Annotated in this window: 199 protein-coding genes, 1 tRNA gene and 7 pseudogenes (2 of these 207 cut by a window edge); 119 read left to right on the top strand and 88 right to left on the bottom strand. The window is 41.6% G+C overall.

The annotated features are described in order from the left end of the window. Window positions 1-1,156, bottom strand: the start of a protein-coding gene (locus G9Q97_RS06495) for a TonB-dependent receptor (RefSeq protein WP_166144319.1). Its footprint begins 1,289 nt before the window's first position; the window shows 1,156 of its 2,445 coding nt (coding positions 1-1,156); its start codon is at window positions 1,154-1,156; the stop codon falls past the left edge of the window. Between the two features lie 838 nt (window positions 1,157-1,994). Here G9Q97_RS06495 and G9Q97_RS25445 point away from each other — a divergent pair. After that, a pseudogene (locus tag G9Q97_RS25445) lies at window positions 1,995-2,885 on the top strand (IS982 family transposase). Window positions 2,886-3,127: 242 nt separating this feature from the next. On the opposite strand, the gene G9Q97_RS06485 reads toward G9Q97_RS25445, so the two are convergent. The 10 genes and pseudogenes from G9Q97_RS06485 to G9Q97_RS06440 form a co-directional block, all read right to left on the bottom strand. Further along, on the bottom strand, window positions 3,128-3,349 hold the full coding sequence (locus G9Q97_RS06485) for a hypothetical protein (RefSeq protein ID WP_166144317.1): 222 nt from the start codon (window positions 3,347-3,349) through the stop codon (window positions 3,128-3,130). A gap of 63 nt (window positions 3,350-3,412) precedes the next feature. Continuing rightward, window positions 3,413-3,781 (bottom strand): annotated as a pseudogene (locus tag G9Q97_RS06480) (DUF5916 domain-containing protein); the annotation flags it as partial. Between the two features lie 261 nt (window positions 3,782-4,042). Then, the gene (locus tag G9Q97_RS06475; protein WP_166144313.1) at window positions 4,043-4,549 is read right to left on the bottom strand and encodes a carbohydrate binding family 9 domain-containing protein; all 507 of its coding nucleotides are present in this window, start codon (window positions 4,547-4,549) and stop codon (window positions 4,043-4,045) included. Window positions 4,550-4,560: 11 nt separating this feature from the next. Then, entirely contained in the window at window positions 4,561-5,634 is a 1,074-nt protein-coding gene (locus G9Q97_RS06470) for an efflux RND transporter periplasmic adaptor subunit (protein WP_166144311.1), read from the bottom strand. Window positions 5,635-5,678: 44 nt separating this feature from the next. Next, window positions 5,679-8,813: an efflux RND transporter permease subunit gene (locus G9Q97_RS06465; RefSeq protein WP_166144310.1), complete on the bottom strand. Its 3,135-nt coding sequence runs from the start codon at window positions 8,811-8,813 to the stop codon at window positions 5,679-5,681. Between the two features lie 2 nt (window positions 8,814-8,815). Continuing rightward, window positions 8,816-10,189 (bottom strand): TolC family protein, encoded by a 1,374-nt coding sequence (locus G9Q97_RS06460; RefSeq protein ID WP_166144309.1) that lies wholly within the window; start codon window positions 10,187-10,189, stop codon window positions 8,816-8,818. A 110-nt stretch (window positions 10,190-10,299) separates the two neighbouring features. Then, window positions 10,300-11,649, bottom strand: coding sequence for a chromate efflux transporter (gene chrA / locus G9Q97_RS06455; protein ID WP_166144308.1), 1,350 nt, complete (start codon window positions 11,647-11,649; stop codon window positions 10,300-10,302). A 79-nt stretch (window positions 11,650-11,728) separates the two neighbouring features. Then, a complete protein-coding gene (locus tag G9Q97_RS06450; protein WP_246255460.1) occupies window positions 11,729-12,457 on the bottom strand; it encodes a superoxide dismutase in 729 nt (242 codons plus the stop codon). A gap of 87 nt (window positions 12,458-12,544) precedes the next feature. Continuing rightward, window positions 12,545-13,828: a sensor histidine kinase gene (locus G9Q97_RS06445; protein ID WP_166144307.1), complete on the bottom strand. Its 1,284-nt coding sequence runs from the start codon at window positions 13,826-13,828 to the stop codon at window positions 12,545-12,547. Then, on the bottom strand, window positions 13,825-14,508 hold the full coding sequence (locus G9Q97_RS06440; RefSeq protein ID WP_166144306.1) for a response regulator transcription factor: 684 nt from the start codon (window positions 14,506-14,508) through the stop codon (window positions 13,825-13,827). The genes G9Q97_RS06445 and G9Q97_RS06440 overlap by 4 nt, the downstream gene beginning before the upstream one ends. Window positions 14,509-14,923: 415 nt before the next feature. Here G9Q97_RS06440 and G9Q97_RS06435 point away from each other — a divergent pair, with 415 nt between their 5' ends. The 26 genes from G9Q97_RS06435 to G9Q97_RS06310 all read left to right on the top strand — a co-directional run bounded on the left by G9Q97_RS06435 (window position 14,924) and on the right by G9Q97_RS06310 (window position 34,929). Then, entirely contained in the window at window positions 14,924-15,295 is a 372-nt protein-coding gene (locus G9Q97_RS06435; RefSeq protein WP_166144305.1) for a plasmid mobilization protein, read from the top strand. After that, window positions 15,295-16,797, top strand: a complete 1,503-nt coding sequence (locus G9Q97_RS06430; RefSeq protein WP_166144304.1) for a relaxase/mobilization nuclease domain-containing protein — start codon at window positions 15,295-15,297, stop codon at window positions 16,795-16,797. The genes G9Q97_RS06435 and G9Q97_RS06430 overlap by 1 nt, the downstream gene beginning before the upstream one ends. A gap of 12 nt (window positions 16,798-16,809) precedes the next feature. Further along, window positions 16,810-17,454, top strand: coding sequence for a ParA family protein (locus G9Q97_RS06425; protein ID WP_166144303.1), 645 nt, complete (start codon window positions 16,810-16,812; stop codon window positions 17,452-17,454). A gap of 8 nt (window positions 17,455-17,462) precedes the next feature. Continuing rightward, window positions 17,463-17,774 carry a hypothetical protein gene (locus G9Q97_RS06420; RefSeq protein WP_246255458.1) on the top strand — a complete coding sequence of 104 codons (312 nt, stop codon included), beginning with the start codon at window positions 17,463-17,465 and terminating at the stop codon, window positions 17,772-17,774. A gap of 1 nt (window position 17,775) precedes the next feature. Further along, the gene (locus tag G9Q97_RS06415) at window positions 17,776-18,126 is read left to right on the top strand and encodes a hypothetical protein (protein WP_166144301.1); all 351 of its coding nucleotides are present in this window, start codon (window positions 17,776-17,778) and stop codon (window positions 18,124-18,126) included. A gap of 1 nt (window position 18,127) precedes the next feature. After that, window positions 18,128-18,448, top strand: a complete 321-nt coding sequence (locus tag G9Q97_RS06410) for a DUF4134 domain-containing protein (RefSeq protein WP_166144299.1) — start codon at window positions 18,128-18,130, stop codon at window positions 18,446-18,448. A gap of 53 nt (window positions 18,449-18,501) precedes the next feature. After that, the gene (locus tag G9Q97_RS06405) at window positions 18,502-18,807 is read left to right on the top strand and encodes a DUF4134 domain-containing protein (protein WP_162344192.1); all 306 of its coding nucleotides are present in this window, start codon (window positions 18,502-18,504) and stop codon (window positions 18,805-18,807) included. Next, on the top strand, window positions 18,807-19,118 hold the full coding sequence (locus tag G9Q97_RS06400; RefSeq protein WP_163380188.1) for a DUF4133 domain-containing protein: 312 nt from the start codon (window positions 18,807-18,809) through the stop codon (window positions 19,116-19,118). Before G9Q97_RS06405 ends, G9Q97_RS06400 begins: the two co-directional genes overlap by 1 nt. Then, window positions 19,090-21,588, top strand: coding sequence for a TraG family conjugative transposon ATPase (locus G9Q97_RS06395; RefSeq protein WP_166144297.1), 2,499 nt, complete (start codon window positions 19,090-19,092; stop codon window positions 21,586-21,588). Before G9Q97_RS06400 ends, G9Q97_RS06395 begins: the two co-directional genes overlap by 29 nt. Before the next feature lie 10 nt (window positions 21,589-21,598). After that, window positions 21,599-22,258 carry a hypothetical protein gene (locus G9Q97_RS06390; RefSeq protein ID WP_166144282.1) on the top strand — a complete coding sequence of 220 codons (660 nt, stop codon included), beginning with the start codon at window positions 21,599-21,601 and terminating at the stop codon, window positions 22,256-22,258. Window positions 22,259-22,261: 3 nt separating this feature from the next. Next, complete coding sequence (locus G9Q97_RS06385) at window positions 22,262-22,909, top strand: hypothetical protein (protein ID WP_166144280.1); 648 nt, start codon at window positions 22,262-22,264, stop codon at window positions 22,907-22,909. Next, entirely contained in the window at window positions 22,906-23,565 is a 660-nt protein-coding gene (locus G9Q97_RS06380; RefSeq protein WP_166144278.1) for a hypothetical protein, read from the top strand. Before G9Q97_RS06385 ends, G9Q97_RS06380 begins: the two co-directional genes overlap by 4 nt. After that, window positions 23,562-24,359: a hypothetical protein gene (locus G9Q97_RS06375; RefSeq protein WP_246255456.1), complete on the top strand. Its 798-nt coding sequence runs from the start codon at window positions 23,562-23,564 to the stop codon at window positions 24,357-24,359. The genes G9Q97_RS06380 and G9Q97_RS06375 overlap by 4 nt, the downstream gene beginning before the upstream one ends. Beyond that, complete coding sequence (locus G9Q97_RS06370) at window positions 24,356-25,528, top strand: plasmid transfer protein (RefSeq protein ID WP_166144276.1); 1,173 nt, start codon at window positions 24,356-24,358, stop codon at window positions 25,526-25,528. The genes G9Q97_RS06375 and G9Q97_RS06370 overlap by 4 nt, the downstream gene beginning before the upstream one ends. A 12-nt stretch (window positions 25,529-25,540) precedes the next feature. Continuing rightward, window positions 25,541-26,152 (top strand): conjugative transposon protein TraK, encoded by a 612-nt coding sequence (gene traK, locus G9Q97_RS06365; RefSeq protein ID WP_166144274.1) that lies wholly within the window; start codon window positions 25,541-25,543, stop codon window positions 26,150-26,152. Further along, the gene (locus G9Q97_RS06360; protein ID WP_166144272.1) at window positions 26,130-26,573 is read left to right on the top strand and encodes a hypothetical protein; all 444 of its coding nucleotides are present in this window, start codon (window positions 26,130-26,132) and stop codon (window positions 26,571-26,573) included. The genes traK and G9Q97_RS06360 overlap by 23 nt, the downstream gene beginning before the upstream one ends. Next, complete coding sequence (locus G9Q97_RS06355; protein WP_246255454.1) at window positions 26,560-27,771, top strand: conjugative transposon protein TraM; 1,212 nt, start codon at window positions 26,560-26,562, stop codon at window positions 27,769-27,771. The genes G9Q97_RS06360 and G9Q97_RS06355 overlap by 14 nt, the downstream gene beginning before the upstream one ends. Before the next feature lies 1 nt (window position 27,772). Next, on the top strand, window positions 27,773-28,615 hold the full coding sequence (gene traN, locus G9Q97_RS06350; protein ID WP_166144270.1) for a conjugative transposon protein TraN: 843 nt from the start codon (window positions 27,773-27,775) through the stop codon (window positions 28,613-28,615). A 128-nt stretch (window positions 28,616-28,743) separates the two neighbouring features. Further along, window positions 28,744-29,208 carry a hypothetical protein gene (locus G9Q97_RS06345; protein WP_166144268.1) on the top strand — a complete coding sequence of 155 codons (465 nt, stop codon included), beginning with the start codon at window positions 28,744-28,746 and terminating at the stop codon, window positions 29,206-29,208. Further along, on the top strand, window positions 29,209-31,191 hold the full coding sequence (locus G9Q97_RS06340; protein ID WP_166144266.1) for a type IV secretion system DNA-binding domain-containing protein: 1,983 nt from the start codon (window positions 29,209-29,211) through the stop codon (window positions 31,189-31,191). Window positions 31,192-31,223: 32 nt separating this feature from the next. Continuing rightward, window positions 31,224-31,403 carry a hypothetical protein gene (locus tag G9Q97_RS06335; protein ID WP_166144264.1) on the top strand — a complete coding sequence of 60 codons (180 nt, stop codon included), beginning with the start codon at window positions 31,224-31,226 and terminating at the stop codon, window positions 31,401-31,403. Between the two features lie 10 nt (window positions 31,404-31,413). Beyond that, the gene (locus G9Q97_RS06330; RefSeq protein ID WP_246255453.1) at window positions 31,414-32,436 is read left to right on the top strand and encodes an ArdC family protein; all 1,023 of its coding nucleotides are present in this window, start codon (window positions 31,414-31,416) and stop codon (window positions 32,434-32,436) included. Continuing rightward, on the top strand, window positions 32,433-33,341 hold the full coding sequence (locus G9Q97_RS06325; RefSeq protein WP_166144261.1) for a DUF4099 domain-containing protein: 909 nt from the start codon (window positions 32,433-32,435) through the stop codon (window positions 33,339-33,341). Before G9Q97_RS06330 ends, G9Q97_RS06325 begins: the two co-directional genes overlap by 4 nt. After that, window positions 33,316-33,960 (top strand): hypothetical protein, encoded by a 645-nt coding sequence (locus G9Q97_RS06320; RefSeq protein ID WP_166144259.1) that lies wholly within the window; start codon window positions 33,316-33,318, stop codon window positions 33,958-33,960. The genes G9Q97_RS06325 and G9Q97_RS06320 overlap by 26 nt, the downstream gene beginning before the upstream one ends. A 76-nt stretch (window positions 33,961-34,036) precedes the next feature. Beyond that, on the top strand, window positions 34,037-34,528 hold the full coding sequence (locus G9Q97_RS06315; protein WP_166144257.1) for a hypothetical protein: 492 nt from the start codon (window positions 34,037-34,039) through the stop codon (window positions 34,526-34,528). A 263-nt stretch (window positions 34,529-34,791) separates the two neighbouring features. Beyond that, on the top strand, window positions 34,792-34,929 hold the full coding sequence (locus G9Q97_RS06310) for a hypothetical protein (RefSeq protein ID WP_166144255.1): 138 nt from the start codon (window positions 34,792-34,794) through the stop codon (window positions 34,927-34,929). Window positions 34,930-35,182: 253 nt separating this feature from the next. Here G9Q97_RS06310 and G9Q97_RS06305 read toward each other — a convergent pair whose 3' ends face one another. From G9Q97_RS06305 to G9Q97_RS06250, 12 genes and pseudogenes are all read right to left on the bottom strand, one after another. Beyond that, window positions 35,183-40,033 (bottom strand): hypothetical protein, encoded by a 4,851-nt coding sequence (locus G9Q97_RS06305; protein ID WP_166144253.1) that lies wholly within the window; start codon window positions 40,031-40,033, stop codon window positions 35,183-35,185. 4 nt (window positions 40,034-40,037) lie between these two features. Further along, a complete protein-coding gene (locus G9Q97_RS06300) occupies window positions 40,038-44,702 on the bottom strand; it encodes a hypothetical protein (RefSeq protein ID WP_166144251.1) in 4,665 nt (1,554 codons plus the stop codon). A gap of 9 nt (window positions 44,703-44,711) precedes the next feature. Then, complete coding sequence (locus G9Q97_RS06295) at window positions 44,712-45,842, bottom strand: hypothetical protein (protein ID WP_166144249.1); 1,131 nt, start codon at window positions 45,840-45,842, stop codon at window positions 44,712-44,714. A gap of 43 nt (window positions 45,843-45,885) precedes the next feature. Continuing rightward, window positions 45,886-46,437, bottom strand: coding sequence for a hypothetical protein (locus G9Q97_RS06290; RefSeq protein WP_166144247.1), 552 nt, complete (start codon window positions 46,435-46,437; stop codon window positions 45,886-45,888). 386 nt (window positions 46,438-46,823) lie between these two features. Further along, a complete protein-coding gene (locus tag G9Q97_RS06285) occupies window positions 46,824-47,300 on the bottom strand; it encodes a hypothetical protein (RefSeq protein WP_166144245.1) in 477 nt (158 codons plus the stop codon). A gap of 534 nt (window positions 47,301-47,834) precedes the next feature. Then, window positions 47,835-47,963 (bottom strand): annotated as a pseudogene (locus G9Q97_RS25365) (LuxR C-terminal-related transcriptional regulator); the annotation flags it as partial. A gap of 164 nt (window positions 47,964-48,127) precedes the next feature. Continuing rightward, window positions 48,128-48,334, bottom strand: coding sequence for a response regulator (locus G9Q97_RS06275; RefSeq protein WP_166144243.1), 207 nt, complete (start codon window positions 48,332-48,334; stop codon window positions 48,128-48,130). 177 nt (window positions 48,335-48,511) lie between these two features. After that, entirely contained in the window at window positions 48,512-48,790 is a 279-nt protein-coding gene (locus G9Q97_RS06270; protein WP_166144241.1) for a sensor histidine kinase, read from the bottom strand. A 451-nt stretch (window positions 48,791-49,241) separates the two neighbouring features. Then, a complete protein-coding gene (locus G9Q97_RS06265; protein ID WP_166144239.1) occupies window positions 49,242-50,546 on the bottom strand; it encodes a hypothetical protein in 1,305 nt (434 codons plus the stop codon). Further along, window positions 50,543-50,887, bottom strand: coding sequence for a hypothetical protein (locus tag G9Q97_RS06260; protein WP_166144237.1), 345 nt, complete (start codon window positions 50,885-50,887; stop codon window positions 50,543-50,545). The genes G9Q97_RS06265 and G9Q97_RS06260 overlap by 4 nt, the downstream gene beginning before the upstream one ends. A 276-nt stretch (window positions 50,888-51,163) precedes the next feature. Further along, entirely contained in the window at window positions 51,164-51,799 is a 636-nt protein-coding gene (locus G9Q97_RS06255; RefSeq protein ID WP_166144235.1) for a response regulator, read from the bottom strand. 74 nt (window positions 51,800-51,873) lie between these two features. Beyond that, window positions 51,874-53,778, bottom strand: a complete 1,905-nt coding sequence (locus G9Q97_RS06250; RefSeq protein ID WP_166144233.1) for a sensor histidine kinase — start codon at window positions 53,776-53,778, stop codon at window positions 51,874-51,876. A 427-nt stretch (window positions 53,779-54,205) separates the two neighbouring features. Between G9Q97_RS06250 and G9Q97_RS06245 the strand changes: the two genes are divergently transcribed. The 4 genes and pseudogenes from G9Q97_RS06245 (at window position 54,206) to G9Q97_RS06230 (ending at window position 59,125) form a co-directional block, all read left to right on the top strand. After that, a complete protein-coding gene (locus tag G9Q97_RS06245) occupies window positions 54,206-54,736 on the top strand; it encodes a JAB domain-containing protein (protein WP_166144231.1) in 531 nt (176 codons plus the stop codon). Between the two features lie 13 nt (window positions 54,737-54,749). Further along, window positions 54,750-54,840, top strand: a pseudogene (locus G9Q97_RS25440) (transposase); the annotation flags it as partial. 635 nt (window positions 54,841-55,475) lie between these two features. Beyond that, window positions 55,476-58,289, top strand: a complete 2,814-nt coding sequence (locus tag G9Q97_RS06235; RefSeq protein WP_166144229.1) for an outer membrane beta-barrel family protein — start codon at window positions 55,476-55,478, stop codon at window positions 58,287-58,289. Window positions 58,290-58,381: 92 nt separating this feature from the next. Beyond that, the gene (locus G9Q97_RS06230; protein WP_166144228.1) at window positions 58,382-59,125 is read left to right on the top strand and encodes a GLPGLI family protein; all 744 of its coding nucleotides are present in this window, start codon (window positions 58,382-58,384) and stop codon (window positions 59,123-59,125) included. A 132-nt stretch (window positions 59,126-59,257) separates the two neighbouring features. Here the strand turns inward: G9Q97_RS06230 and G9Q97_RS06225 are convergent, their stop codons facing one another. Both G9Q97_RS06225 and G9Q97_RS06220 read right to left on the bottom strand, forming a co-directional pair. Beyond that, a complete protein-coding gene (locus tag G9Q97_RS06225) occupies window positions 59,258-60,370 on the bottom strand; it encodes a PAS domain-containing protein (RefSeq protein ID WP_166144227.1) in 1,113 nt (370 codons plus the stop codon). 164 nt (window positions 60,371-60,534) lie between these two features. Next, window positions 60,535-61,638 carry a sensor histidine kinase gene (locus G9Q97_RS06220; RefSeq protein WP_166144226.1) on the bottom strand — a complete coding sequence of 368 codons (1,104 nt, stop codon included), beginning with the start codon at window positions 61,636-61,638 and terminating at the stop codon, window positions 60,535-60,537. Window positions 61,639-62,180: 542 nt separating this feature from the next. On the opposite strand from G9Q97_RS06220, the gene G9Q97_RS06215 reads away from it, so the two are divergent. Next, a complete protein-coding gene (locus G9Q97_RS06215; protein WP_166144225.1) occupies window positions 62,181-62,834 on the top strand; it encodes a JAB domain-containing protein in 654 nt (217 codons plus the stop codon). Window positions 62,835-62,898: 64 nt separating this feature from the next. Further along, on the top strand, window positions 62,899-63,924 hold the full coding sequence (locus G9Q97_RS06210) for a DUF3800 domain-containing protein (RefSeq protein ID WP_166144224.1): 1,026 nt from the start codon (window positions 62,899-62,901) through the stop codon (window positions 63,922-63,924). 116 nt (window positions 63,925-64,040) lie between these two features. Here the strand turns inward: G9Q97_RS06210 and G9Q97_RS06205 are convergent, their stop codons facing one another. Genes G9Q97_RS06205 through G9Q97_RS06190 form a run of 4 tightly spaced genes read right to left on the bottom strand, consistent with a single transcriptional unit; the run spans window position 64,041 to window position 65,716 of the window. Next, window positions 64,041-64,535, bottom strand: a complete 495-nt coding sequence (locus G9Q97_RS06205; RefSeq protein ID WP_166144223.1) for a hypothetical protein — start codon at window positions 64,533-64,535, stop codon at window positions 64,041-64,043. A 41-nt stretch (window positions 64,536-64,576) separates the two neighbouring features. Continuing rightward, the gene (locus tag G9Q97_RS06200) at window positions 64,577-65,095 is read right to left on the bottom strand and encodes a stage II sporulation protein M (RefSeq protein ID WP_166144222.1); all 519 of its coding nucleotides are present in this window, start codon (window positions 65,093-65,095) and stop codon (window positions 64,577-64,579) included. A 6-nt stretch (window positions 65,096-65,101) separates the two neighbouring features. Continuing rightward, on the bottom strand, window positions 65,102-65,365 hold the full coding sequence (locus tag G9Q97_RS06195) for a hypothetical protein (RefSeq protein WP_166144221.1): 264 nt from the start codon (window positions 65,363-65,365) through the stop codon (window positions 65,102-65,104). Between the two features lie 24 nt (window positions 65,366-65,389). Beyond that, a complete protein-coding gene (locus tag G9Q97_RS06190) occupies window positions 65,390-65,716 on the bottom strand; it encodes a hypothetical protein (protein ID WP_166144220.1) in 327 nt (108 codons plus the stop codon). A 180-nt stretch (window positions 65,717-65,896) separates the two neighbouring features. Here G9Q97_RS06190 and G9Q97_RS06185 point away from each other — a divergent pair, with 180 nt between their 5' ends. Further along, window positions 65,897-66,121 (top strand): helix-turn-helix domain-containing protein, encoded by a 225-nt coding sequence (locus G9Q97_RS06185; RefSeq protein WP_166144219.1) that lies wholly within the window; start codon window positions 65,897-65,899, stop codon window positions 66,119-66,121. A gap of 272 nt (window positions 66,122-66,393) precedes the next feature. On the opposite strand, the gene G9Q97_RS06180 is transcribed toward G9Q97_RS06185, so the two are convergent. The 12 genes from G9Q97_RS06180 to G9Q97_RS06125 form a co-directional block, all read right to left on the bottom strand. Further along, window positions 66,394-66,918, bottom strand: a complete 525-nt coding sequence (locus G9Q97_RS06180) for a glycoside hydrolase family 15 (protein ID WP_166144218.1) — start codon at window positions 66,916-66,918, stop codon at window positions 66,394-66,396. Between the two features lies 1 nt (window position 66,919). Beyond that, complete coding sequence (locus tag G9Q97_RS06175) at window positions 66,920-69,070, bottom strand: AAA family ATPase (RefSeq protein ID WP_166144217.1); 2,151 nt, start codon at window positions 69,068-69,070, stop codon at window positions 66,920-66,922. Next, the gene (locus G9Q97_RS06170) at window positions 69,067-69,297 is read right to left on the bottom strand and encodes a hypothetical protein (protein WP_166144216.1); all 231 of its coding nucleotides are present in this window, start codon (window positions 69,295-69,297) and stop codon (window positions 69,067-69,069) included. The genes G9Q97_RS06175 and G9Q97_RS06170 overlap by 4 nt, the downstream gene beginning before the upstream one ends. A 10-nt stretch (window positions 69,298-69,307) precedes the next feature. Then, complete coding sequence (locus tag G9Q97_RS06165; protein WP_166144215.1) at window positions 69,308-71,512, bottom strand: DEAD/DEAH box helicase family protein; 2,205 nt, start codon at window positions 71,510-71,512, stop codon at window positions 69,308-69,310. Beyond that, the gene (locus G9Q97_RS06160) at window positions 71,505-72,653 is read right to left on the bottom strand and encodes a cysteine desulfurase family protein (protein ID WP_166144214.1); all 1,149 of its coding nucleotides are present in this window, start codon (window positions 72,651-72,653) and stop codon (window positions 71,505-71,507) included. The genes G9Q97_RS06165 and G9Q97_RS06160 overlap by 8 nt, the downstream gene beginning before the upstream one ends. Before the next feature lie 25 nt (window positions 72,654-72,678). After that, the gene (locus G9Q97_RS06155; protein ID WP_166144213.1) at window positions 72,679-73,572 is read right to left on the bottom strand and encodes a hypothetical protein; all 894 of its coding nucleotides are present in this window, start codon (window positions 73,570-73,572) and stop codon (window positions 72,679-72,681) included. 5 nt (window positions 73,573-73,577) lie between these two features. Further along, entirely contained in the window at window positions 73,578-74,690 is a 1,113-nt protein-coding gene (locus G9Q97_RS06150; protein WP_166144212.1) for a hypothetical protein, read from the bottom strand. A 7-nt stretch (window positions 74,691-74,697) separates the two neighbouring features. Further along, window positions 74,698-76,347: a hypothetical protein gene (locus G9Q97_RS06145; protein ID WP_166144211.1), complete on the bottom strand. Its 1,650-nt coding sequence runs from the start codon at window positions 76,345-76,347 to the stop codon at window positions 74,698-74,700. A 3-nt stretch (window positions 76,348-76,350) separates the two neighbouring features. Next, window positions 76,351-77,454, bottom strand: coding sequence for a phosphoadenosine phosphosulfate reductase family protein (locus G9Q97_RS06140; RefSeq protein WP_166144210.1), 1,104 nt, complete (start codon window positions 77,452-77,454; stop codon window positions 76,351-76,353). Continuing rightward, a complete protein-coding gene (locus G9Q97_RS06135) occupies window positions 77,451-80,672 on the bottom strand; it encodes a hypothetical protein (RefSeq protein WP_166144209.1) in 3,222 nt (1,073 codons plus the stop codon). Before G9Q97_RS06135 ends, G9Q97_RS06140 begins: the two co-directional genes overlap by 4 nt. Continuing rightward, complete coding sequence (locus G9Q97_RS06130; RefSeq protein ID WP_166144208.1) at window positions 80,662-81,573, bottom strand: DUF4007 family protein; 912 nt, start codon at window positions 81,571-81,573, stop codon at window positions 80,662-80,664. Before G9Q97_RS06130 ends, G9Q97_RS06135 begins: the two co-directional genes overlap by 11 nt. Window positions 81,574-81,936: 363 nt before the next feature. Beyond that, window positions 81,937-82,356, bottom strand: coding sequence for a helix-turn-helix transcriptional regulator (locus G9Q97_RS06125; RefSeq protein WP_166144206.1), 420 nt, complete (start codon window positions 82,354-82,356; stop codon window positions 81,937-81,939). A gap of 273 nt (window positions 82,357-82,629) precedes the next feature. On the opposite strand from G9Q97_RS06125, the gene G9Q97_RS06120 reads away from it, so the two are divergent. The 5 genes from G9Q97_RS06120 (at window position 82,630) to G9Q97_RS06100 (ending at window position 87,632) form a co-directional block, all read left to right on the top strand. Further along, entirely contained in the window at window positions 82,630-82,929 is a 300-nt protein-coding gene (locus G9Q97_RS06120) for a hypothetical protein (protein WP_166144204.1), read from the top strand. A gap of 195 nt (window positions 82,930-83,124) precedes the next feature. After that, window positions 83,125-83,802, top strand: coding sequence for an SOS response-associated peptidase (locus tag G9Q97_RS06115; protein WP_246255450.1), 678 nt, complete (start codon window positions 83,125-83,127; stop codon window positions 83,800-83,802). 437 nt (window positions 83,803-84,239) lie between these two features. Then, window positions 84,240-84,497 carry a hypothetical protein gene (locus G9Q97_RS06110; protein ID WP_166144202.1) on the top strand — a complete coding sequence of 86 codons (258 nt, stop codon included), beginning with the start codon at window positions 84,240-84,242 and terminating at the stop codon, window positions 84,495-84,497. A 223-nt stretch (window positions 84,498-84,720) separates the two neighbouring features. After that, a complete protein-coding gene (locus G9Q97_RS06105) occupies window positions 84,721-87,168 on the top strand; it encodes an ABC transporter permease (protein ID WP_166144200.1) in 2,448 nt (815 codons plus the stop codon). Window positions 87,169-87,392: 224 nt separating this feature from the next. After that, window positions 87,393-87,632, top strand: coding sequence for a hypothetical protein (locus G9Q97_RS06100; RefSeq protein WP_166144198.1), 240 nt, complete (start codon window positions 87,393-87,395; stop codon window positions 87,630-87,632). Between the two features lie 44 nt (window positions 87,633-87,676). Here G9Q97_RS06100 and G9Q97_RS06095 read toward each other — a convergent pair whose 3' ends face one another. Beyond that, entirely contained in the window at window positions 87,677-87,907 is a 231-nt protein-coding gene (locus G9Q97_RS06095; protein ID WP_166144196.1) for a hypothetical protein, read from the bottom strand. 401 nt (window positions 87,908-88,308) lie between these two features. Continuing rightward, a tRNA-Asp gene (locus G9Q97_RS06090) sits at window positions 88,309-88,382 on the bottom strand. Between the two features lie 515 nt (window positions 88,383-88,897). Between G9Q97_RS06090 and G9Q97_RS06085 the strand changes: the two genes are divergently transcribed. Next, window positions 88,898-89,623: a VIT1/CCC1 transporter family protein gene (locus G9Q97_RS06085; RefSeq protein ID WP_166144194.1), complete on the top strand. Its 726-nt coding sequence runs from the start codon at window positions 88,898-88,900 to the stop codon at window positions 89,621-89,623. A 461-nt stretch (window positions 89,624-90,084) separates the two neighbouring features. On the opposite strand, the gene G9Q97_RS06080 is transcribed toward G9Q97_RS06085, so the two are convergent. The 5 genes from G9Q97_RS06080 to G9Q97_RS06060 all read right to left on the bottom strand — a co-directional run bounded on the left by G9Q97_RS06080 (window position 90,085) and on the right by G9Q97_RS06060 (window position 96,255). Continuing rightward, window positions 90,085-90,912, bottom strand: a complete 828-nt coding sequence (locus G9Q97_RS06080) for an alpha/beta hydrolase (RefSeq protein ID WP_166144192.1) — start codon at window positions 90,910-90,912, stop codon at window positions 90,085-90,087. Beyond that, window positions 90,909-92,096 carry a patatin-like phospholipase family protein gene (locus tag G9Q97_RS06075; RefSeq protein WP_166144189.1) on the bottom strand — a complete coding sequence of 396 codons (1,188 nt, stop codon included), beginning with the start codon at window positions 92,094-92,096 and terminating at the stop codon, window positions 90,909-90,911. The genes G9Q97_RS06080 and G9Q97_RS06075 overlap by 4 nt, the downstream gene beginning before the upstream one ends. 23 nt (window positions 92,097-92,119) lie before the next feature. Further along, the gene (locus tag G9Q97_RS06070) at window positions 92,120-93,325 is read right to left on the bottom strand and encodes a 6-bladed beta-propeller (protein ID WP_166144187.1); all 1,206 of its coding nucleotides are present in this window, start codon (window positions 93,323-93,325) and stop codon (window positions 92,120-92,122) included. Then, window positions 93,294-94,871, bottom strand: coding sequence for a phosphoenolpyruvate carboxykinase (ATP) (gene pckA, locus G9Q97_RS06065; protein ID WP_166144185.1), 1,578 nt, complete (start codon window positions 94,869-94,871; stop codon window positions 93,294-93,296). Before pckA ends, G9Q97_RS06070 begins: the two co-directional genes overlap by 32 nt. A gap of 121 nt (window positions 94,872-94,992) precedes the next feature. Then, the gene (locus G9Q97_RS06060) at window positions 94,993-96,255 is read right to left on the bottom strand and encodes an NAD(P)/FAD-dependent oxidoreductase (protein ID WP_166144183.1); all 1,263 of its coding nucleotides are present in this window, start codon (window positions 96,253-96,255) and stop codon (window positions 94,993-94,995) included. A gap of 324 nt (window positions 96,256-96,579) precedes the next feature. Between G9Q97_RS06060 and G9Q97_RS06055 the strand changes: the two genes are divergently transcribed. Continuing rightward, complete coding sequence (locus tag G9Q97_RS06055) at window positions 96,580-101,622, top strand: PAS domain S-box protein (protein WP_166144181.1); 5,043 nt, start codon at window positions 96,580-96,582, stop codon at window positions 101,620-101,622. 15 nt (window positions 101,623-101,637) lie between these two features. Here G9Q97_RS06055 and G9Q97_RS06050 read toward each other — a convergent pair whose 3' ends face one another. Continuing rightward, complete coding sequence (locus G9Q97_RS06050; RefSeq protein ID WP_187357712.1) at window positions 101,638-102,474, bottom strand: 1,4-dihydroxy-2-naphthoyl-CoA synthase; 837 nt, start codon at window positions 102,472-102,474, stop codon at window positions 101,638-101,640. A gap of 114 nt (window positions 102,475-102,588) precedes the next feature. Here G9Q97_RS06050 and G9Q97_RS06045 point away from each other — a divergent pair, with 114 nt between their 5' ends. The 3 genes from G9Q97_RS06045 (at window position 102,589) to G9Q97_RS06035 (ending at window position 105,249) form a co-directional block, all read left to right on the top strand. Beyond that, the gene (locus G9Q97_RS06045; protein WP_166144179.1) at window positions 102,589-103,659 is read left to right on the top strand and encodes an AMP-binding protein; all 1,071 of its coding nucleotides are present in this window, start codon (window positions 102,589-102,591) and stop codon (window positions 103,657-103,659) included. Continuing rightward, window positions 103,647-104,069, top strand: a complete 423-nt coding sequence (locus G9Q97_RS06040) for a DUF2141 domain-containing protein (protein ID WP_166144177.1) — start codon at window positions 103,647-103,649, stop codon at window positions 104,067-104,069. The genes G9Q97_RS06045 and G9Q97_RS06040 overlap by 13 nt, the downstream gene beginning before the upstream one ends. Before the next feature lie 337 nt (window positions 104,070-104,406). Next, window positions 104,407-105,249 carry a universal stress protein gene (locus tag G9Q97_RS06035; RefSeq protein WP_166144175.1) on the top strand — a complete coding sequence of 281 codons (843 nt, stop codon included), beginning with the start codon at window positions 104,407-104,409 and terminating at the stop codon, window positions 105,247-105,249. A gap of 51 nt (window positions 105,250-105,300) precedes the next feature. On the opposite strand, the gene G9Q97_RS06030 is transcribed toward G9Q97_RS06035, so the two are convergent. After that, the gene (locus tag G9Q97_RS06030) at window positions 105,301-107,028 is read right to left on the bottom strand and encodes a phospho-sugar mutase (protein WP_166144173.1); all 1,728 of its coding nucleotides are present in this window, start codon (window positions 107,026-107,028) and stop codon (window positions 105,301-105,303) included. Between the two features lie 197 nt (window positions 107,029-107,225). Here G9Q97_RS06030 and G9Q97_RS06025 point away from each other — a divergent pair, with 197 nt between their 5' ends. Together G9Q97_RS06025 and G9Q97_RS06020 are read left to right on the top strand one after the other, a co-directional pair. Further along, complete coding sequence (locus G9Q97_RS06025) at window positions 107,226-107,648, top strand: hypothetical protein (protein WP_166144171.1); 423 nt, start codon at window positions 107,226-107,228, stop codon at window positions 107,646-107,648. A 72-nt stretch (window positions 107,649-107,720) separates the two neighbouring features. Further along, window positions 107,721-109,307, top strand: a complete 1,587-nt coding sequence (locus tag G9Q97_RS06020; protein ID WP_166144169.1) for a glycoside hydrolase family 99-like domain-containing protein — start codon at window positions 107,721-107,723, stop codon at window positions 109,305-109,307. Window positions 109,308-109,358: 51 nt separating this feature from the next. Here the strand turns inward: G9Q97_RS06020 and trpS are convergent, their stop codons facing one another. Continuing rightward, window positions 109,359-110,333: a tryptophan--tRNA ligase gene (trpS, locus tag G9Q97_RS06015; protein WP_166144167.1), complete on the bottom strand. Its 975-nt coding sequence runs from the start codon at window positions 110,331-110,333 to the stop codon at window positions 109,359-109,361. A gap of 69 nt (window positions 110,334-110,402) precedes the next feature. On the opposite strand from trpS, the gene G9Q97_RS06010 reads away from it, so the two are divergent. The 4 genes from G9Q97_RS06010 to G9Q97_RS05995 all read left to right on the top strand — a co-directional run bounded on the left by G9Q97_RS06010 (window position 110,403) and on the right by G9Q97_RS05995 (window position 114,635). After that, a complete protein-coding gene (locus G9Q97_RS06010; RefSeq protein ID WP_166144165.1) occupies window positions 110,403-111,500 on the top strand; it encodes a DUF1573 domain-containing protein in 1,098 nt (365 codons plus the stop codon). 176 nt (window positions 111,501-111,676) lie between these two features. Further along, entirely contained in the window at window positions 111,677-112,639 is a 963-nt protein-coding gene (locus G9Q97_RS06005; RefSeq protein WP_166144164.1) for a tryptophan 2,3-dioxygenase family protein, read from the top strand. A 3-nt stretch (window positions 112,640-112,642) separates the two neighbouring features. After that, window positions 112,643-114,226: an NAD(P)/FAD-dependent oxidoreductase gene (locus tag G9Q97_RS06000; protein WP_166144162.1), complete on the top strand. Its 1,584-nt coding sequence runs from the start codon at window positions 112,643-112,645 to the stop codon at window positions 114,224-114,226. A 34-nt stretch (window positions 114,227-114,260) separates the two neighbouring features. Continuing rightward, window positions 114,261-114,635 carry a CoA-binding protein gene (locus G9Q97_RS05995; protein ID WP_166144160.1) on the top strand — a complete coding sequence of 125 codons (375 nt, stop codon included), beginning with the start codon at window positions 114,261-114,263 and terminating at the stop codon, window positions 114,633-114,635. Here the strand turns inward: G9Q97_RS05995 and G9Q97_RS05990 are convergent. Genes G9Q97_RS05990 through G9Q97_RS05980 form a run of 3 tightly spaced genes read right to left on the bottom strand, consistent with a single transcriptional unit; the run spans window position 114,632 to window position 117,469 of the window. Then, entirely contained in the window at window positions 114,632-115,519 is an 888-nt protein-coding gene (locus tag G9Q97_RS05990) for a Brp/Blh family beta-carotene 15,15'-dioxygenase (protein WP_166144159.1), read from the bottom strand. The two genes, G9Q97_RS05995 and G9Q97_RS05990, sit on opposite strands and share 4 nt — an antisense overlap. Further along, a complete protein-coding gene (locus G9Q97_RS05985; RefSeq protein WP_166144157.1) occupies window positions 115,506-116,660 on the bottom strand; it encodes a lycopene cyclase family protein in 1,155 nt (384 codons plus the stop codon). Before G9Q97_RS05985 ends, G9Q97_RS05990 begins: the two co-directional genes overlap by 14 nt. Before the next feature lie 59 nt (window positions 116,661-116,719). Next, a complete protein-coding gene (locus tag G9Q97_RS05980) occupies window positions 116,720-117,469 on the bottom strand; it encodes a bacteriorhodopsin (protein ID WP_166144155.1) in 750 nt (249 codons plus the stop codon). Between the two features lie 281 nt (window positions 117,470-117,750). On the opposite strand from G9Q97_RS05980, the gene gyrB reads away from it, so the two are divergent. Together gyrB and ppk1 are read left to right on the top strand one after the other, a co-directional pair. Then, window positions 117,751-119,712: a DNA topoisomerase (ATP-hydrolyzing) subunit B gene (gyrB, locus tag G9Q97_RS05975; RefSeq protein WP_166144153.1), complete on the top strand. Its 1,962-nt coding sequence runs from the start codon at window positions 117,751-117,753 to the stop codon at window positions 119,710-119,712. A gap of 108 nt (window positions 119,713-119,820) precedes the next feature. Continuing rightward, window positions 119,821-121,944 carry a polyphosphate kinase 1 gene (gene ppk1, locus G9Q97_RS05970; protein WP_166144151.1) on the top strand — a complete coding sequence of 708 codons (2,124 nt, stop codon included), beginning with the start codon at window positions 119,821-119,823 and terminating at the stop codon, window positions 121,942-121,944. A gap of 3 nt (window positions 121,945-121,947) precedes the next feature. Here the strand turns inward: ppk1 and G9Q97_RS05965 are convergent, their stop codons facing one another. The 3 genes from G9Q97_RS05965 to G9Q97_RS05955 all read right to left on the bottom strand — a co-directional run bounded on the left by G9Q97_RS05965 (window position 121,948) and on the right by G9Q97_RS05955 (window position 123,539). Then, window positions 121,948-122,841: a Ppx/GppA phosphatase family protein gene (locus tag G9Q97_RS05965; protein ID WP_166144141.1), complete on the bottom strand. Its 894-nt coding sequence runs from the start codon at window positions 122,839-122,841 to the stop codon at window positions 121,948-121,950. A gap of 128 nt (window positions 122,842-122,969) precedes the next feature. After that, entirely contained in the window at window positions 122,970-123,179 is a 210-nt protein-coding gene (locus G9Q97_RS05960) for a hypothetical protein (RefSeq protein ID WP_166144139.1), read from the bottom strand. A gap of 84 nt (window positions 123,180-123,263) precedes the next feature. Beyond that, window positions 123,264-123,539 carry a DUF202 domain-containing protein gene (locus G9Q97_RS05955; protein ID WP_166144137.1) on the bottom strand — a complete coding sequence of 92 codons (276 nt, stop codon included), beginning with the start codon at window positions 123,537-123,539 and terminating at the stop codon, window positions 123,264-123,266. A gap of 142 nt (window positions 123,540-123,681) precedes the next feature. Between G9Q97_RS05955 and G9Q97_RS05950 the strand changes: the two genes are divergently transcribed. The 10 genes from G9Q97_RS05950 to nagA all read left to right on the top strand — a co-directional run bounded on the left by G9Q97_RS05950 (window position 123,682) and on the right by nagA (window position 135,030). Continuing rightward, window positions 123,682-124,584, top strand: coding sequence for a DUF3078 domain-containing protein (locus G9Q97_RS05950; RefSeq protein WP_166144135.1), 903 nt, complete (start codon window positions 123,682-123,684; stop codon window positions 124,582-124,584). Window positions 124,585-124,915: 331 nt separating this feature from the next. Beyond that, on the top strand, window positions 124,916-126,295 hold the full coding sequence (locus G9Q97_RS05945) for a TIGR00341 family protein (RefSeq protein ID WP_166144133.1): 1,380 nt from the start codon (window positions 124,916-124,918) through the stop codon (window positions 126,293-126,295). A gap of 556 nt (window positions 126,296-126,851) precedes the next feature. Further along, a complete protein-coding gene (locus tag G9Q97_RS05940; protein ID WP_166144131.1) occupies window positions 126,852-127,748 on the top strand; it encodes a helix-turn-helix domain-containing protein in 897 nt (298 codons plus the stop codon). Window positions 127,749-127,899: 151 nt separating this feature from the next. Continuing rightward, window positions 127,900-129,282: a glycoside hydrolase family 88 protein gene (locus G9Q97_RS05935; RefSeq protein ID WP_166144128.1), complete on the top strand. Its 1,383-nt coding sequence runs from the start codon at window positions 127,900-127,902 to the stop codon at window positions 129,280-129,282. Next, a complete protein-coding gene (locus tag G9Q97_RS05930) occupies window positions 129,279-130,109 on the top strand; it encodes a sugar phosphate isomerase/epimerase family protein (RefSeq protein ID WP_166144126.1) in 831 nt (276 codons plus the stop codon). The genes G9Q97_RS05935 and G9Q97_RS05930 overlap by 4 nt, the downstream gene beginning before the upstream one ends. A 16-nt stretch (window positions 130,110-130,125) precedes the next feature. After that, complete coding sequence (locus G9Q97_RS05925) at window positions 130,126-131,268, top strand: Gfo/Idh/MocA family protein (protein ID WP_166144088.1); 1,143 nt, start codon at window positions 130,126-130,128, stop codon at window positions 131,266-131,268. A gap of 12 nt (window positions 131,269-131,280) precedes the next feature. Further along, window positions 131,281-132,051: a 3-ketoacyl-ACP reductase gene (locus G9Q97_RS05920; protein WP_166144086.1), complete on the top strand. Its 771-nt coding sequence runs from the start codon at window positions 131,281-131,283 to the stop codon at window positions 132,049-132,051. A 121-nt stretch (window positions 132,052-132,172) separates the two neighbouring features. Continuing rightward, on the top strand, window positions 132,173-132,400 hold the full coding sequence (locus tag G9Q97_RS05915) for a hypothetical protein (protein WP_166144084.1): 228 nt from the start codon (window positions 132,173-132,175) through the stop codon (window positions 132,398-132,400). Next, the gene (locus tag G9Q97_RS05910) at window positions 132,397-133,818 is read left to right on the top strand and encodes a sodium:solute symporter family protein (protein WP_166144082.1); all 1,422 of its coding nucleotides are present in this window, start codon (window positions 132,397-132,399) and stop codon (window positions 133,816-133,818) included. The genes G9Q97_RS05915 and G9Q97_RS05910 overlap by 4 nt, the downstream gene beginning before the upstream one ends. 21 nt (window positions 133,819-133,839) lie before the next feature. Next, complete coding sequence (nagA, locus tag G9Q97_RS05905; protein WP_166144080.1) at window positions 133,840-135,030, top strand: N-acetylglucosamine-6-phosphate deacetylase; 1,191 nt, start codon at window positions 133,840-133,842, stop codon at window positions 135,028-135,030. A gap of 6 nt (window positions 135,031-135,036) precedes the next feature. On the opposite strand, the gene G9Q97_RS05900 is transcribed toward nagA, so the two are convergent. Further along, window positions 135,037-136,041, bottom strand: coding sequence for a Gfo/Idh/MocA family protein (locus G9Q97_RS05900; protein WP_166144078.1), 1,005 nt, complete (start codon window positions 136,039-136,041; stop codon window positions 135,037-135,039). A gap of 413 nt (window positions 136,042-136,454) precedes the next feature. Between G9Q97_RS05900 and G9Q97_RS05895 the strand changes: the two genes are divergently transcribed. After that, window positions 136,455-137,858: a Gfo/Idh/MocA family protein gene (locus G9Q97_RS05895; protein ID WP_166144076.1), complete on the top strand. Its 1,404-nt coding sequence runs from the start codon at window positions 136,455-136,457 to the stop codon at window positions 137,856-137,858. A 90-nt stretch (window positions 137,859-137,948) separates the two neighbouring features. Next, window positions 137,949-138,335 (top strand): VOC family protein, encoded by a 387-nt coding sequence (locus tag G9Q97_RS05890; protein WP_166144074.1) that lies wholly within the window; start codon window positions 137,949-137,951, stop codon window positions 138,333-138,335. Between the two features lie 2 nt (window positions 138,336-138,337). Here the strand turns inward: G9Q97_RS05890 and G9Q97_RS05885 are convergent, their stop codons facing one another. Genes G9Q97_RS05885 through G9Q97_RS05860 form a run of 6 tightly spaced genes read right to left on the bottom strand, consistent with a single transcriptional unit; the run spans window position 138,338 to window position 142,367 of the window. Next, a complete protein-coding gene (locus G9Q97_RS05885) occupies window positions 138,338-139,228 on the bottom strand; it encodes a DUF5777 family beta-barrel protein (RefSeq protein ID WP_166144072.1) in 891 nt (296 codons plus the stop codon). Then, complete coding sequence (locus tag G9Q97_RS05880) at window positions 139,225-139,767, bottom strand: YceI family protein (protein WP_166144070.1); 543 nt, start codon at window positions 139,765-139,767, stop codon at window positions 139,225-139,227. The genes G9Q97_RS05885 and G9Q97_RS05880 overlap by 4 nt, the downstream gene beginning before the upstream one ends. A 6-nt stretch (window positions 139,768-139,773) precedes the next feature. Continuing rightward, window positions 139,774-140,142 carry a 2-polyprenyl-6-methoxyphenol hydroxylase gene (locus G9Q97_RS05875; protein ID WP_246255449.1) on the bottom strand — a complete coding sequence of 123 codons (369 nt, stop codon included), beginning with the start codon at window positions 140,140-140,142 and terminating at the stop codon, window positions 139,774-139,776. Then, window positions 140,129-140,635 (bottom strand): CHRD domain-containing protein, encoded by a 507-nt coding sequence (locus G9Q97_RS05870; RefSeq protein ID WP_166144068.1) that lies wholly within the window; start codon window positions 140,633-140,635, stop codon window positions 140,129-140,131. The genes G9Q97_RS05875 and G9Q97_RS05870 overlap by 14 nt, the downstream gene beginning before the upstream one ends. 12 nt (window positions 140,636-140,647) lie before the next feature. Further along, entirely contained in the window at window positions 140,648-141,832 is a 1,185-nt protein-coding gene (locus G9Q97_RS05865; protein ID WP_166144066.1) for a PorT family protein, read from the bottom strand. After that, window positions 141,804-142,367 (bottom strand): RNA polymerase sigma factor, encoded by a 564-nt coding sequence (locus G9Q97_RS05860; RefSeq protein ID WP_317168723.1) that lies wholly within the window; start codon window positions 142,365-142,367, stop codon window positions 141,804-141,806. Before G9Q97_RS05860 ends, G9Q97_RS05865 begins: the two co-directional genes overlap by 29 nt. Before the next feature lie 259 nt (window positions 142,368-142,626). Here G9Q97_RS05860 and G9Q97_RS05855 point away from each other — a divergent pair, with 259 nt between their 5' ends. The 11 genes and pseudogenes from G9Q97_RS05855 to G9Q97_RS05805 all read left to right on the top strand — a co-directional run bounded on the left by G9Q97_RS05855 (window position 142,627) and on the right by G9Q97_RS05805 (window position 153,638). Then, a complete protein-coding gene (locus tag G9Q97_RS05855) occupies window positions 142,627-144,459 on the top strand; it encodes a rhamnogalacturonan lyase (protein ID WP_166144064.1) in 1,833 nt (610 codons plus the stop codon). Between the two features lie 74 nt (window positions 144,460-144,533). Then, on the top strand, window positions 144,534-144,758 hold the full coding sequence (locus tag G9Q97_RS05850; protein WP_166144062.1) for a hypothetical protein: 225 nt from the start codon (window positions 144,534-144,536) through the stop codon (window positions 144,756-144,758). Window positions 144,759-144,947: 189 nt separating this feature from the next. Continuing rightward, the gene (locus G9Q97_RS05845; protein ID WP_166144060.1) at window positions 144,948-147,764 is read left to right on the top strand and encodes a DUF1553 domain-containing protein; all 2,817 of its coding nucleotides are present in this window, start codon (window positions 144,948-144,950) and stop codon (window positions 147,762-147,764) included. Beyond that, window positions 147,761-149,248 (top strand): DUF1501 domain-containing protein, encoded by a 1,488-nt coding sequence (locus G9Q97_RS05840; RefSeq protein ID WP_166144058.1) that lies wholly within the window; start codon window positions 147,761-147,763, stop codon window positions 149,246-149,248. Before G9Q97_RS05845 ends, G9Q97_RS05840 begins: the two co-directional genes overlap by 4 nt. A 5-nt stretch (window positions 149,249-149,253) precedes the next feature. After that, a complete protein-coding gene (locus G9Q97_RS05835) occupies window positions 149,254-150,705 on the top strand; it encodes a c-type cytochrome domain-containing protein (protein WP_166144056.1) in 1,452 nt (483 codons plus the stop codon). 61 nt (window positions 150,706-150,766) lie between these two features. Then, a pseudogene (locus G9Q97_RS05830) lies at window positions 150,767-151,219 on the top strand (RHS repeat-associated core domain-containing protein); the annotation flags it as partial. 221 nt (window positions 151,220-151,440) lie between these two features. Further along, window positions 151,441-151,752, top strand: coding sequence for a tyrosine-type recombinase/integrase (locus G9Q97_RS05825; RefSeq protein ID WP_317168734.1), 312 nt, complete (start codon window positions 151,441-151,443; stop codon window positions 151,750-151,752). Window positions 151,753-151,788: 36 nt separating this feature from the next. Then, on the top strand, window positions 151,789-152,025 hold the full coding sequence (locus G9Q97_RS05820) for a type II toxin-antitoxin system HicB family antitoxin (protein WP_205603658.1): 237 nt from the start codon (window positions 151,789-151,791) through the stop codon (window positions 152,023-152,025). 40 nt (window positions 152,026-152,065) lie between these two features. Beyond that, window positions 152,066-152,236: pseudogene (locus tag G9Q97_RS25360) on the top strand (type II toxin-antitoxin system HicA family toxin); the annotation flags it as partial. A gap of 490 nt (window positions 152,237-152,726) precedes the next feature. Next, window positions 152,727-153,044 (top strand): annotated as a pseudogene (locus G9Q97_RS25355) (RHS repeat domain-containing protein); the annotation flags it as partial. A gap of 39 nt (window positions 153,045-153,083) precedes the next feature. Next, the gene (locus tag G9Q97_RS05805; protein WP_166144052.1) at window positions 153,084-153,638 is read left to right on the top strand and encodes a hypothetical protein; all 555 of its coding nucleotides are present in this window, start codon (window positions 153,084-153,086) and stop codon (window positions 153,636-153,638) included. Between the two features lie 34 nt (window positions 153,639-153,672). Here G9Q97_RS05805 and G9Q97_RS05800 read toward each other — a convergent pair whose 3' ends face one another. Further along, window positions 153,673-154,083: a hypothetical protein gene (locus tag G9Q97_RS05800; RefSeq protein WP_166144050.1), complete on the bottom strand. Its 411-nt coding sequence runs from the start codon at window positions 154,081-154,083 to the stop codon at window positions 153,673-153,675. A gap of 71 nt (window positions 154,084-154,154) precedes the next feature. Beyond that, entirely contained in the window at window positions 154,155-154,493 is a 339-nt protein-coding gene (locus tag G9Q97_RS05795; RefSeq protein WP_166144048.1) for a helix-turn-helix domain-containing protein, read from the bottom strand. Between the two features lie 219 nt (window positions 154,494-154,712). Here G9Q97_RS05795 and G9Q97_RS05790 point away from each other — a divergent pair, with 219 nt between their 5' ends. The 6 genes from G9Q97_RS05790 (at window position 154,713) to G9Q97_RS05765 (ending at window position 157,259) form a co-directional block, all read left to right on the top strand. Beyond that, window positions 154,713-154,958 (top strand): hypothetical protein, encoded by a 246-nt coding sequence (locus G9Q97_RS05790; protein ID WP_166144046.1) that lies wholly within the window; start codon window positions 154,713-154,715, stop codon window positions 154,956-154,958. A gap of 678 nt (window positions 154,959-155,636) precedes the next feature. Continuing rightward, window positions 155,637-155,795, top strand: a complete 159-nt coding sequence (locus G9Q97_RS24955) for a type II toxin-antitoxin system HicA family toxin (protein WP_317168722.1) — start codon at window positions 155,637-155,639, stop codon at window positions 155,793-155,795. 176 nt (window positions 155,796-155,971) lie between these two features. Then, window positions 155,972-156,313, top strand: coding sequence for a type II toxin-antitoxin system HicB family antitoxin (locus tag G9Q97_RS05780; protein WP_166144044.1), 342 nt, complete (start codon window positions 155,972-155,974; stop codon window positions 156,311-156,313). Between the two features lie 100 nt (window positions 156,314-156,413). Then, window positions 156,414-156,563 (top strand): hypothetical protein, encoded by a 150-nt coding sequence (locus G9Q97_RS05775; RefSeq protein WP_246255448.1) that lies wholly within the window; start codon window positions 156,414-156,416, stop codon window positions 156,561-156,563. Between the two features lie 133 nt (window positions 156,564-156,696). Next, a complete protein-coding gene (locus G9Q97_RS05770) occupies window positions 156,697-156,942 on the top strand; it encodes a hypothetical protein (protein ID WP_166144042.1) in 246 nt (81 codons plus the stop codon). A 5-nt stretch (window positions 156,943-156,947) separates the two neighbouring features. Further along, the gene (locus G9Q97_RS05765; protein ID WP_166144041.1) at window positions 156,948-157,259 is read left to right on the top strand and encodes a type II toxin-antitoxin system RelE/ParE family toxin; all 312 of its coding nucleotides are present in this window, start codon (window positions 156,948-156,950) and stop codon (window positions 157,257-157,259) included. Between the two features lie 638 nt (window positions 157,260-157,897). Here the strand turns inward: G9Q97_RS05765 and G9Q97_RS05760 are convergent. Then, entirely contained in the window at window positions 157,898-159,043 is a 1,146-nt protein-coding gene (locus G9Q97_RS05760) for a glycoside hydrolase family protein (protein ID WP_166144039.1), read from the bottom strand. Between the two features lie 655 nt (window positions 159,044-159,698). Between G9Q97_RS05760 and G9Q97_RS05755 the strand changes: the two genes are divergently transcribed. The 3 genes from G9Q97_RS05755 to G9Q97_RS05745 are packed head-to-tail and all read left to right on the top strand — an operon-like array spanning window position 159,699 to window position 164,634. Next, on the top strand, window positions 159,699-162,791 hold the full coding sequence (locus tag G9Q97_RS05755) for a SusC/RagA family TonB-linked outer membrane protein (RefSeq protein WP_166144037.1): 3,093 nt from the start codon (window positions 159,699-159,701) through the stop codon (window positions 162,789-162,791). Between the two features lie 5 nt (window positions 162,792-162,796). After that, window positions 162,797-164,233 carry a RagB/SusD family nutrient uptake outer membrane protein gene (locus G9Q97_RS05750; RefSeq protein ID WP_166144035.1) on the top strand — a complete coding sequence of 479 codons (1,437 nt, stop codon included), beginning with the start codon at window positions 162,797-162,799 and terminating at the stop codon, window positions 164,231-164,233. Then, window positions 164,233-164,634: a hypothetical protein gene (locus G9Q97_RS05745; protein WP_166144033.1), complete on the top strand. Its 402-nt coding sequence runs from the start codon at window positions 164,233-164,235 to the stop codon at window positions 164,632-164,634. The genes G9Q97_RS05750 and G9Q97_RS05745 overlap by 1 nt, the downstream gene beginning before the upstream one ends. Here G9Q97_RS05745 and G9Q97_RS05740 read toward each other — a convergent pair. Further along, window positions 164,613-168,107 (bottom strand): VCBS repeat-containing protein, encoded by a 3,495-nt coding sequence (locus G9Q97_RS05740; RefSeq protein WP_166144031.1) that lies wholly within the window; start codon window positions 168,105-168,107, stop codon window positions 164,613-164,615. The two genes, G9Q97_RS05745 and G9Q97_RS05740, sit on opposite strands and share 22 nt — an antisense overlap. 357 nt (window positions 168,108-168,464) lie before the next feature. Between G9Q97_RS05740 and G9Q97_RS05735 the strand changes: the two genes are divergently transcribed. The 3 genes from G9Q97_RS05735 (at window position 168,465) to G9Q97_RS05725 (ending at window position 169,419) form a co-directional block, all read left to right on the top strand. Beyond that, a complete protein-coding gene (locus G9Q97_RS05735) occupies window positions 168,465-168,746 on the top strand; it encodes a type II toxin-antitoxin system RelE/ParE family toxin (RefSeq protein ID WP_166144029.1) in 282 nt (93 codons plus the stop codon). 13 nt (window positions 168,747-168,759) lie between these two features. Further along, window positions 168,760-169,065 (top strand): HigA family addiction module antitoxin, encoded by a 306-nt coding sequence (locus tag G9Q97_RS05730; protein WP_166144027.1) that lies wholly within the window; start codon window positions 168,760-168,762, stop codon window positions 169,063-169,065. Between the two features lie 165 nt (window positions 169,066-169,230). Further along, on the top strand, window positions 169,231-169,419 hold the full coding sequence (locus tag G9Q97_RS05725; protein WP_187357711.1) for a hypothetical protein: 189 nt from the start codon (window positions 169,231-169,233) through the stop codon (window positions 169,417-169,419). A gap of 3 nt (window positions 169,420-169,422) precedes the next feature. Here G9Q97_RS05725 and G9Q97_RS05720 read toward each other — a convergent pair whose 3' ends face one another. Together G9Q97_RS05720 and parS are read right to left on the bottom strand one after the other, a co-directional pair. Beyond that, window positions 169,423-169,878: an RES family NAD+ phosphorylase gene (locus G9Q97_RS05720; RefSeq protein ID WP_166144025.1), complete on the bottom strand. Its 456-nt coding sequence runs from the start codon at window positions 169,876-169,878 to the stop codon at window positions 169,423-169,425. Next, the gene (gene parS, locus G9Q97_RS05715; RefSeq protein WP_166144023.1) at window positions 169,878-170,390 is read right to left on the bottom strand and encodes a type II RES/Xre toxin-antitoxin system antitoxin; all 513 of its coding nucleotides are present in this window, start codon (window positions 170,388-170,390) and stop codon (window positions 169,878-169,880) included. Before parS ends, G9Q97_RS05720 begins: the two co-directional genes overlap by 1 nt. Window positions 170,391-170,745: 355 nt before the next feature. Here parS and G9Q97_RS05710 point away from each other — a divergent pair, with 355 nt between their 5' ends. From G9Q97_RS05710 to G9Q97_RS05695, 4 genes are all read left to right on the top strand, one after another. Further along, window positions 170,746-172,068 carry a PQQ-dependent sugar dehydrogenase gene (locus G9Q97_RS05710; RefSeq protein WP_166144021.1) on the top strand — a complete coding sequence of 441 codons (1,323 nt, stop codon included), beginning with the start codon at window positions 170,746-170,748 and terminating at the stop codon, window positions 172,066-172,068. Window positions 172,069-172,698: 630 nt separating this feature from the next. Beyond that, window positions 172,699-173,649 carry an NAD(P)-dependent alcohol dehydrogenase gene (locus G9Q97_RS05705; RefSeq protein ID WP_166144019.1) on the top strand — a complete coding sequence of 317 codons (951 nt, stop codon included), beginning with the start codon at window positions 172,699-172,701 and terminating at the stop codon, window positions 173,647-173,649. 208 nt (window positions 173,650-173,857) lie between these two features. Then, a complete protein-coding gene (locus tag G9Q97_RS05700) occupies window positions 173,858-175,042 on the top strand; it encodes a PQQ-dependent sugar dehydrogenase (RefSeq protein WP_166144017.1) in 1,185 nt (394 codons plus the stop codon). A gap of 182 nt (window positions 175,043-175,224) precedes the next feature. Next, window positions 175,225-175,734 (top strand): hypothetical protein, encoded by a 510-nt coding sequence (locus tag G9Q97_RS05695; RefSeq protein WP_166144015.1) that lies wholly within the window; start codon window positions 175,225-175,227, stop codon window positions 175,732-175,734. 3 nt (window positions 175,735-175,737) lie between these two features. Here G9Q97_RS05695 and G9Q97_RS05690 read toward each other — a convergent pair whose 3' ends face one another. From G9Q97_RS05690 to G9Q97_RS05660, 7 genes are all read right to left on the bottom strand, one after another. Then, window positions 175,738-178,251, bottom strand: a complete 2,514-nt coding sequence (locus G9Q97_RS05690; RefSeq protein WP_166144013.1) for a DUF3857 domain-containing protein — start codon at window positions 178,249-178,251, stop codon at window positions 175,738-175,740. A gap of 470 nt (window positions 178,252-178,721) precedes the next feature. Then, window positions 178,722-181,139, bottom strand: coding sequence for an ABC transporter permease (locus G9Q97_RS05685; RefSeq protein ID WP_166144011.1), 2,418 nt, complete (start codon window positions 181,137-181,139; stop codon window positions 178,722-178,724). Window positions 181,140-181,868: 729 nt separating this feature from the next. Next, on the bottom strand, window positions 181,869-183,962 hold the full coding sequence (locus tag G9Q97_RS05680) for a PKD domain-containing protein (RefSeq protein WP_166144009.1): 2,094 nt from the start codon (window positions 183,960-183,962) through the stop codon (window positions 181,869-181,871). Between the two features lie 411 nt (window positions 183,963-184,373). Further along, the gene (locus tag G9Q97_RS05675; RefSeq protein ID WP_166144007.1) at window positions 184,374-185,876 is read right to left on the bottom strand and encodes a glycoside hydrolase family protein; all 1,503 of its coding nucleotides are present in this window, start codon (window positions 185,874-185,876) and stop codon (window positions 184,374-184,376) included. 430 nt (window positions 185,877-186,306) lie between these two features. Then, entirely contained in the window at window positions 186,307-187,446 is a 1,140-nt protein-coding gene (locus G9Q97_RS05670; protein ID WP_166144005.1) for a helix-turn-helix domain-containing protein, read from the bottom strand. A gap of 448 nt (window positions 187,447-187,894) precedes the next feature. Continuing rightward, on the bottom strand, window positions 187,895-190,312 hold the full coding sequence (locus G9Q97_RS05665; RefSeq protein ID WP_166144003.1) for an ABC transporter permease: 2,418 nt from the start codon (window positions 190,310-190,312) through the stop codon (window positions 187,895-187,897). Window positions 190,313-190,688: 376 nt separating this feature from the next. Further along, on the bottom strand, window positions 190,689-190,961 hold the full coding sequence (locus G9Q97_RS05660) for a hypothetical protein (RefSeq protein ID WP_166144001.1): 273 nt from the start codon (window positions 190,959-190,961) through the stop codon (window positions 190,689-190,691). 398 nt (window positions 190,962-191,359) lie between these two features. Here G9Q97_RS05660 and G9Q97_RS05655 point away from each other — a divergent pair, with 398 nt between their 5' ends. Then, on the top strand, window positions 191,360-192,769 hold the full coding sequence (locus G9Q97_RS05655; protein ID WP_166143999.1) for a carboxylesterase family protein: 1,410 nt from the start codon (window positions 191,360-191,362) through the stop codon (window positions 192,767-192,769). A gap of 128 nt (window positions 192,770-192,897) precedes the next feature. On the opposite strand, the gene G9Q97_RS05650 is transcribed toward G9Q97_RS05655, so the two are convergent. Next, the gene (locus tag G9Q97_RS05650) at window positions 192,898-193,092 is read right to left on the bottom strand and encodes a helix-turn-helix transcriptional regulator (RefSeq protein ID WP_166143997.1); all 195 of its coding nucleotides are present in this window, start codon (window positions 193,090-193,092) and stop codon (window positions 192,898-192,900) included. Next, complete coding sequence (locus G9Q97_RS05645) at window positions 193,089-193,490, bottom strand: hypothetical protein (protein WP_166143995.1); 402 nt, start codon at window positions 193,488-193,490, stop codon at window positions 193,089-193,091. The genes G9Q97_RS05650 and G9Q97_RS05645 overlap by 4 nt, the downstream gene beginning before the upstream one ends. Window positions 193,491-193,951: 461 nt before the next feature. Here G9Q97_RS05645 and G9Q97_RS05640 point away from each other — a divergent pair, with 461 nt between their 5' ends. Next, window positions 193,952-195,085 carry an MBL fold metallo-hydrolase gene (locus tag G9Q97_RS05640; RefSeq protein WP_166143993.1) on the top strand — a complete coding sequence of 378 codons (1,134 nt, stop codon included), beginning with the start codon at window positions 193,952-193,954 and terminating at the stop codon, window positions 195,083-195,085. Between the two features lie 306 nt (window positions 195,086-195,391). Here the strand turns inward: G9Q97_RS05640 and G9Q97_RS05635 are convergent, their stop codons facing one another. The 4 genes from G9Q97_RS05635 to G9Q97_RS05620 form a co-directional block, all read right to left on the bottom strand. Then, window positions 195,392-195,943: a DUF4256 domain-containing protein gene (locus G9Q97_RS05635; RefSeq protein ID WP_166143991.1), complete on the bottom strand. Its 552-nt coding sequence runs from the start codon at window positions 195,941-195,943 to the stop codon at window positions 195,392-195,394. 251 nt (window positions 195,944-196,194) lie between these two features. Further along, window positions 196,195-197,169: a hypothetical protein gene (locus G9Q97_RS05630; RefSeq protein ID WP_166143989.1), complete on the bottom strand. Its 975-nt coding sequence runs from the start codon at window positions 197,167-197,169 to the stop codon at window positions 196,195-196,197. A 21-nt stretch (window positions 197,170-197,190) separates the two neighbouring features. Further along, a complete protein-coding gene (locus G9Q97_RS05625) occupies window positions 197,191-197,853 on the bottom strand; it encodes a hypothetical protein (RefSeq protein WP_166143987.1) in 663 nt (220 codons plus the stop codon). Further along, the gene (locus G9Q97_RS05620) at window positions 197,840-198,385 is read right to left on the bottom strand and encodes an RNA polymerase sigma factor (protein WP_166143985.1); all 546 of its coding nucleotides are present in this window, start codon (window positions 198,383-198,385) and stop codon (window positions 197,840-197,842) included. The genes G9Q97_RS05625 and G9Q97_RS05620 overlap by 14 nt, the downstream gene beginning before the upstream one ends. Window positions 198,386-198,656: 271 nt before the next feature. Here G9Q97_RS05620 and G9Q97_RS05615 point away from each other — a divergent pair, with 271 nt between their 5' ends. Both G9Q97_RS05615 and G9Q97_RS24750 read left to right on the top strand, forming a co-directional pair. Continuing rightward, a complete protein-coding gene (locus G9Q97_RS05615; RefSeq protein WP_166143983.1) occupies window positions 198,657-198,881 on the top strand; it encodes a DUF433 domain-containing protein in 225 nt (74 codons plus the stop codon). Next, a complete protein-coding gene (locus G9Q97_RS24750; RefSeq protein ID WP_222851927.1) occupies window positions 198,878-199,096 on the top strand; it encodes a DUF5615 family PIN-like protein in 219 nt (72 codons plus the stop codon). Before G9Q97_RS05615 ends, G9Q97_RS24750 begins: the two co-directional genes overlap by 4 nt. Window positions 199,097-199,254: 158 nt before the next feature. Here the strand turns inward: G9Q97_RS24750 and G9Q97_RS05605 are convergent, their stop codons facing one another. After that, on the bottom strand, window positions 199,255-199,716 hold the full coding sequence (locus tag G9Q97_RS05605; RefSeq protein WP_166143981.1) for an SRPBCC family protein: 462 nt from the start codon (window positions 199,714-199,716) through the stop codon (window positions 199,255-199,257). A 219-nt stretch (window positions 199,717-199,935) separates the two neighbouring features. After that, complete coding sequence (locus tag G9Q97_RS05600; protein ID WP_166143979.1) at window positions 199,936-200,289, bottom strand: bleomycin resistance protein; 354 nt, start codon at window positions 200,287-200,289, stop codon at window positions 199,936-199,938. An 89-nt stretch (window positions 200,290-200,378) separates the two neighbouring features. On the opposite strand from G9Q97_RS05600, the gene G9Q97_RS05595 reads away from it, so the two are divergent. From G9Q97_RS05595 to G9Q97_RS05555, 9 genes are all read left to right on the top strand, one after another. Further along, complete coding sequence (locus G9Q97_RS05595; RefSeq protein ID WP_166143977.1) at window positions 200,379-200,954, top strand: YdeI/OmpD-associated family protein; 576 nt, start codon at window positions 200,379-200,381, stop codon at window positions 200,952-200,954. 345 nt (window positions 200,955-201,299) lie between these two features. Next, on the top strand, window positions 201,300-201,665 hold the full coding sequence (locus tag G9Q97_RS05590; RefSeq protein WP_166143975.1) for a BlaI/MecI/CopY family transcriptional regulator: 366 nt from the start codon (window positions 201,300-201,302) through the stop codon (window positions 201,663-201,665). Beyond that, on the top strand, window positions 201,662-202,888 hold the full coding sequence (locus tag G9Q97_RS05585) for a M56 family metallopeptidase (protein WP_166143973.1): 1,227 nt from the start codon (window positions 201,662-201,664) through the stop codon (window positions 202,886-202,888). Before G9Q97_RS05590 ends, G9Q97_RS05585 begins: the two co-directional genes overlap by 4 nt. 166 nt (window positions 202,889-203,054) lie before the next feature. Then, on the top strand, window positions 203,055-203,942 hold the full coding sequence (locus tag G9Q97_RS05580) for a hypothetical protein (RefSeq protein ID WP_166143971.1): 888 nt from the start codon (window positions 203,055-203,057) through the stop codon (window positions 203,940-203,942). Between the two features lie 297 nt (window positions 203,943-204,239). Then, a complete protein-coding gene (locus tag G9Q97_RS05575; RefSeq protein WP_166143969.1) occupies window positions 204,240-206,093 on the top strand; it encodes a ChbG/HpnK family deacetylase in 1,854 nt (617 codons plus the stop codon). A gap of 659 nt (window positions 206,094-206,752) precedes the next feature. Then, window positions 206,753-208,429 carry an aryl-sulfate sulfotransferase gene (locus G9Q97_RS05570; protein ID WP_166143967.1) on the top strand — a complete coding sequence of 559 codons (1,677 nt, stop codon included), beginning with the start codon at window positions 206,753-206,755 and terminating at the stop codon, window positions 208,427-208,429. Window positions 208,430-208,460: 31 nt separating this feature from the next. Further along, window positions 208,461-209,141: a sulfotransferase family protein gene (locus G9Q97_RS05565; protein WP_166143965.1), complete on the top strand. Its 681-nt coding sequence runs from the start codon at window positions 208,461-208,463 to the stop codon at window positions 209,139-209,141. Window positions 209,142-209,222: 81 nt separating this feature from the next. Beyond that, on the top strand, window positions 209,223-210,410 hold the full coding sequence (locus G9Q97_RS05560) for an MFS transporter (RefSeq protein ID WP_166143963.1): 1,188 nt from the start codon (window positions 209,223-209,225) through the stop codon (window positions 210,408-210,410). Window positions 210,411-210,862: 452 nt separating this feature from the next. Further along, window positions 210,863-212,002, top strand: a complete 1,140-nt coding sequence (locus tag G9Q97_RS05555; protein ID WP_166143961.1) for a serine hydrolase domain-containing protein — start codon at window positions 210,863-210,865, stop codon at window positions 212,000-212,002. Between the two features lie 277 nt (window positions 212,003-212,279). Here G9Q97_RS05555 and G9Q97_RS05550 read toward each other — a convergent pair whose 3' ends face one another. Together G9Q97_RS05550 and G9Q97_RS05545 are read right to left on the bottom strand one after the other, a co-directional pair. After that, on the bottom strand, window positions 212,280-213,788 hold the full coding sequence (locus tag G9Q97_RS05550) for a M56 family metallopeptidase (RefSeq protein ID WP_166143959.1): 1,509 nt from the start codon (window positions 213,786-213,788) through the stop codon (window positions 212,280-212,282). After that, the gene (locus G9Q97_RS05545) at window positions 213,785-214,156 is read right to left on the bottom strand and encodes a BlaI/MecI/CopY family transcriptional regulator (protein WP_166143957.1); all 372 of its coding nucleotides are present in this window, start codon (window positions 214,154-214,156) and stop codon (window positions 213,785-213,787) included. The genes G9Q97_RS05550 and G9Q97_RS05545 overlap by 4 nt, the downstream gene beginning before the upstream one ends. Window positions 214,157-214,660: 504 nt before the next feature. Between G9Q97_RS05545 and G9Q97_RS05540 the strand changes: the two genes are divergently transcribed. The 12 genes from G9Q97_RS05540 (at window position 214,661) to G9Q97_RS05485 (ending at window position 229,402) form a co-directional block, all read left to right on the top strand. Next, window positions 214,661-214,969, top strand: a complete 309-nt coding sequence (locus G9Q97_RS05540) for an RNA polymerase alpha subunit C-terminal domain-containing protein (protein WP_166143955.1) — start codon at window positions 214,661-214,663, stop codon at window positions 214,967-214,969. Continuing rightward, a complete protein-coding gene (locus G9Q97_RS24950; protein WP_246255445.1) occupies window positions 214,956-215,744 on the top strand; it encodes an SRPBCC domain-containing protein in 789 nt (262 codons plus the stop codon). The genes G9Q97_RS05540 and G9Q97_RS24950 overlap by 14 nt, the downstream gene beginning before the upstream one ends. 36 nt (window positions 215,745-215,780) lie before the next feature. Beyond that, window positions 215,781-216,350, top strand: a complete 570-nt coding sequence (locus G9Q97_RS05530) for a dihydrofolate reductase family protein (protein ID WP_166143953.1) — start codon at window positions 215,781-215,783, stop codon at window positions 216,348-216,350. Window positions 216,351-216,607: 257 nt separating this feature from the next. After that, window positions 216,608-217,021 (top strand): VOC family protein, encoded by a 414-nt coding sequence (locus tag G9Q97_RS05525; protein WP_166143951.1) that lies wholly within the window; start codon window positions 216,608-216,610, stop codon window positions 217,019-217,021. 61 nt (window positions 217,022-217,082) lie between these two features. Further along, a complete protein-coding gene (locus G9Q97_RS05520; RefSeq protein ID WP_166143949.1) occupies window positions 217,083-217,481 on the top strand; it encodes a DUF1801 domain-containing protein in 399 nt (132 codons plus the stop codon). 276 nt (window positions 217,482-217,757) lie between these two features. After that, a complete protein-coding gene (locus tag G9Q97_RS05515; protein ID WP_166143947.1) occupies window positions 217,758-218,099 on the top strand; it encodes a BlaI/MecI/CopY family transcriptional regulator in 342 nt (113 codons plus the stop codon). Continuing rightward, window positions 218,096-219,496, top strand: a complete 1,401-nt coding sequence (locus G9Q97_RS05510; RefSeq protein WP_166143945.1) for a M56 family metallopeptidase — start codon at window positions 218,096-218,098, stop codon at window positions 219,494-219,496. Before G9Q97_RS05515 ends, G9Q97_RS05510 begins: the two co-directional genes overlap by 4 nt. 250 nt (window positions 219,497-219,746) lie before the next feature. Further along, window positions 219,747-220,556 carry a sugar phosphate isomerase/epimerase family protein gene (locus G9Q97_RS05505; protein WP_166143943.1) on the top strand — a complete coding sequence of 270 codons (810 nt, stop codon included), beginning with the start codon at window positions 219,747-219,749 and terminating at the stop codon, window positions 220,554-220,556. A 70-nt stretch (window positions 220,557-220,626) separates the two neighbouring features. After that, the gene (locus tag G9Q97_RS05500) at window positions 220,627-223,437 is read left to right on the top strand and encodes a DUF6797 domain-containing protein (protein WP_246255444.1); all 2,811 of its coding nucleotides are present in this window, start codon (window positions 220,627-220,629) and stop codon (window positions 223,435-223,437) included. A 26-nt stretch (window positions 223,438-223,463) separates the two neighbouring features. Further along, window positions 223,464-224,375: an isochorismatase family protein gene (locus tag G9Q97_RS05495; protein ID WP_166143939.1), complete on the top strand. Its 912-nt coding sequence runs from the start codon at window positions 223,464-223,466 to the stop codon at window positions 224,373-224,375. Between the two features lie 188 nt (window positions 224,376-224,563). After that, window positions 224,564-227,662 carry a SusC/RagA family TonB-linked outer membrane protein gene (locus G9Q97_RS05490; protein WP_222851926.1) on the top strand — a complete coding sequence of 1,033 codons (3,099 nt, stop codon included), beginning with the start codon at window positions 224,564-224,566 and terminating at the stop codon, window positions 227,660-227,662. An 81-nt stretch (window positions 227,663-227,743) separates the two neighbouring features. Next, window positions 227,744-229,402: a RagB/SusD family nutrient uptake outer membrane protein gene (locus G9Q97_RS05485; RefSeq protein WP_166143937.1), complete on the top strand. Its 1,659-nt coding sequence runs from the start codon at window positions 227,744-227,746 to the stop codon at window positions 229,400-229,402. Window position 229,403: 1 nt separating this feature from the next. Here G9Q97_RS05485 and G9Q97_RS05480 read toward each other — a convergent pair whose 3' ends face one another. After that, window positions 229,404-229,640, bottom strand: coding sequence for a hypothetical protein (locus G9Q97_RS05480; protein ID WP_166143935.1), 237 nt, complete (start codon window positions 229,638-229,640; stop codon window positions 229,404-229,406). 41 nt (window positions 229,641-229,681) lie between these two features. On the opposite strand from G9Q97_RS05480, the gene G9Q97_RS05475 reads away from it, so the two are divergent. From G9Q97_RS05475 to G9Q97_RS05465, 3 genes are all read left to right on the top strand, one after another. Further along, window positions 229,682-230,125: an Hsp20/alpha crystallin family protein gene (locus G9Q97_RS05475; RefSeq protein ID WP_166143933.1), complete on the top strand. Its 444-nt coding sequence runs from the start codon at window positions 229,682-229,684 to the stop codon at window positions 230,123-230,125. A gap of 145 nt (window positions 230,126-230,270) precedes the next feature. Then, a complete protein-coding gene (locus G9Q97_RS05470; RefSeq protein ID WP_166143930.1) occupies window positions 230,271-230,468 on the top strand; it encodes a hypothetical protein in 198 nt (65 codons plus the stop codon). 131 nt (window positions 230,469-230,599) lie between these two features. Beyond that, a protein-coding gene (locus G9Q97_RS05465; RefSeq protein WP_166143928.1) for a sensor histidine kinase crosses the window boundary here: on the top strand, window positions 230,600-230,686 show its 5' portion. It continues 1,119 nt past the right edge of the window; only the first 87 of its 1,206 coding nucleotides appear in the window; the start codon lies at window positions 230,600-230,602; the stop codon falls past the right edge of the window.

Raw genomic sequence — 230,686 nt, 5'->3', positions numbered from 1 at the left:
TTTGTCCGTTCCATCTGCCTTTGAGCTTAAAAAGATCATGCTTAACAGTTTGTTTGGGATTGTTGATCTGATAAGAAAAACGCTGAGTGTCTGGTGGTACCTCACTTTCTATGGCATTGATCAAATCATCAAGATTGCCGGTTACAGAAGCTCTCAAAATACCCAATTCCTGGTCAAAGTGAGAGTAATAGAAGTTCAAATCCACATTGGCAAAATGATAACGGGCACCCAATGCCAAACTTTTTTCCTTCTTTCCGGTATTTGTTAATTGGTAGTTTGGAGTGCTCAAATCACCTTGTTGAAGCCAGGAGACCTGTGCCATTACGGCCGTCCGTTCAAAACCTTTTTGCAGTTCCATACTTCCTTCTGCTGAATTTCCATTGGATTTTCCCATTACAGCCATGGCTCCACGCAGAGGCTGCATAAGCTCTAATGGAGGGTTGTCAATCAACAATACCCCACCAAGTGCATCTGGTCCATAGCGTACAGTTGCAGCCCCCTTGATTACCTGCAAATTGCTAATTAGCGAAGGGTCTATCTCGGGTGCGTGTTCAGCGCCCCAATTTTGAAATTCATGACGGACGCCATTGTTGATGATCAGGATACGGTTACTACTTAGCCCGTGTATAACCGGCTTTACAACGTTTTGGCCTGTTTTAATGACGGTTACCCCTGAAATATTGCTGGCCAGGTCGCCCAAAGAACCGGATTGGTTCTGCTGCAGATCTTTGACAGAAATAGAACTGACTGTACCTGATTGCAGGTCACCAATAATTTGCTCACCTTCAACAACTATACTCTCCAGGTTGACATCTGTTGGAGCCAAATAGATTTTCGGCAGTTCGTGATAGATATCGTGATGATGGATAACTTCTTTGTACCCAACAAAAGAAAATATAAGGTCAAACTCTTCCATGCAAATGTCGGTAATTTCAAAATGTCCAAATTCATCCGCAACAGCACCCTTTTGTGTTCCCGCTATATGCACGTTACCATAGGGCAAAGGCTGTTGATTAGAAAGATTATACATGGTGCCTTCTACCTTGTATTGGCAATCATTAGACTGTGCTACTGAAAAGTAACTTATCAGTAAAAAACAGCTTGAAAGGCAAACTTTTAGCATATACGAATCCAGTGTATGAAATTTTATTTTCATGAATAATTTAAATAAGGAAGCACCTAATATTTTATTAAACGCAACAGTATTGCAATTTATAAATGTTAATCCACTCTGAAAATCTTATGGCTTATTTTAATAAAAGAATGTTTTTGACTGGAAGGTAAAGAGGATGGATGGTGACAGGGTGAAGATGTATTTCATTTAACTCATTTAATTGTTGAAGGTTTTTACTATAAAAATTTAGTTTTTTGGATCTCCTTTTGACTGGGTTTTAAGGTTAATTATATCAATTTTATTCTTTAAATTCATCTGTTCATTTTTGGCCCTGAGTTGCTACGCTTCTGGACAGACCCTGATTCAGTTGAGTGTTCAGGGCAGACTTGATCCAAAACAAACCAAAAAGATCAAGGCTCTATAAAAATCTTAACGCAAAATGATTCAGTCCCTGGCCAAACAAAAATTAAACTTCGCCAAAAAAGGCGTCAAACATATTTTTGTTTTGAACCCGAAATAGGAAATAGGCACTCCATTACGTAATAGAATCACTTCGAAATAGAGCTTTTTTCGACTTCACCCTAGCTAATTCCATGCCTCAGTCTGCAAATAGCCCACTTTTATTGTGATTATACCACTCATTACGAGGCTTTTAGACTTGAGTTCGATTAATAAAATCTACGAAACCCGACTATTCCGAGATGTTCCCTGGACATATCTGATATGAATTTAATTTGAATAATTATTTAATAATTAATATTTGATGAATTAACTTTATTAAATCTATACAATATTTAAAATAAACGCTTCAAAAAATAAAAAAAGCCACGTTCTTCTGCTAAATTAAAGCTGTGAAAATCAACAAATTAACTACTCAAACATGACTTTGACTGATAACAAAATTACCGCAATTTTCTATCTTCTAGATGAATTCTGCATTGAATTTGACAATTACGTTGCAAACACATTCTGGGGAATAAACCCCGAAAATGAGACCCAATAAGACCATTTCCATCATGGTTATGTTTCATACTGAAGGTTTCAGGATTATGAAACACCTTTATATTAATTATTTACAGGTCCATATGTTACACTTATTTCCGGATACTGTCCCACTCATACAACGGATTTGTGGAACTAATGCATTCTGCCTCATTGCGCATGACTATATTCTTGAAAACCTGTTGTTTATAAGATGGTACAGAAATAGCCTTTATTGATTCTACCCCTATTCGAGTATGTAAGATCAAGCGAATTAAGCTAAACAGGGTATTCAAAGACATTGCTCAGGTGGGTAAATCCACCATGGGAGACTTCTTTGGCTTTAAACTTCATCTTGTAATCAATAACAAAGGGGCGCTGCTGAATTTTGTATCACTCAGGAGAATGTTGATGAGAGAGAGCCATTTTAGAATAAAAAATTAACGAATGAATTATATAAGAAAATTTATACTGATAAAATGTGTATATCCAAAGTATTGACGGAATTATTGTTTATGGATGGCCTTCACCTGATTACCAATATCAGAAACACCATGAAAAATTTCCTGATGGAACTAAAAGAAAAGCTTATGTTCAGAAAAAAGATCCGTAATTGAAACAGTGAATGACGAATTGAAAAACATATGCCAGATTGAACATTCCAGGCATCCGTTCATTCGATAATTTCCTTACAAATTTGATATCCGGCTTAATTGCATAAACTTTTTTCCCGAAAAAGCCAGGAATTAAATATGAAACCGTTCAAACGAACCAAATTGCCATATATTAAAATCGAACTCAGGTTTGTAGGTTAAACTCAAAAAATTCCCCGCTGCGTGTTTCAAAGCCCAATGGCCGGATCTCATAGGAAAAAAATTGTAATTCTCCGGTATCATCAAAGATAAAGTAGTTAATATCAAGCCCCTTAAAGCTGAACTGCCGAATCCATTTCAGAAAGTTTTTTGGCCGGGGTTTCCATTCGAGTTCTGCATAAAATTCCTGGAAATTATCCCTTCGTAAGAATCCCACTTCCTAATTGAAAGCGGGAGCGCTTCGTTGCCAGGCGATATCCAATTCTACCTTATCAATGGGATAGCTCAGATAAATACGGTGGGCATTGGCTTTACGGTCAAATTTATCAGAATTAAAATTTTGAGTAAAGGCAGCACCTATATTCAGGTTTTTGTCTCCGAATAGCCTGGATGTATTAATTATACAACCAGTAAGCACCTGTTGTGCTGTGCAAATGGCCATTTTCATACTTGTTGGCTGACAGGAAACCTACCGATGATTGTTCCAGCACATCCTGACGTCAGTTCAATACGAAATAGTTGGTGGATGGAATGCTGTCCCGGCTGGCTGTCTGCATAGACAGTGCTCCCAGGGTGGAATTTTTTCTTTACCCAATATCCTTGCCCTGGCAATAATAGGAACGGTGGAACGGTCTTCCGCCAACCCTATCCTCCTGCTATAAAACGGGATAATCGTGCTTCCCATACCCATATCGAAAAAGTCCTGCCCTTCCAGGAAAAACTCCCTGAGCTCAGGGAAGAACAGGGGAAAGCGGGTCAGGTTGATCTGCTGGCGGTCGGCTTCTACCTGCGCAAAGTCGGTATAAAAGGTCAGGTTCATCCGAAGGGAAGGTGTTATAAGATAATTAATATCGCCTCCGGCATTCAGTTGCCCTTCTTCCTGACCGGGTGTAAATTCCCCTCAGCCAATGGCATAAGGCTTTATTTCGATAAAATCCTTGCTGACGATGCTGTCAAGACCAGCCAACTTACCCGCCCTGTTCAGTAGTTCCAGTTCTGAATCCCTTGACCAGCCCTGCCAAAGCAGTTGCTCACGCTTTCTGCGAATATTCCGCTCAAAGTTGATGCCCCATATCTGCTCCTGTGAATCAGTGGGGAATTTTAAAGTGGAAAAAGGGATGGTTATTTCTGCAAATCAGCCTTCATCGGTAATAGTGGTTTTGGCATCCCAAACGCCATTCCAGAATTTATTAAAAGATTCACCGTTATTGAGAACCTGCGCATCCGCTCTTGCCGCATTGGGATTGATAGCAAACAGGAATCCGTTGCGGTCGTCATTGTAGGTATCAATGATCACCTCAAAATTGTCTTCTCCTCCCCAGTCAAAGTCTCTTTTCATCTCGCGGGCTATTATCTTTTGAGGATTCCTGTCATATCCCCAAAACCCGATGTACAGGGTTTTGGCAGTATATAGAATCGCAACTTCTGTTCTTTCGGTAGCCGGTTCACCAATGTTCAATTCCCGCTGTGTGAAATTGTTGATATGTACGGCTCGCTTCCATACTGCTTCATCCGGCTTGCCATCAAGCTGAATTTCTTCCTGAACGTACTCTGCGTAAATCGTATCCGGTTTACTTGTTTGGGCTTTGCAAGTAGCATAGCAAATGGCCCAAGCCAGAAACGTGATAAAGAAACGGCCCATACAAACGGAAGTTAGTTGATAGGCATTCCCTCTGTCATTTCTTCATTGGGCTGCAAGAGGATGTGATCCCCGGCATCAAGCGCGCCAAACACCTCAACCGTACTTTCGTTTTTCATGCCTGTTTTTACTTCTACCCATTTCAGCTTACCCTCTACCACCTTTCCCACAGCTTTTCTACGGAGGGTGGTCAATACAGCACTTTGAGGTACCCACATACTTCCACCAGTACGCTGAATATGTAATTGTATTTCTGCAAAAAGCCCTGCATTCAACTCACCTTTTTGATTGTGCACGATAAATTCCCACATCTCTGTGCGGGTGTCCGGATCGATGCTTCTGGCTCTCCGGTAAAAATCTGCATTGAACAATGTCGCGGGAAATGGCTCTACTTTAAATGTCACAGCGTTCTCCGCCACAGAACTTCCGGTCAAGGCTTCCGGCACCGGTACCTTTAACCGCAATTTTTGATTGTTTTCGATCACCAACAAAGGGACACCATTATTTCCTCCGACAAGATTTCCCGGATCGGTATTCCTTTGGGTGATCACTCCGTTGAAAGGTGCCCGGATGGTAAGATAATCCAGCAATTGTTGCTTTGCCCTGGCGGTATAATCTGCTGCCACCAGCCGGGTGCTGTCAGCCATAGCTTTGTTCTTTGCTTTGATCAGGTCGGATTCTGAAACCGTACCAGGCTTTCCGGAGGCTTTCACCAACCGCTCAAAGACATCTTTGCTGCTCAAATAATCTGCTCTGGCAGACTCTACCTCGCTACGGGCTTCAGCATAAGCTGCCTTTACTTCCGGTGCTTCTATTTTTATCAGGGCTGCTCCTTTTTTTACTTTATCACCAATATCCACCAGCACCTCGCTTACATATCCCTGCACCCTGGCATTCAGCCCGGCCTTTTCAAAAGCATGCAACTCTGCCGGGAGTGTCAGGGCCTGTGGGGCATTTTCGTAACTCACTGTTATTATTTCCGCTTTTTTTGCCGGCCCACCTTTGCTTTCCATGTTGCTGTTTTCAGCTTTATTCGAACAGCCAGAAACAATGGCCATATATAAAATTGGTAGGATGTATTTTCTCATTATGTTTAAACTTTACTGTTTTTTCTGGTTTCATGTAAATTTTACTACTGTCCAAAATAGGCGCTCTGCTCATCGTCCGGATCGAGTGATATGCTCTTATAGTGTTTTCTTCCCGTAAGTTGCCAGTAAACGGAAGGCAGGATGAACACGGTGGCAAACACGGAAAACAGCAACCCGCCAATCACGGCTATCCCCAGTGGGGCGGTTTGCTCGCCTCCCTCGCCCAGTCCAAGCGCCATAGGAGTCATACCAGCTATCATGGCAATGCTGGTCATGAGTATGGGTCTCAACCGATCCTTTATTCCTTCCAGGTGTGGGTTTTGTCTTTGATCTTTCCGATATTGCTCGGCTATGGTGACAAATAAAATGGCATTGGCCACCGCCACCCCTATGGCCATGATACTGCCCATGAAAGATTGAATATTGAGCGTGTTCCCACTTATCCAGATAAGAAGGAAGGATCCGGCTATGACGGCAGGAACAGTAGATAGCACTGCGAAGGAAAGCCGGAACGACTGAAAGCTGGCTGCCAGTAGCAGAAATATTACAGCTACTGCCAGCAAAAGGCCGGTGCTCAGTTCATCAAAGGTTTGGGTGAGAGGTTCTGCGAGTCCTCTGAATTTAACACTCATCCCGGCAGGTGGTTCACCCATTGCATTCACCTCATTACGTAGGGTTTTAATGGCGCTTCCCAGGTCTTTGTTATGCAGGTTTCCTGTGATGGTGATGAACCGTTGCTGGTTAAGGCGGTCGTATTCCCCAATCACGGTAGCCGGTTTCCATTTGCTCACGTCACCCACATAGACGGTTTTTCCATTTTCCGATTTAAGCGGCACCTTTTCGATATCACCGGGTTGATCTACCATATATTGTGGAAACTCTACCTGCACTTGATAAGCATTACCCGATCCGGCATCCAGCCAGTAATTGGGCTGGGTGAAACGGCTGGAAGAAGTGGAGGCCGTTACCGACCGGCTGATGTCTTCAATGGTAAGGCCCAACTGGCCGGCACGTACACGGTCGTACTCCAGGTCAATGGAAGGATAGTTCAACGGAATGCCAAACTGTACATCCCGCATAAAAGATAACCCTTCTATTCTGTTCTTTATTTCTTCAGCAAATTTTCGTGATTCAACAAGGTTTTTACCCTGCACGGCAATTTCCACCGATGTATTGGCCCCCTGGCTCATCACCTGGTCTACCAGGTCAGCAGGTTCGAAAGAGAGGCGCATTTCAGGTATGGTTTCCGCTATGCTTTTCCTGAGGGTTTCTTTGAGGACGTCCAAGTCTTGTCCTGTTTCTTTCAGCTTGATCTTGACAACTGCCTCATGCGGACCACTTGTCCATAGAAAAATAGTATTGACCGGGTAGCTCGGAGGCTGGATGCCGACAAATGCTGAAGTGATCTCTACATTTTCTCTACCCACCACCTCGTCTACTACCTCCAGGAATTTTTTTGTTTTCTCTTCAGTGTTTTCGATACGGGTGCCATCGGGCATCCTTAACCGGACTTGCAACTGTCCGGAGTTTACTTTTGGAAATATCTCTGTGCCGGTAGACTGCCAAACGGACGCAAGCATAGCAATAATGACTACCAGGTAAATACCGATGGCCCATCCGCCCATGTTTGTGATACCTTTTGTATATCCTGTTACCCGGTTTCTAAACCGTTGAAACTTTCCATCTTCGTTTTTAGGAACATGATCTTTCAAAAACCAATTGGAAAGAATGGGTACCATGGTTTGAGAAAGCAGAAAAGAGGCGATCATGGCAAAACCTACCGCCAGCGTAAGCGGTAAGAACATGGCCCGGGGCGTGCCGCTCATAAAAAAGGACGGGACAAATACGGCAAGGATGCTGATCAGGATGAGGAGTTTGGGCAAGGCAATTTCTTTGCAGGCATCCAGAATGGCCCGGGCCTTCGTCTTGCCCATTTCCTGATGCCGGTGGATATTTTCAATCGTCACAGTCGATTCATCTACGAGAATACCTATCGCCAGTGCCAGTCCGCCTAATGTCATGATATTGATTGTCTGTCCGGTCAGATAGAGGCACACTACTGCCGATAATATGGCAAGCGGTATGGTGAGAACCACAATGAGTGCACTGCGCCTGTCACCCAGGAACAGCAATACCATTAAGCCGGTAAGCACTGCTCCCAATACCCCTTCAAAGGACAGGGTTTTCAGGGAGTTGATCACGTAACCCGACTGATCAAATTCATAACTTACTTTGATGTCATCCGGCACAGCCGCCTGCATTTCCGGCAGGCTTGCCTTTATGCGCTTGACGACATCCCAAGTGGAGGCGCTCGCCCGTTTGGTTACAGGAATATACACCGAACGGCTGCCATTGATCAGAGCATAGCCTGATGCTACATCAGATCCATTTTGTACTTCGGCCACATCCCTTACATATACTGCTGGACCGGACCCTTTCTTCAAGGGAATATTGGCCAGTTCCTGAATATCACTAACCACCGTATTCTGATTTGCGATCAAGAGTTTGTCCGCTGTCCGGATGTTGCCGGAGGGAGATATGGTGTTGCCTTTGGCAATGGCCATAACCAGTTCATCCGGGCTGATGTTGTAACTACGCAGCTTGGAAGGGTCTGCCTTGATGAGCACCGTACGCTGGTTTCCGCCAAAGGGAGGAGGAGCTGACACGCCCGGGATAGAAGCAAATTTGGGGCGTACTTTAAAAAGCGCCAGATCTTGTATTTCACCCAAGGACCGGGTTTCACTGCTAAAAACCAATTGGCCTACCGGTGCGCCTCCTCCGTCAAACCGGGTAATAAAAGGGGGTACGGTACCCGGAGGCATAAATGCCCTGGACCGGTTGACCTGGGCCACTACTTCCGCCAGGGCCTGAGACATATCGGTTCCTTCATGAAAGGTGAGCTTCATCAGGGATACACCCTGGATTGTTTTGCTTTCCACCTCCTTAATCCCATTAATGTAAAGGAAATGATATTCGTAGTAGGAGGTCATAAAACCCTCTATTTGGTTGGGAGCCAAACCTCCATACGTTTGAGCCACATATATAGTGGGTGTACCCAGCTTCGGGAATATATCGACCGACATGTTCCGGATAGCCAGCACAGCAAAAAACACGATAGCCAAAAGAGCTACCATAACCGTTAAAGGTTTCCTTAAAGCAGATATTATTAGTTTGATCATCTCTACAATTGGTTTAAAAAGATTTCCAGGTTACCATTTATGGCGGCTACATACAGTAATGCTTTCCAGGCTTCCCAATAGGATCTTCGAAGTTCGATTTCTGCTGTTACCAGCTCATTCCGGGCTTCAATCAGCTCCGTAAAGGTTATCAGCCCTGCCTGGTACTGGGATTGTATGGCTTCATACGCATAACGGGCATCCTGGAATTGTACAGGTGTTTCCCCGGCAATGGCCAGTGCAGTGATTAATGTGTTATCAGCAACGGACTTTTGCTTGTTGAGGGCCAGGCGAACTTCTTCCAGTTTCTGTTTATCGGCTTCAGCTTCCAGTTCCTTTGCTTTCCACTGGGTTTGATAGCGGCTGATCTGGGTCAGCGGTATGGCAAGTTGTACACCAATGCCATAATTGAACCGGTTGATATTAAATCCGTCAGACGGGTTATCGACAAAGGTGGTGCCGTTGTTGCTGAGCTGCACACCGGAACCACGACCATAAGCAGTACCCAATACACTTAGGGTGGGCAGCCAGCTTAGTTTCTCCGCTTTATATTGGAATTGTGATGTTTTCCACTCGGCTATAGCCAACTGTTCTCTCGGATGGATCATTTCTGTATCTCCTAATAACTGTGGCAATATTCTAAAAAAGGTCGAATCCACCAGGTTTTCAGGTAAATCAGCCGCAACCAATTCCGACAATGTTGCTTTATATTCATGAAGGATATTTTGTTGTTGCAGGATCTTAATTTTCGTCTTGGATAGTTCGGTATGAAAACGTGCCGTATCCACCCCCGAAACCAATCCGGAAGTAGCCAGGCTTACGGCTTGTTCGTAATTTGCTTCGGCTCTTTTCCGATCGCTTTCCAGTACATCCAGGATTTGAAGGGCGAGGAGGTAATCCAGGTAGGTGCTAGATAATTGCACGTTATGTTCCAATAGCGTAAGGCTTTTCATGGCCACCCCGGCCTCATAGGTGCTTTCGGCTGCTTTTATCTCATTGCCTCTGCGTCCGAAGGTGTAAGGCTCCCATTTCATGAGCAAACCGGCAGCCGAACCCCAGACCATATTGTTGAGATTCTCAGTAGATGGGGGACCGCTCACCGGTAAAATGTATTCAGGATAAAACATTCCGGTGAGGTTGTTATAAGTCGAATAGTTGGCCTGGACAGAAGCATTAATATCGGGTATAATTGTACGCCTGGTGGATTTGACCCTTTCTCCGAATGCCTCCTTTTGTGCCTCTGCGGCAAGAATTGCGGGGTAGTTTTTTGTGGCTGTTTCCAGTAGCTGTTTTATAGGAACCTGGGTCTGGGAATGTACATTCGTCCAGGCAAAGGTAATGATGGCTACTAGCAGGGGGATCTTGAATATTCGAACCATTTTTCAATTTTGTCATTAATTATCACAAACCTATGATGCGATTCTGTAGAAATATGGGAATGGAGTTGGAAGCGGGGAAATGGGGAGAAGGAAGTGGGGAGGGACTTATATTATGAAAAGGTGAAATAATACAGGATGCCGCATATTATACTGACCAGGATTGTTTTCAGCATGTCCCATTTCAGGATGAAATAAACAAATGCAGCAATAAGTCCAATCACCAATGAAGGAATGTTAATTGTAGCCCACTCAGGTATTATCCACCTAATCCCCAGAGAATGGCTTTCGTTTACTTCTCCAAAAAGTGTATAGATAGCGAACCACACGCCAAGGTTGAGCACGACTCCTACAACAGCAGCCGTAATTCCGGACAAGGCAGTAGTGACGTTTTTATTGCCTCTTAAATACTCAATATAGGGAGCTCCGGTAAATATAAACAGGAAGCAAGGCACAAAAGTAGTCCAGGTTACCAGAAAGGAAGCTAAGATTCCGGCCAGAAGTGGATCCATCGTACCAGATAAACGATAAGCTCCCATAAACCCGACAAATTGCACAACCTGAATGAGCGGCCCGGGGGTGGATTCTGCCATGCCCAATCCGTCAAGCATTTCCCCACTTTTGAGCCAGCCGTAATCCTCCACAGCTTTCTGGGCTATATAAGCCAACACTGCATAGGCACCACCAAAGGTGACCACAGCCGTTTTGCTGAAAAACAGGCCTTCCGAAAAGAAAATATTTTCTGTTCCTATCCACAGGGCGATCAGTACTAACGGCAGTGCCCATAAGGTTATGAACAGCAAAACTGTTTTGACTGTTTTCTTTATTGAAGGCTTAACGGGCTGAATATAACTGTCAATGAAATAATTATTCTCCTGATCCGATTTGGCCTCATGTCCTTTTATTACATGAAATTTTTCTTCCCAAATTCTGCCACCAATAAAACCGGTCAGCCCTGCCACAATAATGATGTAAGGAAAATCCACCTCGAAGAAAAATATGGCCACAAATGCCAGTGCAGCCATTATTATCATCACTTCATTTTTTAGCGCCCTTTTACCTATTTTGATGACCGCACCAATAACGATGGCCAGCACTGCTGGCTTTATACCAAAAAATATGGCTTCAACGATTCCTACGTCCCTGTAGGCTGCATAAAGAATACTCAGGATCAGAATGGAGATGAATCCCGGCAGGATAAACAGTAATCCAGCAACCAATCCTCCTTTGGTCTTGTGCAATAGCCAACCGATGTAAGTGGCCAGTTGTTGTGCTTCAGGGCCCGGCAATAACATGCAATAATTCAATGCATGTAAGAAACGGTTCTCGCTGATCCATTTTTTTTCTTCTACCAATATTTTGTGCATCACGGCAATTTGACCGGCCGGGCCTCCAAAACTGTAGATGGCAACTTTAACCCACACTTTTAGGGCTTCTTTATAGGAGACCTGTTTATCGATCATATATTATCTATATATGCTGAATATACTGGTGGTAACAGAGGAGAGGTCATGTGGTCTTAGTTCTATATTCCAACAAAAGTTATCCGTGTAATTTTTTAGCTGTTACAAACCGTTCTGCCACATTGTCCCAATTGATAATTTCCAATACAGTGTCGACAAATTCTGCCCTCTTGTTTTTGTATTTCAGGTAATAAGCATGTTCCCATACATCAATGACCAACAGGGGAACCACACCCCACTGCGTGAGCTTCTGGTGGTTTTCGCATTGCAGTAAAGTGAGGGATTGTGAGTAGGGCTGATAGCCCAATATTCCCCAGCCACTCCCTTCTACAGATTTGGAAATTTTGGAGATGTATGCTTTCAGGTTATCAAAAGAGCCAAAGTCTTGTTCAATTTGTTTTAAAAGTTCTGCTTTGGGTTCTGTCTTTTTATTGGTCAGGTTCGTCCAGAAAATCGAATGCAGAACATGACTTGAAAAGTGATAAGCCAACTTTCGTGTCCACAAGTCCACCTGATCCATTTCCTCTGATTGAAGATGTTTTTTGATGTTTTCCAGGTCTTTATTCGCCCCTTTTACTGCTCCTCCATGATGGAATTCATGATGCAGGTGCAGGGTTTCTTCATCCATGTATGGTTCTAGGAAGGTTTTGTTATATGGAAGCGGCTTATGGATGAAACTGCCATTGCTGTCCACCAATTCATCCATGCCATTTTCTGACACATTCTGTGAAAAAACATTGTTGATGGGCAGAATAGTTGCGCCACCTATGATTACTGAGTTCCTAATAAAATCCTTTCTGTTCATCATTAAGGGAATTTTGATTGCGTGATACTACATTTATCTTTCCGTCAAAGAAAAGAATCAAATCTGTAGAAATTTGGGAAGATAGTCCGGTTACCTGAAATTCACTTCAAAAACGTGTTGTCCCGACTCTTCGCGATAATGAAGCTCCCAACTGCTGGTTTCTGCAATTTTGAGGGCAATGGCCAACCCCAGTCCCCAGGTATCCGGATTCCTGGATTTTTTATAAAAACGACTGAATAATCTATCCCTATCAAGCGATTGGTTATTGTATTCTGTTCTTTCCCCAGTATTCATAATGGTTAGCTTATCGGATTCCAAATTGATGGTAACTCTACCATTGGCCTCGTTGTGAACAAAGGCGTTCTTCAGTAAATTCTGGACCAAAATCTCTGTAAGTGAAATATTTCCCTTTATAGGTATTTTACTTTTTATATTGATCGTAAGTGAAATATTCTTTCCCTCCTTTAGTTCCTCAAAATACTCCATTGATTGATCGATTATTTCCGACAGATCCACTTTTTCATCAAATAGGAATTGCCTGTTTTCAATTTTCGATAAAAGCAGGAGTGTTTTATTCAATTTTTTGAGACGTTGGGTGGAATGTATTATCCCTTCGATGATTCTGGACTGTTCTTTAGTTAGACCTGCCTGACCTATGAGCTCTTCCAGCCTTACTTGGATGACAGAAAGGGGGGTCTGCATTTCATGGGATGCATTCTCAATAAACTGCTTCTGACTATTAAAAACGACAGTGTTTTTTTGAACCAATTCATGGAGGGATTCACTTAATTTATTGAATTCGTCAATGGAAGTTTTTGGGAATTGAGGTATTTTTTGTGTATCAAATCGAAATTGGCGTAGTTGTTCCAATAAACTGAAAAAAGGTTTCCAGATATTCCGTGATATTATTCTTTGAGAAAAGTAAAAGGAAATGGTCAATACCAGGAAAAGGCCCCCTAATGTTATCGCAATGGTGGCTATCATTTCTTCCCCTTCCAGGTGCGGTTTTACAATTTCCAAGCGGTAAAAGTCGCCATGCAATCTCACATATGTCGTGAGTTTTCTGTATTCATCAAGTTCATCATCTACAGGTTCGTAAATAAGTGTATCCTTGTACAATTCATGTTTTTCTTGAAATTCGGACTCCTCTACTGCGTAAAAGGTGAAATCATCAAGTGGGTTATCCCCTTTAAATGGTGCATCAGGTTTTTGATTTAGATATGCCAATAGGTTAATTTTCCGGTTGAACAAAACTTCATCTACATTTTGAAGGACCATCCAACTCAAAATCAAATAAAACAGGACAGAAAAAATGGCGAATATCGCCAGTAAAAAAATCAATTGGAGGCGTGAAGTGTAAGTAAGTAGTTTCATCTTGATTTGATTTGATACCCCACACCGTAAATATTGGTAATTTCTACGTTTGCCCCGGCATTTTTTAACTTCCTTTTAAGGTTTCTGATTTGGGAAAAAAGAAAATCAAAACTTTGTGCTTCATCCACAAAGTCACCCCAGATGTATTCGGCCAACGAAACTTTAGATATCACACGTTTATGATTATTGATCAGGTGTGTTAGAATAGCGTATTCTTTTTTTGTTAAAGAAATAGGGTTCTCTAGGTCTTCTGTCCAGACCAAATACTGATCCGGTTCAATAATCAAATTCGCAAAGTTTACAATTTTATTGGTTTTGAATTGTTTTCTACGGATAACAGCTTTTATCCGTGCATTAAGTTCGGAAAAGTAAAAGGGCTTTGTGAGGTAGTCATCGGCTCCGAGTTCCAGCCCTTTCAGTTTATCATCCAGCGAATCCCTGGCTGAGAGAATGATTACACCGTTGGTTTTGCCTTTAAAATAAAGTGTTTTCAGAAGGTCAAACCCGCTTCCATCAGGAAGGTTAATGTCCAATATGATACAATCGTATTCAAAGAGTGCAATTCGATCGATTGCATCTGTTAAGCCAGCAGCAGAATCGTAGATAAACCCTTCTTTGGAAGCAAAATCCTCAAGGCTATGCAAAAGTTCTTGATTGTCTTCAACGATTAATAATTTCATGTGTTTGTTTTGGTATTTCAGTTGACACATGGAATCTCGCTTGATTTACAATCATCCCAGTGTGTGCCGTTCTCGTCATGCTCGATTTCATAAAATCAAAATAGTAATATTAATCTGTAGAAATATGGGATCGTACTATAAATTTATATAAGTTCCCTTTTTGGCTGGATATTTAAACCTTTCGGGTTGTTCCTGTTGATTGTTTTTATAGAGATTTTTTTTTCAGCTACTGTGTGGCTTTATAGGTTATCTTTCTGAAAATTGATTAAATGTCTAGCAGGGATTTGATGAACTCCCATATACGCATACTCACGTATACCGCTAAAATATAGCTTTTTACGTATTTTATCCCATTTTTTTTCTCCTTCTCTTTGGATCAAACAAAACCTGGCAAGTACCAGGCTACCCCATAATCATGAAGGATCCCCAGGAAAACAGAAAACACAAAATCACCTTCCGGCTCAATGACCAGGAAGCGAAATTCCTGGATGAATTCTCCAAAAGTGCGGGAATTTCCAGAAGCGATACGCTGAGAAACCTGATCCGAAAAATACAGGGGGATGCTTCCATTATCAAGACGGATAAATTACTGCAAACGCTGAATGAGCTGGCTGCAGAGCAGGGGCGGGTCAATAACAATATCAACCAACTGGCCAAGCATGCCAATCAGTATTCCCACCTGGACACCAAGGTATTTGCTCAATTCAACAGCCTCCTTGCCCGGTACCTGGACTTTCAGGAGGACATGAACCGGACTTTCCGAAAAATCTATAAATCCATCAGCTGATGACCGTCAAAATCCTATCATCGACCAATACCTTCAATGGGGTGTCCTACAATACCAACAAGACCCAGTCTGCCAAGGGGGAGTTGATGAAATTCAGGAATTTCGGTTACCTGCAATCGGCCTCTAAAGTGACTCCGGATGAAATGAAAACCTATCTGAAAGTCCACTCCAATCGCAACTCCCGGGTGAAAAACCAACAGTTCCATGTCGTAATTTCCTGCAAAGGCAGGGAATTTGACAAAAAGGAGCTTACGGACATAGCAGAAAAGTGGCTGCATAAAATGGGCTATGGCACCAATCCCTACCTGATCGTCTTTCACGGGGATACAAAAAACAACCATGTCCATATGGTCTCCTCCAGAATCGGGAACGATGGAAAAAAAATCAACGACAGCATGGAAAGGATCAGGGCGCAAAAATGCATGTTGGAGATCATGGATCGAAACCCGGGCCAGGAGTGCCACAAGGTGCTGGAGAAGCTAAATTCGTTTTCCTTTTCCACCACCAGCCAGGCCAAGCTATACCTGGAAACTCAGGGTTACAGCCTCAATGAAAAAGAGGGCAACCTGGCTCTGTACAAATTTGGCATGTTGCAGGGAAAACTTTCGCTCAAGCAATTAAATGCCAAAACCAATTCCTATTCCCCGGATAAAGCAAGAATAAAGCAGCTACATGCCTTATTTGACAAATACAGAAAGGTGTACCATAGCGTCCCTGTCCCTGTATTTGAACCGTCGAAGGGCAACCGCTTGGGAAAACCAACTGGATACCGTTCTGAAATGGCGGACTTTCTGAAAGAAAAATTCGGAGTGGAGCTGATTTTTCACGGTAAGGATGGGAAAACCCCCTATGGCTATACCATCATCGACCATAACAGAAAAATCATCATGAAAGGAAGTGAAGTTTTTCCACTCAAAAACCTGACAAAGGAAGAAACAAGGGATGCCGTTAAGGTCATTAATTTCGCTTTCCAGGCAGATAAGACTGCTTATGAAGATATTACCGGGACCAGGGATACGGTATTCCGGTTCAAACGACTCCCCAGGGAGGCCGCCTACCGGCTAAAATTGCTTTCGGTATTGGAAGACTATCACCAGGTTCAGAAGGGTCTGGAAGAATACGGATTGCATCTCCTGGTAAACGAAAAGCACCTGTACCTGCTGGATACCCGGGAGCGGTTTTTTATTAGCTTGGAAGCCATTCTCATGAACAGGGAATACGATCGCTTTGCCCGCCTCTGGAATGTTCCGGAGCGGAATGAAATAGAACAAAGCCCATTGACCAGAACCGGCGCAGCATCCAGAGCACTGGTGCCGGTACATCCGGAGAAAGAAATCCCTGCTTCAGAATCCCAGGCAAATGATCAGGTCGAACCTGACCGGGAGACAGCAAACCCGATATCCAACATCAACCTGGACATCCATCAAGATGTGGACGATGAGGCCTTGCATGGCAGGAGAAGGAACAAAGAGAAAGACAACAAAAAAAGAAGCATCAGATAAAAACCAATGCATATGATTATCCTATTCGCAAACCAAAAAGGAGGAGTCGGAAAAAGCACCCTGTCAGTCCTTTTTTCCAATTACCTCTCCCTGGCCAAAAACAAACCGGTAAAAGTCTATGACATGGACTTTCAGCGATCCCTTTACAACAAAGCGCAGGCTGCGGAGGTGATTGAAAACGAACCGCTGTATCCGGTAGAAGCTGCCGAACTTTCCCAGTTTACATCCATTCAAAAAAAGGCTTCTAAAGAAGAAAACCATGTAAGCATCATTGACCTGGCTGGTAAAATGGATGACGACGAACTGGTTCCGGTGTTTCGGAAATCAGACTTGATCCTCTGTCCCTTCAGCTACGACGAGTACTCCGTTTCTTCTACCATCGAATTTTCCTTTGTGATCCTGAAGATCAATCCAAAGGCTAAAATCATTTTTATTCCCAACCGGGTGCGGAGCAGTGTCAAATATGAAACCATGAAATCGGTTCAGGAGGCCCTGAAAAATTTCGGGGTGGTCACCAACAGCATCACCGAGCGGATAGATTTCCAACGCATCACGACCTATGACATACCGGCCAACATCATTGAGGTGATCGAGCCGGTTTTTGAGTCCATTTACAACGAATACATCGACCCGGCATGGCACAAGACGAATACATAAAAAACCTAATGAGCAATTTCCGTCCGGATAGGACTTCGCCAAAACCTGCCAGCGGAAAGATGAGAAAGCTGACCAAAAGGGCCCCGCTCAACCATGACAAGGAAATATTCCATCAATTGGAAAATGTCAGAGACTTGAGAATTGAAGGGAGTAAAAAGCGACTGATAAAAATCGACGAGCGGCACGAGGAGATTCTAAAGGTGTTGTATCCGGTATTTTCCGTAGACGTGACCCGGTTTATCAATTTCCTGCTGACGCGTTTTTTTCAGGATCATCCGGAACTGATAGAGGAGATCCGCGAATCATTTAAAAAACTATGACATGGGATGGACTGAATTTATCAAATACCTGGCATCCGGCTACCTGCTGTACTACGGGGTATTGGTGGTCCTGGATCTGCTGAAACCTCAAAACGATGAATTGCTGATCGGAGGAGATGAAATCCTGGAACTACCAGAGGAAGCCCCGACAAGGATTATCGGGGAGGAGGAGGATCAGGATGACCACCATTCCGCTTATGGGGTGGGGAAGGCGAAACCAAAAGACAGCGACCAATGGCGACTTTACCGGGAAAATACCAATGTTTCCACCGGTGGGGTCAGTAGTATGGCAGAACTGTTTAGGCTGGCTCAAAACGAAACGATAGAAGTCAAAAAACACCTGGTTTACTAATATGAAGACCTCCTATCTTATCCTGGCAGTCACCCTGTTTTTCCTGGTAGGAATTACGGTGTCCATGGCACAAACACCTCCCGGAATTCCGGAGATCAATGAAGGAAAAAGCCTGATGGCCCAAAACTTCAGAGCCCTTTCCTCTGCGATTCGGGTCTTGGGAGCTCTTTTCGGATTGATGGGAGGATTGAGGATCTATAACAATTGGCAAATGGGCCGGAGAAACATTGACATGGAAGTAGCCGGTTGGTTCGGGGCCTGTATTTTCCTTTCCGTGTTGGGAATCTTTCTCAGCGCTCTTTTCCAGGTACCCATATCCTAAAAACGAATATTTAAAATCAACCAATAAAAATAAATCATTTAAATCCTTCAATCATGTTTAAAAATAGCAAAAAATCAATTGCAAGCGTGGGGCTGGCGGTCTTTACACTGGCCCAGGCAAAAGCACAGGGAGTGCAGGGCATCACGGCAGCAGAATCTTCGCTAATCGGCTATGTGGATCCGGTGGCTTCCCTGTGTCTGGTTATCGGTGCGGTAGTCGGCATCATAGGCGGTGTAAGGGTCTATATCAAATGGAATAGTGGCGATCAGGACATCAACAAAGAACTGATGGGATGGGGAGGTTCCTGCCTGTTTATGGTCCTGGTCAGCGTGGTCATCAAGGCCTTTTTCGGAGTCTGATGGGCAAGCAGTTTTCCATCTACAAAGGGCTTCAAAAACCCCTGATGTACAAAGGTTTTCAGGGAAAATACATTGGTTGGGGCATCACCTCCCTGGTGATGGGCCTGGTCCTGGGCGGTTTGATTGGAAGCCTTACCGATATGGTTTTTGGAGGAATCCTTACCATAAGCACGATTACAGGAGGCCTTTATTTTACCAGTCAACAACAGAAGAAAGGCCTGCATAACAAAACAAGAAACCTGGGGGTATTCCTGCCCCCAACAGAACTAAAGCATTATCACCATGCCAAAGCGGAGAAAAACACCCTTTAAATTGCCTTATCTTGGAGTGGATCACTGCAAAGGATATGATATCCTTTTCAATGAAAAAGGTGACTTTGGGGTGGTATTGGAAATTAAAAACCCCGTCTTGCAGTATGCTGCTGATCCGGGGAATTATGACAATTTCCACCAGCTCTATGTCAATGCCATCAAAATATTGGGAGAAGGCTACCTGATCCAGAAACAGGATATCCTGAGCAGGAAGCAGTTCAACCCGGAATCTTCCGGGGAATATTTGCAACGAAAGTACGATGAACATTTCCGGGGCAGGGTCTTTACTTTCCACCAAACTTTTCTGGTCATTACCAGAAGGGCAAAATCAGGTTTTTACACCTATAGCCAGAAACAACTTCATGATTTTACCCAATCCATTGACAAGGTAGCTGATCTATTTATACGAAGTCACCTGCCTGTAAATTCCTTGAACAAAAATCAGATCAACCGGTATATCAGAAGGATTCTGTCCATGAATTTCCATGAAAACCAACTCTGCCTGAACAACCTGCTTGCAGGAGATGAGCAGGTAGAGATAGGCAAAACGGCTGTTCGCTCCATCAGTCTGATCAATACGGATACTATTGACCTTCCCCAAACGGTGAGCACCCATCAGGTCAGGACCGATAAGGATACCCTAAAGGGCTTTCCCATTGACAATATGGGCTTTTTGTTTTCAGTCCCCCATTTCAACACCATTATCTATAATCAGGTGATTGAAATCGTGCCCCAGGCCATGACCCAGAGGAAGTTGGAACTGAAACGGAAAAGACATTCCGGCATACCCGATTCCGCCAACAATATGTGTGTAGAAGACATTGACCAACTGTTGGAGGACATCACTAGAAACAACCAGTTGCTGGTCAATTCCCATTTCAATATTCTGGTGTCGGGAGAGAAAGAGCTGATTCAGGGAACCGCCAATTTCATAGAATCTTCTCTATTTCAGCAGGGAATTATCCCCTCCAAGAATGCCTACAACCAACTGGAATTGTTCAGAACTGCATTGCCCTGCAATACGGCCGAATTGAAACCCTATGATTATTTCCTGACCACTTCCGATGCGGCATTGTGCTTCTTTTTTAAGGAATCCATGAGCCGGGACGAGGTCAGCAATTTTCAAATCAGGCTCACGGACCGGCAGGGCATACCGGTAAAGATTGATCCCGCCGACTTGCCCATGCAAACCAACCGGATCAACAACCGGAACAAATTTGTCCTGGGTCCATCGGGATCGGGTAAGTCTTTTTTTATGAATGCCTTGATCGAACAGTATTGCATGTACAACAAAAGCCCGAAACCCAGGTGGCTGATGGATGTGGTCATTGTGGATACGGGTCATTCTTATTTTGGGCTTTGTGCCTATTATGGGGGGAAATACATTACCTATTCCGAGCAAAACCCCATTACCACCAATCCCTTTGCCATAAGCAGGGAGGAATTCAACATCGAGAAAAAAGATGCCCTCTTGACTCTGATCTCTGTGCTTTGGAAATCAGCGGAAGGCCAGATTTCACAGGTAGAATCTGATGTGATATCCGATACCATTGCCGCCTATTACCAATCCTATTTTAAAGCCCCTGCAGAAAAACCACGCCTCTGTTTTAACAGCTTTTATGAATTTGCCCTGGTATTTATTCCGGAGATGATCCAGAAGGAAAACATCCATTTCAACATCGATGAATTCAAGTTTGTCCTTAAGAAATTTTATAAGGGAGGGGAGTACGGCAGCCTGCTGAATGAAGAGGTGGACCAGTCCCTTTTCGGGGAATCCTTTATTGTCTTTGAAATAGATTCCATCAAGGAGCATAAGGTATTGTTTCCGATTGTCACGCTGATCATCATGGATGTATTTATCCAAAAGATGCGCTTCAGAAGCAGGCAGCGAAAAGCACTCATTATCGAAGAGGCCTGGAAAGCCATTGCCTCCCCACTAATGGCCACCTATATCCTTTACCTGTACAAGACGGTCCGGAAATTCTGGGGAGAAGCCATAGTGGTGACCCAGGAATTGGGAGATATTATCGGCAATACCGTGGTCAAGGACAGCATTATAAATAACTCCGATACCATTGTTTTGCTGGATCAGTCAAAATTCAAGGACCACTATGATGAAATCGCCTCCCTGCTTTCCATCAATGAACACGAAAGGAAAAAGATCTTCACCATCAACCAGTTTGACAATACAGAAGGTCGAGGCCGGTTTAAGGAGGTCTATATCCGGAGGGGAGCTACCGGAGAGGTGTACGGTGTAGAGGTTTCCCTTCACCAATACCTGACCTACACCACCGAAAAGCCCGAAAAGGCAGCGATGGAAATCTACATTGATCACTATGGCAATTACGAAGAAGGCCTGGACCGCTTTGTGGCGGATTTCAAAGATTCAGGAGCGGAACTGAACCGTTTTTTCTCCTTGATCAACCAACTCGGAATTCCCTATGGGGAAAAGAAAGAATTAACCACTTAAAACCATCGATATGAAAACCCTGATATTTCTTATTTTGACGCTCACCAGCGTTTTGGCGCAGGCCCAGGTGTATGTGGACCCTGCCGTTTCGGGAGCCCAGGCCACCCATGCAGCGGTGATCAATACGCAGCTCAACAACACCAATGAACGGCTGACCTTGATAGAAAGGGGGCAATTGGCGGTGACCGGAAACCTTACGGTGGTGAATACCATGCAGGAGAAACTTTATAAAGGTCTGACCGAGGTGAGCGCCATACTCACTAATCTCGCCGATGTAAAAGAGATTGCCCGGATCGCAACGGGCATTTCCGGTGATGTCCGGGATATCCTGGAACTGGCCCGTACCAACCCTGAATTCCTTGTCTTTGCCCAACAAAATGCCTCCCTGTTTCAGCAAAGGGCCACCGCCCTGGCTCTTGAAGTGCAGCAATTTGCGCTAAAGGGAGGCAAGGATAACCTGATGGATGCAGGGGAAAGGGCAAAAATAATCAACACCATTCTGAATGAATTGCTGATCCTGCGGTCCTATACCTATGGAATGTACCGGTCCATGCAATTTGCCAGCATGAAGGGACTATTCAAGTCATTGAACCCCTTCCAGGGATACGTTGAAATGGACCTGGCCATTATGAATGACATCCTTAGAAAAAGAGAAGTCCTAACCCGATAAGCCATGCAAAAGCTCCTAGTTATCCTTTGCCTACTTTTCTCTTCTCCTGTTTTAGGGCAGGTCAACGTTGCCTTATTGCATCAATTGGTGGAAGATTCGAAAAATGAGCATGAAAGGCAATCCGAGGCAAAGACCAACCAGGCCAAAAATGCCATCAATGAAGAAGTGAACAGGAATTTGATGGGGCAAGTAACGGTGAAATACCGCACACTACAGGAGCGCTTTGCTAAGCTGGATTTATTGATAGAGGCGGTAGGGCTGGCTGCATCAGCCAATCCTTTGCTCCGGTCTATCATTGGTCACCAGGAACAAATCATTTTCCATTGCCAAAAGGACCCCTTGCTGATCCCGCTGGCACTGGAAACCGAAAATCTATTCGTAAAGCAGTCCTATTCCCTGATGAATTATCTGATAGGATTGATGGTCTCCATCGGTGACCTCAACCAGATGAAGGTTTCCGAAAGGCGGCTGTTGTTGCAGCACGTTTTACAGGAACTCCGGTCGATCAACCGGCTTGCGAGCGCCACTTCGCAAACGCTGGCTTCCGAAATCAGACGCAGATCAGCGGGAAACAACCATCCGCAATACCCAAATCAAACCTCCGAAACGGTAGATGAAATATTGGCAAACATTCAACTGATAAAAGATTGAAACAGCTACTGACGATATTCCTTTTGGCTTTCTCCTTTGAGCTGTCGGCTCAAACGGTGGTGTTTGACCGGGAGCATTTTCTGATCATCAATGAAAATGCAGCCATGAGGAATATTTCTGAGATAGGCTATCAGGAAAGCCTGAACGGTATCCGAAAAAACACGGATGACATTGGCCTGAATGTATCCAGCCTGGCCATGGTAGAGACCCTGATTCTCCAGTCGCTTAACCAGGTCAATGAAGGGTTAAAAGATGCCATCCAGGTAAAACAGATCGGGAGGACCCTGCAACGGATCTATGCCTTAAGTGATGAAACCATTTCCATGGCTTCCCAAAATCCCGTTTTGCTCCTTTTTGCCGAAACCTATATCCGCCAGGCCAAAGAAAGGAGCTTTACCCTGGTAACGGAGGTTTCCACCTTTGTATTGGCCGAAGGAAAAAATCTCCTGATCAACCCTAATGTGAGAGATGAGCTGTTAGGGAAAATCCAGATGGAACTGGAACGGATAGCCGGATACCTGCTTGCAGTCCGCCATGCCATGTATTGGGCCAATATCAATGGCCTGCTCAAAAAGCTAAATCCCTATCAGGCTTATATCAATCAGAGTAAGAATTTGGCTAACCAAATCCTTGCCCATAGACACCTGCTGCGATGATGAACACAAAATTTTGGCTATTATTTCCGGCTTTCGGGCTGCTGTTGATGGCAAGTAGCCTGGCACAAACATCCATTCAGGACCGGGCAGTGGTAGCCCAACAGGAAAGAATGGTTTTCAAACAATGGGATGAAGATCGGTTCCTGCCCCGCCCCAATCGCTTTCTGGGCATTCCCACCAATTCCAACTGGTATTTAACCTGGGCCTTACATCCCAACTATCCCAAATTGGACAGAAGGCCGCTTTCTGCGAGAGGGGAGCAAACGCAGCGAATGGGTTTGGCAGTGGCGATGAAAATTTCTTCGGACTATTACAAGCAGCAAACAGATACCATCCGGAACCTGGCTACCAGGGAAATGGCCCGCATTTCCGGAGCCTTTTCGTCTGCTGATCCACTGTATCTGCTCTACTACAAAAAGGAGCTTGCGCCGCTGGAAAATATCGAAGCCCAGGCATTCCAACACCATTCCGCTCAGGTGAAGGCTTATCTGGAAGAAAACGGTGCCTATGCCTGGTACCTGGAAAACATGAAAAGCCTGGCCGAAAGGTATGGATTTGCAAAAACGCAGGATATGGAAAGAGGCCAACGAATCCTCATGTATCACCGGATTTTATTAGATCTCCGAAAACTTCAGAGCGACTGGGATCGGAAGTTGGCCCTGTCCCGGAAAGTGCTTGCCTTAGAGGAAACCATTTTAAAAAGGCAAAATGGGAGTGGCCGGTTAATGAAAAAAGCAGATCCAACCGACGAAATTCTTTCGGGTATTTTACAACGACGAATCTCTTTAAGATGAAAAACTCTCTGATCACTTTCGCTTTATTTCTGATTTGTCTGCCTATGGCAAATGCTCAGACTCCTTTACCTGCTGATGAGTACAAAGAAGCCATTTCTTTTCTTCAGGGAAACGGCGTTTATGATCGGGGTATCATGCGGTTTTTCGAAGGCATGCGCGATTATGCCTACAGTCATTTTGGCCCCTTTATTCAGGATGCCCAGGCACTGGCCTGCGTTTTTATGCTGATTTTCTTTTCTATTAAGGCCTACGAGATGATGGTGGGAGATAAAAAGATGGAAATCATGCCCCTCCTGCGACCCTTTGGCTTATTGATGCTAACCATGTGGTGGGGTGTTTTCTGTAGAATCATTGCCTTTCCCACAGACCTTATATCGGGCAAAACAGAGGCCATGTTTTCCACCCAAAATGATCGGATCAACGCTTTGCGCTTGGACCGGGCAGTGTACATCATAGAGGTGGCTGACAAAATGGTGGAATACCAGGCAACCACAGAATTGGCCTCGCAACAAGCCCAGGAGGCAGATAAAGGCCTGGGAACGGTGATGGTGGATGGGGTTAAAGGGTTTTTTACTGACAACGTATACGGTCCATTGGTCCAGATGAGAATCCGGATGCAGACCAATATGCAGCTATTGGCTACCCAATTATTGGAACTCCTGGCCATCTGGATATTACGGATATGTGTTTATTTCATCTTTTTTATCCAGATCATATACTCCACCATTTTGGTGATATTGGGTCCCTTTTCACTGGCAGCGAGCATACTACCTGCCTTTAGGGATGCCTTCACTACCTGGATAGCCCGATTTGTAGCCGTTAACCTGTACGTAGGCATTGCCTACCTGGTACTTTACGTTTGTGGCTTGATGCAGGAATATGCCTTTCTGCAGGAAATTCAGAAATACGAAGCGCTTTTAGATACATCGGGCGGCGAGGAAGTGCTGACCAAATTGGCCTGGATGGCAGGTAACGGAATCCTCTCTTTTGGTCTGGTGATCATTAGTTTTTTGGTGGGAGCCATTGCTATCACCACCGTGCCCTCGATTTCTACCTGGATCATCAGCACTTCAGGCATCACAGCAGCCGCAGCAACGGCAGGCAGGACTGGTTCTACCCTAAGCCGCAGCGGGTCCCGCATGTCGGCAAAAGGAATTCTTGGAAAATAAAATGCAAAGACAATGATCATCAAAAACATTGAATCAAAAATCAAACTCGCTACCCTTTTATCAGTAGGTAGTTTGCTGGCAGCAACCATTATCTGTATTGCGGTTTCTTTCTTTGCCTACCGGCAGGTGGTCAATTCGCGGAAATCCATATACATCCTGGATAAAGATGTACCCATTCTGGCGCAACAAACCAATATGGAAATGAATCGTCCTGCGGAATACAGGGCGGCCGTGGATCTTTTTCACAGTCTTTTTTTCTCCCTGACTCCAGATGACGAACATATAGAATACCAAATGAAAAAGGCTATGTACCTGGCAGACGAATCCGGTGTATTGCAATACAATAACCTCAAGGAAAAAGGGTTTTTCAACTCCATTCTCAGTTCCAGCTCTGTTTTGACTCTCCAGACTGATTCCATCCTTCTGGAGCCCGATAAGAAATTCACTTTTTATGGAAAACAGAAGATCGAAAGAAGGAGTGCCACCATTACCCGGTCCCTGATTACAGAAGGGTATTTAATGGATATTCCAAGGTCTGAAAATAATAGCCATGGAGTTTTGATCACGAATTGGAAAACACTTGAAAACAAAGATCTGAGCCATGTTTCGAAAAACACCTTCTAGCGAAAAGCTTCCTTCCGAGGCATTAAGGAACGAACTCGGAAACCTTCCCACCAAGGCCAAAAATCGTTTGGTACACTTGCTGAAAACCTATCCCGGGCAATGCTTTGCAGGCATGTTAATCAGCCTTATGCTGTCGGCTTTGCTAGCCTTTGTGATTCCCATTAACCTTAGGACCGAACAGACAAACAATCCCCGGCAACTGATGAATGAAATCAAAAACCTTGGTTCCGGGATGACAGATGAAGTCAGGTCACTATTTAAAATTCAGGAGGAGGTAAAAAAGATGGCAAAGCTAAAAAAAGACGTGGAAAGCATCATGGAAAAGGACTATCTCGATGCCGGGGATAGTCTTTTCCTGGAAAATGCCCTTCGCCAACTCAAAAATAATAATCATTTAAACCCTGTAGATGATGAAGATTGACATCAAGCAACCGAAATACATCCTTCCCCTGATCCTGTTGCCCTTTATTCTGGTGCTGAATTTTGGTATGCAGTCATTTACCGGAGAAGATGAAATGCAACATGACGAAGGAACGGAAAACATTCAGGAAAGTGTAGGCGAGGTATCGGATCAGATCAGGAACCGGGGAATTGATGGGAAATTGGATGCCTTTCGGTCCAGGTACAAAAGGGCAGATGGCTACACGGCCATCCAAAATCTGAGAATTGACGTGGAACCGAAAGATGAAATGCTTTCCCAGTACAATGAGGCTGAAAAAAGAATGCTGGATTCCATTGATCTGGCTTTTAAAAATTCATTGGATCAAGCTCAAATTTCAACGCAACCCGTTTTAAGCCCATCCACCGAAACCAGGCCTCGAATTTCCCCACCTACCGAAGAGGACGAATTAATTCTTGAGGCGTTGAGTCAATTAGAAAACCCAAAAAATAACCGGGAGCCGGAAAAGTACGAAGATCCCATGGACCTTTTTCGCGCCCAAATGGCCCTGGTGGATTCCATTTCCAAAGCCAATGATCCATCCTATCAAGCTCCACAGGCGGAAGTTGAAACGATAGAAAAAGATTCCACAACCCAGCGGTTGAAAGTTTCAAAGGCTAGCCAACCGGATATCCATTTTAATACCGTCAAGAAAACCTCCCAATCATCCTTTATTCAGGCCATTGTAGATCAGGAAATCCGCAACGGAACCTTGGGCGAAAGGATCAGGATACGGCTATTGAATGACATTCAGGTAGGTGCTGAGGTCTTACCCAAAGGAACCTATCTCTATGCCTGGATCAGCGGCTATGAGTCCCAGCGGGTTAAATTGACCATTAGTAGCGTGATGGTAGGTGATAAAATCTTACCCATCGCCTTAACTATTTATGATCAGGATGGCATGGAAGGGCTGTATGTTCCAGCCAGTTCGTTCCGGGAATTTTCAAAGGATCTGGGCGGCAATGTCACCGGAGGACTGAACATGCAGATGCAACAAGACCCTTCCTCTATGAACCAGATGTACCTGTCTGCCCTCCAACGGGTTTTTACCTCCAGTTCCCAGGCTGTGTCCAAGAGGATCCGGCAAAATAAGGCCAATCTGAAATACGGCACCCTTATTTACCTGATTGATTCGGAAGAATTGAATTCGCAAAACTATTCAAACCAAAACCCTAACTGATATGCAAAGGATAATCTTAATCACATGCTTTTATGGTCTTTTCACCATACCTACCCTTGCTCAGCATACTGCCTCAGGCAATTTCTTTCCTGAAAAGCAAAGCCTATTTATCCGGGAAGGCATTACGCTTCATTTTACCTCACCCGAGCCCATCCAATATGTGGATATTTCAAGCAAAGAGCTGGTAGGGGACCTGCCGGTTGACAACGTGTTCCGGATTAAAATTAAGGATGATAGTGCTGTTGAAGTGGAAAATGAACCCCATGACCTTGGGGTGGTGACCATCATAGGCGAAAAATTCATTGCCCAGTATGATTTTAAGTATGCCTCCGGCAACCGGGAACTACCCACCTTGCTGGAAATTGGGCCTGAAAATATGCGCCCATTGAATATAGGAGCGGCACCCCTTACGCAAAATGAGCTGAGGGAGTTTTCATTGCAGGCGTATAAGCGAAAGGGCAACAAAAAAGGCCTTTACAGCAGCCAATACGGCATCACCGGTAATGTCAATCATATCCATACACTGGATGACTACATTTTCCTGGATATCACCTACACCAATAAGACCAATCTGAAATTTGATATCGACCAGGTTAGTTTCAGGGTGGCAGACAAGAAGATTGCCAAAGCCACCAATGTACAGGCCATAGAAATGGAACCTGTTTTCACTCTTTTTGAAAAGGAATCTTTCAAACGCAAATACCGGAACATTTACGTGCTGGAAAAATTTTCCTTTCCTAACAACAAGGTGGTGACCATAGAACTGGCGGAGAAGCAATTGTCCGGAAGGACCCTAGTACTTGAAATTGACTACATCGACCTTTTACGGGCTGACACACTATGAAATCGAGCCAGCCGGAGGCTGACAGGCATGACGAAGACGACACGCAGAGAAGAAAATAAGGCATGTGAGATTCTCCTGAATTAAGATCGGGACAGGCTACGTGGTCTTAGAAAACAAATTATAAACAAATGAAACGGCTTTTATGCATCCTATTGATTTTGTGGGCAGGTAGGCTAATGGCCCAAAGCGGCTCCCAACATCTCACTTTTGAAGGGGGAGTGGGCGTGCCGCTTCTGGATTTAGGCCGTCTGGGATATGAATTCAATTCCCAACACCACCGACGACATGAAGTGTTTTTGGAGTGGATGAAAACCAGGGAGACCGATTACCAAACGGTATTGCTGGGCCTGTTGATCAAACCGGTAATCTTCAGAAGGAATGCCACTTCCCTAAGGTTCAGGGCGGGGGCTGCACTGGGAACCGATTTTAGTGGGCTAATAATAGCTCCCTTGGTGGGTTGGGAGTTTTCCTGGGTTTTACTCAAGCGGTTGGAACTATGCCTGGGAAGCAGCAGCCAGTTATTGCTTTGGGCCAAAAAAGCGGAGCGGTGGCGTGTGGTGCTGGATGCGGGCATTAAAATACCTCTCAATTAAATGGAACAGAAAAGACAATTGGAAAAACTATATGGTATGATCCAGTTTCTGGTGTACGGCATGGTATTCCTGGAACTGTTTCTTTTCATCTACAGTCCAAAAGTCCTAACAGGGGAGGGGATATCCAGGCAGGTTTTGCCCCTGGTGGATAGGTTGATGCAATTTCCGATCTACCAAAATCTGGTTTACAGTAAACTATCCGTTTTACTGGCCATTTGTTTGGCCGCCATCGGAACCCGGTCAAAGAAGGAGTTAAGCGTAAACCCCAAAAATCAAATTGTATTTCCCCTGATGTCGGGATTTGGCTTTTTCTTCGGTTCATTGTTTTTCTATTCCATGGAGGCTAAGGCCATTATCCTTCCTTATACGAGCTGGCCTGACCTTGCCTTTGGGATTTCATCTCTGCTGGGAGCGGTACTGATCCATACCGCTCTGGACAATGTCTCCAAGTTGATCAAAAGTGGGCTGGGGAAAGATGAATGGAACATTGAAGGGGAATCATTTATGCACGAAAAGGAAAAGCGGGAAACCCCTTACTCGGTCAACATACCCATGCAATTTTATTATAAAAAACGCATTCATAAGGGCTGGATCAATATTGTCAATCCTTTCCGTGGTACCCTGTTGATTGGTACTCCGGGAAGTGGTAAGTCGTTCAGCGTGGTAAATCCCTTTATCCGGCAAATGATTGCCAAAGGGTATACCATGTGTCTCTATGATTTTAAGTTTCCAGACCTGAGCCAAATTGCCTATTACCATTATTTGTTGGCAAAGCAGAAAGGAAAAATTCCGAATTACCGGTTTCTGGTGGTTAATTTGGACCAGGTGGAATATTCCAGAAGGCTAAATCCTCTGAAACGGGAATACATTCAGACCCTCGCAGACGCTTCTGAAACGGCCGAAGCCATCGTGGAATCCCTTCAAAAAACAGAATCTACCGGAGGTTCGGATAAATTCTTCACCCAATCCGCTGTCAATTTTCTGGCCTCCTCCATTTACTTTGTTTCCAGGCATCAGGGTGGCAAGCACTCCACCTTTGCTCACCTGCTTGCCTTCTTAAACAGGACCTATGAGGAAATTTTCACCTGCCTATCCTCCTTTCCGGAATTGGAATCCCTGCTCAGCCCTTTTCGCAGTGCTTTGGAAAAAAGGGCCTTTGAGCAATTGGAAGGGCAGGTGGGTACTCTCAAAATCTTTATCTCCAGGCTGAATACCAAGGAAACGGCCTGGATCTTTTCCGGGGATGATTTTGACCTGCGAATTTCCGACCCAAGGTCCCCGGCCATATTGGTCCTGGCTAATAGCCCGGCCACCCAAAATATCAATTCCACCTGTTATTCGGTGATTGTAAACCGCCTTACCCGGCTGATCAATACCAAGGGAAACTTACCTGTTGCCATTGTGGCGGATGAGGCACCCACCCTTTATATCCATCGGGTGGAAAACCTGATTTCCACTGCCAGAAGCAACAAGGTAGCCGTTTTGTTGGGGCTGCAGGAATTGCCCCAGTTGAAGCAATTGCAGGGAAAAGATACGGCCACCACCATGACTGCAGTGATCGGCAATGTTCTGAGCGGCTCGGTTAGGAATAAAGAAACCCTGGAATGGCTGGAACGGATGTTTGGTAAAAAGAAACAGTTAGGCGAGAGCGTTTCCATTGATCGCATGAAGACCTCTGTTTCGATGAACGAAAAATACGACCCCCTGATCCCTGCCGGAAAGATTGCCGGAATGCAAACAGGGGAGCTGGCGGGATTATTGGCGGTCGATGCGGAAAAGTTCAATGGAAAATACAAAAGTGCCGCATTTCACTGTAGGGTAAATCTCGATGCCAAAGCATTAAAAACAGAAGAACAACACTACCGGGACATTCCTAAATGCTATGAATTTAACGATGCAAAAGAACGAATCCTCACCCGGAATTTTATGCGGATCCGGGAAGAGGTAGAGAACATCATCAACTACTATACCGCATCAGCTTAAGAAAATGTATCCATCATTTAAACACCATCCAAATGAATTCAAAAGATGAAAAAACCATGCGATCCCTGATGGAAAAATTGGATCGGCTTCAAAGAGAAGGCCAGGTTGAATTGACTTCTGAGGAAGCGGAATTGTACCAGATTGACACGATGGACGAGCTTCCCGAAGAAGATCATGTTGAATCCAATAATCACTTGGGATATGGCGATTGAAACTCCGAAAATGCACGAATTAGTTGCTGAGAAGATCATTGCCCAGCTCAGGGAAGGAACGGCTCCCTGGCAACTGCCCTGGGAGAAGTCAAGCGGGGCCTTCGAAAAGCCCTACAATGCGGTAACCAACAAGGCCTACCGGGGATTGAATTCCCTTTTTCTCCAACTGTTCACTCCCTTTGAAGACCCGCGCTGGGCCACCTTCAAACAAGCCCAATCTCAGGGCTGGAGTGTGCAAAAAGGAGCGAAGGGAATGGCGATCAATTTCGTTAAGACCCACCAATTGATTCCCAAAAGAGATGAGCAAGGCAAACCTGTCCTGGATCAAAAAGGAAAACCCGTTAGAATCCGAAGGAAATTGAATACTCCCATTGTCACCAAAGCCTGGGTTTTTAATGCCGAGCAGATAAAGGGTGTCGCCCCGCTGGAAAAAAGGCAGGAAATCAGTCAATGGGAAAAATTGAACCGGGTAGAAAACCTGGTAAAAAACACGGGAGCCAATATTGAACATGTGCAAGGTAACAGAGCCTATTATTCCCCTTTGGCAGATAGGATCAGGATGCCGGAAAGGACGCAATTCAAGGCCTCCGACAGGTATTATGCCACCCTTCTGCATGAATTGGGGCATTGGACCGGCCATAAGGATCGGCTGGACCGGAGTATCATGAACACCTTTGGCACACAGGAATATGCCAGAGAAGAACTGAGAGCCGAAATAGCCAGTATGATGCTGGGATCGGAACTTCAGATTGGCCATGATCCCAGGCAACATGTGGCCTATGTGGACAGCTGGATCAAGATCCTTACCGAAAAGCCTTTTGAAATTCATCAGGCAGCGGCAGACTCCCAAAAAATCATGGATTACCTGATGGTCTTTGACCGAAAAAGGGAACAGAAGCAGGTTGCCACGATAAGCTCAGCATCCGATACTTCGACAGACTCAGCATCCGACGTGGAGCCGGAATTGGCACACCAACCGGAAAATAAAGAAAAGCAGGAAAAATTAGAACCCACCTTAAAAATTGGAAGATGATCAAGGAAAAAATGTTACCCATGCAGGATTTGAAACTATTCGGGATTTATAAAGACGGAAAGTTTACCATCCCGGAAGATCAGGTTCGGGCATTACAAGAAGGAAAAATGACCGACGTAGTGGAATTGAAGGATCTGAAAGGAAAGGACGTGCATATTGACAGTTTACCTGCCCGGCTATCCATCGTAAGGGGGACCGACGGCAATCCCTCTCTGAGAATTGATCCGGTGTACCGGTCCCCCAATTCCCTTCCCCAACTCTCCACGGAGGAGAAAAAGAGGTTGCTCCGGGAAGATCTGGCCAATATCCGGAAGAATTATGTAGACCGGGATGGAAACGTACGGACGGAGATCATTGCCTATGACAAAAACACCCGTCAGTTTATGAGCCATGATCCCAGGTCCGTCCAGGCACCGGAAGCAGTGAACAATGAAAAACTGACCGCCGAGCAAAAGCGAAAATTCAAAGAGGGGGAAACGGTGAACCTGGCAGATGGTACCCAATTTCAATTTTCAACTACCGATCGAAGAGGAATCCGCTCCAACCGAAACGGGCTGGTTTTGTCCATATTGCTGGACGGAGGAATATCCTATTTATTGCTGACCGGATTGGGAAGGATGTTGGGCAAAAAAAGTACTGAGGAACAATTATATTCCAAGGGCTATCAGGAAGGACTAAAATCGATGCAGAAAAATATGCAACGGCGAATTGCCCTTAAACCCAATGACAGGGATGCAGTCAGGGACCTGAACAATGTCAGGGAGGAACTTTCAAAAGTTTCCGCAGGTCATCCGGCTAACTATCAGAACAAGGGTGGAGATGAGGTCAAACGGTTTAACTCCAAGGATACCGAGATAAACTCCCCGAATCAATCAGAAGATGAACGCCGTCAAAGAAGGATTTGAATTGCTGGACAGTTTGGGGATTAGCAGAGAAGTTCAGCAACTATTTTCAACCGGTTTGCGGGAGGATGCCAGTGGCAGATTGATTGCGGATTACCGGGATGAAAAGGGAAGGGTAGTGGATCAGGAAATCCTTGCAGTTACAAAGCAGAAGTTGTCTTCCTGCGGTATCCTTCACTTTTCACCTGCACTGCCAGAGAATGTTCGCACCCTGTATATTTCCGATGCGATTATGCATTTGATCTTTATGGTGCAGCGAAAAATCGGCAGGATAGATTTCTCATATACTGCTTTTCTGGTCTCCGGAGCCAGAATGAATCGGGAATTAATCGAAAACGGAATGGATCAGTATCCTGAGGGTGTGAAAATTTATACCCTCTTTGGCCATTCGCTTATTGGAAGGATCAGGGACTGTAAAGTGCAGCATTGGGTAAAGGGATTGGATGGTTCATTTAGGGTAGCTGGTAATAAGGTGGTTGCTTTATTTAAAGGCAGGGAATTTTGGATGGAGGTGGGGGAGTTTTCGTTGAGGAACCATTGCAGGCAGGTAGGTTTGCGGCAAACGGTAAGCACCTGTAAACCAGTTGATAAAAATATTGACAATTTTTATTCGTTTAGTTAATTTTAGGTATGATTTCCAATTTAATAGTAAAATTGACCCAACTAAATCCCTAAAATAACCTAACCGACCAGGCGTTATGAAAAGATTTAAAGTCCTCCTTTATTATGCCGGCATAGTGTTGGCATTCTCCTGCAGCAATGATTCGGATGAAGAGCCGCTGGTAGAAAAGACAGCCCGGATTGAAATCGAGTTCGAGGGCAGTCTGGACCAGTACCTGGTTAATTTTGGCCTGCATTCGCTCTACACCGGCCAAAGCGGTTTTGTCAGTGCCACCATCGTCCAGCCCAGTGAACTGGAATGGACCCAGATCATCGATCAGGCCAATACCTTTAACGTTTCCACGCCCCTTACCTTTTCCGAACTTATCGTGGAATCAGATGAACCCGTCCATACCTTCGGTTTTATCTTTAACCTGGTCCACACCGGAGACATCCCCGATGAAGACTTTGAGGATTTAACTGCCACCATCAGGGTATTTGGAAACAATGCCGAAGTCCAAACTTTTCAATATACGGCAAGGCCAGTAGGGGAGGTTTCGGAGCCGTTGCGTGAGACGGTGAGGTTTTAGTAAAAGCTATTGAGTATAGTTGCAGATTACCAACCTGAGAAAAGTTATATCCATCTCCACCTAAAAAACCCTCTTACTAGTGAAGGGGGTTTTACTTTTCTGAATAATTTATAGAAGGTGAAGAAGTTGGCAGAGGTCAAGCGGGGATGGGAAACTACCCCCCCCCGCTATCGGAGCAGTATCCACGCCAAGGTAAAAGCCATTGATGAATAGCTCAGAAATGAGGAAAGAATTCAAGAACTCTATTGAAAACAATTATATCCGTGAATAAACCTCCTCCGCAACTGTATCTGGTCCTGGCAATCGGGAGAGGAAGCCTGAGCGGAAACCTAAACCTGCCTGCCGCCTTAGGCAGGAATTTAATCAGAATTGGAGTAGAGCAAGACCATGCCTATGAATAGAACCGAGCGTTAGAAATGATCCCTTTGTATCATTTCAGTGAGATGACAGTTAGCAGGGCAGGTAAGAAAAGGGGTATGGACGGATGCCCAGATTCCGCAAACAGGGCCATCGCGCTAACCAAAAATATGTATCAAATAAGGACATTACTTCCTGACTCAAAAACCTATACAACAAACAGTACCAAATAATATCAATCAATATAGTAAGTCTAAATTTACCCCTTTCTAATTATTGGATTCTGAAATCTAAGTATCAGCTAATCATTAAACTAATTATTTTAACATGTTCATTCTTTTGTCTAGGCTCAATCACAATACCTTTAAAATATACAATTTTAGCTTCCCTGATCAAAATCATTTTATCATCTGCGTCTCTTGCGATGACTGAAACCTCCAATTTGTAATTTAGACGTAAGTCATCATTCAGGTTTTCCCGTTCTAATCGGTCGTCAAATATAAAAATATACTCTCCAGGCTCAGGGTTGATTGGTATATTACGTGCCTCGCCTATTTCAAGATATTCACTACCAGAAGGCGCATTCTGATAAGTCGAAATCGAGTTTTGGATCTCACGTTTCACTATCACCCGATAAAAGATATTCTTCTTGACGTTTCGAAGCAATTCAAGGCGTTTCGAACGGCTTAATTCAAATGAAAACTGAAGTTTAGGGGTCAGCTGGCCTTCCGGATATGCAGACTCTTCGCCTATCTTTTCTATTTTTTCAATAGACGGGAACGACGGTCTCACCCACCCCGACCAATGGCCGGGTTTCGAATAAAGATATTTATGTGTCAGGCCGAGCACTCCGGTTGGGTCAATGTCGATATAACTGGTTACCCGATAATTATACGCCCTGAAAGTATCCATGCCAAAGTGCAAATCTTCATTGTCATAAAAATAGTCAACAAACATCACATTGGGTTCTTCGGATAGCGGATCTGATATCAGGCCATCGACCATCGATAATTGCCTTTTAGGGTCGAATAGTTTACTTCCCGGGCCAACAAATATTAGGCCCGCACGCCCTGCAACATCTCCTTCGCCAGGCTTCACTACCTGCTCGGACAAATTGAGCCAGTCATACAATGAAACCCCACCGGTATTTTCCAGCCATTCCATTTTGATAAGGCCTTCAGGATTGTGCCATTCGTCTACCAACAGACCTTTTTCGATTCTGGACAGCAATTCCCACGAATTTTCGTCCTTTTTAGCCAATTTCGTACTAAGCGTTTGCTCTTCCCGTATTTCCCTTTCAATCGACAGGTAAATATCTGTCGGCAACTCATCTTGCCTCGTCCATTTCAGGAAGTTTCGCGGTTGTCTTTTCAAATCAGGATTTCCAACCTTCAGTTCGTCAGGTATCCAGTGTACGTGCAAGTTATTATCTAGAGCATATGAACTCCTCTCGTCAGGCGTGCTGATGGTCCAGGCTTCCAATCCCAATGGCAATTGCGGAAGGATCGAGGTTTGATATTCTTCATAAAATACCTGTGCCCCTTTAGATTGATTGCCGATGGCAGATGTGGTTTTGATGGCCCATATAAACAGTTCACGTAAACCGCCCCCAACCGGAATCAACAGGTCGCATTCATAAAACAACTGATCTTCCAGCTCAATCGATTTTTCCAAAATTTGTTGCCCATGTACAAACAATAGTTCTTTCGGAACGGTGCCATTCGACGTGTCTACCAATGTATTCTGCCCTTCGAGGGTATATATTCCATTTTGTGGAGCTGAGACCGGCTTAAGCGGCATGACCTGATAACCTGACTCACAGATCACCACCAGCGTGAGTGGAGTATCGTATTTTTCCGGTTCGATTTTTTGACCAAAAGTCACCTTATTGAATTTAGAGACAGATGTCCTTTCATATGATTTGGCCTTGAATGAGTAGGTAAAATCCGAGGTTCGTTTTAGCGTAATTCGGGTTTGATAAAGGTGCAATTTTACTGCCTCTGCTTCTCCTGTGACATCGTCGAAATTGGACAGCACACTGTTATACCTGACCTTAAGTTGCTTCAATCCCCTGAAACCAATCAAATCGGTAGAAACGATCTCATTTACCTCATCTTTGTCATAAGCATAATATACCTTGCCATCTACCCCTTTCAGCTCAGAAAAAACCTCCTTGTTTAGGTTAGAAAGTTCGTTTTTCAATATTCGCTGCGCATCGGCAAGGTCCAATTCCTTGATCCGGTTACACCGCTTTAATGCTGCATTTAGCATGTAGTCCTGCACCTCTGTATACAGAAATTCCTTATGTTCTTTGAATACAACTGATTTGATAGGGTCACCATTTGGGTCCGGGCTGACGTCCTTGACCTCATTTGGTGTAGTCAATATGTTGGAAAGTGCCAGGTCGCGGTCAATGGCCTGAACGCCTAAAACCGGTCTTGCAAATAAGAATGACGGCTCGTGTGGCAGCAATTTGACCAACCTTGGCGAACGTTGGTCACTTACCAGAATAGATTCGGTAAATGCAATCTGACTTGTGGATGGCAATTCGTTGATGTACGTCGTTTCATATTCTTTGTATCGTGTTAGCGGGGGGCCTTTTACCTGCTCTGTCACGTTTATAGGGCGCATGGGATCATCTTCCACCCAAAATTTTCTTTTATCCGACCTTATCGAAAAATTCATCAGCGCCATGTAATCATAGCCGCTATCCTCTTCTTTCAAAGTGATCTTATGGCTCCAGATATGACCGCTGGCTGTATTGGTCAATTTACCTTCGGCATGAAATACCTCCCAATCGATATTGTGTTTCAATACTTCGGTAAGCCCTATTATCCATTGATTATTTTTGAATGCAACAGGCAAACCGGCCAGCATTTTATCAATATGCGCATCGAGCTGATCATCCGACACCTCTGCCCATCTATGCCGATGCCGTTTCCTCAAGTACAATATATTGGACTCAATCTCGTCTTTGGGGTGCCGATCAGTCCCCCTTGAGGTCTTGCCGAAATGTCCAAGTTCGGATTTGAATGGAGATTGCCATTTGGTCTCTATCACTCCATTCTTATTTTCTATTTGGATGTAATCCTTGGTGGATTCATCGTTTGAAGGCGGCGCCTGCAACTCTGCTCTGTATTTAAACTGGAAAACATTGGTAACGGTACCTATTGAGCTTTCCAGATTTTCAACCGGCATTGGCTCACTTTCCTGACCAAACACATCTACAGCCGTTACCCAAAATCGATAAGCCTGAGGTACTTTACCCGTCTTTTTGGTCTTACCCCTTTGCATCTCCGGTTGCCATTCTTTTTCACGTGCATCCAATGGAAATTTATCCCAGGTCTCGGGCAGATTCGGGTTATAGTCGATCCTAAACCCGTCTCTTACATCGATCGAAAAGATCACTTCATCCTTCTTCTCATTTCGTTTTGGCATCTCTTCGTTGATCACCCGGTTGTTCTCCTCAACAGCCAGGATCTTTTCAAGGTTTTGGGTATTGTCTACCTGCTGAAATGCCGGCAATATCGGAGGGTTTTGCTGGGCAGCCTTGATATTGGGGTTGTCCACAGCAAAGAAAGGCTTGAGTTCTTTATTGTAGGAGTATTTCCTCGTGATTCGCCAGGGCTTGATGATATCCAGTTCGGGATTCAAATTAGGATCATCAAAATACTTCTTGAGATCTGCAGTTGCCTCAGATTGCCAGAGTCCGTACACATTTACACCGGTGATAATAGACGAGTTTTCCTCCTTGATCACATCTCCTACAGTTGATACTACTTTTGGAAACGGTTTTTCTGCCGGTCTTTGCGATTTGATCAGGGCACGGCCGTCACCGGTACCCTTCTCTATGTTTTCTCCGTGACTAATCTTCTCCAACAAATCGTCGTCAAAATCAGGGATCAGTCTTTTCATGTAAATATCGTACTCAAACTCACCGGTCAAAGGCTGTTCGACCGTGCAACTGGTAGCATGATCCAGCGCATTTTTCAGGCTGTTGGTGCCGTCGGTGGTAATGATATTGGTCGGCGAGTCCAATTTCTGGACCCCAACCACCATATCCATATCATGAAACTTGTCCCAGTCATATTCCGAATCCTCCAGGGCTTTTTTGGTCGGAGGTATGTAGGAAACATTAAACAACAGACTGTCCCCATTGGTGTGCCATTCCTGCACTTTGCTACTTTCAATTTCTCCAAGCGTAACCCCCAAACCCAATGCCTCCGCGAGCGAATATTTCTTTCCACAATCAGTTTCCACGCGATTGGGTTGACTCTGCCAGGGATTGCACCAATAATCAATAATTTCTGTTCCCTGTCCGGCCAAAACCGATAGCTGAGACTTCAGGTTTTCGGGTTCGGCCACAGCCTCTTCCATCTCCCTCAGGAAATCTCTGTTCTTAAGCAATTCGGATAGGATACTGACCATTTGCCAGGTGCTTTCGAGATGGGTCGAAATTTCTTTCTTTCCGCTTAGTTTTTTGCCTTTCGGCAAATGAAAGGTGAAGAGAGACGGCAGCTCCGACATAGATAGCGGCGCTTCAGCTGCAAAGGTCTGTTTTTCGAGCTCTTTAAATTCCTTAACAAAAATGGCTTGTAAGTTTCTGGGACTGATCAGATTATCAATCAGGTATCGACTAAACTGATCGGCAAAAACACTTCTCTCCACTCCTTCCAATGATTCAGACAAACGTGCCCTTGCGTTGCCATTGATGGCTTTCATGGTGATGTTATGAAGTTTTTTAGGATAACTGCTCTTCGCACTGTCTGCCAGTATGTGATAAATGCCAATACCCTTTTCAGCTTTCACGTCATTTGGGTCGATTGGTGCTACCGGTTTGGTTTTTTTCGGGTTATCCGGGTCAGAATTCCCTACAGTTGGTGGGTCAAACATCAGGTAATTCATAGGCTTGATCACCGGTAGGTCAGCTGTACCGGTCGGTCGCCCTACTGCAATCGTTCCATCGGCTTTCAGGTATTCCTTCGACTTTTTGGTCTTAACGGTTAAAACAAACTTGCCTTCAGGGTTGGGTAGATAGGTGGTCAGGTCGCTGGTGGCGTCATCATTGAGGTACCATCGGGCAACTATTTCAAATTTCCCGCTGTTATTCTTTTTCAACAACCCAATACAGGATATAGCTAATCTCATGGTATTAGTTAAGGTTTAATTCAGGTAAAAATGAATAGTTAGAAGACTTATTAAGACATGGGCCGGAAATGACCGTTACCGTAATAGTAAATGACTTACATTTTGTTGCACAGCCTACTTTTACACAAGCCGTGGCACCGTAAGATCCTCCCAAAAAGGTAATCCCTTTATTAGTGTCTCCACAAACGCGTAGTCTCGCAAATACCGATACGTCTAACCCGGCCAGTGTTACACCAAATATTTTGATATAAGCATAACCATGTACATTGGCGAAGATCTCGCCTAAAATATACAGCACATCTTTTTCGGCTGTAAGAATGTCTTCTCTTACCAGGTTGTGAATATTGCGTATCCGGTAAAATGACTCATCTTCAAGAAATGAATGGCTTGCCAGTACAAATGCCCGGGCCTCAAGCCTAAGCTTTTCAGGTAATAGTGCTTTCCGGCTAACGGTAAATGCTTCCTGAAGCGCCTTGTCATAGACATATTTAACCATCAGTACACCTCCCAGATCGATGGTCAATCCTGCCTTACCAATGCCAAATTTAACCTCATAACTCCAACCGGCCTTCATGGCTATGGCAAACAATACAAAGCCATTTCTGTGATCCAGCTCAAATTTGAAGCCACCGGCTATCACATTGGGTATCGGCCAGGTAGGCGGAAAGTAAGACAGCTGGCTGGCTTTGCTCCAGTTTCGTTGAAAACTGTTTCCTCCGGTTTGCGGTGGCCATCCAAAGCTCGCCAGCAAATAAGCTGGCCCTCCAAATGAAGTCCCTAACAGGATCTGACCGGGTCGAAACGACCAGCGTTTGGGTGCGCTAGGAGATGGAAAATGAAAGGTTGGCAATTGAAAACCTACCAAAATCCTCTTTTTCACCAGGTCTATGGTAAAAAGGATCTGTACGTCCTCAATGCCTTTAAACATTTTGACCCAACCCTCTATCCTGATGATACCTTCGGATGAAAAAAGCAGTCCGGTAAATTTTTCTTCTTCCGGAGGAGTGGTTATTTGTAAATTATTACCTGCAGTAATCAGGTCATAAACCAGGTAACCGGAAGCGAGCATGGCAAAGCCTGTCTTGTCGGAATAGGTCCAGTTTTCCAACCACTCAGGTCGGCTGGCACTATCAGGCTTTCGAAGTGATTTGAGCCCTTCATCCACATTTTCTACAATATTGGCGATCTGGCCTTTGTAATCACTGTTTTTGGAGAACACTAACTCCGCATCTCTAAGTTTGCCGAATCCAAGGTTAATATCGCCGCCTATTCTCAATCCGGACACCCAATACTTCACACCGTTGTTGGATGCGATTTTCACAAAAATTTCATTTGAATCGCCGAAAATACCTGGTGCCTTAAGGAAGATCACGCCGTAAAATTCGCGATCCCTGCCCTGCGAAAGCAAATTGTCTCGCTCCAGTGCCTCTCTCGGTGGGGTATTGACCGGATCATAACCTGCATCCGGAAAGGCTTTACCCCAAGCCAGCATACCACCGATCCTGATCTCATCGGATAGCGCCAGGCTCCCTTCGATCTTGTCGAGGTGAATATCAAAATCCCAACCTGATCCGGCTTTCATGTTCACCACTACCCTGCCGCCGATCTTGGCAAAGTTTTCAAGTCCAAAGTTGAACTCTCCGGCCACCTCCAGACGATTGCCGTTGGCCTCGCTTATGATGATATTGATGGCCTTGATAGAAAGCGGCCACTTGCCAAATACATCAGTTTTGGTGTCACCTCCCATGATGATAGACAGCACGGCTGTTTTCCCTTCCAGATCAAATCCCATCGCGGTCCTCAGTATGTGATGCATGTTGGGTTCGCCATTGGCAGGCGTATATTTATCAAAAATCGGTAACGCGCTCGCGAGTTCTGCACTGGGAAACAGCTCTACCGACGCGAATAGCTGTTTGAAATTGGTATCGAATTTTCTGAAACGGATAAAGTCCAAGCCAGGAATAGTGTCCCTGACATCCCGAGGTTTTACATAATCCAACGATGGAGTGATCCTAAAGCTTTCAATTCCACCCGATTGGTCAAAAGTCATGGCTGCGTTGCCCTTGATATCGAACTTATAATCGGTACCTCTTTGTAGCAACTTGAGGTTGACATCGAAGGTAAAATCTCTCAACTGATTTTCTATCCCAATACAATGGATCTTGGATACATCAAACTTGATAATGCTGTTGTCAAGGATATTGATGGTGAAGTTGGGATCATTAGTAATCTCGTCCGGCACCTTGGCTATCCAGGTAAATCCTTTGGCATCACGCCAGCCAAAATCCAGAAAAAGGTTATCGTTGATTTCTTTTATCAGTTTATCTAGGGTCTTGCCAAAATACCCGGTATTGAAATTGAGACTGAGCACTAATGGCATATGCCGAAACACAATACCCATAAACTGGGGACTTGTAGGGTCTATTTTTCCATTGGTAGTATCCGGAAGATTGTGGTTGTATGATGGAAATAGTTTTTTGTATCGGTCAGATGTGGCCAGTGCATGGAAAGACTGTTTTGTAAAGCCCAATTGTCCGTCGAAATCCAGGCTGCCCTTTTTGTTTTGATCAATGGCTATACCCGATGGAATGTTGTGACCCGGATACCGCTCGGCTACCAGGTCATAGGCATAGTCTACTTTGATTGTACCTGAGTCCTCTTTTGTTTTTCGCACCAAAGGGATCCCCATAGACCTGAAAAGCGGCCAAAAGCCGTAAGAGGTCCTGATCTTGCCATCCGGATCCTTAATTTTTATATTATCGTCAACAAAGGCCTTGAACCTGCTTTTGATATCCGCATTGGTTGTGTAAAAAGCGATCAACAGCTCATTGACATTTCTGTTCAAAAGCCACTCCTTGAACGTATCGGGATCAATTTTTTTAACATCGAAACGAACATTGAGCAGTTCTTTCTCTTCTCGGGGCAGACAGGTCGCATAGATCTCAGCTGGATTAAATGATTCACATATCAATCCTGCAGTAACATATCCGGCACTCAATACAAGCGTGGATGCATAAGCCATGTAGATCAGCTTTTCTTTTTCCTCCTCGTCATATTTTTCCGTTGTGATCTCAGTCTTGGTAATCTCAGTTCTGAAAGCCTTTGGTGCGTCATATGAATCGTACTTCACTTCGGATTCCTCATGGTCCAACAGCTTAAACTCACTTGTGGTCGGATTGATGCTAAATTCTGTCAGCCATTTGTCATCTTTCGGCTTAATACCGTCCTCAAGCATGTCAAACGCCACCTGACTTTTCTTGTACTTCCAATTTATTTTGTCCAGGCTTGGTTTATCGTTTGATTCAAAATTGCCCGGTGCAAAAGGTGAGATTTCCAGTTCAGGCTTAAGTACAACAAATTCCTTTTCTCCGGAATCCAGCACAAAGCTGTTGGTCTGCCCATCGCTCGAAGCAATCAGAAATGAGGGAATGCTTGGTATCCTTACTGTTCTTCGCCCACCTTCCTGTATATTCTTTTTCGGCACCAGCAATGAATCTGCCGTACCCAAAGCCGTATGCAACTTTTTACCGGCCTGCAATACGAGGTCATCAGTATTCGGATCGAAGGCTAGCAGTGCCAGATTTGCATCCAGCTTGATTGAAGAGCCTTTTTCATTACTCAAACCCCGAACACGAATGCCGTAATGTTGATTAGCCAGTGTCAAATCTTCCCTGAGATCTCCCTGATAGATAAACTGCGGATTGAACCTGAACACCTTTTCGTGATTGGTGATCTCATTTTTTTTAGCCGTTCTACCGGTAATCTCCAAGGGAAAGAGAAATATCATTCTGTCTTCTTCCCCGGCCATCTTGTTCGTGCCGGTGAAAATCTTCGTTCGTTTACCCTGATGTCCTACTTTTCGGTCAAAATGTTTATAGGATATGGTTGTTTCCGAAGCCTGAAATCCCAGACTTCTGATCTGACCATCCAGACAAGTCATTCGACTGAAGGTCAACAATGATCCCTGCCCCAAACTTCGCCCGTCCAGTTGCCAGTTGCTTTGTCCATTGAGTTTGACATGGTGTGCATTACGCTGATCCGAGATCAGATCAAGTGCCTTAGACACGAAATTGAAAATGAAGGTAGTCTTTCTTTGTATGGTAAAGCTAAGCGTACCAAAAGACTCCAGGTTTGCGGCCGAGGTAGGTGAACCCATTTCTACACAAGCGTGGTTGTTTTCCAACTTAAGGAAATGACCGAGTCGACCGCTTATATCCGATACTATTGGACTGAGCAAAGTGGGCGTTTCGTCCGACTTGTAGTAAAACAAGTTTTTCGAGGTATCGACCTGGGTGATATCACCCGTAATCGAAACAGAAAATCTCTCCAGAGAAACTTCCAGCTGCTGCCCCATCGCAATCGAAATTTTGCTGATGTAAAGATGAGGGGATTCCGGATTTTTGGCCACCTTTATGGCAGACGCAAAACTGAATGCATAAAACTGATCAGTTTGTTGGAGGGTGTATTGATTGCCTTCTTTCGAAACCCGAATCTTGCCATTTGGAAATAGAGCAGGATCAGAAATGCTGGTTTTCCCGTCCACGGTAAATTGAAGCATAAATTTCCCTTGCGCATAATTCACACCATTGTCCTCAACGATTGAGCTTTCGCCCGCCTTACCCTCCAAGCGAAACAATGATTGATACTTGTATAGCAGAATTGTAGTCATGGTCGCAGATTACTTTAAGTAGATAATGTCGCCCGGATAAAGGGATTCTTCATCGAAATTCCGACTTGGATGATAGCGGGCCTCCCGTTTCGGATCGGTGCCCAAGGTATTGGGCCTTGAAAAAATAATTCCTTTGATAAATTTCTTTCTTAGCCTGATCCTGGCACGTATCGTCTCATCAGCGAAAAATTTACCGAAGCTTGTGTTCGCATAGCTCAACTCGTAGCACTTTCGTTTGTAATTGACTCGTAACGTAGAAAAGTACTTTTCAGGGGTAATCCTCACTGAGATATCCGACACCTGTGACCCTTCACCAATCCGCTGGTAATAAAAGTCTGTGATCTTTTTCTCAACCTGATGATAGGTCAGCCCGGCAGCATTCATTTTATTTGTATTGGACTGTGCGTCAAACCACACGCTTGAATCCGATTCCCTAATGGCAGGCGCTACATTGCTGTTTATGCTTTCATAAAACACCGGTAGGGTTATGATGCTGTCAGCATCGACCAGACATTTCTGTACAATTCGTTCTTGTTTAAGCTGCGTATTATTAAAAATCAAACAATGTTCGTAGCTAATATTCAATTCAAGAATTGAACTAGGGGGTACAATCAATAAAGTTGTAGGATCATAATTGATTTGATAATTTAGGTTTTTATTTTTAGCAATTAGCGCAATAAAAAAGAACAATCGTAATCGTTCGTCGTCAACCTTGTTGGGGTCCCATTCAACCGAAATTGTGGTTCTATCTTTGGTATAAGTAAGTTTAATTTTTTCATTGCGAATCATACTTTCCAAGAGAAACAGCTCTTTATTTTGTCTATTGACATTGAAATTTTTGTTGCCTTCGTCAATAATAGCCTGTAGGTTTTCACTCCCAAATATTCTGATCCTGACGTCATGGACGGGCCAGTTGTCCTCAGTATTTTCGGTTAGTCTTTTGGCTTCTTGTCTTAGCGCATCGGGAAGATTATTAAGTGTCTCTGGAAGACTTTGAGTGAGTCCTACATGCTGAACGATAATTAGAAGAATGATAAATGCTACGGATTTACTAAATAATAGATCGATCCATGACCGTATTTGACCAAATAGTCCTCTATTTCGGGCAAAAATATTAATAATGAATTTGAGTTTTTTCATTGCTAAGAAGGTTATAAGTCATTAAATCTTTAATTTTTAAGGGTTATTTGTTCATGCCTTTACCAATTAAATAGCCTCCAGATGAAATACCCATTAAAATATATGCGGTTGAATCAAAAATGGGATATTCCATACTATTCTTAAAAAATAAAGAAATATAAACAATAATATAGATTAAAGTAAAGAGTAGATTTTGTAATCTACCAATTGAAAACTGTCCGTTATCATCGAGCAAGATGTCAATCCAAAAACCTTTTGTTATTGTTGAATTTGACTTTAATAAAGTTGTTGATTTAGCAGATGTTTTTTGAGTCGCACTCACAATACCTGCAGTTAATCCTATGCCCACAGTAATACCTAAAAGAATTAAGGAGGTCTGATTAATTTGTGGAAGGTTGGTGTTCTTAAATCCCCAGTTTAAGACGAAAGCAGGGCATATTATCAAAGTCCATAACCACAACTGACATCTTGAAAAGCTATAAGGAGAGGTCTTGGAACTTGATTCTCTAAGAAGTGTTGTCATAATTGCGACAAAGCAACAAATTGCGACTACTACAACCGCAACCATGATTGAGATGATATTTATTGTTTCCATTTTTTATACTGTATTTCGTTTTCTACATAATATTCGTAATTCCGTTTCTAATGTTTTTCATTAAATAATATCATTTGGATCATCAGAAACATTGTATGTTCATGCCCAATCCTTCCGCATTGAATCTAGTTACAAATCATAAGAAATGAAATTTTAATCAAATAACCAAATTTTTGTTATTTAAAAATAAGGTATAAGCAAATAAAACATGGTATTTACATCAATTATCCTAATGGTAATACAAAAATGAAATTCAGAACCCAATGATTCTTTTTCAGAGGGACTATATCTTGATTTAAGTGAAACTCCGTGCTCGGAATGGCCAAATCCATATGCCAATGAGAGTAGGAGTAATATAATCACCAGCCAATTAAAATGATAAATTTTTACTTTTTGTATGAAAATAAATAAACAATTTTATTTGATTCTTTTGATGCAGAAAATTTTAGAGTGTTGGCATTTTTTATTTTTTTAAATTCTTCATACAAATATAAGTAATCCCAAGGAGTACCAGATGAAATCAGTTGAACCACTCGATAGTTGTCCTGTTCATAATACTCTACCTCTTTTTTTGGTTGTTCTATTCTACCTGTTAGCTCTTGAATGTTTTCATTCGTAAAAAAATTTCCATATTTAATTTCATCTGGTATCATTCCATTTGTAGCTAGCCACATATAACTATTTTCATCTAACTGTACAATCTGAAAAGCTCCGTCTGGCTTTGATATTTTAAATATTATTGGAATTTTTTCAAATTCCGTATCCGTTAATGTGCCAATAAATGTTATTTTTGTGGCACAAGAAATAAATATATTTGTTAATAAAAAGATAGAATATATAATTCCGTATTTTTTCCTAATCATTGAGGAGGGATTTATTTTGTGGTTTTATTTTTATGTGTCTTTTTAAATCTTAATAAATTCTCAACCCCTGATCCTTTGCACCTGTTGGAAAAACATGTTTATGGTATAGGATTTTGGAAGAATTTGATAAGTTGGATAACTTGATATCTATTTTTTGAAAATTTAGTATTTCGCATCAATTTTATATCCTTTACTTTTTACTTTCTTAACCCACTATTATCATTTAAAATAATATTGATATGAATATAAAAATCAAAATATTATTTCCTCGTGTGTAAGAATTAACGTATAGTAGAAATTTAAATTTTTCAAATTTAAATTTTCTTAAGTTTCCTAAATTTCCTGACGTATTGCATCTATAATTGTTCAACCCCTCATTCGCTAGAATCTTTCTATCTATAAACGATTGTATTTTTAATACATCTGATTGAATTATCTTCTACTAAATAATTTCTTTGATAATTTTTAAATTTTCGATCCAATAAGGATATCTAATGAAAATAGGTAAAATACAAATCATATATTTCCTAATTTTTAATTTTTCTTCAGATTGAATTTATGCTTTAGGTGTTTTCTAACCGTTTTATCCAATATGAACAACTGCTCACCGATCTGTTGCACTGACACCCCTTTCTTTAGCCAATACAGTGCTTCCTTCTCCCTTTTACTTAGTTTCTCATTTCTTGGAGAAAGTTTTTATTGGACTTTCGGTTTAATTTTTACATAATTTAATGTCTTCTTGTTAATGACGGGGAAAGCGTTAGTTCACCTTCCAATACATCGTCTATGGCATTGAACAGAAGAAGCGGTTTTACTTCTTTCAGTAATTATCCAGATGCCCCGGCTTTTATGGCTTCAAAGAGCTTTTTTTCACCATACATTACAGTTAGCATTAGGATTTTTAGGTCAGGATATTTTATTTTAGCTAATTGGGTGGCTTCAATGCCATCCATGCCAGGCATGGCAACGTCCATTAATACCACATCAGGTAATTTCTGTTCTAAGGCTTTTAAGGCAAACGCACCGTCCCGCAATTCCCAAATTAAAGTTACCCTTCTGCCAAAGCCAACGTGTCCCGGATATCCTGTCCAAGTTGGGCATTGTCCTCAGCGAGTCCGAACTTTATCATTATTTTGGTGGGAGAAATTATTTGGCTATGTCAAATGTACCATAATGGGGATCAGCGATCAATACGTCAAATGGCGTATTTTTCACTCGGATACACGAATATTTACCTGAAGCCCCGTTCCACAGTTCCCTGATTTTAAATTCAGGGATCCATTCGTTTCCTCAGCCCTTTTTTTCATAAATTGCAATCCAAATCCAGAAGAGGTAAGCTTAGGATTAAAACCTATTCCGTCGTCTTCAATGGTCAGTAAAATATGCTGAAAACTATAATCCAGATGCACAGTTATTTTTGTTGCGCCGGAATGTTTGATGACATTGGCAATAGCCTCCTGGGCTATCCTGAAGAGATACGTGGCAACCATGGGTGGTATTATAAGGTCTTCGGTATTGTTTGAGCATTCCCAGGCTAATTGAGGGTAACCCTGTTCATCCCAGAGGTTGTGCAGGAAACCATTTAGTCTAAAGACAAATTCAGAACAAGAAATTTCTTTCTGGTCAAGGACCCAAATGATTTACCGACGGTTTTCGTTGGTATCCCGGGTAAAATCTCTTAATCTCAATAATTTGCTTTGCTGTGTATTGGGAGTAAGTGAAAGTAGGTCCAGGCGGGAAATAATCTTTGGATAAATGTGAGAAAATTGTTTTCACTCAGAATATAAGCCCTTCCGATACCTCCTCAAATTTCAAGGGGATTTATTATAATCACCATGAAAATTTCAAAGTTTTAATCTGTTTTCAGTAAAAACAAGATAGGAACTTACACAGTTTTATGTGATACTCACTTTTTTATACTTTTTATCAAGCCACCAATTTTTAAAGTCCAAATACTGATCCTAGATTTAACCGTGTTATCAAACCAAAACGAATGGTTTTTGTAAAGTTAGGATTAAGCCTACCAGAAATATCGTCTGACTGAACATAAACTCCACCCAAGAATTTACCCGATTTTCCATTCAGATAATTCATATGTATTCCAAAGACTGAATAATGATCAAATAATTCTCTATTAAAAGAGAAATTTTGTCTTAAATAAGGCCCCAATAAGATATATTGACTTGGTCCTAACTTAAACATTCGTAAATAATCCAAATTTAGAATAATGTTTCCGAATGTGCCGTAATTTCCACTATATGCCTTAAATGTTTCATCACGAGTTAGTGCTCCAGATGTTATTGAAGAGTCTCTTTCTGAGTATCTAAAAGTTGTATGGTCTAGGTTCAAAAAATTATTTAAAAATGAATATCCTAAATTTATCCCATAATAATTTAGTTTATTTTGCACAGTCATGCCTACTTCTAAAGTATAACCAATTTGAAGTGTGTCAATAAATCTTGCACTAAAATCTTGTGAATCATTGCCTCTGTCATATTTAAATTCTAATGCACTAAGACTTGGTCTAAAATAAAATAACTTCATCTTATTACTTACAAAAGCTACTCTATTTTCTTTCTGAATGGTCCTTACATCCAAATCAATTTGTATCATCTTTTGAATATTCAAATTATTCTTAACACTTTCGGCTAATAATAACACTTCAGACTCAAGTTTTGATTTACAAGTGTCTTTTTCATCTATAGAAATAATTGACTCAATAATTTTATTTTCGAGCTGAAACCAACCCAGCGTTGTCAATAAATCTAATCTATCTCTTAATTTTTTAGAACTTGGAGATTCAATTCCATTTATAGTACACCCTTTAATATTAGATCTTATAAGTTCCTGATACTCGCTAAAAGCTAAAGGTGCCAATTTAAATTTCTGATTTTGTAACCGCCTTTCTTCTTCAGAAAATTCATTATGCTTATAATAAACTTTACGTAGCCCAATTATACTTGAAAAATTTGCGTTAGGAGTGAATTCACCTTCTTGAAAAAGGTTTCCCATCCCTCCTTCATTCTTAGCCTGTAAGTCAAATCCATATAATATTTCATGCGCTTTGTAAACCTTATTAGACCGATCGAAGTGATTGATCTTGATCAAAGTTTCACCTATGTCAATATTAAGCGAACTTCCTTGCCAAACAATAGAGCTTTTTCCATTAGCATCTTGATTTAATATTTGTCCCCATGATAATACTGGGGAAAAACTAATAATTATAATATAAATATATTTTTTCACCCTTGCCAATTAATTAAGAAACTCCCTAATAAACTATTTTTGATACTTATGTCGTTTGTAAATAACGATGTTCCGTTATCATTTAAAGGTCTATATTTATCTATTTCATTTCCATAATAATTTAATATTCTTACGTAAACCTCAAGTTTCCATTTTCCTGCTGGTCCAGTCATCAATAAGTCAATGTCAAGGTCTGCATCTGCAGGAAGTCTTTCCAATCTTCCTTCATAACCTTCTGAAGTATGGTCTTGCCATTTGTTTATTCCTTTTGTGGCAAATTTGAGATGATCTACATTCACGGTAGCATCTATTGTTAGCTTATATTTTACATTTACGTTCATTTATATAAAATTAATTTTACATTTAACTCCAAAAAGGGTGAAGGGGATTATTTTGCCTGTTTTAAACTTTGGTTTCCAGATTTATTTTCTTCGGCTTCAAGGTATTACATATATTACCGTAAAGGTCTCTGTTAATTAAGAAATAAATTTTGTTCGATACAGTAATAAAGAAAGATACCTTCATTAACATTGTTTAATATATTAAATTTTTAGCATTCTTCTGTAAGAGTTATTCCTATCTAATTTTAAACTCATTTTATAAAAAGCAAAACATATTTATAAACCACCCTTCACAATCGCCTCCCTACCTGAATGCACCTGCAACTTCTCATAAATATGCTCCAAATGCTTCCTTACCGTTTTATCGGATATAAACAACTGTTCCCCAATTTGCCGTACTGACATCCCTTTCTTTAGCCATTGAAGTACCTCTTGTTCCCTTTTACTTAATTTCTCCATTTCAGGAGGTAGGTTTTCCTGGACTTTCGGTTTACTTTTTAGATAATTCAAGGCCATGCTTGCCAATGAGGGGGAAAGTGGTAGTCCTCCTTCCAGCACATCGTCTATGGCGTTGATCAGAAGATGGGGCTTAACTTCTTTGAGGAGATAGCCAGATGCGCCTGCTTTTAAGGCCTCAAAAAGCTTCTTTTCATCGTCCATCACCGTCAGCATTAAGATTTTCAGGTTGGGATATTTTTCTTTGGCTAACCTCGTTGCCTCAATACCATCCATCACCGGCATGGTAATATCCATTAAAATTACATCGGGAATTTCTCCCTTATCCAATGCCTTTAGCGCTGTTGCCCCATCCTTTTCCTCCCAGAGAACCGTCATATCCTCTCCCAAAGCTAGCTTGTCCTGAATATCTTTGGCTAGCTGGGCATTGTCCTCAACGATTCCGATTTTTATCATTATGAATAGGAAGAAGGTGATTGTAAATGTAAAATTTTGAAAATCAGTAATCAATACGGCAAATAGCGTAATTATTAGGCAGATACCGGAATTGTTACTTGTATCTGTGTTCCGGTTTTTTCTGATTTTAGATTCAGACATCCCCCCATTTCCGCAGCCCTTTTTCGCATATATTTCAGTCCAAAACCACCTGACGCATGCTCTCCACTGAATCCTGCGCCATCGTCTTTTATGGTCAGCATCAAATTAGGTGGATAAACACCCAGTTCAACCTGTATCTCATCAGCTTTGGCATGTTTGATACTATTGACAATAGCCTCCTGAGTTAGTCGCATCAGGTGCATGGCAACCACTGGCGAAAGGATAGCTTTATCATTTATTTTTGAACAATGCCATGTCAGATTCGGATATTCCTGGTCTTCCCAGAGATTAAGCAAAAAGCTGTGCAGCCGCAGGGCAAATTCTGAACAGGTAACTTCTTCCTGATTTAAAATCCATATTGTTTCACGAAGATTTTGATTGGTGTCCCGTGTAAAATCCCTTAAACGGAGGAGCTGGGTTTGTTGAGGAGATGTGGGAATGGAAAGGATATCCAGACGGGAAACAATATGGGTAAGTTGGGATCCGATGCCGTCATGCAGGTCCCTTGCCAATCGTTCCCGTTGTTCATGTGCCGCATTTTCTATTTTTAAGTTTTTAATCTGTAATTCCTGCCAGCGGTGCTCAGCTTCATACACTGCTTTATGCTGCGTTAAATTATCGGTTCTTAGTTTTTCCTGAGAATCTACCAACATTTTTTGACGATAAATCCATGCCAAGGCAATGAAATATATTTGCGCCGTCAATGCCGTCTTTAACAGCAACATATCAGTTATTGGGAGAAGAACTGCATTTAAATTGACCAGGATTATATTTTTGAAAAAGAAAATGATTAAAAAAAGCTGGGAAGCTATCAAAAGCCAGACAGGAAAAAATTCACGTTGGATGGCGTCCACTAAATAGCCCACCCAAATAGCAACAATAGATAATACCACTACAAACCCAAGTCCATAACCAGTTCTGATAAAAAAGGAATTGGAATGGGTAAATCCATGATTAACGAGAAATATACAAATGGTTATGACCAGGTAAAGCCACCATGGACTAATCCTCAGCCACCAATTCGCAGACTGGTGAGGAATCACCAGAAATCTTCGGCTAAATAGCATGAAAAAGCAAATACTCAAATTCAGGATATGTCCAATTTGTATAGGGTTTATATATTGGTATAAAGAAGTATTGAGAAATATCCCCCAGCCATCAATTAATAAGGCATGTAGGGAAAAACATATTATATAGGCTGAAAAATAAAAGTAAATTTCATTTTGGTGGATCGTAAAGCAAGCAAGGGAAATAAAAAGTACCGTTAACATTAGTCCGGTAAATACTCCCCATCTCCAATTGGTTGCCTCGAAGTACTTGAGAAATCCTGGTCCATCCCAGAACTTGACCTGGTATTTAACAGGAAAGCCAGGAATAGTTTCACCACGAATGAATATAGAATAGGAGTGGTTCTTTTTCATGGGAAGGTCGGTCAAAATATACCGATGATTTGCGGAGATATAGTTGTCAATAAATGATCTGATATCCCTTCCAGAGGCAATATCAATACTTATTCCCTCTTCATCCAATAGCCATACTTTCACTGAATCTATAAAATGGGTCTGCATTTCCATTAATATGGGTCGATTGATATTGCTTTTTACCCGAACATAGGCCCACCCTGCACCACCATTATAGCCAAAATTCACTGCAGACACTTCCTGCCATTCAGTTATTGGTAATTCAAGAACTTCCTGAAAGGTCAACTGGGAATTGGGATCAGCCAATTGAAAGAGTTGATAAACAGTTACGGCCGGTTGTTCAGTGGTAATGCTTCTTCCCCTTCGCTGGTTAGTTAACCACCAGCTACCAATACCTATGAGCCCTACAATGAGCAAAATCAGTGGTATAAATTTAAAAATCGGCCAATTGGTTTTTATAAAAATTACAGTTAAAATTAAAAACTAATTCCACCTACAATTTAATTATTTTAATCCACATTATTTTGATTATAAAATCAAATTCTGAAAAAAAATATTCATTGCGATTGAAAGCACGTTTCTAATTACTAAACAATACGTATGGATTCATTTAAAATTGAATACCGGTAAATATTGCCCAAATCAATGACGCACCAAGTTATGGGCTATTTTTTCACATGCATCCGGATTGGCTTGCTGAAATATACCAAGGAACTACGGCATAATAGGAGGTGACCGACTGAGATGCTTTATTCCGTTCTTCCTTGTGCTTAGTGAAAAACTCCCCCGCGCATTATTCATTTAGCCCTCCAGTGCCAGGAAATTTAAAGTCGGTAATCACATTATGAAATTTTTTAATCTATTATCAGAACCCACAGAGATACTGTACAACCAGGGGAAATCCGCCATGACAGACTACCATATCATCGCTGCCATTGCCAATATCGGGGTAGACAAAGCCCGGGAGATCCTTAAACTGGCAGATAACAGGCTTTCGGAACTCGCCAAATGGGACATGGAAAAATGGCTCAAAATAGAGGGCATCGGATATTCTCGGGCCACCGCACTGGTAACTTCCTTTGAACTGGGAAGAAGACGAATGTTTGAACAGCCGGTTAAGAAAATCAAAATCAACTGTTCACAAGATGTGTACAATTGTATGAAACCGTATCTCTTCGATGAAGTGGTTGAGCACTTTTACATCGTGTTGTTGAACCGGAATAACCAGGTGGTCAAACTCCATAAGATCAGTTCAGGAGGAACCCACGGTACTTTGGCGGATCCCAAGTTGATCTTCAAAAAAGCATTGGACTACCTTGCCTCGGGATTGATCCTGGTGCATTATGTGAAGCGTATGATTATGGAAAGTGATTAAGATTAACCTCTGGCTCGAATTTATCAAAAGGTTTTCTATGCGCATTTTACCCAGAGGAATGGTACGGATCCGTCACTTGGGGATATTGGCAAGCTACGCCAAACCACTAAGCCTTCCACTGATCCATCAGGAGTTGGAAATGCAGGCTTCCCCATAAGTAAGTTTGGATTAATTGCACTGATTGATAATGGAAGAAAAATAACCGGTATTTCTCTTTTCCACTAGAGTGAAATCGATTTTTAGAAAATTCACCTATTATTTAGGGGTGTTTGTCACTTTTTAAATTAGAATTATTTCCATAGCTCTTCACTTTAATAACATTAATTAACAAATTAATTTGATGCTATTAGCTGAATTATTACTATAATTGTAGTAGTAGAAAGAAAGTCACTAATATAATATTTCAGTATTTGCCGATTTTTTGTTGAATGGCACTACTTGAAAGAAGGGATTTTTGATTTGTTTAAAAAGATAACTATACGAAGAAGAGAAGTGAAGGGGCATATACTATTAGAATTTGAAGCTCAAGAGTAATATTTAAGAAAGTCGATTAAGAGTTGGAAAAATTAAAATTCGCTCATCGTCAACTTTTTTAGCTGGATTCATAATCAGCGCTCTCAATCCTGAGCCAGGCTTCTGACTCTACCAGTTAAACCTGTAAAGTTGAACTGATAGTGATAAATGGTCTGATAGTTTTTAGTCAAAGAAATTATTCTTTAAAACATAAACTTCAAAAAAAATGAAATTACTCATTTCATGCCTTCTTCTGGCCTTCTTCACATTTGCCTCCTATGCCCAATCCAAACTTACTATTCGGGGAGTGGTGAAAGATACCACGAATATGCCGCTGGATTACACCTCTGTGTTACTTCTTAGCCCAAAAGACTCGGCCTTGGTGGAATACACCCTGACCAATAAAGATGGGGAGTACCAATTCAAAAACGTAGATAGACAACCGCTGCTCATCAAAGCCACCTATACGGGCTACCTTCCCAAACAAAAGGAACTGGTTCTTCCCGAAACAGGTGACTTGGAAGTTGATGAGATTCAGTTGATGCCAATCTTACAGGAACTCTATGAGGTAGTAGTGAAAGCCGCCAAAGCGCCGTTGATGATGCGGGGTGACACACTTGAATATGATGCAAGCAAATTCAAAGTGCCCCCTGGAGCGACCCTGGAAGAATTGCTCCGCAAGCTGCCCGGTATACAAATCGACAAGGATGGAAATATAGTTGCACAAGGGGAACAAGTACAGAAAGTAACAGTGGACGGAAGGCGCTTTTTTGGGGGTAACACAAAAATGGCCACCCAAAATTTGAATGCAGAGTCAGTAAGCAAGCTTCAGCTATTCGATGACAAGTCAGAACAATCAAAGCTAACAGGCGTGGAAGATGGAGTGAAGGAAAAAACCTTAAACGTTGAACTGAAGGAGGAAGCCAGGAAAGGAGGTTTTGGTAAGCTTTCTGCAGCACTGGGTACAGACGGAAGATGGTCTGCAAATGCCTCATTCAATAAATTTGACAAAGTAAATCAATTTTCGGTGATCGGTTATGGCAATAATGTCAACCAATCCGGTCTGAGCTGGGATGACCTTCAGGAGTTTAAAGGGAGTAGTGCTTTCCAGTTTGGGGACACTGGGGACTTTGGTTTTAATGGTAGCGGTGGAAACTATATTTCGTTTTCAGGTGGGGATAACGAAGAATCCTTCGAAATCCCCTTCAATAACCTCAACTCTGGCTTCTCCAACAACCAGGCCATAGGCGTCAATTATAACTACCTGAAGGATAAGAAGGATTTTAATAGCAACTACTTCTATAGCCGCAGTGATCAAGCGCTAGAGAGTTTCAATAGCAGGACAAATTTCTTGCAGGACAATACATCCTTCACTTCCACTGACCAAAGCTCACAAAATAACATGGCAGGTCACCATCGGGTAAACCTTCGTTTTCAAAACGAATTAGACAGCGCCAACACCATCACCATTAACGCAAAAGGAAGGCTAAGTTCACTTACTACATATTTGGCCAGCCATCAAGAGCTGATTCGCAGTAGCACGGAGCAAAGCCAAATGGATAGGAACAACCAATCGGATAAATGGTCAGGGGCCTTTCAAGGCACTGCTATTTATAGGCATAAATTCAAAAAAAATGGAAGAAACTTTGCTGCCAGTATCAGTGATACGTATAGTAAGGCAGACCAAAATGGTATTCAAAAATCCGTCGTAGATCTCATGAATTCAACAGACCCAAATACCTATTTTCGAAACTTGGATCAATTGAACCAGGCACTGAATGGCTCTAACTTGATAAAGTCAAGCCTACTCTTTGTCGAACCAATCAAAAAAATATTTTTCTGGGAGACTTTCTACAATTTCAGCCAGTCACAGAGCGAAACAGACCGACAAGTATACGATGTGGAATCAAGCGACACCCGAGAGCTAAATCCGGACCTCAGTCGATTTTTTGACAATACCATTACCTACAACAGATTTGGTTCTAGCATCCGATATGCCAACAAAGGGTCTAACTTAAGCGTGGGTTTAGCCGCTTCCAACTATCGATTAAATGGACAATTTTCAGTCGTAAAAGATAGTGAGGTATTAGGCCGGGTGAACAAGAGCTACCTCAATTTCACCCCTAATGTGATTTACTCGAAAACAATGAAAGGGAACAAGCGTATCAACGCAGGCTATACCATGGGCGTCAATCCCCCAAATATCACAGACCTACAGCCATTCAAGGACATATCTAATCCATTGTATATACGTGAAGGAAATCCTGATCTAGAGCCTGAAGTATCCCATTCTTTCAATACAGGATATAGCATGTATGATCCTGCCACATTTATAAATTTGCGGTTTTCATTCAATTCAACATTCTATCAGAATCAAGTAGTTCAAAATCAAACCATAGACCCGGAAACCTTTGTCACTACCTACAAGGCAGGAAATGTTTCCGGGGGGCAGCGTTATAACCCATATCTGGGTTTTGGTTTTCCCATCGTAAAAACCAAGGCTACCGCCTACTTATCTGCAAATCCCTCCTATTCTAAAAGCCTATCCCTCATCAACTCAGTCGAGACAGAGACCAATACTTTTAGCCATAACTTTGGGGTGAATTTAAATCTGACACCTTTAGAATGGCTCAGCATATATACCGGGTCATCTTACCGACTTAGCAAAACCAAATACGAACAGAACCCCTCACAAAACCAGGACATAATAAATTGGAGTGCTTATAGTAATATGAACATAACATTTCCCAAAGATTTTTACTTAGATGTGAAATTCAACTACAACCGATATGAAAACGAAAGTTTTGGATTTGATCAGGAAGTACCTATCCTCAATGCATTCGTCTATAAACTACTCGGCAAGGCTAAAAAATGGGAAGTCAGGCTTTCTGCCTACGACATCTTCAAGCAAAATCAAACCATCAGCCAGAATGCAGGCCAAAATTACGTTTCCACTGGAAGGATTGAAACGCTTTCTAGGTATTTCCTACTTGGAGTGACTTATAATTTGCGGGGAGTAGAAGTGAAAAAATATAGATAGCAGAGTAAGTTGTAAAGTGGGGAAGTTCTACAGTCGCAAAATCATCAGAAGGCCAGTTTCTTAATTCAGCCAATTCTTAAATCAATAAAACAATGAAATTAAAATACCTAAAGATCCTTATCCTATTATTAATTTCCACAGGACTAAAAGCCCAGAATATGGTAGGTGAGGTAGAATACCGATACCGCATATTCTATGATAAAATCTACTCCAGCCTGCCTCACATTACCGAGCAGGAAAAGGATAGAATCCTACTCACTTGGAGTAATTCTGATGGCTACAGTACTCGGATGAAACTTCAGTTTTGGCCAGAAAAAAGTCTCTATACTTTCGGAGAACCCTATCAAGTCCAAAGCTACTCCTGGCAAGTAGAAGACTATTTCATTGAAAACAATTTAGAAAACCAGACTTACCTGAAATACATGGATCAAATGGGCAAAACTTACATTGTACGTGACAGCCTAAATGCTCCAAAATGGAGGGTAATGAACGAAATACGAGATATTCTGGGACACATGTGTATGAAAGCTGTTTATGAAGACAGCATTAAAGGCCAAAAGATTACTGCTTGGTTCGCCTCAGATATTCCGGTCCCAACGGGCCCAGAGGAGCAATTCGGGCTTCCAGGTTTGATTTTGGCTTATGACATCAATGACGGCATGCTCATCGTGGAAGCCGAGAAAATCACTTTTGGAGAACCTGAAGAAATCATCACCCTGCCAAAAAAAATGAAAGGGAGAGAAGTATCGGGCGCTAAATATCAGGATATGGTCCAAGAGTTTATACAGTCTTCTATCGAAAGCAGACGAGCTTGGATGTGGGAAATAAGATATTGAGAAGGCTGTAGCAAGTACAAAGGCGGAAAGTAAGTAGGTTAATTATCTGCTTCTTTCAAGGAATATCATTTTACCAACAGGAGAAATAATTAACCAAAGAAGATTTGTTTTCAGGGACCTTCTTCGTATCAATTAATTCCACTTTTTTTTCAAAGCGCTTTTCAAATTGAAATAATCTGAATTTAAATTTCGGATAAAAGACTCCAGGTCATTGGTTTGATTTTGGATAAGTGCTATCATCTCTTTCGTTTCTTTATCACTCCCATCCCCTTTTTTTAAAGCATCAATGCAACCTAAAATATTTGCGGTTGGTTTTCGAATGACATGTGATAAATCAAATAACATTTGTTCAAGCGTTTCAAGATGCTTTTTCTTTTGTGTTATATTTTGAATCGTCCCATACCAAACCACCACACCATTACCTTTTTTCTCCGGATTTGCTTTCAACCAGTGCCACATTATCGACCTTTCAGAGGCCATTATTCGATATTCTATGTCCAACGGAATGATTTTTTCAAAAGACTCCTGAAATGACTGGATAAATAGACCTTTGTCTTCAGGATGAATGATGTCAATTATTAATTTCGGTTCCTTTTTGATGTCATCAATACTAATTTTTTTAACCAGATTATTTATGCCGTCACTTAAAAAAATAAATTCCATATTTCCCGAATCATCCGCCGAAAATTTAAAAATCGCCCCGGGGGCAAGGTCGGTTAATTTTTTCAATCTCTTTGCACTTAAATCTAATTCCAGTTCCTGGTCATTTAGTTTTTTACGAATTTCAAGGTATTGCATTACTTTTTTAGAAATTATTTTAAGGGCTAATTTTTGTTTTTCACTGATTTTTTTTGAAATAAAATCAATGGCACACACCGTACCAATAACATTCTCATCTTTCGATACCAAAGGCGCAGCAGCATAAAATTTAATCCCGTTTTTCCCCGTTACATTTGGATTATTACAAAATCTGTTATCTGCAAAAGGATCTTCAACGATAAGAAGATCATGGGGATTATTCAATGTATATCGACAGAAGGATTTTTTGATATCTACCTCTGTGATTTCAACACCGACTTTTGCCTTGTACCATTGTCTTTTCTCATCAATAAAGGAAATAATTGAAACGGGTGTATCACATACTGCACTTGTTAATTGGGCTAAGTCATCCAATTCTTCTTCCGGAGGTGTATCTAAAATTCTATAATTAAGCAAATCAGATAAGCGATTTCTTTCCTTTTCCATTCAGTTCTCAGGATTATGTGAAATATGCTATTTATTAACTAAAAAAAACTAATTTAGTAAAAAAATTAAAAATAAAAAATATTTTTAATAATATGATTAATGTTAGATTTGCTTTCTTACCAATGCGAAAATTTGGTCATTTTTAATAATGGAATAAAATAATCTTAATTTAACTTTTGGTGGATTGTCTCCTGTTTAAAATACACCCTAAAAATAGAACCCTCTCCAAACACACTTTCTACTTCGACTTTACCCCCAAGGTCCTCTACCATTCTTTTTACAATAAAAAGTCCCAATCCCGTACCTTCCACCTCCTGGTCTAATCTGGTATGGGGGTTAAAGATTGCCTTTTGTTTTCCCTTATCTATCCCCGGCCCGTTGTCTTTTACAGTTAACAGAATATAGGTTCCTAGGTTTTGGGTTTTAATCCAAACTTCGGGTTGACCAATTTTTTCGCTGAACTTTATGGCATTACCTAAAAGATTATAAACTATACTTCTGATGTTTTTTCTTGAAAATTTCAATTCGGAAACTTGGAATTCAGTGTGAATTTTTGCCTTGGATCTACTTATTTTATCTCCTAAACCTACCAATACATCCTCTACTATATTTTGAATATTGACTCTTTCCGATGTCTCCGCAAATCCGGTTTTTTTCTTTGTAGATTCGGTAAGATCTTCAATGGTTTTTAACAGCTTTCCAATAGACTTTCCCATTGAATCCAAAAGAGAATTGGTCTCTTCCTTGTCATTTTCCTTCACCTCTTTTAAAAGGCCAATTAGACCTTTAATATTATGAATGGGCCCTTTTAAGTCGTGAGAAAGGGCAAATATGATGTTTTGATATTCCAGATTGAGCTTTTCATATTGGTTCAGGGTCTCAATCCTAGAGGTAATATCCACAAAAGTAATAATCACACCGTTGGTTTGATTGCTTTTCCGGATGACATAAGGGAGAATGTTCATTTGATACCAACTATGGTCCATCGTCTGGATCTCTTTTTCCATATCCTTGTTGGTTTCAATTACTTCAAGAATGTTCTGTATAATGGTGGGAAACCTTATTTGGACCGTCAATTCACTTATATGTTTTCCCAGATCCCCGCTAGACAGTTGGAACTGTTTCATGGCTGGCGGGGTAAATTTCCTAAGGATCAAATTGCCATCCACAAACAACTGGGGTATCACCGTGTTTCTAAAATAATTTTCTAATTCCTCATTATTGGCGATAAGTTCGGTATTATTTGTGTCCTGATGCTTGCTGTCCATTTGGCATTGGTTTGGTAAAAAAAATCAAAACAATTTTTAATTTTTTTACAAATATTGTTCCAAAATATAGGCTCAATAGGACATGTTTTAAAGCAAGAATAACTAGTTGTAGTTTAAAAAAATGAATTTAAAGCCTAAAAATGAATTAGTTATCTCTATTCTTTATACAGGGAAAAAAATAAAAATTAATGTAAATTCTAAGTCTCAAGAGTGGTGGAAAGGTTCAAAACGAAATCGTTGTTCTTAAATTCAGTTATTATTTGGACGATTATTCAATTGTAAGGAAATATCAAAAGTGGACATTAATTTTTTTTTCGGAATAAATGCCCAAATCAATGACGCACCAATTTATGGGCTATTTTTTCACATGCATCCGGATTGACTGTCTGAAATATTCCAAGGAACTACGGCATAATAGGATCTGATTGACTGAGATGCTTTATTCCGTTCCTCCTTGTGCTTAGTGAAAAACTCCCCATGGGATGGGCTTATCATTCATTTAGCCCTCCAGTGCCAGGAGTTTTAAAGTCGGTAAGCACATTATGAAATCTTTTAATCTATTATCAGAACCCACGGAGATACTGTACAACCAGGGAAAATCCGCCATGACAGACTACCATATCATCGCTGCCATTGCCAATATCGGGGTAGACAAAGCCCGGGAGATCCTTAAACTGGCAGATAACAGGCTTTCGGAACTCGCCAAATGGGACATGGAAAAATGGCTCAAAATAGAGGGCATCGGATATACTCGGGCCACCGCACTGGTAACTTCCTTTGAACTGGGAAGAAGACGAATGGTTGAACATCCGGATAAAAGAATCAAAATCAACTGTTCCCAGGATGTGTACAATAATATGAAGCCTTACCTTTTTGACGAAGTCGTAGAACACTTTTACATCATCTTATTAAACCGGAATAACCAGGTGGTCAAACTCCATAAGATCAGTTCAGGAGGAACCCACGGTACCCTGGCAGATCCCAAGTTGATCTTCAAAAAGGCCTTGGATTACCTTGCCTCAGGATTGATCCTGGTGCATAATCACCCTTCAGGGAATCTCACCCCTTCCGAATCGGACAAGAGGCTTACACAGCGGCTGATAGAAGTCGGAAAAAGCCTGGAAATACCGGTTCTGGATCATTTGATATTTACAGATGCTTCCTACCTTAGTTTTGCAGATGAAGGCCTTATATAGGTCTTCATTTCCTTAAATTAGAAGTTTTAAGTTATTTCTTTTAAATTGAATCAAAAGTATTTGTATGGAGCCCAGTTTAAAATTCATTCCTCACGAATTAGATAGAATTAGATTAAACTGTAAAGGATGTGGTGTCGATTTTAAGCCAAATTGGTTGGAGGATAGAGGAGGGCCTATGCTTGGCAGATATAATGATAAGGATGGTGGCTACTGGGGTAGAAGTGCATCATTTGTTCCCTGTTCAAATTGTGGTGAAAAAAGTTCAATAGAAATTCCCACATCTGACCTTAAGTCGAGAGTTCATTTATTTGGTGATGAAGCTTACAGGCCAATTGGAAAAAGTGGAATGGTATATTGTTATTCGGTAGTGGGTGCTTCTGAACCGTTTTTAGGTGAAATTGAGAAATTACTCATTGACATAAAGAAAAAACTACAACCAGAATTACCGCCCACTAGTTGGAAAATACATATGAAAAATTTATGGTCAGGCCAACAAAGGAAGAAGATCGTTGCCTTTGAAAATTGGAATTTCGATCATGTAATGGATTTAATTAATCAGGTTTCGCAATTGTTTGATTATATGGGGGATAAGCTATTTAAAGCTAATATAGCGTTACCCGGAATTCCAGGTACAAGAAATCCAAAAGTTGGATTTTCTGAATATATTCGAAATGAGGCCTATGTGTTATTGATGTCTACAGTGGTACATCAGATGACCAAATTGGGTGGACAACCCATAATTTTCTTCGATGCAGAAAAAAAATCAGATTCAGATATTATTATTCAAAAATGGGCTAAAGATATTTTTATAAATACTCAAAATACATTATTTTTTTCTTTTATGTCCAAAGGAATTGAAATACCTGAACCTAAATTTATTCAACCTGGCAGTACTCCACTCTCCGAATTAGCCGATTTCATTAGTTTCATTATGGCTAGATACCACTTTAGAATTTTTGATAATAAAAAACCTGAAATTGATCCTAAATTGTTAGGAAATGTAATGTATATGACTTTTTCGGATAATGGCAAGAAATTACTATATCAGACTCAAACTGGCTATCCATGGAGAATGAATTATCAACGGTAAGATTTAGTTCGCCTAGGTGCAAATAAGGATACGAAGAAAAATGGGTCTTAATGTCAATTAAAAATCAAATCAATTTTTAATTGAGCCTTAATCCCTGTAAAAGTTTGCCCATAATATCAGAGGGAGTTAACAAACCATCTTCCCAAAACCACCAATAAAGTAGGAGTACAGCTTATGGCAATAGCTCTTCCAATTCCCAGGTCAAACTCATGCCATAACAAAATGGCAAAAAACAAGTAAAACCCCAACCAGAAAATATAACTCAGCTCCTCCATATCCGACAGCCCCAATCCGAGAAAGGAGGGTTTTTGAAGCATTTCCGAAAGTGTTCCACCTTCTTCGATCCCATACAACACAAGTAGGTAAATCAGGCAATTAAGGAGAATGGGAATAAACGATATGGAAAGGACAAAGGCCAGCTTTTGGGCATTGATTTTTTCATCTAGCAGGGAAAACATCAGTCCGGATGTCAGCATGTAAAATACAAAGAGCATCAAAGGCACAAAAAGGGCAATCAGGTTGCTGATCCCCCGGAACAATCGGAACAGTTCCATACTTTCCAGTTCACCGGACTGAAGGGCATAGGACCTGCTGGATATCCAGTAAAACATAATGGAAAGTGTAAATATAACGATATAAGGCAGGTATTTTCTCATCCGGAGAAGCTGACATATACTTCCAAAACAGCGGCAAATAATAGGATGATCAGGGCGATGCCTGTCTGGACTAGGAACTTTTGGTATTCAAATACACAGCCCGTTCCAAGCATGAATTGTTTAAATAGGTATAAACCCAGATAAAACCCCAAGGAACAGGAAAGAATGATGGCCACGATTTCGATGGCATGAGGTAGCAGGTGTCTTATAATTAAGATAGACGAAAAATTATCCCCTGCCACAGATAGGGCATAACCCAATACGACACCATTGTAGAAAGTATTCAGCAAGGAAATGGCACCCAGGGAAAAACCACCACCTATATTGATCAGGGCGACCGATATATTGTTCCCGGCAATGGAACAGAACAACTTTGATTTGGAATCAGCCATCATTGCTACCGGAGGCTTGGCTTCCGATAGGCTAAAATCAAAATCAGAATCCATACAATACCCTACCAGCAGCCCAGTCAGGTAGACGGCGGCAGCTGATAGGGTAAGGTGTTTAGCGTTCATGGCTTACTACATACCGGCAGTGGCTCCTGCGATCATCCCTCCGGCAGGGCCTGCCACCATGCCAACGCCAAAGCCCCATGCGGCAGCATCGATAAGGCCAATGGCATTGATGGCCAATCCGGCTTCAGCCGAAGCGCCTCTTCGTGCGGCCAGGTAACTGATACCCGCCCAAACTTCTCCTTCTTTAGGCGCGGCTTGTTCCACACTTCCCATCGCAAAACTGCCACAGATGGCGAGTAGGATAACGAGACTTTTCATTTTAGTTTTCATACGTGTTTTGTTTTAGTGAATGAATCAAATAAAAAAGGAAATGGCTTTTGAAAATTTGGTGTTGTAATAGAGGTATAAGGATACCAGGCCAAATGCGGTGAGGGCATGGACGAATCCGACCAGGAATGCCATCACAAAATCTTCGTGCAGGTAGAATACAATTTGTTCGGGTACGACAAATGACAAAAACCCGATCACATAGCCCCAGGTGAAGGATTTGGTTTTCTGCGGAACCACAGCACCTCCGCACCTGGGACAGGCAAAGGCATGATCGTTTTTTACCTTCAGGATAACCCTAAAAGGCAGCTTTTTGTCACAATATGGGCAGGTGAACGATTCTTTTTTCTCCATAACTCTCAATCAGGGATGGACCTTAAGATCCCAAACCTCAGGTGTATTAAAATGTAAAACGATTGTTTAAATTTTCTAAACAATAATATAGAAAATAAACCTATTTTCAAAACAGTTATTTGATTTTTAGTAACAAAAGTATCGGATAGCTAAATTGATGTATTCTAAAACGATACATCCATGACAGATTTGGGCTTGTATTTAGCCAAAAGGACGGTAAACAAAGCGGAGGTGTCCAGGCGCACGGGCATAAGCAAATCCCGCCTTACTCAGTTGACTTCAAACGATTCCGCCAAACTCCGCGCCGACGAACTTTACCTGATCGCCCTGGCCATCAATGTGGATCCCGGGGAGATGTTTAAGGAGTTGTTTGGGGGGTTGGGGTTGAGGGATAGAAAAGAGTAGGGTTAATCTGTAACCGTGACAAATGGTGAAAAGGGTATTAATGGTTTTCAATTCCACCAGGTGAATAATTACAACAAGTTTATAGCAAAAAAGTATACAAAGGAGAAATAGGTGGAGATCTGGAACCAATACCGAAAAAAATAGATGGGGTGAGCGTTCGCTTACGAAGTAACGATTCATACCTGGCGAAAAGTCCACCGAAAATTTCACCTTGCCATATTATTAATACAGCAAAAATATGTCAAATAGGAATCAAAAATTTTGATTTTAATTTATACATTAATTTTAGTTTCTAAAATCATATTCAAAAATGATGTCGGTTGAAGGAAGTAGTTAGGGTTTTCTTCCAGTTTTTCCTTTATCAATATAAGTCCTCCGTTGGTGTACGATTCCATTGTTTTAATCAACAATTTTACCGCATCATCTTCGTCCAATTCTCCTTTTTCAAGTGCTACTAGGTCAATGTCTGTTTTTGCTAAAAGCGCAATAAACATATTTTCTTGTAAGTTGGTAAAGTCCTTACGTGTTGACACTGTTGTCTTGCTGCCCCAATGTTGAATATGGTGGCTAAAATCCGTTTTCTTTTCACCGTCAGGAATTGGGGCAAATTCATTGTTGTATAGCCCTAAGAAAAAAGCATAGGTGTATAATTCATAGTTGGTACTGAAATGCTTACCCAAATTGATTTTCTTCTCACCTTCTGCACCAAACTTTTGAGAAAGTGAAGTAAATAAGTCTTTATGTACCTCACTGTATTTTGGAATTCCAGCTTTCCATTTTTCAAATAAATTCTTCATCTTATAATGTGATTACTTGCGTGTTAATAGTTTTTAAATTATTTGGATCAAAAGGTCTTTCTAATTTCACCCAAAATGCCTTGTCTCTTCTGACATTTTCAAATTCTTTTTTGATAGAAAGCGTTTTTGTTACTTTGTCTGTGTGCAGAAAATCTTTGATTAAAAGAATTTTCTGATTCTCAGTTTCAAAAATTAGATTTAAGAATTGAGCTGTTTTGGTTTCTCCAAACGATGAAGTTGGAGCATCAAAAATCATTGGAAAATTTTCTTCTTTAATTTCAGATGCCAATTCAGAAATTGCAAATAAGATTGAAATATGCATTGAAGTTAACAATGATTGGTTTGGCTTATAGAAAGTCCTGCCATCTTCTTGCAACTCAACTTCAACTATTGTACGACTGACTTTATTTCGTCTTGTAAAAACTATTTTCCCAGTGAAAGCATCAATATTGATTGTCTTGAAAAAGTTGTTTGATTTAGTTTGAAGCTTCTCAATAAATTCATCAAATTTCTTTTCCTTAGTATCTATAAAAATAGTTTCAATGTCACGCAAGATGTTTCTTGTTTTAATCAAGAAAGAATTGGCTGAACTCGTATCAATTTTTTCTTTTTCTTTCCTTTTTACTTCTAATTCAGATTCAATACTTTTCAATTTAGATGTATAGTCCACTTGGTCTTGATTATACCGAGTTAAGTCGTTTTGCCAAGCATTATAATTTTTGTGAGCATTTTCAAGATCATCTTCTGCAATACTTGAATTTCCCAAAATTTTCTCTCTTTCCGTTTTTTCTCTTCCTAATTGCTCATTGAGTTCTTCAATATCTTTTTTTCGATCATCATTAAATTCAAATAATTCCTTGATTTTGGTTCTTATTAGTCTAAGATTTTTAAGGTTATCTTCATGGCTAATACTCAAATTATCAAGTCTATTTGTATAATCATATTTAAAAAGAGGTTCGTCTTTATCGGGTTCAAAATCTTCTGTAACTTGACTTTCTAAATACGTTTTCAGTCTTTTCATCATAAACTCGTATGCCTCAGAACCTTTTTCAGCTTTCCGATTGCATACTTTACAAATTTCATCATTCAACATTTCTTCCATTATAGCTTTTGAAGGAATGTTATTAGGGAGCGGAATAGCATTATTTAATAATTCTGCCTTGGCTTTTTTCTCTCCTTCTTTTATTCCTTTTTGTTTGTCAAACTCTGATTGAAGTTCTCTTCGGGTTTTGCTATGTGCTGTTACTTTTTCTGCAAACTCTTTATGAAATGGTTCAAAATTGACTAGAATCCAATTTTCATCAAATAAGGAAGTTGTATAATTTTCATCAATCTTTGCATTAAGCTTTGAAATATTTTCTTCTATCCCTTTGATTCGATTGTTTAAAATACCTAAGGCCTTGGCATTACTAACATATTTCTCGACTAATTGTAAATTACCTTTAACTTTTCTTATTTCTTCATCTGTTGAATCAAGATGAACTTTGAACGTTTCTCTTTTTCTATTTAAATCTATGATATCACCTTTCAGTCGTTTGTAAAGAGCCTCATTCTTCTTATCTGATCTGGAAGTGTCCTCAACCGCTTTTTCTGCTTTCTCTCGCAAAAAAGCACCTTTTTCAGAGTATTTATCGTAATGCTTCGCCTCCGAAAATAGGTTTATAAGGTTTGCTAATGCGCTATCACTTTCAAAAATATTGAGTTCAGCTTCTCCTTTAAACATTGAATATTTCCGAATCTGAAAAGGGAAGATTCTATCCAACAGGGTTTGACCATCAACTTGGGTCCTTTCACCCGAACTATTTTCGGAAATGCCTTCAATCATAAAACTTGAAATCGAACACTCATTTGCCTTTTCTTTTCTCGCAAGGAAAGATTTTGTTATTATACTCTTCTCTCCATATTGTTCTACGGTCATTGATACCCTTACACGAAAACTTTCTCCAATTTCCGTTTCATTCAGCTTTTTGGCAGAAACCAGCATATCTAATTCTAGATTCTCCCCATTGAAAAGCCAATCAATCGATTCAAAAAATTTTGTTTTCCCTTCTCCGTTTTCACCAAGGATAATGTTTAAGCCTTCCGATAATTCAAAAGTATTGGAATCGTAATAACAGAGGTAATTGTCGATTTGTATTTTTCTGATTATCATAAAGCCTCATTTAAAAATTGGGTAACTTGGTTTCGCAATACCGAATCCGTAACTGGTGAAGTTCCGTCCAATCCTTCTACTATTAAAGCCATTGCTTTAATGATCGGCTTGTCGGAGTTAAGGGCTTCTCTAACTGTAGAAGGCAATTCTTCTTTATTGAATTCATACTTGTTTTCAAGTAGCTCGTGGGTTAAAAAACTTTTGAGTATATCGTCTTTTCTTGCCATAAGAATAATTTTATAAATCGTTAAGGTTTAGGTTGTAGTAATCCAAAATGCTTTTCAGCGTTTCATACGTGTCGGTCTTGTTCATTGCCAGATTGGCAAAGTCAACCACTCGTTCCAATTCTTTTTTTACTAGACCTTTTTCCATTTCATAGGTGCTTTCGTCTGCTACTTCGGGTACAACTACTAAATCATGTATGGTTGCGTGAATTTTATCTTTGTGCAACCGCAAAACTCTTCCTCTTCTTTGGATAAACTGTCTTGGATTACCGGTACTTGCACAAAATATTGCTAGTTCGGAACGTGGTACATCCACACCTTCATCCAAACATTTCATTGAAGTCAATACGTGAATATTACTTTGTTCAAAGTTTTTTAGGATTTCCTCACGGTTGCTTGAACTTGCAGTAAACTGTTTCACCATCACAGAATCATCTGTTTGGCTAACTGCTCTTGTATATTCGTTAATCAACCTGTTTTCATCCTCTGTTTCAACGCTAAAATCCGTTTCGTCAAATTTTGATTCTACACCTTCAGGCACATAAATCAATGTATATTTTAGATTTTTTCGTTTATCAAACTCACTTCTTAGAATGGCTTTGAAAGCTTCTAATTTATTGGCTGCTTTGTGAATAATTCGTTTTCTTTCAAGGAGTTTCTTTTCAATTTCAGGAGTACTTCTGAAATTTCCTGTTTCTTTGTCAAATAAGCCCATGCGTAACAGTTGAAGAGAAAGCTCCTTGTACTTCTCCATTTCTGGGTCTGTGAGCTTTACTATATGCGGGTAGTAAGTGTAATTACAAAGCCATCCAATTTTTAAGGCTTCCTCCATTGAATAGGAAACAATGTATGGTGGCTCATCATTGAAAAACTCTTGAATGGCTTTATTCCCTGCTTCATCAAACTTCCTGTTTGGAGTTGCAGATAAGCCAATTCGTTTTTCAAGGTGAATGTTTGGCAACAATCTTAAAAGTCCTTGCGAACCAAAATTGTGCGTTTCATCTGCAATTAAAATAGTGTCTTTGGGAAGTTGAGTAAAGTAGCTTTGAAACTTAGGCCTTGGTAATGAAGCATAAGTTACAATAACGATATACGAAGTATCAATTAGTTTTGAAGCCGTATTGAAAAACGCAAGATTCTTATCCCAATTCTCTTTTGAACTGACCGTAATAATGTTTTTAAAATTGAATTTGCCACATTCTTTTTTCCATTGTTCCACCAATGCGGTTGTTGGAACCGTAATAATTGCTCTATAAACCCCTGTTTTCTTATATTCATTCAATAGGCAATTGAGTGAAGTAATTGTTTTACCTGTACCTGTTGCCATTGCAAACATTCCCTTGTAATTATTGGCTACCCAACTGTTGTAAGCATTAATCTGATATTCTCTCGGGCCTTCTGAATATGGGAATTTTGGAGTTCGTCTAATAATCTCAATTTCACTAAAAAGTTTCGTGATTGTTTTTTTCAGTTTGGGGTTTGAAATCAAACTCTGCTTTTTTTTAAGTAGTTGTTCTTCCTGAACCAACAATTCATTAATGTCTTTCTTACCGAATCTGTCTTTGAGAACAACTTCAATATCACTTACTGGTATATATTCTACATCTTCATCTTTCTCAGCGAAATAGTCATCAATGAGTTTAAGTTGCTTTTTAATCAGTTTGTTTGACCTACCATTTTCCCAACTCAAAAAAGCTTCCAGTTGTTCCATGTTTTCAGAAAGACCATAATAGGTAAAGTTGCAAGATGCTTGATAGCCAACAACATCTTGACCATCACTAAAAATGCCTGATTTGTAATGGGCTATTCCTTTTCCGATTTTGGGTTTGATAACCTTTATTTCAATGCGTTTTTCAGCTATTAAATATGCCAAACATTCAAAAAAGTGTGTATCATATTCATCAAGTACTCTTCCTAGCGAAACAATATCCGTTAAATCAAATACTCTTATTTCATTTGGATTATCTTCTACTCGGGAAATAGCTTCTTTATCCTTTGCCGAAAGCAAATGATTGATAACCATTTTCATTTTCCCGCCCTTACTGATAAAAGTGGCAAAGCCAACAGAAAGTAGATTTATAGCGGAAGAACTGAAATAACCTAACAATAAACGAAACTCGTTGCTATTGGCTAATCCATCCAAATAAAATTGCAAAGGTTCGTTTTCTGAACCTGTTTTGTAATCTCTATCTATTGACCAATCGCAATCTTTAAGCATATTTAAAATTTGGTTGTGTTAGTTCTTTGATTTTGCTAATCACTGTTTCTATGTCTTCAATTGAGTTGTATTTTCCCAATGAAAAACGGAGAGAGGCAAAGGCTTCATCATCACTTAATCCCATAGCTTTCAAAACGTGTGAAGGTTCAACAACAGCCGATGAACAAGCCGAACCGTTGGAAACGGCAATATTTTTCATTCTGCCTATCAAAACATTGGCATCTTGACCTTTGAAACAAATATTTGTAGTGTTGTAAATTTTGTTTTCTGAATCGCCATTTAGTGCGGTATTTGGCAGTTTTAATAACTCTGTTTCGAGTTTGTCTCTCAATGCAGAAATGTTTCTTTGATTCAAAGCCATTTCTTCACTGGCTATTTCACAAGCTTTTGCCAAGGCGATTATTCCAGGAACATTGAGTGTACCACTTCTCAAACCTTGTTCGTGACCACCTCCGTGCATTTGAGGGGTGAGTTTTGTTTTATTTCTTAAATACAAGACTCCGATCCCTTTTGGTGCGTACATTTTATGTCCGCTAAAGCAAAGTAAATCAATACCTAAATCAACTACATCAATTTCTATTTTACCAACCGCTTGCGTAGCATCTGTCATAAACAAAGCTCCTTTTTCGTGAGCTAGTTTAGAAATTTCTTTGATGGGTTGAATTACTCCAGTTTCGTTATTGACATACATCACTGAAACTAAAACAGTATCAGGGCGGATGGCTTTTTGAAGTTCGGTCAAATTTATCAGTCCAGTAGGCTGTACAGGTAAGTAAGTGACCTCAAAGCCCTTCCTTTCTAAATCCTTGCTTGTGTCTAAAACCGCTTTATGTTCGGTTGAAACGGTGATGATGTGCTTACCTTTGTTGGAGTAGCTTTCCGAAACTCCTTTGATAGCAATATTTATGGCTTCTGTTGCTCCACTTGTAAAAATAAGTTCGTTGGGTTCTGCATTGATAAAGTTAGCTATTTGCTCACGAGCTTGTTTTACTTTTTCATTGATGCTTTGACCAAAATGATGGGTGCTGCTTGGATTGGCAAAGTTGTCCTTTAAAAAAGGCAAGATTGCATCTAGCACCCTTGAATCGATAGGGGTGGTGGAGTTGTAGTCTAAGTATAATATATGTTCCAAATATGCCATCTATTTTATGCGTAATCGTGTAATCTTAGTTATTTAGCAAATCGTTCCATTTGAAAATTTTATTTTCTTTTATAGCTTTTCTTGTATGCGAAATTTTACCAAGCAACGTTTCTGCATCAGAATTTCTTTCTAACTCAAAAACAGAATTGTATTTTTTCAAAATTTCAAATATGACTTTGCACTTGGATTTATTGGTTTCAAAGAAAGAATATAAATCACCAATATTTTTAAAATCAAGTTTGTCAAGTTTATTTAACAATGTGATAAGATTATCAGTAATTTCTTTTTTACTTCTTTTGAATGCAGCATCTATATTGCAATTAAAGAAGTCTTGAAGTTTTTGTTTTAAAATAGTTACTTCTGTTGCATATTGAGAATACAAATCGCTCAATACATTATCTAATTGCTGTTCTGTGAATTTATCATCCAACCAGTAAAGTAAAACTAATAAATCAACAGAGTCTTTTATGTGTCCGATTTGCTGATAATGAAAAAATGATGAGAAATATTCTTTTGCAGGATAATCATCTGTATAGAAAAATACTTTTTTTTCACAAAATCTGCTAAGATATAGAGCATAAGCACTAGAATACAATTCTCCGTTTAATTTTTTGGTGTAATTAGTTACAGTTTTTATTCTCTCAAAATAATCACTCCCTACATCTTTTAGCAATTCGCTATTGTCGTTTTTCTTTCCTCTGAAAAAAGTTAATTTTTGGTCAATAGTTTTTTCAACCCCATTTCTATCTACGACAACATTGTCAATTCCCTTTCTTACATTAGCCTTTATTTCATCAAAAACAGTATCATTTATATGAACTTCAAGTTTGTCCATTTTTTTCAATAAGAAATCATCCTCATCAATATGAATAAGGTTTATTGCAGTACAAGCATCTAGCAAACAACAAATATTATTCATACTCCCTATTCTTTATGCCAAATGATTTCTTGTTTGTAACTATTAAAAACTTCGGTATTGATTGGACATTTTTCGTCCATATCAGAAAGTTCAAGAAGCATTGATAATGATTCATTAAATTGCCTTAAAGAAACATTCCCTAACTCTATTATCAAACTGTTAATTACGTTTTCCTCAAATGGGAAATAAGGATTATCATCAGTTCCTTCTCTGAAAAGACCTATTAATTCTCGCAAATACTCTTTGAATACTTCGGGGTTAGGCAAATCAAAACTGATTCTTTCTTTTATCCTTGATTTAACGCTTTCATAAACGTATTGTCCTAAATCTTCCACAGAAATTAATGCTGATTGAGTAAGATTCAAAAACAGTAGCAAATTATTGGAGACATTATCCAAAATCTCTCTGATGAAATTATTAGTCTTATCAATGTTCGCATTGTTTAATACTGCAATGTCTTCAAACTCATCAATCCAAAGAATTACACAAGAATACTTTTGTTTGTTATAAGTTAAACACGAAAACAATCCCGCTAAAATTGAACTGTAATCAGTATCGTCTTTCAATGAACGTAAAATACCAGAAGCATTTAGTGATTTCAACTCTGTGGCATTCATATTCCCGTACAGATACTTTTTTATATCTAAGTGCTGTATGTCAGAATTAAAAATAGCCTTCAAAACACTTTGGATATGAAGGTTTGTGCCGATTGAATCAATATAAGTATTCACATCACCAACAATATCAGAAAAAGTGTTTCTTAACTCTTCAATGTTAAGTTTGTCAATTATAGAAATGTAAATGCTATAAATAGGCTCTTTACCTTTTGGTAATGATATAACCGTTGAATAAGGAATAGCTTTTCCTGCTTTTTCTGCAAGTGCTTGTAAAACATCTTTCTTATTAAAAAATCTTGCAGCGTGTGTTTTACCACTTCCATATTCTCCCCAATTTAAAACCAAAGTAGAGTTAGGTATTCTGATACTGCGTTCAATTCTTTTTTCAAATTTTTCTTTTACATCTTTGAACCCTGCCCAAACTAATTCGTCAGGGTTTGTTGCAGGTGTTAAACGAAATGGATTCGTTTTTAACTTGTATGTTGCTTTAAAGTCTGCCATTTTTTTATTATTTTTTTTGGATGTAGCCGTCTTGATACTGTTCTTGATATTTGAATATGAATTTATCTTGCTCTTTCTCAGACAACTTATTAAGGATAAAGCTATAACCCACTTTTATTTTGTTGTCCATATAAAGTTTATATTTGGTGTAGTTAGCTGCCTGAGAGGCTGTAACCCTATTTGGGGCGAGCGTTTTAAAAATTTCAAAACTATTTTCAATGTGCTTGTATATTCGGTCTAATATTGACTTTATATCATCCGGGTTAGAAACAATATTGTTGTTGAAACAGTCATCAAAAAGATGAATCATAAAATTGTCAAGAAATTTAGACGGTGATATTATTTTTTCAGTGTTAATATCATTCCATATACATAAGTGCCTAAATAAGTTTTCACCTGTTTTTTCTATATTGTATTCATTTTTGGAATTATCGAAACTTATAATTCCAAAATCCAACATCCAATTTAACCGAGGCATAATTAAATGTTCCAAATACACCTCCGGCTTTTCCCATTTTCTAATTCTGTTTAAAATAATATCAAGCTTACTCACTACCTTTCTATCTGTGTTGAATGTTGGGCTTTTATACCCCTGAAAAGAATATTGATTTTGCTTTTTATATTCTTCCAAACTTTTGATTAATTTGGATTGAAACTCACTAACAATTTTTGAGTAGGTTACTTTTTCTTCAATATAAATTAACTCCAAAAGATTGCTGAAATAGAAATAATCATATCTTAAAATACACTCTAAAAAATACATTTTGTCAAATGTGGTTAATTCGAAAATATTTGAAGAATTACTATAGTCTTTTTTTAATGCTTGATATACTTTCAAGGATTTACCAACATAGAGTATGTTATTTATTTTGTTTAACAATTCAATGTCAATTGCCATTTCTAGGTATGGCTTAGCTGAAATCCCATTTTTAGTTTCTTTAATTAACCCTTTGTTAAATTCACTATTATCTAAAACATCCTTATATTTTAAACAGAAGGTTTCAAATCTCTTATTGATATTACTAGTTGGAATTTGCTTGTTTTCATCCAGGAAAAGTGATAAAATTTTAAAATAACCCAAACGTCTAACTTTTGTGTTGGTTGATAAAATAGGTGGGTTTTTATCATCTTTTATCGGCTGATTCTTGTGCAGAAAAATTGAATAGAACTCAGGTATATTTATTGGGTTAAATCGAATCGTAAATATGTGTTTCGCAAATTCAATGTTCCACCAGAATCTTTTATCAATATCAATTTTGAAGTTGTAATATTCATAATCACCACACATTGGGTCGCTGTAATCTATTTCAGTATTGTAGTTAAGAATAGGACAAAAATCGTTTTGAAAAGATTTTATTCTACGAATTAATGAAAACATTTCATTGCTAATAGATCTCGCATCTGTATATGTTAAAATATCTTCTCTCGAATTTAACTGTTCAGAGCATCCTTTTAATGTTAGCAAAGAAAACTCAATATCACTATTTAGAAGTTTTTCAATTTCAGCTAAATTATTGATAGGCTCAAAAGAAGAATCTTCTTCTTTTGTGGTAAAAGAATAAACAACAACAACATCACCCAAGTCGAACGATAATTCGTTTTGGTCAATCCATCCCTGATGACAATTATTCAAATAATATTCTAAAACCTCTTTCATCTATTATATAAAACAAGCCGCACAACCTTCACCCTCTGTATCATCCAAGATGTCCACTAGGTAAGGTGATTTTGCTTTTGGCTTTCTTTCCATTCTTTTTACATACTCTTCTTTGATGGCAGCCATTCTTTCAGGCTGAATCAATTCTTCAAGACTTTCACCCTGTCCCCAAGTGTAGCCGTCTTTTTCATATTCCATTGCTTTTTTGTACAATTCAGGATGTTGTTCATAAAGCCATACCCATTCAATCTTTTGTTGGAAAAAGCAAAAGAAACAACCCGAACGGCTTCTCGCATATTGTCCCTTCTTTCCATTGATATCAAAATCAATCTTATTATAATACGCAGGAACACCAACACCACTTTCTTCTAGTATTCTGAAAATATCTTCTCGAACCAATACTTCATCATTGTCCAATAGTGGAAATTCAGTTTCTGTTGCTAAAGGGTAATCAGTTGTTTTTAAAAAATCGAAAACCAAATGATTAAAAGCTTTTACATTGGCATCCAATAAAATATTCAACTTTTGGTCAAGGGTAAAGCTTGCATCTACTTTTTTTGATAGGGTTTGAAATGCTTTTTCTTGATTTTTGCCAAAGTCAATGTTCTTAGCCATGGTCAAAAGTTGCTCCATATTTTGATTAGAAAGTAATTTCGTGACCACATCTTGGCTCCAAATATTTTTTCTGAATGGAAAAATGGATTGTATGTTTTTCTTAGTTGATATATAACCCTCGCGTTCTTCATCTCCCCTGATACCCACATAAGAAATAACCTGATCGTCTCCAACGTATTTTTCAAAAGGTTCAAGCTTCAATTTCTTGGTACACCAGCGCGCTTGTGATGAAGGCAGAAATCCCCCGTACATTTTCAAAAAATGATCGAATGGATCTTCGGAACTGTTTTGTGCGCCTTGTAAAAGTTCAATCTTGATTCCAAGATATACCTCAAGGTTCTTTATCAATTGATAGGTTTCATCTAATTCTTTTCCTGTGTCACAGGTATAGAATTCCAAATCAATAGAAGGGTATTTTGTTTTGACATAAATAACCAAAGCAGCACTGTCTTTCCCTCCTGATATGCCTAATACGTGTCTTATTTTGCTCATTGTAATAATTCTTTAAGTAGGTTCAAGACAGCCGCAATGTTGGATGTATTGTCTTTGCCCAATTTGTTTTTCAATTCATTCTTCAATTGTTCAATTTCTTTACTTTTGCTCTTTGGTACTCGAACCACTTTGGGGTCAATTTTGCTGAAAAATGAATCGATTTTAACTCCGATCACCTCTTCCTTACTTTCATCAATGTCAGATCTGGAAATTTTAGTCAAACTATCTAGTTCGAGAATCATTGACTTAAATCGTTCGTAAAGCTGGATTTCATCTTCGTCAGAAAATGCTTCTAAAGTTTTTCCAGTTACTGCTTGTACTATTGAATTCAACCAAGCCTTTCGATCATCAAGCGGTGAATCTAAACGCTGTACAAAAGTCTTTTGGTTACTTAAAAGCATATGTTTTTTCAGCTTTGAAAATCGTTTTTGAAGATATTCTTTGTATTCATCAAAGTCAGCAGTTTTCCCAACAAACTCACTGCAAATGAAATCTTCGAAACGCTTTACTAACTCATCATAAGCAGTTCGTAGTTCTCTTACTCCATCCTGCAAACTCGTAGTAAAGTTTTGAAGTTTTGACTTGTCTTGCTGCAAAGAAGAAAGAGTCAATCCTAAAGCACTTGGAAATGCTTCAAAGAATGTTTTCTCCGGGTCTTTACTAGTGGCAATCGCTTTTCTAATCTTGATAGCTGAAGGTGAAAGTCTTTTTGTGTTCTTAGTGTATTCTGGTAACTGTTTGTAGAAAACAATAAAAGGCTTGATGGTTTCTATAAACGAATTGTTGTCAAATTTCTGTTCGGTAGCAATATTCAAAAATGTTCGGTAGCTGTTGAAGATATCGAGCTTTACGCCTTCAATATCAAATGTTTTAATAGAATATTTTTCAGGGTATTTTGCTATCAATTCTAAATTTTCCTCTGAAAGATTAGGGATGTAACTATCTTCACCGAATACCGCAAAATCATCACGCTTTAAAAACAAGAAGGTGGGAACCCAAAAATCAATCAAGCCTTGCTTGAGTTTAAATGGACGCTTGCTTAAAAGTTCACTTAGCTCTGAAACTTTCAGTTGCTCTGATTTGGCACTTTCTAAAAAGTCTTCTGATGCTCTCCAGAGTTTGAAAAAGCTTGATTTCTTATCAATTGAAATTACGTCTGTTGCATTTTCGCGAATGGGTGAAATCTCATTTTCTTTTAGCAATGAAAGATAAATGGTCTTTTCAGGAGGAAATTTCGAGTCTTCAAAACCTAGATTTTCTTTATCCCAATCATTGGCTAATGCTTTAAAATAATTGCGTTTAGCCGTATGGATAGAAGAAGATATTTTATGTTTGTTTACCAATTCATTTTTGAAAATAGGTGTGGCATCATATACCAGGCTACAAACCTGAGAAAGCAATTTGTTGAAGTCCTTTTTATCAGCAACGTTCTTTTCCTCTCCATTGAAAAACCATTTTACTTCTTTACTCCCTGAGTAAATACTGTCAGTTATATAGTGATTGAGTAATCGGGTTTGAGACTCAACAATATTTTCCAATTCTCTTTTAGCTACTTTATCATCCTTGTTTTCTTCAAGAACCTTTTTAATTTTTTCGATTTCAAATAACAAGTTCTTTATCTCAGCCGAATTTTTAAAAAAACAATAAATAATGGCTTCCTCCTGTAATTTCGATTTATTTTGAATATCGCTTTCTTTCAGCTTGCTATTAAAAACAAGATTTACAATGCCATCAATTTCACCTTCTGGAATTTTTTTGGTTTCGGGATAGTCTGAAATAATAAATTCAAAATATCTCGGAGTTCCTGTTGCAAAGGAATATTGTTTGGCAAAAACTGGATTAAATTGAATATGTTTATTCAGAAGAGTTGTAATATCAACCACTTCCGAAATTTTATTTCCCGCTTCAATCAATGCAGTTTGAATGTCTAAATCTGTTCCTTCAAAAAGAATAAATCGTTTTGAATGGGAACGATAGCGGATAATATTCTTGGCTTCAAGATTTTTTATAATATCATTGGCATCTGAAACTCCACAAGCAGTTTTCAAATAATCAACAAAGAAATTCAAATCCAAGATTGAACCACTTGCTGAGAAGATATTCAAAAGTCCAATCGTTTTTACCGCTTTGATGTAACCATTGATATTTGAGTCAAATGCTCTTTCCACTTCTTCTATTGAAGAACGAATCGAGCTCCAAGCAGAAAAATCGGGGTTGTATTTTGAGGTTAAAAAGGAATAGAAATTGAAATTGAGGTAATCGTAAACATTTGACAGATTGTAAAACGGATTTTCCTGTTTGTTGAATTTCGCCAAACCTGTATGGTCTGATGATTCAAGAAATGAAAACAATGAACGTTCATTTTGCCCGTATCGTTGCAATGATAACGTGAGAATATTGGCAGAAAGAATATCAAGCGGATATAGCTTTGAAGCAATTTCTTTAAGGAAATCTTTATTGAAGTTGAAGGCTTTCGTTTCAGTTGTAAGTTTCAAACATTTTTCAATTTCTGATTTTGAAGTCTTGGTTTCAAAATTCTCAGCAACATATTCCGAAGCTAAAAACAAAAGCTGTTCAACAGGTTCGTTAAAAGTAATTTCACGAAAACGACCTTTTACCTTAGTCCATTCTTGCTGTTGCGTTTTGCTTAGTGAATAAGCATACGATTCCAAACTTTGGTGAACAGTGGTAATTAAAACAATATTGTGCTTTGGATTATTACAAAACTCTGCCAATTGCTGAACAAAATAAAGTTCTTTTTCAGGATTGTGTTTACTTGCGTACTCCAAAAACTTACCAAATTCGTCAATCAGAATAAATAAAATTTTGTTCTCCTTTCCAATGGAATGATAACGATTAAATATTTCTGAAAGAATATTTTCTTGTTGATTCTTGTTTGTTTGAACCTCAAAAGCATCTGCAAATTGTTCTACAATAGAAGCGTATGAGCCAACAATTTTTGCAAAATCGTACTTTGGATTTATTAAGAAATTAGGTTCAAAATATCGTTTTGTTCCTTTGATGCTCTGCTCAAATGCTAATAGGAAAGAAGATTTTCCTGTACCATAAGTACCAACCACACTAAAAGAGCGAATGCCTTTTTTAAAGTCATTAACTATTTGGCTAACAACTTGTCTAGCATTAGGTGTTGGGATGTAGTTGAAATCCCTATCAGTGTCCCTGATAATATTTACCGATGTTGTGAAATTATTTGCCATAGTAATTATCTAAAATTGTGTATGCGTCTGATTTTGTCTTGAATTGCAACTCTTTTATCCCTGCTTGGTCAGTAAAAGTGATGTCTTTGAAATCATCAACTATATCAGAGATTTTATTCATCAAACCCGAACGATTTAAGGCGAATATTGAACCCGGACTATTCCAATCGAATTCTAAAGAATTTAAACTGATTGAGTTTCCGTAATTTGGATTGTCAAGTATTGCATATAAAACGATTGACTCAGGAAGATTGTCTCTTTCTGAGGTTTCAATAAAGTACTCTTCTTTCTTTTTTGTTTTTCCGTTTTCGTCTTTAAAAGATTTGTATATGAGTTTTAGCAAACCTAATTCTGATAAAATTCCAGAAAAGCTATCCTCAACATCATTACTTTCAGAGTCACTTTTATAAAGGTTTGTAAAAACGATAAAATCTTTAGCAACCGTATTTTCATTGAAATTCAAATCGGGATTGCTTTCGCCAATTCTCTTCACATAGTTCACAAAGGTTTCTTTGTTAAAGAAAAGTTTCTCTTTTCTGAATTCGTTGAAAATGATGGAGTAAATAGAAGCAAAACCATTTTTCACTAATTGATAATGCAAAAGCCAAAGACTTGCTTCATCCTCCAAAAATGGGTCATAGCCATTATTGTCATCAAATAGTCGTTTGCCAAATTCAGTTGGAATGTCTTTGTTGTCAATAATGTTGAAAGCCTTCAGCCAAAAACGAATGGATGAAACCATATTTTTCCCAACTCCAAGCTGTACAACTGAATCTTCGTCATTAAAATTATTCCCTTCTTGAACAAAATCATACCCTTTTTTCAGCCATAGTTGTCGGCAATGGAAAGAATCGTGGCCAGAGAAGGTAAATTTTGTGATTTCTGTACTTTCTAAAATCATCTCTTTGTGTGGAAAATTATTTTATGCTACAAAGTAACCAAATTATTGCTGATTTTTGAGGAAATTGGGCCTTACTTATTAATCTAACCTTCAATTGTGGGGACGATTCAGCTTTTCCGTTTTTGTCTTTTTTCTGGATTAAAGTATCTGAAAAGAAAAAAGTTAACTTGCTAAAGATTTTTTTGGAAGGAATCTCCATTTTTGGATGGAGTGAAATAAAAATATAATCATTCCACTTTTTTAAAATGATATTTGTGGTCAATCCTTAAAAGCTTAATTCTGCCACCCTTTATAAAAATAGGTGTAATTCGAAATTAGGTGAACTCATGAATCCTTTTAAGTTATGAAATTTTTAGCTTCACTCTATTTCCCCTCCAACAACCGCTCCAATCTCACCATCATTTCATCCTTCTCCTTCAACATACGTTCATAAAGTGCAATTTTCTCTTCATGTAGTTTGATAATTTTATCCATCGGATTAAATACTGGATTATTGTACACTACAGCTGAATTATCGTTGAAAGTGCTTGAAATTACTGTAATCGCCTGCTCCTCATCAAAATTTTGAATGGCTTCCACGGGAATTTTCAGGATTTCGGAAACTTGGGCCAGGATGGCATCTTCTACTGTTTCCTTTTGCTCCAGCAAGGAGATTTTCTTTTGGGACCAGTCAGCACCCAGCTCATGGGCCAGGGCTTCCTGCTTGATGCCCAGCATTTCCCTGAACCTCTTGATATTGCGGTCCAGGTGGATTTTTCCCGGCCTGTTGTTACTATCTGTCATTGATCAAAATTAACCATTTCCTTAGAATTGGCTATAAGGTAGTGATGGATTTTTAAATAAAATATCCGTAGGGAGGATAATTTATGCTGGTGAGCATCTGGGTTCGGCCGGGATTTCGTCTTTTTTCCTCCAGCACTTGTTCATGTTTAGAAAATAATATATGCCTTATCAGAATAGGGTAGGGGGCATCGATTATTGAATTTTGTAAGGCTGCAACAAAGTTGACAGCAAATAGAGAGTGGCCTCCATTTAACCGAAAACCTATATGTTAAGATGAATATGACTTTGGACGAATTGATTATTGAGTTGATCATTCAGGACCTAAAACACAATCAGTTGATTTTGGGTCTGGACAGGTTGAACTTGGATGCCGGGTACTGTCATTATTTGGGTATTATGGATCTGATTCAAAGGTTGATGGGGGTTGCGGATGACGCAATGGATGAATTTTCGGCCACCTATATGGCTGCAATGCATCGGAGCCTGGAATTTCCTATTTCACGTTCCGAGGAAGAGCTCAAGCCATTGGCAATAGAATGTTATAAAAACCTAAAAGAAAAGCTTAGGGGATAACCTGAATTGAAGTTAAATATTTTCGGGCTTACCCTTCGGGTCGGGCTACCACTTCGTTTTCATTCCAATCTTTTTCCTATCGCACTTTCCTTGCAAAAAAAGGATTTCCATTATTATCCCTAATCCAATTACCCGAAGGTATAATAAAAACCCGGCTAATTTATTCGTAAATTTAATACTTACCATAAAAAGGAAATGATGTGCGGCAGATACTCCGAAAAACAAGACCTTAAGATAGTTGAAGATCAATTGAAGTTAAGGTTGTCCGAAAAGGCCAAAAACTGGAAGCCTTCTTTCAATATTGCTCCTTCTCAATTGGCTCCGGTGGTCACTTCTGATGAACCTGAGCAGATCGATGTCTTTCATTTCGGTTTGGTGCCCCATTGGGCTAAGGACAAAAAGGTTGGCTATAAAATGATCAATGCCCGGTCAGAAACCCTGCTTGAAAAACCCTCCTATAAACCCTTGGTGGTAAACAATAAAAGGTGCCTGGTCCTGGCTGACAGTTTTTTTGAGTGGAAAAAGGAGGGCAAGGAAAAACAGCCCTTCCGGATTTACCTTCCTGATCGGGAGGTCTTTTTTTTCGCTGGGCTCTGGTCAAGTTGGAAGGATCCTGAGGGCGAAATATATAATTCATATGCTATCATCACCACCTCCTCGAATAAACTGATGGAAAAAATCCATGACAGAATGCCAGTGATTTTGACCAAGGAAGAAGAAAAATTATGGTTGGATCCCGATCAAAACCCCAAGGATTTGCTAAAATTGATGAACGCTTATCCTGCTGATTCCATGGAGGCATATGAAATATCCAAGGAGGTCAACAAACCTGGCAACAATCACCCTGGAATTCTGGATCCGGTTTCGGAATAGAAAAATTAGGCTTCTATGTAATTTCAGTCAGTTTTTCTGGATAAGCTGGAAGGTTTTTTCCTTTTTCGCCTATTCATGCTTTCCGTGGTAACTTCAAATTCAGAATCTTTAATAGCCGTTCGTCCAGGTAGTTCCTAAAATTCCCTGTTTTCATTAGCTGGATAATCCCCTATTGTTAAGGGCCATTACTTGATTCCTTTTTAATCCAGCCTTTCCAAAGCCATGGCCTATCCTGTTTCCGGTTGTGAATTATGATCCATGCAAAGATGAGGGCAGCGGTCCACCCGCCAAGGGTACGCTTCGCCCGATCAAAAAAAAATTGGGTTTTCCGGGGGAAGCCTTCCGCAATTTTTTTGCCCGGCCCTTGGCTTGGGTGCCCCTGGCAGCCCCCGTTCTCTTGGGCATAATCAAATTTCAAACCTTAAACAGTAAAAGTCATGTCACAATTCGAAAAAACTTACATCGGAAAAGGAACCCAGGTAAAGGACCTCAACATCATTAGGTTATCCATCTCCAAAGAAACACTGGAGGAAATCCTAAAAGACCACATGGTAGACTATGATGGCAAAGAATACCTGGTATTTGAAGTCGCCTCCTTAAAAGAGCCAGACCAGTTTGGAAAAACCCATACGGCCTATATCAGCAAAAAGGTAGCTGCTCCGAAAGGGGGGAAGGCCAGGAAATCGAAACCTTAGAGAAAAGCCCTTAGGGGCTTTTTTGTTGCTCTTCAAGAATTGACCGCTTACGGGCAATTTTGTTCGAAATAATTTACATAAATTGGGAGAAAGGTACTTTTTTTAGGTTATACAAAGATTACAGCTGGCATGAAAGTCGCTCAATGGAAACCCGTTAGATAAGGTGTTTGGGGCAGAGAGTTTTTCAGAAAAAAGAAATAAACCAGCAACTAAATAAGATCACATGTGGAAGAATTACCTTAAAATTGCCTACAGAAATTTGATGAGTAACAAAGTTTTTTCTACCATTAATATTCTTGGCCTGGCAGTGGGAATGGGGGTATGCTTGCTAATTTTTCAATACATCCATTTTGAATTGAGTTATGACCGCTTTCATCCTAATTCGGAACAGATTTATCGGTTGACCCAAACCATCAATAAACGGGGAGAAATTATTTCGTATAGTCCTTTTACAACGAACGGACTTGGGGCCGAAGCCAAAACCAATCTTCCTGAAATCGAAGATTTGGTCAGGGTTAATTTCCTTGATTTGAGTCTGGTGGTGATCAATCCGGATGATCAGCTTTCTCATCAGGAGGACAGGCTTTTGTTTGTGGATCCCGGATTTTTAGATTTGTTTCATTACCCATTAAAATACGGGGACAAAGTCTCAGTATTTCAAGAAAAACATGGTATAGTGATTACGGAGCGGATGGCGGTTAAATATTTTGGGGATAATAATCCGGTAGGGAAAACCCTTGAAACAAGCGGTGGGGTTATGAGCGGAAGTTTTGTAGTATCGGGCGTCCTTGAGCCGCTACTGGAAAATTCCCATTTACAATTTGATTTTCTCTTTCCATTGGATTTTCTGATCAGTAAATATGGTAGATACAAAAGTGGTGGGGGATGGGACTGGGATGATTTTGTCACCTATGTATCAATTCAAGATCATTTTAATCCCATAGAAACAGTTGAAAAGTTTGAAGATATCATCACCCTGCACAAGGGTGAAGAATTGGAAAAACTTAATGAAAAATGGAAGATTGGATTGCAACCACTCACTGAAATTCATTTATATTCCAATTTTACCAGGGATTTTGAAACCAATAACGGCAACCTGCGCCATTTGTGGTTTTTTGCGATTGTGGCATCGTTTATCCTGCTGATGGCATGGGTAAATTACGTCAACCTGACCACTTCCCAGGCCATGTTGAGGTCAAAGGAAGTTGGTATTAGAAAATCCATAGGTGCGGATAAAGGTCAACTGATCAGCCAGTTTATGTTGGAAGCCGTTTTGGTCAATTTTACTGCCGCTGTACTGGCACTTGCCCTTTCAGCGGTATTGCTGCCTGTCCTTCAGGAACTTGTTGGGAAGAATATTTACTTTACGCTATTGTCCGACCCCATTTTTTGGGTGGGTTTCATCCTGACGGTTGGAATTGGAACCTTACTTTCCGGACTTTACCCGGCATTCGTTCTGACTTCTTTTCGACCTGTTAATCTGATAAAAACCGGAGGTTTCAATCCCACAAGTAACTGGAGCCTTCGAAAGAGCCTGATCGTGTTTCAGTTTTTCGTTTCCCTATTGCTAATAGCCGGCACCTATCTGGTGTATCAGCAGGTTTTGTACATGAAGAATCAGGAGCTTGGGATGGATGTGGAGGAAATACTTGTCATTGACGGGCCCCGGGTGATCATTGAATCGGTCATTGAAAACGGCACTACCCTGTCGGAACATTATCAGGCATTTAAAAACCAGGCTACGATGCAGCATTCCATTTCATCAGTTACCAGCAGTAGCTCCGTTCCTGGTAAGGGGTACATTTTTGAAAGTATGGTCCGTAAATCTACAGATCCCGATGAAACCCTGGCATTGGGTAATTTTGTATTGATGGATAAGGATTTTATTCCTTCTTATGGATTGGAATTTATTGCTAATACAGAGATTCCTGAAAATATACCGGATTGGACCTATGTACTGATCAATGAAGCTGCTTTGGAAGCCTTGGATTTTGGTTCTGCGGATGCTGCTTTGGGACAAGAAGTTGAATTTTTCAGTTACAAGACCAAAATTCTTGGAGTAGTCAAAAATTTTCATTGGGACTCCCTCAAAGATTCCTACTCCCCAACTTTTTATATTCTTGACAATGCTTACGGAGTTTACTTTTCTGTAAGAATGAACAAGTCGGATATTCAGGGAACAATTGCTCACCTTAAACAGTCGTATGAAAAGGTTTTTCCCGGCGACCCATTCAGTTATTTTTTTCTGGATGAGGAGTTCAACAGGCAATATCAGGCAGACCTGCAGTTTGGAAAATTGTTTACCTCATTTTCGTCATTGGCCGTTTTTATGGCTTGCTTAGGATTGTTTGCACTTGTGTCATTTTCAGCTTCCATGAAGACAAAAGAAATAGGTATTAGAAAGGTTTTGGGTGCTACAAGCCGAAGCCTTATAGGATTGCTGACCAGGGAATATCTTTACCTTCTTTTGTTGGCGGTAATATTGACAGTTCCTGTTATTTACTTCTGGGGGAATTCCTGGCTGGAGAACTTTGCTTTCAGAATTAATATAGGTATTGCGGCTTTTTTGGTGCCAGGGGCAATCATGTTAGTTATTGCCATGGTCACTGTAATGGGCAGAATCTTAAGTACTACCAGAGAGAATCCTGTAAAGGCATTGAAGGCGGAATAGGATAGTTAATGAATCGTTTTCCATCTGGATAAGAACAGGGGTCAAATCTCAATCCATGATGATAGCGTCGTTTATTCAAATTTGGAAGGATCAGCCATAAAACTACTTTTCTCTGAAAATTTGGGCTTTTGAGAAAAGAAAAGGAAAAAAAAGTAAAAACCTAAGGCAGGTATATTTATAAAATTGTCTAATTTATTAACGGTAATATGTTAATTTAATTGACAATGAAAGATATCTCCCTGATCGTAATGCAATTGAAAAACCGGCAAGTTCAGATTGAGCGGAAAATCAACCAGCTGATAGACCAGAACCTGGATCCCTTTCCATTTGAAAGGTTGGAAAAAGGTAAAAAGTTAAATGAGCTGATTCAAAAAATCCTGCAAGCGATCGAAGGAGACGACTTGATCCTGGCTGGTATGCATATCAAGGAATTGGAAATTGAGGGCTTGAAACAGGACCTTTGATGGTATTGCCGCTTTTGGGGTATTGAAGGAAAAATTATATATGATCAGTGACCTCTTCGTTCCAGTTCCCTCAGAAGTTCCTCGTTTCTGCGCTCCAGTTTCCTAATCGTTTGATCAGTGTTCCGTTCTTTTGGTTTGGAAAGCGAATAAATAAACCAGACCCACACGGAAATGGCCACTATCAGACCCGGCCATTCGTTTTCGCTGCCCAAAGCACCGAACATGGCTATTGTGCCAATAAAGGACACAAGGATAAGTTTGATCAGGAATTTCATGGCCTCAACAGTTGAAAATGATAACTTAATTTAATCAATTTGTGGATAAAATAAAAGTATTTTAGTTGAAAAAATTTATAATAATTAACTTAATATCAATGGTTTAAGTTGTGTTGCCCAAAAAGTGCCAGGTGGTGTTTAGTTAGTAATTTAAATTTAAAAGGGAAGGGGAGAGGTTGATGTTTATTTGATAACTCGACCAAAAAATTATTTCGACTTAAAATCCTCAATGACTTTGTCCAGCCAAAAGATAATAAAATTCAGGTAAAACTAAATGGCTTGGAATTTCAAACCTTTGGCATATCCGGAGAAAAAAATTACAAATAGCCCCAGAATTAGCCCCACATTTAAAAAGAAGAACCCTAACAGCTTGTAAATTAAGCTATTAGGGTTTCTTCCTGCGGAATGGACGGGACTCGAACCCGCGACCTCCTGCGTGACAGGCAGGCATTCTAACCAGCTGAACTACCACTCCAATATTTTATATTTCAAAATTCGAACCAGCGACCTTCCCGACGAGTCGGGACAGGCATTCTAACCAGCTGAACTACCACTCCAATATTTTATATTTCAAAATTCGAACCTTTGACCATCCGGACTTGCCTGAAAAGGCAAAAGTACCAGCTATTATTTTTGGTATTTGTAAGGTTGAATTTCTACTCTAAATTTTTTCTTTTTTGTACTTCTCTTTTGAAGTGATGCAAAGGTAGGTTTTTGTTTTTTTTCTCACAAGGGGACGATGAAAAAAATATCCCGAAGGTTTTTATTACTTTCATTTTCAATGAGATTGATTTTAGATTTAAGGTCCTTTGGTATAATAGTTTTGAATCCAAACCTGATTATCCTTGAAAAGTAAGAATTTATCCAAACCTACATGTTGTTTTAAAAATCTTCTTATCACCTATTTTTAACCCTATTTTCGTCTCCATTCTAAAAAAAAATTTCTATCTTAAAGCATCTTATATTTTTCTCAAAATAAATTATCAGATAGTGAAAGAATCAGAATTACATCAGGAAATTCCATTTTTTAAGAGCTTCCAGGAATATCTCAGAGAGTTCGTATATGGAGGAATAGATGGGGCGGTGACGACCTTTGCGGTGGTTGCCGGGGCAGTGGGAGCCGGTCTCGATCCCCTGGTCATTATCATTTTGGGTTTTGCCAATCTCTTTGCCGATGGGCTGTCTATGTCTATAGGCGCCTATCTTTCTTCCAAATCAGACAAGGAAAATTTTCAGAAGCACAAAAGTATTGAATATTGGGAGGTGGAACACTTGCCCGGGAAAGAAAGAGAAGAAATAGAAGTAATTTACAGAGAAAAAGGATTTGAGGGAGAATTGCTTCAACAAGTGGTTGATGTGATCATTTCAGACAAAGACAGGTGGGTAAATGAAATGATGAAAGACGAACTCAATATGATGGAAGAAAATAAAAGCCCGCTGAAAATTGGACTGGCAACATTGATTTCATTTATTGCTGTGGGTTTTATTCCACTTACAGTATACGTTTGGGATTATTTTTATACCAGCAGATTTGATGTCTTTTTCTGGACCTGTCTGCTCACAGGCATGGCTTTTTTGGTGGTTGGCGCTCTGAAAAGCTGGGCCAATCAAACCGGTCTCGTTAAAAGTGTATTGGAGACACTTGCTTTAGGCTTTATCGCAGCTCTGGTAGCATATTATGTCGGAGACCTTCTTGAAGCTTTCTTGCTGCAATAAAAAAAGGAGTCAATGACCTTCAGAGACTCCGTTATGGGTTTATATTAACTGACTGCAGCTATATTGTTTGGCAATTTGCCCTACTGAGTAAGTATTTAATTAGTAATAATTTTTTAAACTTAACAAAAAGAAATGGAAGGACAAGGCTCCAATAAACTTATATTTTAGAAAAAATTAAAAAAAATATAAAATTCCATAATCGAAGAATAATCAAAATTAAATTTTAGTAAAATAGGCAAAAAAACACATATTAAATGTATTTTATACATTTAATATGTGTTTTTTTGCCAGCTCCTGGCAAGCGAATAGGGAATACACCATGATCCTAATTAGGTTGAAATAATTGAATAGTTAATTATAAGGTAAAGTAAAGAAAATATTTGGATGTATCTTTCGGGAACCATAGTCCCTAAAATCACAACTTGTATTCAAATTGCAGAGCTTCTTTCCTGGATTGAAAATTATTCTGCTATGAATCCCTGTTTGATTAAGAAATCAGATGTTTCCTCGATGGTTTGTTGGTAAATATCATGGTTCTTAAAATTGAAAAAACCATGTCCTTCCCCCTCATAAAGAATCAATTCACAATAACTCCCCACCTTTTCCATCACCATTTGGTAGTATTGAGCTGTGATTACTGGTATCAACCGGTCTTCTGTTCCTAAAAAGAAAAGGGTAGGAGGGGCTCCTTCGGTAATGTTGTGGATGGGTGAGAATTCCTTGTAATGGGCTCCAATCCGTTCATAACCATAACCCCCAGGACCATTGTCAATGACCGGATTGAAAAGCACCAGGGCAGCAGGTTTTGGATCAGGGTAGTTTTCCTGAGAAGTATCTACGATTTTGGTTAGGGCAGTCGCTGCAGCCAAATGACCTCCTGCCGATCCTCCTGAGGCTACGATTCTGGAGCTATCAATACCCCACTTTTCAGCATTTAATTTGAGGTATCTCATTGCCGCCCTGGCATCCTCCAATGCCTCGAAAGGGCTGGTTTGATGCCTTGACCGGACCCTGTAATCTGCCAAAACGGTAACCATCCCTTTTTGGGCAAAAAATGCCGCATGTGGCCTAAATTGGTCGGGAGAGCCACCGTTCCAACCGCCTCCAAAAAAGAATATCATTGCCGGCCTTAATGAGTTTGTGTCGTCCGGAATAAAAATTTCCAGACCCAAGCTGTCTTTTGAGGCGATTTTGTACACTTCTTTGATGGTATCCTGGGCAAAAGAAAGTGAAACAGTAAGCAAGAAAAGGAATAGGGCACCTATTGCTTGAAGATTTGTATTTTTCATGTGATAATGGTTTTAAACTTCAATCCCTGATGTTTGATGATGTGCATTGCCTCTGCGGCTTTTTCTATGCCGTGTGCTACTCTTTTGTCAAACAACCTTTTGGTAGAAACCAGGCTGTCTCCAAGATAACCGGAATCAGGCTGGATAATTATGGTTTTAAATGCTTTTAGTTTTTGATCCGTCCTTCGCCGGAGTTTGTAATTGAAATTATAAAGGGTCTGCTCCGCTCCAACCTGATGCAGGATATCATTGATTCTCAGGTATTCCCTGATATCGTTGTTGAATATTTCATTGAGACTGATATCCGTCAAAGCCCTCAGCGCTATTTGAGCAATATTGGCTTGCTGATAATTGCCCGGAATAGGCTCGTGAGCGTTGCAATTAATAATCATTAAGGTATAATCATGTTCCGGATCCTGGTTAATATCTTCCAATACATCTCCCAGCGGAGATACATTTTTGATGCCCCCGTCTATCAGTTGTTCAAGCCTTCCCCGGCTGGTGTGTATCGTTGGAACAGGCTCCCAAACAATGGGGATGGCCGAGGATGCCAGGACGCCTTTTTGAAAATCCTCATCTGAGGAAAACTCCTGGCTTTCAACAGCATGGTATTTCCCATCATTCAATGAGACAAACCCGCATCGGAAAAGCCTATCCTTTATATTGGCTCTTTTTAGCAGGCCTTCAAGTTTTTTTCCAAGAGGGGCATTGTCTGCCAAAGCCTTAAATTCACTAAAGTTAAGGGTAAAGCTTTCAGCTGCCTGATCCAAGGTTTTCCGCAAAAAATCCCGCTGCTTTTTATTCGAAAAAATCAAGGGTAATATTTCCCAAAAAGATAGATCGGGCTTAAAATCCGGGATGAACCTTTCAAATAAAATTGCAGGATTAATTTTGAAAACTACTTCTTCGGAGCTGGATTGGGTATCTATAAAATCTGAAGTGTAAATTTCCTCCACACCATTGGTCCTGACATTTGACCAGATCTCACTCAACTCATCAAATTGATTGCTGGCGATTAATGCGCCATTCAGTGAGCCTACCGAAACCCCTGCTACAATATCAAAATTCAGGGGATCCCGGTCACAACCCAGAGTTTTCCAATGGTCCCTGAGATAATTCAAAGCACCAATCTGGAAAGCCCCATTAAAGCCACCCCCACTTAAAACCAAGGCTAATTTCTTCATTTCAGAAATTGCGAAAAAATAAGTTAAAATGCAATTTTATATTTGAGAATTATAGGATCTTCTTCATCAGATAATCTTTGAATGCTTTTCAGGAGTTTTTTTTCATGTTTCCCAAAATAAGACTCATCCAATGCTCTCTGCCAATCCTCTTGTTGCATCACCTGATAAAAATACCCATCGCTGGAATAACTTTTATTCCGTACATCCATTAAAGCTTTGGTAATCTTTTTCATACCTGTATCAGGATGGATAAAAACATCATAAAAAGGAAATGTGGAAAGGTCATCCCTGTTGAAATCAGGGTTTTTCTGTATTCCGTAGGCCAATAATTTCAAGGTTCCACCGCTAATACTGATATGGCCTGTATTAAAGGCGTAATTTTGTGAAAGCAAAACTTTTTCTATGAATTCCCCACCTTCCAGTTCGAAATCAACTGGATTTATGCTTTTGTCGCCAAAATCAAGGGTAGCATAAATTGATGTAGAATCTTCATGATAATGGTAAATGGTGTCGGAAAGCCCGTAATTTAATAAATGACTACCTTCCATTTTGGCGAGTAGTCCAGGATTCAATTCACCACTATATGGCAGGCTGGCAACAGGGAGGGTTTTTGAGGTTTTTGGTTCCAGTTGAATATCGTGGAATATTTTATTTCTTTCATTCCCAGAAGGCTCGGATGATATCAAGAATCTTTTAGGAGAAATAAATGAAACTGTAGGTACAAAGTTAAAGGCTCCCAAATCTATTTGCTCTTTAAATTCAAACGCCGGAAGGCCATACTTAACAATGGTTCCTCTCCCTGTATTGATATACATTTCATTGTTTTCCACCATCAATCCGTGCAAGGATGGATATTCTTCCGGACCATCTCCTTTCCTGTTCCAACTTCTGAGGTGATTGCCCGCTAAATCAAAAGAGTGGATGGATAAGTCATTGTGGCATCTGCTGGCATAGTAAAACTTGTCATTGACGACCAATTCGTGAACCCTGCAGGATAGGTTTATCAGACTGTCCTTCGGGGCAAGTAAAGGAATAAATTCAATAGCTGATACACAGTCCTCAAAATTGAAAAGCGAATTCTCATCCAATAGAATGGAGGAGGTATGAAGAATGTTCTTTTCCTTAGGTTGACATTGGACAAAAAGCCATACCAGAAAAAAAATGATCGTGAGGTGACCGTTAAAGTTCCGGAATTTATTAATTGGGTCCTGCTTTGGCAATACTTTCATCAACATGATCTTTAAATTTCTCAAAATTTTCCCGAAACAGACTTACCAACTTGCTTTTTAATTTTGAAAATTGTTTCTGGTCTTTCCAGGTATTTTCCGGAACCAATATTTCTGAAGGAACATTGGGACAACTCAAGGGAATCTCCAACCCGAATTCTTCCTCCCGCTGGGTTTTCACGACATCAAAATCACCATTGTGAATAGCATCTAAAATGGCACGGGTATATTTAAGTTTTATCCTGGAACCAACGCCATACGCTCCACCACTCCATCCGGTATTGACCAACCAGGCTGAAACATCGCATTCCTTCATTTTTTTGGCCAGTAGTTCGGCATACCGGTTGGGATGCCACATCATAAAAGCCGCTCCAAAACAAGCACTGAAAGTGGCCTGAGGTTCTTTGATCCCCATTTCTGTACCTGCAACTTTGGCGGTATATCCCGAAATAAAGTGATAACTGGCTTGTTCGGGATTGAGTTTGCTCACGGGAGGCAGCACCCCAAATGCATCACAGGTAAGAAAAATGATGTTTTTAGGTGGTCCTGCGATACAGGGGATTTGTGTGTTATTGATAAAATCAATGGGGTAGGAGGCCCGGGTATTTTGGGTAATAGCCGTGTCGGAATAATCTACTTCCCTGGTTTCAGGATCATATACTACATTTTCCAGTACGGTGCCATACCGAATGGCGTTGAAAATATCCGGTTCCTTTTCTTCGCTCAAATCAATGGCCTTGGCATAACATCCCCCCTCAATATTAAAAACCCCATCCCGGTGCCAGCAATGTTCATCATCTCCGATGAGTTTTCGACCGGGGTCTGCACTGAGAGTTGTTTTGCCGGTTCCGGATAAGCCGAATAACAAGGATACATCCCCTTCATTGCCTACATTCGCCGAACAGTGCATGGGTAAAACCTCCTGCAATGGCATCAGGTAATTCATAATCGAGAATATACCTTTTTTCATTTCTCCGGCATATTCTGTTCCCAATATGACAACTTCTTTTCTTTCCAGACTTAATCCAATACTGGTTTTGGATGTCATGGTTGTGGTAAAATGATTTGCAGGGAAACTGCCCGCATTAAAAATGACGTAATCGGGTTCGCCAAAAGACTTTAATGCTTCTCTTTCAGGCATGATCAGCATGTTTTGCATAAAAAGGGCGTGATAAGCTCTGGTACATATTATCCTGATTTTCAACCGATAATTGGGGTCCCAGCCTGCGAATGCATCCACCACATACAAATGTTCTCTTGTATTGAGGTAATCAATGGCCCTTTCTCTGTTAACCATAAAGGTATGTTCATCCATTCCATAATTAACAGGTCCCCAGTCTATATTTTTTTCAGAAGCAGCGTGCCTCACCACCCTTTTGTCTCTTGGGCTTCGGCCCGTTTTCTTGCCTGAATAGACCATTAGGGCTCCTTTACTTGAAATAGCAGAACCCTTCTCAAGTTTTAAAGCCGATTCATATAAGATGGCCTTTTCACTATTTCTCAGGATATTAGTAACTTCAATGCCGTAAGCTTGTAAATTAAACTCCATAAATAATATTGGTTTTTATTATTTGGGATTTGAAAATACAACCTTATCTTAAAATTATCAAAAAAAAATGTGAAAGGATGATATGTATCAGGATTTCACATTCTTTTGTAATCCAATGAATCTACATTTTACCCCTTAGCATTTGGTTCCAGTAAAGATAGGGCAAGCCATATTTTTTCAGCAACCACATGGGGTACAATTCCTTAGAGGTATCAAAAATCTTGCTTAAAATGGGATCACTATCCCTTACGTTATCATACTTAAACTCAGCCAGAACCATTTTACCATAACCGGTTACGAGAGGGCAGCTGGAATATCCTTCATATATTTTTTCACCCAATTTATTATTTTTGACCAGATGGAGCAAATTGCTCACTACAACAGGTGCTTGTTTCCGAATAGCAGCACCTGTTTTGGCTGTGGGAAGAGCCGCTACATCTCCTAAAGCAAAGATCTCCGGGTAGTCAAGATGTTGTAAAGTATTGATATCCACCTTAACCCAGCCTTTGGAGGGGCCCTCCTGGTATGCTATTTTTGATTGTTGAATGAATTTTGGCGCTTCCTGTGGAGGGGCCAGGTGAAGCATGTCATAGGGCATTACGATTTCGGTGTCCCTGACAACTTCCTCTTTGATCCGATTGTCTTCAGTTCCTACGCAACTGTTAATACCGGATTGTGAATATTTAAAATGGATTTTTTTGTTTTTCGAGTCAATTTTAATAGGCGTATAAAACGGTTTGAAATAGATGTCTCTTTCCTGAATAATCTTGTTCAGGGTCTTTGCAAAATCTTTAACCCCGAAAATAACAGTACCAGGGGTGGCAAAAATTACGTTTGACTTGTTTCTCAAACCATTTTTCCTGAGATAATCCTCTGCCAGATACATGATTTTTTGTGGAGCCCCGCCACATTTGATGGGGGTGGCAGGTTGGGTAAATACGGCATTACCACCCTTGAAATTGCGTAGAACCTCCCAGGTATATTCCGGGTCCACATAATTGGAGCATACCCCTTCCTTGCCCAGACTGTCTCTCAATCCTTCTATTCCATCAAGATTCATTACCAATCCCGGTGCGACAACAAGGTATTCATATCCAATTTGACCCGTAGCCGCAGTATTAACTGTTTTTGTCTCAGGGTCTATGGCCGTTGCCGCATCTTTGATCCAATCTACTCCTTTGGGTATATAGTTTTTCTCTTCCCTGATGGTTTTTTGCATATCGAATGTACCAGCCCCTACCAAAGTCCAGGCAGGTTGGTAATAATGTTTATCAGAGGGTTCAATTAATCCTATTTGCAAATTTTTCTCAGCTCTTTTCAATCTGGCAGCAACCATGATCCCGGCTGTTCCTCCTCCGATAATTAAAATTTTATACTTTTTCATTGGTTTTTGGTTTTATAAACTTAAAAAAATGAAATAAAAACAAATTAGTATGTAATAAAAATCACAATACTTATCAAAGTCCATATGTTTTGGTATTTTTAAAAAATTGGAATCAACAGGAAAACCAGTCAGTTGTAATTTGTATTCTGTACGTTTAAAAAAGCACATTCATGAACAAATTAATTATTTCGAGTAGCTAATCCAAGAAGTGTTAAACATCTGATTGTTAACAGTACACATTTTTATGGCCTTTAATGAAATCAAAAAACCCCAGTGGATAAAGCCAGATTAGTTAATTATAAACCCTAGCCCCAAACAAAAAACATGGAAAGCTCTGCTTCATTTCAAGAGATGGTGAAGGATGCCTTATTCAGTTCTTTTGAGCATCCCTATGTGATCATTGATAAAAGCCAGCAAATCCTGAAGACAAATGGAGATACGCGTTCATTCCTTTTATTTTCAAAAAAGAAGGAGAATGTCAATTTACTGGAAGCCATAAAACCTGAATTAAAGCTGGAAATCAATGAATTGATAGCCAGGGCGATGGATAAAAATAGCAATGAAAATGGAAATATAAACAGACTTTCTTTTTCTGGTGGATTATTTCCAATTCGGATCATTGTCAGGCCACTAGTTTCAGGCAAGTCAAATGAAACCTACTTCCTGATTATTTTTGAGAAATTGGATGCAGAGGTTTTTTTTAATGGAAGGAATGATCAGATTTCACCGAATTCTGATGAAAATACGGTCAGCAACCTGAAAAAGGAATTGAAAAATGCCAAATTGGCGCAGGAAAGGACCGAAAGAAATTTGAATAGGTTACTGGAACAGTCATTGGACGTATTTTGTACCATTGATGAGATAGGAAATTTTCTTTGGTTGAGTGAAGCAGTCAAGAGCCTTTTTGGATACCCCGCAAGCGAATTGAAAGGAAAGTCATTTTTGGAATTGGTGTCTAGGGAAAATCGGTACAAAAGTCTTCGGACTGCTCTGGAACTGATGAAGGGAAAGTCCAATGTTAGTTTTGAAAATAGTCACATTAGAAAAGACGGTTCGATTATCCCCATCATTTGGTCCGCACGCTGGCATCCTGAAGATAAAATTGCTTATTGTTTTGGCAGTGATGCCACCACCCAAAAGGAGGCGGCATCCAAATTAAGGACCAATGAGGCTTTGCTCTCCGAGGCCCAAAAAATGGCCAATATGGGGAGCTGGAATTATGATTTCAAGCAACAGCAGTTGATTTGGTCAGATGCATCTTATCATGTATTTGGGCTTAAAAAGGAGACCTTTTCGGTCAATTATCGTTCTTTTTTGGATTTGGTTGTTGAGGAATACCAGAGCATGGTAGGCCAAACGTATAGACGGTTTAAGGAAACGGGCGAGCCATTTTCCATCAGCTATCAAATACTTACAGCCGATGGGGAAGAACGGGTAATAGAAGAACATGGCTACAGTGAAATCGACGAGGATGGAACTATTGTCCGGCTTTTTGGAACGGTTCAAAACGTTACAGAGAGGAAAAAGGTGGAAGAGGAAATTAAATCCAGCAACCAACGATTCAAATACGTTACTCAGGCCACTTCAGATGTGATCTGGGATTGGGATCTCCAGGCAAAACGGGTTTATTGGGGAGACAATTATCAGGAAATCTTTGGTGAAATTCCTTCTGATAATCACCTGCCGGATGTAGAAAAAGTAGTCAAAAGACTTCATCCCGAAGAAATTTCCAATGTCATAGAATCATCAGCCCAGGTGGTGAAAAGTAAAGAAAACCATTGGGCATATGAACACCGATACCTAAAGTCAGATGGGTCTTATGCCTATGTAAGCAATAAAGCATTGGTTATCAGAGGCTCCAATGGCAGGGCCAAAAGGGTGATTGGGGCCATGCATGACATCACCAATAGCAGGAGAGAAAGTATTCAGAAGCAATTTTTATCTGAGATCAGTCAAATATTTAAAAGAGAAAAAACCTTACAATCAAGCCTGGTTTCACTGCTCTCACATTTGATGAAATTCGGGAAATTTCAAATAGGGGAGATTTGGTTGTTGAACACCAACAGTGAGCGATTGGATTTATTCGCCCATCATGCAGACCAAAAGCGAAAGGAATCATTTTACGGTAGAATGGAAAAAAAGATCCAGCTATCAGAAGGAGAAGGACTGCCTGGAATGGTTTGGCAATCAAAACAAATGGTCATTTGGGATGATATTTACAAGAAAGAGAGCTTTATTCGTAGAGAAGCTGCACTAGCATCAGGTTTACTTTGTGCTTTTGGAATTCCACTTAGTCACTATGGGGAATTTACCGGTGTGTTGTTATTAGGCTCAGTGACAACAGTCGATAAACTTTTAATCCATAAACCCCTTTTCAAAGAGCTGGAGGATTTTCTTGGAAGCGAGATTCAGAGAAAAGAGTTAGAGGAGCAATTAATAAGGATTTACGATGCTGCTCCCGAGATTGTTTGTGTGGCTGGATTTGACGGATTTTTTAAGAAGGTTAACCCGGCAATGTGTTCTCTTCTGGGTTATTCTGAGGAAGAAATTCTCAAAACACGCATCATTGATTTTACCCACCCTGAAGACAGGGAGAAAACCAATAATGAATTTATAGCACTGAACGGGGGAGTCGGACAGCTTAAATTTGAAAACCGGTTCCTAACCAAATCAGGCAAAACCTTGTGGCTTTCCTGGTCCACCAATATTTTCCAGGAGGAGAAAATTACCTACAGTGTGGCCAAGGATATCACCGAACAAAAGGAACTGGAATTGTTGTTGGACAATGCTACCAAACTGGCCAAAATTGGGGGTTGGGAGATAGATCTGATAAACGAATCAATTTATTGGTCTGCTATGACAAAGGAGATTCATGAGGTACCAGCAGATTTTTTACCTGATTTGGAAACTGGAATCAATTTTTATAGAGAAGATGTAAGGGAAGATGTGAAATCCAGCATCAGCAAAGCCATTCAGGAAGGGAAATCCTTTGATTTTGAAATGCCCCTGGTCACGGCAAAGGGGAATGAGAAATGGGTAAGGGTGATTGGAAATGCCGAGTTCAGGGATGGCAAGTGTGCGAGAATTTATGGAAGTTTTCAGGATATACATGACAAAAAGGTAGCAGAGATGAGGCTACAGGTCACGGCCGACAATATTCCCGGGGTTATTTTTAAATATCACCTGTATCCGGATGGGACCGATAAAATCACCCAGCTCACCAAAGGAGCCTTTGACCTGTATGGCTATTCCCCCGGGGAATGTATGGAAAATATTCATCTTATCTGGGATCAAACAAAAGCCGGAGGTGATTTTGAGGCAGTAAGGTCCAGTATCATGAAGTCTGCTAAGCAAATGGAAAGGTGGCACTGTCAGTACAGGTCGAAAAGGCCAGACGGAAAAATTCTTTGGCATGAGGGTTTCGGGACGCCACAAAAACAGCCGGACAACAGTATCGTTTGGGACTCCCTGATCATTGATATTTCCGAGAAGAAAAAGCTCGAAGATTTGCTCGCCAGAGCCAGCAAGCTGGCCCGAATTGGTAGTTGGGAAATGGAGATTTTGGAAGGTACAGGCAAACCCATGTATTGGTCCTCTTCAACCAGGGAGATATATGAAGTCAATGAGGCCTATTCTCCAACTTTGGACAAAAACCTGACCTTCTTCAAAGGTGACAACAACAGAAAAATCAGGGAAGCCATTGATAAATTGATTCAAACAGGTGAGGAATACGACCTGGAGCTGATGATAGAGACTGCCAGGGGAAATAAAAAATGGATCAGAAGTATCGGTCAATCCGAATGGTTTCGTGGAAAATGCCAGAAAATTTTCGGAAGCGTACAGGATATTCATTTGAGAAAGTTGGCTGAGGAGAAACAAAGAAAACTATTGCAGGAAAGGAACAGTATCCTTGAAAGTATAGGTGATGGTTTCTTTGCAGTGGACAAGGACTGGATCATCACCTATTGGAACCGTAAGGCTGAAAAAATTCTGGGTAGACCTAAAGAGGAGGTTTTGGGTGCCAATCTATGGGAAGTTTATCAGGATAAAGCTGCCAGAGAATTTTTTCCGGAATATAACCAGGCCATGGAGAATCAGGAGGTGGTAAATTTTGAACGATATTACAGCGGTCTGGATATATGGGTCGAAATCAGCATCTATCCTTCTGCTGAAGGTTTATCTGTTTATTTTAAGGATATTACAGAAAAGAAGCTGGCATTTGAGGCGGTTAAAACTTCTAATGAAAGGTTCAAATTGGTCAATAAAGCCACCAATGATGCGATTTATGATTGGAATATTTCCACTGGAATCACCCTTTGGGGCGAGGGTTTTGAGAGGATTCTCGGCTACAAAGGAGAGGAATTCACCCATTTGGATCAGTTTATAGCAATCATTGCTCCAGAGCAAAGGGAAGGCTTTAAAATTGATCTCAATAATGCATTAGAGCAAAAGGATTCCAGTATATGGGAAAGGGAATATGTTTTAAAAAAGTTGGATGGAAGTATGGCTGAAATTCTGGAAAGAGGTTATATCCTTAGGGATAATAAATCCGGTGAAGCTGTCAGGATGGTGGGTGCCTTAAATGACATCACCCAGCGAAAGGTTTACGAAAATTCACTCAAGCAATTGAATACCGATTTGAAAAAATATACCAGAGACCTGAGCAGGTCCAATGCGGAACTGGAACAATTTGCTTATATCGCTTCTCATGACCTTCAGGAGCCATTGCGAATGGTGACAAGCTTCCTTTCCCAACTGGAGAAAAAATACGACAAAGCGCTAGATGAAAAAGCCCATCAATACATCCATTTTGCGGTAGATGGAGCCAGAAGAATGCGACAAATAATTCTCGATTTATTGGAGTTTTCCAGGGTGGGACGAATGGATGGAAGACTTGTGGAGCTGGATGTAGGCAAACTGCTGGAAGATGTATTGCACCTGCAAAGAAAATCAATTGAAGAAAAAAACGCTTGTTTTGCTATAGGTCCCATGCCGGTCATCAAGGCTTTTCGTTCGCCAATGGTTCAGATTTTTCAAAACCTTATAGAAAATGCGTTGAAGTATAAAAGAAAGCACATTGAACTAAAAATCTACATTAAAGCAGTTGAACTACCAGATGCCTGGCAGTTCCTGGTAGAGGATAATGGAATAGGCATAGAAGAGCAGTATTTTGACAAAATATTTGTCCTGTTTCAAAGACTGCATAAATCCGATCAATATGCGGGGACTGGAATGGGACTTGCAATTGTCAAGAAGCACGTAGAAAACCTAAATGGTAACATTTGGGTAAATTCGGTAGTCGGCAAAGGTACGGGTGTCTATTTTACCATTCCCAAAAACCTCGAAGAAAAGGAAGTATTGGGGTGAAAATAAAAATAGGACCTATGGAATCCATTTAATGTGCTTGAAATTTGGTTTGCGTTTTTGAAGGAATGCATCCCGCCCCTCTTTGGCTTCATCTGTCATGTAAGCCAGACGGGTAGCCTCTCCGGCAAATACCTGCTGTCCCACCATTCCATCATCAGTCAGGTTAAACGCAAATTTCAGCATTCTGATGGATGTAGGGGATTTGGCCAATATTTCCTGAGCCCATTCATAAGCCGTATTTTCCAAAGCTTCATGAGGAATCACCGCATTCACCATTCCCATGTCATATGCTTCCTGGGCCGAGTAATTTCTACCTAAAAAAAATATTTCCCGGGCCTTTTTCTGCCCTACCATTTTGGCAAGATATGCTGAACCGTAGCCCCCATCAAAACTGGTAACATCGGCATCCGTTTGTTTGAAAATAGCATGTTCTTTACTTGCGAGGCTTAAGTCGCACACCACATGTAGGCTATGACCACCCCCAACAGCCCAGCCCGGAACTACAGCAATGACAACCTTTGGCATAAACCGGATCAGTCGCTGAACTTCCAGTATGTTTAACCGGTGCATGCCGTCTTCTCCCACATAGCCCTGATGACCCCTGGCTTTTTGATCTCCTCCACTACAAAAGGAAAAAACGCCATCTTTGGGGGATGGCCCCTCTGCAGATAACAATACAACGCCAATATCAGTATCCTCACGGGCATCCAGAAAAGCATCATATAATTCAGAAGTGGTCTGGGGCCGGAAAGCATTTCGAACCTCTGGCCGGTTAAAAGCGATTCTTGCTACGCCACCACATTTATTATAAGTAATATCCTTGTATTCTTTTACTTTTGTCCAGTTGATCATTGAAGGGATAATTTAAGAAGGCAAGATAATAGGGGAAATTAATTTTTAGAAATTATTGGCAAAGTAATCCGCTGATTGGCCTCTTTTTGCTTATTTTGTTTTTTTAAAACAGGCATGATCGTTTTTGGGCAGATTTTATACAGCATAGATCAAATCAAAGCAGGTGATAAAGGACCTTTGCCTCCTGAGTTTGAGCAGGGCTTTCAATTTTGCCGGCGATGGTTAAATGGGCAGGATCGCTTTAGCTTACAAACCTCCGGATCTACCGGTGAACCAAAGATCATCGAAGTATATCGAAAGCAGCTTTTATCCAGTGTCAACGCAACCAGGCAATTTTTCAAGGTTAAAAAGGGTTGGAAATTACTTTGTTGCCTGGATTTGGATAAAATAGCCGGTAAAATGATGTTGCTGCGGGCTTTGGAATGGGAAGCGCATTTATGGGTACATCTCCCGGCCGCCAATCCATTGGAAAATTTGATGGAAGTTGATTTTGATTTTGTAGCCATGGTGCCACTACAGGCGGAGGCTTGTTTAAACAATTCCCGAACAAAGGAAGCATTAAATAAAATAAAGAACCTTATTATTGGCGGTGCCTCCATTTCCGTTCCTTTAAAGGAGGCCTTAAGTAACCTGAAAGGCAGCGTATACCAAAGTTATGGAATGACAGAAACAGTGTCTCACATTGCCCTCGCCGATGTGAAAAAACCCGGTCCTTTGGTTTACCAGACTTTGCCCGGTGTGGAATTGAAAATTGATGGTGAACAGCGGCTGCAGGTCAGGGCTCCCATGACAGGAGATCAATGGCTGCCAACCAATGATATGGTACAAATGATAAGTTCAGCTTCCTTTATTTGGAAAGGCAGGGCGGATTTTGTAATCAATTCGGGTGGGATAAAAATACACCCTGAGGAAATAACCGCAAAACTCAGTGGACTCATGCAGGAATTTTTTCCAGGTAAAAAGTATTTTTTTACGGGCAGACCGGATCATCAATTGGGACAGTCCCTAATTGCAGTGGTGGAAGGAGTTGATGACAAGAAAGTGGGGAAGGCCTTCCTAAACCAGGCAAAAGCAATTCTTCCCAGGTATAAAAATCCAAAAGACATTGTTTTTGTGACCGAAATTAAAATAACTTCTTCAGGAAAAATAGATCAATTGCGTACTTTAGCAACATGGAAAAATTAATGGTATTTATTTTCCTGGCTGCTTTTTTAAAACCGGAAGTACCAGACTCCCCCCTTAGCATTACGGTATATGTCACGGGCCAACAAAAAGGCTTGATACAGTTATTGGTTTTTGATTCCCCTGAGGGATTCCCAGATCAACCACAAAAGGCTATCAGAAGGGAAGCGGTAAAAATTGAAAATGGAAAAGCTTTTTTTCATTTTAAAGATTTAAAAAAAGGAGAATATGCAATTTCCGCTTTTCATGACCAGGATGGCGACGGAAAGATGAGGAAGAATATTTTTGGTATACCCAAGGACCCCTATGGATTTTCCAATGATGTGAGGAATCCTTTTTCTCCGCCTACCTTTCAAAGTGCTGCCATTCAATTACCCAAGGATGGATTAGCCATAAGCTTCACCCTCCTATGAGAATCAGCAAAACCCTGCAAATAACGGTTTCTATTATAGGGCTATTGGCAGCCCTGGTTTATATGTTATATTTTTTCAATTTAGTATCTCATCCGTATATACCCGCTATTTGTGGTGGCCTGCTCATAGCTTCTTATCTGTTCGGCATTTATGCCAAAAAGCAAAACAATAAGTAATTGTTTGACTGAAGCGATTGCTGTTAGGACGCAATAAAACGCCGGAAAAATAAAAGTTTATGATGTTTGTCATGTTTTTCCCTGACGGATGTGAGATGAGAACTGACAGCTGATAGGTATATTTGATTTAGTAATCTATACTTATTTTAACCCAAACCGTCATGAAAAAGCTATTGGTTCCCACTGATTTCTCTACTTATGCAGATGCTGCCTTGGATTTTGCCGTCCATCTGGCGCAAAAGGTGGATGCTGAAATATTGATCATGCATGTGATTCTGACCCCTGTCAATTGGGCCAAATTAACCAGGGAGCAAGAGAAGCTCTATCCGGACACTTTGGAGGTGATCAAAAAGGCAAAAATTGAATTGAGCACCAGAAAATCCAAGATCAGTGCCTTAGGACTAACTGTCAGCGAGCTGTTGCATTTTAGCGATGGGAAGGAAAGAGTCATCCAATTTCTATCCCTTGAAAAAATAGATATGGTCGTCATGGGTTCCCATGGAAAATACGGCTTTAAATCCCATGTGCTTGGTTCTAATACCTATACGGTACTGAGAAAATCAGAAGTGCCTGTTTTTATTGTCAAACCCGGCGAAGAGGCCTTCAGCTTTAAGAAGGTGGTATTGGCTACTGATTTCAAGGAAAGTTCCGCCAAGGCCTTCCAGGTATTGGGAGATACCATTCGCTTACTGGGGGGAGAGATTGAGTTGCTTTATGTGAATACTCCCGCAAATTTTATGGAGGATCAGAAAATCAGAGAAATGGGCGCTCAATTTTTGGAAAAATTCGCTTTCTACACCCATGGTATCCATATTTATGGTGCTTATAATGTCGAAAGAGGAATCATACAATATGCTAAAGCAGAAAATGCAGATGCTGTGGCTTTAATCACACATGGAAAGACCGATTTGCAACAGCTTTTTTCTCCATCAGTAACAGAAAATTTGGTGACTTACCTGGATAAACCTGTAATCAGCCTAAATGTAACAACTAAAGATAAATAAAAAGGCCGGCCGGAATAACCGGACGGCCTTTTTAATGTTTTTCCTGCGGGATTAGCCAAAGAAATCCTTAAGTGCATTTATTTTCCTTTCCAGGGAAGCTTCAACCTTACGGTAGGCTGCCCTGTTGGGTAAGGGCTCGTTAACAGAAATATAGTATTTAATTTTGGGCTCTGTTCCCGATGGTCTGGCAGAAATCTTACTGCCATCCTCCAGGTAAAATTGTATCACATTTGATTTTTCCAGGTCTAAATGATATTCCTTGTTACCTTTCATATCATATATCCTGCTTTCCTGTACATCGATGACTTTTTCCACTTTTATTCCATTTATGGAGGAGGGTTTATTGGTTCTAAAACCTTTCATCAATTCCTGAATCTGTTCTGCACCATCTTTTCCCTTTTTGGTAATAGAAATCAGGGATTCTTTGTAAAATCCATACTTCTGATAAATCTCGGCCAGTACATCAATCAGGCCCATGCCTTTTTGCCTGTAATAGGCAGCTATTTCAGCTACTATGGCGCAGGCAGAGACGCCATCTTTATCCCTGGCAAAATCTCCAACCAGGAATCCATAACTTTCTTCTCCACCGGCTATAAATTCCTTTTCTCCTTCATTGGCGAGAATCACCTTGGCGATATTTTTAAAGCCGGTAAGTACATTAAAATATTCCACTTTAAAATCTCTACTGATAACTCCCAGCAAATCAGTGGTCACAATTGTGCTCACTGTGAATTGATTTCCTGTCAATCGACCTTGTTCCCGATAAAGATTCAATAGGTAATAAATAATCAGGGCTCCGGTTTGGTTACCGTTTAACAATTCAAAATCCCCGTTTTCATTGGGTACCACGGCAGCTGTTCGGTCACCATCCGGATCACAAGCCAAAACCAGCTCGGCTTTAACTTTTTTCCCCAATTTGATGGAGAGGTCCAGTGCCTCAGCTTCCTCGGGGTTGGGATATTTAACGGTAGGGAAATTGCCATCAGGTTCCTTTTGCTCTTCCACTATATGGATATTTTCGAATCCAAATACCTTAAGTGCTGCCGGAACCATTTTTCCTGAAGCCCCATGGATAGGGGAGAAGACAATGGGCATGTCCTTTGCCAGAATATTGAACTGAGGAGAAAGACTCAGTTTTTTTACTTCATTAAGGTATATCAAATCAAAGTCCTCCTCAATGAATTCTTTCAATGCGTCATTTTTGTTCCAATTGACATCATCAATCGATTTTATTTTCAAGACTTCAGTAATGATGTTTTTATCATGAGGGGCCACCACCTGTCCACCATCATTCCAGTAAACCTTATATCCATTGTATTCTTTCGGATTATGTGAGGCGGTTACCATTACACCACTTTCACAACCGAAATGCCTGATGGCGAATGAAAGCATGGGGGTTGGCCGCATTTCTTTAAAATACTTGACCTTTATCCCGTTGGCCGTCATCACGTTTGCCGTAGTGTCTGCAAAAAGAGTGTTGTTGAGCCGGCTATCATTGGTCACCGCTACGCTGATTTCCTGGTTGGGAAAACTTGCCTTCAGGTAATTGGCCAGTCCCTGCGTCGCCATGCCTATGGTGTATACGTTGATACGGTTTGATCCTACCCCCATTATACCCCTTAAGCCACCGGTACCGAATTCCAGATCCCTGTAAAAAGAATCAATCAATTCTGCAGGATCTTCAGCATTTAACAAGGCATTTATTTCCGCTTTGGTTTGGGTATCGATGTTGCTGTTGAGCCAGGATTGCGCTTTGTTTATTATGGATGCATCTGTCATGTGTAAAAAAAGTTTTTTTGTTTTTAGGTTTAGAGCCAAAATATAAGCAATTATATGGATTTACCCTTTACGGCATGTCAGATTTTTGACCGTTCTTTGTTTTATCTGTCCCGGACTTCAATTTTTAAAATGGGGGTTGGAATATGTTTTGAGATTATCTACCTTCATATTTTAATTGAAAATAGCAGACAGTTTTTATGGATTTCGATAAATTAGATGAGGAACTTTCCCAAATCGTAGAGTTGCGCATAAGATTAAGTCAGATTACCTATGCGGATCCTGATTATGATGAAATTGAGGAACAACTTCATGATCTGGAAGACACACTAAATGAAAAGTATGGCCATGAGCTTGAGGGGAAGTTGGAGGAAATTTATGCCACCTTGTCTTCAGATAATGAGGTTTTATTGCCTTCCGCCTATCTGGCCAACAAGTACATTCCCATGCAGCCTGATGCCAGAGGAGTGGTAACATATGATGTTCAGGGGATGGAAGGTGTTCCTGTCGAGTCAGAACAGTTTGATGGTCAGGATGTGCGAATTGCCCTGGTGCCTAATCCAGTCAGATTTGTGATGGTCATCAATGGAAGGCCACTTAAAGATCTATGGCGCTCAAGATAAGGCAACAGTGGAAATAGGATGCAGTAGCAGAAATCCTGAGTTTTTATAAGCAAAGTCTCATTTGAAGCTTGAATGACAATAAATAGTATTGGTTTTATTTCTTTGCTGGTTATAAATGGGATGATATCCGGATGTTCGGCTTTCGTCTACAAACAGGATACAAAGAATTCAACGGATGAACCTCAAAATGAATCTAATTCACAGAATGTAGCAGTCAATGGGAATTCCGGTAGGGAAAATGTACCAGATATAGAGGTAGGCGTGTTTTTTATGCCATCCTGGAATGTTTCTGGAAATGATAAACAAGACATTGATAGTTTTTGGCCTTGTTTGCAGGGCAGGGAGAATTGTAGTTTTTTAACAGATAAAAGATCCTGGGGACCCAATGGAAGGATTTATAATGCCAGCTATCCCTACGAGGGACCTTTTTTGGAAAAGAAGCCGGTAAAAGAGTTGAAAGGCTTTTATAAAAGGGATGATCCGGAGGTAGCCCGAAAGCAATTGGACTACATGCATGAGTATGGGATTGATTTTATTGCCTACAATTGGTTTTTTGGCAGACATTATTATTACCATAAAAATTTTGCTCCTCAAGCACAATTGTATTACCCTGAAAATTGGCCAATTGATACCAAAAGAGATGGTCGGGTACAGGTTCCGGGTTTGGAGGAATGGAATGATCAATTAGAGGTTTTATTACAGGAAAACGCCAAAAGGCCTGAAGGCAAACAGCTGAAATTTGCCTTAAACTGGTGCGATGACAGTGATGACCGCTGGATACAATGGCTTCGCATGGCTTCCCCGCAAAATATAAATTCCCGCACCAATTATCCGGGAGAGACTCCGGACAAACAATTGTACCTAAAAGTTCATGATAAAATTACCCTGTTGTGGATAGATAAATATTTCCAAAGGAAGGACTACTTAAAAGATGATTCCGGTAGGCCTGTGGTCTATATGTATTTTCCCCACGATACCGAAGCAAGGGCAAGTTATTACGGAATAGGATTGGACGACTTACTGCAAAGATCTCAGGATTTGGCCAGAGAGGCGGGGCTCCCGGGGATAAAATTTATTGCAGTGACCTCAGGAGCAATGACGGCTTCGTTAAAACCCTATGCACTACCCACCACCTGGAAGCCACTTGATGCAAAGCAACCCTGGCAGGGAGGAAAATATACCAATCGCATGCTTTTTCAGGATTATGTCCCCCGGTTAAAAGGTTTAGGCTTTGAGGGCATGACCGCTTACATCTACCATGATTTTTATGAGCAAAACAATAAGAGCTATTCTGATATGCGGAAAACCTATCAGGGTCATTGGGATAAATGGTCAGCATTTTTTAAAAAAGACGCTGATTTTGATTATCAGATACCTGTGGCGATGGGGTGGGATAGGAGACCCGCAGGAGGTACCTGGCCCCAGCAGAGCGGATTTCCAAGTGAGCCTTTAAAAGACAAGGTTGTGTCCGACAAATCATCATTTAAAGCAAAAATTACCGCCGCCAAAGAGGTATTGGTCGAAAATCAGCCATCAAATGGCAATACTTTGATGGTTTGTTGCTGGAATGAATACCTGGAAGGCAATCATATAGAACCGACTGAGGGTCATGGCTTTGATTATCTGGAAGTAATCAGAGCGCTTTTTAAAACAGATTAAAGGTATAAGTTTCGCAACCAAACCTATTGGTCATATAATGCCTGCAGGGGATCATTTGAATCCAAGATGTTTCCTGATTTTATCCAATAAATCAATGGCAGTAGCACGGGCTCTTTTTTCTCCCGCCTTTAACTTTGCGTCCAATTCCTCCTGGTGCTTCATTAAATGATCATAAGCCTTCCTTTCTTTTTGGAATTTATCCAGGATCAAGCCCAGCAGTTCTTTTTTTGCATGGCCATATCCGAAGTTTCCGCCCCGGTATTTATTTCTAAGCACTTCCGTTTGGGAGGGCTCAGCCATCAGTTGAAACAATTTAAACACAGTACAACTATCAGGATCCTTAGGCTCCTCCAAAGGTGTACTATCTGTAATGATGGTATTGATATTTTTTTTCAATTGTTTCTCTGGCAAAAAGATATCTATATAGTTGTTGTAGGATTTACTCATCTTTTGGCCGTCCGTACCTGGGATGATCATGACATTTTCACTGATTCTGGCTTCTGGTATGGTCAGTAACTCTACACCGAGACGGTGGTTAAAGCCACTGGCTATATCTCTGGAGATTTCCAGATGTTGCAACTGATCCTTGCCTACCGGTACCAGGTCCGCTTCATATAGCAATATATCGGCAGCCATCAATACCGGATAAGTGAAAAGACCTGCATTGACATCGGAGAGCCGGTCGGATTTATCTTTAAAGCTATGGGCATTGGCCAACATGGGAAAAGGCGTAAAACAACTCAGGTACCAGGTGAGTTCGGTTACCTCTGGAATTCTGGATTGCCTGTAAAAAACGGTCTTTTCGATGTCCAGGCCAAATGCCAACCAGGCCGCAGCGACAGCATTAACATTTTCCACTCTTTGCTGCGCATCCTTGATGGTGGTCAGCGAATGCAAATCTGCAATAAAAATAAATGATTCATTGTTATCCTTCAAAATAAGGTCAATGGCCGGTTGTATGGCCCCTAAAATATTCCCCAAATGAGGTTTTCCTGAACTTTGAATTCCTGTAAGTACTCTTGCCATTGCTATGATTTTGTTGCAAATTAACCAATTAAAGAATAATTTGCGGCAATTTTAACGTTATTTGCTGGTATGAAGAGGATAGTATTTTTATTTGGGCTTGGAAGTTTATTGTTTTCCTGTTCGCCGGACGTTAAGAGTCAGGATGTTGAAGGTTCTGGCCTGGTCTGGGAAAAAAAACAATTAAATATCGGTGCTGTTCTGGAAGAGAACGGAACAGCAACCGCTGATTTTTATTTTGTCAATAATACAGACACAAATGTTCTGATTGAAGATGTTCAAACAGATTGTGGCTGTACCGTGGCTGATTTTTCAAGGGACACTATCGGTATCGGAAAAGTTGGGCAGGTAAAGGTAACCTATGACCATCAATCGCGGGGTGGTACTTTTTCCAAAATGATTCTGGTCAAAACAAACCTTGACCAGGATGGGGATTCACTTTTCCTGGAAGGTGTAAATGTGCCTTATCCCAAAAATCCACAATCGCATTATCAAGTAAAAAAGAATGGATTGGGTTTTGTATTTGAAACCAATAATTTGGGTACCCTTTTTACCAATCAAGCTAAAATCAAACCGCTTGATTTTTACAATTTCAAAGATACCCCCATTCAGTTGAATCAGGTACAAAACAATATTCCAGATTACATACAGGTTCAAATGGTCCCGTCTGTGGTACAGCCGGAAAGCCGGGGGGTTTTGGAAATTACCTACGATCCAGCCATAAAGAATGATTTTGGTTTTGTGGAAGAAGAGCTGGAATTATCCGTTATTTCTTCTGAAAAAATGGAATTGTCCTTGAAATTAATCGCTGTTATTCATGAATATTTTGACCCAACTCCAATAAATCAACTTGACAGTGTTCCAAAACTAGAAATAAGTGAACAGGAAGTCGATTTGGGAAGAATCAGTTCCAATAAACCAATCTCCGGAACCCTGACCCTGGAAAATACCGGTCCTCAACCCTTAAACCTGAGAAAAGTGGTATCCAATTGCTCCTGCCTGTCTTTTGAACTCCCCACAAATGACCTCAAATCAGGCCAAAGAGCAGATATTGTTTTTACTTTTGACCCGAAAGGGAGAAGGGGAATTGACCATAAAACCCTGACTTTCTTCAGCAACGACCCCATTAACCCAACCCAAATGGTGATCATCAAAAGCAGAATAGATTAAGCGGGTTTTTGAAAATTCCGGATTTGTCAGTGCAGCCGTTTTATTATAATGGCAAATAAGACCTTAATATATCGGACAAGCTTGTTATTTTGGCATTTAAAACGGAATTTTGGTTTACTTTAGAAAACAGGCTCTGCCTTTTCATCCAAAAAAAGAGAATATTATTGTAGAGTTGCATGGATCATCCCAAGAAAGAAATCGTTGATAAAATCAGACAGTTGGAAGAAAAGTTCAGGTCTTCCGGACAGGACCTTTCATCCTATTTGGAAGGATTGCTTCATGCTGATTATCTAAATTATTGGGATTATATCAATTTGGATACTTTATTGACTTTGCAGCAGCCCAAAACCTCCTTTAAGGATGAAAAAATATTTATCATTTACCATCAGATCACAGAGTTGTATTTCAATCTGATACTTTGGGAATTGGAACAAATGGCGGCGGTAAAGGATATTGAGATAGGTTTTTTTAAAAACAGACTCAAGCGGGTGATCATGTATTTTGATCTGTTGATATCCTCTTTTGCTGTCATGTGGAAAGGAATGGAACGTGAGCAGTTTATGAAGTTCCGTATGTCTCTGCTTCCGGCGAGTGGCTTTCAAAGTGCCCAATACCGGATGATTGAAATCATGTGTACGGATATTCAAAATCTGGTTTACCTCGCAGAGCGAGAAGATTACAAAGACATCAATCTGACGAGTATCGACAGTCTTTTTGATATACTTTACTGGCAGTATGGGGCCAAAGAGCTGGCAACAGGAAAAAAAACCCTGACGCTTAAATCCTTTGAGCAAAAATATGGCGGCTCTCTGAAAGAACTCATTGCCAAATTCAGGAAGAACAACCTGTGGAAAAAATATTTGTACCTGCCCGATAAAGATGAGGAACTGACGGATTTGATGAGGGAATTGGATGAAAAGGCAAATGTCTACTGGCCCCTGGCGCATTACAAATCTGCTGTGAAATACCTTCAGAAAGACCCAATGGATATCGCCGCCACCGGCGGAACCAATTGGCAAAAATTTCTTCCTCCCCGATTTCAAAAAGTTATTTTTTATCCGGATCTCTGGTCAGAGGAAGAAGTCAATAATTGGGGTAAGAACTGGGTGGAAAAAGAACTGCTTGGGGGAGTGAAATAAGCAATGAAAAAAGTATTGGATCTGGTTATTTCTCCAGAGGAGGCGTTTAACGAAACATTATTTCAACAGGTAGTCACCAAACAGTCCGGTTTATCAGATAGTGGGGGATTGATTATCCGACCCATTCGCAGGTCCATAGATGCGCGGGGAAGGAAAGTCAGGGTAAATGTGACAGTAGAGGTGTATGCAGCTGCTAATCCGCCACCCCTGATTTCATCAGAAAGAGACTATCCCAATGTCAGAGATAAGGATCAGCTGCTTATAGTGGGCGCCGGTCCGGCAGGTATGTTTGCAGCACTTAGGGCGATAGAATTGGGTGTCAAACCCGTTATCCTTGAGAGGGGTAAGGATGTAAGGTCCAGAAGAAGGGATTTGGCAGCTTTAAACAAACAGCATTTTGTGGATCCGGATTCCAATTATTGCTTTGGAGAAGGTGGTGCCGGCACTTATTCTGATGGTAAGCTATATACCCGTTCAAAAAAAAGAGGGGATATTCGCAGGATCATGGAAATATTGGTAGCCCATGGTGCAAAAGAAGAGATTTTAGTAGATGCCCACCCCCATATAGGTACCAATAAATTACCCATGCTGGTAGAAAACCTGCGCAAGCGAATTCTTGATAGCGGGGGAGAAATCCATTTCAATACCAAAGTGACAGACTTTATTTTGGAAAATGGGAGCATCAGTGGTGTCAGTACGAGGGAAGGCGAGCAGTTGAGGGGGATGGGGGTGATATTGGCCACAGGGCATTCCGCCAGAGACATTTACCGCCTTCTGGATCGCAGGCAAGTGCTCATAGCCGCCAAACCCTTTGCGCTGGGTGTGCGCATCGAACACGACCAAAACCTCATTGACCGCATACAGTACCATTGTCCGGTGGAAAGGGGAGAATATTTGCCACCTGCGGCTTACAGCCTGGTTCAGCAAACAGTTTTGGACGGAAAAAAGCGTGGTGTATTTTCATTTTGTATGTGTCCGGGTGGGTTTATTGTTCCGTCAGCCACTTCACCGGGGGAGATTGTGGTGAATGGGATGAGCCCTAGCAGGAGAGATGGGAAATTTGCAAATTCCGGGATTGTGGTAGCGGTGGAATTGGAAGACCTTAAGGCTTACAGGCAATATGGTCCATTGGCGGCCATGTATTTTCAGCAAGAAATAGAGCAGGCTGCCTGTCGGGCAGGAGGAAATACCCAAACAGCCCCAGCACAGCGTATGGTTGATTTTGTCCGGCATAAGTCAAGCAGTCAACTTTTAAAAACTTCTTATCAACCAGGGATTAAAAGTATAGACATGCATGAAATTCTCCCTGAATTTATTGGGAAAAGGCTGGCCATGGCTTTCCCTTTGATGGGGCAAAAAATGAAAGGTTATTATACCAACGAGGCGCAATTGATAGGTGTGGAAAGCAGGACTTCTTCTCCTGTGCGCATCCCCCGTGATAGGGAAACCTTTGAACATCCTCAGATCAACAGGTTGTACCCCTGTGGAGAAGGGGCAGGTTATGCTGGTGGAATCGTTTCTGCGGCCATGGATGGAGAAAGATGCGTAGAAAAATTGATTGGCAGGTACAAAGGGAAATTGGCTTGAAGGTTGTTGTATCATCCATGCTGAATTTACAAATATGACAAAAGATAAAAAGACAGTGATTATCGGTGCCAGCCCCAATACCTCAAGGTATGCGTATACTGCTGCCAGAATGCTCAGGGATAAGGGGGTTCCCTTTGTTCCAGTTGGGATCAAAACGGGAGAAGTTTTTGGGAAGGAAATCATGAACCTGAGGGAAAAACCCTTCATTCCCGATGTGCATACCATTACACTTTATATTGGGCCCAAAAACCAACCAGAATGGTATTCCTACATCCTCTCCCTGTCACCAACAAGGATGATTTTTAATCCGGGGACTGAGAATGTTGAATTCATGGAAATGGCGGAAGCAAAAGGTGTAGAGGTTTTGGCTGCCTGCAATCTGGTAATGTTGCAGACTAGTCAGTTTTAAACCTCCTGAGACTTAATGGCGCGCTGCATTTTTTGCCTTTGGAAAAATTTCTCCATAATCCATATGTGAGGTGCCGATATCAGGCTCACCAATACAAAAAAGAGCAAAGTTAATTGGGCTGTTGTAAACCAGGTATGGGAAACCAATAAAATGATGCCAATTCCAAATAAGCTTAAGAAAGAAAAAGGAATAAATACCGAATAATCAGCCTTTGGATTTTCTTTTCGGATATCCTTATAAATGTTCAAAAGATTGGGGAGGGAATGCCAAAATCCAAAATAGGTGGTAAAGGAAACGATTAGTGGAAGTTGGTATAGAAAAATTCCAAGCCATATCATTTCGAAGAGTAAGGGGCCGTTTGATTTATTGCATGTCTGATCCAAGATCCAGGCTGTCACCCATAGCAAAACTGGAATGAGCCATAGGGGGAAATCCGGAATTTCATTTAGGGTCAGAATTGGTGCCAGGACTACCTTTGTTGCTGCAAAGTCTCCCGAAAGAATGATGCTTAAGTAAAACCCTCCAACAATTAAATAGAACGGCGTTGCCAGGTTGTTTTTTGGCTTTCCAATCCAATGTCCCTGACCAAAATGGTACATTGAAATCAAAAGGAATATAAATAAGGAGAACTGGGGTAAGAAAATCCATGTCAACAAGTATATCAGGCCAATAGTCAAATACTTTAAAAAAAAAGATAGCTGAGGTTTTGTGCCAGAAGTTTTTTGAAAAAGAATGTGGTCAACTGCCCCATGGGGTATTCCTACCAATCCCATTACAATGGCAAACCACAAATAGTGATAAAATTCAAAATCACCAGGGATAAAGGACATTGAGGTTGCCAAAATAAGGGCCAGGATTTTTGAAGAATTTTCAATACTTTTCATAATTACCCAACGATTTTAAATAGACTCCAAATTTCACCTTTTTGAGTAAGGCAATTTCTTGCCAGATATCGGTACTTTCATGTAGAAACCGCAATATCTCTTCACCCTTATTTACCTGGAACAGATTAAAAAAAGTTGCAGGTAATTTTTCCGGCCATTTATAGGCGATATTTAAAAGGATATTGTCGTAGAAGCTAAACCTTTTTTTTCTGGGAAAATGAGATTTTAAGTTTCCCGCTGAGTTTTTGACAATTGCATCAACAATGTTTTTACAATGCAATTGGATATTATGGAAAGTGTAACCTGTGGCCGGTTTGGTACAACCTCCAATGGTGCCTGAATGTATAATGGAAGGACCGGTTTTACTCAAAATTCCTTTTGTGGTCATGGGTATAAACCCCTGCTCTTTTCTTAAAATATTGTATTGTTCAATGTTCAAAGTATCCCTTATGTATTTGTGAAGATTTTTTTGGAGTAAAGCATTATTCAATTGCTTTTCCCTGGTAAATTGTGTGTATTCTACCAGCGCTTTTCGTTTTCCGAAGGGGAGAATGTATACAAAGTCAGAGTTGTTTTTTGTCGGAGTCCTAAAATCCATTAAGGTTACACTCTCCGGGTCAAAAGCCGCTTCCCTGGATTCAATTACCCAACCCAGGAAGGATTGGTGCAGTAGCGCTTGGGAGGATGTTAAACCAGAAAAAATGGAAGAGTTAAAGATCAATTCCCCTTTAAATGATCCATTATGGACCGTTTCAACAGTCGATAAGTTGTTTTGGGAAGTAATATCTGTGATTTCATCCTGGATATAGGTAATGTTGGGATAGGCTTTGACCTTCGCCCATATTTCCCGGTAAAATTCTGTTGATGAAACCATGTAGTAGTTAAGCTGGCCAAGATGTTTTTCTAAAATCCCCTGATCGGAAATAATTTTTATTCTTTTCCAGGAAGTGGGTGCTTCTTTTTGTGCCGGATGAATATCAAGAGGCTTATCCGACCAATAACACCAGGATTTCTCTGTTTTTTGGTCCATACCTTTGTCTATGACCAAAATATCAGCAGTATGTAAAGGACTGTTGATGCAATGGTAGAGCATACTCAATCCCGCTGCCCCAAGGCCGGTAATGATAAGTTTGTAGGTCATTCTGATTTTAAAAAAAAACAGGTACTGATAATTTTTCAGTACCTGTAAGTCTACAATGGTTAGGCTACTTGAGCAGTAGTTTTTTTGGATTCTTTGATGGCAACAGAATAGATTACCAAACCAAAACCAATTTTATTGATTGCATCTGCGAGATTGTAAAAGAGGTCAATACTACTTACTTCAAACAGACCCGACAATAAATTACCTGGCAGTACCATGTAGCCAATCGGATATATCGACCAACCCAGGGTAATGAAGATTTTAAGTAGAAACATGGCTTTTTTCAGGGCAGGGCTATCAGAAGATTGAGACAATTTAGCAACATCCCCGGCAAAAACTTCATACACAATATAGAGGTAGCCCAAAGTAGACACAATGCCCCAGAAAATATTATTGTCTAAGCCGGAGGTTTCCCCTATATAACCTGTTACCAACATCACCAGCGAGGCAATGATTAATTTGGTCAATGTCGCTCCTTTGGCTCCAAAGGGTTTGGTTAATAGATAAAACTCCACACACATCAGGGGTACAGTAAGGGTCCAATCCACATACCTGAACGCTGTTGGGCTAGAACCGGTTTGGAGATAGAAATCTCTCATGTAATAGTAATGAATCGCAGCGATTCCTGTGATAAGTCCCGACACCAACAGGGAAGTTTTCCATTTCCCATCTACCGATGCCCTTTCTGCAAAGAAAAAGACAGCGGAAGCAAACATGGCCATGTACCCAATAAAAAAGGTAATGGCTACCGGATCACTGTTGATGATCCGGTCTAAGCCGATAATTTCTGCTAATAATACGAAATACATAATTTTTTAGTTAAATGAAAATCAATAAAGTTTAGAATAAAATTTTATTGATTATATAATTAAATACAATAAAATTTGTTTTAATTTAATTTTAAAGAATATAAAAAAAGTGTATAAATTACGTGAATTTGGTTTCAAGTTGTCTGATTCAGTAAGCAACTTTTAGCGAACAATAGCAGATTTTTGCTAAAAAAATCCGGTTTTTTTACCTATTTTTGTCTTTAATTTGGTTTTTAAATTTTGAAATGGTTAAGGTTTATCTTTTGCCATGAAATTGATCTATGAGTAAGGAAAAAAAGTCGTCAAACAGAAACGATTATTCAGCCCAGAATATTCAGGTTCTGGAGGGTTTGGAAGCAGTAAGAAAAAGGCCTGCCATGTACATTGGCGATATTGGCGTAAAAGGCCTGCATCATTTAATTTGGGAGGTGGTAGATAACTCCATTGATGAGGCACTTGCCGGTCATTGTGATTTCATTTCCGTAAGTATCAATGAGGACAATTCCGTTACCGTAGAGGATAACGGCCGGGGTATACCGATTGATTTTCATACCAAGGAAAACAAATCCGCATTGGAAGTTGTCATGACTGTCCTTCATGCCGGAGGTAAATTCGATAAGGATACTTACAAGGTTTCAGGAGGACTACATGGGGTAGGGGTGTCTTGCGTCAATGCGCTGTCCTCTTCTTTGAAAGCAACCGTTCATCGGCAGGGAAAGATTTATGAGCAGGAATATGTCAGGGGCGTTCCGCAGTATCAGGTAAGGGAGATCGGAAAGACTGAAGACAGGGGAACCCATATTCACTTCAAACCTGATCATGAAATTTTCCAGGTCCTGGATTTTAAGTATGAAACGATCGCCACCAGGCTGCGTGAGATGTCTTTCCTGAATGCTGGGATTAAGATTTTACTTAAAGATTTAAGGGAAAAGGATGTGGACGGGTTATACCGTACCGATGAGTTTTATTCAGAGGGTGGTTTGGTGGAATTTGTGGAATACCTTGATGAAACCAAACAAAAAATCATTGACACCCCTGTTTACATAGATACTGAAAAAAATGGAGTACCGGTACAGGTAGCCATGAGTTATAATAACTCCTACACTGAAAACGTGGTATCCTATGTGAATACCATCAATACCTATGAAGGTGGAACCCATGTGTCAGGGTTTAGAAGGGCCCTTACGCGTACCCTGAAAAGCTATGCCGATAAATCCGGTATGCTTGAAAAAGTAAAAATAGACATTTCCGGAGATGATTTTCGGGAGGGGTTGACAGCAGTCATTTCCGTAAAAGTAGCTGAGCCCCAATTTGAAGGACAGACCAAGACGAAACTTGGAAATTCCGATGTAACCGGAGCTGTGGATAATGCGGTATCAGAAGCCCTGCAGTTTTGGCTGGAGGAGCATCCCAAGGAAGCCAAAATTATCGTAGGCAAAGTTGTATTGGCAGCACAGGCCAGACTTGCCGCCAAAAAGGCAAGGGAAATGGTACAGCGAAAAAATGTTTTGGGTGGAGGAGGACTTCCCGGCAAGCTTGCTGATTGTGCCAATTCGGACCCCACTGTTTGCGAATTGTATTTGGTCGAAGGAGACTCTGCTGGCGGATCAGCAAAACAAGGCAGAGACAGGGATTTTCAAGCCATTTTGCCCCTTAAAGGTAAAATATTGAACGTAGAAAAAGCCCACGAGCATAAAATCTATGATAATGATGAGATAAAAAACATCCTGACTGCATTGGGTGTGAAATTTGGTACGGTAAATGACGAAAAGGAATTGGATCTTTCCCATCTCCGCTACCATAAAATAATCATCATGACCGATGCAGATATTGACGGATCACATATCCGTACATTGATCCTGACCTTGTTTTTCAGGTACATGAGAAACCTTATAGAAAACGGATATGTCTATATTGCCCTTCCTCCCTTATATTTGCTTAAAAGAGGGAAAGAAGAAAGGTATTGTTGGTCTGAAGAGGAAAGAAAGCGGGTCACTCAGGAGCTTGCCCCAGAAGGAAAAGTGGAAAGTGTGGGTATTCAGCGGTATAAGGGTCTTGGTGAGATGAATCCGGAACAACTCTGGACTACCACCATGGATCCAGAAACAAGAACCTTGAAACAGGTAACCATTGAATCGGCTGCTGAAGCCGATCACCTTTTCAGTATGTTGATGGGCGATGAAGTGGCTCCAAGAAGAGACTTTATTGAAAAAAATGCAAAATATGCCAAAATAGATACTTAATTGCTATGGTTTTGCGTTCTGAAATAAAAAAGGGCGGTTTGCCCTTTTTTTATTTTATGATTTATTTAGTATCATTGGTCGATTTTTTGCCTGAAAAAGAAAACAACTATGAAACTCATCCAACCCGATAAGATAGAAGAAACCATTCACAACAGTGAACTCATTAGCAGGGACCTGAGCTGGCTCAAGTTTAACGAGAGGGTTTTTGACCAGATTAAAAAGGACAGGAGAAATATTTTTGAAAAATTCAAATTTCTGGCCATTACTGCTTCTAATCTGGACGAGTTTTTTATGATTCGGGTGGGGTCGCTTTACAACTACCTGGATTACGATAAGGTTAGGATTGATTATTCAGGATTAAGGGAGGATGATTTCAAAAGAAAATTAATGATTGAGTCCCAAAATTTTCACAAGAGGTTACAACGACAATTTGTGAAAGAATTACTGCCCATGACCGAAGAAGCGGGATTCATCATGAGTAATGTGGGGAATTTAAAAGAAAAAGAACAAAAAACGATCAAAGATTATTTTTTCAAGGCCGTTTATCCCATGCTTACCCCAATGGTTTTTGATGGCTACCATACTTTTCCCATCCTGATGAACAAACTCCTGATCTTTGGCGTCGTAACCATAGGACCAGGTGAAAAAAAGGACAACAAAAAGCTCTCCTTTGTTCAGATCCCTTCCAATATACCACGGTTTTTTGAATTGGAACGGGAAGAGATAACGATTTACGTTCCCATAGAAGAAATGATCAGGGAACATATAGTTTCCCTTTTCAGGAATGTAACCATAGAATCTATCAATCTTTTCCGAATCACCAGGAATGGCGATTTCACACTCGAGGAGAGTGAAGACATGGATTCTAATTTTTTGGAGGAAGTGAAAAGAAAACTCAACGAAAGGAAGACAGGAAGGGTAGTTAGGATAGAGATTGAAGAAGGATACAGCAAATGGATGGTCAATTTACTGAAGCAAAGGTGGACCCTTCACGACGATAGTATCTTTAAAATAGAGCGAAGAAGCCTGATGGATTTTACAGGGCTTTGGCAGATAATAGGCAACAAACGTTTCAAAGACAGGATACCGCCTGTTCCAAATCCAATACCCCCGCTTTCCTATCCTGAAGCTGCTTCAGAAGATATTTTTCAGGTTTTGAAAAATAAGGATGTATTGTTGCATCACCCTTATAATGATATGGAACCCATTTTTGATTTGCTGGACAAGGCAGCAGATGACCCCCATGTAATGGCTATAAAAATGACCATTTACAGGCTGGCAAAAAATTCCAGGATCGTAGGTGCCTTATTAAAAGCTGTGGAAAATGGCAAACATGTTTCTGTTTTATTTGAGGTTAAAGCCCGTTTTGACGAAGAAAACAATATACGGGAAGCCAAAAAGATGCAAAAAGCAGGTTGCTTTGTGATCTATGGGGTCAGTAATTTCAAGACCCACACCAAGCTAATGCTTATTGTCAAAAAAGAGGAAAATAGGGTTACCCGTTACGTGCATGTGGGTTCAGGTAACTATAACGAAGAGACCAGTCGCATTTATACAGACATTGGCTTACTGACCACCAATGAAACCCTGGCAAATGATGTTTCAGAGTTTTTCAATGTAATCACAGGACATTCTGCTCCTACCAACTATCAAAATTTGATCACTTCTCCCAGAGATATGCGGAACAAGTTGATTGAATTTATAGATATTGAAGCCGAAAATGCAAGCAAGGGTTTGCCATCGGGGATTTTCATTAAAATCAATTCTCTGGAGGATTCTGCATTTATTTTCGCCCTTTATAAAGCTTCACAGGCAGGCGTGCAGATTAAATTAATTGTTCGGGGTATTTGTTGTTTGCGCCCAGGAAGAAAAGGACTGAGTGAAAATATTGAAGTGATCTCTATCGTCGGGGATTTCCTGGAACATTCCCGAATCTATCATTTTCACAATAATGGGGATTTCAGGACTTATGTAGGAAGCGCCGATGCCATGGTCAGGAGCTTTGACAAAAGACTTGAATCCTTATTTAGGGTTGAAAATGAGTTTTTACAAAAACAGCTGATGAATATCATTCGTTTTAACCTGAAAGACAATGAAAATGCATATGTGATGCAGGAGGATGGGCAGTATATCAGTAAAAATCCGGAAGAAGGGGAGGAACCCTTTAATATCCACCAACAGTTTTTTCAATTAAGCCCGGATATGATAGAAGGGGTAAAACTAATAGAGTAAAATTTATGAGACAGGAAAAAATTCCTGTCTTTTTTTATCAAAAAGTTGTTGGATCATACCATCTTTCAGGCCAAGGGCAGGGACCATTACTTTTTGGACATGGGCCTTTTCAAAGGCCACCAAATAAATTTTGGTAGCAGGAATGATTACATCAGCGCGGTCTTCATTCAAGTTAAGCAGGTTGATCCTTTCTTCAGTAGAAAAATTTTCCAGCTTGCTCAATACCTCTTTGATTTTGGATACATGCAAAAACAATCCCTTTCCTTTGACAGCCGCCAGCTCAAAGACCTTATTGATATTTCCTCCGGTGCCTATGCCTATAACATTTTTTTCCCGGGACAAATGTTCATTGATAAACTGTTCCATCTGCGAAAACAAAGGCTGGGAGGTCTGGTTTTCAAGGGTTCTCACGGAACCAATTTTGAATGATTTTGCAGCTGTTTTTTTTCCGTTTTTAAAAACATTCAACTCCGTGCTGCCCCCTCCGACATCAATGTGCAGATAAGTTTTTTTATCAATATGATTCCATAATGATTTATTGATAAGCTCAGCTTCCTTGTTGCCATCAATCAATTGTATCTTCAAACCGATTTCTCTTCTGATTTCCTCAGCCAGAATTTTTCCATTTTTTGCCTCCCTCATGGCAGAAGTAGCAAAAGCCAGGTAAGCATCCACTTCATAGAGTTGAATCAGAATTTGAAACGCTCGCATCAACTCCTTTAGTCGGTGGATATTTTCCGGACCAATCTCTTTCTTTTTGAAGGTGTCGTTTCCCAGCCGAAGAGGAAACCTCAGGTATTCAAGCCTCTTAAAATTATATTTTTCTTGAAAGAAATTGACTTTGGTGATTTGTAGCCGGATGGCATTTGACCCTATGTCTACAGCTGCAAGTTTCAATATAATTTTCCTTAAAAATAACGTATAATTACGGCGAAAAGGGAGTTGTTTCTCCCGTTCCCAGAATGGAAAAAACAACTCCCCTAATTTATGAATAATCCATTTACAAATTATTGATCTTCGGTCATCTATTTTTTCTTTCCAACAGCCAACAAAACAAAGCCGGCAATGACTGCAATTCCACCTGCATAGGGCGGCCAGTTAATGCTTTCTTCACTTTCGGCATTTACTTCCAAAGGTCCTGCATCAATTACCGTTTCCTCTGTGGTATAAGATATACCAGTTATCAAAAACATAACGATACCGGCAACAATAAGAATAATTCCTAAAATTTTCATAGTAACTTGAAAGGTTGATTAGAACCAAGTCAGTACAAATAGCTTACCAATTGTTATGATTGATTGATAAATCAAAATAAAAATTTACATTTTTTCATATTTCCCTTTTTTTAACTTTCTCTTTAGCCTAAAAAAATTTATAAATCCCAGTACCAGTAATGCAATACTAATCAGAAACGAGAAATAACCGAGTTCCTTTACATTTTCCAGGTCTTCCACTTTTATCAAGGCCGTTCCACTGACGATAAAGTAAAGGCTGGTACGGATGTAGGATAAAAGGGTCCTGTCATTGGCTAGCTTGGTCCTTTGCCTGGCCAAAAAATCTCTTACAATCAGTAAATCTTCTGTTTGATTTTCCATAAATTTGTTTTCGCTAGAGATTTTGAATTTTATTTAAACCCAAAAACTTTAATTTATTAACGCTTTACCTCAAAATTAAAGCTTAAATTTTCAAACAAATGTGGGTTTTATCACATTATTTTAAAATTAATAAAATCAGGGTATGAAAAAAATAGTATTGGTCCTCACGGCAACTTTTCTCTCTTTTGGCTTTTCAAAGGCTCAGGGGCAAAACACAACACCGGATCTGACTCCCAAGGATACCAGCTATTGGCAATCCGAATTTAGTGCTGGATTGAACTTTAATCAGGCTGGTTTCAGTAATAACTGGAAAGCAGGGGGAGTCAATTCTGTCGCTTTTGGAAGCATAATAGCGGGCAAGGCACTATACAGGAAAGATAAAGTTTCCTGGGACAATGAGCTTGAACTGTTATTTGGTATCGTAAGCAATGAGGGGGAGCAAACCAGAAAATCCAATGACAGGATATTTTTGGATTCCAAATTAGGCTACCAATTGACCGAAAAATGGTCCAGTTACTTCTCAGTAAACTACCTGACCCAATTTGCAGCCGGGTATAACTTTAATGATGACGGAAGCAGAACATTGATTTCTAAATTCATGGCCCCTGGTTTTCTGACTTCTTCTTTGGGCTTTGAGTACAAGCCTAACAATACTTTTTTTCTACGAATTGGGCCTTTTTCTCCCCGGTTTACTTTTGTAAATGATACCGAGATCATTAACAATGTGCCATCCAATTACGGGGTTCCAGCCGGAGACATGGTGAGGGTTGAATGGCTGGCCATGCAGGTTTTTGCCGGTCTGGATAAAGACCTGAGTGAAAACCTCAACCTTAAATCCAGGTACGCCATGTATGCCAACTACCAAACATTGTCATTAGAGAACATAGACCACCGGCTGGATGTGACTTTAACAGCCAAAATCACCAATATTATCAACGTGACCTTCACCGGAATCGGTCTTTATGATAAGGATCAGGATCCTGGAGTCCAATACAGCCAGGCACTGGCATTGGGTATTCTCTACAAGGTAGGTAACAAAAAATAGACTTTTGTTTACTTTTTGGCTGGTAAATTTGGTAATTCAACAGTTATTGTTAATTTTGTTTGTATTATGGTAGTTAAATAATAGTTGGTTTAGTTTTCAAAATAAAAAGCAGGAGAGGTTCTCCTGCTTTTTTGCATTTTATTTAATATCCACAAACCGCTTAAGTCTTTGTTGCAGAACAACTGCTTGTAGAAAAACAAATAATTGAAACCAAAAGGAAGATTTATCTTTTTATGGATTAAAGAAACTTACCTGGGATTTTACCATTTTTTTATTCGGATGATTTTTTTCTGCTTATTTTCGTTCGTACTTAATTGTTGAAAGTGTTTTAATGAATTCCGAAAAACAAAAACTATCTGTCTTATCCAACAAAATTGCAGGTTTACTGACCTTTATCAGAGACAGGTTTGACCTGCATGAAGGTAAGGAAGATGAAATTGAGACCATCGTATACATCAAGAAGAATGTGGAATTTCGGGGTGCCAACCTTTGGATCCTGATATTTGCCATCCTGGTGGCCTCTGTCGGGCTTAATGTAAATTCTACTGCCGTTATTATTGGCGCCATGTTGATATCTCCTTTGATGGGTCCCATAATGGGTATTGGATTGGGAGCCGGGATCAATGATTTTGAACTGATTAAGAAATCCTTGAAAAACCTGGGAATAGCAGTCTTGATAAGTATCATGACTTCCACGCTTTATTTTTCTTTTACACCGTTGAATGAAGCACAATCGGAGCTACTTGCCAGGACCGAGCCTACCATATGGGACGTTTTGATCGCACTCTTTGGCGGACTGGCGGGGATTATTGCTGGTTCGAGAAAGGAAAAAAGCAACGCCATTCCCGGAGTTGCCATTGCCACCGCACTGATGCCCCCTCTTTGCACTGCCGGGTATGGCCTGGCCACCTGGAACCTGTATTATTTTTTAGGAGCTTTTTACCTGTTTTTTATCAATTCCGTATTTATAAGTCTGTCAACTTATCTGATTGTCCGCTTTATGGGATTTCCCAAAAAGGAGTTTGTAGATGAACGGAGAGAAAAAAGAGTTAGAAATTACATCAGCATTTTTATTCTGCTTACCGTAGTCCCGAGTATATACCTGGCATATAATATTGTGAGAAGAACCATTTGGGAAAAATCCGCCAAAGAATTTGTGCAGACAGAATTTGATTTTCCAAGTACCCAAATCATCAACAGTAACTATTTTTATGAACCGGACAGCAGTGTGATCGAAGTGGCATTGGTAGGGCAGCGCATAGATGATGAAGAAATTTCCATCATTCAGAAAAAGACTGCAGCTTTTAAATTAACCCGCACTTATCTGGTAGTAAAACAAAGTGGTGATACGGGAATGGATATGAACATGTTGCGTTCTGATGTACTGAAGGATTTGTATGAAAGAAATGAGGCCATGATTCAGGACAAGGATCAAAAAATTGCCTTTTTGGAGAGAGAAGTAGCCCAGTATGTTGCTTCAACAGGAATGGTCAATGATTTGGCCCTGGAGGCCAGGGTAAATCATGCGGGTTTGACCGCTTTCTCCATAAACAGATCAGTAGTGGCAAATTTATCAGAGAACAGGCAGGACACCATTATGATTGCCATTGCGACATTCAAAAATTTGCCGGACGAGAGTGAGGAAAAACGTTTGAAAGATTGGCTCAGGGTTAGAACCAAAGCGGATTCGATTGCACTTATTATCAAATAAGGGGTTTTAAGGGAGCTTTTTCCGCACTTAGTATATTTCTTATTTTGAATTCCTTTCTACTGACCCCGCCTGAAAACACAAAAAGCTATGAAACACTGTCTCATAGCTTTAGTCAATTAACAATAAACCCAAAATAACCTGCTGTAGGAGAAGGAGTCGAACCTCCACGGGGCAGTTAGGCAAAATACGAGCTCGCTACTTGCTTTTTCCTGGATTCCCCACCCCCGAGACAGGAGGGCATGTCTGCCAATTTCATCATCCTACAGTGTGAAACAATTTTGTAACAGTTAAGGAGCCTGGAGATGTTGCCGGTTTCCTTTGTTCACCAAAATTGAAGACCTTTTGTCTTTGTTTGATATTTCAAAGGTAATACAATTGGATTAACTTTGAAAATATATTAATGAATAATTGAAAAAAATACCATATTTTTAATTGAATCCGTGTAAAAATTTAAAAAAGGAAATTTTGAATATTTAAATTCACGCTCCATTAAGGAATTTAAAAAAGGTTGCTTTTCAATTTTTCCTTAACTTGCCGTAAAAAGTAACAATGCCTGATGGGAGAGCCAATTAAAACCTATGAGATGCCTGAGATTACCAATCAGCGGGCATTTCAGATTTATGAAGTTCAGGGGAAGACCATTCAAAGCAAAACCTACCCCCATGAAACAACCCGCCCTCATCGACACAGATACTATGAAGTGTGTGTTTTTGTTAACGGGGCCGGTAGGCACGATATAGATTTTGAATCTCATGTCATCCATTCCAATAGTGTACATTTTCTTTCACCCGGACAGGTTCACCTCATCAGCAGAGAAAATGATTACCATGGTTATCTGATGGTTTTCTCCAGGGATTTTTATGCCCTGGAAGCCTACCATGAGGACCCTTTGTTTCAAATGCCCTTTTTCAACAATCCTACTTTGATTCCGATTTTAAATCTGGATCCCGCAGATTTTAATGAGCTTTTGGTTTTGATCCTACAAATACGCAAAGAATACCTGCAATGGAATGGTTTCACCTCGGATATACTACGCAATTACCTGCAGATATTCCTGATCAAGTGTAAACAGTATTATATGAGGTATTTCGCAGAGCAAAATAAAACCATGGATCCTCATTTTTCATTGGTTCAACAGTTTAATGCACTGGTTGAACAGCGATTCAACCAAGTTCATCAGGTTCAGGATTACGCAAACCTGATGGGTCTGTCACCGGCCAACTTGAATAAACATGTAAGGAACATTACCGGTTTTACGGCAGGAGAGATCATTCTTGACCGCTTGATGCTTCAGGCAAAAAGATACTTGATTTATACCGACTTGTCCAATAAGCAAATTGCCTATCAATTGAATTATCAGGACCCTTCTTATTTCAGTAGGATATTTAAGAGGAAAACGGGTTTTTCCCCTTCTGATTTTAGAAGAATAGAAAACGAAAAGTACCAGCATTAAATCGAAAAACACCTTTTTAATGACTCTGTTTAAAGATACCTTTAACCTCATAAATAAAAAGTACATGATTTAGTGGCATGTGTTCAGACTAAAATTCTGAAATTATTTTCTGAAGTTGATTATTCCAAACAAATGTAAACCCTTTAAAAAAATGATAGCAATAGATTCTGAAATTAAACCCATTGACCTGAAAAAGGGACTGGAAAGATTTTGGCAGCTTTCGGCTGAAAAAATCACTTCTATAGATAAGGAGTATCCCCAAAACCAGGGCTCACCGGTTTTTACAGTAAATGGAAAGTATACCACCAGAGGATGGACCGAATGGACCCAGGGATTTCAGTTTGGATCTTCTATACTTCAGTTTGACGCTACCGGTGAAAAGGGTTTCCTTGACAAAGGAAAAATGAAAACCCTGCAATTGATGGCCCCACACATCAGCCACTCAGGTGTACATGACCATGGCTTTAACAATGTCAGCACCTATGGCAATTTGTTACGCCTGATGGTAGAGGAAAAGATTCCATACGTGGAGTGGGAGAAAAACTTTTATGAATTGGCCCTGAAGATTTCAGGGGCTGTCCAGGCAAGTAGGTGGACAAACATCAAGGACGGGGGTTTCATGTATTCATTTAACGGTCCTCATTCATTATTTGTTGACACCATCAGGACCGTAAGGATTTTGATGCTCAGCCACAGTTTGGGCCATGTGTTACAGGAAGAGAATGACAAAAAAGTAAATTTGTTGGTCAGGGGGCTGCAACATGCCAAAGCCACCGCAGATTACTCCGTCTATTACGGGGAGGGCAGGGATCGCTTCGACACCTGGGGAAGGACGGCCCATGAAAGTGTTTTCAATACCAATGACGGCAATTACCGCTGCCCCAATTCTCAACAGGGCTATACCGGTTTTTCTACCTGGACACGCGGACTGGCCTGGGCCATGTGTGGCTTTGCTGAAGAATTGGAATACCTGGATAATCTCTCTGACGATGCCTTGAAAGCATATGGCTCCCCCGTTGAAATAGAAGCATTTATGTTAAAGGCTGCCACCGCCAGTTGTGATTTTTATTTGGCGCATACCCCTACTGATGGGGTGCCTTACTGGGATACCGGAGCTCCTGCATTACATAAATTAGGTGATTACCTATCTCGTCCCGCAGATCCTTTCAACGAGCATGAGCCTGTGGATAGTACCGCTGCAGCCATTGGGGCCCAGGGACTGTTGCGTCTGGGCCATTATCTGCAAAGAAAGGGACAAACAGAAAAAGGTAACAAATACTGGCAGGCTGGCTTGACCGTACTCAAAACCCTGCTTGAGGAGCCTTATCTGAGCACAGACAAAGACCATCAGGGAATATTGCTCCATTCCATCTACCACCAGCCAAATGGTTGGGATAATGTGCCGAAAGGCCAAAAAATTGCCTGTAACGAGTCCAGTATGTGGGGGGATTACCACGCCCGTGAACTGGCCCTGTATGTTCAGCGCATTATCGATAAAGATCCTTATTACACCTTCTACAATTGTTTGTCATGAGTGCAGCACCCATAAAAGACCTGAGTAAACTTTGTGTCCATACCATTACCACTAAACCCTGGAGCCTGGAAGAGGCCGCTGAAAATTATGAAAAGGCGGGTGTCAAAGGGGTTTCGGTATGGCGGCAATACCTGGGAGGCAGGGATATTTCTGCCGCAGGTGATCGGCTACGAAGCCATGGTCTGGATATAGTTTCCCTGGTGAGAGGGGGCTTTTTTCCTTCGGTTTCAGCTAAAAACAGGGATTTGGCCATTCAGGATAATCTCAAGGCGGTAGATGAGGCAGCGGCTCTAGGCGCTCCCATGATCGTATTGGTATGTGGGGCTGACCCGGATCAGTCACTGGAAACATCCAGGATGCAAATCCAGGAAGGGATTGAAAAGGTCTTGCCTCATGCCATGGCAAATGGGGTGAAATTGGCCATAGAACCCCTGCACCCCATGTATGCCGATACCCGGTCAGCCGTTAATACCCTGAGACAAGCCAATGAAATGGCTGAAAACATCGATTCTGATTATGCAGGCATTGCCGCCGATGTCTATCACCTTTGGTGGGATCCTGACCTCAAAACTGAATTGTTGAGGTGTGGGCAAAAAGGAAATCTTTTTGCTTTCCACATCTGCGACTGGCTCAGTCCTACGGTGGATTTTTTGAATGACCGGGGATTGATGGGTGAAGGATGCATAGACATTCCTAAGATAAGGGGATGGGCTGAGGAGGCCGGTTTTTCCGGATATAACGAAGTTGAGATTTTTTCAGACCGCCATTGGGCGGGAGACCAAAAGGAATTTTTGGATAAAATTGTTGAAAGTTATTACCATTGCTAGTAAAACCAATTAACGTATGGAACATAAAATAGGAATAATCATGAATGGTGTCACCGGCAGAATGGGCACCAACCAACACCTGATGAGGAGTATTGTTGAAATCATCAAGCAAGGTGGTGTACAACTTTCAAATGGAGATACCATCATGCCTGATCCGGTTTTGGTGGGTAGAAATGAGGCCAAATTGAAATCCCTCAGTGAGCGCTCTGGCGTGCCGAAATATACCACCGACCTGGATGCGGTCATGAATGATGATCAATACAGCATCTATTTTGATGCCCAGACCACCGGTCGAAGGGCAGATGCTGTCAAGCAGGCTGTCAAAGCGGGCAAGCATGTTTATTGCGAAAAACCGGTAGCGGTGGACACTGCCACCGCATTGGAATTGCACGAGATTTGTCAAAAGGCAGGCGTGAAAAATGGAGTAGTACAGGACAAACTTTGGCTTCCCGGATTGAGAAAGTTAAAGCGTTTGATTGAAAATGGTTTTTTTGGTGAAATCCTTTCCGTAAGGGGGGAGTTTGGCTATTGGGTATTTGAAGGACATACGATTCCGGCCCAACGTCCCTCATGGAATTACAGAAAAGAGGATGATGGCGGTATCATCGTGGATATGCTTTGCCATTGGAGGTATGTACTGGATAATATTTTTGGCAATGTTAAGGCTGTTTCCTGTACAGGTGCAACGCACATCAAGGAACGTGTAGACGAGCAGGGCAAGCCGTATAAATGCACGGCTGATGATGCAGCCTATGCCACCTTTGAGCTGGAAGGCGATATCATTGCTCATTTCAACTCTTCCTGGACGGTTAGGGTCCGCAGGGATGATCTGCTCACGGTTCAGGTAGATGGAACAAAGGGTTCTGCCGTGGCCGGCCTGAGAGAATGTCACATCCAACATTATGGGAATACGCCCAAACCGGTTTGGAATCCGGATATCGTGCAGCCTATCGACTTCTACGACGGTTGGGCCAGGGTTCCGGAGCAGGAACTTATGGATAATGCCTTTAAAGTGCAGTGGGAGTTATTCTTGAAACACGTGGTTGCGGATGAACCCTTTCCCTGGGACATGAAAGCAGGAGCGAAAGGAGTTCAGCTTGCGGAAAAAGGCCTGGAAAGCTGGGAGAAAAGAGCATGGGTGGACATTCCTGACCTTTAATTTAAATTGATTATGAAAAATGTAGCTTTAGTTACCGGCGGATCGAGGGGAATAGGTCTTGGAATTGCCAAGTGCCTGGCCAAAGAAGGATTTGACCTGGCCATCAATGGCATGCGCGAGGAAGCGGATACTGCTGAGAGCCTGGAGGAGTTGAAGGATTTAGGGGCTGATGTTTTGTATTGCCGGGGGGACGTAGGAAGTGCAAGGGACAGGCAGGGCATCATGGACCGGATAAAATCCCATTTCAACCGCCTGCACGTATTGGTTAATAACGCCGGCGTAGCCCCAAAAGAAAGGAAGGACATTCTTGAAGCTACGGAAGAGAGCTTTGAATATGTGTTGAAAACCAATCTGAATTCGGCATATTTCCTTTCTCAACTGGCAGCCAATTGGATGATTGCGCAAAAAAATGATGCGGCTGAATTCAAAGGATCCATTATCAATGTATCTTCTATTTCTGCCACTGTAGCCTCAGTCAACAGAGGGGAATATTGTGTGGCAAAAGCCGGAATGAGTATGGCTACCCAGCTTTTTGCTGTCCGCTTGGGAGAATACGATATTCCTGTTTTTGAGGTAAGGCCAGGTGTTATTGCCACTGATATGACCTCCGGAGTAAAGGATAAATATGATAAGCTGATCGGTTCCGGACTTTGTGTGCAGCGAAGATGGGGATTACCTGAGGATGTTGGTCTGGCAGTGGCGGCATTGGCCAAGGGTGATTTTCCCTATTCTACAGGCCAGGTAATCATGGTGGATGGGGGATTGACCATTCCCAGACTTTAATTTTGGCATACATTCAAATGGCCGGTACTTTTCCCGGCCATTTGAGCTTATGCATCTATCTTTGTTTATATTCCAACAACAATTGTATATTGTCAATTCAAAGCGTTTAAACCCAATACTAATGGAAAAAAAGAGACTTTACTGGAGGATTTGCTGTGTAGCGGCCATCATCCTCAGCATCATTACATTCACCCCTTTGGTCATCCCTCAGGGTGTTTCCAAGCCTGAATTGGGAGGTGTTCCCTACAGCTTATGGACGAGTTTTGTAATCACCGTACTTTTGGTCATCCTTACCTATATTGGTACAAGGGTGCATCCGGGTATGCAAAATGAGGAGGAGGACTTATGATTTTCTGGGTATGGGTTTTTGGCCTGATCTATGCAGGTCTTTTGGTTTTTGCTTCCCTGAGGTCTTATAAGAAAAACAGGTCTTCGGAAGAGTTTATGATGGCTGGATCAAACATTGGTCTTACCCTGGGGGTATTGACTTTTGCCGCAGCCCTGTTCAGTACCTTTACCTTTCTGGGGATGCCGGATTTTTTCCGGATAAATGGGGTAGCGGCCTGGATATTTTTGGCCGTATCAGATGGAGCAATGGTGTTTTTGCTGTTGTGGTTTGGTTACCATATCCGGATGAAGGTAAAAGGAATGGAATTCAGAGGAGTGGCCGGGTTGATCTCCAGATGCTATGAAAACAGATTGGCAGGGTATGTCTTTTTCCTGAGTTCCTTTTTGTTTTTGATTCCTTACGTGGGAATACAAATCCAGGGAATTGCCATATTTATGGATGCCGCCTTCCCGGGTTCTTTTCCGGCCTGGGGATGGTCTGCAGGTATTGTGCTGATCATGCTCGTCTACAGCGAAATCGGTGGATTAAAAGCCATCATTTTTAGTGATGCCATTCAGGGTTTGCTCTTGTTGGGCGTTATCTGGATCATCGGTTGGGCATGTTTAAGTCATTTTGGTGGGATCGGACCCATGTTTGATAAAATCGGAACGGTACAGGAAGATTTGCTTTCAAGCCCAGGTCCCCAAGGGCTGCTCACTCCTCAGTTTTTGTTTGCTTCCCTGATCGCCATATTGATGATTCCGGTGACCCAACCACAGTTTACCACCCGGATAGTGGTGATGAAAAGCATGAAAACCATGCAATTGATGGCAGTTTCTTTGGGAGCTTTTGCCATATTGGTGATTTTACCTACCATTTTTATCGGGATGTATGGGGCAGATCTATACAGTGAGTATGGAAGGGATGAATTTTTTGCCAATGCATTTCTATATGATCAGCCAGATGCCGTGGCGGCGCTCGCCATCATTGGCCTGATTGCTGCTGGTTTGTCTACTACCAATGCCCAGATATTTGCGCTGGGTTCTGAGTTAAGGGGATTGCTGAGAGGAAATGAAAACAGCATCATGACCAAAACCAAAATCGGTATTTTTGTTTTTTCGGTGATAGCCTTTTTCTTTTCCATTATTGTGATAGACCAATTGGTTTTATTGGCCAGGGTGAGTTTTGCCGGCACAGGCATAATGGGCCCCATGATTATTTTGGGTATATTGAGTAACAGAAAGGTTTCTCCGGCGATCATCTACCTCTCCCTGACTGGACTGATCATATTTCTACTTTCTCTGGGAGGCTGGATTCCTGACATGTATTTTGATATCAGACTGGATCTGATCCTGTTCATCACTTTAGGGATAGCAGCTGTAATCAGTCATCTTACAGGCACCAAACGCCAGCTCATCCGACCAAAAACAAACGAATAATACATTAGACCTAAAGAAAGCATGAATACGGGCCTGACCCAAATTGTAAATGGAAATGTCATCACGCCTCATGAAATAGTATTCAATGCAGCCGTCCTGATTAAGGATGGCCGCATTGAAGAAATATGCAGGGATAACAAAACCATTGAACAGGCAATGATCATAGATGCCCGGGGACAATATTTGTCTCCGGGTTTTATAGATATCCATGTGCATGGTGGTGCAGGCCATGATTTTATGGATGCGGAGCTGGAAGGATTCCATGAAATCTCCAGGCTTCATGCCCGGCACGGCACTACGGCCATGGTGCCCACCTCCCTTACCAGCGAAAAGGACCAATTGATTGGCCTTTTGAAGGTATATGAAGCTGCTGTTCAGTCCCATTCAGATGGAGCAGCCTTTTTGGGCTTACATTTGGAAGGGCCTTATTTTGCCATGAACCAGCGTGGTGCCCAGGATCCCAGATACATCCGGGATCCGGACCCGGTGGAATATGAGGAAATTTTGGAACATGCACACCTAATTGCCAGATGGAGTGCTGCTCCAGAAAGAAAAGGGGCTTTGGATTTTGGAAGAAGGCTCCGGGATAAAGGAGTTCTGGCTGCCATGGCCCATACCGATGCCGTGTACGAAGAGGTGCTGGCCGCAGTTGAAGCCGGCTATACTTTGTCTACCCACCTATATTCGGGCATGTCCGGGGTAAGCAGAAAAAATGCTTTTCGTTTTGCAGGTGTCATAGAAAGCAGCTTGCTGCTGGACGAAATTGATGTGGAAATCATCGCTGATGGGGTGCATTTGCCGGCTCCACTCTTGAAATTGATTTACAAGATAAAAGGTCCGGAAAAAATAGCCCTGATCACAGATGCGATGAGGGGAGCCGGCATGCCTGAGGGAGAAAGCATTCTTGGCCACAAGAACGATGGCTTGAAGGTAATCATAGAGGATGATGTGGCCAAACTTCCCGACCGCAGCTCCTTCGCCGGAAGCGTAGCTACCGCCGATCGCCTGGTGCGCAATATGGTGAAAATGGCAGATGTGCCGCTATTGGAAGCAGTTAACATGATGAGCCGTACACCTGCCAGGATCATGGGTTGTCAAAATAAAAAAGGCGCCATCCTTAAAGGAATGGACGCCGATCTGGTACTATTTGATAGGGATATTCAGGTAAGCTTTACCATGGTTAAGGGTAAAATTGTCCATGGTGCTGCCTGATCAAATTTATTCAATGTTTACCCACCTTTCATTCCTGTCGGATTCGAAAATGGCCTGAAGGACTCTCGCATTTGCTTTGGCATTTTCAAGCGAAACAGGGACTTCCTTATCTTCCAGAATTGCCTTGGAGAAATCAATGGCCTGTTCCGTGTATTGGTTGCTTAAAGGCAATACAATTTTTTCCGGGTCTGGTTGAAGAAAATTACCATCATGGATCAGGATTTCATTGTTTTGATCTGAAGGAGCGTTAAAAGGAATCCTGATTTCCATTATTTTTTCCTCTCCATAAAACAACATGCGCTGATAGGGGGTCAGCTGGGTGCTCACCGTAAATGTCATCTGGATCTCATGAAAATCAATCAAAACCGATCCGAGTTTGTCTGTTCTAAATCTGGGATCAAATTCCAGCATGGATACTACCCTTCCGGGTTCTTTTTCCAGCACAAAGCGGGAAGTAAAGACCGGATAGCAGCCAATGTCCCAGATACCCCCACCACCCATTTCGGGAATATTCCGGATATTTTGTTCATTGACATTGAAATAGCTGAAAAAACCATGTACTGCCTTCACCTTCCCCAGGTAGTTTTTCCGAACCAATTCCCTGGCTTTGATCCATTGGGGGTTGGAGGCCACCATAAATGCTTCTCCTACCTTTATCCCGTGTTTGTCTCTGGCCTTGATCAGTTCGTCTATTTCTTCCGCATTTAAAGCGAGTGGCTTTTCGCAAAGCACGTGTTTGCCGGCATTGATGCATTCCAGGGTATAGGGAACATGTAGGTCATTGGGCAGGGGATTGTAGACCACATCGATCTCCGGATCGGCGATCAATTCCTCATACGATCCATAAGCCTTTGGAATACCCAATTCGTCCGCGGCGGATCTGGCTTTTTCCAAATCTCTGGAAGCCAGTCCGTATACTTCGTGTAAATCACTGTTTTTCATGGCGGGAATTACTTTTTCCCTGGCTATTTTGGCTGCGCCCAATATCCCCCATTTAAGTTTTTTGGTCATGATGATACATTTTTTGTTGAAAAATAATCCTTGCCACCGGTTGATGGCTGTAATTGATTGACTGTAGCAATTTAAGATTATTGTTGACCAAACCCAATCTTGTGCTTTCCCTACTATGTATATTAATTATAAATTAAGGAGGAATTCGATTCAACCAGCAAAGCTGCTAAGGAAATCAAAAGTCCATTTAATCCATTTTGGAAAATTTTTACATTATAATATTTTATAAAATAAAAGTAAACAGAATAAACTAATAATGATCAAATTAGATCAACCTTTTTATGCCTTAATGGGCTAAGGACAATTATTTGTCAATTCCTGAAAATTTGATTATTATGCAATCGATTGCGCAGGTGCTGGTTCTTTTCACTTGGCACAAGCTTCAATTTCAAACATAAACCAACTTTGTCGTCATGGAAAATAAATTTTCAAGAAGGTCATTTCTACATGCTGTCAGTTTGTTGGCAGCGGGAACAACCTTAACTGCCCCCTTAACGGGCTTTGGCATGAAAAGGAAACTCAGAGTGACCCTGGTAGGGACAGGAGTCAGGGGTACCTCCTTCTGGGGGAGAAGACTGGTGGAACAATACTCCGATATTCTGGAATTTGTCGGTTTAAGTGATATCAATCCGGGCAGGTTAGACTATGCCCTCGATTATATGAAGGTAGACTGTCCGACTTTTGTCGATTTTGACGAAATGCTGGCCCAAACCAAGCCGGATTTGGTCATCGTCACCACCATGGACTCTACCCATCATGAGTTCATTATCAAAGGCCTGGAAGCCGGATGTGATGTGCTCACAGAAAAGCCCCTGACCACGGATGAGGACAAGTGTCAGCAGATACTTGAAGCAGAAAAAAAATCAAACAAAAATCTGATCGTCGGTTTCAACTACCGCTGGAGTCCTTATATAACCAAAATTAAAGAATTGCTTCAGAACAAGGAGATTGGTGAAGTCACTTCTGTTGATTTTCACTGGTACCTCAACATTCATCACGGAGCCTCTTATTTCCGGAGATGGCATGGAGTGACCGAAAACGGGGGATCACTTTGGGTACATAAGGCCACCCACCATTTTGACTTGTTGAATTGGTGGCTGGATTCCGACCCTGAGGAAGTTTTTGCCTATGGTGCCCTGGAGCACTACGGCAGCAACGGTCCTTTTAGAGGGAAAAATTGCCGCTCTTGTGCACACAAAAATGACTGCAAGTATTATTGGGACATCACCAAAAGCCAGCGTGACGTGAAGCTTTATGTGGAAAATGAGCACCATGATGGTTATTTCAGAGATGGCTGTGTTTACCGCCATGAAATTGATATTTATGATAAGATGTCGGCCAATATCAAATATGCTAATAAGGCGGTGGTCAATTATTCCCTGACTACCTATAGTCCTTACGAAGGTTGGAAAATCGCATTCAATGGGCAGAAGGGCAGAATTGATGCCTGGTTGGATATCCCTTTTATGAGCAATGAAACCATGGATCAGGAAGCCCTTCACGCGGCAGAAATGAACCAAAACAATGCAGGTGAGGACATGCACAGAGAACCACTTGTATTGCATAAGAATTGGGAAAAACCACAGATCATACAGGTGGTCAGTGAACGTGGAGGTCACGGTGGCGGTGATAAAAGATTGCATGATAAAATATTCAAAAATCCGGAAGCAGCAGACCCTTACAAACATGCCGCTGGATTAAGGGATGGAATCATGTCCGTAATGGTTGGTGTGGCGGCCAGAAACAGCATCAATTCCAACGGACCTGTTAAAATAGCAGACCTTACCAGTATCAAGCCCAGTCCAAACAGGGCATAAATTCATTTTATTTTTCCCCTCCATCAAGGTAGAAATTACCCATGGAGGGGTTTTTTTGTAGTCTTTCCATAATTAAATTATTTTCACCGTATGAAAATTGAACATTTAGCACTCAACGTACACCATCCTCAGGCCATTTCAGACTGGTATGAAGAAAACCTGGGGTTAACGGTTGTTAAGAAAATGGATAAAGCCCCATACATGACTTTTTTGGCCGACGACAGTGGCAAAGTCATGATCGAACTCTACCAAAATGCCAAAGCCTCGGTTTTGGACTATGCCAATCTCAATCCCCTGATGCTACACCTGGCTTTCGTATCAGAAAACCCGGATGATGAAAAGAAACGTTTGGTAGCAGCCGGGGCGGAATTGATCAGCGACGATACCCTGGACGATGGTACCCGGTTGCTGATGCTTAGGGATCCCTGGGGTCTGGCCATTCAATTTTGTAAAAGGGCCAAACCCATGCTTAAATAAACTTATTTCTTGACCGGCCTGGTATTTTTCAATTGGAAATTACGGGTAATGTTGAAGCCAAAATGGATGTCTCCATTAAAAAAATCACCGGTAGTGGAAGGAATAAACCCTGTTTCTGTCATTTGTTGAGCATTGGTCAGGTGCAATTGAAACACATGGCCTCCGGTTTCAATATCAACTCCTATGGCAAGAGGATGGGTGTTTTCATTTTCCTGCTCTTTAAACCGGTGATAATATTCAATATTTAAGTGAATGCTTTTGGCAATCTGGTAACTCACTCCTGCCCCCATTGCCAGCAAGGCGTTTGGGTCTGTCCTTTCCCGGACCAGGTTACGGTGAATATACGTTGGCATCAGTTGAATAGAAGCCTTTTGATTCAGCTTGCTGGCTACTAATAATTGATGGGCATATTGCAACTTTCTATTTAGGTTCATGGGAATCTCCGGACGGCGGATAGTGTTGATGGAAGCATTGGAAAGCCAAACCAGGGTTACTGGAAGTTTGATTTTACCCTGACTTTGTTGATAAAGTCTGATTTTGACAAAACCATCATACACTTTGTTGAAAGAATTTCTTCCTATCCCCAGGCTAAGCCAATCCTCCCATGCATAATCCAATCCCAACCTCATGTTGGCCTGGTCCATGCCAAAGAATTGATAGGCACCGGAATTGATCCTACCAAAGCGGTGGGAAATTAAAAATTCCAAATTCCCCTTTTCCCTGGTTTCAACCGTATGGCCGTTGATCAAGCGGATGGCTTTAAAGGTAGAGGTAGGCGTATTCCATTCGGTTTCATTTTCCTCCCTGAGCTGGTCCAATAAATTGTCCTGGGCCGAAGTGCTGAGAAAAAGAAAATAAAAGATCAGGGAAATTACCAGTATTTTGTTTTTCATCGGTCTGTTTTTTCAAATACAAAGCTTACAGTTACCTCTACCTCTTCTGCAATGTTATAAAACAGCACCTTTGGTATCTGAATGTCATAATCTTCGAGTTTTACCGGAAAAACGGCGTCCATGATGATTTGGTCACTTTTGAAACTGATATTACCCGGAACCCGGACTTTATTGGTTTGGCCATGTATGGTTAAATTGCCTTCCGCAAAAGCCCCCTGGGATCCGGATCTCTCCCGATCATAGCCGCTCAGTTTTCCTTCAAAGGTGGCTTCCGGATAGGTATGCGATTCCATGAATTTGTCATTAAAATGATCCTGCATCAAAGATTTTGGGAATTGGAAGGCTTTAATGGGTACCAGAAAGGCCAGGCTGCCGGTTTGTTCATTAAATAAACCGGTAGGGGCATTGTTTACGGCCTGAATATCCTCCACCGGGGCACTGCTAAAGAACTCGACTTCCCCCGACACCGTTTTGTGAGCCTGGGCCTGAAGGGAAAGAGATAACAGGAAAATAAAGATGGTTATACAGCAATTTTTCATAATGGGTTAATTATCCAATTCGCCGTTTTCCACCCAGCAGTAGATGGATTCTAATTCGGCGGCAGTCAATTGTTTGCCTGATTCCGGGGCTGGCATAAAACCACTTTGTGTAAAATTCCTTATCTGATTCGCATACTGAATAATGTTTTCGGGAACAGAGAGGTTTACCCTCTCTGATCCCGATACATGGCATCCGGAAATGGCACAATTCTGGTTAATAATGGGCATGATATAACCTGAGAGTGAGGCGGGCTCCTCGCCACACCGCTCTTCCTCAGGCAATAAATCAGCTTCATTTTCTGTGGTACAAGAGAATATTGTGCAAGCAAGCAAAACCCATAAGCAGGGTAAATAAAGGTTTTTAATAGCCATCATTATTATTGTTATCAGGATTGGAGTCATTGGGCATATTTGCCGTGGCATTGTCACCAATATTTCCCTGTGCAATTAAGGTGGACATGGCAGTAGAACTTAAATGCACGTTGGCATGCCCGTCAAAATTCAGCAGTCCTTCATAGTTAATGGCGGTGCCGTCACCGGTTTGGGTGACGGTAGTTTCACTGACTCCGCTGGCACCCTCTACATTGTTCAATCCAATGGCGATACCACCTCCTTCGCTGGCAGCATTGTTATGGATATGGGCTGGGTGAGAATTTCCGGCCTCAGTACCTTCCAATTCAATCCGGATTAAGGTGCTTGTTTCAGATTCTTTGGTAAAAGTGATGGTGCCCTGTATCATGGGATCCGACACCGAATTCAATACATACTCCTTTTGGATAACCCGGGGGCCATCATCATCTTTTTCACAGGATACTGTGAAAAAAGCGAGCAGGATAAACATGCTAAGCGTTACTTTGATCGTTTTCATGATTTCTGATGTTTAAAATTTTAATTTTTGATTTGAGGGATAATATTTGATACCAAAGAAGATTCCCGTACTTTTCAAATCCAGGTTTCCTTCCCCTATACCCACCAGGGGTAAGCGATAATAAGGCTCCACCTGGACAGCCAGTTTTCTACTCAGCCTTCTTTCATAGCCAAAGCCGATGTTCCATATACCAAATACATGTTGGTTATTCCCGGTTATTTCCAATTCCTCGGAATAAGGATTGCCTCCATAATTTTCATAGGTCAACCTATAGTTTTCCTTCATCATGAAATAGGAAGACAGACCTGTACTTATAAACCATTTGTCAATTGCACCCATTATGGGGTAATACCTGATATTAACAGGCACTTCAAGTATCCAACAGTCACCTCTTAAGGATTGATGTGCCGCGTATCCTTCCCAGTAGCCAGGGCCCTGTTGGTAGGTCTTTTTTGAATGCATGGCCCCTGTGGAAATGCTCCACCTTTCACTGAGGAAATATTCCAGGCTCATACCAATGCTTCGGCCAAAGGGTAGAAAATTTGTATACCTTACTGCACTGATGTCTGGAGAAACCTGAAAGGCAAGGGCAATATTGTTTTTTAGATTATCTGGTGAAACCCCTTGTAAAGGGCCAAATGCAGTTGTTTGGATTTTGAGCCCTGGGAATTTGTGCCAAATCCGGTTAAATTCCTCAAACACCTTGTTTTTTGCTTCCGGGTCCAAATTAATGGCAAGAAGAGGCAGCCTTACATAGGTCAGATTTAGGTCTGAAATGGCAGGATAAGATGGTGCATTACCGGAAACAGCGGTGTTATTCCCAGATACTTTTTCTTCTCTGGCCGGGGACATGGCTGCTGAGGTAAAACTTAAATCTTTAATTTTTATTTCTATATTTTTATTAGGATCTATTTGGGTTAACAGGGAAGAAGAGGAGATCAAGGTGTTTTCAGGGCTTGCCGGAATTTGCCTGTAAGTAGCCTCCATCCAAACAGTGAAAGTAAGACTGGCAAGCAGCAGTAATCCTAAAAGGATCCACTTGTGTCCATTCAGGGGTTGGGCTACCTTTTTCTGGTCCAGCATCTTTTCCATTTTATTCCAGTCTTCCGGAATAAAGGGGATTTCAGGGGAGGAGGATAATTTTTTCAAGAAATCATCCAGCTCTTTATCACTCATGTTTGATACTCGCTTCTTCATGATTTCCAATGGTTAACATAGCCCTTAGCTTTTGCCTCGCCCTGTGAAGGTTTGATTTTGAGGTTCCTGTAGAGATGCCTAGCATCTCCGCTATTTCCTGATGTTCATAACCTTCTATAACATAAAGGTTAAACACGGTTCTGTACCTGATGGGTAAAGCCTGTATAAGTTCAATCATTTCCATATATTTCAGGTCGTCAGAGGCACTTTTCCCCGAATCCGGAATTTCTGAAATATGTTCCAGACCCAAATGGCCGGAGTGATTCAGGTTTTTTTTATGGTAATTGATGGCTCCGTTGATCAATATTCTCCTAAACCACAGCGTAAAGGGACGCCGGGTATCGTACCGGTCAATGTGTTGAAAGACATTCAGGTATCCATCGTGAAGGATTTCCAAACTTTCTTCCCTATTGGCTGCGTACCGGAGGCAAATACTCATGCCATAGCTGTAAAACTGCCTGTACAGCATCTCCTGACATTTCCGGTCTCCACCTGAAATTCCGTTCAAAAGCTTGTTTGACAGGTATTTTTCCACAGTTGCTGGGTTTGTATCTGCCTATACAATACATAAAGCAGATGGGTTGCGTGGGACTAATTAATTTACATAATATTTATGGCTATTCTTGAAAAAAAATCCAAACAAGCTCAAAGAATGTTGACATCAAGCCATTTTTTGATTGTACAAAGCAAACCACTGAACACAATTTACTGCGTATTTAGGGGGATTTGCTTTAAATTGTCTTTTAACCCCGAACTCGGGGAAATTGGAGTTGAAAAAAACAGCAACCATAGCCATGAAAGGATTCCGAATAGTCCCAACATTTCTACTTTTTATGATTGCCTTTGCCCTGTACGGGCAAAGGCAAATGGAGTACCTGGATAGAGGTTTGGTAGCCGTGAAAAATGAAACCGGCGGAATATTTTTGAGTTGGCGTTTGTTGGGAGATGAGCCTGTAGATACTGGATTTGACCTGTATAGGAGATATGCGGGAGAGAAGGAGGAAAAAATCAACAGCGCTCCTATAACCACAGTAACTAATTTTGTGGATGAGCAGGCTGATCTCAGTCGTAATCCCGGTTATTCTATCAGAAGCACAACCCAGAGGGAAAGCCGGGAAGTCACTGTTTGGAAGAAGGAATACCTTGAAATTCCTTTACAAACCCCCGAGGGTTATGGTCCCAACGACACTTCAGTCGGGGATTTGACAGGGGATGGGCAGTACGAATTGGTGGTACACATGACCGGCAGGTCCAAAGACAATTCCCAGGATGGGTTTACAGATCCGCCTATACTGCAAGCATACACCCTTGAAGGAAATATGCTTTGGGAAATTAACCTGGGCAAAAACATCAGGGAAGGAGCTCACTATACCCAGTTTATGGTATATGACCTGGATGGGGATGGGATTGCGGAGATTGCCTGTAAAACGGCAGATGGAAGTAAGGATGCCCTTGGGCAGGTGATAGGAGATGATAACAGAGACTGGAGAAATAAGGAGGGTAAAATCCTGGATGGCCCCGAATATTTAACTGTTTTTTCCGGCAGGACAGGGGAGGCTTTGTCTACGGTGGATTATATCCCTGGAAGAGGTGATTTGTGTGGCTGGGGAGGTGAAGGTGGCAATGCGGGGAATGACTGCAATGGAAACAGGGTGGACCGGTTTTTAGCCGGGGTTGCTTATCTGGATGGATCAAGCCCTTCATTATTAATGGCCAGGGGATATTACGGCAGGTCAGTGGTAGCTGCCTGGGATTTTAAAAAAGGGGAACTGCAGTCGAGGTGGGTTTTTGACTCAGAAGGCAGGGAAAATCCTTATTCGGGGCAGGGAAATCATAGCCTGAGCATCAATGACATTGATAGTGACGGAAAAGATGAGATCGTTTATGGGGCCATGGTCATTGATGATGATGGCAGCGGGCTTTATACTACCGGACTAAGACATGGGGATGCCCTGCATGTCAGCCAGTTTTATCCGGAGGAGGAAGATCAGTTGGTCTGGGGCATACACGAAAATGAAACCAATGAAGCCGGATATGGGGTAGCCTTGTTCAATGCCCGCAATGGAGAAATAGTATGGGGCCGTGAAGAGGGGAAAGATGTGGGAAGGGGCCTGGCAGCTGATATTGATCCCAGGCACAAGGGGGCGGAATACTGGTGGAACGGATCCCATGGTTTGTTCAATTATCAGGGTGAGGAAATCAGCCAAAAACCAAACAGCATTAATTTTGCCATCTGGTGGGATGGAGACCTGTTGAGAGAATTGTTGGATAAAAACCACATAGACAAATGGGGCTATAAAAATCAAAGCCTGCAACGCTTAATGACTGCTGAAGGCTGCCTGTCCAACAATGGCTCCAAATCCACACCCGCTTTGGCTGCAGATATGCTGGGCGATTGGCGGGAAGAGGTTGTTTTCAGAACAGCCGACAACCAGGCTTTAAGAATATTTACCACCCAATTGCCCTCTCCCCATCGATTTACTACCCTGATGCACAATCCACAATACCGCCTGAGCATTGCCTGGCAAAATGTGGGATACAACCAACCCGCGCATACAGATTATTACCTGGGTGTAGATATGCCTCCACCCGGAAAGAAAGAAATCGGCATCATCAGAAAAAAATAAATTTTTTTATTTTTTTCAGGACAAATCAATATTAACCTGCGTATAGGTAAATGAACCTAAACCAAATCCTATTCATGAAAAGCAAATGGTTGTTTTTGCCGGATATTTTTTTGGTCTTGCTGATTTGCATGACCTGTGAACGCAATGAAATGACCCATTTGGAGGAAAATCCGGAATTTACTGTTCAGGGTGAACAGCTTAGACCGGTCAATCAGCAGGAAATTGAAGCTAAAAAGCAACAAGGGGAAGAAGATTGGATTAAGTTGTATTACAAAGTTCAGGAAAAGACTGAAAATTAATGTTAAATGGTATTATAGATTAAGTTGGTGATTTTTTAATTGTTCTTTTTTGGAGAAGGTAAGTGCATCTGCGCTTACCTTTTTTTCCGCTCAAATTAAAAAAGAGGGGACTATCTCTTAATGTATTTGAATTGATTCCTTTTTTAATTACTTTGTTCTGAAAATGAAGGCTGCTGGCAATAATTGATTATGCTCACCCAAAAAAAAATAATAATTTACGCTATTTCAGGCGTATTTCTTTTGGCTTTATTGGTATGGATCCTACGCATTGTTCCCCTGGAAAACAAACACCAGGTCGTTCCCGCATTTGTGCTGGGGGAGCGGGTGGATTACAATCGGGACATCCGGCCCATAGTAAACAACAAGTGCATTGCCTGCCACGGAGGTGTCAAGAAATCCGGAGGATTTAGTTTATTATTTGAGGAGGAGGCCTTAGCTGTCAATGAATCCGGTGAGCGCGCCATTGTACCTGGAAATACCCGCAAAAGTGAATTATTAAACAGGATCAGGCACCATGATCCGGAGTTGCGAATGCCCCTGGAGTCTGAGCCCCTTTCCGAAGAGGAAATTGCCTTGTTTACCAATTGGATCAATCAGGGAGCTGCCTGGGATGACCATTGGGCCTACAAAGCCCCAAAAGAAAAGGAAGTACCCCAAACCAAAGGCGAATGGGCCATCACGGATATTGACAGGTTTGTCCTGGATAAATTGAAGGAAAAAGGTTTGCAGCCCAATCCCCTTTCAGATCGCTACTCCCTGATACGCAGACTAAGCCTGGATCTGACAGGTCTTCCACCTGAGCTTGAGAAGGTGCAGGAATTTGTGGGGGATACTTCAGAAAACGCCTATGAGAAGTTGGTCGATCATTACCTGGCATCAGCTGCATATGGAGAGAGGTGGGCGGCCATGTGGATGGACCTGGCCCGGTATGCAGACTCCAAAGGCTATGAAGCCGACCGGCCCCGGAAAATCTGGAAATACAGGGATTGGCTGATCAAGGCCTTTAATGACAACATGCCGTTTGACCGATTTGTAACCGAGCAATTGGCCGGGGATTTATTACCAGATCCTACCGACGAGCAATATATTGCCACCGCTTTTCACCGCAATACGATGAACAATGATGAGGGAGGTACCGATAATGAAGAGTTTCGTACATCGGCAGTGCTAGACCGGGTCAATACCACCTGGACGGTATTGCAGGGGACTACCATGGAATGTGTACAGTGTCACAGTCATCCCTATGATCCCATCAGGCATGAAGATTACTACAGAAGCCTGGCTTTTTTCAATCAGACGGCCGATGCGGATATTCCCAGCGAAGCACCGGTGCTGATCAAATTTGACTCCCCGGAAGACCAGGAGAAGCTTGAAAAAATTCAAAGCTGGGTGAGAAACAGTTCAGGTGATACCAAAACAAAGAACGAAAAATATTTCACGCAATTGATCCGCCTGGGAGAGCCTAAAATTCATCCCCATTATTTTGAGCAGATGGATAAGGGAATACCGGTGAAAGGCACAGCTACTTTCAAAGTGGATCCACTCATTTATTCTCTTACAAAAGCCCTGCCTTTTGCGGGTGAAGACCGGCTGATGTTTAAGGTTCGGGCCAGTGACAGTGGCGGAAAAATATCCTTTCGGTTGGACAGTCTCCAGGGGAGGGAAATAGGAACCTGGGATGTTCTTAGTAAAACCAAAACCAGGACCAACGAGGAGACAATGGAGGAAGAGTCTTATGCGGTGATGGAAGTGGTTTCGATACCGATTATCCCGCTGCAGGGAAAACATGACCTATATCTGGTTTATGAAGGGGTGGATGAAAAGGAGTTGACCTGTACTTTTGAATGGGCGATGTTGCATCATTCCTTGCCTGGAAAAGAAAATCCGGGATATGAGGAGGTAGAAGAAGCCTTTTACGAATTATACAATTCCGAAAACGAAAAGGAAACTACGCTGGTAATGGTTTCCCTTCCGGACCGCTACAAACGAGAAACACGCTTGTTTGAAAAGGGAAGCTGGATGGTGCCCGGAGAAAAGGTAACTGCAGGTGTTCCTGAAATATGGAATCCTTTCGATGATCAGTATGATCGTGACAGACTTGGGTTCAGCCAATGGCTATTCAGTCCCGATAACCCACTTACGGCCAGGGTAATGGTCAATAGAATTTGGGAACAATTGTTTGGCCGGGGGCTGGTTTCCTCACTGGAGGATTTTGGATCCCAGGGCTTTGCCCCTACACATCCGGAATTATTGGATTGGTTGGCCTTGAAATTCATGCACGAAATGCAATGGGATATCAAAAAGCTGCTTAAGGAATGTGTTATGTCGGCCAGTTACAGGCAATCTTCCCATTTCAGGGAAGAACTTAAAGAAGCGGACCCCTTGAATGAATGGCTGGCCAGGGGCCCGAGGCTGAGGCTTTCCGCCGAGCAGGTCAGGGATCAGGCACTTGCCGTTTCCGGACTTTTAAGTGACAAAATGTATGGCCCCAGTGTAATGCCAGAGCAGCCCGAAGGCATTTGGCAGGTGGTGTACAGTGGGGACCAATGGAAAACCAGCAAGGGAGAAGACAAGCACAGGAGGGCACTGTATACTTTCTGGAGAAGGACTAGCCCTTATCCTTCGGTGATCGCCTTTGATGCTCCGAGCAGGGAGTTTTGTCTGCCCAAAAGAATTGAGACCAACACTCCTTTACAGGCACTGGTGACATTGAATGATCCCGTTTATTTGGAGGCGGCCCTGGCGTTGGCAAGAAAAGTGCTGGATGTTTCTTCCGGGAACGAAAGGGAAAGACTTTCTTTGCTTTACAGCATGGCGGTCCGGAAAGGAATCAGTGATGAAAAGCTGGAGGATCTGGTATCCCTGCACCAGCAGAGCAAGGTGTACTTTGAAACACAACCTGAGGCGGTATGTCAATTGATAGGAGAAGAAAATGAAGCTTTGGCCATTTATACCGTACTGGCCAATGCAGTAATGAATTTGGATGAATTCCTGATGAAGTCATGAGCAGAAGAATAAGTATTACAGAGGAACACCAATACAGGTACCTGCAAAGTCAAACCCGCAGGCATTTCCTGAAGCAATGTACCACAGGACTAGGTGCCCTGGCACTTGGAGGAATGGTGGGCTGCAACAATTCGGCTGGTACGAAAGCCATGCCCGGAAAGGTGGATGAATTGCTCAGCCAGGTGCCTCATTTTGCCCCCAAGGCCAAGCGGATCATTTACCTGCACATGGCTGGGGCTCCTTCCCAATTGGAATTATTTGATTACAAGCCTGAATTGGCAAAACTGGATGGGCAGGACTGTCCCCAATCATTGCTGGAAGGTAAAAAGTTTGCATTTATCCAGGGTATACCCAAGATGCTGGGACCACAGGCTCAATTCAGGCCAAGAGGAAATTCCGGCATGATGATTTCGGATAATTTACCTCATTTTTCCAGCATTGTAGATGATGTAACCCTGATCAAAACCATGCATACGGATGAATTCAACCATGCTCCTGCACAATTGCTGCTGCAAACCGGCTCGCCCAGATTGGGCCGGCCAAGTATGGGGAGTTGGGTGACTTACGGCCTGGGTTCTGAAAATGAAGATTTGCCTGGATTTATGGTTTTGGTTTCCGGTGGGAATACACCTGATGCCGGGAAGTCCGTTTGGGGAAGCGGCTTTTTGCCTTCGGTTTACCAGGGAGTGCAATGCCGGTCTGAGGGAGACCCGGTACTTTACGTTTCCAATCCATCCGGCATGGACGGAAGCCTCCGGAAGCAGACCATTGATGCCATCAACCGCATCAATGAAAAGGAATATGGTGAATTCGGAGACCCCGAAACCCTCACCCGCATTTCCCAATACGAAATGGCCTACCGCATGCAGACCTCCGTACCTGAAGTGATGGATATCAAAGAAGAGCCGGATTATATCCATGAAATGTACGGTACCGAGCCGGGAAAAACATCTTTTGCGAATAACTGTCTTTTGGCCAGAAGACTGGTAGAGAAAGGGGTGAGGTTTGTACAGTTGTTTGATTGGGGCTGGGACATGCATGGTGTGGCAGAAAGGGAATCCCTTGACGAGGGACTTCCGATTAAGTGTAAGCCCGTGGACCAGGCCATGACTGCTTTGGTAAAGGATTTGAAGCAGCGGGGTTTGCTGGATGAAACGCTGGTGGTCTGGGGAGGAGAATTTGGCCGGACTCCCATGCAGGAAAACAGGGGAGGAAGAGAATGGCCTTTCAAGGGAAGGGATCACCATACGGAGGCATTTCCGGTTTGGATGGCAGGTGGAGGCGTAAAAGGTGGGTTTACACTTGGTGAAACCGATGAAATAGGTTATTATGGTATCGAAGATAAGGTGCATGTTCATGACCTGCAGGCCAGCATCTTGCATTTGATGGGAATGGATCATGAAAAGTTCACTTATTTTTCCCAGGGACGGGATTTTAGGCTGACCGATGTGTCAGGAAAAGTTGTACATAAAATTATCGCATAAAATAAATGGAGCAGTCCTCAGAAATCATCATCTTCTTCGGAAGATTTCATCCTTTGTTGTTACACTTACCCATTGGCTTTCTTGCCCTGGGCTTCCTTATGGAGTTATTATCCCGCAGGGAAAAGTTTGCTTATCTGAAACCGGCCATTGGCTTTGTACTGGGCTTGGGGGCTATTTCAGCCTTTGCCACGGCCATTTTGGGCCTGATGCTGGCTCAGGCGGGTGATTATGGAGAAGATTTGTTGTTTGTCCACCAGTGGGCTGGCATTCTTTTGGTGCTTTTTGCTTTTGGCACCTGGTGGCTATACAGTCAAAAAGAGAAAAAATCCACCCTCAAATTGAAAAGGGCCTACCTGGGATCATTTTCCCTGATGATGGTATTTCTGGCAGTGGCCGGCCATTACGGAGGGTCCCTCACCCACGGGTCCAATTACCTGACCCAGTACCTGCCCACCGGAATAAAAAAACTGGCGGGGATGTCCATAGAGGAAAAAGGCCCAAAGCTGATCGAAAACCTGGATGAGGCGGTGGTGTACACGGATATTATCCATCCTATTATGGAAATTCGTTGCAACTCCTGCCACAATGCAGATAAGAAAAAGGGGGATTTGCAAATGCATACCCGGGAGGCACTGCTGAAGGGGGGCGAAAACGGGCCCATCTTTGAAGCAGGCAATGCTGCCGAAAGTGAAATGATCAAAAGGATTCATCTGGATCAAAACCACGATGACCACATGCCGCCCAAGGGCAAGTCACAGTTGTCCGATGAGCAGGTGCTGCTGTTTGAATGGTGGATCAATGAAGGAGCACCTTTTGAAAAGAAGGTAGCCGAGCTGCAGGCCGATCAGGAGGTACAAAAGGTACTGCTTACCCTCACCGATCCCAATGCCAATAAAACCGCGGTAGAGATTCTGCTGGCCGAAGGTACTACGGTTCCGGATGGGGAAAAATTGAATGCCTATGTGAAGGAAGGTATCGCTATCAAGCCCCTTTCCAACGATGCCAACTGGCTACAGGTTACCCTGTACAAAAAAGACCCTGTGGATGAGATTTTGGGAAGGCTGGCAGCTGATTTTCCGGAGCAGATTACCTGGCTGGATGTCAAGGATACCCCATTGACAGATGAAGGGTTGGCTGCCATTGGACAGCTGAAGAACCTTACCCGGTTACGGGCGGAAAAGACGGAGATCAGCGATGCGGGGCTGGCCCATTTAAAGGACCTGGAATTTTTGGAATCCCTGAATATATATGGAACAGAAGTAAGCAATGAAGGCCTGGATCATTTGGCCGAATTGCCTAACCTGAAGCGGCTTTATGCTTGGGATACGCGGGTCAGCAAAGAGGGGGCAGCCAGGCTTCAGGAAGCCGCCACCCAGCTTGACATCAATCTGGGCTACGAGGTAGAAGTCATAGATTCGCTAACCGTTAAAGTCCTGCCGGTAGCGAATCAGGAGTAAAATATAGCAGGTACGACCAGGTACGACGTGGAAATGGTCGTAGGCGTATCGCTACCTCTATAACGGTAAGGAGCTGATGGACGACCTGAACCTCAATCTATACAATTATGGGGCGAGGTATTTTGGTCCGGTAATAGGGCGCTGGACCAGTCCGGATCCGATGTCCCATCTCAGGGAATGGGTTTCTCCGTACAACTTCGTGCAAAACAACCCGCTGAACAGGATCGATCCTGATGGTAGGTTTGACTGGGTTATCAATAAGGATAACGAGGGAGAGGCGTATGAAACGTACAATTTTGGGCAGCGGGAAATCAAACAGGCACTCAACATCAGCAAGACCCAGCTGCGCCGCGACATCCATGACCTGCTGGCCCTGGAATACATCCGGCAGTCGGGCGGCCATGCGAACCGGGGCTATCAATACAAAGTGGTCTGGTGGGACAACATCGAGGCATTGCGGGAAAAAACAAAAAGGCACCTGCAGGGTCAGCTTGACCAGCTTGAAATTTTGTAGGCTGGCGTTCCATACCTCTGGAACGCCAGATGGAACGCCAATAAGACCCAAAAACAGGCATTATCTGCTGCAATCAAACAAAACGACCCTGGCGTTCCGTGTTCCGGAAGAATGCAAGCCCCCCTTAATTGAAAACACAGCATCGCCACGCACCTTTTGGAAGGCGGCCTGGGCATCGAGCAGGTCAGGGATTTTTTGGGCCACCGCAATCTTGAAACGATATCCACGAAATACGTCCCAAAACCATCAGCGAAAACACCGATCAGCTGATCCTGAACATCCGGGAAAAGGCCATCAAAGCAGATGATATCAACTATCTGGTGGAGACTTTTAGGGATCTCTTTCCGGAAAGGAAACTGAATGCCCAAACCATCCGGCAGAGCGTGATCGCCAACCTGTTGAAGGAGGGAAAGGACTTACGCGTTGTCCAGGTGTTTGCGGGGCACAAGAACCCGAGTTCAACGGAACGGTACAGGCAGACGGGATTTGAGGAACTGAAAGCGGCGGTACAAAAACACCATCCTTTGGGGTGAAAGAAACTTAAATATCCATATAAAATGTTTACCTTTATGATTACTATGAAAACTTATCAGTTTACGGCCCAAATAGAAAAAGATAAGGAGACAGGCCTCTATGTGGGGCTTGTTCCTAACCTGCCGGGTGCCTATACCCAAGCAGCCACATTAGACGAGTTACAAACTAATTTAAAAGAAGTTATTGAGTTGTGCCTGGAAGAGTTGAGCCCTGAAGAACTAAGCGACCTGTCCGAGTTTATAGGCTTCCAACAGATATCGATAGCTGTATGAGTAAACTACCGTTGGTAGATGCCAAAACCTTAGAAAGGTTCTTTTACTGTTGGGGTTTGAAATAAAAAGGCAAAAAGGAAGCCATGTTTTTTATCGTCATCCCGATGGCCGTTATACCACAATACCACATCATAAGGGCAGAGATATCGGCCGTTCATTAATTACGGGCGGTACTTCGGCAAGTAGAAATTACGCCAGAGGAATTCATTGAACTGTTAGGCGGGATATAAACCATTCGTTACACATCTCCTCTCAAGCGACATAGCCGGACGCTCCGAAATGAGGCCTGGAGTAGCGACAACGTTCACAGGTAAAGCGGCGTTCGTCATCGTCATCCGGCAAAAAGCCACGCCAGCCCGGCGCGGCAGCCTTCTACGAATAGTTTAAAAAAACAGGATGTTCCAGGCAGCTGCACCGTCCGTCCCAGGCGGATGCTCGCCTGCCCCCAAACCGCTCCACTCCCTTGCTTTTTACCCATACCCGCCGGATTGGGGGGCTTTCTTTTTTTTCGTTTTTTCTTTTAAGAATATGTTTTTTTAAGAGGGATCCCGCACACACCTTCTTTTTTTCAATTGAAATTTTTCAACTGAAGAAGAAAAAACTATCTTTATGGTTGTCCAGGGGGGCGAAACGTTCTTTAATAAAGGTTGTGAGGAGATTGGAAAAGCTTTGGAAATTGTTGTGCAGGAGCATACCGCTATGGGTTCAATGGCAAGGAAGAGGATTCATCGGGAGAATGGGGCGGACAGAGCCATTATGACTACGGGTTTAGGATCTACAACCCCTCCATAGCGAAGTTTTTGAGTGTGGATCCGTTGGCAAAGTCTTATCCGCTGCTGACACCATATCAGTTTGCGAGTAATAGACCGATTGACGGGGTTGACCTAGACGGCTTGGAATACCTGAGGGCGGATGAGGCCAGGATCAAGATGATTGGGGGAAAGGCCCATATTAACCTGGAGAATTTCAATAGAATAACTCGGGGAGCCTGGCACCTAAGGAACATGAAAGGGAACTAGCCTGCCGGTAATGTCGGGTGGCCTACGGCCGTGGGTGAGGTGTCACCCATAGATCGTTCCAAAACCTCAGAAAGTGCCAGTCTTGATCATACACTTGGCGCTCCCGATCCAAACTATATTTTAGGGCAGGACAAAGTTCAAAACCGAAAGGCAATAAGTATCCGATCGGGTGTCTCCGGTGGGGCGAAGGGGGCGGCAGGCTTTGCATTTGCTCTTAACTCGGTCACCTGGGGATTGGAACAATACGGAATTTTTGCCAACAACCAGGATATGGGGCTGGTTGATGAACATCTTTCTCTTTTGCGAAATCAGGTTGCAGAGGATATAAACCGAGCACTTGAAATACCCGGGATGATTCCAGAAAAGTACCGCAATATTCAGGAACTTGGAGGTATATCAAACGTGGTGTTGTCCGGAGTGAACCCGACTGAGAACCAAGAAATTTATGATATCGGAATTCGCATTGTGAAAGAAATATCAGACAATTACAGGCCTCCAATTCAGACGCACCATTACGAAAACGGTCCTGGGCTAACGCTAATGGACAACACCAGTATGGGATCCAAGTCATTCCCGAAACCTGATGAAGAATAGGACGGAAAAAAGGGAGTTTTAAAACTTTCCTTTTTTATTTATACAAGGCCTTTGTACAGTCCATCTTAAGACTGTCGGCCTGTATGGTCATTTTCATCAGGTAGCCAAAGCTTACAGTGTCCCGAACCTTCCTGAGTTTGGTCACCTGGAACTTTCTGTTGAAAATCCGGTTTTCGGTTTTAATACGAAGATATATTTTTTCTTTTTCTTCAAATGCTGACCAGATACCTGTCTGTTTTACAGTATTCCTATCATCCCAATTGTCTATTGGCAAATGGCAGGTATTGTCTGGTTTCAAATCAAAACCATTGCTGTACAAATCCCAAAGCACAGGCTCATCGTGATAGTACGCCTGATCAACTACCCATCCCCCCTCTAGTTTATTCTCGAGTGGGTTACAAGCAAAGAGGGCCAAAGTCAGAAAAAGTAACGCTGCATTTTTCATTTTTAAAAACTGTCTAAAGATTCGAAACAATGTTTTTTTTGTAATGAAAGTTTTCAGGAACCCCAAATCCATCAGGAGGCATACGCCTGTTTTGCCTTAAAACCCCTGATAGCCAGGTCTAGGAAGTTCATGATCATGCTTTTGGTCTCGCACTCCATTTCCTGGATGAGCTCAAACTTTTTGAACAGCTCCTTGTCCTTTATCTGTACCTGCCCGTTTTCACTCACCAGGTAGTCGGTGGATACTTCCAGTGCATCGGCGATGCTTTTGAGCACATCGGCCGGGGGCACGGTTGTGCCGAGCTCGTACCTTGAAAGGCTTTTGAGGTTGACCCCCGATATTTTTGAGAGTTCCCCCCGGGACAATTTTTTCTGCTGCCTTGTGAGTCTTATTTTCTCCGATACAGTCATAACCGGGAGTTTTTGAATTAAAAAAAGCCAATTTAAGGCTTAATGGGACAAATATAGGCAGAATTAAAGTATGATAATGACCGAAGACACCATCAAATACATCGGATGGAAAGTTGACATTTGCCACCCAAAAAAGCCAAATACTGAAATATCATCCGTTGGAACAAATCAAATTGTAATATGGAATCGTTAACTTTACTGAACTTCAAGAAAAAACCAATGGATACAGTTAAAATACGGGAAGAAATAAGCCAATACCTTCAACACGCCGATGATCGGTTGTTAAATCTCATTCATGGGCTGATCAAAGCAGACCAAATAGCTTCACCAGTTGGATATAAACCCGATGGTTCGCCTATCACAAAAGAGGAACTAATATCCAGGGCAGAAAGGTCTGAACAGGACATTAGAGAAGGCCGTGTAAAAACGTCAAAACAGGTCAGGGAAGAAATGAAGAATTGGTAGTCCATGGAGGTTAGGTTTTCAGAGTGGGAGAAAATATGCTTAAAAGAGATTTACGATCATTATTCAGAAGAAGCCAGTCCCGAGAAAGCTTCTGACATCGTAAATTAAATAATTGACAGAGCAGAAACGCTTGATAACTATCCGGATAGAGGGAGAGTAGAAGATGACCTGATATCTCTTGGGAAAGGGCACCGGTATTTGCTGGAATATCATTACAAAATCATTTACAAGGTTGATAGTGAAATTGTAATTGTCACCGATATTTTTAGCAACTATCAGAAACCTGCCAAGAAACCTAAAAGGAATAAATAGCCACCGACCAAGGCTACCCTTATACCAGTGTCTAGCACATAAGTTATCCTGAGCCACCCACAAATAAAATAAAGCAAGGTTTAGTGGACACCTACGACCCGCCTTTCGGCATTTGGAGCGCATTCTTTTATTTCCTTTTAGGGAATTTCATTTAAAATATAGTCACCGCTTCTTTCTTTTTCAACTGAAAGAAAAAAACCCGTCGGCAACGGAGAAATACAAACAGGCAAAGCTGGAAGAACTGAAACGGCAGATACAGAGACATCATCCGCTGGGTTAGGATTAAAAAGTTTGGAAAATGCAACTAAATATAGTTACTTTTAGTTTATGTCTAAGAAGTAAAAACTGATCGCCAGGTTTTTGGGCATGCCATCCGACTTTCATTATGAAGAGATGGTGAAACTGCTTGGATACTTTGGTTTTGAGGAAGTAAAGAAAGGCAAGACCTCCGGTTCGAGGGTGAAATTCGAGAACGGTGAAGGGGTTCCTGTCATGCTCCACAAGCCCCACCCAACCGGATTATGAAGCAATACCAAATGAAACAGGTCAGAGAACTATTGGAGTTATGATATCGAGCCTGCCCGGGGCAGTCGGGCATGACGCAAACGGCCCACTGAGGGATGATTATAATGGTGAGATTTCCCGTCCGACTGGTGTCATCCGGGCGGGCATATGTCCTTTAAAAAGCAAATTAAAATCATATGAAATATCTGGAATACAAAGGTTATACGGGCAGCATTGAGTATAGTCCCCAAGACAGTCTGCTCTATGGGAAAGTGTTGGGAATCAGGGGTCTGATCTCCTACGAAGGAGAGACCGGAAAACACCTGGAAGCGGATTTTAGAGAAGCCGTTGATACCTATCTGGCTTATTGTAAGGAAGGAGGGAAATCCCCTGAGAAGCCATTTAAAGGGAGTTTCAATGTAAGGATACCGGCCACATTGCATCAAAGAGCTGCTCTATTGGCCATGGAAGCCAAAACCTCACTGAACAACTTTGTGGCCGAAGCGATCCGGGATAGGGTCGACAAAGAGCCTGCCTGACCATTTTTTTTGCAGGAATGCATGTATTTGGAGGAAACTGGAGTTCTTTTTCTATTGATCTAGCAATGATGAGGGTGTTTTAAATGCCGTCAAATCACTTTTGAACATTGAGGACGAAATGGATTTTTGGGAAGGGTTAAATGCGGAAGACCGGGCAGCCATCGATGAGGGTCTGGAGCAGTTGGATAAAAGGCAACACCTGTCTCATGAATCGGTCCGTGAGGAAATCAAAAACCGGTTCAATTTTTAGGTTTGGCCTTGGCGATCCGCTATTCTCTTCGTGCAAGGCATGAGTAAATAGAATTGTTGAAATATCATCCGTTGAGATGAAACCCACAAATCCCAAAAAAACGTTAACTTTATGAGGACAATACATAAAGAGTATGGACATTAAAGCAGAAAAACTAAACCTGATAGAACAGCTGGCAAGACTGGAAGATATAGAGATAATCCAGCAGATCAAAGAATTATTGAGTTCCCAGAAAGAACCAATAGCCGGTTATAAACCGGATGGAGGCCCCATTACCAGGTCAGAATTGATAGCAAGGGCGAGGGACGCAAATAAAGCTATCAAAGAAGGAAGGGTGACCAGTATTGAGGATCTGGAAAAAGAATCGGAAAACTGGTAAGCAGAATGAATGTTTTAATCACCGATCCTGCCAAAGAATCATTGAAAAAAATTTGTAAACACTACAGAAGTTTAGAGTTAGATTCTTATGCTATAAAGGTACGAAAGGTGATACTTGGAAAAGCCAAGAGTTTATCGGACAACCCGGAAAGAGGGCAGAAAGAAGAAATGTTACAATCCCTCGATCAGGACCACCGTTATTTATTGGTCGAATCCCACTTTAAAATCATCTACCTAATAGACGTAAAACGGGTCATAGTGACCGATATATTTGACACCCACCAACATCCCGATAAAATGCCCAAAGGGAACCGGTAACGATCAATCAACAACTAATTAGAAACATACTACGCCGTGTCATATGTGCACTGGGGAACTTCGCTGCAAATCCGTGGCATCCGCAGGTAAAGCAGTGTTCGTCATTGGCAGTCGGCAAAAAGCCAAGCCATCCCGGTGAAGCAGCCTTCCACGGATAGTTTAAAAATGGGGTGTTCCAGGCAGCCGAACCGCCCGCCCCAGGCCGAACCCGCCTACCGGAAAACCGCCCCACTCCCTTGCTTTTTGCCCATACCCGCCGGATCAGGGGCTTTCTTTTTCTTTTAAAAAAATGTTTACAAAAAGGTAACCCGCACACACCTTCTTTTTTTCAATTGAAATTTTTCAACTGAAAAAGAAAAAAAATATCTTTTTAATTGTCCACAGGGATGAAAAGTTCTTTGTGTACAGGTACGGAAAATGGTTGTGAGAAAGTTGTAAAAGCTTTGGAAATTGGAGTGCAGGGATTTACCGTTATGGTTTATGAAGGTGGTTCTGTTGGCTTGTGGTCATGTTGAAGCGTTTATAATATTCTTCCAAAGTGATTGCCCGTTTTCTTTTTCTAAAATTATTGTAAGAGGCAGTACAAAAGCACCATCCACCGGGATTGGGAAAACCTGAAGAAGTCTGCCTGGTCACTTTCAGGTTTCCGTTTCCCAGTGCAACCGGCACATCTGTGTGCCCAGTGCTGGATCATGGTTGGAAGAAAGGTATTCTTCCCCAGCTAACTGGTATATTTCCGGGGCGGCACAGGGGATTTGCCCCACATACTTCTGGGCTGCTGCTTCATTTCCCTTACCAAAATCCAGCGGGTCTTCACTGCGGAAAACATGGGTAATGGCCTTGACATAATTTTGGGTTCTGAACAGGTAAAAATACCCCTCCCTGTAAACCACATGGGGGCATTCTATTTCCCACCAATTTCTGCCATACTGATGTGCCCGGTGTACCAGTTGGTAATCGGACCAGTGGAGCAGGTCCCTGGAAGTACGTACGAACATGCCGCCTTTTTGTGGATCCCCATCTTCCAGCCCGGTGTAATACAAGTGCCAAAGGCCGTCTATCTTGATAAGGCAAGGGTCTCTTGCCTCTCCGGGACCTGAAAAGGCCCGGCTCAGTCCATCATCAAAAGTATACCTGTTCCACTTCAGCCCATCCTTGGAGGTCATGATGCAAATCTGGCATTCCGTATCGAAGCTTTCATTTCGGCTATTGCCCCTTGCAGGGATACCTTCCTTGTTTCTTCCGGTACTGTGTCCACCATAAAACATATAGTACAGGCCCTTTTCTTTTACAATAAAGGGAGATTGTATCCATTCTTCTTTGTCCCATCCGTTTATGCTTTCGCCGAATGCAGCATTAGCGCGGATAAATTCCCCGGTGTCTTCCCATGGGCTGTCTGTCAGGTTTTTGGATTTCCAATGATAAAGAATTCTTCCCCATCCGGTATGACGCACACAACCCCATAAATGCCAATATCCGTCATCAGCCCGGAAAATATGGTGATCTACCGATTCATAGGTCCTGATTTCCCCATTTAAGCCTATTTTTACGGGAATATTATGGCTTCCCTTCAGCGGAGGAGGGCCGATAAGCCACCAGTTCTCATCCAGGATTGGCCGGAGTTTCTTATTGGCAATTCCCGGGCTGGTATTTTTGGTTAACAATGGAGACAAACCACTTCCTGATACCAGACCAAAAGTCCCGCAAAACACACTATTCTTGAGGAAGTTTCTTCGGGAAGTTATTTTTGAACTCGTTCTGGTAATTTGATTTCTTTTTTTCAAAGCAAAAGAGAATGGGAAATAAGGGGAATTTCAATATCTTAATACAATTGTTAAAAGGAATTGATCTTTTTACCTTCTACCTGACAGACAATTTACACAATGTATTTTTATTTCCAAGACGCTTAATTGGTTGAATAACCTTCTTAAAAAATACACAAAGGTATGCAATGCTTTGGGGAAGATAAAAGGTTGGGGGAGGAGCCTTTTTTATAACCAGACTATTTTTTTATTTTATCTTTTTGTGAAGATTGTGTTACTAAATTCCTCAAAAAATTATTTTTATAAATTTATTTGAAAGTATGATAAATTTTCACAAAATTTATTGAATTAATTCTTGAAATCCCTATTTGTTTGTTAAAGGGAAACACAATCAATTTTTATAAGAATATTCAGATCAGGTAATCAATGGTATTTGCCTCAATTGACTAATAAATGAATCAGGATGAGGCAGGTGAATAGCATGCAACGGGCGAATTATAAAAACTTAATAGATGGAAATATGAAAATTTAATATACACCCACAAAAGGCCTATTCTGGCTTCATTTCACTAAATTTTTATTTGCGAAAACCATGTACTTTGGTTTACCTCATTGAGGATTTTCCAAAGCCAGGTTTTCCGGCATTTATACTTCCTACATTCCAAAATCAAAATCAATGAAAAAAAATGTTCCAAAATGGGGGAAACAACGGTACCTATGGTTGTTGACCTTGGTTTATTTCCTTTTCTTCAGTCCCTACCTGGCCTTAACGGCAAATGCGAAGGAGATGAGAGAAGTGAGTGTTGAGGGTACAGTTACAGACGAAAACGGTGAACCCTTACCCGGTGCCACCATCACCATCCAGGGGAGTACCAGCGGTACCGTATCTGATATCGATGGGAATTTTTCCATCACCGTACCAGAGGGAGGCAGCCTTGTGGTTTCCTACATTGGTTATGTCACACAGGTCATACCGATCACCAACCAAACCCGGTTAACTGTCCAAATGGTTCAGGATGAGTCCTCCCTGAATGAAGTATTGGTGGTTGGCTACGGTACCCAGGAAAAACGCGATGTTACCGGGGCTGTCTCTTCCATAAAGGGAAGCAACATCCAAAACCTCCCCGTGTCCGGAGCGGCGCAATCATTGCAGGGAAGAGCAGCTGGGGTAAATGTGGTAAGAAATGGGGGAGCACCTGGCAATCAGGGATCCATCCGGATCAGAGGTACAGGAACCCTGAATAATGCAGATCCCCTGGTCATCATTGATGGGGTACCGGGAGGAAACCTGAACGATGTAAATCCCAACAATATCGAATCCATCGAGATTCTCAAGGACGCATCCGCATCGGCGATTTATGGTACCCGTGCTGCAAATGGGGTGGTGATTGTCTCCACCAAGCGAGGTGATTTTGACCAACCCCTGAAATTTGAATTAAATGGCTATACCGGGCTTTCCAATGCCATCAAAACCATAGATGTACTGGATGCGCCCACGCTGGCCCAATTAAAAAGAGAAAGGTACACCAATGATGGCCTGGCCATCAATCCCATTTGGGAGAACCCGACCTATCAAACCCAAAGGACCAACTGGCAGGAGGAGTTTTTGGGCCAGGGAACGACCCGCAACATAGACCTGACACTTACCGGTGGCAATAAAAACTCGTCCTTTATGCTTTCGGGAGGGTATTTCAATGAAAAGGGAATGATCACCAATTCCGATTTTCGTCGCCTTAGTTTCCGTTTGAATTCGGACCACAAAATCAACGATCGCTTTAAAATCGGGCAAAACTTGCAATTGGTTTCCATCAATCAGACCAGCCCAAATACCCTTTCTGCTCAAACAGGCGTATTGTGGAGCGCTATCCGCTTTCATCCTGGCTTGCCTGTTCGCAATGCTGACGGCTCATACAGTTCGTCTCAGATATCAGGTGAATTTGGAGATATCAATAATCCGATTTTCACTCAGAAAACACAGGACGAAAACAATACCAGCCATAAATTGCTGGGCAATATCAATGCGGAGTATGAAATCCTGGAAGGTCTTAAGATCAGGGCAAATTTGGGTTTGGAAGGAGCTATAAGTGATGGTTATAATTTCAATATTATCGTAAACGACCAGATACGGGCCTCACCCCGTAATTCTTTGTCGAGAAGCTATAACGAATACTACTCTGTACTTGCAGAGTATTTTGTTTCCTACGATAAAGTATTCGCCGATTTGCACAAGGTGAATTTCGTCGGGGGATACACTACACAAACCTTTAACTCGGATGGATTTAACGCCAGCAAGCTGGATTTTATCGACGAGTCCTTTGATCAGCGGTTTTTGGATGTAGGGCAAACCTTGAATTCCATCGGAGGAGGAAAGTCCTATGATGCGCTGGCTTCTTACTTTGGGAGGGTTGCCTATAATTATGACGAAAAGTATTTGCTTACAGCTACTTTCCGGAGTGACGGTTCCTCTAAGTTTGCCCCAGGAAACCGATGGGGTTATTTCCCGGCCTTTTCATTGGGATGGAGAATCTCGGAAGAGTCATTTTTCCAAAACATCGGCTTTATTTCCAACCTGAAGCTAACAGGTGGTTGGGGAAGCCTGGGAAATCAAAATGTTCCCGGTTTGCAATACCTGGCGCTGATTAGCTCGGGCAGAAGGTACTCCTTTGGGGGTAACCAAACAGTGGGCGCAGCACAAACCAGAATTCCCAATTTGAACATTACCTGGGAAGCTGCTCAAATGACCAATTTCGGTTTGGATATAGGATTTCTGGACAACCGCTTTTTGGCCAACTTTAATTATTTCATCAAAGATACCAAAGACATGTTGATTGCTCCCCCTACGATTGGCTCCATCGGTACAGCCCAGATCCCCAATCAAAACCTTGGGGAACTGAGAAATCAGGGTTTGGAAATAGAGCTTTTGTTTCGTGAAACCCAAGGGAAATTGTCCTACTCCATTAGCGGGAATGCGGCTTTTATCAAAAACGAAGTCACCCAATTGGTGGATGGAAACTTTATCGGGTCCAGGTTATACGGAAGGTCCAGCCAGGAACTTTCCAGGACTTACGAGGGATTTCCCATTGCCAGTTTTTATGGCTGGCGGACAGATGGGCTTTACCAGACCAACGAAGCGATTCAAAACGACAGCAATATTGCGAATGATCCCCGCAGGACATCGGGCTTGATCCAACCCGGGGATGTTAGATTCATCGATCTGAATGATGATGGGTTGATAGATGATAGTGATAGAGAAATTATCGGTAATCCCCATCCAAAAATGGTTTATGGACTGAATGCGGATCTGGGTTACGGTAATTTTGACCTCAGTCTGTTTTTTCTGGGGAATGCCGGATTTGATATTTACAACGCCGATAGGATGCAGGGGATCGACCCTACCTATCCTTTTAACATGTATGCAGAAGCAGCCAACCGCTGGAACGGACCTGAAAGCAGTAATGAAATTCCCAGGATGACTACTAAAAGAGACAATCTCAACCACCGCACTTCGGATATGTTTCTGGAGAAAGGGGATTTCTTCAGGTTAAAAAATCTGGTTTTGGGATATACCCTGCCTGGAATGCTGACTACAAAAATAGGCATTTCCAAAGCCAGGTTTTACCTGACCGGACAAAATGTTTTTATCCTGACCGGATACTCAGGTATGGATCCTGAATTGGGTTATACCGACGGGAATTTGCAGTTAAATGCAGATTATGCCCAGTATCCACAGGCCCGAAGTTGGACCATAGGTACCACCATAACTTTCTAATCAAAATGAAGAAAAATAATATCATATACCTAGTTCTGTCCCTTATGGTATTTTCAGCCTGTGAGGACAATATTTTGGAAACCGTACCCTATGGACAGTCCACTTCTTCGCAATTCTGGCGAAACGGGGAGGATGCTGTGGCGGCGGCCAATGCCATGTATGAGCCATTGGTGGTGGAGGACTTTTATGGACATGCCGAACATACCTTTGATATTCCTTCCGATGATCAGTTCAGGGCAGGGGATCATGGAGAAGATCAGGCCATAGAGTCGTTTACATTTGATCCTGGTAACCCCCAATTGTTTTACAGTTGGAGACATAAGTATGAGGTGATTTCCCGGGCGAATGCCGTCCTGATCAATGTTCCGGATATCAACATGGATCAAAATCTGAAAAACAGGACCCTGGGAGAAGCACATTTTCTGAGGGGATTTATGTATTGGCGGTTTTTGGTCATTTACGGGGGAGTACCCTTGATTCTGGAAGAGGACGTTTTAAATAATGAGTACAATAAGCCCAGGGCAAGCATAGAGCAGGTTTCCGCACAGATAGCTTCGGATTTGATAGCAGCTGCAGACCTTTTACCGGTAAGCCATGGTGCAGATGACCTGGGAAGACCGCATAAAGGTTCGGCCAATGGATTATTGGCCAAGCTGTACCTGTACCAGGAGGATTTCGCCAAAACCATAGAATTTGGACAGAAGGTTCTGGATGGAAACTACCCATTGTCGGATAATTTTTCGGATAATTTCAGGGTGGAAACCCAAAACAATCCGGAAATGCTCTTTTCTATTCAAAGCCTTCAGGGATGGCAGGAAAACACCCATGTGATTTATACCACACCCAGACCTTGGGGAGGCTGGGATTTTCACGAACCGGTACAGGATCTGATCGATGAATTCGAAGCAGGTGATCCCCGGCTGGACTATACCGTTTACCAACCTGGAGACATGGTAGACCTGGGCGGAGACCGGGGCCTCACACCTTACACCGAGGATTTGTCATCCACCGGGTATCATTTCAGAAAATACAGCTCCTGGCGACCTCAGGGAGGGTTGAACATGAGTCACAATAACCCGATTTTGCGGACTGCAGACGTTTACCTGATGGTGGCTGAAGCCAAGATCAGATCAGGTCAAAATGGCGATGCTGAGCTCAATGTGGTAAGAGAAAGGTCTGGCAGGTCTCCGGTAAGTAATGCCACAATGGAGGAAATCATTCATGAGAGAAGGGTGGAATTGGCAGGTGAAAACCAAAGGCACCAGGATTTGATCCGATGGGATAAAGCGGATATTGTGGATATTGTCGCGTTGTATCAAAAGGATTTGGGCCCCTTGAAACCACCAAGGACATTCCAAAGACCTAAACATTACCTTTTCGCCATACCACAAAGGGAAATCGATTTGAGCAATGGGGTTTTGACACAAAATCCGGATTATTGATGCAAAAGCTTGCCATCACTTTGGTTCTTTTCTCTGTCCTTTTTTGTGCTTGCCAAAGCCAGCCGGAAAAACAGATATTGGGCAAGTGGAAGTTGGATTCCGCTTATTACCATTACAATCAATTTGGTTTCAGCAGCGATGGCTGGCACCAGGAGGAAGTATATGAATTCCTTCCTTCAGGAGAAGCCAGAACCAGGGCCCAGCATTCTCAGGTTTCCAATGCATTTGAGGTCAAGGGAAACCAGCTGAGTTACTTTGACGAGCAGGGCACTTTGATCAATACTTATGAGATTTTGGCGATTAACCGGAATCATCTGGTGCTCAGGGCAGAAAAGGAGCCGCTTTTCAAAGGAGGGAATCAGAATAGATTTGAAGTACGCTATTTTTCCAGATTCGATTGAATAGGATAAATGGCCAGTTGATTTCCCTCAGCGTCAAAATATTTTATTTGATTTAGTCCTTTTTCATAAATAATACTATTGGGTTGCTGGGTCAGATACCCGGCACCCCAGTAGTATTCTTTTTTTCTGCTATCCCCAGTCTGATAGTGTAGCTCTACGTAAGCAGCTCCTTTTACCTCCGGAGGGTTAAATTCAGGCATTTGGGCAGGAAATATATCCAACCATTCCGTGTCCTGATTATTCTTCAATGCCAGCCCAAATGATTTTTGTTTGACCTTCAATTGGATCAAGCCCTTCTGGTCTCCGGAGATCCAGGGGTTTTGCTGTGGAACGGTGAAACCACCTTTTGGCTCTCCATGAAGCATCAATCCATAGGAAGCATCATAGGGGCCGTTTATGGCTTCAGCAGAAAAGTTATTTCCCGAAAGAAAAAGGTCTGTCATTCCATCTCCATTAAAATCGGCTGCTAAAATCCCGTATATCGGAGCGACTTGTGCCACTGCGGGCAAAGGAACAGCTTCAAATGTCCCTTTCTTGTTGTACAATACCAATGACGAAAAAGTTGCCGCCTGCAGCATTTTGGGATCCTTATCCAGGCCTGCTTCAATAATGGAATTCAAATCTGCCTTGCCATAATCCGCATAGGTGCGGTACTTTTTCTTCAGCGAGGGAAGCTGCTGGAACAAATCGTCTCTGGGGTGAACGGGAAACCTTTGACCCTCCCAGATCCTTGAGATAATGGCTTCGACCTTGCCGTTTAGATCAAAATCCGCCCAGTGGATCTGAAGTGGTTGATCTTGTTCGGTTTGGTACCGGCTGTTTAAGCCCAGGTTGCCCAGCACATAATCTGTCCAACCATCCTTGTTCAAATCCACACCGATGATGCTGTTCCACCATCCGGAAGTATCCGATAGCCAAGGAATTTCTTTTTTACGCACCAATTTTCCCTTTTGGTTTTCAAACAGTGTAATTTCCATCCATTCCCCCACCACCCACAGGTCAAGCCATCCATCGTTGTTGTAGTCCGACCAAAGTGCTGCGGTGACCATGCCTACCTCAGCCAAACCAGGTGCAATTCGGTCGGTGATGTCCTCGAATTTCCCGCCTTGATTCAATAAAAGCTGGGATTTGCCTGGTAAGGGATATTGGTTGGGTTCCAGTCTTCCTCCAATAAAAAGGTCCAGGTCACCGTCCTTGTCAAAATCTCCACCGATCACGCAAGATCCACTGACCCGGGCTTCAGGCAGTAGCCCCTGACTGAGCATTAAATCGCCACCTCCCTGGTTCAGGTAAAGCCTGTCCTGGTAAAGGGGATCTTCTGTTTTGAATTCATTCCCCCCTGACACCACATAAAGGTCCATATCACCATCTCCGTCTGCATCAAAGATGAGGGCCCCCATGTCTTCATGTGCTGCCTCCTTTTCCGGAAGAGACCGGATGTCAAAATTTCCCTTTGCATTTTGGATAAAAATTTGACCGGCCTGCCCGTGTGCTCCTGAAAAATACATGTCCTCCAATCCATCTCCGTTGATATCCCCAACTGCAGCTCCAGGTCCCAACTGGGAATGCATTTGAGGCAATAAAGGCTGGAGGTTAAAATCGGCATAATACCGCTCTTCATGTTTAAAAGCAGGTAGTTCTTCCATCATGCCAGGTAATTTTTTTTCCAGTTGCTTTTTTCCTTTGATTTTATCCTCTAGATCATTTCGCTGTTCCAGTATAAGCGTCTGGTCTGCGGGCAGGTCAACCAATCGGTGGGTATCGCCATTGGGCCAGACGACTTTCAATGAATCTATGGAAATCTCTTGCCCAAGTCCAAAATGAATGGTTTCAGAAACCGAGGACTGGTAGCCCCGGCTGAGGTAGTGTTCGTAAAACTGCTGTTGTCCTCCGGAATATACATGCACTTTTGTACCGAGGGCCTGAATGTTGGGAGGCAAGCCCTCAAGTTTGACTTTCAGGTAATGATTGCCCTTTAGCGAACTTGAATTGTTTTGGTATAAAGTAGCAGGAGAGTATGTGTTGTTAATGACCAAATCCTGGCTACCGTCATTGTTGAAGTCGGCATAGGCTGCGCCACTGGAATAGGAGGGAAGCTCAATGCCCCAATGCTTGCTGACATCTGAAAAGGCAAGGTCACCGCGGTTTTGGAATATATAATTGCTGGTATGCGCGCCTTCCAGCTCCTTCAGGGCTTCACTGACCTGCCGGTTGCTGAGCCGGGCAAAACCGGATTTATAATCTACAAAATCCCTGTTGGTAATGTCCCGGGGATAACCATTGGTAATCAGGAGGTCTTTCCAGCCATCATTGTCCAAATCTACCCACAGGGGCGCCCAACTCCAGTCCGTAGCACTCAGTCCGGCTAGATAGGAAATATCCGAAAACAGCGGAAGACCTTCTTTGCCAAAACCCCTGTTGAGCTGCAGGGTATTGCGCATGAGTTGGGGTTCATAGCCACTTTTGATTTCCGATATATACCTGTCGTTTCCGGTTTTGCCAAACATTAATTTTTGTCTGAGATTGTCAGGAGGTAACATGTCCACGCTAATGATATCCAGCAGGCCATCGTTATTGAAATCAGCAATGTCATTGCCCATGGCCGAATAACTGGTATGTGGAAAAGCCTTTCCTGCCATGTTTTGGAAAGTTCCGTCTTTTTGGTTGATGTATAACAGGTCATTGGAAAGGTAGTCATTGCTCACATAGATGTCGGGCCATTCATCCTGGTTGATGTCTGCAATGGAAACCCCCAACCCATACCCTTCCAGTGTTATTCCTGCCTGTAATGAAATGTCCGTAAAGGTATGGTCCCCATTATTGCGGTAGAGTTTATCCGTATTCAACATCTCTCCGTTTATCCTTTTGGGGCGGATGATATTGGGACCGGTTTCATCGGTCATGTTGTTGAGTAGATAAAGGTCCAGGTCCCCGTCCCGGTCGAAATCAAAAAAAGCTGCCTGGGTACTGAACCCCTGATCTGCCAGGCCATAGGCTTCCGCTTCCTCCCTGAAAGTCAGTTCCCCCTGGTTGATATACAATTCATTGGTTCTTTGTCTGGCACCATATGGGCCTGAGAAACAAATGTAGATGTCGCGCAGGCCATCCTGGTTAATATCGATAATGCTGACTCCAGTGGCCCATTTGCCCTGGGTCTCTATGCCGGAACTTGCCGTGATGTTTTCGAAGGTAAAATTCCCTTTATTGATATAGATCTCCGAATTTCCCATGTTGGAGGTAAAGAACAGATCGTCCAGTCCGTCCGCATTAAAATCCGCCACGGCCACACCGGCTCCATTGTAGAAATACTCGAAAGTGAGGATGTTCATAAACTCGTCCTCAACTAAGGTATTCTGAAAATCGATGCCGGATTGGGAGGAAGGAATTTCCGAAAGCAGGCTGGGTTCCTGGCAGGAAATCCCAAAAAGCAGGGCCAACATTGCCGGAAACGAACGTACAGATGATAGCTTCATGGAGCGCAGGGTGATTGAGCCAATTTAAGGATTAAAGATACTGGATTTGGTAGGGTAATGGGAGACGAGGGGATTAATTTTTTGTGAAAAAGGCAGTATGGCGGTTGGCCAGGTTTCGTGTGAGGGCTACCTATTCATTTTTGTGAAGTGATTTTATCTGTTTTTCGGGCTTTTTAATGAAATATTTAGTATCATTAAACCCTGACAGCGCAATGATTTTATCAGTTCAATCCTACTGAAGCTAGTTTCATAATTACTGACTCGGTCAGGTATATATACGTTATGCTGCATTGTAAATTTTTCAAACCCGAAACTTTTACTTATCTTTAGCGTTAGTAACGTGAAACAGAATAACTAGTGATAAATTCTTTTGGAGACAAGGAAACCGAAAAAATCTGGAATGGCATGCCATCCAGAAAGCTACCCGGAGAAATCCCAAATGTTGCAAGAAGGAAATTAAGGATGATTAACAATGCCCAAATCATCAATGATTTACGTATACCACCAGCAAATCACTTAGAAAAGTTAAGTGGAAAATTGGAAGGCAATTATAGCATAAGAATCAATAAACAATGGAGAATCATCTTCAAATGGGAAAATGACACCGCTTTTAAAGTACAAATTGTAGCCTATCATTAATAAAGTTTAAGAAATGGATAGATTAAAAAACATACATCCAGGGGAAATACTAAAGGAAGAATTTTTAACCCCGCTTGAAATAACTGCTTACCGGCTTTCCAAAGAAACATTTATCCCCCAGACCAGAGTAAGCGAAATCCTTAAAGGAAAACGTCGGATAACGGCCGACACTGCTTTGAGGCTCTCAAAATTTTTCGGGATCTCAGCTAAGTTCTGGTTAGGGCTCCAGGATGATTTCGATCTGGAAGAAGAGAATATTTCAAAACAAAGTGAACTCGATAAAATCCGACAGATTGAAGATCACCCAGCATTACCTTAGCCTGGCGTCAGCGGGCGGTTCCCGTGAAAATAAAAGTTCAGGCAGTGTCAGGATTTCGAATAATTTCACTTCTGCTATGTCCTCAGTGGAGTTTTTGGAATCAAACATTTTTACCGCCCGAGCCACAGATTTGCCTTTTACCAAGCAAAAAAAACAGAACCAATAATGAACTTTAGAAAAGCGACAAAAAATGATATTTCAATAATTGTGGAAATGATTGCTGATGATGAGGTTGGAAGAACTAGAGAAAATTTTCAGGTTCCATTACCAGCCGAATACCTTAACGCTTTTGAAAAAAAAAGTACTGACGGAAATCAAGAACTCATTATTGTTGAAAACGAAAGCCGTTTTTAGCTTTTATTCAAATATCCTTTTATCAAAGGGAAAGGCTACTACGCTGATTATTTTAATTTTTCCAAATTCCTTATGATAAGGGTTAATTAAAATATTGAAATCTCCCTGTACTACCGCAGAAGGGACTTTTAATAGGCATTCGTCAGAATCAATAAATTCATCTCCAATTTTTTGTGTGCTGCGATTGGGTGGATGGTGATTCCAATTATCAGGAAGGTCCTTTATGCTAATTTCCTTTATTTTTAGGGTATCTGGAATTTCGATTTCAATCATTGTATAGTCACTCGGCAAAGTAGCCAATGTTACATGCACGGCCACTTCAGCCATGGCCAGAGCCCTGCTTTCGGCAGTATAAATCATTTCAGTTCCTTTTGAATTCCATCTGTTTCCTGATTTTGAAGCTCCTTTGCCACTTAAGGTTTTTGCATATTTCTTTTTCGAAAGTCTAAAAACACGCATTAGGCAAAGATTCCCTGGTCAATTCGATTCAATTCTGCCAATACCATCTCTTTCCCATACGAATCCTTCAGTAATTCAGCTGGTTTTAAATTGCCTAATGCGTAGGAGGGTGTGTTTAGCCAAAGATAAAATTGTTTTGGCGTATCAAACACTTCATTTCCCAAATGGGTAACTTCAGCTAATTCAATAATTTTCTCTGTATGTATCGGTTTAAAAAAATAATCCCTCTCATTGCTGTGTCTGTGTAAGGTTTTTTTAGATACGTTCAAATATTCCGCCCAATCCTCTTCGGTAAAAGGGGTGATATCCTTAATTTTACTAAATAATGTATAAGGTAAACCCTGCCTGATTACACGAATGATTAGCATTTTATTTTCAAAAAATTCTGAATAGGTCAACTCTTCAGCTAGAGTTTCCGGCTTGACATCGACCACTTTTGAAAGTAAATCCCGCAATTCACTGGCAATACTCGTTGAATCAGATGAATCGTTCTTTTGTTCTTCGGAAATCATAGTATAGACGTTTGTCTTTAAATATAAGACAATTGTCAAAGGTTTAAAAATTTATGGCATCCAAATTGAAGTTTTTGGCGAATAGCACCCAATCTGGTCCGTTTTTTACCTTACCAATCTAAAACCTGAAGAAAAAAGTTGGTTTTGGAACAAGTTGTTTGCTTGTTGGCGAATTAATCCTGACAGGATGCACCTGTTCAAAGTCTCCCGTTTTTATTATCCTGTAATTTCCTTTATTGTCAGCTAGTAATGTTCGGTCAGACCCGAAATAGACCAGGAAAAGGAATAATATTTGTGGTTAAGGGGTATTAGCTGTATATTTAAGCTTATTCTAAACCGAAAACCAATAAAAACCATGAATTATTCCCAAAGCTTGTACACCTGCTTGATGGCGGTGCTGGTAATGGCTGCCTGCGGCAGTCCAACCGAACAATCGGAAACCCCATCCCCTTACTTCACGGCTGATGAAGACCAGGGTGGCTTGAACCTTGGTGCCGGACTACAGGCCTACGTAGTAGCAGAGGACCTGGGAAGGGGCCGTCACCTGGCCGTGAATGAAAATGGCGATATTTACATGAATCTGCGCGAAGCCACCGAAGAAGGGGGAATAGTTGCCCTGAGAGACACCGACGGCGATGGCCGGGCAGACGACATCCAATACTTTGGTGATTTTGGCGGTACCGGCATGGCCTTTTACAAAGGTAACCTATACGCATCAAACGACAGTACGGTGTTCCGTTTTACGTTTTCGGGAGACAACCTGATTCCGGATAACGCTACTGCACCCGACACGATTGTGTCGGGTCTGCCCGTACAAACGTCCCATGCGGTGAAGCCCTTTACCTTTGACGAGCAGGGCCACATGTATGTGAATGTCGGCGCACCTTCCAATGCTTGCCAGGAGCAAGACCGTACCAAAGGCTCTCCCGCAATGGATCCTTGTCCGCTATTAGAAAGACACGGCGGCATTTGGCGCTTTGATGCCGAGCAAACGGGACAAACGCAGCTGGAACATGGTTACCGGTTCTCTACAGGCATACGAAATGCCGTGGCACTGGACTATAATTCGGCAGATGGCCACGTATATGTGGTTCAGCATGGACGCGACATGTTACACGGTCTCTTCCCTGAAATGTATAGCGAAGAGGAAAGTGCCGAGCAGCCAGCGGAAGAAATGTTCCGCTTAAGTGACGGGGCCGATTTTGGCTGGCCGTATTGCTATTATGATCCCTCTCAGGACAAAAGGTTGACGGCTCCGGAATACGGTGGTGACAGGGAGCAGGCCGAGCGCTGCGAAGGCACCGAAGATCCTGTCATGACATTCCCTGCCCATTGGGCCCCCAATGACCTGTTATTTTATACAGGAGATCATTTACCGGAAAGTTACAAGGGAACAGCCCTGGTAGCCTTTCACGGGTCCTGGAACCGGGCGCCTCTGGAGCAGAAGGGATATTTTGTGGCAGCAGTACCATTTGAAAATGGTGCGCCCACTGGGACCCACGAGGCTTTTGCAGAAGGTTTTGCCGGAGTGGAAACCATTGAGGCCCCGAGCGATGCCAAGCACAGGCCCACGGGTCTGGCACAGGCTCCGGATGGTACAGTGTTGATTTCTGACTCGGTAAGCGGAAAAATATGGAGGGTATTTTACCAGGAAGACGAGACCATGGCCATGAAATAAATAGGATTAAGGTTTTGGCCTTTTTGTAAAATTAAGCAAAGCCGGTTTCCCCATCAGGAAGCCGGCTTTTTTATTTCAATTGGGTTGAGGGTTTAAGGCAAGTTTTTTATTCCCTATTTATTTTGGAGAAGTTAACCTGGGTTTACATGGTTTTGGTTTTCGGGTTCGTTTTCACGATTTATCATTCTTCTAAAACAATTATAATGATGCTATCCGCTGCCTGGGGCTAAAAATACGGGCTAATGATATTGGCCCCGACCGGGGCTTGTTTAAGAGCGAAAAAAGCAGGTGAAAATTAATTAAGGATGCTTTTTTGTGTTTTTCTTGGTTGGTTTATTGATTATGCTTACATATACCGTCAAAATTGAATCGTTTTTCTAGCCACATTCAATAATATGATTTATTCGGCCACTTCTGTCCGTACATTCGATAGGGTAAGTGATTTTTTTAAAGATATAGCTGTTTGTACTAAATATACAATGGAATTAAATTAAAAAGAATTCCGGAGTATCTCTACCAAAGCCGTAATATCAATGGATGTTTTGTGTAAATTGCCGTAACCCTTCCAGGGTAATAAACATGCGAATTTTTTATACCGTCAATATAAAATAAAAACCCAAACTACTGAAAATGAAAGCCTTTACAAAAACCAAATATGGAGGGCCTGAAGTCCTTCAGCTAGAAGAGGTAGAAATGCCCATTATAAAAGAGGGGGAGATCCTTGTAAAAGTATTGGCCAATTCAGTCAATCCAGCAGATTGGCATATTCTCAGAGGGAAACCGTTTTTTGCCCGATTTGCTTTCGGCTTGTTCAAGCCAAAGGATAGAATACCGGGAGCTGATTTTGCAGGAATTGTGGAGAAAGTAGGGGATAAGGTCAGTGAATTTATGGTGGGAGACAAGGTGTTTGGGGAAAATCTTAAAGGAGGTGCTTTTGCCGAATATATTTGCTCATCGGCAAGCGTTTGTGCCCACATGCCGGCAGGTGCGGCTTTTGCAGAAATGGCCTGCGTACCTATAGCGGGGTTAACGGCCCTGCAGGCACTCCTTACTCACGGAAAAATAAAAAAGGGAGAATCGGTATTGATTAACGGTGCTTCGGGAGGGGTGGGTCATTTCACAGTTCAGATTGCCAAAGCCTATGGTGCCAGGGTAACTGCTGTTTGTTCCAACAGAAACCTTGATTTTGTAAAAGCCATGGGGGCAGATCACCTGATCCCCTACGACAAAGAAAATATCCATCAACACAGTGCAAAATATGACCTGGTCATAGATAACCATGGCAACCTTACACATCAGGATTTTCAGCGCATGGGTCATCGGGGGGTGATTGTGGGATTCACCACCCTTGGTAATATGCTTGCGCTGCTTTCAAAAAATGCCATTAGCAAATTCCCCCTGGCACAATTCACAGCTGAAGCCAATACGAAGGACCTGGAGGTTTTGGCCACTTTGATCGAAAAGGGAAAAATTAAAGTGCACATTGATAAGGCCTTTGCTCACAAGCAATTGCCGGAAGCCATCAGCTTTATTGAAGCCATGCGGACCAGGGGAAAAGTGGCAGTGGTCTGGGATGACTAATCTATAGCTTTTGTATGGGGATTGATTCATTGCATTTTTTATTCCATATGGTATTTAAGCTAAAATTAACATAATCAAGCTGTTTACCTGAAATCCATTTTTCCCCTGCAACTTTCCAGAACAGAAAAATGACTTACTTTCAGGCTTATGTGGTCGTGGCATATTCTTTGCATCTTTATTGGAATAAATCAAAAATAGATCACTGTCCATGAAAAGTTTTTTCGTAGCCACCTGCATTTTGATTAGCCTGTTTGTTTTCAATGCCTGCGTTCAGGAAGATCCCGTTCCTGACCCCACAGAAGATAGGGCCCTGCAATTGGTGGAGGCTTTTCCAAACCTCAGTTTTAACCGGCCACTGGATATCCAGCACCCCGGGGATGGGTCTGACCGCCTGTTTGTAGTGGAGCAGCACGGGGTAGTTACCGTATTCCCCAACCAACAAGAAACAGGAGAAAAATCAACCTTCCTGAACTTGGTGAATCAGGTCAACGATACTGGAAATGAAGAGGGTTTATTGGGACTTGCCTTTCATCCCGATTATGCCAGCAATGGATTTTTTTATGTCAATTACACCGCTTCCAATCCGGCGAGAACGGTGATTTCCAGGTTTCAGGTATCAGAATCGGATCCCGATCAGGCTGACCCGCAAAGCGAAATGGTGCTTTTGGAAATTGATCAGCCCTATACCAATCATAATGGGGGGAAAATTGCTTTTGGTCCGGATGGCTATTTGTATGTTTCAGTTGGAGATGGAGGATCAGGAGGTGATCCGCAGGGAAATGGGCAAAACCGCGCCACCCTTCTTGGATCTATATTGAGGATTGATATCGATGCATCATCTTCCGGAAAGAATTATGGCATTCCGGCCGACAATCCTTTTGTTGGCAATGAGGAGGGCTTTCGGGAGGAGATTTATGCCTATGGTTTGAGAAATGTGTGGAAGTTTAGTTTTGATACTGAAAGCAACCGCTTATGGGCGGCTGATGTCGGACAAAACCGCTTTGAGGAAATCTCTCTTATAGAGAATGGAGGGAATTATGGATGGAATACCATGGAGGGCTTTGAATGCTTTGATCCGGAGTCAGGCTGTGAGCAGGAAGGGCTGGAACTTCCAATCTGGGCATATGACCACAGTGAGGGAGATGCCTCTGTCACAGGCGGATATGTATACAGAGGAGCTGCCATACCTGAATTACAGGGACAATATGTTTACGCTGACTTTATATCCGGAAGGATATGGTCACTGGAATTTTCCGACCTAAGCGACCCGATCAATAAAGAATTGATGCAAGCTCCTTTCCCTGTAGCCGCTTTTGGGCTGGATCAGGAAAATGAACTTTTGATCAGTGGATTTGATGGTAAAATTTACAAGTTTGATTATCAGTCTGATTAAACAGCTTTCTAATTTTATTTGCCAATGGTCTGAGAACCTGGTAACGGTGCCAAGACCAAGCTGGTAACTCAATTGGTTATAGGGTTCATTTTAGTGTTTCCTGCCTATTTCTCTGTCGAAAATCCAGAAATTTGTCTTCAGCTGGAGCTAAATGCTATAAAAAGCTTTAAAAATGAATTAATATGGATTTCTCAAAAAGAGACTTCAAAGAAATTGAAAAAATCGGTCAAATTTTAAATAGGGTTGACAAAATTGATCAGAAATCTGTTGATTGGATTTTAGGTGAATTATCTAATTATCAACCCTTCCTTTTGTCCCTGATTTTAGGTTATCAGCCTGACTTGAAGCAACCAGAATTTGAAGAAATAATGAAAATGTATTTTATCATTTGGGAATACTTTAAGGACAAGAAAAATGGTAAAAAGATTAAGTTAACCCAAAAACAATTTGAGAATTTAGAGAAAAGGAATCTATATTTTTTTAAATATCTTGAGAATTCTGAATCCACTGATAAAGAGTTTGCTATAACGAGCGATTTAGAAAATACACAATCCAAAGCATTGTTAACAGGAATATTTTACAGATTTAATTCACAACCCGTATTGTTGGCGATGAACGAAGAAAATAAAGGGGTTATACTAATTGGCATCAAAAGCATAATCGATTGTTTTGAAGAAATCGGAAAAGAATAGTATTTATGGCAGGTTACCATTTTGCTGGAGGGTGGGATGAATTGATATCGGAAAGGAATTGGGTTCAGGTTCAATCGTTTTTCTGGTTTTGCAAAAGGTGGACTTAACTGTTTCGGAAATATTGAAATAGGGAATCCAGATAATCGCTGCCACCGTAGCCTGAACCAGCAGTTGGTAGTCCAGGTTGAGTGACTCATAGGTCAGTGCTGTTTCAGTCAGGATAGCGACCAGGTTAGTTGCATAGAAGATGGTCATTAACCTTGGTATACTGGTTCTTCTTGAGTAAAACAGGACAATCAGCAAAATAGAAAAAACCAGAAAACAGGTATTATATACCAATTCAAATGCAACAGCTTCGGTCAGGTTCATGGCGGCTGCATTTGACCAAAGTGCTTTATTCAGATATCCTACAGTAGTAAAGTCGTAAGTGATCCGGAACGGAGTGATGGTCAAACCTATGGCCGGTAGGATAAGCCAACCTCCGATACCTTTGTTTTCGGCGTATATCCAGGGTTTGGGATCATAATGCCGGTATATTTTTATTCCGAAAAAGATGGTCGTTATCAAGACCGTAAAGAAAACAAATAGGGCCAGGCCACTTTTTTCATCGGCAATCAATCCCGGATTGTAGGTCAGGGTGAACATGAGGTCATTTCTGATCTTTTCATGATCCGAAAGAAATTCCGGTACCAGCTCTCCTTCCAGAAAATCTTGTTTTAAATCGTAGCTGTATTTTACCGATATGCGTTCTCCAAAACCTTTGATTTGGTTGCTGTAATCGTAAGTCGGTTCTGTGATCCTAACCTCGGTATCTTTAACAGTCCAGGGCTCGGGCAGCATGATTTGGGTTTCCTGTTTGAATGTGAAAGGGTAGCCCAAAGCATAGGGACTTTTCCTGGCTGTAGCCCCGGGATAGTTGATCATGGATTCCAGCACCAGTGGATAAATCCGGGAATAAATCAAGGTGTTATCCTCATCCTGAAGCCAAAATTGCCCGATTTTATAATTTTCTTTCACCAGAATTTCATTGCTGCCGTTCCGCTGTTCATCATAAAACTGCATTTCTTGAGTTTCAATGATTCCAGGGTACAGGTTGTTGTAAAAATTAAGGTATTCTTTTTGTATGCTGGAGAGTGGATTATTTTCAAATTCAGAACGAATATTATCGGCTTTAGCTCCTTTGTAGATCGTTTTGATCTCCATCATGGCTTGCCCTCCAATACTGTCTACGTAGATTTTCTCCTGTATGTCTATTTCAGGTTTTTTTGGTTTTGGAAGGGGTATCAATTCCGAGACATCATCTTTGATCAGCAAGCCATACCCATAATCGGGGAAATAACTATGGTCCAGGTCCCCTCCCTGATTGGCCATGGTAGGGTCAACAAAATAATTTTTGTTGTCTACAGTCAGAGATACCACACAATGATCAAATGCGCTGTTTGAGGGAATTATTTTATTCAGGTTGTGTCTGTATGTTGTGTTCACTAATAAGGGAAAAGCGTCAATCCCTTCCTTTTTTAGCAAAGCCACCAACAAAAAAGATTTATCCTTACAGTCGCCAAATTTCTGGCGGTAAACTTTTGGTGGGGGGTTGGGTTTGTAGGCACCAATACCAGATTCCAGACCAAGGTACCTGATTTCGTCCTGCACCCATCTGATCAAAGCCAAAGCTTTTTCTCTTGTTTCCAAATTTTCCTGTATGGGGCTGGTTAGTTGATTTGGATCAAAGCGATAGAGGGGCATGGCCCATTGCACCACTTCCCGCCAATTTTTCTGGGTGGAAATGGCCGTCATCGGCAGATCCAGGGTCCATACAGGAAGGTTATTGTCCAATTCAATAGGTTTTTCAGGACTGCTGGTCCAGGTATAAACCTTGCCACTGGTCTCTTCCCGGATAGATGGTTCCATTTCAATGTTGACATCATTGTGGTAAACAACCTGATTGTTTCCCGCATAAACCCTGTAATTAAAATGATTTACCGGAATGGTAAAACCATGGTATAAATTGGTTGAGAAGTGACCCTGATGGACAGGATTGAAGCCTTTGATCGAATAACTAAGGACTATGATATCCCCTTTTTGTACCCCGTCCAAATGTAGCAAAGCAGTCATGCTCCCATCATAGAGATGCCTTTCCACTGTAGATTCAGTGCTGGCTGTAGTGACTTTATCCAGGTTTAATTGATTCAGAAATTTGTTGTCCCGTTCAATACCTATTTTGTGGAAAATCAATTTTTGAAAGCTGGGATCAAATTCAATAGAAATATCCGACATTTCCTGTATTCCATCTGCCGTGAGTACCTGGTACCGGTAATGGTGAAAGGTGGTTTGTTTTGGCAGGTGGATTTGTCTTTCGAAATCCAGGTAATAGTAAGACCAGTTTTCTTCGATTGCAGGCTTTGAAATTGGGAATGGATCCAGCCAATCTGGAGCAGGTGACCTACTCACATTGGCCTGAAAAGCAAGACATTGGATTGAAATTAATCCAAGCAAAAAAAGAGAACTAATATTTTTCATATTAAAGAATTGGTTAAAAAATATTTGAAAGTTAAGAATAGTTTAAAATAAAATCCAAGATTTTGTTTTATTTTTTTTACTTTAACCAACTATCAAATTAAATTTTATTAACCTATTTAATTACAATAGTACCTATCGCCTAAATATATTTAGTTTACAATACTTTTTTACCAGAAACATGGATGGCAGCATGCCGGATATACGGGATTGCGTAGCACCGGATAATAAAATTAAATATGTGATTATCAGTGGTAATGTGGCCAGTCGTATGGCCAGTTCCAGGTTAGACATGAGTAATTTATAGGCTGTTTTGCAATTTTTAAAAGATGAAGGTGGCAGTGTTGACGCCTTAAAATAAGGAATGGCATGAAAATTAAATCTTAGTCATAAGCGCTGCTATAATGGAATCATAAAAGACAGCTTTTCCCTATTCATATTTTTTTTCCGGACTATTTGAACTTGCTGAATAGCTATTCGCTTCTCAAGCTGTCCACAGGATTCATCAGGGCGGTTTTGATCGACTGGTAACTCACGGTCAGCATGGCTATCATCATCGCAACCAATCCTGCCAGTGCAAAATATCCCCAATGGAGGTCAATTTTGAAAGCAAAATCTGACAGCCAGCGATTGGCCAGGTATAAACTGAATGGAATGGAAATCAAAACCGCAAAGAAAACCGTCATGCCAAAATCCTGCGAAAGTAACCTTACAATAGTCCAGACCGTCGCACCCATTGTTTTACGGATTCCTATTTCTTTAGTCCGCTGCTCCGTCATGAAACTTGCTAATCCAAATAATCCCAGACAGGCTATAAATATCGCCAAAACAGCACTAGATAGCATTATAAAGGCAGACCGTTCTTCTTTTTCATAATTGCGCTGAAAATCCTGATCCAAGAAGGAATACATAAAGGGATCTGTGATTTCACTGCTTTTCCATATTGAAGCAGCAAAAGTCAGTATTTCATTGACATCCCCACCTTTGAAGTTTGCTATCAGGTGCCCGCCTCTATTTCCTCTGATAAACCCAAAAGGTTCGATTTTCCTGTGGAGGCTTCTGAAGTGAAAATCTTTGACCACTCCGATGATTTCATAGGTGTTCAGTTCTCCCCTCCATTCGTAATGCACTTTTCTTCCAACAGCTTCCCCGGTTGAAAACCCCAAAGCCCGAACCGCAGATTCATTGAGCACCATCACCGGATTTTCCGCAGTGAGTGCTTGGGTAAAGGCCTTGCCTTCCAATAATCTAAATCCGAAGGTTTCTAAAAAATCATCTCCTACCACTGCATTGGTGATGTTTACCGCCTCATCTACTGACTTGCCTTCAGCATAATAAAGCATGCTTTCAATGTTCTCAATTCCGGGATAAGAGCTGGCTACCGTTACGGATTTTACACCAGGATGCTGCAAAAGGCCTGATTTCAAAACCTCATATTTTCCAGCTGTAAATTCACTTTGAAGCGGAATGATCAGCTGTTGTTCTTTGTTAAAACCAAGGTCCGTCTTTTGAACATAAGACAGTTGCTGACTAAAAACGATGACCATCAAAATCAAACAGGCGGATACCGCAAATTGCAATACCACGAGTACCTTCCTCAGCGAAAATCCTGCCACCTGACCTCTGAACCTTCCTTTTAGTACCATTACCGGAGTAAAGCCGGAAAGGAAAAATGCCGGATAAATACCTGCCAAAAGGCCCGCTACCATCGCCACCAAAAAAAGGAAACTTATCGGGAAATAATTCTGATAAAGTAAGAGTTCTTTTCCTGTCAGTTGGTTGAAAAAGGGCATTAAAGTTAATGCCGCAATCAATGCAATCGTAAAGCCTAATAGAGAAATAAAGGTGGATTCACCCAAAAATTGGAATATCAATGCCTTTCGGTCTGCTCCGAGCAATTTTCGGATGCCCACTTCTTTGGACCGTTTTTCAGAACGGGCAGTTGCGAGGTTCATAAAATTGATACAGGCGATCAGAAGAATAAAAACCGCCACCGAACCGAATACATAAAGGTTGGTCAAATTTCCTGTAACACCAAGTTCATATTCCATATTGGATTGGAGGTAGATTTCCTGAAAGGGTTGCAGGATCAAAGATTTACTATAACTGCCCATCGCCTTGAGGTCCTCTCCACCATGGCGTTCAAAAAAAGGATTTAATTTACTTTCAAAAATTGATGGAACTGCATTTGGAGTAAGTTTTATATAGGTAAAAAAGATATTGTTGGAAGCCCAGTTGGTCATGGTTTTGATCGCATGGCCTACATCATTGTTATCCATGGATAAGTAATAATTGGCATTAATATGCGATTTGATACCGCTGTCATCAAATACACCTGTAATGCTGTATTCAAATTCCCCAAAAGGCAAACCAACCATCAATGGCTTGTTGATCGGATCTTCATTTCCGAAAAGCTTTTTGGCAAGTGTGGCTGACAAAATGATTGAATTTGGAGCAGCCAGTGCAACATCAGGATTTCCATCCAGAAAACGGTATTCAAAAACCTTAAAAAAGGTGGAATCAATGTAATACCCATTTGTTTCATAAAACTGTTTTTTTTCGCCATTGACTTCCACCTTCAGTAACATATCCTTTATACCGGGAAATTTCATTATCCTCGTGGAAGTTTCCACTTCCTCAAATTCATTTTTCAGGCCTTCTGCTAAAGGACCAGGTGAGCCGGCCCACCTTGCCTCCGAAGTTTTCAGGGCAACTCGGTAGATCCTGTCTTTGTCTCTGACATGGCGATCATAAGACAATTCATCTTGGATATACAAACCTATTAATAGGCATACCAATAGGGCCACTGTCATTCCCGATACATTGACTAAAGTAAGGACTTTGTGATTCCGGAGATTTCTTATCGCAATTTTGATATTATTTTTCCACATAATGATTTTGATTGGGTTGGAAAGGGCCAAAATATGAATCAGATTATCTGAAATAGCATCAAATTATCTAGGAAATAGTAATTACCAGTATCATGCCATTGAAATCCCTTTAAAACAGGGTAAAAACGTATTTATTGACTTTTTAAATTTTAAAAACCGGACAGAAATGGTCGGGATCGATCAAAAAAGGATTAAAAAAGGCTGGTTTAAGAGATGAAATCGAGCCTGCCTACCGCAGGCAGGCATGACGAGATCTTCACACACAGGGATGATTATAAAGCATGCGAGATTCCACCCCGATAAATCGAGGCAAGTTATGGCCGCTAAAAAACAATTATAAACATATGAAATTTTAGAAAGCCTGTTTTCTCCTTAACCGACAAGTAAGTATTGTTTTAAAAATAGAAAGAATATTCCTTCACCAGCGAATTATATCGTTATATTTGATCATTCACTATTTTAATATTTCACCGGGATTTTTTTGCGCGGACTTAAGGGAATGGAATGCTACAATGCACAAGCAATTTATGAAAATAATGCACCCATTGACCTTTCAACAAATATTGTTTTACGTTTATGACGTTCCGCCGGATCAGGCACTGCTGTGCAGATGGTTTGAGACCATCTCCGCTAAATCCTCCGGCTTTTATTTCAAATACAGAATCTCTAATATTGAATTTCAAAAACCATAGAAAACGGGTTGGAATCCTGGAAAAATTAAAAAGGTTACTATTGCACAACCACCCTGACACGACCTAGATTTTTGATTCTGGTGAATGGGGTGTTGGTATCTCCCTTTCTTTGGGAAGTTGCCCGCAAAGCCACGAAGTAAGTGCCAGGTTCGGGGTACTTGTGCTCAGCTTCAATTTCGAAGAGGCTACTTTCTGAAATGGTGGTTGCTGCTTTTACAAATTCACCATTGCCTTTAAAGTCCCATTCAAGTGCTACAATTGTCCCGCTGCCTTCAGGCAATTCAATTTGCGCAGCGAACTTTACAGATTCACCTGCATTTACAATCAACTTTGATGCCCCATTGGCTTCAAGTGTAATGACAGGCTGGATGCCCTTTCTTTCCCCAGCAGTTGCGGGGACCATTACTTGTCCATCTACTACCTCATAATTTGTACTAGGTGCCGGTTCAACGCCTTTTTCCACCCAATCGCTAAGATCCAGTAATGCTTGCTGAAGTACACCTAAGTAGCTCACAATATGATTGGGATCTCCGGCTGATGTCCGGTCCGCATGGCTGGCATGGTCGGTAAACCACACCCTGAAATGATCTCCGGTTTTTTCCCCCAGATTTTCAATCACCCGGTCTCGGTACCAATCAGCCTGCCATGGATACGCCTCACTGTCCCACAAAGACTCCAGCAAAATCATTTTTCCTTCGAATATGCCTGTTTGGACTGCACCTGAAGCTCCTCTGGTAAATATGGGCCCTAAAAGAAATGCGCGTTGAGGATAGATAGGCTCACCTTTCTCATCTCTGAACTGATCGTATACAGGGTATTCTTCGCCTGGAACCTGATGTCTGTGATAGGTTTGAGCGGCCAGAAAATTTGAATTGTCTACCAGGACTTTATCCCCAACTTCTATTTTAGCGGTCTCAGAAGGATCTGCCACACCAAGATAAACGATGTCTCCGTCGATAGCCTTCAACATCACTTTTCCGTCCTCTGCACTTCCGCTTTTGATCAGCAAATCTCCTCCCAAAAATTGTACTTGAGCCAACTCATCAGCTAACTGAAAGGCCACAGGCTCATTAATTTGCTTTTCGCTTAGACTTTGGAACGCAGCATCGGCCGTGCCACGTGCCTGGCCTGCGAGAGGTTCCACATTCAGCTCCATCCTAATCGCCTCACCACGGGTGATGATTTTGGAAACGGTACTTTCCTGCTGAATTCGGTCACCGTCAAAAGATTCCGGATGATCGTAACCCAGGTATCCGGGCGTAGTCCAGAATTTCTCGAAATATCCTGGATCAGCCGCTACCATACCCTGATATAGGACGGCAAACCCATGAATCCCCATATCCTTATGTGCATACCATGCCTTCGGCGGGAATCCCATTTTTGTCACCTCCTGCAGGGCTGCTTTCTCTTCCTCATTTAGCCCTCTGTACATATCTCCGCCTCCAGGCTCAACTGCATCGGCTATCTGGTGAAGTTTATGCTGAAGTATTCGCATGGCATGCATTCGGACGGTAAATACGTTTGGAATGGCCATGGGTGAGCCGACTACATAAGGAACTGCCCCATCCCAGACGCCTACCGTATTTTCTATTCCGCCAATAGTCCGGAATGCACCTCCGCTTCCTCCAAAGGCATAGCCAAACACCTGGTGATCTCCAAAAAGTCTTTTTGCCAGCTCCTTTGAATAATTGGCAGCTGCGGCATTCGCTTTATAGGCTCCTATGGTGGGGTCATTGGTATCCGACCGAACAGCCGGGTTCCACGGACCGCCACCATTCGTCTCTACAAAATATGCACCATTTGATATTGAAAAACCTATCTTATCCTCTTCACCTGTTTGTCCCTGAGATAGGGTTTCACTATCGGGTACAGGGGTGATGTAATGGAAAAAATGCCCCTCATATGCTTCTTTTTCTGGAAAATAAAAGGAAAATCTTGTCTCAGTCCCTTCAAACCCGCCATGAATGTAGAGGTGCCTGACAGGGGATTCCCGCCACTCTTCCAAGTCTATATAGGGCTTGGAAAACATTGGATCATTCTTCGGATTATATTTAGATGTTTGGGCTAGTAATTCCTGACCATGCGCCCATACCATACAGATCAAACTATAGAATAATATTTTTTTCTTCATTGCATTGTTGTTTTGAAATATTAGGTTCTCTTGTAACGCCCCAGATTCGTGACAGTACTTCTTCATCTTGCCTAGCAACTGAAGAACTAATTCACTTCCTCTGGCAGTTCCCGCACCGTGACAACGATGTTTTATTAGCTACGTTCATTTAGTAAATCTGAATTCTACTGAATTTATTTAAAAAACCGTCATTCCGAGGCTTAGATAGGGTTTTGAGCGGTGAAAGCCGCGGGAATCTCTAGCCAAATGAGACCGCCACATCCTTTCCCAGCTCCTATACCCACGACAAAGGGTTCGCAGTGACGATTCAATTGGTTTATATTGACGATCTTAATTCGAATTCATTTAATATTATTGTCTTTTGTCCCGCAACTTTTGGGCTTGCTTCTCAGAAATATGATTGTCCCTCATTTATTTCTTAATAGCCAGAAACATAATGCCATGCGCAGGAACCTGGATTTCACCGGCAGCAATCATTTGCCCACCTATAGCAGGGAGCGCGTGATCACTCGTCAATTCCAATACCGTTCCATTCAGGCGTACGGTTTTGCTTTGTAAAGAATCTGCGGTAAGCAGGAATTTTTCTGCGTCGACTGGCAAGGAAAATGAAGATTCCATGTCCTTAGGGTTTACGATCAATACCCCATAGCCATCAGAAAAACCTTTAAGGTTGTGCACGAAGATATCCAGCTCATCATGGGAGAAATCTGCTTCATATACTTTTGTTCCCATCAGTTTGTTCCACATCAATGCTGACCAGTAATTGGGGCGTGGATCTAATGTTTCGCTATCCAGCAAAGCATATTCACTTCTGGCCAGGGTATTGTGCATGACCACCTTCACACCCTCTTTGGCCAGTCTGCCCAGTTGCTCGAGATAACGGAATGAATCCAAATAGGTGACTGCCCAGGGATTTCCCCCACAGGCTGCCTCAGCAGTTTCCGTAAGCCAAATAGGGGCATCTGGTAAGAATTTGTCCCGGGCCTCCTCATAATACTTTAATCCCAGTTCTGTTTTGCTTAGCCATTCCTCGGAAAGCGCACCTTCGGGTGTTAATCCTCCCTGACATCGCCGGGAAACCCCGCCATAAAAATGGTAGGAAAAGATATCAAATTCAGGCTGTGGTTTTGCAGAAAGAATTTGATCAGTGGCCATATAGGCATCTATAGGAAGTATGCCACCTTCACCCGTCGACCCCGGGCCCAGAATCTTTATATCAGGGGCAGCCTTGTCGATGAATTTTTTGAACACCTCAAAATCCTGTGCATAATCAGCTGCGGTGTACCCCTCAGGGGCTCCACCATGACTTGCATGGGAGGGCTCATTGAACATTTCAGCAGCGGTAATTTCTCCACCGATAGATTCAGTGTAGTTAAGCAATGCCTGAACCTGATCAGGAGTCCAATGGCCATTGCGGTCTCTTATGCCCTCACTGATGGCAAAAGAGGTAACCAGTTTCGCATCCATTTCATTGACAAAATCAATTACGCCCTTCCATTCCTTTCTGGTTAGGACGGTTTCAAAACCCTCAGGGGCCTGCGTCATTTTTGGTTCGTCGTTATCTTGAAAATAGGTGGTATTGGCCCAGGTGCCGCTTATCCTGATGTACGCTGATCCCAATCCCCTTGTCAGTGTTCTTAATTTCTGATCATAAAGATCAATCGGTGAGATGCTGTGTTTTAACGCGGCAAAACCTTCTTTCTTTACTTTCTCAGGATCCAATAGTCCATAAGGCACCCAGAAATCACCGCCCACCACTTCACACATTTCTATATTGAAGGACTGGAACCTTTCATCAACTTCGGTAATAAAATGAAAATCGGATATTTCCAGCCTTGGAGGTTCAGGATTTTGCTGGGCAAATGCCGGTATTGCTAAAAGTGCGAGAAGAAGTTGCCAGGATTTACGAGTCATAATTTTCTTTTCTATAATTAAAATGGAGTCTATTTTTTACACTTTCATCTCAATTTCAAAGAATTTTGAGATGATTGGCATTACATGCTTTTCAAAGCTACCAAAATGAAAACGAAATGGTGTTCACTTTTCTTCGCCCGGGGCAAGTTGTCGTCCACCTGCCCGGGGCAAGACGTTCGTTTAAAATGGGCTGCTGTAAATCAGGTAATTACAGGACTCTTGTTTATCGCTAAAAAATATGGGTTTTTTTGTCATCTGTTCATGTTTTGATTTTCAAAGGTCAGATGGCCTGTTCCTGACCTTCTGGAGAATCTCGCCTTGATAAGCATCCTATTGTGTTGATAGGGTACCTTATGCCTGTCTGGACTTGCTACCTCAGACAGGCTCGAATTCATCAGATGATTAAATATTAGAAGGAGGAGTATAGCGGTTAATTGCTAGCGGTATTTCTATATTCAGAAGGAGTCAAACCGGTAATTTTTTTGAAAAAATTATTGAATGCTGTTTTGGAATTAAAGCCACATTCATAAGCAATCGCCACAAAAGACCAGGCCTGGTATTTAGGTGAGGCAATCATTTCTTTAGCTTCAGCTATGCGGTATTCATTGACAAAAGAATAAAAGTTTTTCCCCAAATGCTCGTTCAGTACCTGGGTGATATAGTGTTTTGGAATCCGGGTTTGTTCCGATATTTTGGCAATGGATAGTTCATTGTCTTTCCATGCCAGCGTTTCTTCCATAAACCGGGTCAATTGAATTAAATAGGCATTGGCTTGCTCATTCTTCAAGCCTGATTTTTGGTACTTCTCTGAGGAAAGGATACCCGCTTTATTTTCACGCCGGTGCAAAAATTCCTTTTCCGAATTAAGCGCTGAAGACAGCTGATTTTGCCTGAAACCCCAAAAACCCGCAATATAAACGAATACCAATAAAGATACATTTACCAGAGGCTTGATATCAAATTGGATATACCCAGTTTCAAATAGGGTAGTGGCTAAAATAATGAAATTTTGCACCACCATAAAGGAAATAACAAAGACCAAAAGCCAATTTAAGCTGTTCAGGTCTGACTTGAAAGAGTAAAGATCAGACCGTTGTTTCCTATAGTGCCTAATATTTCGAATAGCCAGAATCCCATAGATCCAAAGCAGAAGGATAAATATCGATCCTAAGCTGTTTCTTAACCAGTTGAGCTGGCCGTAATACTCCAGATCAAAATAAAAGCTTTCGATATCAGGATTTTTAAATAAAAAAATTAGGACAAAAGAAGCAAAAAAAGGGATTGAATGAAAATAATCTTTCCTTTGAAACCGCCCAAAATCTACCGAGACATATTTGGAGTACAAGTAAAGAAATGCCGGATAGGTAAGGGAGATTGGAATTGAATAATACCAGGTTTGCTGGGTTACCCCCTTAACTTCCTGGGCTATATTCAAGGCAAACATCCAGGCTATACAAACCATAAAGACAGCAAGGATGACATCAGCGATCTTCAAGGGTTTTTTCCAAAACATCATTATGGCTATAAAAGTAGCTTGAGCAAAGCCAATATAAACAACCGGGATTTCCATAGACCAAATGTAGCTATTCTTTACACAGGGTCAAGTCAAGGCCTTATGACTAGTATGATTTTTGAAATAACTCAAGACAGAAAAGGCTAAGATAGCCATAGAATTATTGTAAACCGAGATAGCTCCAAAGACACATTAGATTAACGGTACCGAATTCGATTTTAGATGATTTTTTTTTGTCGGGTAGTATCCTCCTTAAAATAGGCACGGAAATAACAATTCAAGTAAATCCCCCTTCAAAGGCGGATTTTGGATTCAATGGTTTCTAAGTAGTCGATTTAATGTGATGCCCCGGTAGCCCGGGCCGTATCATTTAGATCAGTTGCAAAGTAGTCTTTGACTAATCCGTTTCCACATCAACAACCAGAAGTATTCCGTATTAGTGGCCTGAACCGTGGAGGTAGACTAAATTAATTGGTAGCTTCATTTGAATTTAATTTGATTACCTTTAATCGCTTTTCAGCGATTTAACCGGATTGAGCATGGCTGCACGAACCGCTTGTGTGCTTACGGTCGCCATGGCTACTATGATCGCGACCATCCCGGCCAGGGGATAGATCCACCAGGCTATTTCGACGCTATAGGCAAATCCTTCCAACCACTCATTCATTACATACCAGGTAACCGGTGTCGCAATCACAATAGCCACCAGTACAAGTTTGATAAAATCCCTGGACAGCAAAGTCACGATACTCGAAACTTCCGCTCCCAGTACTTTTCTGATCCCGATTTCCTTGGTCCGGATTTCAGCTGTATATGTTGCCAACCCGAATAGTCCCATACAGGCAATCAATATGGCCAGCACAGAGAATGCTGAAAATATTTTTCTGAACCTGATATCTGCATGGTATTGCTTGTCAAAATCTTCCTCCAGAAAACTATATATAAATGGCCGGTGGGGCGCAAGCCTACCCCAAATCCTTTCCACTTCCGCAACGGTTTGTCCTAGATTTTCTGGTTTTAGTTTGATCGATAAATACCTGCTTGCTCTGGCTTCAAAAGGCAGGGTCAAAGGCTCAATATTTCGGTGTAAGGAAATGAAATTAAAATCCTTAACTACCCCGATCACTTCACCTGATCTTCCCCATTGCTCAAATTTCTTACCAACGATGTCTGCTGGATTCGCATAGCCATATTGCCTGGCTGCGGCTTCATTGACCACCAGTGCGGAGGTTGAGTCCGAAGGAAAATCCCTTGAATAGCTTCGGCCTGCAACCAATTCCATGTCAAAATGGTTGATAAAATCAATTCCAACCTGAAAGATGGCCTGACCAATTTGGGTCATTTCTCCATCGGCATGTTGTATGGTCGTGCCAGCATTTGGGAAATAGCTGCCCGGAACGCTTCTCGAGAAAGCTGCTGAAATAATGTCCGGATGGGCTTCTAATTCTGCAATCAAGGCACTAGACTTTGCATTGACAGCATCATCATAGTTGTAGTCCAAAACCAGCATTTGCTCTTTATCAAAACCCAGATCCTTATTGAGCAGGTGGTTCATCTGGGAATAAACGATAATCGTCCCAGCTATCAGCAATATGGAGAGACTGAACTGAAAGACCACCAGCCCCTTCCTGAGGTTTACCCCACTGCTGTTGGTCACCGATATTCCCTTTAAAATCTGAACGGGCCTGAAACCTGAAAGCACAAAGGCCGGATAGGAACCTGCCAACACTCCGATAGCAAGCAAGATGACCAGCAAAACAGGTGCATTTTGCCAATTGAGGTAGTTAAAGATCACAATTTCTTTGCCTGTCAGCCCATTCATCAATGGGGTTGCCACCGATATAAAAACAAGGGAGGCGAGCATGGCGAAAAAAACGATGATGATGGATTCCCCCAGAAACTGGAAAATCAAATGCATTCGTTCTGCCCCAATGGATTTCCGTATGCCTACCTCTTTTGCCCGCTCCATCGACCTGGCTGTTGAGAGGTTCATAAAATTGATCATGGCAATGACCAAAATGAAAATGCCAATGACTGAAAACACATAAATATTGGACAAGCTCCCTGTTTCTCCGGGTTGCCGGTCGGCATCGGATCGCAGGTAAAAATCTGCCATCTTTTCGACCTTAATGGTATACAGCGGATCATCTTGCCTGGAAGCCAAAAAATCAGGAATTTTTTGCTCAAATGATGCCAGATCAAAGTTATCATTTGCCAGAAAATAGGTGTAAAAGTCCACATAGCCCCAGCGATCAAAAACCTCAGGCCAGTATTGACGGAAGGTACTCAGGGAAAGCAGCATGTTGAAACTAAAATGGGAATTGGCGGGTACGTCGGCAATTACCGCCGTTACCGTATAATCACCGGCGTTTGACCTTCCTGGCGAGTCACTGCCCTTCAAGGTTTTTCCGATCGGATTCTCATTACCGAAATACTTTTTGGCAGTACTCTCTGTCATGACCATGCTGAAAGGTGCCACCAAAGCGGTTTTGGGATCACCTTGGATTACTTCCCAGCTGAAAATATCAAAAGCGGTGGAATCCATAAAAAACACACCCTCTTCCTGATAGGAATTTTCGCCATCGGTCAATAAAATATCCGAACTGCCGGAAAACTGAACAACTTTTTCAATTTCGGGGAAATAGCTTTTGATCGCAGGTCCTATGGCAGCATTGTGCCAGACCCAAAAAGGATTTGCCCCGGCATTTTCTGGTTGATCGGGGGAAGAAAGTTTGCCATGAGTAATACGGTAAATCCGATCGCTATTTTCATGATAGGTATCCACAGACAGTTCATCCTGCACATAAGTGAAGATCAGAAAACAGCAAGCCATTCCCAGTCCCAGTCCGAAAATGTTGATAAAGGTGTAGCCTTTGTTTTTGAGGAGGTTTCTCCAGGCGATTTTAATGTAGTTTTTCAGCATTGTTGAAGCGGTTGCAATTTTTAATTGTCATTCACAGTACCTTAGCGAAATCATTGGTCCAATTCTATGGGTTTTTTGTAGAAATATTTTTTATAGCCACCTGGAGCCTTCACTTGGAAATCTATTGCCATGAAACTTCTATCCTCCGGCTTAAACCTTTATTACCAGTACCGTGCCACCGGAAATCTTTGCTGAGAGTCAGAAAAGCCATGTTTTGCAGTTATCCTTTTCTATAAACCGAACAAATTTGTCCGCCAGTGGGCAATGGTTAAATTCCTGGATAAGGTCGTATTTCGTTAAACTTTTCCAAAGTTTCAAACTTTGGAAAAGTTAGTCGCCTTATATTCTAAATGAATTACAAGGTCAAGGGACCTTTCTATTTTATCTTAAAATCTCTTTTTTCTACAAAGGTTATCGGTACAAATTGTTCGGTAGGTGCACCAATATAATAGAGCATCCAATTGGGATCCTGATGAGAAAGCATTTCAGAGATGCAATCTGCACGGTGTCCCCGGGGATTCTGACAATCATCCCAATAAAACAATTCAACTTTATAGTGTAGTGATTGCTTTTGGTTATTGATGGTCACCTCAATGTTGATATCCTGCTTTCCAGGAGCTGTTGGGATAGGTATGGCGATGTGGGTCATGATCATTAGGATTAAGTGATAAGGATTAGACCGTAAAAACGCATAAAATTATTAAGGTCTAAAGGATAATTTGTATTAATCGATTTTTCTGAATGAGGTACAATGAAATACGAGCTATATAAACTATCGCAACTATATTAATGCCATTATTTAAGTCTGGATTAATCGGTTAAACCCCCATTTCTGTTGCTGAAGGATCATCAACCGGACAAAATTGTTCGTTGACGGGCATATTTAATGGTCTTTTTAAACGGCAGGCCATTATATGGGGTAGCAGGTTGCGTTTTGCCCACCAAGAAGCCATCCTTGCGTTAATTCAACTAATTCCAATTTATTTTTTGTATTTTGTTCTCGGAAGCTTATTTACTCAGCCCAAACTTACCGTTAAAGCAACAATAATGAACCAGACATTTTACAAAATCAGCCTATTCTTTAGCGGTCTTATCCTATTGGCAGGGCTGGTTCAGGCCTATTTCTATTTTCAAATCGGAACAAAAATATACGGTCTTGAATCCTTTATATACTGGTTTCTGCTTTTGAATGGTACTTCAATTTTATATCACGTCATTTTGTTGAAGTATTTTTACTATAAGAAATTCCAGTATTCCTTTTTGTCATTTTCTTTGGTTACCCTGGCTGCTTTTGTCTACGGTTTAATTGTATTCCAAATGTTATGGTCAAGGGAAACCTCAAATTATTTACCTGTGACATTTTTGATTTTGGCAGGTTCGGGGATAATTTATGGGCTAACACTTATACTCTCTCGGGCTGCTGAGCGACCCTGGTTAAAATTGGGAGGGGTTTTAATTTTTGTAATCGACCTTTTCCTTTTTACCACCTTAACCTGGTCTTTGCAGTACCCGGGCAGCATATCGAATTTGGAAACATACCAAGAATGGGCAGCCCAAATAGGGCTTTTGGTTCCGGTATTTTACCTGTTGAATTTTTCGTCTGAATTAAAAAGATTTAAGTTTGTAAATGAAGAAACCAAGCTTCAAAATACCTTTAATGTCATTTTTGGGGCTATTGGTGCTATTTCCTTGATTTTGGTTTTGGTGGTCGGTTCTCAAATTTTTAATACGGTTCAATGGTTTGCTCAGCAACCTCAAAGGGCTCAGAAATTGGCCGAACCCTTTGATGCAAGAATTTATGTCAGTGAAAATGGGGATACCCTGAAGTACCGGTTGATGAAGCCTGAAGATCCGGCGCCACAAAAGAAGTATCCTTTAGTAATTGCGCTTCATGGAGGTGCAGGATCCGGAACAGAAAACCTGATCCAGGTGGATGGATCCTGGACAGCCCAGTTTCTGGCCAAACCCTCGAATAGGGAAAAATATCCCGCCTACCTTTTTGTACCTCAATGCCCTCCCGGATCCAGTTGGGGCGTTGTTCCGAATATTCCAGTGGTGGATGAGCTGGTTTTTGAGGCAATAATTTCACTGGAGGCCGAGTTTTCTATTGATAAAACCAGACGCTACGTGATGGGTGAATCACTGGGGGGATATGGTACCTGGCATTTTATAAGTACCAGACCTAAAATGTTCGCTGCTGCAGTACCGATCTGTGGGGGTGGCAATCCAAATTTTGCCCATAAAATTAAGGATGTTCCGATCTGGGCATTCCATGGGGCACAAGACCGTATTGTTCCGGTGGAAAGTTCCAGAAAGATGATTGCTGCCTTAAATGAAGCTGGTGGAAACCCCTTATATACTGAGTTTGCTGATGAGGGACATATCATTTCTGAGTCCTTTGAAAATACCGAAGGTTTGCTGGACTGGGTTTTTGCCCAGCAACTTTCCAGTGATTAATTTTTGGAATTCCTGGCTTAGGTTTCCTACTCAATCCGGAATGCTTTTGAAGTATTATTCTGAAGAATCCTGGAAATGTTTAAAAAATGCAAAAGAAACCCCCTTACTTTTTTTTACATCATTGACATTCATTCTTCAAACAGAAACATCTGCTCAATTGGGAGTTTAAACAGTTTAGACATCTTAAAAGCAGTGGGTAGGCTGGGATCAAACTTTCCCTTTTCGATCGCATTGATAGTTTGTCGGGATACGCCGATAATTTCAGCAAGATCCTCCTGCGTCATATTCCTGGCGGTTCGTAGGTCTCTGATTTTATTTTTCATTGATAGCGTCGACTATTTATCAATATTGAGGTCAGATAAGTTAGTCCGATAAACATGACCAGGATGCTGATTTGAGCATCTTGACTGATCAAATTTGTGGTGTCCAGGAGGGAATAGGACATTCCAAAAATGACAGCCAAACCCAGGGTGATGCCCAGCGATTCAAGATGGATTTTTTTCTCAAGTTCATCAAAATGGTTGAACAGGTCCCGGTTGGCAAGAATCATTAAGATGCCATTCGCAAAGTTAACGATGATCGCAAAAGGCGTCAGAAATGGATGATGGTCCCAAATAAACTCAGGTCCAAAAGTGGCGATTGCCATGGTGGCTACCCAAGTCCAGGTCCATATGGCTAATTTTTTTATTCTTTTGTTTCGTTCCAGTTTCATTGTCTTCATAATTTTTATGTAAAGTTTGCTTTACAAAAGTAAACAAAACTTTACAAAAGTCAAGTTTTGTTTACATTTTTTTCTTGAATTTGGAAACAGTGCGCTGGATGTACGCTTCCTGATCTAAGTTGTAAGAACACCGGATCGTTCTCTAAACAGAAAAAATCAATTCTTGTAAGAAAAATAAAAATGAAATGAAAAAGTCGGTACCTTTACCTAATGGATAAAGTTTTGAAAGTTAAATCTTCTGACGCTAAAAATTCAGATAATTCCTATTGGTCTAAAAAATGCTACCAGGAAAGGTTGGATGGAATTGAATTTTTTAGGGACCAGTACAATAACTTTGTTTAAGATGCTAAGCAAAGACTTCAAAGAGTTTGTACAATTACTTTCCGACAATGAGGTAAAATATTTGATCTTTTATAGACCCATTATTGAAAAGAGACTGTACCTACTTACTTACTTGTTAAATGGCCAAATTCATCCCAGTTTTTAGACGCTTTATGCTGATTTCATTTACCATCCTCGTTATTTTTGCTACTGCAGCTCTGCTTTTCCTGCAACAACCTCAATTTGGCAAAGCCCCTCAGGGAGAGCGGCTGGAACGGATAAAGCAATCACCTAATTATAAAGAGGGTAGCTTTAAAAATTTGTACCACACACCCTTTCTTTCCGAGGGGTATTCCATGACCAAAATAACGCTGGAATTTATTTTTAAAAATTTTCCAAGAACCAGCCCAATGGATACCGTTCCAGGCATAAAAACTGATCTGAAAGCTGTACCAAAGGATGAAAATATCCTGATATGGTTCGGTCATTCTTCTTATTTTATTCAGTTGAATGGGATTCGGTTTTTAGTGGACCCTGTATTTTCCGGAAGAGCATCCCCTGTCCCTTATTCTACCCAATCCTTTGCAGGAACTGATATTTATACAGTTGAGGATTTTCCGGAAATTGACTACCTGCTTATTTCCCATGACCATTATGATCATTTGGATTATTCCACCATCCTAAAGTTGGAGCCAAAGATCCACCAGGTGGTTTGTGGGTTGGGAGTTGGCGAACATTTCGAATATTGGGGTTATGATCCGGCTAAAATCGTGGAAAAAGATTGGGACGAGCGATTGAAAATAGGGGAGAACTTTACCCTCCATACGGCCACATCCCGGCATTTTTCAGGCCGAAGCCTAAAACGTAGCAACACCCTTTGGATGTCTTTTGTGTTACAATCAAAGGATTACACCTTGTATGTCGGCGGCGACAGTGGATATGACACCCATTTTAAAGAACTTGGTAAGAAATTTAGTGGCTTTGATTTAGCTATTTTGGATAATGGGCAGTACAATGAAGGGTGGAAAGAACTCCATATGTTTTCTCATGAGGTACTTCAAGCCGGAAATGACCTAAATGCAAAGCGCATCATGCCTGTTCATTCAGGAAAATTTAAATTGGCAAATCACCCCTGGGACGAACCTTTGGAGACAATTGTAGCCCTCAATGAAGAAAATTTTCATTGCCCGATTGTAACCCCTAGAATTGGCGAAGTGGTGATACTGAACGACAGCACGCAGATCTTGTCAAGGTGGTGGAGGGGCATGAAGTGAAAAAACCACTATGATTTTTCTGGTTCTATAATTTATGTCTTGTTTTTATGGCGTTTGCCCATGCTGACCATGAGGGGAAACCAGCGCACCTGGTAAAGCTGTTTAAATAATCACAAACTTATTTTTCCATCACGATCCCCTCAAAATCTCCCAGTTTTTCCAACTCAAAAATTAACCTGCCATTCTCATAGGTAAAGGCTACCTCTTTTTCATTGACCATGCTCCAGATGCGAGTAGGCTTAAAATAAGATTTTTCAGGATGTTGTTTGGTTTAAAAAACAACACCAACATTTATTTTAATGTGGATCAAACCTTCAACATCCCCCGAAACCCTCTGGCTCCATAGTAGGATTCTGCCCCATTGTGGTAAATGAATACCCGGCCAAAACGCCAATCTCCGAAGATGGCGCCTCCCAATTTCCGGATATCAGCTGGTGTTTTTATCCAACTAGAGGTTTTGGTATCAAATTTTCCAAACTGTTGCAGTGCCTGGTATTGTTCTTCCGAAAGGAGCGATATGCCCATTTCTGCTGCCATGCCAAGAGCGCTGTTTTTGGGTTTATATGTCTTGCGTGATTCAAGGGCTTCGGGGTCATAACAAAGGCTCCTTCGTCCTTTAGGACTTTCTGGGGAGCAATCAATAAAAATAAATTGTCCCCCTTCATCTGTTATATTGAGCACATCAGGTTCCCCTCCCGTTTCTTCCATTAAAAGCAGAGACCGGAGTTTTTCGGGATGGGCCAGCAGTTTTTCTTCAACAGGCTTCCATTCAAGGCCTTGGTGGCGCTGCCTATTTTTCTCAAAGCGGTTTTTCAAGGTGCTTAATAATGGTTCGGTTTGTTCTTGTGAAATTTTCATATTAAAGATGGTAAATTGAAGTTTGGATAGAATTCGCCATTTAGGTACACAAATATATTTCAATAAAATAATAAGTATGGGTTATTCCTCTAGTTTGTCTGTTCATGGGAGATGTCAAACAGGTATCAAAGCGACTCCTTCTTGTCGCGCTGCCGTGGTACCGATTTTAGGGATAAATCGTGAGGGGTGCTCCGCAGGCTTATGACCTGCCCCGTCTCACCTGGCCAAACCCATTGACCGATAATCCAACCCTACAATCCAATCCCGATCCTAAATCCAGGGCTTACCTGTTTGAAAAATCCATTGAAATAAAGCTGTGGCGATACGGTGATATGTTTGCCAACCTGCCAGTTTACACCCAGTCTATGGGTGTTGGGAGCAAAAATATCACCGCTTCTTTTGGTCAGGGTTCCTATCTCAATCCCCAACCAATTGGGTTTGTCTTTTTGGTTGGAAAAGTTTCGTCTATACCCTAAGTTGGTGAAATTGTTGATCACAGCCCTGTTTGCTTCGTCGAACGCGAACATCAGGTTGTTGGAGATATAAAATTGGTTTTTAAGGATGCCTTTGTGGTTCAGTTGCAAGCCGATTTCCCCCGTAAAATCTGTAAGAAATTTTCCCCTATATACATTGGCACCTACGCCAGCCTGTAAGCTCAGCATATCAAAATGTCCAGTGTGCCTGTCTTCCTTTAAGACGATATTGCCAGTTGGGTATTCCGGTTGAAATGCCAAATACCTTAAAAACCGGTGCTTTTCCGGTAGTTTCTCCGTGATGTCAGTCAGTATCCTGGTTAAATCCACCCTTTCCAATTCCTCGATATCGTTGAATCCGATGATTACCTGATATTTATCCAGCGCATCATGGAGGTGCACCCGGTTGGGGAAATTTTCTGACATGCCTTTTTCGGCAGATAAGCGGAAGCTTTTGATTTTGTCATTTTCAAGGATGTCCAATTGTTTTTGATACTGGTATTTGATGGTGTAAGCTGTGGAAGGGACCATCCCTTGGATTTCTTTTAACCTGGATTGTAGATCTTGAAGGATGGATTGCAGTTGGTCCCCTTCCACCAAATGGTGGTAATCCTTTGTTAAAATCATCATATCCAGGGTGTCGTTATTCTGGTATAAAATGGTATCTGTGTAATTGTCCGAAGTTTGTGAAATGGCATCATTGAACGAAAGAAGGCCAACGAAGGCAAAAATGATTAGTGATTGAGATTTCATAAGTATAATTGGTTTAGTTTATTACAATTTAAGGTGGAGGATCGGGGATTGATGCTGGCTATGGGAAGGATAACCGCCACCCATTCTGATCTTCAGTTTGGATGGTTGCTTTCCCTTTTTTTCGGATAGCATTTGTTTATCGATTGCTTTCGTCTCTGCAATCAATTCCCGGAGGTCCAGGTATGGGAGGGCTATTTTCGGTTGGAAATCCTTCAATGGTGATACAATTACTGGTAAAGGAATAGCCAAGCTGATGTTGACTTTTTCGATTTCTGGTTTTGGGAGGTCAAGACCTTGAACCGGTGTATCGTGTGGTGCTTTCCTGGCTGCTGGAATGGGTGCAGTCAAGCTATCACTTTCCACCCCATCGGTTGGTGAATCATCGTAAAATAATCCTTCATTAGCCAGCGCAGGAGGGGACATTTCTTTGACGATTTGGGCCTGCAGAATATCCAGTTCTTCTTGTGTGGTCGCCAGTTTCAGCATTAGTAAAACTACCACCAAGAACAAGCTGACAGATGCCGCCAATGCCGAGATCAAGCCCCATTGGATGGCCCTTGATTTTTTGGGCTTTTCTATGCCCTCCCAAACCCTGGATTTGCCTTTGGAAGCCAATCGGTCATTTATTCTTTCAGACTCAATTAAGCCCTTTTTGAGGATTTCATCTATGCTATCGTACCGCATCGCTGTTCTTTTTTTTAAGTTTTGTGACCATAAAATTCCTGGCTTTGCTAAGTTGGGATTTGGAGGTATTTTCATGGATCTGCAACATCCCGGCAATTTCTTTATGGGTATATCCCTCGATGGCAAACAGGTTGAAAACGGTCCGGTAGCCTCTGGGCATTTCCTCTAATACCTGTTGTACCTTCTCCAAATCCAACAAGTCCCCGCTATCTATTATAGGTACATTTAGGCTCAGGATTTCTTCCTCTTCCTGGAACAACAAGGCCTTCTTGCTTTTGAGGAACCGGATGGACTCATTGATCACCACGGTGGTGACCCATTTTTGAAGACTTCCTTCCCCTCGGTATTCAAATTGGCCGATGTTTTTGAAAATCCGGGTAAAGGAGACAGAAAGCACATCTTCAGTGTCATGGTGGTTGCCCAGATAGCGCATGGCCACATGAAAATTGCGGCGGTAATACCTGTCAAAAAGGTCTCTTTGTGCGCTGTGTTCTTTTCGGACACATCCCGATATGATTTTCTGCTCTTCCAAATGTTTGTGTGGTTTTCAAAAGTTGGAACCGGAAAATTTAAGCAGACGTTGCCTGTAGAAAAATTATATAATGTGAAAAGATGTTAAGGGGAGTAAAGGTGGAATACAATCCTGGGTATTTACTTTCTAAATTGAAATCACGCTAAATGACGGGGTCATCAAAACGAATACCATTGAGCGGAAGCAAATGTTAATTCTTATGGCAAATGCTTCCCAAATTTCAATATGATTTCATTAAATTTACAATGAATAATGACAAAAGGACCTTATAATGGAAGATTGGAAACAACGCATTACCATCAACCCCAATCAATGTGGGGGGCGGCCATGTATCAGGAATATGAGAATAAGGGTAATTGACGTATTGGATCTGCTTGCCGCAGGTCTTAATCAGGAGCAAATTTTAACGGAGTTGCCTGATTTGGTAAATGAAGATATTGAGGCCTCGATCAAATATGCACGTGGCAAAATTGACCACCCTGTTTTCGCCGCATGACAATTTGGGTTGATGCACAACTTTCGCCTTCCATTGCCGCCTGGATCAACCGGACATATTTACACATACGTGCCAAATCGGTGCGATCCCTCGGCCTTCGTGATGCTGATGATCAAAAAATTTTTAACGCAGCAAGAAGTCCTGATGTAGTGGTAATGAGTAAAGACGATGATTTTGTTCAAATGCTGGAAAAAAATGGTCCTCCCCCAAATTAATCTGGATAACATGTGGTAATACCACCAATTCTAAAATGAGAGAAATTTTATCAAAGACGCTATCCCAAGCGTTCGAGTGTTTGGAAAAAGGAGAATCGATGGTTGAGATCTGTGAAATAAAATGATAAACAGACGGAATTTCTTTAACATTTAAGGGTTTAATCGGTTTCTGCTATCTGCTTCAATTTTTCCAAAGCCTTAGGGTAGGTGCTGTCAAAGTAGGCCAAATGTTCGTCCGTAATATCTACTTCTACAATCACCCTGGTTTTTTTTCCGATTTTTTCAAAACGGTAATTCTCATGTCCTCCTGCCCACTGTTCCACCTGTGGGCCCGCTGTGATTTCCTTGTCCCCATCCAAAATTCCGTAATGCTGGATGGAAATAAACTCGTTCGGAATATTTTCGGCTATTCGGGCCACCATACCACCCCGGTTACCTTTGTCATCTGTCCCAATAAAGTAGATTTTCTGCCCTTTTTCCCAGCTACCTTCATAAGTGGAAGTGGGGTTAAAAAGTGCGGTCCATTGTTCATAGGTGCTTTTATCGCTCAGTCCCAGCATGGTATCAAATACATTTTCCACTGGGGCGTTGATTTCGATTATATATTGCTTTTTTTCCATGCTGCGATATTTTATATAGTTTTTAAGTTTTTCCCCACAACCTATCCTTTCCAAATTTAGCCATTTGATTATTAAAGCAGAGGGTGTAAAAGCGTCAATATGAAGGGTAAATAAGGACATGTCGGTGGCAATCTCCGGTATTGATCCTCAGATAGGACGCTTTTATTGAGCTTAACTTTGAGGAATCAGGAAAGGCAGCACCATGAGTTCCCGGAACTATTACACATTCTGCCCGAAGGTCAGCAAATTGTTATCTGGATCGAGCAGGGAGAATTCCTTTTGCCCCCAGCCCTTGGCTGCCAAATGCCCATTTGGATGAATGGGTATGTTTTTATCAAGGAATGCCTGATAAAGCTGCTCAATATTATCTGTCCTGATGTAAACCTGCCCATAATTTTCTTTGGGATCCAAATCCGGAAATTCAAAAAAATGAATTTGAATTTGGTCTTTTTGCAGCATCAGGTAACCCTCATAATCTTTTTCTCCGAATACGTCAAATCCCAGCCGCGAATAGTAGGCCAATGTGATTGCTTTGTCCCGCATGGGTAATTTAGGGTGAATGAATGTGAACATGGGATTAGGGCTGGTGAACACTAAATTACCTAAAATTATTATAATTTTAATAAATTTAGATTTTCTGTATAGAAGTTAGGATATATTCAATGAAAAAACATGAAATAACGGAAATTTATTTTCAGGATTCCGCGGAATGGAGGGCATGGCTGGAGAAAAATAATGACAAGGTAGCTGGTGTTTATTTGATTTTTTATTCGGTTGGCCATGGAATGCCATCCATGCGCTGGGAAGAGGCAGTGAAGGTGGCCTTGTGCTTTGGATGGATTGATTCAACAGCCTATAGTCTTGGAAATGGCAAACGCAGACAATATTTTACCCGGCGCAAACCCAAAAGCGGTTGGAGTGCCATCAACAAAGCCTACATTAAAAAACTTATTGCAGAGGGATTGATGCAGGAAAGTGGTTTGAGATCCATTGAAAAAGCAAAGGAAAATGGCAGTTGGAATCGTTTGGACGATGTGGAAAACGGAATTATTCCCGAGGATTTGGAAGCGGCTTTCACAATTCATCCGAATGCCTTTGAAAATTTCAAGAATTTTGCACCATCGTACCGGAAAAATTACCTGCATTGGCTGCACCAGGCCAAACGGGAATCAACCAGAGCCAAAAGAATTAATGAAATCATAGAACTTTGCAGCAGGAATATCAAATCCCGGCAGTAAACCTTTGGGGTCTTTGGGACCCCTAAGGTTTTTTAAGGCATCACTTAAGGATTTAGGAAAAATCTTTTTAATATTTAATTTTTGCAGGAATTTCTTATTAGAATTCTCGTAAGCATTCACGGAGAAGACCTTCGAGGTTTGAGAAACCTCAAAGGTACCAATCCAAACCTTTTAGGTCTTCAATTAAGGAATTGATGAAAAATATCACCGTAAATTCAGAGTAACTATTGGACTTCCTACTCAACTTACCTGTGAAAGATACGCCAGAGAAATTTATCTACGATTGAATCGTAATAAAATGATTTTATCGTAGGTTTTTTCATTTTGGTTTTCTACCTTTATCTTATGGAAGAACTAATACCACAGGAAGAGCAGGCAATGCGCGTTTTTTGGAAAGTTGAAAGGGGGGTGGTCCGGGACATTCTGGATCGTTTACCTGAACCAAAGCCACCCTATACCACATTGGCCTCCACCATCAAATCACTGGAAAAAAAGGGTTTTTTGGGACATAAGACTTATGGTAAGACGCATGAATACTTTGTGCTGGTAGAGCAATCAGCCTATAAAAAGAAAAAGTTTAATGGGATTATTAGGGATTTCTTTGACGGATCGGTTGATAATGTGCTTTCCTTTTTAGTGAAAGAAAAGAAACTTACCAAAAAAGAATTGGAGGAGTTAAACCAACTTATTGAGAAAGGAGGCAAATCATGAACCCTTTTTGGAATTACCTTTTTGAAGCAAGTATTGGCACTGCCTTGGTTTGGTTGGTCTATATTTTAATTTTTAGAGGGCTCACATTTTTTGGATGGAACAGGTTTTTTCTTTTGGCGGGGATGCTAATTTCAATATTGATGCCTCTTATTGAAGTCCCACTTTTTCCAAACAACACCCTTCCGGGTCGGGATATAATTTATTCTTTTAATCAATTGGAGGTAGCAATCCGCGACTCGACTACCTTTTCATCGGCCTGGAATCCTTTGTTGATGCAGGTAATCCTTTATGCTTATTTTGGCGTAGCCGCATTAAGAATTTCGGTTTTTGGAATTGGAACCATTTCGTTATTTCAAAAAATCAGAAATGCGAAAGAAAAAAAACTTCAGGAAATTGGAATTTATATGCATCCGGACTTCAAACCTGCCTCTTTTTTTAATAAAATTTTGATGCCATCATTTGAACCAGACAATAATTTGCACTATCAGATTTTCCTTCATGAATCAGCTCATGTTCGATTGAAGCATTCCTGGGATCTCCTGGCTTTACATTTAATCAAATCCATATTTTGGATCAATCCATTTGTATATCTAATTGAGAGGAACGTTAGAGAAGTTCATGAATTTCAGGCAGACAGAAAAGTAATCCAACAAATTGCATTCAAAGATTATTGTCAGCTTTTGGTGAATAATTTGAGTCAAAGTAGCAACAGCCATCTAATCAACAGTTTTAATCAATTTCAAATCAAAAATCGAATCGTTATGATGAACAAACGCAGATCAACAAATGAGAACAAGTGGAAATACTTTATTGGTATTCCTCTTTTGGTATTGGTGCTAGGTTTATTTTCTCTGAAAATGACAGGGCAAGAGGATAATGTAACCGGAACCTGGCTAGGCTCTGATTTTGAGTTTACATTAAATGAAGGACCGGATTTAAAGGAACTGATTGAAGGGGGTAAAAACCTGCATGTGGATGGTAAACTTATCCTAAACCAGAATAATACCTATCAAATATTAGATCCTACAGGCACAATGAATGGCAAAGGGAAATGGAAGCTTGAGTCAAAAAATCTTAAACTAACCAGCCAGGATGGCCATGTTGTGGCCTACCAAATCGAGGAAATATCCAACGCTAAAATGATCACCAGTCATCAAGTTTCCATGGAAACCCCTGAGGGAACAATTTCCGGAACCATACGGCTTACTTATGTAAAAAGATAAAAAAATTTACAGCCATCTACGATTGAATCGTAGATGGCTATTGAATTTAACCCAGGACTCATATGGCAGCGTTTTCAATGTTTTATCTTATGCTTGTAGCATTTTTAAAGGGAATTACGTCTTAGTATCAAAAGGAAATACTAATTTTACTTAAAATTCCAAAACAATGAAAAACAGGACCTGGACAATCATCCTACTTTTGGCCCTAGTGTCGGCTTGTACCATCGATGGAGAAGAGGGCAACCCTGATGATTTGAAAATGGTAAATCAGGGCAATGTGGTACTTGAGCTTTCCGATATTGATTATTATGATTTTTCCACCCATGTCGTTTACCTAAAGGAAAACAATAGATTAGAGGGAGATTTTGGCCAACTACAGGGTGCCAACATGGTGGTAAATGGATCGGAGGTTTATCCCCTAAAAATCCATGAACCATATTTGGCGACGATGTCTGTTGGGCCTCATATTAAAAGCTTGATCGATGTTTTTGGTGATTTTGCATTTCGGATCAGCTTTGGCGATTTCCCGGATGGGGCCGGCAGCAGTATTCAAGACCCCAGAAGCGACCCCAGAATTATTTCAGCTTTAAAGAAGCAAAATAAGTACAGGGCTGGCCTTTCGATAGATACCGAATCCATAATTCGGGAGGGAAATCAGCTAAAACTTAAAATAAAACTAAGGAATCTTGACAACCAGGACTATTACTTTTTAGATCCTCATAAAATGGGTGAAGGTCTGTTTCATTACTTTTCAAACGGACTGGAGTTTTTTGACCCGGTACAAATGAAGTACCAGCAAAATAGAATCCAACATGAGCAACCAGAATCCAGCCAATTCTGGTCTTTAGATTGGATGTCTGTCATCAAAGGAAAGGAAAGTAAAACATTCGAATTTACCTATCCTTTTGAGAATGTTCCCACAGGTAGAGATCTGAAATTTTCATTTACTTTTCCAAGTCCCGAACTTAGCATAACACAAAGATCAGATCTGGATCAGGAAGGCGGCAGGATTTGGCTGGGTAATGTGGGAACCGAATTGATAAAGCGGTTTTGAAAGATACAGTTTATTGAATGGGGCAGGAATTAATCTTTCTGCCGCTATTTTCATGGATTGGTTAGCACAACTTCAGTTGTTGGTGTCTTACTTCTGATGATTTTTAAGTTTATTTGTTTTTTCAGCAAAAGACTAAACCATGTAGGAATTACCTGCAAAAAACATATTGTCTATTTTGTTTTGAAAACCCAATATTAAAATAAGGTTCAGAAAGAGGAAGATGCATGAAATTCTTTTACAATCCATTAGAATGATAGCAAAAATTTGGTATTTTTCCTACTTCCAAAAACACCAGCGATGAGCCATTTCAAAATAACTTTACCCATTCTATTTTTTTCCCTATTGTCTTTCCTTTCCCCGGCCCAGGAACTTTCAGGTCCAAGGCTGATTGTAAGGGGGGATGACATGGGTTCTTCCCGGTCCTCCAATCTTGCCAGCATTGAAACTTTTGTCAATGGAATAGAAACTTCCATTGAACTGATGGCGGTTGCTCCCTGGTTTCCTGAAGCTGCTCAACTGCTAAGGGAAAATACGGGAGTGGAGGTTGGACTACACCTGGCCATTACCAGTGAATGGGATGGCGTCAAATGGACGCCTTTGACGAATTGTCCCAGCATCACGGATGCCAATGGCTATTTTTTCCCAATGATTGGGCCTAACAAAAACTATCCGGGACAGTCTGTCACGGAAAACCAATGGAAGCTGGAAGATATTGAACAAGAATTTCGGGCTCAGATTGAGTTGGCCCTGAAGCATGTTCCTCAGATCAACCACCTTTCCGGCCATATGGGATCTACTGGATTTCACCCTGATGTGGCCAAAATGGTAACCGGCCTTGCAGCAGAATATGATCTGCTACTGATCAGTAGCGAGCTCATGCAGGATTTGAATATTTCCCGAGCTACCTATGAAGGGCCAAAGGGAACGGCTGAGGAAAAGGAGGCTTCTTTTATCCGCATGTTGGAAAATTTGGAAGCCGGAAAGGCCTATCAGTTTGTAGACCATCCTGCCTATGATAATTTGGAAATGCAGGGGATAGGCCATATAGGATATGAGGATGTGTCCGAGGACAGACAGGGTGTCACCAATACCTGGACCAGTGATAAGGTAAAGGAAGCTGTTAGAATAAATGACATTGAACTTGTCAATTTCAGCACCATAGCCAAATCCCTGCCAAGAACTGATCCGGCAAATGAAAACATCAATCCAGAGGCCATCAGGGAGTATATACAGGCCGTTAAAGAAAGTAACCAGGACCTGCATAGCTTGATGATCCTGAGAAATGGGAAAGTAGCTTTTGAACAATGGTTTGGGGAAAATGCCGCCAACAAGCCTCATGTCATGTTTTCTGTGAGTAAGACTTTTACTGCAACCGCCATCGGTTTTGCCGTTCAGGAGGGACTGTTAAGTGTTTCCGATAAAGTCATTTCTTTTTTTCCGGATAAACTTCCCAATGAAATGAGTTCCAATCTGGAAGATTTGGAAATCCGGCATTTGTTGACCATGACCGTGGGTCACGATGTGGACCCAACAGGGGTAATAAGAAATGGTAATGATTCTGATTGGATAAAGGCTTTCTTGGCTTTTCCTATGGAACACAAGCCGGGGGACCAATTTGTCTATAACAGCTTGGCAACCTACATGTTGTCTGCCATACTTACCAAAGTAACCGGAGAGCGGCTTCTGGACTACCTGCAGCCGAGACTTTTCAGGCCGCTGGGAATCACCGGAGCTACCTGGGACGAAAGTCCACAGGGCATCGCTATCGGAGGTTGGGGGCTAAAGGTGAAGACGGAAGATATGGCCAAATTGGGCCTCTTCTACCTTCAAAAAGGTCAATGGAAGGGCAAACGGCTCTTAGCTGAATCCTGGTTTGAAGAAGCAACTGTGGCCAAAGTGCCTTCATTACCTGCAGGTGCCAATAGAGATGAACTGAAAATGAATGCCGATGAGTCCGATTGGTTGCAGGGCTATGGTTACCAGCTATGGCAAAGCCGGCACAACTCCTACCGGGCAGACGGTAGGGACGGGCAGTTTATCCTGATCCTTCCGGAGAAAAATGCGGTGATCGTAACCACTGCCAATATTTCCAATATGCAAGAGGAACTCAATTTGATATGGGAGTATTTATTGCCGGGGCTTGAGGAGTAGGTTTAATTCAATAAATACCTCTAGAATAAAAAGGCTTTTTGAGTAAGCAGAAAAGAGGGGTTTTCTCTTTTTCGTACAGTTTTATCAACATACAGGATCGTTTTCCAATTCCTAAAAATACCTGCAGGCACCCGGCTTAAATCATACTTATAAACTATTTGAATGACCGGATTTCATACAACTCATGCCTATTGCATTTCTAACAACTACTCGCTTTAGAAAAATTCGGGAGAAAAGTCCAGCCATCTAGCATCCCTTTTTTATATAATACAGGAATTTTTTTCCTAAGGGATGGCTATCTGGTCGATGTACTGAGTGTTACGGGAAATGGATTGTACCTGTAGATCCACAAGCTGAGCCGTTAATTTTAAGAAGCAAATGCCACCCCAACAAGATGAGCTTCGCTTGAGGTTTAGTTTTTTAACTGGATTTGAATGGCTGCTACAATACGTTTTATACAATATTCTACTTATTTGACTAAATATACAATTTAAGTTCGTTATAATTATTTTTAAAAATATAATATTTTATAAAAAAGTTTTAATTAAAATTATTTGTTAACTTAGATTTATAAAAAGTTGAATATTGAGATTTATATTAATTTGAAAATTGATAATCAATAAATCAGCTTTTACAAAAACCCACTATACCCAACTAAGATGATGATAATCAGAAGTCTATTTCTAATAGGGCTGCTCATATTGAGCATGGATTCCTGCAAACAGAAGCCTAAACAGGAGCTTGTAGCAGAGGTTACCGAAATCCGACAATGGAAGCCAGAGGATACCCGAAGTTTGTCTGGAGTAACCGCCAAACGGGGCCTGATCCTCAACTCTGAAAAGAGCACTCCCGGATACTTGCTTTATGAGCCATCCAGTAGCACCTACACTTATCTATTGAACAAGAAAGGGGAGGTAGTGCATGTCTGGAACTCCGATCTGAATTCCATGAATTCCTATCTTCAGCCCAATGGGCATTTTATCCGCCTGGAACGCGACGAGGACTTTCCCACTTTTGCAGCCGGTGGCCAGGCTGGCCGTATCCGCGAATACGACTGGGATGGCACTATCCTTTGGAACTTCAAGTACTACAGTAAGACGGAATTGATCCACCACGATATCGAGATACTGCCAAACGGGAATATCCTTGCGATTTCCTATGATGCATTGACCCCCAAGGAAGCGATTGCAATGGGTAAAGATCCACAGCATTTACCCAAAGCTGGGATTTGGCTCGATAAAATCATTGAGATTCAACCTATCAAACCAGAAGGGGGAAAGGTTGTCTGGGAATGGCATATGAAAGACCATTTGGTGCAGGATTTCGATGATACAAAGGCCAACTACGGGGTAGTGGCAGAAAATCCCAGAAAGATCAACCTTAATATTTCAAGTGGGGAAGCCGGGCCTCCCATGACCCAGGAACAGGTAGACCATATGAAACAAATGGGCGTGATGACCTCCAATGCTACCGTAGACAACCGGGGATCAGACATAGCCCATACCAATGCCATATCTTATAACCCAGACCTGGATCAAATCGTCATAAGTGTTCCCGGATTCGGCGAAATATTGGTGATTGACCACAGTACCTCCACGGCTGAAGCCAGGGGAAGTACAGGCGGCAAAGCAGGACATGGCGGAGATTTACTGTACCGCTGGGGCAATTCAGTTAACTATGGTTGGGGTACGGAGGAAAATCAACGATTATTTGGCCAACATGATGTGAAATGGATCCCCAAGGGCTATCCCGGTGAAGGGAAGCTGATGGTTTTCAATAATGATATCCGAAACCCTGAAAGTAAATTGCCAAACATGTGGGCTGCCCTTGGAGGGGCGGACTCGCCTGAAATAAACGTTACCATTGGCGATGTGGGTAATTACAGTGCGATTTACGAATGGGCCATTCCCAAAGATAGCGTGGGCAACTATTCGATGACGAACGGAGGGGCTTTTGGCCCGGAGGAACCCGACTGGTCTTATACAGCTCCGGACAAGTATTCTTTTTATTCAGCCTTTATTTCTGGGGCACATCGATTAAAAAATGGTCATACCCTGATTACCCAGGGCATGCAGGGGCGCTTTTTCGAAATTGACGCAAACGGTGAAGTCGTTTGGGAATATTGGAACCCATACAAATACGATTACAAATTACCTGATGGTTCACCTGCGCAACCGGGAGGGCCTTTTATTTACGGAGTTTTCAGAGGCACTTTATACCCATCCGATTTCGAGGCTTTTGATGGCAAGGAACTGGTTCCGGTAACACCACAGCCAGAGCCTTCCATTTTTAAAATGCCACCGCCGCCAACGCAGGCCTCTGTCTCTATTCAATAACCTAAAATAACCAACCTTAAAACCTCAAACAATGTCGATAAAAATTATAGGTGCCGGATTTCCCAGAACGGGTACCACTACCCTTAAAGGATCCCTGGAGTCACTAGGATTCAAGCATGTTTATCATATGAAAGAGCTTCTGGTCAACCCTAATATGCTTCATTACTGGCAAACGCTTGCCGAAACGGGTGATACTGATTGGGAAAGCCTTTACCAGGGTTATGATGCTACCGTAGATTTTCCAGGCTATCCCTGGTACAAAGAACATATGAAAAAATACCCTGACGCAAAAGTTATCCTTACGGTGAGAGACTTTGAAGCCTGGTATAAGAGTGTCGACAGTACTGTTTTCCGGGCTGGTCCACAGACCCCTGCGGAAAAGATCAAAATGATGGGCAAATTGCTTTTCAGCGCAAGGGCACGCAAGGTGGTCAAATGTATTAAATTCTTTAAAAAAATATTTTTTGCGAACAAATTACAGGGCAAGTTTGAAGAAAAAGAATTTGCCAGGAAGACCTGGGAAGACCATATCGCCAATGTAAAGGCCACCGTTCCCAAAGACAAGTTGCTTGTATATGATGTGCGCGACGGTTGGGGGCCTCTTTGCAGGTTTTTAGGCGTCCCGGAGCCGGCCGAACCATTGCCACATTTGAACAAAAAAGAGAATTTCAAGGAAATGCTCCCTCAATTAATGAAAGGCAAAATGGTTTAACCGCTGGTAATCCTCTATATAATATAAAATGCCCTTATTGATCAGTATCAAACGGGGTATTAATTTCAAAAACCCACCGCTATGAATACCGAAAGCTGGCAAGTAAAAGCAACCTTGTTGTTGGTAAGCAGTCTTACCATTATGTCGATGATCACCATCTCGGCCTCCCTTCCCGATATGACCATAGCCTTTTCTGAACTGTCCAACGGCCCTGCATTGGTAAAGCTTTCCTTATCTTTTCCCGCACTTTTTATAGCCATCATTGCAGTGGTCGCCGGCCTGGTAATAGATCGCTTTGGCAGACTCAAATTACTGGGGATAGCGCTTGTCTTTTATGCAATTGGCGGAAGTTCAGGTTATTGGCTCGATAACCTCTACCTCATCCTTGCCGGCAGGGCTCTTCTGGGAATTTGTGTCGGTATTACCATGACCATAGTTATTACCCTTGTTGCGGATTATTACCAGGGAAAATCAAGACAAAAATTTGCCGGATTGCAAATTGCGGTGATGTCCATTGGAGGCATTGTATTCGTAACGCTGGGAGGCTTCCTGGCAGATTTTAATTGGCGGATACCCTTTTTATTGTATTTTTTTTCCATAATGGTTTTACCGGCAACCTATTTGTATCTGAAAGAACCCAAAGAAAGTATCCTTTCCCAACGATCGGATGTGGTCATAAAATCTCCTCCGATCATCTGGCTGGTGTTCTTTAATATGATGTTGATGTGGATTATGTTTTTTATCATTCCCGTGCAAATCCCCTTTTATTTGAAAACCATTGGCGTAGAAACAAATGCCCTGATTGGAATTGCTATCGCTTCCACAACATTGTTTTCTGCGATTTCATCATTCTCCTTTTCAAGTATAAAAGATAAGTTGAGCTTTCAACAGATTTTCGGCATAGGTTACCTTTTGATGGGCTTTGGATTTGCGAGCATTGCCTTGGGCAACAGTTATTCCATGGTCATGGTAGGGATGCTATTGTCCGGACTGGGCATGGGACTCATGATTCCCAATGCCAATGTATGGATAATGCATTTGGCCCCGCCTGAAATAAGAGGAAAGGAAATGGGCCGGTTGACCACTTTTTGGTTTATGGGGCAGTTTATTTCGCCCATTGTGTTGTTGCCATTTTTAAATACCTTTTCCCATTCCCAGCTATTTTTTTTGTTGGCTTGTGTATTAGTGGTATTAAGTATTGGTTTTTTTGGCACCCATTTCTGGTCGTCAAAAAGTAAAAAAAATAATTTGGTTAGTCAACGTTTTTGATGACTATGTTGCTTTGAGGAATTATCGGATAAAATTGGTTGTTGGAGCACACGGGACATTTTTGAGGGTCTAAATTTTATGAATCAAAGTCTTTTAGAGACAAGTTCGGTGTATAGATTACAGGGCAATATCGAGGTTGGTAACATTGGAAAAGATGAACTTTATAGAATTGTCTGCTTAAAGGTGTTATCGGTAAGTAAAAATTTAATAAAGACCGCAACAGAAATGTACTCGCCGTATATACTTGTTTGTTATTCCGGAGGATCAATGTCACCTTTTTGCTCGCTTTTTTCCATCCTAAAACCCTTTTCTGCCGTTATTTTGGGGATGATCCATATTGGAGGAGATGTAATATCAGCTCGCTATTTTAATAGCAGCCTTCGTCATTTCATCTCAGAGTCAATGTATCCTTTCTCAATTTTCAACTAAAAGTCAACCAAATTCAATTTATCATGAATAGAAATACCTGGTACTTCCTTGCTTTAACCAACATCTTCGTTGGTATTAACACTTCTGCTCAATCAGTAATTAGCGATGATAATCGAAGCGAAGCTACATGGAATGAAAAGAACCTTTCCCGATTTGAAAATAAACTGGAAACGCTACGACAAACCTATCATATTCCAGGGTTTTCGGTTGGTGTGGTTCATCATGGAGATCTTAGATGGCATCAGGGATTTGGATTCAAAGACCTGGAGTCAGGAGAAGTACCCGATGAAAATACAGTTTATCACATTGCCTCTATCACCAAAACTTTTGGGGCATTGGTGATGATGAAATTGGTGGAGGAAGGAAAAATTGAACTGGATGACCCGGTAAAAATTCATGACATCAAGCTTCCCGGTAAGTGGGGCCTGAGCAATGATATTAAAATTGAGCATCTCCTAACCCATACCGCCCGGGGAAACATGTTCAACGGATATAAACCCGGGTATGATTTCAAATACAATGGCAGTTGGTACCATGAATTGGGTAATGCGTATGTATCCGCTACGGGAAAGACATTTGGTGAGCTGCTCATCTCCGAAGTCCTGCTGCCCTTAGGCATGACAGACACAGCACCCAGCCTTTATGACAGTTTAGCATTTAGTAAAACGGGATTCGAAGGGACTGTTTATTCCAATAAAGTGGCCAAACCATATGACTGGTTTAAAAAGAGGCTGATACCGGTAGCATTTAACTATAACTTCGGACCTGCGGCTGGCTTAATGAGTACAGTAGCAGATTTAGCAAAGTATTCCATCGCTATTGACGATCAAAAGCTTCTTCAAGAGGATTCCTGGCAAAAGATACTTACTCCCTATGCTACTGTCAAGGGCAACACCACTATTTATGGGTTGGGATGGTTTGTGCGTGACTATTACAATACAAAGTTCATCTGGCATACCGGTTGGTGGAGAGGCTATTCCTCACTTTTAATAAAGGTGCTAGCATTGGACCTCACGTTTATCATCCTGGCCAACTCCCAGGATGTAAGCCGCCCCTTTTATAATTTTCTCTTTGGAAAGAGTTTGCACAGAACCCTTTTGGCCTCCGATTTTGCCAATGCCTTTATTGAGCATTTTGTCTTTGAAGATAATGAAAGCTACTAGAACAACTAAGTATTTGGATTGTATTTCCAGGCTTAAAAGCACTTCAAAACAGTAAAAAGCAACCACATAGCACATAGGAGGATACATAGTTATTAGTTACAAAACCAAGATTTGATTTAGTGTTTTATTTCAGAGCGAATTCCCTATGTGAACCATGCAACTATGTGGTTCAATAGGCATCACCGTCAACAATATTAAGGGAAGGCCAGCAACATAGAATAGGATATATCTTTTTTAAAATCAAAGCCAAATAATAATTTAGTTTAATAGCTTCATTTTATTTCCCTACCAATTTCACACTTTTATATCCCACAAAACTAACGGTAAGGGGTTCGGATTGAGCGATTTTAAATGAAAACTCTCCATTTATGTCCGTTACTGTACCCACATAGGGGTTTTCTGTTACTAAAGTGGCTCCGGGAAGGGGATATCCCAGAGGGTCTCGGACGGTGCCAGTCCAAAGGCCATTGGCATAGGTAGCATTTACTTTTAGCGCACCGTTTCTTTGATCCAGCTCCTTCACGTCAAACGCTGCTGACGGAAGCTGGTCCGGATCCGTTTTGTTGAGGCCAAATAAAATGGGTAAAACCATTTGCACCCGTACGGGTCTGCCTCGCTGTTTACCCGGGTGGAAAGCCGGCCCATTTTTTATTACCCTTTCGGCTTCCTCATTACAGCCGAAACCAATTCCTTTTATGGCCTTTATGTTTGTGAGAGAACCGTCTTTTTCAACGGTAAATTGTACTTCTACCTCCCCTTCAATCCCTTTCCGGCGAGCCTCCAGCGGGTATTCCAGTTCTGTTGCGATATAGTTGTAATAGGATTCCATTCCTCCCTGAGCCACAGGTTGGGACTCTATTTCAAAGGATTGGTCCTTTCCGGATTGACCTGTTTCTGCCTTTGTCGGAAGTGATTGCCGGGCATTAATTTGCAGGGAAAACCCGGCAATAATCAATAGGGATAATAAGCTGAAACTGAAGATTCTTAACTGCATGGTCTTTTTGGTTAATGGTTTGTTCATCATGATTAGTCTGTTTTTAAGTGAGGAAGATGCCATGGAAATAGTCCAGGCAACCTGCTGGGTTCGAACAGTAAGTTCCAATAGTAATTTTTTGTAAGCTATCGCTTGAGTGGTATGTTTCACTGTTTGGTCTGCCAGGTATTCATGGTTCAGTACCATGGCTTTTTTTACCAGATAAACTATGGGATTAAACCAGCAAATAACCGTCAAAAACTCCATTAGGATCAGGTCAAGATGGTGTTTTTCCCTAATATGAACCAATTCATGCTCAAGGATCATCCTTGTTTTTTCATTGGTTTCGCTATAATCCGAAGGATGCATGAAAATGTACTTGCCAAAGCTGAAAGGAGTATGTACATCCGCAGAAAGGACCAGAAATGCTCCTTTTATGCGGCGAAAGGACCTTTCCTGGGTCCAGTTGATAAGGTTGGACAATGCCTTTAATTTTTTGACCAGCAGAAACAGAAAGACCAGCAGGTAAACTGTCAGTAATAGATGTAATAGGGAAAAATTCTGCGGGGATGGTTCCGGATTGGTACCGTATATTTCCGGATTTTGAACAAGTTTTATATAGGTTGTCTGAACCGGAACTTCCTGCGGCAGGAATACCGGGAGACTGAGGAAAGGAATAAGCATGGCACAGGGAATAATAAATAGTAGTACCCAGCGGTTTAAACAAAATGATTTCTCCTTCCCCAAAAAAAGATAAAAGAGCAAGTAGAGGATGGCAGAAGAGGCGATAAACTTAAACAGGATCCAGATCATTTTTTTCTGCGTTTGATTTCTGTTTCGACCAGTTCTTTAATTTCTTCCAACTCCCTGGTGCTCAGGTTTGCCTTTTTGGTAAAGAAGGAAGCAAACTGAAGCGGACTGTCGGAGAAAAAGTCTTTGATAATCGTATTCACCTGTCCGGAAAAATAATCCGGTTTTTCTACAAGTGCATGGTATTGCCTGGAATTTCCATACAACTTGAAACCAACGAATCCTTTTTTCTGCATGCGCATGAGTAAAGTGGCCACCGTACTGGGGGCAGGTTTGGGTTCCGGATGAATCTCCAGGATTTCTTTCATAAACAAAGGCTGGTTTGACCAGATCAAGTCCATGAGTTTTTCTTCAGATTTGGATAACTTCATTCTACAATCAGATGTTTGTTTCTACAAACATAGAAATAATTTTTGAATAATAAAATTATCTCCTGATTTTTAATGGTTGAATTTCATTCCCTGAGCTTTTCAAAGCTTTCAATATTAACCGCATAGGTCAAATAGCTTTTTTTCGGCGAAACCAAGTATTGTTTGAAAGGGTGTATTTCGAAGTAACGTTTGCTGTGTGAACTCCTATGTAATTAAGTGGTTTAAAAAATCTATAAGCTTTTTAGTTTTCAGATTGGTGGTTTTTATTATCATTCGAAGCAGACGCTTTAACTCCCAATGCTTCCACGGCTAACAACCTGTCGCAATTGCCCCTAATATTGTGAACATTCCCCATTGCATTGTTTATAAGAAACCGTTATTTTTAGGTAATATAGAAATGAAGATTTCCATAGGTAAATCCGAGCCAAACATTATTTTGTATTAAACATTTTAGTCGACAGGTTAAAACGTACTAATTTTAGGTAAAGGAATGACAACTAAAATATGAAATCACAAAAAACAAGAAGAACTTGCAAGTTCGGTCACACATTCTATAAGAGCAGTGACTGTCCTACCTGTCCGACATGTGAGAAGCTGAAGGCGCCTGCTTCAGGGTTTTTAGCCATGTTAAGTAATCCTGCAAGAAATACCTTACTCCATCATGGTATAGATACCATTCAGAAACTATCTTCCTACACAGAGAATGAAATATTACAGCTACACGGAATGGGCAAAGCCTCTCTTCCCGCTTTACACAATGCGTTGGCAGCCGAAGGATTAAAATTTAAAGACAAAAAGCATGATAAAAACTAATTTTAAGCCAAAGGGCTACAATTCCGTGTCCCCCTACTTTATTGTAGATGGGGCAGACCGTTTTATGGATTTAATGAAACAGATTTTTGATGCCAAAGAACTCAGGGTTTACAGGATGCCGGATGGATCTATCATGCATGCCGAAATGATAATCGATGATTCGGTTATTATACTTGGCAATGCATCGGAAAAATATCCTCCGATTAAAATAGTTATGCATGTATATGTACCAAAAGTCGATGAAACATTTCAAAAAGCCATAGAGGCTGGTTGCGAAGTCGTAGAAGCTCCCAAAGACCAGGAAGGCGATCCGGACAGGCGGGCTACTTTCAAGGATTTTGCTGGGAATATGTGGTCAGTAGGTACGCAGCTAGCCGGTTTTCATAGCATTTCCCTACTCAATAAAATCAAAGCGCCTGCAAGTAAGGTTTACCAGACCTTGATAATAGAAAAGGGCCTTTCTGAAATTTGGACCAAAAACCTGAAAGTCAAACCTGAACTGAATTTTATCAATGAATTTGATTTTGGGGAAAGTTATTTGACAAAAATGAAAATAACAGGGCTTGAAAAAAATCAAAAAATCAGTTGGCTTTGTATTGAATCAGATGAAGAATGGACCGGAACGACGGTGACATTTTTGATCAGCAACGAACCGGACTTTACAGAAATCCGCCTTGAACATGCGGGATGGAGGGAAAAAACCGATTACTACAAGTGGTGCAATTACCACTGGGCAATGTTCCTGTACAGGCTTAAAAACTATTGTGAACAATAAATTGAACAATTTCCCGGCGATTTGAAGATCATTACTATGAGAAAGATTATTTATGCACAAATGGTATCATTGGATGGCTATATCGAGGGGCCCAATGGAAGCCTTAGTTGGTCTGCGCCCGGAGTAGAATTACATAAGCATTTCAATGACCTGTACTTATCAGGAGAAATAGACACTTCCATCTATGGGAGGAGACTTTATGACAACATGGCGTCTTATTGGCCAAGTGTAAAGGAAGACGGTTCTGCATCGGACGTTGAAAAGGAATTTGCTGGAATTTGGAAACAGGTCCCCAAGTTGGTTTATTCAAAAACACTCAAAACCACCTCCTGGAATTCGAAGCTTGTCAGAGAGCTAATTCCGGAGGAAATCCAACAGCTAAAAGAGCAGGAGGGAAATAAGATAGAAATAGGTGGAGGGAATCTTGCTGAAGCCTTTATCAGATTGGGCTTGGTAGATGAGTTTTGGATGTATGTGCATCCTGTAGTTTTGGGTGGTGGTAAACCGTATTTCCCGGCTGGTTTGGAAATGCCCTTGTTTTTCATTGATACCCTGGAATTTCCCTGCAAGGTGCTCCGCTTGAGATACAAATTTTTAAAAAAATAGCACAAGTAAATGGTGAAGGTCTTTCTTCATATGTTAGGTGTAAATATTTAGGATCCAAATAAAGAACTTGATTGGCATTTTGTAAACGAAGTGTACGAAATGAATAGCAATGAGATTCTCGACGTTCCTGACATAATACGATTGAAAAGATTTTTATCTTGTATGATTCATTCTGTGAATGTTTTACAGGAATGATTTCCGATGATAAAAAAAATAATTAAGCCGGTCATAAAAATTAATATTTATCAACCCAAACTATGAAAAATTCAATTCAACCCTATCTTCATTTTGGAGACAACTGCAAAGATGCCATGCAATATTATCAAGGAATTTTCGGAGGAGAACTGGAAATCATGCCCATCGGTGAATCGCCTTCCAAAGAACATTTCCCGGCAGAAATCCACCAGCAGATTTTACATTCCAGCTTGAATAATGGAGATTTCCATCTAATGGCCTCGGACATGTGCGGGCAGGGAGAATTAAACCAAGGCAATGCTGTCCAATTAAGCCTTGATTGTGCGTCTGAAGAAGAAATCAACAAGTTGTATAATGCTCTGTCAGCTGGTGGAAAAATACTTCAGAAATTGGAAAAACAATTTTGGGGTGATTTGTTTGCCATGGTCATCGACAAATTCGGAGTACGGTGGATGCTTACCCTTGCGGAGAAATAATGCAGGGTTGAGCTTCGGACAATCTTTAATATTCGATTGGAAAAATTTACGTGAACAAATCATGGACCTCGATGAAAAAATCCAAGCTTATCATGAAAAGCAAGACGTTCAGTGCAAGGAAATTTGCGAATCTTTAGCCCATGAAATCTGCCGGAATCTACCTGAGGCAGAAAATAAAATCTGGCATGCGCATCCCGTTTGGTTTTTGGATGGGAATCCGATTGTGGGGTATAGCAAACAAAAACCCGGGATCCGTCTGATGTTTTGGAGTGGAGCCGATTTTGAAGAACAGGGATTAAATGTCAGGGGGAAAAAATTTAAGGATGCCTCGGTTTTTTTTAATTCGCCTTCTGAAATTAATCCAAAAGAACTGAAACGCTGGCTCGAAAAATCAAGAAAAATTCAATGGGATTACAAAAACCTGATCAAACGAAAAGGGAAGCTTGAGCGGATTAAGTGAATTTCGGCGTTAAAACCTCAAAAAGTTTAACAGATGGAGACTGATGTCACTAATAATTAATTTTAGATAGATTAGCTTCAAAAGCAATCCTACCAGCTTTGCGAAAATGTGGATATTGAGGTATAGGTATCCATCAATCATCCCTACGTTAAATCAACTACCTTTTTTTGATATTTTTTACGATATGATTTGTTAGTTTAAAAATTTACTCTACATTTGTAGAGCATGTTATTAAAACATAGAGGGGTGCCCTTGTCTAAAATAGAATAAAAACTCATGGTAATTATTTGGAAACATCAAAGGGGTTTCATGAAGGACATTTTTAATAAATATCCTCATTCAAAACCTGCGATAACCACTATCGCAACCTTATTCAAAAGGATGCAGGAAAAAGGTTATATCGCCGATAACACTATTGGCAACTCCAGGGAATATTACCCCTTGGTCAATAAAGAGAATTATTTTTCCAGCCATGTAAATAGATTGATTAAAAACTACTATGACAATTCACTTTTCCAGTTTGCCTCATTTTTCACCACTGCAACGAATCTCATCATTTTAGAATTAAAGGATTTGAAAACGATTGTAGACAAAGAAATTAAACGGAAGCAAAAATGATAATTTACCTTATTAAGATAATTTTATGTTCTGCCTTATTGATATTGGTTTACAAAGCATTGTTGGAAAAAGAAAAAATGCATCGATTCAATAGGGCCTACTTATTGGGCAGCCTGGCATTTTCCATACTTGTGCCCTTTTTTACTTTTAACCAGGGCACACAACATCTTCCTTTTGCAGGAAGTATGGCCACGGAGACAGTATTTATTCTTGATAATGGGGTTTCTGAACAAACTATTGATGTAACAAATAATTATCAGCCAATTATTTATTTGACAGTTTATGTATTCATTGCAGTATTGTTATTTTTAAGGTTTGCTGTGAATCTGAAAATCCTTTTGCAAAGGGCGTGGAGAAATACCATAATTAAATATAAAAATTCCGAAATTGTTCTCATTGACCAATATGTGACGCCGCATAGTTTTTTAAACTATATATTCGTTCATGCAGACGATTACCTCAAAGGAAATATACAAAAGGAAATACTATTGCATGAATTTGCTCATGTCAAACAAAAACATTCATGGGATATTATATTTTTTGAAATCGTTCAGGTTTTATTCTGGTTCAATCCCATGCTTTTCATTTACAGAAAAGCCTTATTGCTAAACCACGAATTTTTGGCCGATGAAGCGGTAATCGGTGTAAATAATGATGTCAGCGCATACCAACGACTACTGCTTGAAATAGTATGTCAGCAAAGGAGTTCATTTATCACCAGTCAGTTCAAATATTCCATCACTAAACAAAGATTGCTCATGATGACGAAAACAAAATCTTTCAGGAATGCCCTGTGCAAGCAACTAGCGGTTGTTCCAATTTTGGGAATTTCATTGCTTTTATTTAGCACAAAAATCAATGCACAAGAAACGAACATCATTGAAGAATCGAAAAAAATTGAGGTTCAATCTACAAAAGATGGCATAACCGAGGAGCAGCTCTCCGAATTTGATGACATTGTAAGCAGCATAATGAATGATAAAGGTCGGCCGGCTTTCTACAAATTGACTGAGCAAAAAAGGAATAAATTGGAGAGCTTATACTTTTTAATGAGCAAAGAGCAACAAGAAAAACAACTGGTAGTATTCAGGCTGGCGCCGGGACCGCTGCCGAAATCCACTCCTAGCCAGGACCAAATTGAATCCTGGAAGGACCCTGATATGTTTGGTGTATGGATAGACGGGAAAAGGATAAGCAATACCGAATTGAATAATTATTCTCCCTCTGATTTTGATCAGATGTTTGTGAGTAAGCTCGAAAAGAATGCGGTTAATTATGGTAAACACTTTTACCAGGTGAATTTAATGACCACCGAATACTATGAAAGCTATCTTAAAAAGAAAAAAGAAAGTGGTAATAAATATTTTATGGGATACCGTGTTCCTCAAACCCAATGATTTGAATGAAACCTAAGCCCCGGATTTTTCCGGGGTCCTTTTTTAATATTTTCTCAATAGGAATATAGTCCATTCCTTGATTGGCCTAAGGCAAGCAAATAATACAAGATGAGGCATTGATCCGCTGCTTACAATGTGGATTAGGAAATCCAAACATAGCCTTCAAATAATGTTCCTTACTGTTTGTTTTTTCACTGTAATTTAAGAGATTAAATCCTGATGCAATAATGCTTAAATAAACAGACCCGCCATGCCAATCAAATTCTATGCGCCCCTTTGGGGCAATGTCCTTCCCTTCGCTGCCTTTTGCGAAAATGTCAAAGAGGCGGGATATGATGGGATAGAAATGGAACTGCCTCAGGAGAAGCCTGAAAAGGACAAGGTGCTTGATATTCTGAAAGACCACCAGCTGGAACTGATAGGTCAATACTACCAGTCCTTTGAAGCTGATCCCCTGGAAAATCTTCAAAATTATGAGCGGTATCTCAGGCATTTGATCGCTGCTGATCCTGTGCTGATCAACAGCCAGACGGGAAAGGATTTTTTTGATTTTGAAGCCAATGCACGTCATTTTGAGCTTGCCGCAGAATTATCGGCTCAATCCGGCATTCCCATCACCCATGAAACACACAGGGGCAAATGCCTGTACGCAGCTCCGATTGCACAAATGTATTTTCAACGGCTCCCTGAGCTCAGGATATGCCTGGATATTTCTCACTGGTGCAATGTGCACGAATCACTTTTGGAGGATCAAAGGGAGGCCGTTGAGCTGGCCATTACCCGTACAGACCATATCCACAGCAGGGTAGGGCATCCGGAAGGTCCCCAGGTCAGTGACCCAAGGGCTCCGGAATGGTCCGTAGCTTTGCAGGCCCACCTGGAATGGTGGGACCGGGTGGTCCAAAGGCACCGAAAGAAGGGAGGTACCCTGAGAATTACCACGGAATTCGGCCCCTTTCCCTATATGCCCGCCCTTGCCTACACACAGATGCCTGTTGCCAACCAATGGGACATCAATGTGTACATGATGAACCTGCTCAAACAGCGTTATCTGATTTGATCTTATTTAGTTTTGTACTTACATCTTTTGCCCGTATTTTGTGCCTTCAATAAATTCAATGACAATAGCAATGACAAATTCCTTCCGATTGAACGAGGCGCTGCAAAAGATCTTCGGGCATTTTAAAATTAAAGCCACAGTTAACACCCTGATCTTATTTGCATTCCTTTCATCCTGTGGAAAAGAGGAAATCAAAATTACTGAAGTGGACTTTGAAAAGGAGGAATTTGCCGGATTTGTGGAGCCTGGGTTTCCTTTTATTGCCACCTCAATGGATGCCAGAGCGTTGGGTGAAGGTTTTCCGGAAAACAATATTTCTGCCAGGGTACTGGCCTTGCAGTTGGGAAATGAGGCCTATGCCTGCTTTGATACGGATATGTTGCGCTGGACAGTCGCCTGGACGGGAGATTTTATGCCCATGGTGACCATGGCCCAGGTATCCTACGATGATTTTCACAATAAGGGCAATCAACTTCCTACCATAGGAGGGGATCCGAAAATTGCAACCGGAACCTATCCGGGATGGTCTGCGGGAAATCCTGTGCATGCCGATCCCAGAAGGCCTTCGCCCCATCCCCAAAGCCCTCCCTGGGGACCAATTTCTCCGGAGCTGGGCAGGTGGAATGGGATTTACACACTGGAGGATAAGGTGGTATTGTCCTACCAGGTAGCTGGTATTGAAATCAAGGAATATCCGGGCAGCCTAGTCCGGGAAGAGAATAGCTTTTTTACCAGATCTTTTGCTGTAGCTCCATCCGCAGAAAAATTATACCTATCCGCGGCCGAGGTAAGCAATGGCACCCGAACTGAAGTAAAAGATGACATGGTTTTGGTTTATCAGGGAGAATCCGAAGAGCATGTCACCGCTTTGGCATTGTCTGCGGCCTCCGGCGGAGTAAAACTACTAGTGGAAGATGACCGGTACCTGCTGGTAGAAGTGGACGCCAGACAAGAGGAGCTACAATTCGGATTATTGATCTGGAAGGGTCAGGCATCAGATGTTCCCGATTTTGAAAGTGCGGGGCAGGAATTTGAGGTGGATATTCCTGAAGCAAGTCAGGGTGGCAAGCCCTATTGGACCGAAGAAATCCTTACACAGGGCAAGGTTTCGCCTGATACGGCTGCTTTTGTCACGGACCAACTTACTTTACCTGTTCCCAATCCCTGGAAAAGAAATGTCCGGCTGGTGGACTTGAGTTTTATGGGAGGTGAAAAGGCAGCCATGGTTACGTTTGAAGGAGATGTCTGGATGGTAGATGGCATAGATGCTGGGTTGGAGAGGCTTTCCTGGACCCGGTATGCATCAGGACTGTATGAGCCCCAGAGCATAGAAGTGGTAGATGGGGACATTTATGTTTACGGAAAAGACGGCATTACCCGCCTTCATGACCTGAATGATGATGGTGTCGCTGACTTTTACGAAAACTTTTCCAATCTGATGGCGCAATCCATAGAAACCAGGGAATGGGCCAGTGACATGGTGGCTGCCCCTGAGGGTGGATTTTATGTGGCTAAATTTGGGGCACTGGACATGGGCCCGGAAACTTCCTCACCCAAGTCCCTGATGGGGTTCAGATCTGCCTCCCACCACGATGGGTCTGTCTTGAAGATTTCGGCTGACGGCCGCAGCATCAGTACCTTTGCAAGTGGTTTCAGGGGACCCTATCTGGGAATTCATCCGGAAAAGGGCTGGCTGACCGGCTCTGATCAACAGGGGCATTACATGCCATCCACTCCAGTGATGTTGATTAGGAAGGACGATTATTTCGGTGTGCCGGCGACTGCCCACCGTGATCCTATCCCGGAAGTTACCCCACCCATTACCTGGATTCCCCATAACCAGGACCGTTCGGGAGTAAGTCAGGTTTGGGTAACCAGCGATCAAATGGGTCCTCTTAATGACCAAATGATCCACCTTTCCTATGGCAGGCCAGGTCTGTTTTTGATAAAAATTGACAGTGCCAGCCAGGTGGTTCAGGGAGGGGCTTCCGTAATTCCAGGTATCTATCCTGCACCAACCATGAATGGAGCAGTCAATCCGGAAGATGGTATGGTCTACATCACGGGGTTTTCCTTGTGGGGCCATAATTCAGAAACATTAAGTGCTTTTTTACGGCTCAGGTATACCGGAAAGGAAAGTTTGCTGCCCACAGATTATAAAATCAGGGATGGGGGAGTGGTTTTGAGGTTTGAGGAGGAATTGGATGAAGAGGTGGCTACTGATTTGGCCAATTATCAGGTTAAAAGATGGAATTATCTCCGGACAGAAAAGTATGGTTCCGGACATTACAAGTTGGACGGTTCTGTAGGTGAAGAAAACCTTCCGGTTTTAGAAGCTTTTTTATCGGATGATAAAAAAGCAGTTTTTCTATCAGTTCCCAACATATCCAAAGTGATGCAAATGGAAATTGCCTATGATTTGACCACCGCAAAGGGTACTTCCTGGTCAGATAAAGTGTGGATGACAGTCAATGAGGTGCTGATGCCCAATTTATTGGCAGAAGGGTTTAGCAATATAAATCAGGAAGACCTCAATAAGGAATTCGATCCGGCTATGCTAGCCGAAAATAATGAAGCAGCTCCGGATGCCGTCAAAGGCAAAGAACTTTTTATGAATTATGGCTGCATTGCCTGCCATGCCATAGACGATAATAATGAAGGGAAGATAGGTCCTGGAGTGAAAGGCCTTTATGGAACAGAGCGGGAATTCAAAGATGGCAGTATTGCCAAAGCCGATGAGGCCTACCTAAAGGAATCTATCATCGACCCGGGTGCCAAAGTGGTGAAGGGCAGGGAAGGGGAGATGCCTTCTTTTTTGGGTGTGTTATCTGAAAATGACATTGATTCCATTATATTGTATTTTAAAACATTAGAAAATTAAAGTATCTTACCGAAAAATCCGGTAAGATGAACTATATCACATGTACACTATTTGTGCTGGTTTTGTTTCCCGCCTGCCAGCAGCGGGATCGAAATACAGCCAATGAAGAAGCTTCACAAAAGGCCGAGCTGATTCAGGTTAACTTGAGAAAACAGGTCCGAATCAATAACGAGAATATGGCCTGGGAATCCAGGGAATTTCGGGAGTCCTGGGATCTTTCAAAAACGGCTTTTATTATCACGGACATGTGGGATGAGCACTGGTGTGAAAGTGCTACCCGAAGAGTGGCTGAGCTGGCCCCTAAAATGAATGAAACCATCAAAGCAGCCAGGGAAAAGGAGGTGACCATCATACATGCCCCCAGTGGAACCATGGATTTTTACACGGATACACCTCAACGGAAGGCGGCCATGGCGGTTGCCCACCATGCGGCTCCCGAGGCTTTTCCCATTAACGATTGGTGCTACCTGGATCCTGATCAGGAAGAAGCTTTACCAATAGATGACAGTGACGGGGGTTGTGATCAGCCCTGTTCCAACGGTGAACCCTGTATTGAACGAGAGGCCTGGTCCCGGCAAACGCCTGAGATTGAAATTGCAGCAATGGATTTTATTTCCGATCAGGGACAGGAAATCTTCAATATCATTCAATCCCGGGAAATAGAAAATATCGTCGTCATGGGGGTACATTTAAACATGTGCGTGTTGGGCAGGCCTTTTGCTATTCGTCAAATGGCCAATCTGAACAAGAATGTCGTGCTGATGAGGGATATGACCGATACCATGTACAATCCGGAAATGCCCCCTTATGTGGACCATTTCAAGGGTACTGATTTGGTGGTGGAGCATGTGGAAAAGTATTGGGCTCCCACCATGCTCAGTACGGATTTTACGGAAACGCCCCCATTCAGATTTGCTGCAGAAAAGGCAAAAGAATAAATCAACAGTATTATTCGCATCAAAAATCCACCAACTACGCATCAGTCAGGCTGGTCTTAAGGTTCGGTTATTTTTTTATTAATAGCTCGTTGTTATTCTTCCCAAATGTTGACAAATCCATAATCAGGATTATACTATTGTTGATGATTCATTTTTGATTTTTGCAGCTAAAATCAACTGAATCAAACATGCAAAAAAAATTACGTTTACTTGGCGTATTGTTCCTGCTGTATAGCGGGATGGCAAATGCGCAGCAAAAAATCGAAGGAATTGTTTACGACGATGTTGAACAGCCTTTGATAGGAGCAGCTATTACCGTTAAAGGATCTACTTCAGGCACCATTACGGATATTGATGGTAAATTCAGTCTTGTTCTTTCGGGTGAAGAAAACCAGATATTGGTTTCCTATGTAGGTTTCATTCCCAGAGAAATTTCCATCGAGAACCAAAATTACCTGGAAATCCGAATGCAGGCAGACGATCTTTTCCTGGATGAGTTTATTGTAACCGGCTATACCTCCCAAAAAAAGAAGGATGTTACAGGAGCGGTATCTACCATTGATATGGAAGAAATTGCCAATATCCCGGCTGCTGGTATAGATGGGATGATCCAGGGCCGGGCACCCGGAGTAAATGTGGTGTCAGACAATGCCCCTGGAGGAGGAGTAGCCATCAGGGTAAGGGGATTTAGCACGATCAGAAACAACGATCCCCTGTATGTCATCGATGGGGTACCGACTACTTCCGGAATCAACATGATCAACCCCAATGATATTGCTACTTTTCAAGTGCTAAAGGACGCTGCTGCGGCTTCTATTTATGGATCCAGAGCTGCCAATGGTGTGGTCATCATTACGACCAAAAGAGGCCGTACCGAAGAAACCAAAATGAATTTCAACAGCTATGCAGGAATTCAAACCGCCTTTAACCTTCCCCGGATGCTTAATGCAGCGGATTATGGCAAGCTACTGTGGGAGGCTACAACCAATGATGGGGGACAGCCTGCTAGTGACGTATATGGCTCCGGATCAGAACCGGTTATTCCTACCTGGATTGACCAGGCAGAGACTGTGCCCTCAGCAGATGTGGATTGGGTGAATGAGATATTCAGGCCGGCTTTGATACAATCCTACAACCTGGATTTTTCTAAAAACACAGGAGATGCCAATCATTTTCTTTCTTTCAATTATTTTGATCAGGAAGGTTTGATCAAGTATACTGGCTTCAAGCGTTTTGCAGCAAGGTTTAATTCCGAATTCAAAGTTTTTGACCGACTGACCATTGGTGAGAATGTAACGGCTGCCTACACCTGGAACACGGATGTGACCACCAATGCGGCTTTGGGAAGTGTGGTGTACGATGCCTATCGTTTCCCTTCCATTTCTCCGGTTTATGACATCAATGGTGATTTTGCAGGATCTGCTACCAGTGATAATCAAAATCCAATAGGAAGGTTGTATAGAAACAAAGACAATGTCCGTAAAAACCTGAAAATATTCGGCAATGTGTATGCCAATCTGGAGTTGATGGAGGGTCTGGATCTGAAAACCAATTTGGGTATTAATTTTGAAAATTACAATTACAGGAGGTTTAATCCCAGTTTCGAAGAAATTTATACCCAGCGCATGTTGAGTGATCTCAATACCACTAATCACTATCAATACGAGTGGGTATGGTCCAATACATTAAATTACAACCGTAGTTTTGGTCAGCATCAGGTGGGCTTTCTGGCAGGCATAGAAGCCATTTCTTTTTACCGGGAGGGTTTTTCGGCCAGCCGCTTTGGTTTTCCCTATGACGATCCTAATTTCAGGTATCTTGATGCCGGTGATGGAGCGGATCAGCGAAACTCCGGGTCAGCTTCAGACTGGTCTTTATTTTCCTATTTGGCAAAGGTGGATTATGCTTATGCTGAAAAGTACCTGGCTTCCCTGACAATGCGAAGGGATGGCAGTTCCAAACTGGCCAATAACCGATGGGGAAATTTCCCGGCTTTTTCTGCGGGATGGAGGATATCGGGGGAGGAATTTTTCGATTCCCCAATGGTTGACGATCTGAAAATAAGGTTGGGTTGGGGTGAAACCGGAAACCAGGATATTCCACCTTACTCTACTTTTTCCAGTTACAGGAGCTATCCCAACTACTCCAATTATCCCATTTCTGGTTCCCAAAACAGTGTTGCTTTGGGCTTGACTGAAACCAGAAATGGAAACCCAAACCTGAAATGGGAAACCACTACCCAAACGAATTTGGGGGTAAATGCCACGCTTTTCAATCATCGCCTGGGTCTGAACCTGGATTATTTTGTCAAAAAAACCAGTGACATGCTTATCGAGAGGCCGCTTACCCCCATGCTGGGGGGATCCAATATTTCCAGCTGGGATAATGCCGGAGAAATGAAAAATCAAGGAGTAGAATTAAACCTTCAATTTTTTGGAAAACCGGAAGGAGATTTCAATTATTCTGTTGGCCTGAATCTTACAGCACTTAAGAATGAATTGACGGCCCTGCCAGATGAGGTGGATTATATTGCCCTTCCCAGCTCCTTGTTACATACTGTTAACTTTGGCCAGGAAGTGACCAGGTCTGCAGTAGGTCAGCCCATCGCCTCTTTTTATGGGTTTGAATCCTTAGGGATTTTTTCAAGTCAGGAAGAGATTGCCTCTCATGCTACCCAGTCAGAAGCCCAGCCTGGTGATTTGAAGTTCAAGGACATTAACAATGATGGGATCATAGACAACCAGGACAGGACTTTCATAGGTAGCCCACATCCTGATTTAACGCTAGGTCTGAATTTTTCCGGCAATTACAAACAGTTTGATGCTTCCTTCTTTTTTTATGGAAGTTTTGGTAACGAGACCTACGACCTGACAAGATATTACCTTGATTTTTTCAATCTGAGCGCTTATAACAAACATGAGCGGGTACTGGATGCATGGCGGCCCGATAATACAGGATCCTCCATCCCCAGGTTATCCCTTAATGACAGAAACAACAACATCCGCCCCAGTTCTTATTTTATCTCTGATGGTTCTTTCCTTAGGTTGCGAAATATGCAGATTGGTTATGCCTTGCCGGAGGTTCTTTTGGAAAAATTGAACCTGAGTAAATTCAGGATTTACCTGCAGGCTCAGAACCTGTTCACCATTACCGGATATGAGGGTTTGGACCCGGAAATTGGTTTGCAAAATTATGATTCGGAATTGCGTAACCTGGACATAGGGGTGGATAGGGGAATTTATCCGCCTAACCGGAATTTTACATTAGGAGTGAATCTTACCCTTTAATGTATCTGTAAAAAATTTGAATTTTCCGGAAGGCTAATCCCGGAGAACATTACTATTACTTGGATATAAAGCAAAAATCAAATGAAAAATACCGTAATTATCTTTGGATTATTGTCCGGCCTTTTATTGGCTTCCTGCTCTGAGGCTTTCCTTGACGAGGAGCCGGTAGGAGAAATTTCTCCGGATCAAATCCTCCGGCCTGAAAATCTTGAAGGTGCAATTCTTTCTGCTTACAGTATTTTGAACGGGCAAATGGATGATGCGTCAAGTGCATTTAATTCTCCGGCCTCCAACTGGAATTTTGGAGATGTGGTTTCAGATGATGCCTATAAAGGCGGAGGAGGCACGGGGGACCAAAATCAAATTCATCAGATGGAGCTATTTCTGACCAATCCCACTATTCGAGATGTAAAAAGGAAGTGGATTGCCCTATATGAAGGAGTTAAAAGAGCGAATCTGGCCATTCGACTGATTCAGGAAGGCGCTGAGATGGATGCAGAAACTGCCAAAATGAGGTTGGGAGAAATGCAGTTTTTGAGGGGACATTTTTATTTTGAACTGAAGAAAATCTACAACAGAATACCTTACGTGGATGAAACTGCGGAGACTGCAGCAGACTATTATGTTTCCAATACCAGCCTGAGTAATGATGAACTTTGGGATAAAATTGTAGCAGATTTTAATCATGCTTATGATGTTTTACCAGATACGCAAACAGAAGCGGGAAGACCCACCAAAATGGCTGCCAAAGCTTACCTTGCTAAAGTTTACCTCTTTCGTGAAAACTGGTCTGCAGCAGAGGATGCTGCTGATGAGGTCATAAACAGTGGTAAATATGAATTAATGCCCAATTTCAGGGATGTTTTTTTGCCGGAAAATGATAACGGACCTGAAATTATTTTTGCCGTTCAACACGCCATCAATGATGGGTCACCAAATAATTACAATGGATCTATTGGAGACAGGCTGATGGCTCCAGGGGGTCCATTTTACCCGCAATACGGCTTTTTAAGACCCAGCCAAAATTTGGTCAATGCCTACAAAACAAATGAGGAAGGACTGCCCGTCTCAGATAACCTTGTTCCCGGAGAAAACCAAAGCTTTGACCCAAGAATAGATCAAACCCTGGCCCGCCCGGGAATTCCCTACCTTGATCTGGGTATCAATTATGAAGCTTCCTGGGCAAGGGACTTGTCTACCTATGGGCCCTATGGACCAAAAAAGCGAATGGTTTCTGCCAATTCTCCACACCATCTACAGATTTGGCCTTATGTCAATAGCCTCAATTATTATATTATCCGATATGCTGACCTGCTTCTTTGGAAGGCTGAAGCAGCAATTCAAAATGGAAAATTTGAAGTGGGAAGGGAATACATTAACAGGGTCAGGGAGAGGGCTCAGTTGGGAAGTAGGGTAATGAATCTTGAAGGGACTTCAGAAGCGGACAACTACCATATTCAGCTATATTCTCAGCCCTTTGCCAACGAGGAGCAGGCTTTGGAAGCATTAAGAACAGAAAGAAGGCTGGAAATGGCCCATGAAGGGCATCGGTTTTTTGATCTGGTACGATGGGGAGTGGCCGAAAAGGTTTTAAATGAATATTTTGCGGTTGAAAAGACAAGGAGACCTCATTTATCCGGCGCAAACTTTGTTTCAGGTAAAAATGAGTATTTCCCTATCCCCCAAAATCAGATTGATCTGGGAAGAGATTTAATCAGCCAAAACCCCAATTACCAATAGTTTAACCTGGTTTTCCGGATTTAGACGCACCTTTTGCTGCTGGCTCGAAGGCAAAATTTAAACTGCCTTGACAATTTGTCAGCCATCTAATGACAGCAGGTTTATAAGTCCATTTAGGTGCTGTCAAACTGACCTTTGCAACAAGGGGATCTTTTGATGGATTTAGAGTTGGCATGGGCTTTGAAGATTGATAACCAATGGTTAATAGTTGTTGTTTGATCGACAATTTGTAGCCCATTGAATGTAGTAATTTGATGTTTTACTTAAAACTTACACGCCATGGAAAATGTAATCAGTAAAAACGGAAGGAAACAGCGTCCGCAATTCTTTGAAGACATGCTCTCCAGAGAGTTACTTGGTTTAAACAAGACAAACTGGAATACCGCTTATGTACCAATGGTCAACATTATCGAGACCAATGAGGACTACAGGATTCAGGTTGGATTGCCAGGAATGGAAAGAGAAGATATTAAAGTGGAGCTGGACAACCAGGTGATCACTGTAAGCGGTAACATGGACCAACACCAGCAGCGGGATTCTGAGGGCAATCAGTACGTTTTGAGGGAATTTAACTACCACTCCTTCAGCCGCTCTTTCCAACTACCCGATACTGTTAATGCCGAAGGGATTGATGCCAGTTTTAATCAGGGCATGCTCACCCTGTTTTTGCCAAAACGCGACGAAGCAAAAAGAAGACCTATAAAAATCATCGATATTTCCTGATCAGGATTTCTGGAGAATAGTTTTTTAAAACCAAAATGAATACACATGAAATCGACACGATTAAAATCATCATTAAACATACAGGGCAATGATTATTTTAATCGTCAAAGATTCCATGTGGCGACTTAAAAACAATTATAAACACATGAAAACATCTTATTTGGATTATTACAAAATGATTTTGGAAAAAGTTAGCTTTGATTACAGTTTATTAAAAAAAGAGTTGACTAAAGCCAACCAAATACTAACGAAAGAAGAGAAATCCAAATTGAGAAAATGGATGTTGCAAAATGGATTGTTCACCGAGGTATCCGGAGATAACCACAGGTTTAACATGTCATGATGGCTTTGGGAACCTATCATGTGGTTTGAATTTCATACTTATTATCAAAAGGCCCGATTTATTGGGCCTTTTGCATTTATAACCTAAATTTGATTGCGATTGCATGACTTTTTTAAACCCTGAAGTATACCATGGAAAAACCTAAAATACCTGACAAAGAAAAGCAAAGGTTAGCTGCCTTAAAAACCTATGACATTTTGGATAGCTTACCTGAAAAA

Origin of the sequence: Cyclobacterium plantarum, assembly GCF_011290685.1 — a bacterium.
Lineage (GTDB): Bacteria > Bacteroidota > Bacteroidia > Cytophagales > Cyclobacteriaceae > Cyclobacterium > Cyclobacterium plantarum.
Note: the sequence above shows the minus strand (reverse complement) of the source record. Positions and strands in the feature narration are given on the sequence as shown.

Coding starts and splice junctions, on each gene's coding strand:
- G9Q97_RS05490 (WP_222851926.1), top strand. CDS start 224,564: ATGCAAAAAAAATTACGTTTACTTGGCGTATTGTTCCTGCTGTATAGC.
- G9Q97_RS05505 (WP_166143943.1), top strand. CDS start 219,747: ATGCCAATCAAATTCTATGCGCCCCTTTGGGGCAATGTCCTTCCCTTC.
- G9Q97_RS06430 (WP_166144304.1), top strand. CDS start 15,295: ATGACCGTCAAAATCCTATCATCGACCAATACCTTCAATGGGGTGTCC.
- G9Q97_RS05540 (WP_166143955.1), top strand. CDS start 214,661: ATGAAATCACAAAAAACAAGAAGAACTTGCAAGTTCGGTCACACATTC.
- G9Q97_RS05945 (WP_166144133.1), top strand. CDS start 124,916: ATGAATTCCGAAAAACAAAAACTATCTGTCTTATCCAACAAAATTGCA.
- G9Q97_RS05470 (WP_166143930.1), top strand. CDS start 230,271: ATGAAAACATCTTATTTGGATTATTACAAAATGATTTTGGAAAAAGTT.
- G9Q97_RS05650 (WP_166143997.1), bottom strand. CDS start 193,092: ATGAAAAATAAAATCAGAGACCTACGAACCGCCAGGAATATGACGCAG.
- G9Q97_RS05545 (WP_166143957.1), bottom strand. CDS start 214,156: ATGAAGTTATCCAAATCTGAAGAAAAACTCATGGACTTGATCTGGTCA.
- G9Q97_RS06245 (WP_166144231.1), top strand. CDS start 54,206: ATGAAATTTTTTAATCTATTATCAGAACCCACAGAGATACTGTACAAC.
- chrA (WP_166144308.1), bottom strand. CDS start 11,649: ATGATCGATAAACAGGTCTCCTATAAAGAAGCCCTAAAAGTGTGGGTT.
- G9Q97_RS06130 (WP_166144208.1), bottom strand. CDS start 81,573: ATGATTTTAGAAAGTACAGAAATCACAAAATTTACCTTCTCTGGCCAC.
- G9Q97_RS06195 (WP_166144221.1), bottom strand. CDS start 65,365: ATGAAAACTAAAATGAAAAGTCTCGTTATCCTACTCGCCATCTGTGGC.
- G9Q97_RS06395 (WP_166144297.1), top strand. CDS start 19,090: ATGCCAAAGCGGAGAAAAACACCCTTTAAATTGCCTTATCTTGGAGTG.
- G9Q97_RS06410 (WP_166144299.1), top strand. CDS start 18,128: ATGAAGACCTCCTATCTTATCCTGGCAGTCACCCTGTTTTTCCTGGTA.
- G9Q97_RS06260 (WP_166144237.1), bottom strand. CDS start 50,887: ATGAACGTAAATGTAAAATATAAGCTAACAATAGATGCTACCGTGAAT.
- G9Q97_RS06230 (WP_166144228.1), top strand. CDS start 58,382: ATGAAATTAAAATACCTAAAGATCCTTATCCTATTATTAATTTCCACA.
- G9Q97_RS05660 (WP_166144001.1), bottom strand. CDS start 190,961: ATGACCCACATCGCCATACCTATCCCAACAGCTCCTGGAAAGCAGGAT.
- G9Q97_RS05690 (WP_166144013.1), bottom strand. CDS start 178,251: ATGAAAAATATTAGTTCTCTTTTTTTGCTTGGATTAATTTCAATCCAA.
- G9Q97_RS06425 (WP_166144303.1), top strand. CDS start 16,810: ATGATTATCCTATTCGCAAACCAAAAAGGAGGAGTCGGAAAAAGCACC.
- pckA (WP_166144185.1), bottom strand. CDS start 94,871: ATGGAGTTTAATTTACAAGCTTACGGCATTGAAGTTACTAATATCCTG.
- G9Q97_RS05525 (WP_166143951.1), top strand. CDS start 216,608: ATGAAAAATTCAATTCAACCCTATCTTCATTTTGGAGACAACTGCAAA.
- G9Q97_RS05750 (WP_166144035.1), top strand. CDS start 162,797: ATGAAGAAAAATAATATCATATACCTAGTTCTGTCCCTTATGGTATTT.
- G9Q97_RS06110 (WP_166144202.1), top strand. CDS start 84,240: ATGTCACAATTCGAAAAAACTTACATCGGAAAAGGAACCCAGGTAAAG.
- G9Q97_RS05480 (WP_166143935.1), bottom strand. CDS start 229,640: ATGGGCTACAAATTGTCGATCAAACAACAACTATTAACCATTGGTTAT.
- G9Q97_RS06375 (WP_246255456.1), top strand. CDS start 23,562: ATGATGAACACAAAATTTTGGCTATTATTTCCGGCTTTCGGGCTGCTG.
- G9Q97_RS05595 (WP_166143977.1), top strand. CDS start 200,379: ATGAAAAAACATGAAATAACGGAAATTTATTTTCAGGATTCCGCGGAA.
- G9Q97_RS05900 (WP_166144078.1), bottom strand. CDS start 136,041: ATGACCAAAAAACTTAAATGGGGGATATTGGGCGCAGCCAAAATAGCC.
- G9Q97_RS05630 (WP_166143989.1), bottom strand. CDS start 197,169: ATGAAATCTCAATCACTAATCATTTTTGCCTTCGTTGGCCTTCTTTCG.
- G9Q97_RS06000 (WP_166144162.1), top strand. CDS start 112,643: ATGAAAAAAGTATTGGATCTGGTTATTTCTCCAGAGGAGGCGTTTAAC.
- G9Q97_RS06125 (WP_166144206.1), bottom strand. CDS start 82,356: ATGACAGATAGTAACAACAGGCCGGGAAAAATCCACCTGGACCGCAAT.
- G9Q97_RS05565 (WP_166143965.1), top strand. CDS start 208,461: ATGTCGATAAAAATTATAGGTGCCGGATTTCCCAGAACGGGTACCACT.
- G9Q97_RS06465 (WP_166144310.1), bottom strand. CDS start 8,813: ATGATCAAACTAATAATATCTGCTTTAAGGAAACCTTTAACGGTTATG.
- G9Q97_RS06215 (WP_166144225.1), top strand. CDS start 62,181: ATGAAATCTTTTAATCTATTATCAGAACCCACGGAGATACTGTACAAC.
- G9Q97_RS05485 (WP_166143937.1), top strand. CDS start 227,744: ATGAAAAATACCGTAATTATCTTTGGATTATTGTCCGGCCTTTTATTG.
- G9Q97_RS05575 (WP_166143969.1), top strand. CDS start 204,240: ATGAGCCATTTCAAAATAACTTTACCCATTCTATTTTTTTCCCTATTG.
- G9Q97_RS05585 (WP_166143973.1), top strand. CDS start 201,662: ATGAACCCTTTTTGGAATTACCTTTTTGAAGCAAGTATTGGCACTGCC.
- G9Q97_RS05655 (WP_166143999.1), top strand. CDS start 191,360: ATGAACCAGACATTTTACAAAATCAGCCTATTCTTTAGCGGTCTTATC.
- nagA (WP_166144080.1), top strand. CDS start 133,840: ATGAATACGGGCCTGACCCAAATTGTAAATGGAAATGTCATCACGCCT.
- G9Q97_RS06370 (WP_166144276.1), top strand. CDS start 24,356: ATGAAAAACTCTCTGATCACTTTCGCTTTATTTCTGATTTGTCTGCCT.
- G9Q97_RS05685 (WP_166144011.1), bottom strand. CDS start 181,139: ATGTGGAAAAATAATATCAAAATTGCGATAAGAAATCTCCGGAATCAC.
- G9Q97_RS06390 (WP_166144282.1), top strand. CDS start 21,599: ATGAAAACCCTGATATTTCTTATTTTGACGCTCACCAGCGTTTTGGCG.
- G9Q97_RS06270 (WP_166144241.1), bottom strand. CDS start 48,790: ATGGTTGCCACGTATCTCTTCAGGATAGCCCAGGAGGCTATTGCCAAT.
- G9Q97_RS05840 (WP_166144058.1), top strand. CDS start 147,761: ATGAGCAGAAGAATAAGTATTACAGAGGAACACCAATACAGGTACCTG.
- G9Q97_RS06325 (WP_166144261.1), top strand. CDS start 32,433: ATGATCAAGGAAAAAATGTTACCCATGCAGGATTTGAAACTATTCGGG.
- G9Q97_RS05665 (WP_166144003.1), bottom strand. CDS start 190,312: ATGCTGAAAAACTACATTAAAATCGCCTGGAGAAACCTCCTCAAAAAC.
- G9Q97_RS05880 (WP_166144070.1), bottom strand. CDS start 139,767: ATGAAAAATTGCTGTATAACCATCTTTATTTTCCTGTTATCTCTTTCC.
- G9Q97_RS05855 (WP_166144064.1), top strand. CDS start 142,627: ATGAAAGGATTCCGAATAGTCCCAACATTTCTACTTTTTATGATTGCC.
- G9Q97_RS06220 (WP_166144226.1), bottom strand. CDS start 61,638: ATGGACAGCAAGCATCAGGACACAAATAATACCGAACTTATCGCCAAT.
- G9Q97_RS06470 (WP_166144311.1), bottom strand. CDS start 5,634: ATGAGAAAATACATCCTACCAATTTTATATATGGCCATTGTTTCTGGC.
- G9Q97_RS06170 (WP_166144216.1), bottom strand. CDS start 69,297: ATGGCAAGAAAAGACGATATACTCAAAAGTTTTTTAACCCACGAGCTA.
- G9Q97_RS05555 (WP_166143961.1), top strand. CDS start 210,863: ATGAATAGAAATACCTGGTACTTCCTTGCTTTAACCAACATCTTCGTT.
- G9Q97_RS06030 (WP_166144173.1), bottom strand. CDS start 107,028: ATGACAGATGCATCCATAATAAACAAAGCGCAATCCTGGCTCAACAGC.
- G9Q97_RS06315 (WP_166144257.1), top strand. CDS start 34,037: ATGAAAAGATTTAAAGTCCTCCTTTATTATGCCGGCATAGTGTTGGCA.
- G9Q97_RS06355 (WP_246255454.1), top strand. CDS start 26,560: ATGATGAAGATTGACATCAAGCAACCGAAATACATCCTTCCCCTGATC.
- G9Q97_RS06460 (WP_166144309.1), bottom strand. CDS start 10,189: ATGGTTCGAATATTCAAGATCCCCCTGCTAGTAGCCATCATTACCTTT.
- G9Q97_RS05755 (WP_166144037.1), top strand. CDS start 159,699: ATGAAAAAAAATGTTCCAAAATGGGGGAAACAACGGTACCTATGGTTG.
- trpS (WP_166144167.1), bottom strand. CDS start 110,333: ATGGCAAGAGTACTTACAGGAATTCAAAGTTCAGGAAAACCTCATTTG.
- G9Q97_RS06165 (WP_166144215.1), bottom strand. CDS start 71,512: ATGCTTAAAGATTGCGATTGGTCAATAGATAGAGATTACAAAACAGGT.
- G9Q97_RS05600 (WP_166143979.1), bottom strand. CDS start 200,289: ATGTTCACATTCATTCACCCTAAATTACCCATGCGGGACAAAGCAATC.
- G9Q97_RS05670 (WP_166144005.1), bottom strand. CDS start 187,446: ATGGAAATCCCGGTTGTTTATATTGGCTTTGCTCAAGCTACTTTTATA.
- G9Q97_RS05780 (WP_166144044.1), top strand. CDS start 155,972: ATGAAATATCTGGAATACAAAGGTTATACGGGCAGCATTGAGTATAGT.
- G9Q97_RS05530 (WP_166143953.1), top strand. CDS start 215,781: ATGAGAAAGATTATTTATGCACAAATGGTATCATTGGATGGCTATATC.
- G9Q97_RS05935 (WP_166144128.1), top strand. CDS start 127,900: ATGATAGCAATAGATTCTGAAATTAAACCCATTGACCTGAAAAAGGGA.
- G9Q97_RS05675 (WP_166144007.1), bottom strand. CDS start 185,876: ATGACTCGTAAATCCTGGCAACTTCTTCTCGCACTTTTAGCAATACCG.
- G9Q97_RS06415 (WP_166144301.1), top strand. CDS start 17,776: ATGGGATGGACTGAATTTATCAAATACCTGGCATCCGGCTACCTGCTG.
- G9Q97_RS05570 (WP_166143967.1), top strand. CDS start 206,753: ATGATGATAATCAGAAGTCTATTTCTAATAGGGCTGCTCATATTGAGC.
- G9Q97_RS05985 (WP_166144157.1), bottom strand. CDS start 116,660: ATGACCTACAAACTTATCATTACCGGCCTTGGGGCAGCGGGATTGAGT.
- G9Q97_RS05910 (WP_166144082.1), top strand. CDS start 132,397: ATGATTTTCTGGGTATGGGTTTTTGGCCTGATCTATGCAGGTCTTTTG.
- G9Q97_RS06290 (WP_166144247.1), bottom strand. CDS start 46,437: ATGGAAACAATAAATATCATCTCAATCATGGTTGCGGTTGTAGTAGTC.
- G9Q97_RS06440 (WP_166144306.1), bottom strand. CDS start 14,508: ATGAAATTATTAATCGTTGAAGACAATCAAGAACTTTTGCATAGCCTT.
- G9Q97_RS06025 (WP_166144171.1), top strand. CDS start 107,226: ATGGATTTCGATAAATTAGATGAGGAACTTTCCCAAATCGTAGAGTTG.
- G9Q97_RS06400 (WP_163380188.1), top strand. CDS start 18,807: ATGGGCAAGCAGTTTTCCATCTACAAAGGGCTTCAAAAACCCCTGATG.
- G9Q97_RS05550 (WP_166143959.1), bottom strand. CDS start 213,788: ATGATCTGGATCCTGTTTAAGTTTATCGCCTCTTCTGCCATCCTCTAC.
- G9Q97_RS05820 (WP_205603658.1), top strand. CDS start 151,789: ATGATTACTATGAAAACTTATCAGTTTACGGCCCAAATAGAAAAAGAT.
- G9Q97_RS06105 (WP_166144200.1), top strand. CDS start 84,721: ATGTGGAAGAATTACCTTAAAATTGCCTACAGAAATTTGATGAGTAAC.
- G9Q97_RS05640 (WP_166143993.1), top strand. CDS start 193,952: ATGGCCAAATTCATCCCAGTTTTTAGACGCTTTATGCTGATTTCATTT.
- G9Q97_RS06285 (WP_166144245.1), bottom strand. CDS start 47,300: ATGATTAGGAAAAAATACGGAATTATATATTCTATCTTTTTATTAACA.
- G9Q97_RS06070 (WP_166144187.1), bottom strand. CDS start 93,325: ATGAAAGTATTGCCAAAGCAGGACCCAATTAATAAATTCCGGAACTTT.
- G9Q97_RS05875 (WP_246255449.1), bottom strand. CDS start 140,142: ATGATGGCTATTAAAAACCTTTATTTACCCTGCTTATGGGTTTTGCTT.
- G9Q97_RS05605 (WP_166143981.1), bottom strand. CDS start 199,716: ATGGAAAAAAAGCAATATATAATCGAAATCAACGCCCCAGTGGAAAAT.
- G9Q97_RS05740 (WP_166144031.1), bottom strand. CDS start 168,107: ATGAAGCTATCATCTGTACGTTCGTTTCCGGCAATGTTGGCCCTGCTT.
- G9Q97_RS06210 (WP_166144224.1), top strand. CDS start 62,899: ATGGAGCCCAGTTTAAAATTCATTCCTCACGAATTAGATAGAATTAGA.
- traK (WP_166144274.1), top strand. CDS start 25,541: ATGATCATCAAAAACATTGAATCAAAAATCAAACTCGCTACCCTTTTA.
- G9Q97_RS06020 (WP_166144169.1), top strand. CDS start 107,721: ATGACAATAAATAGTATTGGTTTTATTTCTTTGCTGGTTATAAATGGG.
- G9Q97_RS05495 (WP_166143939.1), top strand. CDS start 223,464: ATGAACTATATCACATGTACACTATTTGTGCTGGTTTTGTTTCCCGCC.
- G9Q97_RS05865 (WP_166144066.1), bottom strand. CDS start 141,832: ATGAAGAAGCGAGTATCAAACATGAGTGATAAAGAGCTGGATGATTTC.
- G9Q97_RS06175 (WP_166144217.1), bottom strand. CDS start 69,070: ATGATAATCAGAAAAATACAAATCGACAATTACCTCTGTTATTACGAT.
- G9Q97_RS06475 (WP_166144313.1), bottom strand. CDS start 4,549: ATGGGCCGTTTCTTTATCACGTTTCTGGCTTGGGCCATTTGCTATGCT.
- G9Q97_RS24750 (WP_222851927.1), top strand. CDS start 198,878: ATGACAATTTGGGTTGATGCACAACTTTCGCCTTCCATTGCCGCCTGG.
- G9Q97_RS05765 (WP_166144041.1), top strand. CDS start 156,948: ATGAATGTTTTAATCACCGATCCTGCCAAAGAATCATTGAAAAAAATT.
- G9Q97_RS06055 (WP_166144181.1), top strand. CDS start 96,580: ATGGAAAGCTCTGCTTCATTTCAAGAGATGGTGAAGGATGCCTTATTC.
- G9Q97_RS06435 (WP_166144305.1), top strand. CDS start 14,924: ATGAAGGATCCCCAGGAAAACAGAAAACACAAAATCACCTTCCGGCTC.
- G9Q97_RS06050 (WP_187357712.1), bottom strand. CDS start 102,474: ATGATCAACTGGACAAAAGTAAAAGAATACAAGGATATTACTTATAAT.
- G9Q97_RS06010 (WP_166144165.1), top strand. CDS start 110,403: ATGAAGAGGATAGTATTTTTATTTGGGCTTGGAAGTTTATTGTTTTCC.
- G9Q97_RS05710 (WP_166144021.1), top strand. CDS start 170,746: ATGAATTATTCCCAAAGCTTGTACACCTGCTTGATGGCGGTGCTGGTA.
- G9Q97_RS05500 (WP_246255444.1), top strand. CDS start 220,627: ATGACAAATTCCTTCCGATTGAACGAGGCGCTGCAAAAGATCTTCGGG.
- G9Q97_RS05720 (WP_166144025.1), bottom strand. CDS start 169,878: ATGCGTGTTTTTAGACTTTCGAAAAAGAAATATGCAAAAACCTTAAGT.
- G9Q97_RS06300 (WP_166144251.1), bottom strand. CDS start 44,702: ATGACTACAATTCTGCTATACAAGTATCAATCATTGTTTCGCTTGGAG.
- G9Q97_RS05955 (WP_166144137.1), bottom strand. CDS start 123,539: ATGGAAAATCAAACAGAAGATTTACTGATTGTAAGAGATTTTTTGGCC.
- G9Q97_RS05625 (WP_166143987.1), bottom strand. CDS start 197,853: ATGCGGTACGATAGCATAGATGAAATCCTCAAAAAGGGCTTAATTGAG.
- G9Q97_RS05475 (WP_166143933.1), top strand. CDS start 229,682: ATGGAAAATGTAATCAGTAAAAACGGAAGGAAACAGCGTCCGCAATTC.
- G9Q97_RS05885 (WP_166144072.1), bottom strand. CDS start 139,228: ATGAAAAACAAAATACTGGTAATTTCCCTGATCTTTTATTTTCTTTTT.
- G9Q97_RS05845 (WP_166144060.1), top strand. CDS start 144,948: ATGCTCACCCAAAAAAAAATAATAATTTACGCTATTTCAGGCGTATTT.
- G9Q97_RS06405 (WP_162344192.1), top strand. CDS start 18,502: ATGTTTAAAAATAGCAAAAAATCAATTGCAAGCGTGGGGCTGGCGGTC.
- G9Q97_RS05800 (WP_166144050.1), bottom strand. CDS start 154,083: ATGAAAAATGCAGCGTTACTTTTTCTGACTTTGGCCCTCTTTGCTTGT.
- G9Q97_RS05770 (WP_166144042.1), top strand. CDS start 156,697: ATGGACATTAAAGCAGAAAAACTAAACCTGATAGAACAGCTGGCAAGA.
- G9Q97_RS05895 (WP_166144076.1), top strand. CDS start 136,455: ATGGAAAATAAATTTTCAAGAAGGTCATTTCTACATGCTGTCAGTTTG.
- G9Q97_RS06235 (WP_166144229.1), top strand. CDS start 55,476: ATGAAATTACTCATTTCATGCCTTCTTCTGGCCTTCTTCACATTTGCC.
- G9Q97_RS06360 (WP_166144272.1), top strand. CDS start 26,130: ATGTTTCGAAAAACACCTTCTAGCGAAAAGCTTCCTTCCGAGGCATTA.
- G9Q97_RS05915 (WP_166144084.1), top strand. CDS start 132,173: ATGGAAAAAAAGAGACTTTACTGGAGGATTTGCTGTGTAGCGGCCATC.
- G9Q97_RS05870 (WP_166144068.1), bottom strand. CDS start 140,635: ATGAAAACGATCAAAGTAACGCTTAGCATGTTTATCCTGCTCGCTTTT.
- G9Q97_RS05590 (WP_166143975.1), top strand. CDS start 201,300: ATGGAAGAACTAATACCACAGGAAGAGCAGGCAATGCGCGTTTTTTGG.
- G9Q97_RS05925 (WP_166144088.1), top strand. CDS start 130,126: ATGGAACATAAAATAGGAATAATCATGAATGGTGTCACCGGCAGAATG.
- G9Q97_RS06450 (WP_246255460.1), bottom strand. CDS start 12,457: ATGATGAACAGAAAGGATTTTATTAGGAACTCAGTAATCATAGGTGGC.
- G9Q97_RS05730 (WP_166144027.1), top strand. CDS start 168,760: ATGGATAGATTAAAAAACATACATCCAGGGGAAATACTAAAGGAAGAA.
- G9Q97_RS06420 (WP_246255458.1), top strand. CDS start 17,463: ATGAGCAATTTCCGTCCGGATAGGACTTCGCCAAAACCTGCCAGCGGA.
- G9Q97_RS06095 (WP_166144196.1), bottom strand. CDS start 87,907: ATGAAATTCCTGATCAAACTTATCCTTGTGTCCTTTATTGGCACAATA.
- G9Q97_RS06320 (WP_166144259.1), top strand. CDS start 33,316: ATGAACGCCGTCAAAGAAGGATTTGAATTGCTGGACAGTTTGGGGATT.
- G9Q97_RS05795 (WP_166144048.1), bottom strand. CDS start 154,493: ATGACTGTATCGGAGAAAATAAGACTCACAAGGCAGCAGAAAAAATTG.
- G9Q97_RS05695 (WP_166144015.1), top strand. CDS start 175,225: ATGGATTTCTCAAAAAGAGACTTCAAAGAAATTGAAAAAATCGGTCAA.
- G9Q97_RS05580 (WP_166143971.1), top strand. CDS start 203,055: ATGAAAAACAGGACCTGGACAATCATCCTACTTTTGGCCCTAGTGTCG.
- G9Q97_RS06305 (WP_166144253.1), bottom strand. CDS start 40,033: ATGAGATTAGCTATATCCTGTATTGGGTTGTTGAAAAAGAATAACAGC.
- G9Q97_RS06255 (WP_166144235.1), bottom strand. CDS start 51,799: ATGATAAAAATCGGAATCGTTGAGGACAATGCCCAGCTAGCCAAAGAT.
- G9Q97_RS05510 (WP_166143945.1), top strand. CDS start 218,096: ATGATAATTTACCTTATTAAGATAATTTTATGTTCTGCCTTATTGATA.
- G9Q97_RS05645 (WP_166143995.1), bottom strand. CDS start 193,490: ATGAAGACAATGAAACTGGAACGAAACAAAAGAATAAAAAAATTAGCC.
- G9Q97_RS05980 (WP_166144155.1), bottom strand. CDS start 117,469: ATGTATTTCGTATTATTAGCAGAAATTATCGGCTTAGACCGGATCATC.
- G9Q97_RS05560 (WP_166143963.1), top strand. CDS start 209,223: ATGAATACCGAAAGCTGGCAAGTAAAAGCAACCTTGTTGTTGGTAAGC.
- G9Q97_RS06160 (WP_166144214.1), bottom strand. CDS start 72,653: ATGGCATATTTGGAACATATATTATACTTAGACTACAACTCCACCACC.
- G9Q97_RS06340 (WP_166144266.1), top strand. CDS start 29,209: ATGGAACAGAAAAGACAATTGGAAAAACTATATGGTATGATCCAGTTT.
- gyrB (WP_166144153.1), top strand. CDS start 117,751: ATGAGTAAGGAAAAAAAGTCGTCAAACAGAAACGATTATTCAGCCCAG.
- parS (WP_166144023.1), bottom strand. CDS start 170,390: ATGATTTCCGAAGAACAAAAGAACGATTCATCTGATTCAACGAGTATT.
- G9Q97_RS06075 (WP_166144189.1), bottom strand. CDS start 92,096: ATGAAGAAATTAGCCTTGGTTTTAAGTGGGGGTGGCTTTAATGGGGCT.
- G9Q97_RS06035 (WP_166144175.1), top strand. CDS start 104,407: ATGAAAAAGCTATTGGTTCCCACTGATTTCTCTACTTATGCAGATGCT.
- G9Q97_RS06190 (WP_166144220.1), bottom strand. CDS start 65,716: ATGGAGAAAAAAGAATCGTTCACCTGCCCATATTGTGACAAAAAGCTG.
- G9Q97_RS06225 (WP_166144227.1), bottom strand. CDS start 60,370: ATGGAAAAGGAAAGAAATCGCTTATCTGATTTGCTTAATTATAGAATT.
- G9Q97_RS06060 (WP_166144183.1), bottom strand. CDS start 96,255: ATGAAAAAGTATAAAATTTTAATTATCGGAGGAGGAACAGCCGGGATC.
- G9Q97_RS05680 (WP_166144009.1), bottom strand. CDS start 183,962: ATGAAGAAAAAAATATTATTCTATAGTTTGATCTGTATGGTATGGGCG.
- G9Q97_RS06155 (WP_166144213.1), bottom strand. CDS start 73,572: ATGAATAATATTTGTTGTTTGCTAGATGCTTGTACTGCAATAAACCTT.
- G9Q97_RS05920 (WP_166144086.1), top strand. CDS start 131,281: ATGAAAAATGTAGCTTTAGTTACCGGCGGATCGAGGGGAATAGGTCTT.
- G9Q97_RS06080 (WP_166144192.1), bottom strand. CDS start 90,912: ATGAAAAATACAAATCTTCAAGCAATAGGTGCCCTATTCCTTTTCTTG.
- G9Q97_RS05850 (WP_166144062.1), top strand. CDS start 144,534: ATGAAAAGCAAATGGTTGTTTTTGCCGGATATTTTTTTGGTCTTGCTG.
- G9Q97_RS06180 (WP_166144218.1), bottom strand. CDS start 66,918: ATGAAGAATTTATTTGAAAAATGGAAAGCTGGAATTCCAAAATACAGT.
- G9Q97_RS05700 (WP_166144017.1), top strand. CDS start 173,858: ATGAAAAGTTTTTTCGTAGCCACCTGCATTTTGATTAGCCTGTTTGTT.
- G9Q97_RS06100 (WP_166144198.1), top strand. CDS start 87,393: ATGAAAGATATCTCCCTGATCGTAATGCAATTGAAAAACCGGCAAGTT.
- G9Q97_RS06140 (WP_166144210.1), bottom strand. CDS start 77,454: ATGAGCAAAATAAGACACGTATTAGGCATATCAGGAGGGAAAGACAGT.
- G9Q97_RS05990 (WP_166144159.1), bottom strand. CDS start 115,519: ATGAAAAGTATTGAAAATTCTTCAAAAATCCTGGCCCTTATTTTGGCA.
- traN (WP_166144270.1), top strand. CDS start 27,773: ATGCAAAGGATAATCTTAATCACATGCTTTTATGGTCTTTTCACCATA.
- G9Q97_RS06135 (WP_166144209.1), bottom strand. CDS start 80,672: ATGGCAAATAATTTCACAACATCGGTAAATATTATCAGGGACACTGAT.
- G9Q97_RS05725 (WP_187357711.1), top strand. CDS start 169,231: ATGAACTTTAGAAAAGCGACAAAAAATGATATTTCAATAATTGTGGAA.
- G9Q97_RS06120 (WP_166144204.1), top strand. CDS start 82,630: ATGAATATGACTTTGGACGAATTGATTATTGAGTTGATCATTCAGGAC.
- G9Q97_RS05790 (WP_166144046.1), top strand. CDS start 154,713: ATGGATACAGTTAAAATACGGGAAGAAATAAGCCAATACCTTCAACAC.
- G9Q97_RS06005 (WP_166144164.1), top strand. CDS start 111,677: ATGGATCATCCCAAGAAAGAAATCGTTGATAAAATCAGACAGTTGGAA.
- G9Q97_RS05520 (WP_166143949.1), top strand. CDS start 217,083: ATGGACCTCGATGAAAAAATCCAAGCTTATCATGAAAAGCAAGACGTT.
- G9Q97_RS06335 (WP_166144264.1), top strand. CDS start 31,224: ATGAATTCAAAAGATGAAAAAACCATGCGATCCCTGATGGAAAAATTG.
- G9Q97_RS05745 (WP_166144033.1), top strand. CDS start 164,233: ATGCAAAAGCTTGCCATCACTTTGGTTCTTTTCTCTGTCCTTTTTTGT.
- ppk1 (WP_166144151.1), top strand. CDS start 119,821: ATGAAACTCATCCAACCCGATAAGATAGAAGAAACCATTCACAACAGT.
- G9Q97_RS05705 (WP_166144019.1), top strand. CDS start 172,699: ATGAAAGCCTTTACAAAAACCAAATATGGAGGGCCTGAAGTCCTTCAG.
- G9Q97_RS06330 (WP_246255453.1), top strand. CDS start 31,414: ATGCACGAATTAGTTGCTGAGAAGATCATTGCCCAGCTCAGGGAAGGA.
- G9Q97_RS06115 (WP_246255450.1), top strand. CDS start 83,125: ATGATGTGCGGCAGATACTCCGAAAAACAAGACCTTAAGATAGTTGAA.
- G9Q97_RS06040 (WP_166144177.1), top strand. CDS start 103,647: ATGGAAAAATTAATGGTATTTATTTTCCTGGCTGCTTTTTTAAAACCG.
- G9Q97_RS06045 (WP_166144179.1), top strand. CDS start 102,589: ATGATCGTTTTTGGGCAGATTTTATACAGCATAGATCAAATCAAAGCA.
- G9Q97_RS06485 (WP_166144317.1), bottom strand. CDS start 3,349: ATGGCCATTTGCACAGCACAACAGGTGCTTACTGGTTGTATAATTAAT.
- G9Q97_RS05960 (WP_166144139.1), bottom strand. CDS start 123,179: ATGAAAATTTTAGGAATTATTCTTATTGTTGCCGGTATCGTTATGTTT.
- G9Q97_RS24955 (WP_317168722.1), top strand. CDS start 155,637: ATGCCATCCGACTTTCATTATGAAGAGATGGTGAAACTGCTTGGATAC.
- G9Q97_RS06205 (WP_166144223.1), bottom strand. CDS start 64,535: ATGTTTTACTGGATATCCAGCAGGTCCTATGCCCTTCAGTCCGGTGAA.
- G9Q97_RS05635 (WP_166143991.1), bottom strand. CDS start 195,943: ATGAAAATTTCACAAGAACAAACCGAACCATTATTAAGCACCTTGAAA.
- G9Q97_RS06185 (WP_166144219.1), top strand. CDS start 65,897: ATGACAGATTTGGGCTTGTATTTAGCCAAAAGGACGGTAAACAAAGCG.
- G9Q97_RS06445 (WP_166144307.1), bottom strand. CDS start 13,828: ATGAAACTACTTACTTACACTTCACGCCTCCAATTGATTTTTTTACTG.
- G9Q97_RS05940 (WP_166144131.1), top strand. CDS start 126,852: ATGGGAGAGCCAATTAAAACCTATGAGATGCCTGAGATTACCAATCAG.
- G9Q97_RS05615 (WP_166143983.1), top strand. CDS start 198,657: ATGGAAGATTGGAAACAACGCATTACCATCAACCCCAATCAATGTGGG.
- G9Q97_RS06385 (WP_166144280.1), top strand. CDS start 22,262: ATGCAAAAGCTCCTAGTTATCCTTTGCCTACTTTTCTCTTCTCCTGTT.
- G9Q97_RS05515 (WP_166143947.1), top strand. CDS start 217,758: ATGGTAATTATTTGGAAACATCAAAGGGGTTTCATGAAGGACATTTTT.
- G9Q97_RS05995 (WP_166144160.1), top strand. CDS start 114,261: ATGACAAAAGATAAAAAGACAGTGATTATCGGTGCCAGCCCCAATACC.
- G9Q97_RS06145 (WP_166144211.1), bottom strand. CDS start 76,347: ATGAAAGAGGTTTTAGAATATTATTTGAATAATTGTCATCAGGGATGG.
- G9Q97_RS05930 (WP_166144126.1), top strand. CDS start 129,279: ATGAGTGCAGCACCCATAAAAGACCTGAGTAAACTTTGTGTCCATACC.
- G9Q97_RS06150 (WP_166144212.1), bottom strand. CDS start 74,690: ATGGCAGACTTTAAAGCAACATACAAGTTAAAAACGAATCCATTTCGT.
- G9Q97_RS06200 (WP_166144222.1), bottom strand. CDS start 65,095: ATGAACGCTAAACACCTTACCCTATCAGCTGCCGCCGTCTACCTGACT.
- G9Q97_RS24950 (WP_246255445.1), top strand. CDS start 214,956: ATGATAAAAACTAATTTTAAGCCAAAGGGCTACAATTCCGTGTCCCCC.
- G9Q97_RS06295 (WP_166144249.1), bottom strand. CDS start 45,842: ATGAAAAAACTCAAATTCATTATTAATATTTTTGCCCGAAATAGAGGA.
- G9Q97_RS06345 (WP_166144268.1), top strand. CDS start 28,744: ATGAAACGGCTTTTATGCATCCTATTGATTTTGTGGGCAGGTAGGCTA.
- G9Q97_RS05890 (WP_166144074.1), top strand. CDS start 137,949: ATGAAAATTGAACATTTAGCACTCAACGTACACCATCCTCAGGCCATT.
- G9Q97_RS05835 (WP_166144056.1), top strand. CDS start 149,254: ATGGAGCAGTCCTCAGAAATCATCATCTTCTTCGGAAGATTTCATCCT.
- G9Q97_RS05950 (WP_166144135.1), top strand. CDS start 123,682: ATGAAAAAAATAGTATTGGTCCTCACGGCAACTTTTCTCTCTTTTGGC.